This is a genomic window from Leucobacter musarum subsp. musarum (assembly GCF_001273845.1).
GTDB classification, from domain to species: Bacteria; Actinomycetota; Actinomycetes; order Actinomycetales; family Microbacteriaceae; genus Leucobacter; species Leucobacter musarum.
In genome coordinates this window covers 1-217,071 of sequence record NZ_JHBW01000069.1, presented here as the reverse complement: position 1 = coordinate 217,071, position 217,071 = coordinate 1, and the positions used below count along the sequence as shown (strand labels likewise).

Below are 217,071 nucleotides of genomic sequence, written 5' to 3'. Positions count from 1 at the left end.
ATGTCTCGAACGGTGCGGGCCCCGTTCCGTTCCCCAGCTGCGGCACGGCGATCCGGCAGCATCGCACCCGCCAGTAGAATCGACGCCATGACCACTGCGCGCGAACAGCTCATCGAACTCATCACGAGCGAGGCCGTCTTCCACGGCGACTTCACCCTCACGAGCGGCAAGAAGGCGACGTACTACATCGACCTGCGCAAGCTGAGCCTCGACCATCGTGCGGCCCCGCTGATCGGTCAGGTCATGCTCGACCTGATCGACGACATCGATGGGGTTGTCGCGGTGGGCGGGCTCACGATGGGTGCCGATCCGATCGCCTCGGCGATCATGCACCAGGGCGTCGCGCAGGGCAAGGCGTACGACTCGTTCGTCGTGCGCAAGGAGCCGAAAGATCACGGTCGCGGCCGCCAGGTCGAGGGCCCCGATCTCGCGGGCAAGCGCGTGGTCGTCGTGGAAGACACGTCGACCACGGGCGGCTCGCCCCTGAAGGCGATCGAAGCGCTGCAGAAGGTCGGCGCCGAGATTGCCGCGGTGGCGGTGGTGGTGGATCGCCAGGCCCCGGCCAAGGAACGTATCGAGGCAGCCGGCTTCGAATACCGCTACGCCATCGGCCTCGACGACCTCGGGCTCGCACCGCAGTAAGCACCCCGCGCACGCGCGATGACGGCCTCCGACCCCGCAGGTGATCGGAGGCCGTCGTCGTTTCCGAGGCAAGACCGGCTACAGCACCTTCGACAGGAACTGGCGGGTACGCTCGTGGCTCGGGTTCGTGAAGACGAGCTCGGGGTCGCCCTGCTCGATGATGGCGCCCGCGTCCATGACAATCACGCGATCCGCCACCTCGCGAGTGAACCCCATCTCGTGGCTCACGATGATCATCGTCATGCCGGCCTTCGCGAGATCTTGCATTACCTGTAGCACCTCGCCCACCATCTCGGGGTCGAGGGCGCTCGTCGGTTCGTCGAAGAGCATGAGTGCGGGGCGCATGGCGAGCGATCGGGCAATCGCGACGCGCTGCTGCTGACCACCCGAAAGTGAACGCGGCCGCTCATCGGCTTTGTCGGCAAGCCCCACGCGATCCAACAGCTCACGCGCGTACGCGATCGCCTCAGACTTCTTTTCGCCCTTCACCCGCACCGGCGAATGCCAGATGTTCTCGAGCACGGTCATGTGCGGAAAGAGGTTGAAGTGCTGAAAGACGAAGCCGATGTCGGATCGCTGCGCAGCGAGCGCCTTCGCTGAGATCTCGCGGGTCTTGCCGTTCTCGCCCACGCGCTCGCCGATGCGCTGCCCGTTGACATAGATCTCGCCGCTGTCGACCGGTTCGAGGCGGTTCAGCGTGCGTAGAAAGGTCGTCTTGCCGGCGCCCGACGGGCCGACGAGCACCACGACCTCGCCGCGCTCGATCTCGAGCGACACGTCGGTGAGAATGTGCCGGTCGCCGAACCACTTGTTGATGTCGACCGTGCGCACGATCGGGCCATCGGCGATGGTCACGGGGGCGGTGTACTCGGTGGTCGCGCTCATGCTGCGGCTCCTTCGAGGTCGGCGATGGGGCTCTTCGGGGCGACCCGGTCGCGCTTGCTGCGGAAGCCGAACAGGCGCTTCCAGATCGACTCGGCCTTCGGCAGGCCGGCCTTGGCGTTGAGCCAGTTCTCGATGAAGGTCTGAATGACCGTCCACACGGTCGTGAGCAGCAGGTAATACAGGGCGACGACGATGTAGATCTCGAAGACCTTGAACGTGGCGGCGCTCATGGAGCTGCTGACCTGGAACATTTCGGCGACGCCGATGATCGAGAGAATCGAGGTGCTCTTCATCAGGCCGTTGAACGAGTTGCCGAGTGGCGGCACCATGACGCGGATCGCCTGCGGCACGATGATCCACCGCATGGAGCCGAGCGGGGTCATGCCGAGCGACAGCGCCGCTTCAGTCTGGCCTTTCTCGATCGACTCGAGGCCGCCGCGCACGATCTCCGAGATGTAGGCGCTCTCGTTGAGCATGAGCGCGACGATCGCGGCCTGCACGGCGCCCTTGACCATGAGGCCGACGGTGAACGCGTCGAACTGGAACGCGAGCGACAGGTCTTCGAAGCGGAAGAGGTTCGCGGCCGCGAAGCCGGTGTAGATGATGACCAGTTGCACGAGCAGCGGGGTGCCGCGAATGATCCAGATGTAGAGGCTCGCGAGCACGCGCAGCGGCACGAAGCGGCTGCGGCCCATGAGGGCGATGATGAGGCCGAGGATCAACGCGAGTGCCATCGCGACGATCGAGATGATGATGGTGAGCCCGAGTCCGTTCAGAAAGCTCTCGCTCGGCGAGAACAGGCTCTGCCAGAAGTAGTCCCAGTCGAATTTCATGTGGTGGTGTCTTTCGTGAGGTCGGCTGTGGGCGGCACGCGTCGTCGTGCGCCGCCCACAGCCTGCGGATTACTCGGGCTGGGTGATGTCGTTGCTCTCGACGCCCCACTCGGCGAGGATGTCGGCGTAGGTGCCGTCATCGACCATCGCCGCGAATGCGTCGTCGAGCGCCGTGTTGAGGTCGGTGTTGTCTTTGAGCGTCGCGGCGCCGATGCGGATCTTGCCGAACGGATCGCCGACGGTGACCAGGTCGCCATCGGACTGCTGCTCGTAGTAGCTCATGATCTCGGTCGTGTCGATGAACGCGTCGGCCTGGTTCGCAAGTACCTGCTGCAGGGCGCTCGTGGCCTCGTCGACGAGGGTGATGGTGAGCGGCTGCTTGCCGGCGGCCTCGCACTCGGCCGACTTCTCTTCTGCCGAGGCCGCGCCCGTCGCGCCGGTGATGCCGACAACCTTCGTGCCGCAGAGCGAGTCGTCGAAGCCGGTGACCTTCTTGGGGTTCTCCTTGTTCACGGCGACCGCGGTACCCGAGTACAGGTAGGGCACGAAGTTCGCGATCTCTTCGCGCTCGGGCTTGATGTAGAGCGACCCCATGATGACGTCGCACTGCTTCGCCTGCAGGGCGGGGATGAGGCCGGCGAACGCGTACTCGCCGAGCGTCGTCGAGACGCCGAGCTTGTCGGCCATCGCGTTCGCGATGTCGATCTCGACGCCCTGCAGCTCATTGTTCTCGTCGTAGAAAATGTTGGGTGCGCTGTCGCCGGTGCAGATGGTGAGGGTGCCGGCCTTGATGATGGTCGGTGTTTCGAGGGTTGCGACCGGTGCGCCGCTGCTCTCTGAGTCGCCGGATCCACCGGCGTTGTCTGCGGGAGCGTTTGCGGTGACGGTGCACGCGGCCAGCGACAGAGCGAGGCCTGCGGCTGCGGCGAGTGCGAGCACCGGAGCGGTGCGCGGTGCGGTGGGGAAAGCCACGATGATTTCTCCGTTCAGTGGGATCCGCCCGGCTCTGGGCGGAGGTCTTGCGCATTCCCGGCGGGCCGGGTGTATGCTCGATCAGCAGTTGGTAGGACCAACGGATGAACTGAATGGGACGATACCCCGGTATTGGCCATCGAGTCAACGGGCAAGCCGATCGGAAACGCAACTGCAACACAATCCGCACAGTCGGCGGCGTCCACTACGATCACGAGAGCACTGAAGGAGGCGCACATGGACTGGAACGACATTGGCCGAGCGACAACGCTGTCGCTGCCCGACCGCCTGTCGGTCGACATCGAACGTCTGATTCTCGACGGCAAGCTTGAGCCCGGTGAGCGGCTGCCCGCCGAGCGCGACCTCGCCGAGCACTTCGGGGTGTCGCGCGTCTCGATTCGAGAGGCCCTGCGCGAGCTCGAGAATCGCGGGCTCATCGATCGGCGGCCCGGCCGCGGCACGATCGTGCTGAGTCCGGGGGAGCGCGCCGACGTCAGCGACGGTGCCCTGAGCCGGCTGGCGGTGCTCAAACCCGACCTCCACGACATCATGGAGCTGCGCGCCATCGTCGAGCCTCCCATCGCCGGCATCACGGCCGCCCGCGCGACGGCCCGCGATGTCGCCCAGTTGCGCGAGCTCGTCGAGGCGATGGAGGTCGACGTGACGAAGGAGCGCTACGCCGAGCTCGACCGCGCCTTCCACCAGGCCATCGCGCAGTACGCGCACAACCCGCTGCTCGAACTCATCAACGAACAGATCGCCCAGCAGATCGCCCCGAGCCGCGCGAGCCGCTACCAGACGAAGGCCCGCCGCAACGCCTCAAGCGTCGCGCACCGGCGCATCTTCGAGGCGATCGCCGCCGGCGACGCCGAGCTCGCCGAGGCCGAAGCCCGCGCCCACGTCATCGACATCAGTACCCAGATCGCTCACGCCGCAACGACGCCCGAGGAGACGACCCTATGACCGATGCCCCACCCGCACCAGCAGCCGCGCCGCATGAGGCGCCGCAGGTGCTGCCGGCGCGCAGCGCCATCTCGACCTCGCACCATCTCGCGACCGAAGCCGGGGCCGCAGCGCTGCGGGCCGGCGGCAACGCGATCGACGCCGCGCTCGCCGCCGTTGCGGCCCTGTGCGTGGTGTACCCGAACAACACCGCGCTGGGTGGCGACCTCGTCGCCCTCGTACGCAACCCCGCCGGTGAGGTGCGCTTCTTGAACGCGACCGGGCCGTCGCCCGCCGCGCAGACGCTCGAGACGCTGCGCGAACGCTACGGCGACCTGCTGCCGCTGCGCGGCATCGACACTGTCACCGTGCCCGGCGGGGTCTGCGGGTGGAACGCGCTGCACGAGTACGGGGCGACCCGCGAGTGGGCGCAGCACTTCGAGGCCGCGACGCGGTACGCCGAAGAGGGGGTGCCGACCGGCCGCTCGGTCGCCGCCGGCATCGTCGAAGATCGCGAAGTGCTCGAGCTCGACGCCGGGTGCCGCGACATCTTCTTCGACAACGGGATTCCGCTGACCGAGGGCGCACCGCTCGTGCAGCCGGCGCTCGCCGAGACGCTCAGGCGGCTGGCGGCGGGCGGATCCGCTGAATTCTACGAGGGCGAGTTGGCGCAGCAGTGGGTCGCCGGTCTGCAGGCACTCGGTTCGACGATCACGCTCGCCGATGTCGCCGACTACTCGGCCGAATGGGGCGAACCGCTCGAGGGCGAGTTCGCCGGGCACCGCGTGCTCACGGGCCCGCCGAACAGCTCGGGGTTCATGCTGTTGCGCGCCCTGCGCGAGATCTCCAAGGGCATCGACGAGCCGCTCGGCGCCGATGCCGGAGCACTCGCTCGCGCGTTCCGTGACGCGAGCGCCGTGCGCGCTGCCTCGCTCGCCGACCCTCGCTTCGGCGGGGCGACGGGTGCCGAGCTTATTGCGGCCGAGGCGCCTGCGCACCCGCCTGTGCGCGAAGGCAAGCCGACGGGTGACACGGTCGGGCTGAGCGCGGTGAGCGCCGATGGCTGGGCGATCTCGCTCATCAACTCCGTCTACTTCGGGTTCGGCGCCGCGATCATCGAGCCGACCACGGGTATCCTCTTCCAGAACCGCGGCACCTCGTTCTCGCTCGACCCCGCGCACCCGAACGCGTTCGAGCCGGGCAAGCGGCCCCGCCACACGCTCATGCCTGTGATGGTGCTGCGAGGCAACGAACTGGCCTGGGTGCCGGCGACGATGGGCGGGTCGGTGCAGCCCCAGATTCACACCCAATTGCTGTTGCGATCCTTTGCGGGTGCCACCCCGCAGGAAGCGACGCACGCACCCCGCTGGATCATCGACGAGCCCGGCATTGACGGTGTCGTGCGCTCGACGATCGAAGAGAACGTGACCGCCGAGGTGCACGCGGCAGTCGAGGCTGCAGGCTTTCCGCTCAAGGTGGTGCCCCCGAACACCGAAGACCTCGGTCACTCGAACCTCATTCGCATCGGCCCAGACGGCGCCGTCGACGCGGCGAGCGACCCTCGCTCAGACGGGTCGGCGATCGTGATCTGAAGCCACCTCCGTGCCGCGTCATGCGGCATTCATGCCCGCGCACCGTCGTCGTCCGGTATACCTGTAATGTTCGCGGCATCCGCAGCACCGCGTGATCGAGAAAGCAGCACATGACCCAGACCGCCCGCCCCGGCATCTTCCCGCTCCTGCTCGTCGGCATCGCCGGCGGCATTCTCTCCGGCCTCTTCGGTATCGGCGGCGGCACGATCATCGTGCCGGCGCTGGCGCTCTGGCTGGGCATGCCCCAGAAGCTGTCGGCGGGCACGTCGGTCGCGGCGATCCTGCCCACCGCCATCGTCGGTGCGACGACCTACGGGCTGCAGGGGCACGTCGACTGGATCGCCGGCGCCTGTCTTGCGGTCGGCATTGTTATCGGCGCACAGGTCGGCAGTCACCTGCTCGCGAAGCTGCCGGTCGGAGCGATCCAGTGGGGCTTCATGGGCTTCCTCGCCGTGGTGATCGTGAGCCTCTGGTTCGTGGTGCCGCAGCGCGGCGACGAGATCGAGCTCTCGGCGCTGACCGTGATCATGCTCATCGTGACCGGTTTCATCACAGGCATTCTTTCGGGCCTGTTGGGTGTCGGCGGCGGCGTGGTCGTGGTGCCCGTGCTCATGTTCTTCTTCAGCTCGAGCGACCTCGTCGCGAAAGGCACTTCACTGCTCATGATGATTCCGGGCTCCATTTCGGGCACCATCGGCAACTTCCGCCGGCAGAACGTCGACCTTCGCGCCGCCGCGATCGTCGGCATCGCCGCGTGCGTGTTCGTGCCCGTCGGCAACTTCTTCGCCGTCGGCATCGACCCCTTCTGGGGCAACGTCGCCTTCTCGCTGTACCTCGTGTTCATCCTGGTGCAGATGCTCGTGCGCAAGCTGCGCTCGAAGAATTAGTGCGGCGGCGGTTTCGGTGGGTGCGCATCGTCCCTAGGCTGAAGGCATGATGCGACGGATCGGCTTGCTCAGCAGTGGGATCGTGCTAGTGGCCCTGTTTCTGCTGTGGATGGTGCTGAAAGGCAACGACCCGATGCGGTCGTGGATCGCAGACCATCAGGAGCTCAGCCTGGTCGCGTGGGGTCTGGCCTGGGTCTGCGCGTTGGGTGGAGCGGCACTCATCGCCCGAGCGACACGGCGCCCTCCGGTGCCGCCCGCAACGCAGGCCGACGTGGTTGGATAGCGGCATGACCGATGCCGCTCAGCCCCTCACCATCGCCGTCTGGCAGGCCGCCAGCGCGCCCGCCGATATCGACGCGAACCTCGCCGCCCTCGACGCGGCAGCGGCGCGCGCCGCAGACGCGGGGGCCGGACTGCTCATCACCTCCGAAATGTACGTGTCGGGGTACAACCTCGGCGCTGCGGTGATGCGGGGGCTCGCCGACGCGGCTCCGCTTGAACGCGTGCGCGGGATCGCCGAGCGCCACCGCATCGGCATCGTCGCGGGCGGGCCCGAGCTGATCGCCTCGGAGGTTGGCACCGCTGACGGTGTCGCGGTCGCGAACTCGGCCTGGCTCGTCGACGACCGGGGCACCGTGCTTGCGAAGCACCGCAAGATCCAACTCTTTGGCGACCTCGACCGCGACATGTTCGTCGCCGGCGACGCGCCCCACACGATCGCCGAGTTCCGCGGTCTGCGCATCGCGCTGCTGATCTGCTTCGACGTCGAGTTCCCCGAGACGGTGCGGGCCGCGGCCCGAGCGGGCGCCGATCTCGTCGCCGTGCCGACGGCGCAGATGGAGCCCTTCAGTTTCGTCAACGAGCACCTCATTCGGGTGCGAGCCTGGGAGAGCGGCGTCTACGTCGCGTACGCGAACCAGCATGGCCCCGACGGCGACCTCACCTACGTCGGGCGCAGCGTGATCGCCGACCCGTTGGGCGAGCACCTCGCCGAGGCGCCCGCGGCCGGCGAGGCCCTGATCTTCGGCACGGTGGATCGCTCAGTCGCCGAACGCGCCCGCGCCCAGAGCCCGTACCTCGCCGAGGTGCGTGCGGCGCTGCTCGCCCCCGACGCGTAGCGGTGGCGGCGGGCCTGCCTGACCGCACCTCAGTGTCGAACGCCCCGATGCCCCGAAACACGCGATCGGGGCAACTTCGGGTGGGTGTCGCGTGCGCAGAACGCCGAAACACTGGTCCGAAGTTACCCCGATCGTGATCAGGTGAGCTGACTACATCTCAGTTGACTCAGCAGCGCGAGAGCGGCGGCGACGCACCGCGATCAGCGCGGCGCCGAGCAGCAGCGCTGCGCCGCCCGCGAACGCGATCGGCGCGACCGTCTCGCCACCGGTGCGCGCGAGCCCGGTGTTCGAGGCGGGCGTGACCGGCGCGCCCGGCTTCGGTGTCACCGTCGGGGTGGTCGGTGTCGTGGGCGTGGTCGGCGTCGTGGTCGTCGAGCGCTCGATCGTGACCGTCTGCGCGGCGTCGTCGATGTCGTGGTGCACGGCGATCGGTTCGACCGACGTGTCCGTGCCCGTGAACAGCGACTCGAACGCGACGAGACGCGATCCGGCATGCCCCGAATGAACCGTGAAGGCGACCTCGACCGACCCGTTGGCCTCGGTCGGGGTGAAGGTCACCGAGCCGGTGATGCCGGTGCCCTCGCCCGTGGTCTGTTCCATGAGCTCACCGGTCAGGGTGTACTCGGTGCCCGGGGTCAGGTTCTGGTACGCGACGACGTCGGTGACGCGTCCACCGGTCGCGGGCAGCACCCGGTCGCCGTCGGCGTCATCGGTCAGCGAAGTGCCGATGGTCGGGTTCGCGGTCACCACGTTCTCGACCGTGACGGTCTGCGCCGCATCCTCGATGTCGGTGTGCTCGGCGGAGGCCTCATTGTCGACCGGGGACCCCACGTACAGCCACTCGAACGCGACGAGCTTCGTGCCGGCGTAGCCCTGCGGCACGACGAACGTGACCTCGACCGATCCGCTCGTCTCGGTGGGCGTGAAGGTGGTCGAGCCCGTAATGCCGGTCGCATCGCCCGTCGCCTGGTCGTGCAGCTCACCGGTGACGGTGTACTCCGTGCCGGGCGTCAGCTTTTCGTAGGCGACCGTGTCGATGACGGTGCCGCCGTTCCACGGCAGCACGTGGTCGCCGTCGGCCGAGTCGAGCAGCGTCGTGCCGATCGCCGGCGTCGCCGTGGTCGGCACCTCGCCGATCGTGACCGTCTGCGCCGCGTCTTCGATATCGGTGTGCTCGGCGATCGCCTCGCTCTCGGTGTTGGTGCCGAGGTACAGCCACTCGAAGGCGACGAGCTTCGTGCCCGAGTACCCGGTCGGAATCGTGAAGGTCACGTCGACCGTGCCCTCCGCCTGCTCCGCAGTAAACGTCGTCGAGCCGGTGATGCCCGTCGGGCTGCTGTCGGCCTGGTTGTACAGCTCGCCCGTCACCGTGTACTCGGTGCCCGGGGTGAGCCCCGTGTACGTGATGGTATCGATGACGGTGCCACCGTTCCAGGGGAGCAGTTGATCCTGATCGGCTCCGTCGACCAGCGACGTGCCGATGCTCGGGATCGCCTCTTCGGCGAACACCACCTCAGCCGAGGCGACGAGCGGCTGCTGGCGCTCGGGCTCGAACGTCGCGAAGATCTGGCAGAGGGTGTCGCCTGGGAACCGGCTGGTCTGCGCGTAGCCCACGTTCTCGATCACGGGCGGCACGCCGCTGACGGCTACTGAGACCGTGCCCGCGTCTGCGCGCGTGACGTGCAGTGTGAGCGTCGCCGGAAGCGTCGCGTCATCGTCGACCGTGAGCGTGGTGCCGTTCAGGGTTGCCGGGCCGTCGACACTCTCGAGGGTGCCGCCGGTCACGTCGACGGTGAGCGGGATGCCCGCGAGGGTCGTCGTGACTGTGACGGTGCCGTCGGCGCCCGGGGTGAGGGTTGAGGTGGGGCTTTCGGCGGCGAGCTGTGCCTCGGGCGTGGAACCGATGATTTCGAGAATGCGGGCCTGTGTTGCCGGGCTCATATTGTCGGCGCAGAACTGCAGGGCCGAGCTGCGCTCTGGATTGTCGATGCAGTGCACCAGGTTTTGGCGCAGGGTGCGCTGAGCGGGGCTGTCGTTGTTCGCGACGGTGTCAGCGACGACCGTGCTGCCGGAGCCGTTGGGGCCGGCGATCACGGGCAGGTCGTTCTGAATGATGTACGCCTGCAGCTTCTTCTGATCGTCGGTCAGGCGCGTATCGGGGTCGACGTACTCCATGCCGGGGAGCAGCGTGTCGTTGCGCTGGAGGTAGCCTTCGGCATTCGTCCAGGAGCAGGCCGATGCGCGATCGTAGGTGCAGTACGTCCACGACGAGACCGGGCCCTCAGCCGCTGCCGAGTAGCGCACGGTGCAGATCGGGTTCGCGGCGTACTGACTGGTGCCGTTCGACCAGCCGCTGCGGCCGTTGTTGTTGTTGTAGAGCGGTACGACGCCGCCGGCGTTGTAGGTCTCGAGGCGGCCGCCGAAGACGCTGAGCAGGTTCGCGACCGGGCCGTTGTCGGCGTCGACCGCGGGGTTGCCCGTCGTGTTCTCGCAGAGCCCGGCGTCGAAGGGTGCGGCGACCGGGGTTGGCGGCGCATCGGCGTGGGCGGGGGTCGATGCGGCGATCGCTCCGCTGAGCAGGGTCACCACCAGTGCGGCGACGGCCAGCAGCGCGAGCCACACCCGCCTGTCGCTCCGTCGTACTTGTGCAGCTGACACGTGTTCCTCCTCGAAATCGACCTCGCGACTGCGCCAGTGCGTATCGCGCGCGGATGCGCGCGTGGGCGCAGTCGAGATCCCACCCGAGAGAAATGTAATCCGAAACTTGAACGGTGGGGAGAGGGTGACCCCTCTGCGGGGGACATACTTTTGCATAGCGCCGTCTATGCTCGCGGACGCGCCTGGTGCCTTGCCGTTGGTCAGCCCCGCCCCCTGTGCGAGCGGGGTCACTTTTGGACAGTGCGGCGATCCCGACACCCTCTCAAAGTGACCCCACTGGTGCGTCGTAGCGCAGTGAAGTCGCGGCGGCGCGGCGGTGGGCCGACGCGCGGCGCGGCTTACAGCAGGTCGGCGACCGAGCCGATGACCTCGTCGGGGCGGAACGGGAAGCGCTCGATCTCGGCGCGATCCGAAATGCCCGTCATGACGAGCACCGTGTGCAGACCCGCCTCGATACCGGCGACCACATCGGTGTCCATGCGATCGCCGATCATGCCGGTGTTGTGCGAGTGCGCGCCGATCTGGTTGAGCGCCGAGCGGAACATCATCGGGTTCGGCTTGCCCACTACGTAGGGGTGCTTACCCGTCGCCTTCGTGATGAGCGCGTTGATGGCGCCGGTCGCGGGCAGCGGCCCCTCCTGGCTCGGGCCGGTGGCGTCGGGGTTCGTCGAGATGAAGCGCGCGCCGCCGATGATGAGGCGAATCGCCTTCGTGATGGCCTCGAACGAGTAGTTGCGGGTCTCGCCGACGACCACGAAGTCGGGGTTCGACTCGGTCATCACGTACCCCGCGTCATGCAGTGCGGTCAGAATGCCGGCCTCGCCGATGACGAACGCCGAGCCGCCGGGCTGCTGCTGCTTCAAAAACGCCGCGGTCGCGAGGGCGCTCGTCCAGATGCGATCTTCGGGCACCGCGATACCCGAAGCGTGCAGACGCGCACTGAGGTCGCGCGCGGTGAAGATCGAGTTGTTGGTGAGCACGAGATACGGAATCTCGTTCTGCTGCCAGTGCGTGATGAGTTCGGCGGCACCGGGGATCGCCCGATTCTCATGGACCAGCACGCCGTCCATGTCGGTGAGCCAGCATTCGATCTCAGCGCGGCGGGGGTGCGGTTCGTTCTGGGTCATGACCTCAGCGTAGTCCGCACGTGTGAACATGCGGTTTCAGGGGGGAGGAGGCACTCGGCCGAAATGTCGGGGGCGCCTGGCAGACTGGAACCATGCACGAACGAGCCGGCTCCCCAGCGCGCACCGAAGACCTCATTGACGTCGACGAGTTGCTCACTGCGTATAGCGGGGTGACGCCCGACCCGTCGATCGCTTGGCAGCGCGTCGTGTTCGGCACGTCGGGCCACCGAGGCTCATCGCTCACGGGCTCGTTCAACGAGGCGCATATCGCCGCCATCAGCGCCGCGATCGCCGAGTACCGTGCGGCCCAGGGCATCTCCGGGCCGCTCTTCATCGGCGCCGATACGCACGCGCTGTCGGCGCCGGCCGAGCACACCGCCATCGAGGTGCTGCTCGCCGCCGGCGTGCGCGTGCTCGCCGCAGCAGGCGAGACCGGTGCGGGCGACGGGGAGGCCGCGTTCGTGCCGACTCCGGCCCTCAGTCACGCGATTCTGCGGCACAACCGCGATCTCGCGGCTGACGACCCCGACCGCGCCGATGGCATCGTCGTGACCCCGAGTCACAACCCACCCCGCGACGGCGGCTTCAAATACAACCCACCGCACGGCGGGCCCGCCGACACCGACGCGACGGGGTGGATCGCCGCGCGTGCGAACGAGCTGCTCGAGGCCAGCACGGCGATCGCCCGGGCGACCGAAGCCGAGGTCGACGGGGTCGAACGCTACGACTACCTCGGGGCGTACGTCGATACGCTCGGCGAAGCCATCGACCTCGACGCGATCCGTGAATCCGACGTGGCGCTCGCCGTGCACCCGCTCGGTGGCGCGAGTGTCGCCTACTGGGAGGCGATCCGCGATCGGCTCGGCATCGACCTCACCGTGCTCGGCCCCGGCGTCGACCCGCAGTGGGAGTTTATGCACCTCGACTGGGACGGCAAGATTCGCATGGACCCGTCATCGGTCCACGTGATGTCGACCGTCGACGCCCACCGCGGCCCCTACGCGATCATCACGGGCAACGACGCCGACGCCGACCGTCACGGCATCGTGACCTCCGACGGGCTCATGAACCCGAACCACTACCTCGCGGTGGCCATCGACTACCTGCTCGCGCACCGCCCCCAATGGTCGCCGACGGCAGGCATCGGCAAGACGCTCGTCTCGTCGGGCATCATCGATCGGGTGGTCGCCGCGCACGGGCGCACGCTCACCGAGGTGCCCGTCGGCTTCAAATGGTTCGTGCCCGGCCTCTCAGACGGCTCCGTGGTGTTCGGCGGCGAAGAGAGCGCCGGCGCTTCGTTCCTGTGCTTCGACGGCAGCGCCTGGAGCACCGACAAAGACGGCATTCTGCTCGCACTGCTCGCGGCCGAGATTCAGGCCGTCACCGGCCAGTCGCCGTCCGAGCGCTACCGCGAGCTCACCGAGCGATTCGGCGCACCCGCGTATGCGCGGGTCGACGCCGCCGCGACGCCCGAGCAGAAGGCGCGTCTCGGGGCGCTCTCACCCGACGACGTCACCGACACCGAGCTCGCGGGTGATCCGATCACTGCGATTCGCACCACCGCGCCCGGCAACGACGCGCCGATCGGCGGGCTCAAAGTGCAGACCGATCACGCCTGGTTCGCGGCCCGCCCCTCGGGCACCGAAGACGTGATGAAGATCTACGCCGAGTCGTTCCGCGGCCCCGAGCACCTCGCAGAGGTGCAGGCGGCGGCGCAGGCGCTCGTCGCGCGGGTACTCGGTTCCTGACGCTGCGCTGCTGACGTACCGCTCCTGAGGAGGCGGCATTGCGACATTCTCCTGAGCGCTCCTCCGGTACGCTCAGGGGCATGTCGCACGAATCCTCCGCTTCCCGTCGATACTCCTACCTGGGGCCGGCGGGAACCTTTACGGAGGCGGCACTGAAGCAGGTCCCCGAAGCCGTCGGCCAGCACTGGCACCCCGTCGACAATCTCGGCGAAGCGCTCAACGACGTCGTGACCGGTGCGAGCGACGCGGCGATGATCGCGATCGAGAACTCGATCGACGGCGGAGTGACCGTGGCTCAAGACGCCCTGGCCACCATTCCCGGCCTGCGCATCGTCGGCGAATACCTGGTGCCCGTGCGCTTCGTGCTCGTCGCACGTCGCGGCACCGCGCTCGCAGACGTCAACGTTGTATCGGGCCATCCGGTCGCCTACGCGCAGTGCCGTGCCTGGCTCGACGACGCGCGACCGACACACCGGCACCTCGTCGCCACCTCGAACGTGCAAGCCGCAGCAGACCTCTTTGCCCCCGAGAAAGGCATCGACGCGGCGATCGCACCCCCGGGCATCGAAGATCACTACGACGTCGACGTGCTCGCCGAAGGCATTGCCGAGAACCCCGACGCGATGACACGCTTCGTGCTCGTGAGTCGCAGCGTGCCTGTGGCCGAACCCACCGGTGCCGACAAGACCTCACTCATCGTCGAACTCCCTGAAGACCGCCCCGGCGCGCTGCTCGACCTGCTCGAGCAGTTCGCAGCGCGCGGCGTGAACCTCACGTTGCTCGCCTCGCGCCCGATCGGCGACCGCATGGGGCGCTACCGCTTCGTCATCGACGCCGAGGGGCACGTCAAAGACGAGCGCGTCGCCGACGCCCTGCTCGGCGTGAAGCGCTTCAGCCCCAAGATGACCTTCCTCGGGTCGTACCCGCGCGCCGACCGCGTCACCGCAACGGTGCGTGACCTGCACGACAACGATCGATTCCGCGACGCCCGCGATTGGCTGCGCGGCGTCATCGAAGGTACCCCCGACGGCGAAGCGTAGATCGGCCGGGTGATCCGGCGCCCACTGAAGCTTTAGGCGCTCACGTGCCACTCGGGCAGCACGCGCACCACGAGCGCGCCCGGGTCGACCTCACCGGTCACGGTGAGTGCGTAGCCGAAGTCGTCGCCGTCGAGCTGAATCGGCTCGGGTTTCGGCACCGCGAGCGCATACCGCTCGGCGCGCAGGTACGAAACGCTGCGGGTGTCGTTGACGAGGTCGATGATCTTGCGGCCGGCGCGGGATCGTCGCAGCACGCCGTTCTCCCACCCGATCTTGTTCCAGATGCGCAGCCATGAGAACGGCCCGAGGGGTCGCAAGGCGACGACGTCGAGTTTGCCGTCGTCGAGTTCGGCGTCGGGAATGAGTAGCACGCCGCCGGGCATCAACCCGCAATTGCCGATCATTACCGTGTAGACCGACAGGGGCTTCACCGCCGACCGATCGACGGAGTAGTGAATCTGCAGCGGCCGGTCGGTGATCATCGTGCGCACCCCGGCGTCGACGTAGGCCAACCAGCCGACCCGCTTCTTGAGCGTCGACTTCGTCGCCGAAATGGCGCGCGCATCGAGACCCATGCCGGCGAGCACGAGAAAGACGTGTTCGCTCTCCGTCTCATCGGCGCGCACGATGCGTGCGATACCGAGGTCGATCGGGCGATTGCGGCCGGTAAAGGCGGCGCGCACCACGTCGTCGATGCGGTTGAGGGGCGCGCCGAGGTTGCGGGCGAGCAAGTTGCCCGTGCCCTGGGGCACGATCGCGAGCGGGATCCCCGTGCCTCTGAGCGCCTCGGCCACCGCCCGCACGGTGCCGTCGCCACCGCTGCCGAGCACCACGTTCGCACCGTCAGCGACGGCCTGCCGCGTCGCGCGCACGCCCGCATCATCAGCATCGGTTTCGTACCAGCGCGTTGCTCCCCAGCCGGCCGATTGCTCGTACTGGCCGACCGCCGCGCGCAGCGCAGCGAGGTCGGTCTTGAGGGGGTGATACACGACGGCGGCACTGGGCAGGTAGTGCGCGGGGGTGTCGGGCATGGCTCCAGCGTAGTGCCGGCCAGCCGTTCCGAGGCTCCGCCCCGGTAAGCTGGAGCGCGTGATCGATCCAGTACTGCTCCGCAACGATCCCGAAGCCGTCAAGCGCTCGCAGCGCGCTCGTGGAAACGACGAGGCGGTGGTAGATCAGGCGCTCGCCGCCGATGCGAGTCGTCGTGCTGCGCTCGGCGAGTTCGAGTCGCTGCGCGCCGAACAGAATGAGTTCGGCAAGCAGGTGAAGGCCGCCTCGAAAGAGGAGAAGCCCGCGCTCATCGCGCAGGCGCAGCAGCTCGCCGCCGCCGTGAAGGCCGCCGACGCGCGGGCGAAAGCCGCCGAGGCAGAGTTCGAGACGCTTGCGCTGAGCATTCAGAACCTCATTATCGATGGCGTGCCGGCCGGCGGCGAAGAGAACTTCGTCACGTTGCGCACCGTGGGCGAGCAGCCGACGTTCGACTTCGAGCCCCGCGATCACCTGGAGCTCGGCGAACTGCTCGGCGCCATCGACATGGAGCGCGGCGCGAAGGTGTCGGGCGCCCGCTTCTACTTCTTGCGCGGCGTCGGCGCCCGCCTCGAGCTGGCGCTCATGAACCACGCGCTCAACCGCGCGCTCGACCACGGCTTCACGCCGCTGATCACGCCGACGCTCGTGAAGCCCGAAATCATGCAGGGCACCGGCTTTCTCGGTGAGCACGCCGACGAGGTTTACCACCTACCAGCGCAAGACCTCTTCCTCACCGGCACGAGCGAGGTCGCGCTCGCGGGGTACCACTCCGACGAGATCGTCGATCTGAACGACGGGCCGCTGCGCTACGCCGGCTGGTCGACTTGTTACCGCAGCGAGGCCGGGTCGCACGGCAAAGACACCCGCGGCATTCTGCGCGTGCACCAGTTCAACAAGCTCGAGATGTTTGTCTATACCGACCCGGCCGAGGCCGAGGCCGAGCACGATCGCCTGGTCGCGTGGCAAGAAGACATGCTGCAGTCGCTGGGTCTGCACTACCGCGTCATCGACGTCGCCGCGGGCGACCTCGGGTCGAGTGCCGCGCGCAAGTTCGACATCGAGGCGTGGGTGCCGACGCAAGATGCGTACCGCGAGCTCACCTCGACGAGCAACTGCACGACGTACCAGGCGCGACGCCTGTCGACGCGGTATCGCACCGAGAGCGGCAAGACCGCGGCGGTGGCAACGCTGAACGGAACGCTCGCGACGACGCGGTGGATTGTGGCGATCCTCGAGACGCACCAGCAAGCCGATGGCAGTGTGCGCGTGCCCGAGGTGCTGCGCCCCTACCTCGGTGGCCTCGAAGTGCTGACACCGATCGCAGGAGCCTAACCGCATGAGCAACGCCCCTCGCATTCCCGCCGCAGAACGTCACCTCATTGCGCTCGACATCGACGGGACCGTGCTCAACCACGGCTTCGGCGAGGGCGCGGGCGATGACGCCGCCGGCGGGCATATCGACCAGGATCTGGCCGCAGCGATCCGTGAGCTCCACGAGTTGGGGCACGAGGTCGTCATCGCGACCGGGCGCTCCGTCGATGCGACCCTGCCGATCGTCGAGCGACTGCAGATTCGCCCCGAGTGGGTCATCGCTGCGAACGGTGCCGTGACGCTGCGCCGCGACGCGCTCGCACCGCGTGCGTACCGTCGTGAGTTCGTCGAGGCGTTCGACCCGAGTGATGCGCTGCGCAAGATTCGCACGCAGCTGGTGACCGCCCGATTCGCGGTCGAGCTCGCCGATGGCGGGTTCCTCTACACCGAAGAGATTCCGACGGGCACGCTGCCGTCGACGCAGCGCCGGGTGCCGTTCGAAGAACTGCTCGGCGTGCAGGCGTCGCGAGTGGTCGTCGTGTCACCCGATCACCGTCTTGAAGAGTTTCTCGATGTTGTGAGCACGATGGGGCTCACCCATGTCTCGTACGCCGTCGGCAGCACGTCATGGCTCGATATCGCGCCCGACGGGGTCACAAAGGCGAGCGCGCTCGAGGTCGTGGCGTCGCACCTCGGCATCGATGGCACGCGCGTCTTCGCTGCGGGCGATGGGCGCAATGACATCGAGATGCTGCGATGGGCCGCGAAGCGCGGAGACTCGGTCGCGATGGGTCAGGCGGTGCCCGAGGTGCAAGCGGTCGCCGGTCGCGTGACGGGCACGATCGACGAAGTCGGCCTGCTCACTGCACTGCGCGAGCGCTTTCCCGTGCTGCGTGTGACGAAGTAAGTCTCAGTACCGCAAAAGAACCGATGATCTGACATAAGCTCGGCTTATGTCTTCCATTCTCGAGATTTCGCACTTGCGGACCTTTCAGGCGATCTCGGAATACGGAGGTTTCGGCCGCGCCGCGACCGTGCTGCACCTGAGCCAGCCGGCGGTCAGCCAGCATGTGCGGCTGCTCGAACAGCGCATCGGGCAAACACTGATCGAACGCGATGGCCGCAAGATTCGCTTCACGACGGCGGGGGAGGCACTCCTCGCCGAAGCGCGCCGCATTCTCGCCGCGCACGACGAAGCCCTCATTCGGCTCGAGACCGGGCACCGGCAGCAGGTGACGATCGGTTCGACCGAAACGGCCGCCGAACAGATCTTGCCCGAACTGCTGCGCACCATCAGCGGGGCATACCCCGACAAACAGGTGCAGTTCACGATCGATCGATCGACACAGATCAGCGAAGCCGTGGGCCGAGGCGAAGTCGACCTGGCGGTCATTCTCGGCTTCGGTGCGGAGACGGTGGGCGTCGAAATCGGATCGCTGCAGTTGCAGTGGTACGCCGCTCCCGGCTGGGAGCCGCCGACGGCCGACGGGCCCCTGCCGCTCGTCGCCTACGTGGAACCGTGCGGCATGCGCCAGCGCGCACTGCACGAACTGAACCAGGCCGGCTATCAGGTGCAGATCGCCGTCGAGTCGGTGAGCCTCGAAGGTGTCATCGCGGCAGCCCGCGCCGGTCTCGGCGTCGCGGTGCTGCCGGCCGCCGGCGAGTCGGCACCGGCCGGCCTCGAGGTGCGCCCGTCGCTGCCCGAACTCGGCGAGATCGGCGTGAACCTCGCGTCGCGCCGAGGGGTCGACGCCGCGCTCGAAGAGACGGCCCGCACCGCCTTAACCGAGTTCTTCGCGGCGCACCGTTACCGCCGCTTGCGCGCAGTCTCGGCGTAGGCCCGGCCCGGCCTGCGGCCGACCCTCCCCACTCGGCCCCGCCGAGCCCGCGCTCAGCCTGGCTTCCCGTGCGCCCCCGCGCCCTTCCCTGCCGAGCCCCTCTGATCTCGCCGAACGCTCCCGATCTGCGCGCACAGATGAGAGGCGCTCGGCGAGATCAGAGGGGCTCGGCGGGTGTGGGGGAACAGGGCTACGGGCGCCGTGCATGCGGCGGTAGGGGCAGAGCGGTCCCCCACCCCGCTCAGCGCACCCCGCGCGAGGTTGCGCCGTGTGACGCGCCCCGCGCGACACATCGCGTAAGAGTCGGCCCCCGCGCGTCACATGCCGCACGCGCCGCACCCGCTCGAAGGCGCGCAGACCCGCGAGATCACGCGGATCCTGCACTCACCGACGCCAACCATGCGGATCAGTGATGACTCCTCATTCCGCCTGGTGCTTGGACTCTCCCTGGCTCCCATTGCTCGAATGGAGCATGAGCACGCATGCGTGCAGCGAGAAAGGACTGCAGTGATATCTCTCTTCACGAACCGCCTACAGGTGGATCGACACACCGTTGATCGCACGGTCGGTCTCACTGGGGACCACGGGGACTTCCCGGTTGAAGGGATCCGGTGAGCGTGGCTGCGGTGCAGGTTGATACGGCACAACTGACGTTCGTGCGCCCCGATCTCAGCGAGGCCGCGCTCACCGCGGTCGCCGCCGAAATCGCAGAGCACGCGCCTGCAGCCGACATCGACGGCTCCGTGCCCGAGCGCGGCCTCGAGATCGCGCATCGCGCCGGTCTGCTCACGGCGACCGTGCCTGAGCGATTCGGCGGGCCGGGGCTCGGGGCGCTCGACGTCGCGCGCATTCTCGTCGCACTCGGCGAGGGCGACGCGTCGGTCGCGCTGCTCGCGCAGAACGCGCTCAGCGCCCACAGCTCGCAAGACGGCAGCGGTGCATGGCCCGAAGAAACCTATCTGGCGTTCGCGCGCCGCAGCGCCGAACGGCCCACGCTCGCGAACGCGATTCGCGCCGAACCCGAGCTCGGAGCACCGGCGCGCGGCGGGCTGCCCGCCACGGTGGCGCGGCGCACCGCCGACGGGTGGGTGCTGAACGGCGAGAAGGCGTACGCGACCGGGGGCGCCGCGCTCGACACGCACCTGGTATGGGTGGTCGCCGATGAGTCGGGCGGCGCTGTGCGCGGGGCAGCGGGCGACGCCGAGTCGTCGGGGCCGGGTGATCCGGCGCCGCTCGAGACGCCGCGCGTGGGGCACCTCATCGTGCCCGCCGACGCGCCCGGCATCACGTGGGTGCCGACCTGGGATCACCTCGGGCTGCGCGCCACGAACACGCACAATGTGATCTACCGTGACGTCGTGGTGCCGGCCGACGCGTTCGTCGAGATTCCCCGGCAGCCCGACGGGTCGTACCGCAACCCCGCGGCAGCCGAAGCCGGAGCCGGGCTGCAGGGCGGCGCGCTCTACGTCGGGGTCGCCCGAGCGGCGCGCACGGCGTTCATCCGCTTCGCGCACGAGCGCGTGCCGGCGGCGCTCGGCCGGTCGATCGCGACGACCGAGCACATCCAAGCGGTCACGGGTGAGATCGATGCGCAGATCGCGCAGGCCGAGACTCTGCTCTACGGTGCCGCCTTGCGCATCGAGCGCGGAGAGACGTCGGTCGCCGCGCAAGCGCCCGTGCTGAAGGTGCAGATCGTGCGGTCGGCGATCGCCGCGGTGCAGGCCGCCGTCGCGGCGATCGGCAACCCCGGGCTGTCACGGCACTATCCGTTCGAGCGACTGCTGCGCGACGTGCTCTGCGCGCGCGTGCACCCGCCCCAGGAAGACGCGGCGCTGGTCGCGGCGGGGCGGCGCCTGCTGCGCTGAGGTGGGGGTGGTGCGGTGCCGTTCTCGCCGAGACCCTCTGATCTCGCCGAGCGCCTCCGAAGTGCGCGTGCAGATGGGAGGCGCTCGGCGAGATCAGAGGGTCTCGGCGGAGGTGGGAACGGGATTGGGGCAGGAGTGCGGGATCGCGGTGGCCTATCGCGATCCCGCACTCTTGCGTGCGCGGGGAGCTATTCCGCCGAAGCCGAACCGGGTGCCGAACCCGTCGCGACGGGCAGCTCGTCGTGGTTCGACCACTGCGACCAGGATCCCGGGAAGAGCGCGCCATCGAAGCCCGCGAGCGCGAGCCCGACGAGGTTGTGCGTCGCGGTGACGCCCGAGCCGCAGTAGGCACCGATCGGGTGCGAGCCGTCGACGCCGAGTTTTGCGAAGCGACCGCGCAGCTCCTCGGTGGAGCGGAAGCGGCCGTCGTCGTCGAGGTTGCCGCCCGTCGGAGCGTTGAGCGCTCCGGGGATGTGGCCGGCGCGGGGGTCGATCGGCTCCTCGTCGCCGCGATAGCGTTCGGGTGCGCGCGCATCGAGCAGGGCGCCGCCGTCGGCCACGAACGCGGCGACCTCGTCGAGCGCGAGCGCGGGCAGGCGGCCCGAGGTTAGCGTGACGTCGCCCGGCACCGCAGTCGATTCGCCCGTCTCGAGGGCGAAGCCCGCCTCGGTCCAGGCCGGGATCGCGCCGTCGAGCAGGCGCACGCGATCGAAGCCGGCGTCGCGCAGCAGCCACCACACGCGTGCCGAGGCGTAGTTACCCCCGCCGTCGTAGGCGACGACCTCGTCTTGCTCGCGAATGCCCCAGGCGCGGGCCGATGCTTGGAAGGCTGCGGCATCAGGCAGCGGGTGGCGTCCGTCTTGGGGCGTCAGGTGCTGCGCGAGCTCGGTGTCGAGATCGACGTAGACCGCGCCCGGAATGTGCCCCTCGGCAAAAGCCGGGCGGCCGTCGGGGCGCGGCAGCGTCCACCGCACGTCGAGCAGGCGAGTGCGGGGCGCCTCAGCAGGCAGGTCGCGCTCGGCGGCCAGCTGCGCTTCGAGGGCTTCGGCCGTGATCAGGATCGTGTCGCGGGCGGAATTCGTGTCGGTGCTCATGCTCGGATGCTAGCCGCGCGCCCGCTCGTCTGTCATTCGGATCGGGTATGGCGCGTCATTCACGGAAATGCTTGGACATCGCGGGCGAGAAACTTCTACGGTGGAAACCCTGAGCGGTGCGCAGTGCGCCACTCGCGCGGCGCTGCCGTGCGCAGAGAACCGGAGCGAGATGACCGACGCAGCACCTGCCCACTCGGGGACGCACGGCGACGCCGGGCGATCCGGCGCCCGCCTGCTCGCGGCACTCGCGGACTTCGCACATCAGACGGAGCGCACCGAGCACGCCGAACGCGACCTCGACATCGTCACCACCGCGACCGCGCCCGTCGCCGACCGCTCGTCGTGGCAGGCCACGGGAGCGCCGCTCGCCGTGATTCGCGCGTTCACAGCCCGCGGGGTCGCCCGGGTGCTCGCGCTCGCGACCGAGTACGGGGTGCCGGTGGCGACGCGCGGCGCGGGCAGCGGCCTCGCCGGCGGTTCTGCTGCGGGCAGCGGGTGGATCGTGCTCGACGTGTCACCGCTCGACCGCATCGTGCGCATCGACCCCGTCGATCAGCTCGCGATCGTGCAGCCCGGGGTCTCGCCGGTGGCGCTGAACGCGGCTGCAGCCGAGTACGGGCTGCGCTACGCCCCCGACCCGGCGAGTGCCGCGATCTCGTCGATCGGTGGCAACATCGCGACGAACGCGGGCGGCTTCCGCGCCGTGAAGTACGGGGTGACCCGTGACGCGGTGCGCAGCCTCACCGTCGTCACCGGTGACGGCCGCACCCTGCGCACCGGCAGTGTGACCGCGAAGGGGGTCGTCGGGTACGACCTCGTCTCGCTGCTCACCGGATCCGAGGGCACGCTCGGCGTGGTCACCGAGGCGACGGTGGCGCTGCAGCCCATTCCTCGCGACACGGTGACGATCGCGGCCTACTTCCCGTCGATTCAGGCGGCAGCCGAGGCGTCGATCGCGGTGCTCGGCTCCGACGTCACCCCGAGCCTCTATGAGCTGTTGGATCGCGCCACGCTCGAAGCGATCGACGCCGTCGAGGGCACGTCATTCAGCGAACGCGGCAGCGCGTTCGTGATCGTGCAGACCGATGGGTGGGGTGCAGCAGCCGAGGCGGATCGCATCACCGAGCTGCTCACCCCCTTCGCGAGCGAGCTCTCCGTCGCGGCCGATGAGGCTGAAGCCGAACAGCTCATTCGCGCCCGCCGGCTCGCCCTCCCCGCGCTCGAGCGCCTCGGCCGGGTGCTCATCGAAGACATCGCAGTGCCGATCAGCCGCTTGGCGCAGGCGGTCGAGCGCATCGGCGAGATCGCCGCCGAGACCGGCACCCGCATCTTCACGCTGGGTCACGCCGGCGACGGCAACCTGCACCCGATCGTGCTCGTGCCCGCGCACGACGACCCCGCGCAGCAGGCGCGGTTCGAGGCTGATGCGCAGGCCGCGGCCGACGCCATCTTCGCGCTCGCGATCGAGTTCGGCGGCACCGTCTCGGGCGAGCACGGAGTCGGTATCGTGAAGCAGGAGTGGAGTGCCCAAGAGCTCGGCGAGGTCGCCGTGCACCTGCACGCCGGCATCAAGCACGTCTTCGATCCCGCTGGGATCCTGAACCCGGGAAAGGGATTCTGATGAGTCTGACCGACACCCCCGCAACGAACGAAGCCACGGACGCTGCTGCAGCTGCTGCAGCTGCTGCAGCCGTGCCCGAGGCCTGGCAGCAGTGGCGCGAGGAGCGCCTCGCCGGCGCTCGCGCCCCGCACGGCACCGCCTCGGCCGTCGCCACCGTGTGGCTCGACGCCGAGCCGCGCGAACTGCCCGGGCTGCCCGGCGCCTGGTCGTCTGACGGTGCGGCGGTCACCGGCATCGACCTCGACGGCGCGCTCGCCGACGGGGCCGTCGAGGTCGCCCTCGCTCCCGGTGAGAGCGCCGAGGTCGGTGCGCAACGCGTGCGCGTGCTGCAGCGGGGCGGGCTGCTCGCCGTGCGCCGACTCGACCCCGAAGCCGAGACGCGCACCACGCTGACCGGTATCGACGCGTTCGCGTGGTCGCCGGAGTGGGTCGCCGAGGGTCGATACGATCCGGCACCCGAATCACTGCGCGTCGACCAGGCAGACGGGGGCGAGACCGAGTTTCCGGTCGCCGGCCGTGTCACCGTCACTGTCGGCGGCACCGAAGTATCGCTCGCCGGCTTCCGCAACGACACCGGTGTGTGGGCCTCATTCGCCGACACCACCAACGGCGCCGAGACGAAGCAGTTCCGCTTCATCGACATCGCACTGCCCGCAGGTCACGACGTCGCGCAGCCCGTCACCGTCGACTGGAACCGCGCCTATCTGCCGCCGTGCTCGTTCACGCCCGCGTACCTGTGCCCGATTCCGCCCGCCGACAACCGGCTCAGCGTCGCCGTGCGCGCGGGGGAGCGGTACCAGGAGTACGCGGCGAGCTGAACCGGGCTGCGGCGGGGTGCGATCGAGCGTGCAGGATCACACGACCCCGCTGCGGCGCCTGTTCAGAGCGGGTCGAAGCAACTGAAGTCGTCGCCCGTGCGCTGCCCACGGGCCAAGCCATGCGCGACGGGGAGATCGGCGCGCTCCGCCCAAGCGCTCCAGGAGTCGACATAGAGATCGACCTGTTGACCGAGCAGCGCCCCGGCGAAGACGAGTGAGGAACTGGCGACGCCGCCGTGGCAGTACGCGGCGACCGGTTGCCCGCCAATGCCGCCGCGTTCGAGCAGCCAGCGGCGCAGGTCTGACGGCGAACGCACAGCGCCGCGGGCATCAAGGAGTTCGGTCGCGGGAGCCGATACCGCCCCCGGCACGTGGCCGGAACGCGGGTCGTCGGTGAACCCGGCGTAGTGCGCGGCAGGGCGCGCGTCGAGCGCGGAGCCGTGGGCTGCGCGCTCGAGCAGCGTCTCAGCGGCGATGACGCGAACCGGCCAATCGGGTTGCTGCGGCGCGACCGGTTGTGGGGTCGCGGCGACTGCTCGGGCCGCGGTCATCTCGTCGCTCGCGTTCGCGAGGCCAAGCGCGCCGCCTGCACGCTCCCACGCGTCGAGGCCGCCGAGCAGCACGCGTACCCCAGCCACGCCCGCCCACGAGAGCACGAACCACGCTCGCGTCGCCGAGGTGAGATCGCGCGCATCGCGCGAGAATACAACGAGAGTGGCGTTGGGCCGTGCGCGACGCCAGCTCGCCGCGCGCTCGCGCACGAGCTGAGCATCGGGCAATGGCAGGTGCCCGGATCCGGGGTGCGGCGGCCCCGCGAAGATCTCGCGCACGCTGACCCGAAGCGCCCCCGGAATCGTCTCCGCGATCAGCGCCGGGTCATTGGCGTCGGTGCGCCACGGGACGGCCTCGACGAACACGAGCTCTGTGCGCCAAGACACCGCATCTTGCGCCCTGATGAGCAGACGGTCGGCCTGGCGAAGCGTCACCAGTCGGGCTCGTCGTCTGTGCCGTGAATGACGAACTCGACCGGCAAATCGTCTTTGAGAGCGTTGTAGATGCGGCAGCGACGCTTGTATTCGGCGACCAGACGATCCGGATCGACCGAGGCGTTGCTCGTGCTCTCGATGAAGCACTCCATAACGAGCGTGCCGAGCCGCTTGGCGTCGATACTGCGCTCGACACGGGCGAAGATTTCGACGCGGCGATCCTCTTCGCCGTCGCCCAGCAGATCTTGTCGAAACGCATTCAGCGCGCACGACACGAGTGACGCGACGAGCAGATCGAGCGCGCTCGCGGCCTCGCCCGGCCCGCCGCTGATCGGTGACCCGTCGGAGACGATTTCGAAGCCGTCACCGGCGAGGGCGTAGCGGCCACGGGTGTCGGTGAACGATCCGTGCAGGCGGCTCGCAACGATGATCTGCTCTTCCATCGGGCCTCCTGGTTGGATCGCGCGCCCCCGGTCGGGGTGTCTGCGGCAGCGCAGCCCGGCGCCGCGGGGCGCCAGCGTTTGCACACCTTAGCAAGCGGAATGCGATCGATGCCGGGGTGTTGAGAACTCTTACGCGGTGGTGGTGGGGCGAAGCTGGTCGGCGAACATCGCCACGACTCGAGTGAGGCTGCGATTGTCGGCTTCGAGTACGTCGATGCGCTGCTCGAGCCGAGCGATCTGCGCGAGCAGTTCGTCGCGGCTCAGCTCGGGATCGCGTCCGTCGGCCGGGTCGCTGTCGTCGTCGAAGTCGTAGCTGCCGTCGTCGAAGCGAGCGAGCCACTGGCGCAGGGATTGGTAGCCGACGGAGTACTCCTCGGCGACTTCGCGGATGATCGCGCGATTGCCCGGTTCGGCGCGTCGGCGCCGCAAGGCTTCTTCGACGGAAGCGGTGCGCACTTCGTCGCTGTACTTGCGCTCGAATGCCATGACCCCTCCAAAAGTTACACGCGTGTTATTACGCCTGCGATATCTGTTATAGCGGATGCGGTGCAGAAATCTTGCTCCACTCGGACCACGAACCGATGTAGACCGGCGCCTCGACTCCGGCCTGCGCCAGGGCCAGGGCCTGCACGCTCGCCGAAATCCCACTGCCGCATGACACGATGAGGGGCTGTGCGAGCGGGTCGATGTCGAATGCCTCGCGGTACGTCTGACGCAGTGCGTCGGCGTTCGTCAGTCCTCCGGCGGCGAGCAGTGCTGCCGTAGATACATTCACGGCCCCCGCGATGTGCGAGCCCTCGCCCCCGAACGCATCGGGAGAGCGGGCGTCGATGAGGATCGCCTCGGCGTCTCGCGTCGAGACCTCGTCGGCGGTCGCGACGACGGCATCGTTGTGCGCGAACGCGGCAGGTGCAAGGTCGGTGCCGGAGGCCGCCACCCAGGCGGCGAGTTCTTCGCTGCGAGCCGCGACCACTTCTGCCTCGTCGGGGGTGAGCACCGAGACCTCGGCAACGCCGGCCCAGCGCAGGGTGACCCAGGCGCGGGCGGCCGTGCTGAGCACCGCTGCATCGCGCGGAACGATGACGACGGCCGTGCTCGGGGAGATGCCGGCGGTCGTGAGCGTCGTGACGAGCGTCGCGTGCTCGGGCAGGGGCTGGCGGCCCGTCGTCGGGCCCTCGACGCCCGCGAAATCGCCCAGGCCGAGTTGGACTGCGCCACTGATCGGTTCGGTGTGCCGCCCCTCGGGGTGGCCTGGGGGTGCTGCGATCTCGACAATGCGGGTTGGGCCGTGCGCCGGCTCTCGGAGCAGATCGGCGAGTGTGCGTACAGGGTTCGAGGTGGCGCGAGTGCGGGTCATGGAGTCGCCGATCGGGGCTGCTGCGCTCACTCGGTCACGACCTGACCGGGGCCGCCCGTGAGGGTGCCGGGGAGCAGGTCGCGCAGTTCGCGCTCTTCCTCGACAGTCGGTACCCAGCGCGTCGCGGTCAGATTCTCATCGAGCTGTTCGGGCACGGTGACGCCGGCGATGACGCTGGCGACGGTGGGCTGCGCGAGCAACCAGCCGAGGGCAGCGGCCGTCGGCGTGATGCCGCGATCGTGCGCGAAGCGTGCGAAGGCGGTGAGCGCCTCCCAGGGTGCTTCACGCAGCAGGTTGCGCTTCAGGTTCGTGATCTTGGCGCCCTCGGGGGCGCGGTCGGCGGCGTACTTGCCGGTGAGCAGTCCGTTCTGCAGTGGGAAGTACGGAATGAAGCCGAGCCCGAACCGTTGCAGCGCGGGGATCAGTTCCTCTTCTGGCGCGCGCCACAGCAGGTTGTACTCGTCGGTGGTCGAGATGAATCGCGTAGTGCCGGCTGCCGATGCGAGGTGTTGCGCGTCAGCAATCTGCCAGGCGGCGAAGTTGGAGGCGCCGATGTACCGCACCTTGCCGGAGCGCACCAGATCGTCGAGCGCCGCGAGCGTCTCGTCGATCGGCGTGTGCGCGTCGGGAAAGTGGATTTGATAGAGATCGATGTAGTCGGTGCCGAGGCGCCGCAGCGACTCCTCGACCGACGCGAGGATGTACTTTCGCGAGCCGGTGAGCGCGTAGGCGGGGCCGCGCGTTTGCAACAGCGAGCGGCCGAACTTCGTGCCGATCACGACCTGCTCGCGTCGTTCTCCCAACGCGTCGCCGAACAACTGCTCGCTCAGCCCGACTTCGTCGCCGTATCCCTCCGCGAGGTCGAAGTACGTGATGCCGAGGTCGAGGGCGCGATCCACGATTGCCTGCACCTGCTCGGCGCCCACGGCGCGCATGCCGGATCGGCCAAAGGTGCTCGCACCGACGCCCAGTTCGGAGACGACGAGGCCGGAATTCCCGACCGTGCGGTGGCCGTTGGGCACGGGGGCAGAGGGGGTGAGGGGCACGGAAGTCTCCTTCATGACGCGAACTGAATTATTACTGTCTGTCTCGTATAGATATAAGCGCAGATCGGTAGTTTTTTGTATTTATAACGTGATCGATCTCGAAATATAACGTCACATGTTCTAGTTGTGTACGTTATGGCAGCCATAATTTTCAACGCAGGGCTCGAAGGGGTGCTGCGAGCGGACACGAATCCGCTCCGACGCCCGAAGGGATGCAGATGACGGAATCTACGATCGGTGAACTCGAGTACCGCGGAGTGGCCTATCGCCGCGCGGGCCGCTCGGGGCTGCTGCTGCCGACGTTCGCCCTCGGGCTCTGGCACAGCTTCGGAGAGCAGCACGACCGGCGAACGCAGGCCGGCCTGATCACCGGCGCCTTCGATCGCGGCGTCACCCACTTCGACAACGCGAACCGCTACGGGCCGCCGCACGGCCACGCCGAGACCGTGCTCGGTGACGTGCTCGGTCGCGAACTGCGCGCCCACCGCGATGAGATCACGGTCAGCACCAAGGCCGGCAATCAGGTCGCACCGCACCCGTACGGTTCGGGATCGTCACGCCGACACCTGTTTGCGGAGATCGACCGCAGCCTCACCCGGCTCGGGCTCGACCACGTCGACGTCTTTTATTCGCACCGCCACGATCCGGCGACTCCCCTCGAAGAAACCGCTCAGGCGCTCGCCGACATCGTGCGACAGGGGAAGGCGCGCTACCTCGGACTCTCGAACTATCCGTCCGAAGCGCTCCACACGATTGCGGATCTGCTGCACGGCCTCGGCACGCCGGCCGCCCTGGTGCAGCCCCGGTACTCGCTCCTCGACCGCACCATCGAAGGGCCCGGGCACCTGCTCGAGCTGGCCGAACAGCACGGTTTCGGCATCGTGGTCTACTCGCCGCTCGCGCAGGGCCTGCTCACCGACAAGTACCTGACCGGCGAGATTCCCGACGATGCCCGCGCCGGTCGCAGCGAGTTTCTCGGCACCGACTTCCTGACCGACGACTACGTGGAGCGCACCCGCGCCTTCGCGCGGCTCGCTGAGTCGGAGGGGGCCACGACGCCGCAGCTCGCGCTGCGCTGGATCCTGCGCCAGCAGGCCGTCACCAGCGTGCTGCTCGGCGTATCGAAGCCCGAACAACTCGACGTCAATCTGGCGTCCGCACGACTCCCCGAGCCTTCGGTCGAGCTGCTCGCTCAGCTCGATGAGCTCTACCCGACTTCCTGAGAGGACGCACCCATGCACACCCCCCGAACCCGATGGCGCGGCATTCGCATCGCCGCCGCCGCACTCGTTGCCGGCACCCTCGCGCTCACCGCGTGCTCGACCGGCAGCGGCAGCACCGAGGACGCGGCCGCGGCCGTTAGCCCTGAAGACCGCTTCGGCGGCACGCTCACCATCGGCCTGGAAGCCGACCCTCAGGGCGTCGACGCCGCCGTCGTGAACCAGGTGTGGCGCCACGTCGCCCGCGAGCTCTCCGACTCGCTCGTCTTCCGCAACCCGGAGACGAACGAGATCGAGCCGTGGCTCGCCACCGAGTGGACGGTCAGCGATGACGCCCGCACGTACGGTTTCACGCTGCGCGACGACGTGACGTTCAACGACGGCACGAAGCTCACCGGCGACGTCGTGAAGGCGAACTTCGAGAGCCTGCAGCGCGAGGGCATCCACTCGAGCGCGAAGACCATCGTGCAGGGCATCTCGTCGATCACGGTGCCCGCCGAGAATGAAATCGTGGTCGAGTTCGCCGAGCCGAACGCCGCGTTCCTGCCGAGCCTGTCGCGCGCCCACGCCGGTATCGTGTCTGCGGCCACGGCGGCACTGCCGGTCGAGGAGCGCCAGAAGTCGGTCGACGGCAGCGGCCCCTTCACGCTCGACTCGTACACCGAGAACCAGGAGATCGTGCTCAAGGCGCGCGACGACTACGACTGGGCGCCGGCGTACTTCGAGCACGAGGGCCGCGCCTACCTCGACGAGGTCGTCTACAAGATCATCCCGGAGGACTCCGTGCGCAACGGGGCGATAACGTCGGATGAGATCCAGTTCATCTACTGGGTCGACGGTACGTACGTGCCCGAGTTCGAGGCCGCGGGACTCACCGTGACTTCCGATGTTTTGAACCCGGCAACCGGTGAGGAATGGCCCCTCAATACGTCGTCGAAGTTCTTGAAAGATGTGAAGGTGCGTCAGGCACTGCAGCACGGCATCGACCGCGAAGCGCTCGTGCAGTTCACCTCGAACGGCTACGATGTGCCCGCAGAGGGCCCGCTGAGCCCGGCGAACCCGTACTTCTCCGATCAGAGCGAGTACCTCACCTACGATCCCGACGAGTCGATCAAGCTGCTGGAAGAAGCGGGCTGGGGCACGGTCGGCGCCGACGGTATCCGCGTGAACAAGGACGGCGAGCGACTCTCGCTCCGCTTCCCGAGCGACCGCGCTGCGGCGAGCGCCGTGCAGGATCAGTGGAAGAAGATCGGCGTCGAGCTGGTCATCGACGTGCCGCTCGCTGCTGAGGCGAACGAGAAGCTGCTCTCGGGCGAGTACGACATCGCCTACTGGTATCACTCCTCGCCCGACGCCGATGTGCTTCGCGCCAACTACGGCGTGAAGACGGGCTCGAACCGCTCGTTCATCAGCGCGGACGATGCCCGCGGCCAGGAGCTCGATGCGCTGTTGCAGCAGCAGAACACGATCCTCGATCACGACGAGCGCCAGAAGGTGGTCGACCAGGCCGCGCAGATCATCGATGAGGACGCGTATGTGCTCAACCTGTCGGTCGACACTGACATCTGGGTCGCGTCGCCTCGCCTGCACGACATCAAACACAACGGTCTCGATCAGCTGCTCTTTGACGCCTGGCTCACGCCGGCGAAGTAAGGAATCCCGAGAAGCACTATGGCAACTCTGACCACCTGGAGGCCGGGCGCTCGTCGCTCCGGCCTCCAGGCCGCTCCCCGCTCGGGCGGCGCCGCATTCGTGCGCTACCTCGGCAAGCGGCTCCTGTACGGCGTGATCGTGCTCTGGGGTGCGTTTACCGCCAGCTTCTTCCTGCTCTACATCCTTCCGGGTGACGCGGCTGGAGGATTGACGTTCGGCGCGGAGGGCGAGGACATCCAGGAGCTGCTCGCCGAGCAGCGGCGGATTCTCGGTCTCGACCGGCCCGTGCTCGTGCAATACTTCGATGCGCTCTGGGGCGCGTTGCGCGGCGATTTTGGCGACAGCATCTACCAGCGCAGGCCGGCGACCGAACTCTACTTCGAGTCGTTCGGGCACACGCTCGAGCTGGCGGTGACGGGCCTGATTCTCGCCGTGATCATCGGCGTGGGTCTCGCCGTGCTCATCGAGCTCGTCGACTGGAAGTGGGCGCGCGAGACGCTGCTCTCGCTGCCGGCGATCGCGGTGGCCGTGCCGCCGTTCTGGATCGGCCTGCTCCTGCTCCAGCTCTTCGCGTTCAATCTGGGCGTGATCTCGTCGACGGGAAGCGACAGCGTTCTCGGGCTCCTGGTCGCCTCACTCGGACTCGCCATACCGGGGGCCGGTGCGATCGCGCAGCTGCTCACCGCGAATCTGCGTGGGTCACTCACCTCGCCGTACATCGAGACGGTGCGCAACTGGGGGCTGAGTCGTCGCGCGGTGGTGCTGCGGCACGCGCTGCGCAATTCGCTGCTGCCGGTCGTCACGTCGTTCGGCACCACCGTCGGGCTCATGTTCGGAGGCACGGTGCTCACCGAGACGGTCTTCTCTCGTCTCGGCGTCGGTCGTGTGATCGTCGACGCAGTCGACGGGCGCGACACCCCGGTGGTGCTTGTGTGCGTCACCGTGAGCGCGGCGATCTTCGTCGTCGTGAACTTCGTCGTCGACGCGCTCTACCCGCTTATCGACAAGCGCATTGCATTGGAGGAGCGATGACCGATCTCGCCGCCCCCGCACGCCCCGCTGCGGAACTCGAGGCCGATCCGGCACCCGGTGCACCGGGTGGATCACCTCGCCCCGCATCCGATCCCGGGAATCTCGGCGGCGCCCCCGCGGGCAACGACCCGTCGCGTGCCCGCCGCCTCGTGACCGCGGTCTTCGGGCAGCCGACGCTCACGGTGTCGTGGCTCTGGATCGCGCTCGTGCTGCTCGCAGCATTCGCGCCCCAGCTCTTCACCAGCTTCGACCCGCTGGCGCAGGATGCGTACTCCCGCTTCCTGCCGCCGAGCGCCGAGCACTTCTTCGGCACCGACGATTACGGTCGCGACCAGTTCGCCCGCACCGTGTACGGCACGGTCGAGTCGTTGCAGGCGGCCGTGGTGGCGGTGCTCATCGGCCTCGTTTTCGGCTCGCTCATCGGTCTCGTCGGTGGCGCGCTGCGCGGGGCCGTCGACACCGTGCTGATGCGCGTGATCGACGTCATGCTCGCCGTGCCGAGCCTCATCATCGCGCTGGCCATCGTCACCGCGCTCGGCCGCGGCACCATCAACATCGCCATCGCGATCGGCATCACGAGCGTCGCGACCTTCGCGCGCCTGATGCGCTCCGAGGTGCTGCGTGTGCGCGGACTGCCCTACGTGGAAGCGGCCGCCTTCGCGGGGCACGGCGCGGTCTACCGTCTGTTCCGTCACATCGTGCCGAACGCCTCCGGTTCGGTGCTCGCCGCGGCCACGCTCGAGATCGGTACCGCGATCCTCGGGGTCGCCGCCCTCAGCTTCCTCGGCTTCGGCGCCCCGCCGCCCACCCCCGAGTGGGGAGCCCTCGTCGCCGCCGGCCGATCGTTCCTCACCGTGCAGTGGTGGCTGAGCACGCTGCCCGGCTTCGTCATCGTCGCGTCCGTGCTCGCGGTGTACCGCATCGGACGCTCCATGAACCAGGGGAGGACCAGCGTTGTCGGATAAGCCTCGCGCGGACGATTCCGCGAACATTCTCGAGTTCTCTGCGCTCTCGCTCGAGTACCGGGTGCGCGGTCGCGCGCCCGTACCGGTGCTCGACGGCGTGAGTTTTTCGCTGCGGCGCGGCGAAGTGCTCGCACTCGTGGGCGAGTCGGGATCGGGCAAGAGCACGCTCGCCCGCGCCGTCACGGGCACGCTCGCGTCGAACGCCCGCATCACGCGGGGCTCCGTGGCGCTCGACGGTCGCGAACTCGTCGGGCTCCCCGCGAAACAGTACGAGCGACTGCGCGGGCGCACGATCGGCTACGTGCCGCAGGATGCGCTGCTCGGGCTCAATCCGCTGCTCACTGTCGGCAAACAGGCCGGGGAGCCGCTGCGGGTGCACACCCAGCTCGACGCGGCCGCGCGCAAGCGCCGCGTGCTCGAACTGTTCGAACGCGTCGGGTTGCGCCGCGTGGAGCAGGTGTACGACAGCTACCCGCACGAGCTGTCGGGCGGCATGTGCCAGCGCGTGCTCATCGCGGCGGCCATCGCGGCAGAACCCGAACTGATCATCGCGGACGAGCCGACCACCGCGCTCGACGTCACTGTGCAAAAGCGCATTCTCGACCTGCTCGAAGACCTCACACGAGACGGCCTCAGCATTCTGCTGGTCACCCACGACCTCGGGGTCGCGGCCGAGCGCTCGCAGTGCATCGTCGTGCTGCAGCACGGCCGACTCGTCGAGACCGGGCCGTCGGCGCAGATCGTGTCGGCGCCCGCCGAGGCGTACACGCGCCAGCTCATCGACTCCTCGCACCTCGGCCGGTCGGCCGTGGAGGTCGCGGAGGCCAGGGCCGGATCGCGTGCGACGCCGCTGGCTCCGGCGGCGGGCTCCGACCCGGCCCCCGATGCCGTGCCCGTCGTGCGCGCGAGCGGGCTCCGCAAGACGTTCCCGAACCGCACCGGCGAGCCGGTGCTCGCCCTCGAAGACGTCTCGCTGAGCGTCGGTCGTGGGCGCACGCTCGGCATCGTCGGGGAGTCGGGATCGGGCAAGACAACCCTCATGCGCACCCTCGCGGGTCTCACGAAGCCCGATGCCGGCGAGGTGCGCATCGACGGTGCACCCGTCAACCACGACGCACGGGGCAAGCGCGGGCGGCGCGAGCTCTACCGCAAGCTGCAGATCATCTATCAGAACCCCTTCGCCGCGCTGAACCCCCGGCACACGGTCGAGACGATCCTCGAAGAACCGCTGACCGGATTCGGCCTCGGCGGGCGAGCGGAGCGACGCGCGCGCGTTGCCGAACTCCTCGACCTCACGGGGCTCCCCCCGAGCGTCGCCGCACGGTACACCGCCGAGCTCTCGGGCGGCCAGCGCCAGAGGGTCGCCATCGCCCGCGCCCTCGCCGTCAGGCCCGAGGTGCTCATCTGCGATGAACCTGTGTCGGCGCTCGACGTCACAGTGCAGCGGCAGATCCTCGACCTGCTCGGCTCTCTGCAGCGCGAACTCGACCTCACCTACCTCGTCATCTCGCATGACCTCGGCGTTATCAGCGAGATCTCCGACGACATCCTCGTGCTGCAGCACGGTGCGGTCGTCGAGAGCGGCACCGCACGCGACGTGCTCCGGGATCCCCGCACCGACTACGTCCGTGAGCTCATCGCGGCGATCCCGCACCACCAGCCCGCGTAACCACCGTGCACCCCATGACCACACCCCACACGACCCCCGCGGGCCCCGGCCCGGAAAGGCGACCGATGAGCGACACCCCGGCTCGACACATTCATCTTGGCTACATGTACTGGGTCAACGGCACCCACTGGGGCGGCTGGCGCCAGCCCGAAGCCCCGCAAGACGGTGCCTTCGACTACGCCTACGCACTGCGCGCCGCACAGACCGTCGAGCGCGGCAAGTTCGACTTCTTCTTCCTCGGCGACACCCTGCCCGGCGACCTCGTACAAGAGCAGTGGATCACTACCCACAACACGGGCCGCCTCGAACCCTTCACGCTCGGATCGCAGCTCGCGCTCGGCACCACCGACATCGGCATCGTCGTCACCGCGCACCCCACGTACTACGACCCCTACATCCTCGCGCGCATGACGGCGTCGCTGGATCACCTGAGCGGCGGTCGCCTCGCCTGGAACGTGGTGCTCGGCGCAAACGACGTCGCCGCCCGCAACTTCAGCCTGCCCGACCTCGGCGGCGAGACGCGCTACGAGCGCGCCGACGAGTTCATCGAGATCGTGAAACGGCTGTGGGACAGCGTCGAGGAGGGCGCCTACATCCAAGATAAGGAGGCGGGCACGTTCATCGACAACAGCAAGTTCCACCGCCTCGGCTGGAAGGGCAAGCACTTCAGCGTCGACGGCACCCTGCCGCTGCTGCGCCCGCCGCAGGGCCACCCGCCGCTGCTCTACGCCGGTGCCAGCGAACTCTCGCGCCAGCTCACCTCGAAGTGGTGCGACGTGAACTTCACCGGCCCGAAGTCGATCGCCGATTCGGCGGCGTTCAACGCCGACGTGCGGGCCCGGGCCGCCGCACACGGTCGCAACCCCGACGAGGTGCTCTTCCTGCCCGGCGTCACGCCCATCGTGGCCGACACCCGCGAGGCCGCGATCGCGATCTACGATCGGCTCAACGCGTCACTGCCGCTCGACGCAGACCCCATCACCGGCGGGCACGACGCCGCCCACTGGCAGGAGGTCGCGGCGAACCCGCGCGCCGGCGGGCCGCTCAAGTACGGCACACGCAACCTTGGCATCGTCTCCGCGCGCATCGGGGCTGATCTCACCCGCCTCGGGCTCGACGGCGAGGTCGATGCGTCGCACGCCGAGTCCTTCAACGCGGAGGGGCAGCGACTGCTCGCCCAGATCGCGCAGCGCACCGACCGCACCCCGGGCGGCGCCCAGGCCGTGCACGCGCGCGATCTGCTGTACTCCGCGATCATCGACGGGTTCCCGATCATTAACGGCACGGCCGCACAGGTCGCCGATTTCCTGGAGGAGTGGTTCGACGGGGGAGCGGCCGACGGCTTCAACATCCAGTCGCCGTACCTGTGGACGCAGCTCGACCGCTTTGTGGACGAGGTGGTTCCGATCCTGCAGCAGCGCGGCCTGCACCGCACCGAGTACGAGACCACCACGTTCCGCGGCCACCTCGGTCTGTCGAAGCCGCAGAGCTACTACGGCCCCGGCGGCATCGACGAGGAGCGGGCAGCGCTCGACGCCCTCGAGCAGGCCTCCGAACTCGCACCCGAGCCCGCCGCTGAGTCGTCCAATGCGCAGTAACGTTTCAGCGATTTCGTCGCAGCCGGCCCCGAACACCGTAGGTTGAGAGCATGAGTGAGCAGCAGGATCGGCGCATCGCCGACAGCGTGGCCGACCTCGTCGGCGGCACGCCCCTCGTCCGCATCAACCGGGTCGTACCGCCCGGAGGAGCCGAGGTGCTGGGCAAGCTCGAGTCGGCCAACCCCGCATCGAGCGTGAAGGATCGCACGGCCCTCTCCATCGTGCAGGCGGCCGAGGCGGATGGGCGTCTGCAGCCCGGCGGCACCATCATCGAGGCGACGAGCGGCAACACCGGCATCGCCCTCGCCTGGATCGGCGCCGTCAAGGGATACCGCGTCATCATCGTGATGCCCGACGACGTCTCGAACGAGCGCCGCACGCTGCTGCGCGCGCTCGGGGCCGAGCTCGTGCTCACGCCCGGGCCCGAAGCGATGGCCGGTGCGAACCAAGAGGCCGGGCGCATTCTCGAACGCACCCCCGGCGCGTTTCTGTCGGGTCAGGGCGGCAACGACGCGAACCCCGCGGTGCACGAGCGCACCACGGGGCCTGAGATCTGGGCCGACACTGCTGGTACCGTCGACGTGCTCGTCGCGACCGTGGGTACCGGGGGCACGCTGACCGGCGCCGGGCGCTATCTTAAGGCGCAGAACCCCGAGATTCGCGTGATCGCCGTGCAGCCCGCCGAGGCGCCCGTGCTCTCGGGTGGCGAGTTCACCCCGCACAAGATCCAGGGCATCATTGGCGGCAACGGCTTCCCGCCCGTGCTCGACATCGAGATCGCCGACGAGATCATCAGCATCGCGAGCAACGAAGCCATCCGCACCGCGCGCGAGGCACTCGCGACCGAGGGGCTGCTCGTCGGCGTCTCGTCGGGGGCCGCGCTCGCCGCAGCCCGCGAGCTCTCGGCGCGCCCCGAGTACGCGGGCAAGACGATCGTCGCCGTGCTGCCCGACACGGGTGAGCGGTATCTGTCGGCCGAGCTGTTCGACCACGCACGGGGCTGAGTGCGGGGTTTGCCCGTATGGGCCGAACCACTGCGGCTGCGCTGCTAAGCTCGTTCGCGGAGGGTTGTCCGAGCGGCCGAAGGAACTTGTCTTGAAAACAAGCACTGGGTAACCCCCAGTCAGGGGTTCAAATCCCCTACCCTCCGCCATAACCGAAGGGCCTGTCGCGCAGCGATGGGCCCTTCGTGCGTCTGCCCGAGCGACGCCTCGGCGAATCGGTGTCGAAAAGTGTCGCTTCTGCGACCTGATCCGGCATTTCCGCGACACATATTGACACCGATTCGGAACGGGCAAGCCAGAGTGCGCACGGACTGGCTGCCGGGCGAGCAGGCAGACGGCGACCGGCCGATCGCCAGTCGGCTCACGCCTGCCGCGCCACGTCGATCGCGATCGCAGCGAGACCCACTACGAGCAGGAAGCCGCAGAGCGCCCAGCGCAGGTCCCAGGCAAGCACGGAACGGTAGGCGCGCGACACCCGCGCGGAGAGCGTGGGGAGCCGGCTCCAGGCGAGTGCGATCGCGAAGAACGGCCCAATCAGGGCGCTGAGAAATATCGCGTACGCCAGTGCGCGCGGCACGAGGTGTGCACTGATCTGCGACACCACCTGCCCGGTGAGGTACATGACGGGAAGGGTGGTGAACCCGACGATGGAGCTGCTGAGGCCGATCACGAAGTATGCGGCAAACGTCGCGTCGGAGCGGGGAACGCGTGATGCTTCCGGATCGCCCGCGGCGCGCGGCGCGCGGCGGGGTTGCCGCAACTTCCAGACCGCCACGGCGAGCGCCCCCGCGATGCAGATGCAGCCGATGATCAGATCGGTGCGGGGCAGCGCGATCACGATTCCGACGCGACGCAGCCAGACGTGTACGAAACTCGAGGGGTCGAAGAAACGGAACAGGGTGAAGAGCAGTGTGGTGCCGATGATCAGCCCGATCGACATCGAGGCGAGCCGCGGCAGCCAGCGGGTGTTGCGCGCGAGCATGTCGGCGGTCGCACCATAGGTTGCCGGGTGACTGCCCATGCTCAGTGCGAACCCGACCAGCAGCACGATCGAGGGGATCCAGCCGAGCGAGTGCGTCACGAGTGCCTCCCGGCGTCGAGCGAATGGCGGAGGCACGCACGGCTGCTCCGCAGTGCATGTCTCACACGCTGATCCTGAATCCGTGGTCCGTCGGTGCAATCTTGCGCACGGCGTACGCGAGGGCGAGTGCGACGAACGAGGCGAAGAGTGCGGCCTCAAGTCGGTAGAGACCGAGTCGCAGCAGCGAGTACTCGGAGGCAGCGGTGAGGAGCACCGCGGGGGTGATGAACAGCATGAACAGGGCGTAGTTGCCGGCGTTGAGATAGGCGACGCAGAGCACCATGCAGACGACGGCGGCGATCATCGGAACCGGAGCCGGCAGCGCCGCGATGCCGACCGCGGCGAGTGCTCCCACGAGTGACCCCAGCAGACGGAGATACCCCCGATTCGCTCGCTGATCCGCGTCGAATGACAGCATGATCGAGAACGAGAGCAGGGTCCACCCGACGTACGGAAAATCGATGAGTTCGGCGACCAGCACGATGATCACGGCGCCCGCCGCCGTCGCGAAGCCGTACCACAGCCGCTCCGATACCGACTTGGAAGCAGACGGAAGATGCCCGCGGTGGTTGGTGATCGCGGCGAAGCCGAGCACCAGGATCGAACCGATCGCGGCACCGGCCAAGACGTGCCAGAGCTGCGCGCCCGACTGCCCGAGCGAGGCGAAAGCGAGGAGATTCACGGGCGAACGGGTGAGCAGCACGGTCTCGCCCATCGTGACGAGGCCCTGCGCGAGGGCGACGACGACGAGCGCGATCAGCGTTACCCAGAGCCCGAGCCCGCCGACGGCGAACCCGACGAGTGCGACCGTGAGCGACCAGAGTGCGGCCTGCAGGCGCGACCGCCAATCGTTCGCGCGCACCACGGCCAGCAGAAACAGGATGGTGAGGTACCCCGCCATCGCCGTGTTCGGCCCGATCAACCAGCGGCTCGCACCGAGTACGACCGCCGCGAGCGCGACGAGGGCGCACGCGATCGCAATCTGCTTGAGCGTCAGCCGCGCCGAGCCGAGGGCTTCGAAGCTGAGACGGCTCATGCGCGGTCACCGGTACGCGGATGAGAGCTCGACGGTTGCGGTGCAGACGAGTCGCTGGATACGGCCTCGAGCGACCCCTCGGCGCGTGCGAGCCGCAGCACCCCGAGCACAGCGATCGCCCCGGCGACGACGAAGGCGAACGTCGACCACATGGGTGCGCCGGCGGCCTCGTGCAGAATGGTGATCCCGAGCACCACGGCCAGAGCCGGGTCGATGACCGTGAGCCCGGCGATCACCACGTCGGGGGAGTTGCAGGTGTGCGAGAACTGCACGAAGTAGATGGAGAGGCCCGACGCGACTCCGATGCCCACGATGCACACCAGGGTGAGCAATGACTCGGGTCCGAAGTGGAATCGTCCGCCGGTGAACATGTCTTCGACTCGCAGAATGACGGTCTTGCCGAGCGTCGCCACGAAGCCCGAAAACACGCCACCGAGTGCGACGTACACGAGCGGGGGCAGCGTGCCGCGCTTGCCGACGAGCACCACGACCAGGGCGGCGATGAGTACGGCGCCGAGCGTCGTGAGCATTTCGACGAGCTGCTGCGTGCCGATGGGACGCTGCTTGCTCACCACGGCGGCGACGGTGACGAACGCGATGACGCCGACGAGTGAGAGCAGGATCGCCTGGACGACGGTTCGGGCGGGGCGTCGACCGCTGGAGCGCGCCGTGAGCAGCGTCGTGAAGACGAGCGCCGCGACGCCGATCGGTTGCACGAGAATGAGGGGAGCGAGGGCGAGGCCCCCCATCTGCAGCAGGATGGCGATGCCGAACAGCAGGGTTCCGCCGAGCCACACCGGCGTGCGCAGCAGTTGGCGAGCCGAGGCCGAACTCGACCCCGACGCTTCGGCGCGCTCGGCGGCGAGTCGCACGCCGCGACTCTGCCACAGATTGCCCACCGAGAGCACTGCGGCCGAGCACAGCGCGAGCGCGATTCCCAGAACGGGCATCGATCCGACGATCATGTGAGCTCTTTTCTGCAGATGCGCAGGCAGGTCCGACGAGGGCGGTGAAGCGCCGGTCGCGCGTTTCGGGGCGCGCGACCGGCGACGGCGTTACTTTTGAGCGCCGACGAGCTGCTGCACCGCTCGCTGAATGACCGAGAATTCGTCGCGCTTCTTCGCGACGAATTCGAGCGCGGTGACCCCGGTGGCGAGCACCTTGAGGGCGTCTTCGCCCACGTCGGCGAACTGGTGGCTCACGTTGCCCGCGAGACCGCCCTCGAGTGCGAGTCGGCCCACGAGATCGAGCTTCAGCACCTTCGTTCCGGGCTCAAAGCTCAGATCATCGAGGTTCACCCAGACGATGCCCGGCCGCGTGGTCGATTCGAAGACGTACCGCTTATTGGTGAGGTCGAGCACGACCTGCCAGATCGTCTGCGAGGCGTCGGGCTTGCCCGGTTCGGGCGTGCGGAACGGCTGCGCGGCGTTGCGGATGATGCTGAACATCGCCGCGATCGCGTCGACCTGCGTCTTCGGCTGCACCTGATGCTGCACGTAGTATGACGCCCGGGCGAAGCGATCGGTGGCGAGCGTCGAACCCGGGAGTGGTTGGTCGCCGCCCAGCCCGGTGTACTGCTGCACGAGTTCGAGCTGCTGATCGAAGGTCGGCGAATTCGTCATGACCTGGTAGTCGCGGCTGTGATACACCTTCGGCGTGCCATCGGTGTACTCGATAATCGCGGAGTCGCCCGAGGCGTCGTTGATGGCGAGGTGCAACGTCGGCACCAGGTGGCCGGTGGGGTCGAACAGCTGAGAGATCTGCACCTGAGACTCGTTGGTCCAGGCGACCGCCTCGGCGACAGTGGCGAAGTTGTCGAGGTAGTACTGCAGCCAGATCGCCTGGCTGAGCTGCGTCGCGCTCGCTTCGGGCTTGCCGTAGTCGGATTCCGCGAGCCACAGTATGTGCCCGGCGAAACCGGCCTCGTTCATGCCGTCGGTCGCGATCAGATCAAAGGCCGTGGCGATGATGCTGCCATACTTCGAGGTCCAGGTCAGCGACCCGTCGACCCCATCGGTTCGATCGATGCCCCGCGGATGCTTCCACAGGTTGGTGAGGAGATCCATATGGAAGTCCATGTTGCGGCCAACGATGACCGATCCGTTCGCGTCGGGCCAAACTACTCGTGTGCACATGATCCGTGTACATCCCTTCAGGTGTGGGGTGAATCGTTGAGTGAGGTGGAGCGTGAGATGGAGGTGGAGCGGTGGAGCTGCGGCAGCACGATCGCGGAAGCCAGGAAGAACGCGATCGCGCCGATGAAGGTGCCCCAGTTCGCGACCGCGGCGTCCTTGAGGCTGCCGTCGGAGAGCACGTAGGCGCCGACCGCTGAGAAGCCGAAGGCGATGCACCCGAGCATGTTGATGTGGGCGGACCACCAGCCCGAACGGCGCGGCTCCCAAGCGCGGCCGCGATCGCGCACGTATGCGACGTAGACGAAGACGGCGCTAACGAGAAACGCGACGGAGCCTCCGGCGTCGGGGTTCCACACGAGTTTCTCCTCGGTGCGCACCGAGGCAGCCGTGAGCGCGGCGCTCGTGCTGATATTGAAGAGAATGGTGCCGAGGCTCTGGGTGGCGGCGGCCAGCCACTCGGCGCGGAACATGCGTCCCGTGCCGTAGGGCACGGCGACCACCGGCGCACCGCTCAGGGCGAGCTGCATGAGTCCGGCCGCGGTGAAGAACCAGGCACCGATGAAGCAGAGCACGTTCGTGAGTTGCGCGCTGCCGAGATCCCAGATGCTGACTGCGGTGCCGATGGCGAAGAGTGCCGACCCGATCATGAACGACACGCTCTGCTTGGTGAGCGTGGGCACGAGCCATGGGATACGCTGCGCGGTCGCTGCGGCGGTAGTCATCGGTACTGGGTCCCTTCTGGAGGCGCGAACGGAGATGCGGGGCGCCCCGACCGCCGAGGCGATCAGGGCACCGTTCGCGCATCAGTGGGCGAAATTGGTGCGCGCGCGCTCGCGGGGGATGGGTGCGTCAAGCCGCTCCAGGAAATCGACTTCTTCGTGAATCGCGGAAAGCAGCAGCTCGGCGAGATCGCGGCTGAGGCCGAGTCGCACGACGATGCGCTGTACGACGAGGTCCGAGAGATCGTCGGGCATCGGATAGGCAGGCACCAGCCAGCCGCGCATGCGCAATCGGTCGGCGAGATCGTAGAGATTCCAATTGCGCTCGCCGGGCACGAGTTTCCAGGCGAAGACCGGAATGGTGTCGCCTCGGCTGACGAGTTCGAAGGGCGCCATTTGGGCGATCTCAGACGACAAATAGGTCGCGACATCGATCGACCCCTGCTGCACGGCGCGGTAGCCCTCGCGCCCGAGACGCAGGAACTGGTAGTACTGCAGTAGTACCTGGGCGCCCGGTCGCGAGAAGTTGAGCGCCAGCGTCGGCATGTCGCCGCCGAGGTAACTCACATGGAAGATGAGGCTTTCCGGGCACACCGCGGAGTTGCGCCAGACGACCCACCCGACGCCCGGATAGACGAGCCCGTACTTGTGGCCGGAGGTGCTGATGGAGTTGACGCGCTCGACCGCGAAATCCCAGGTGAGGTCGGGCTGGCAGAACGGAGCGACCATGGCTCCCGATGCGCCGTCGACGTGGATCTTCACATCCACGCCCGTTGCGGCCTGAATCTCATCGAGCTTCGCCGCGATCTGCTGCACCGGCTCGTATAGGCCGGTGTAGGTCTGGCCGAGAATCGCGACGACACCGATGGTGTTCTCGTCGACGTACTTCTCGAGCTCGTAGCCGTCGAGCACCAGGTGATCCTCGGTCACGGGAACATATCGCGCCTCGACATCCCAGTAGTTGCAGAACTTCTCCCACACGACCTGCACCCCGGCCGACAGCACGAGATTGGGCTGCTCGGTCGACTGCCCGGCCGCGCGGCGGCGCTCCTGCCACAGCCGCTTCAGCGCGAGTCCGCCAAGCATGCACGCCTCGGACGAGCCGATCGTCGAGGTGCCGATCGTGTCTGAGGCATCGGGCACGTGCCACAGGTCGGCGAGCATGCGCCAGCAGCGATCCTCGATCGCCGCCGTCGCCGGGTACTCGTCTTTATCGATCATGTTCTTGTCGGCGGCTTCGGCGTAGAGCTTCTGCGCGTGGTCATCCATCCAGGTCGACACGAACGTCGCGAGGTTCAACCGCGAATTGCCATCGAGCATGGCCTCGTCGTGAATGATCTGATAGGCGGTGTCGCCCGACATCATGCCGTCGGGAATCTGGAACTTCGGCAGATCCGAATCTTCTCCCGGCCGCGCGAAGACCGGATTGACCAGGATCTTCGCGGCGTCGGGCTGCTCGGTGGCGTTGCGATACATCTCAGACAAGTGACACTCATTTCTCTTCGGTGAATCAGATCGGGTCGGTGTGGCTGGTGGGCCGAGGTCAGACTTCGACCGGCGGGTACAGGCGGTCCATGTTGTACAACCGGTTTCTGCGCGCCGCCCACGTGGATGCCGCGAGGAATGCGAGCGTCAGCCCGGTGATGACGGCGACGGCGATGCCCATGCGATAGTCGATGCCGCCCATGATGAGTTGCCGCAAGCCAGTGACGGTGTAGGTCATCGGATCGTAGGGATGGATCCACTGGAAGAGCGGACTCGTCGTGGGAACCGGGTAGATGCCACCGGCGGAGGTGAGCATGACCATGAGGAACGCCAGCGTGATCACGCGACCGACCGCTGCGCCGAAGAGCGCATTGAACATCTGAATCATCGCGAGGAACATCGCGACCATGAGCCACATGAACAGCAGTGTCGGGATCGGGTAGGCCGGGTGCAGGCCGAGGCCGAAGTAGATGACGAGGTAGAGAATCGTTCCCTGGGTGACCCCGACGAGCAGCGTCGGCGCGAACGAGGCCAGTACGGTTCGGATCGACCCCAGACCCTGGGCGAGCGGCCGTGCTTGGAGCGGGGTGAACAGCATCCACGCGATGATGCTGCCGACGAAGAGCGCGAGGCCGAGGAAGAACGGGGCGAAGCCGTACGCAAAGGTCTTCGCCTCGTGCTCGGTGTGCTCGACGAGTTTCACCGGCTGCGCAAGGGTCTTGATGAAGCTCTCTTGCTGGTCGTTGTCCCAGTGCGGCAGCAGCTTCATCGCCTGAGCGACTCCCTCTTCGAGCTGCGCGGTGCCCGAGGCGAGCTTCGGGGTGCCGGCAGCGAGCTGGTCTGCGCCGTCGCTCAGCTGGATGAGTCCGGAGTTGAGCTGATCGGCTCCACTGCGCAGCTCATTCGCGGCGTTCTGGGCCGCCGCGAGATCGGCCACCACCGCGCCGTCTTCGACGGCGCGCAGCACGACATTGATGTGGCTGTCGGGGTCGACGAGTTGCCCATTCACGATGTCGAGGTCGGTGTGCACGGCGTCAAATGTCGCGCGCATCTGCTCGACCGCCGGTGCGGCGTCGATGGATGCACGAATACCCTCAAGTCGATCGGCGACCGCGGTATCGCCGCTATCGCGCAGCTCGGCGATCACCGCGTCGAGCTGCGTCTGAGTGCTGGCCTGCGCTGCGGCAACGTCGTCAGCGACCGCGGTCGCGACCCCGACGTTGGCGTCCACTCGCTGAGCCGCGTCTCGCACATCGGCGCCGGTGACGCCCGAGTTCGCGATGAGGCGATCTGCGTCGCCGATCACGCCGTCGAGGCGATCGACGATTTCGTCGATCGCACCGGCGAGCTTGCCCGACCCGTCGCGCGCGGTGACGAGATTCGTGGCGAGCAATTGCGCGCCCTCATCGGCCTGCTGCATGCCGGTGTTGAGCTCATCGACCCCCTCGGCTGCGGCACGCAGCTTCGGCATCGTGCCCTCCACCCCGGTGACCACGGCTTGGAACACCTGCTCGCCCACCTGAGCGCTGACCTGGTTGATGACCTTCTCTGCCGCATCTTGACCGATCACCGTCGAGAGATAGTTGTTCGATTCGTCGTAGGTGAAGATCAATTCTGCGGAGTGCGGATCGCCACCCGCAGCCGAAACCACCGACGATGAGAAGTCGGCCGGCACGGTGATGGTGAAGTCGTACTTTCCGTGGGAGAGGCCGGTTGCCGCTGCCTCCTCGCTGACTTCGAAGAGGTCGAGCTGCCCTGAATCGACGAGCCCCGAGACCACCTGTGATCCTGCATCGATCTGCTCGCCGCGCATCTCGGCACCTGTATCGAGATTGACGATGGCGACGGGCACCTTGTCGACGTGGCCGAACGGATTCCAGAACGCCCAGAGGTACAGGGCGCCGTACATCAGCGGCATGAGCAGAATGACGATGAACGCCAGCCGTGGCATGCGACCCCGGTAGTAGCGCTTGAAGTCGCTGCCCGGGGAGAACGCGGCGATCATGCGGGAGCCTGTGTTTCTTCACGTTCCATGCCGGCGAACTCCAGATTGGTGAGGTTGGGCACTTCGATGTAGGCGCGCACGGGAAGCGCAGTTCGCGGCCCGTTCACGTCGGCGGTGATGACGGTCTGGCTCGTACCGAGTGCGATGAGTCGCTCGAGCAATTGCGCTGAAGCAGCGTCGCTCGTGAGCGTGTCGATGCCGCCGACCACGAGCAGATCGGGTCTCCTGGTGTTCGCTGCGGCGATGCGGAACAGCGCGGCCGTGAGTTCGGGCAGCTCTTCGACCATCGCATCGATGTGTGGAATCTCGAGATCCCCGAACACCGGGCGGCACAAGCGCTCGAGATCGTCGGGCGTCGCCGGTGGCACCCACGCGAACCAGCGATGATTCCATCGGAGCTGCTCGGTGACGATGTCGCGGACTCGAATGGCCTGCACGATTTCATCGACCTCGCCGATGAACCCAACACCCGCGTGGCGGAAGAGATCGTGGGGTGCATCCGTGCGGGCGAAGGCGGTGATCGAGCCGCTCGATGGCTTCATGCGTCCGGCCAAAGTGAGGAGGAGCGCGGTGCGACCGCGGCCGCCATTGCCCACCAGCACAGTGACGCCTCCGCGTGGCACCGTGAAACTCACGGGACCGAAGATGTGACCCCAGGAGGCTTCGACGCTCACTGATTCAAGCGAAAGCAGCGCTTCCGAGTCGGGAGCGTCCTGGAGTAGCTCGTCACTGTGCGGGAGTGGCGGGGCGCTCGCCGCATGATGGGGTTCGTGCGTTTCGTGCGGGGTCACAAGTACTCCTTGAACCGGTCACCTGTCGCGGTGCTTCAAGTCTGGCGAAGCCTCGCGCGGCGAAGATCGGGCAATTCGGTACAGCCGTGCGCTTTCGAGACTATGTCTAAAACTATTCTCGTATCAAGAAGAATTTTGGGGGTATCAATAGATTAGGCATATACGGAATAATGACGTCTGTTTGAATTTTCGTACTCAGTACATGTACAACGGCAACATTGATCGGTGACGCGGGTCATTGCGGTTCTGCGCGTGCAATGAGGGTCGGAGTACCCTGGCTGCGTGAACGAGGGTCGAAGCATTCGCCGGGTCGTGCGCCCGAGTGCTCCTGGCTGCCCTGAGTTTCCGCTCGCGTATGTGCGCGAGCGGCCGGGAGCAGGGGTTCCGGTGCTTGTGATCCCGGGCGGGCCCGGACTCGGGTCGGTGCTGCCGTATCGCGCGCTCCGGCGATGGGCTGCAGCGCGCGACATCGACCTCATCATGATCGAGCATCGCGGCGTAGGGCGTTCGCGGTACGACGTACGCGCGCGACCGCTGCCGCCCAGTGCGATGCGCATCGAGGCAGTGATCGATGATCTGGCGGCCGTGCTCGATCGGGAACGCATCGACCAGGTGCACGTCTACGGCTCCTCGTACGGCAGTTATCTGGCCTCGGGGTTCGGCGTGCAGCACCCCGAGCGCGTCGCCGGAATGATTCTCGATTCGGCGCTGCAATCCACGTCCGATATCGAGATCGAGCGTCATCGGATACGCGAGCTCTGGTGGAGCGCTGATACGGCACTCGCGTCGGGGGTGCGGGAGCTCGTTGCCCGAGGTGAGTCCCAACGTGCGCTCCTCGATGTACTGCGCGCGGGTCATGAACTGATCGGACCCGATTTCGTGGAGTGGTTGGTGCGTCGCCGCATTGCACGGCGAGGCGGGCGCGCCTGGGGTGCTCTCGCGGCATACGCTGCTCGCGATGAATCGATCGTGCGGGTACCACGCGTGTACGAATTCGACCTCGCCGGGGTGATCGCCTTTCGTGAGTTGCACTACGGCGCGCCTGCCGACGGCGGCCCGCTCGATCCGGCCGCGACGTACGCGAACCTCGCGCACCGGTTTCCCCCGTTCGTCGCAGAACCGTTCGACCTGACGGCTGGCGTTGCCGGGTTCAACTGGCCGGTGGTGCTGCTCGCAGGTAATCGCGATCTGCGCACGCCCATCGATATCGCGCGCCGTGTCGCCCGGATCGCGCCTCAGTCGACACTGGTGGAACTCGCGAACGGTCACAGCGCGCTCGAAACTCACCCTGCGGCCGCGCTCAACGCGATTCGCGTGCTGTGTCGCGGGGAACAGACACGCCTGCCTGCGCTCGCCGCGGAGATCGACACGCTGCCGCGACGCGGAATCGCAGCGCGCGTGCCGCAACTGGTGCGCGGGATCGCCCGCACCGAAGGATTCAGGGGTGCTGGAGTCGCCCATTCGGCGCGCTCCGAGTAACCTGCGGAGGTTCCGCCCGCCCCGCTCGACTAAGCCCGCTCGCGCTGCTCGTGAATGGCGTCGAGCGTCGCGAGATCCGCATCGCTCATGCCCGCGATCGGCTCGCCGTTCCAGACGATGTCGTCGCCCAGAGCGCTCAGCAGTGCGACGTGTTCGGCTGCTCCGAGACGGGCGCCGTGCACGAGAGTCGCCGGGCTCCAGAGCATCGCCATCGCGTCATTCCAGCCGGCGCTGATGTCGCGCACCTTCAGCAGGTCGTGCAACGTCGTCTTCAGGTGCGAGATCGGTTCCGTGAAGGCATCCGCGAGTACCGCCAGCGAGATCTGGCGCTGCTCTCCGGGGGCGACGACCACGGGTTCGGCGACGTCGCCGGTCAGCGCCCGGGCAAACTCGTCGGCCTCGAGCAGGATGACCCCGTTCGTCGGCCTCGGATTGCACTCGATCGCGTAGAGCTCGTCGCCATGATCGACGAAATCGAACGATAGTTGACCGGTGAAGTCGGGGTCGACCTCGGAAATGATGCGCTGCGAGTATGCCAGGGTGTCAGCGCTGTCGACGGCGAGGAAGGCGATGCCGGTGCTGCTCGCCCACTGCTCGGGCGCGCGATACGTGCAGTGCGCGGTGATGCGCCCCCGAACGACCACGCTGTACGTGCAGACCATGGGGCCGTCGACGAACGGCTGAACGATCCAGGGCTGATCGGGAGTGGGAACGCACTCCTCGAGCGTCATGCGCCCGGCAAGCGGCCCGGTGTTCGTGAGCAGCGCCACTCCGCCCCGGGAGAACGCGGCTCGGGCGAAGTACTGTCCGAATCTCTCGGCGGCCTCGGCCAGTGTTGCGTGGTCGGTTGCGACGACGGTCTCTGGAATCGGAACACCCGATCGTTCGACGATTCGCTGAAAACTGGCCTTGTCGTGCAGTTGCGCCAGGCTGTTGAACGCACCCGCGAAGAGGGAGACACGCTCGGGGAGGTCGGCGGTGCGCGCCGAGAGGTAGAACGCCTCTTCGAACGCCGGAATGATGAGGTCGATACGATGCGCCTCGACGATCCGCCGGATGTCTCGGATGAAGCCATCGGTGTCGTAGCGGGGAGACGCGGTGACTTCATGGGCCTCGACGAACTTCGAGTGATTGCCAATGGCGCCGCCGTAGGTGTCGCACGCGACAACGGCGTGACCCAGGCTGCCGAGCTTTCGAATGATGTCGAGTGCGAAGGTGTTTCGTGAACTCGTGACCAGTACTCGCATGGGTATTCCTATCTTTTGCCTGTGGCTATGAAATAAGCCTAGGCGGAATTCACTGCGTTGTCCCAACAATTTTCAACACGTTCACTGGACCGATTTCGTTCGTCGGCGCTGTGGCTTGGCTGCTTCTCTGCTGAACACGCGCATGAAATTCGCACAATTGATGCATTGCAACGACCGGGAGTGTTTAGAATCTAATTTGGATTCAAGAAATGTCAATTCGGGTGAGGGGTGCTTCGTGGAATCGCTCGCCACTCTGGCGCACCAGGCAGATGATCGGCGCACGTGGGTGCAAGAGGTCATTGAGATTTCGGAGGTCGGCGCGAGATTTCGGTACCGGATCCCTGCAGACGTTGACCTCGGGCCCGTCGTCGCCATCGAAATCGCGCGTCAGGCAATGCACTGCTTCGCGCACCTGCAGCTGGGTGTTCCGCTGGAGACACGGTCGCTGCTCACCCGGGCCGCGTTCACGGCGGTTGATGACGCGGAGCTGAGTCGCTCCGGAGAACTGACGCTGCTCTGCCGGTCCCAGCGTTCGGGGGCCGGCAAAAAGGTCGTCGTTGCGGCGTCCGTGGAGATTGCCGCCGGCTGCGTGCGTGCGGCGCGCAGCGAGATTGAAGGGGTCTATCTCGATTCCGACCTGTTCGAGCGGATCGAGCAGATGAGTCGATCCACCATCACCAACCCTGCGCCCTCGATCGCTGAGCGAGCCCGTGAGATGCTGCGCCTCAATGCGCGAAAACCGCAGATCGATGCGCAACATGCCCACCTGGCAGGCATGCAGATCGTCACGCGTGCCCTCGACGCGACCCACGACAATCGCACGGTTCGTGCGGTCGAGTGGCTCGAGGTCAACTTCACCCGCGTGGGCACCGCGAACGTGCCCATCGACATCGACCGGAGCGAGCAGTCGAATGCGACGACGGCGCACGTGCGTCAGCGCGGCGTCGAAATTGCGCAGGTGCAGATGCGGTTCGCGACGCACGAGCGGCACCTCGCTCATGACTGAGCAGACGCCGTCGCGGGGGCTTGCGCTCGTGACTGAGCAGACGCCGTCGCGGGGGCTTGCGCTCGTGACCGGAGCAAGCGGCGGGATCGGCAGTCGCATTGCGCACGCGCTTGCCGCTGCCGGGTACACGCTTTTGCTCCACTCGCGCGCCGAGCATTCGCGACTGCGCGACATCGAACGGGCGTGCAGTGCGGCGGGCGTTGAGAGTTTCACCGTGCGTGCTGATCTGAGCACGCAATCCGGTGTGGTCGCGGTCAGCGACCGTGCACGGCAACTGTTGTCTGATGGCCATGAGCTCACCCTCATCGTGAACAACGCCGCCGAGCTGCTCAGCCCCGAATTCGCTCGGACGACGCCGAACGACTTCGACTACTTCTTCGCCACGAACGTGCGCGCACCGTTCTTTCTCGTGCAGTCGCTGGTTCCGGTGATGCCGAGAGACGCTTCGATTGTGAACATCTCATCGGCGTCCGCCCACTTTTCGAGTCCGGGTGATACCGCGTACGCGATGAGTAAGGCCGCGCTCGAATCGTTCACGGTGCAGGCCGCTGAGACCCTGGCAGAACGGGGAATTCGCATCAATACCGTGGTCCCCGGGTTTACCGACAACGGGTACGAGTTGTTCCAGAATGCTGAGGCGATCGCCTACATGGACACGTTCGCGGTGCTCGGCGGCGTCGCGCACCCCGATGATGTCGCGCAGGCCGTCGTGTTCCTGGCGTCTCCCGCTGCCCGCCGCATCACGGGTTCCGCCCTCGACGTCACCGGTGGGTCGATGTTAGGTGCGCGACGGGGGCGGCAGAAGTCGGTGCGCGAGGCGACATGAATTAAGGCGACTGCCTCATCGGCCACCCACCCAGTCGCTCATACGATGGACGAAGCTCTCAACACAGGAAGGTGCCCCCGTGGCCTCCAACACCACCCGTACCACCCCCAGGAAGCGGCAACCGCGCAGCCTGGAAACTGAGACCCTGCTGCTCGAGTCGGCGGCGATCGTCTTCGCGCGCTTGGACTACAACAACGCGAAGCTCACCGACATCTCCGAGGAAGCCGGTGTCAGCGTTGGGTCACTCTATTTCCACTTCGGCAACAAAGACGACGTTGCTTCTGCCGTGCTGACACTGCAGCAGACCCGTATGACTGAGGTGTTCACGACGAGCGTCGCCGGCGACGACTCTGCCTTCGACCGCATGCTGGTGCTGCTCACGAACATGGCGGCGCTGATCTCGGTCGACAAGGTGGTGCAGGCGGGCATTCGGCTACTCGCGTCGCTCCCCGACAACCTTAAGCAGGTCGGGCACGATCACTATCGTGATTGGCAGAACACGACGACCGACCTCATTCGTGAGGGCCTGTCCGAGGGATCGATCACGTCGACGCTGCCCGCGGAAGACATCGGCGAGCTCCTCAACGAGATCTTCGTCGGCGCACAGGTCATGTCGGGTATGAGCGACGGGTGGAAGTCGCTGCCGGCGCGCTTGGAACTCGCCATGCCCCTGCTACGGCACCTGCTGCGTCCGGAGTAGGGGAGAGCTGACTCAAGAACCGAATTGTGTGTTTTGCACAGCAATGCAAAATTCGGAGCGCGCTCCGGGTAGTGTGTCGGTGACGCTGTTTTCGACCGGCTGGAGCACGCATGGCGATCCCGAGAACCCCCGCAGGATCGGGAAGCCCGGAACTCAGTCATACGCCCTTCCACCGCGTGCGGTCGGCGATTTTCGACGGCACGCTCAAGCCTGGTGAAGCGATCGATTACTGGGAGTTGCAGCGATGGCTCGGGCTCTCAGACGCCGCCGCGCGTGACGTGATGCGCGAACTGGCCAAGGTCGGGTTGATCGAAGCGGTCGATATCGAGCGCCCGCGCGTCGTGTTGCCCGCACTGGAAGAGCGCGATCAGATCATCCAGTGCCTCGGTGCGCTGCTGGGAGGGGTGGCGCGAGTCACGATTCCCGCGCTGCCGACGTGCGAGCGCGAGTCTCTCTCGCTGCAGCTCGGGCAGTTGCTCGATGCGGTCGGGGAGCAAGAGCCCTACGAGTACGCGGCACACACGTGGCAGTTCATCGAATTTCTCGTGCACGCCTGCCCGAACCCCGAGCTCGCGCGGGCGACGCAGGGGCGTATCGAGGCGCTCTCGTATCTCATCTCGTTGACGCAGGCAGAAGAAGCGCCGCAATGGGATCGCCTGCACGGGAGCTACTCTGCGCTGCGGTCGGCCATCGATAGCGGTGACGCAGTTGCTGCGGAGTTGGCGCTCGAGCATGCGTTCCGCATTACCGGGGATTCGGTCGCGCAGCTCTCCGACGGTATCGCTGAGCCGGCCCCCTCGGTGCTCGCGGGCGATGATGTCGCGGTCACGCAGATGGTCGGCGCACTGCTCGGTGCGACCGTCAGGCTGACCGCCGCCGAACTGCGCGGAGCAGAGCTTTCGCGTGTGCTGCACGCGGTCGAGCGGGCGCAGGGAGCAGCACACGCGGGCGACATCGCCCGGCATCGCGAGCACGGCTCAGCCCTGGTGCGGCTCATGCTCGATACCTGTCCGAATCGACACCTCGTCAATACCGTGACGAACACCATTGAGTCACTGGGAGACCAGCTCGACGGCGTGTGGACGCAACAGGCGAACAACTGGGAGCGCGTCATCTCTGGGTACGAGGATCTCGCGGCGGCGATCTGGGCACGAGACGCGATCGGCGCCGAACTCGCCTTCGAGAAGGCGTGCCTGCTCTAGCGAGCGAGTGCAGTGGAAAGGTTTCGCTCCCGAGCTTGGAACGCGAGTTCTGCGCCATGGTTCTCGGCAACACTCGCTGCAGCGGCAGAACGATCACCGAATCCGGACAGGGTCGCTGAGATTGCTGAGGCGAGCTGCGAGACCGTCGCGGTGTTCGGTGCCAGAGCGATCCCCAGCCCGGCTCGCTCGAGCGCCTCGGCGCCGGCGAACTGATCGGTTGAGAACGGCAGCACGATGAGTGGTACATCGAACGCCAAAGCCTCAGTGACACTGTTATTGCCGCCGTGCGTCACCGCTGCTGCTGCCTGTTCGAGCAGGGTGACCTGTGGCAGGAACTCGCGGACTAGCCACGATTGCGGGATCTCCCCGAGCGCTTCCCGCTGCGACGACCCGTGTGCGATTGCGGCACGAACCCCGAGGTCGCGTAGGGCGGCGGCGACGCGGGCGAGCACGTCGCCGCGCACCGAGAGAAAGCTGCCGAAGCTGACGTAGACGAATGGCTCGTCGCTGGCCTGCAGCCACGACGCCACCTCAGCGTCGGGGGCTTCCGGCCGCAGCGAGGATCCGATGCAGGTGTGCGGTGGCAAGAGGGCGGCTCGGTCTGCCGGCATGAGTGCTGCGGGATAGTTGAACACGAGAAAGTCGCCGTGCTCGGCGAACGCGTCAGGTGACGGAGCACGATCCGGGGCAATCTCGTGGAGTGCCGCATTCCATTCCTCGGTGAAGCGCTCGCTCACCTCGCGGCACAGCTCGCGCAGCTCGTCGAGTTCATCGGGATCCGGTGTGAACGCGTCGGGCCAGGCCGGCGGGTAGCCGTAGAGTTCGCCCGCAGCAGGCAGTGGCAGCGCGGTCGGATGACCCAGCACCACGTCGACGTGGGAAACGCCGGCAGCCTGCAGTGCGAGCCGCGCGCTGAACGCGAGGTGGTCGACGATGATCTCGTCAGGCTGCACTCGCTCGATGATGTCGAGGACGCGCCCTGCGGTAGCGACGGGTTCCCACATGAGGTCGTGCAGGCGAGCGCGCGCTTGGAATGCCAACGTCTCGATCATCCCTCCGTGCGTCGCCGCGAAGAATCCGCGCAGCGCGTCATCTTCGCCCCGGGGCTGCTCCTCGGCGCGGATCGTGCCGGGGTTCGAGCCTTGGCTGAGCTGCAGGGGTTCTTGATCGTAGCCGAACGCGGCGACGATCTCTGCAGTCGCTTGTCCGGTGGCGACAACCACTCGGTGCCCGTGTTCGCGCCACACACTGCCCATTGCCGCGAGCGGGTACAGGTGTGAGGCGTAGTCGGGGCTGATGATGAGGAGAGTCACGAATGGCCGTCCGATCCGAGGGTATGCACGAGGGGGCGTGGATGGGCAGAGAGAAGAGGTTTGAGGGAGGGCTGCCGTTGGAGCCGCTGACCCGTCTCGTGCGAATGCGCCGTAGCGGAGGCGTAGATGCGCGACAGATTGGCGGCCATCGTGCGGATCGAGAACCTTTCGAGCACCGCACGGCGTGCGCGTTCGGCCCGCTTCGCGGCGTGTGGACTCGCGGCAATGGTGAAAGCCTCGGCCAGCGCAGCGCGCAGTTTGGCACCGTTCGACGTGTCGGTGAGGAAGCCGGTTTCGCCGTGAACGAGATAGGTTGCTGGGCCGCCTCGCTGGGGAGCAACGACGAAGAGGCCGGCAGCGAGGGCCTCCAATATTGCAAGCCCGAACTCTTCTTTCACACTGCCGCACACGTAGACCCCATGAGGCGCTGCAAACCCGGGAAGACCGATCTGCGCGGCCGCCATCCACCGCGCGGTGACCGCGTTTGGGCGGTGGCCGGCGAGCAGCAGCCCGAAATCAGCCCGATGTGCCGGATCGACCAGCGCGTCGATGCGTGCGAGTTGTTCGGTCTCGTCGGGCGAGGGGGTACGCAGATCGCCGCCGACGATCAGTAAGTTGCAGCGATCGCGCAAATCTGAACCGGCCCAGGCGGCGACGACGTCAGCCATTCCTTTGACGCGGTGCAGTCTTCCGACTGACAGCAGCAGGGGAAGTGTTCGCCGTGCCGCCGGGAGCGCGTTGAGGAGCTGTTGCAGTTGCGCGATCGCGGGCGACGCGGGTGAGCCGATCGCCGCGTCGGTTGCCTCGGCGACGGCGTCATCGATCACCTGCACGTCGATGCCTTCAGCGATCGCGGAGAATTGGGAGGAAAGCGCGGCGTCACTTCGGCGCGCACGCCCATTCCCAGTGGCGGTACCGGCGATATCAATGCTCACGAGTCGCGCGAAATCTTCGCGCAAGTGCTCCCGCGGCATGAGCACCGTGTGATGTGCCGAGTGGGCGAGGTCGTGTACGAGTCGGGTGCGGAACCAATAGCGATCAGCCGCGTCGTGCTCGCCGAAGTTTTCGCGAGTCAGCGTGCCGCTGTGTTCAAGCGTTTCGATGAGCGCGTGTGGATCAGGGGCGGCAGTGAACACTATGGCGACGCCGGCGGCGCGTGCGACGTGCCAGGCGGCAAGCGTTCCGACATCGGCCATGCGCAAGTGCACGGCGTCGACGGGGCCATGACGGCGCAGTGCTCGCGCGATGCCGCGTCTTGCCGAGATGTAGTTCGACCAGGCGTCGTCAGCGCTCGTCGCAGTGACGGCGAGCGGTACGGTGTCGTAGGTGTGATGAGTGGAGAGGGCTCCGGGAGGCGTCGCTGGCAGGTGTGCGCTGTGCGCGCGACGGGGAGCGTCACCGCGCTCGCGCGAGAGCGTGACAACGCGTGAGACTGCGCCAGATTGCCCGAGAGGTTCTTGGCCGCCCTCCCGGACTGCGGGATCGACCAGCGCATCTCCCAGCCGCACCAGGAGCGTCGCGATACCCCCGTTGTTGCCGCTCCCGACGCGGCGCAGTTCGGCATCAATGTCGGCGCCGAGGAAGAGCTGAGCAACGGTCACGCCGGCGCGCCCAGATTGGGCTCCACACTCTTTCGTGCGCGCAGCGCGATCCTCGGAGAGGTTCGCGACAGCTGCTGCAGCAGCTTCGCGGACGGGCGCAGGCTCCTGATCATCGGCCTCCATGTGCTGGATCAGGTCGATGGCGTTCGGCGTGTGCAGCAGTCCGAGCGTCTCGACGAGGAGTCGGCGCGAGTGAGCACTTGAGCCCTGTGCGAGCGCTGTAATGAGGTGCCGTGTGATCAGTCTGGCGTGTACCCGGCCCCACTCCTCCAAGCACTGTTGCGCGAGCATGCCGCCGAGACCGCCCGTCATTACCATTTCCAGGAGGGCGTCGACGGTGGACTCGCGAAATGGGCGAGAAGCGCAAGCCCAAGCGGCGTGCTCACGAATGTGCGCGCGGCGATCCCGCACGGCCTCTTCGAGGAGCTCGTCCACAGTGTGATGATCGATGCGAACCGCTGCGTGCAATGCGGCGATGGCGAGCACCTGGTCCGTGCCTGCCAGCGCTTCGATCACAGCAGCGAGCGCTTCGGCGATTGCGGGCTCAGTATCGTTTCCGTGCACTGGCGCTGAGGCGAATTCGTGCGACAGTGCAAGAGCGCGCGTAAGCGTGTCTGCGGCGCGAACCTGCTGCAGGTGAGTGACCACTCCCATTGGGACCTTCGATCCGACTCTCGGTTTGTAAGCTTTTTGGTTACTTCTTTTAATTACACAGTTTCTAAGTTAACCTACTCGCGGTGAGAAGCCCAGCACGAAGATCATGCGACGGATGGCTGCAGTGCTGTGAGGCGCTCAGTATCGGTCTGAACGAGAAGCGAGTACAGCCGTGAAGCAACGATCCGCGACGCGTGAAGTCAGGCCTGAAGACGAGCGGTTGCCTTGGAGCAAGAACCTCGCCTACGGCATGCAGCACGTGCTCAGCATGTACGGAGGCATCATCGCGCCACCGCTCATCATTGGCACGGCGGCCGGCCTCACGAGCGCCGAGATTGGCGTACTCATCGCCAGCTGCCTGTTCATCGGCGGTCTCGCGACGCTGCTGCAAACCATCGGCATCCCGTTCTTCGGAAGCCAACTCCCGCTCGTGCAGGGCACCTCGTTCGCCTCGGTCGCGACGCTCACGGCGATCATCGAGGGCGGTGGGGGCATGCCGGACGTATTTGGCGCTGTACTCGCTGCCGCCGCAGCCGGATTCTTGATCGCTCCGTTCTTTGCCCGCATCGTGCGATTCTTTCCACCCGTGGTCACGGGTGTGGTCATCACCATCATCGGCGTATCGCTGATCCCGGTTGCCGCGCGCTGGGCGATGGGTGGCAATGCGAGTGCCCCCGACTACGGCAGCATCGCGAACATTGCGCTCGCCGCAGGAACGCTGCTGATCGCACTGCTGCTCTCGCGCGTGCGGGCGTTCGGGATCGCTCGCTTGGCGATCCTGCTCGCCCTCGTCATCGGCACCGTGATCGCGCTGCTCCTCGGCAAAGCAGACTTCTCGTCGGTCGCGAACGGTGCGATCTTTGCCGTGCCGCAACCCTTCGCCTTCGGTTGGCCGACGTTCGAGATTGGCGGCGTCATTTCGATGTTTGTCGTTGTGCTCGTGATCCTCACTGAAACGACCGCCGACCTCCTTGCCGTCGGTCAGATTACCGGTTCCCAGGTCGACTCTCGCCGGATCGCCGATGGACTTCGAGCTGACATGCTCTCGAGCGTCGTCGCGCCCGTCTTTAATACGTTCACCCAGAGTGCTTTTGCGCAGAACGTCGGACTCGTCGCCATCACTGGTATCAAGAGCAGATTCGTCGTGGCGACCGGCGGTGGCATCCTCGTCGTGCTCGGACTGTTGCCCGTGCTCGGCCGCGTCGTCGCAACTCTGCCCACTGCGGTGCTCGGCGGCGCGGGAATCCTGCTCTTCGGCACTGTCGCTGCCTCGGGTATCCGCACACTGAGCAAGGTGCAGTATGAGGGCACTTACAACATGCTGATCGTCGCCGCATCTCTCGCGATCGGCTGCATTCCCGTGGTGCAACCCGACTTTTTCGATCAGTTTCCGACCTGGTTCAGCACGATCTTCCACTCGGGCATCAGTGCCGCTGCGGTCACCGCAGTGCTCTTGAACCTGCTCTTCACCGAATTGCTCCCGGCGCGGCGCCGACAGGCGGCCGCCGCTGCGTGAGTTCGGCACTCCGCGGAGTGCGAGCTGCACGCTGCGTCCCGCGCATCGAACCCGGTGAGCGGATGTCGAGGTCCTCTCATTTTGCCGAACCCCTCTCATCTCGCCGAACGCTACCCATGTGCGCGTGCACTTCGGGGGCATTCGGCGAGATGAGAGGGGTTCGGTGCTGAAGCGCTGCTCAGGCGCGCTATTCGAGGTTCGCCACCGGATCCGGGTCGTTCGGATCGTCTGCGTCCGCTTCGCCGAACTCAGGGCTCTGCACGAATCCGTCTTCGAGAATGTGCTCCCCTGGCTCTGGAGGGTTCGCGAGCGGTGCCCGACCTTCCTCAGGGCCATCGGGGTTCGCGCTGGTGCGGTTCATCGTCATGGTTTGCTCCCTTGCGTCTGCGTGATTCCAGACTGCGCTGATGGGCAGCCGATCGCGAGGGGGTGGCCGTGTGTGAGCACTCGGCGTAGGGTGCGCGGTCGGGTTCAGTTCGCCGCGAGAATTGCGTCGAGTGCCGCCTGACCGAACAGCGGGTTCGACGCGTTGCCCAGCTCGGCGACCCACACGTCGCCCGAGAAGGCGTACCAGACGTAATGCGGCCCGAGCCCCATTTGCAGTTCCCGAATGTATGTAATTGTGCTGCCTGATTCCGCCCGCACGAATTCCGAGTCGTTGAGTGCGGCAATGAGTGCCTCGCGCGCCTCGGGCGTGAGTATCGCGGTGAACACCGACGTGATGTTGTCGCTGTTGGGTGGGGACCACGAGCAATACTGCGCCTGCGCGGCGCTCAGATAGGTGTCGGCGGCGACCGGCCCCAGCACGCGCGAGATGTGCTGGTCGCGCAGATTCGGTTGCTCGTGGAAGGTCTCAAGGTTGTCGATGCCCGACAGCTGCACGGCGCGCTCAAGCGGAATGAGTTCGTCGCACCCAGGCAACACCGTAGCGGCGGGCGGCGACGTCTCAGCGGGCGTTTCCGTGGGCGTCGGGGATGTGGTCTGAGTGGGCGTCGCGGTCGGGCTCGCGGTCGCGGTGGGTGCGGCAGAAGTCGGCGCGGGATCGCCATCGCTCTCGTCAGCGCAGCCTGCCAGGGCAAGGGTCAATACGGCGGCCGAGGCGGCCAGCGCGAGTCGCGACGTCGAGGCTCCCATGCTCGAGACACTATCGGAGCCCGATCCAGAAAGATATGGGTTAGGCGAGCGGATGCGGCGCCATGCCGCCGTGTTCGCCGCCAGCGTCGTCGAGCAACTCGTCTTCCTCAGGTTTCGGGTCGCGCGCATCGGCGTAACTGAACCCGAGAGCCGCGATCGCCAGTGCGAAGGCGAGAATGCCGAGCGGGTTGCAGAGGGCCAGTGACATCTCGGTTGAGAAAGACGACCCGGCTGCGAGGCTCATGATCGAGAGGAGTTCGTCGCCGACGCGATCCGGCACCGTCAACCCGAACCCGATCGCGCACACCCACGCCAAGATCAGCGAGACGATCGTGCTGCGGCTCGTGCGGCGACCGCGCGACGCGGTGACGCGCACGCGCCGGGCGAGCCAGATCTGCAGCCATGCGAACACCAGGCCGATCGTGGGCAGATACCACCAGGTCAGGCTGCCGCCGATTCCGAACGGCCAACGACCGACCGCCATCCACAGCGCCAAGACCACTCCGACGATCGCGATACCGCGACTCTGCACGCGCACTACATCCACCCATTTCGCCAATCGAACCCGTGGGCGATCTGCGTGACCCGCCCGGGATAACGCTACCGGGTCGACAGATTTCGCATTGGCCAAGCTTCAGTGCTATTCTCTAACGGTTGTCATCGCAAGGTGGCCGCGCCCCGATAGCTCAGTGGTAGAGCACTTCCATGGTAAGGAAGGGGTCGCCAGTTCAATCCTGGCTCGGGGCTCTGACTCTCTGGCTCGCATTCGTGCGGGCCAGTTTGGCTGAGTAGCTCAGCTGGTTAGAGCGCACGACTCATAATCGTGAGGTCGCGGGATCGAGCCCCGCCTCAGCTACAGAGAGTCACGAGAAAACCCCCGGGCGCACCGGGGGTTTTCTCGTGTGTGGGCTGGTACTCCGTGACCCTCATGCCGTCGTCACGGAGCGAGACCCTCGGTGGCATCGGGATCCTGCTGATCGGGCAGGTTCGTTGACTCCGGTGCATCCGGGCTCGCGGGCTGAGTCGGAGCGTCGAGGTCGGCGCCTTCTTCGAACTGATCGATGCGGGGCTGCTCAGGCTCTGTCGCGGGGTCGATCAGTGGATTGTTGCCCGCGGGGCCGAGATCTTCGGGGTTCGGATTTTGCAGATTCGTTGACATGTCGAGTCCCTTCGTTCGTGGAGTACCAGGTTGCGTGCGTTACCCTCGCGGAGCACAGGGGGTGGCGCTGTGCTGACTCGCTGCTTACAGTGCGAGTGCGCTCCGTCTTCGACCGGTGGAGGGTCTGAAAGTGTGATGTCGGTGGCGGGGCATAGCCTGGATGCATCGCGGCACCGCCCGGGCTGCGAGCTTAAAGCTCAGGAGTTTCTATGCCGCCGCGTACCCGCAATGCTTTTCAGGCGCCTCAGCTCGACGACCTTTGCCTAAACGGGCTTGAGAGTGGTGGTGTCGAGATGCTCGCGCCGCGAGGCGTGTACGAGCTGCAGAGATTCGACACGGTCGACATTTCCGGCCTATCGCTCGCCGGTGCCCAGTTCACCGAGTGTGCGTTCGAAGCGGTGCAGGCGCATGAGGCAGATCTGCAGAGCACTCGATTTATCGACTCGAGATTCGAGCACCTGACGTCGCCGGTGCTGCCGATGCGGCGCACGACCTGGAAAGGGGTCGAGCTCTCGACGTCTCGGCTCGGCGCGGTCGAAGCCTACGATGCTGAATTAGCGCGCGTGCGCGTTGATGGGTCAAAGCTCGGCTGGCTGAACTTTCGCGCTGCGAAACTCCATGACGTGCACTTCGTGAACTGCCACATCGATGAACTCGACCTCGAAGGCGCCGAGTTGGTGCGCGTCGCCTTCGACAACTGCACCGTCGACAAGCTGGTGCTGACCGGGGCGCGGTCGCAGCACCTCGATCTGCGAGGGCTCGACTTCGCCTCGATCGCCGGTATCGATGGCCTGCGTGGCGCACGCATCTCGACGCACCAGGCAACCGACCTGCTCGACATCTTCGCGTCGCAGCTCGGCATCGAGATCGCCTGACTCCTCACATGCACTGATCTGTAAGAATCAAACAAAGAAACAATCTAAGATAAATGCGACGCTGAACTCTGGGGAGGATCCATGACACACGACCAGCAGCCCGAAGCGAAACACGCCACCGACGCGACGCTCTATCGCCCCACCGGGCGCCGTGAAACGAAGCCTGGCGCCGCAACCGGCGTCCACCTGGACCCGGGCGCGAAAGTGCCGAGCGCTACGGCGGCGACCGCCGATGGGCCGGAGCACACGAGCGCACCGTTCGGCTACGATGCGATTCTGCTCTCAGGCTTTGGCGGCCCCGAGGGGCAAGACGACGTGCTGCCGTTCTTGCGTAACGTGACCCGAGGTCGCGGCATCCCCGATGAGCGGCTCGAAGAAGTCGCCCACCACTACCGGCATTTCGGGGGCGTGAGCCCGATCAACGACCACAACCGCGAACTGCTCGCGGCGCTGAACGTCGTTCTCGATCGTGCCGGGCTCGACATGCCCATCTACTGGGGCAATCGCAACTGGGCGCCCTACCTCGATGAGGCCCTGCAGCAAGCCGCCGCAGACGGCGTTCGTACGATGCTGGCGATTCCCACGAGCGCGTACTCCTCGTACTCGTCCTGTCGCCAATACCGGGAGGACTGGGCCGACGCGCTCGAGGCGTCGGGGCTGCAGCAGACCCTACGCATCGATAAAGTGCGACAGTTCTTCTCGCACCCCGGGTTTCTGCAGCCGTTTATCGAGGGGGTTCGTGCCGGGGTCGAGCAAGCGATCGCAGCCGGGCATCCCCTCGAGCAGATCGAAGTCATGTTCGCCACCCACAGCATCCCGACCGCTGATGCGGAGCTCTCAGGAGCCGGTCTCTTCACCGACGTAGATGGAGGCGGGTACGCCGCACAACATTTTGCCGCCGCCGCCGAAGTGATCGCACGGGCTGCGCCCGAAGCGACCTGGCAGCTCGTCTACCAGTCACGCTCGGGCCCACCGTCGCAGCCCTGGCTCGAACCCGACATCAATGACGCGATCAATGCGCTCGAGCAGCGCACCGCAGTCGTCATCGTGCCGATCGGCTTCGTCAGCGACCATATGGAAGTCATGTGGGATCTCGACGAAGAAGCCACCGAGACAGCGACGGAGCGCGGGCTCTGGGTGACGCGTGCACCCACACCCGGGGTGCACCCCGCGTTCGTTGACGCACTCGTCGACCTGGTGCAAGAGCGCATCGAGGGCCGGCCGGTATCTGAGCGAGCAAATACCACGACGATCGGTCCGTGGTTCGACGTATGCCGCCCCGGATGCTGCGAGAACCCGCGGCTCGGGTTCAAACCGGCAATCGCCGGCCTCCAGCCCTGAATGAGCTGCATCACACGAGAGCGGCCCCGGCCCCGCAGCAAGCGGAGCCGGGGCCGTGTCACCGTGCACGGATGCATTGGGGTACACCACGGTCGAGCGACGGTGACACCATCCGATTCTCGCTGACATCGTGCGAAGCGCCACCCCCTTGCGGTCGTGCGAAACGTCACACTCGCTATCTATTTATCGGTAAACGTGCAAGGCTGCGCACATGGGGTACATCTTGCACGGAGAACGCGAGTATCAGTTCGAAGACCGAACACTCGCACACTTAAAAACAGTCATCGGTCAAAAACTCGCGAAGCGAGAGGGGTTCTTCCTCTCTTGGACGCAACCGCCCGAAGAGGGCAGCGGGCGCAACTCGCTCTGGATCTCGGAGCACACGACCATCGCCTTCCGGTTCAGCGGGGCCAAAGCTCCCGAGCTCAACCCTGAGTGGTTGCACGTGCTCGCGGCGCTGTCGCACTCGACTCGGGGATTGACGGTCATCTCCGAATCCGAAGCGGCGAAGTACGCGAAACGCAACCCGCTGATCGCATAGCCGCGAGCAGGTGCTGCGCGACCTATCTGGCCGCTGACGCGTTGTATTTGAAGCCGACATGGGAGTCGGTGAAGCCGAGCCGCAGGTAGAAACGATGGGCGGACTCGCGCGCAGCATCAGACGTGAGCTGGACCATCGGAGTGTGCAGCTCGGGTGCCGCGGTGTGCATGACCCAGCGCATGAGCGCACTCCCGATACCGCGCGAGCGTGCGTGTGCCGCAACGCGCACGGCCTCGACCAGTAGCCGAGACGCGCCCTGGCGAGCCATGCCAGGGATGCGCGTCAGCTGAAGCGTGCCGATCGGATAGTCATCGGCGCCAACGACAACGATCAGTTCATTCGCATCGTTGCGAATGATGGCGTCCAGGGCCGCCGCGTACGCCGGCCGATCGGATGCGTCACCGGTGTCGCCGCGGCTCGCGCTGATCGGGTCTTCGGCGAGCAGCGCGATCAAGGCATCGAGGTCGTCACGTGAAGCGCGCCGCAGACGCAATCCAGGTGCTGCGTCGGTCAGGTCGATGGGCAGCTCGAGCTCGGCGATCATGCGTCCATCTTGGCAGGATCCCACTCGTGCGATGCTGCCGAACGCACGATGGCCCCGGTCCTGAGGGGACCGGGGCCATCGTGTTTCCAGAGGGTTAGAAGTCGAAGAGTTCTCCGAGGAAGCCTTCGCGCTTGCGCTTGCGCGGCCGACCGCGGTCGTCATACCCGCGATCGTCGTAGCCTCCACGGCGGTCGTCGTATCCGCGACGATCGTCATATCCGCGCCCGCGATCTTCGAGGCGAGGCTGGGCGGCGCCGTACGGTGCTGAGGCGCGGGGGTCAGGGATCACCGCCGCGGGTGCGACGGGCGCGACCACCGGGGCGATGAGCGGTGCGGTGGGTGCGGCAGGGCTCTCGGCGGCGACGCGGTCGAGAATCTTGTCGAGCTCACCGCGATCCAGCCAGATGCCTCGGCACTGGGGGCAGTAATCGATCTCGACGCCGGATCGCTCCGACATGACGAGGGCGGACTGGTCGATGGGGCACTGCATGAGGTCTCCTTGCGCAAGTGGAGCTCTGAGGGGCTCCGGTTAGGGGAAGAGCAGGCCTGTGACCAGGTACGTGCCCACCGACACCACGAGTGCGGCGGGAACGATGAGGGCGGTGAACGTCTTCGGGTTACGAATGGAACGCTTGGTGGTGGTCACAGAAATACTCCTTGAAGTGAGGGGATCAGGGCCGTGCAGCGCATGCGAGATGCGCTGTCGGTGGCGTGCACCGAGCCCTGGAACGGGACGAAAAGGGGCGTGCGTGACGGTCGCCAGGTGCGATCGCCGTGCGCACGACAGATCAGGTGCGACTGATCGACAGATGCACGAGCGATGGTCGAAGGTGCAGCAGTGGTGGCACCGAGTGACGTTGCACGCGTGCGGCTCGGGCGCGTGCGGCCTGTGCAAATCGAGACGCGTGCGTGCGGCTCGCGAGAGTGAGGGCGAGCGCGAGGAGCACGGCCAGGAGGCCAAGTGCGACGAGCTCGGCGGCATCGATTCCGGGCAACGAGCCCGGGTCGCGACGCTCAAGCTCCATGTCTGCGGCACCCTCGAGTGTTGCCGGGGTGGCGGCCGTGACGGCGGCCACGTCAGAGCTGATCATTACCGGCACGGCGGCGGGTTCCGCCTGCGATGAGTGAGCGACGGCATCGGGCATGGCGAGCATGCCGAACAACCCGAGGCAGAGTGATGCGACGGCGATCAGCCACCACGTACCGCCGAGGTGCGGTCGCGTCAGGGCTGCCTGTGGAATTGTCGTTCGTTGCATCGTTCACCCCCTCGGTCTGTGCGATGTCGGCGCATCACCGCATCAGCGATGACTCCGAAACGGTAGCAACCGAGGCTGAGTGAAAGTATAACGGCGAGGTAACGGTGGACTGGGTTTAGAAAAGAATTAAAGTCAACTTTTAAGATAGGTCGGCGCGTCGCAACACGCCGCAGCGGCCGCGTGCCATGCTGTCGGCGACCCTGCGATTCCTCTGTGCGGAAATCGCGCATTGAGATGACTGTTCCGGGTGGGAACACGAATGTACAGTTCGTGGACGCAGGCGTAGCGGTAGACCCGGATGGATGCGCAATGCAGTACCCCATGACGCCCAGCGACCTTGCGAACGAGCTGGGACACGACCCCGGTCAGCACCCCGGAAATCGCGTGCGCAAGTTCTTACGCCTGCGCTATCCCGACCATCCGCGTCACCAGCCCTGGGAGCTCGACGAAGACATGGCGAATGCGGTGCGTGCGCACTTCAAGGTGCGCGAGCATTTCAACCGTCGGCCCGGGCGTCGCCCACGACTGCTCGACCGCTGACACCCGGTCGGTGCGACGCGCGAGCTTGCACGGCCTGAGCGAAGGCGCTGTGCTGGTTACGCGACGCCGTCGAGTGCTGCGGTGAGCTGCCGCAGCACTCGCGCCGTTGTCTGTGCGTCGACTTCAGAAATGTCGTTTGCGGTACCGATGAGTGCCGCGTGGTGCTCCTCGAACGCCGCGTCGACCTCGTTCACTGCGACGCCGGTCGGCTTCAAGTAGCGAGCTCGGCGATCGGTCGGATGCGGATCACGCGTGACGAGCGACTTCTTCACCAGTCGATCGATCACGTTCGTGACGTTGGCACTCGACGTTCTGAGCATGCTGATGAGATCTTTCGGGCTGATCGGCTGGTCATTCCGGTCGGCCTGCACGATGTAGCGGAGCGCGCGCAGATCTTGGCTATGCAGACCCGAGTGATCGAGGGAACGCGCCTCTTGGCGCTGCTGCGCGCCGCGAAGATGCTGCATGGCGGTGATGAGTTCGCGAGCGGACTCGGTAATGGGGTCAGCTGAGTACAGGTGCTCCTCTTCGCTGCTGACGATATTCTTCACTACCCGATTCCTTATCCAAAGCTCTCACGTGATGCAGGCCCATTTTAGGGCAGAAACACATGGTGAACGCCAAGAACCCGTGAGAGTCTTCCGTCGCCTAAGCGCGCGCAGCCCGCACTTTGAACCACAGCGTCAATTCTCGCGCCGCACGGGTGGTGGCTTCGCTATCTGCGTTCTGCTCGAGATCGGCGAATGTGTCACGGAATCCTTTGGGTGCCGGAGACTGTGGGGTGCGCATGCGTTCGTACCCCATCGTCCAGCTCGTGAACTGGCGTTCGGAGATCGACTCGTCGATCAGTACGGTGAGGTCGCGGTGCCGATCATCGGCGCGCAGCGACTGGAGCAGCGCGTCGATGTGCGTCGGGTCGCCCTCGAGAAACTGCACGAAGCTTCCGCTGCGGTACGACAGCATGCCGGTCACCCCCAACCGCTCGTTGCGCTCGCGAGCCTGCTGCAGCAGTGCATCGAGCTCGCTCTCGCTGAAGGCGCGCGTCGCGGTACTCGAATACACGAGAGACCGCAGTTCGCTGCCCGGTGTGGCGGAGGTGGAGGGGTGAAGCGTCATGTCACGCGGCTCCGGTTTCTGCGTATGCATCGCCGGATGCCGCGGTCAGGGCCGCCATGGCCGCCTCAAGATTGGCGTGCTCGCCGATGGGCTGCGAGAACTGGTCGCAGACGACGTACGTGCCGGGAGCCTCGCGGTCGATGGATCCCAGAAATTCGCCTCCGCGACTGCCGACAAAAAAATCGTCTTCAATGCGGGCCCAGGTGATATCACCGGGGTGTGCGGGCGTGCGGTCACTCATCAGAAGTGCCTTTCTCCATCAGCAAGAGGTCGCACAGGACGCACGGGTGACAGGTGCCGAGAATTGGTGGTCGTGTTTATCGTAGCGCTCGCACGTCTGATGACTCCGGCGGCGTTTCGCCTGTTGTCACGCGTGTTCGCAATTCGTGCGCCGCTCATAGGGCGGCTGCGATGCTCATGCGACGCGACCTTCATCAGACTCGGCATCCTCCGACGGCAGGTGTACGTCGTCGACGGCGATGTTGACCTCGACGACTTCCAGACCGGCAAGTTCGGATACGGCGCGGGCGACAGCGGTGCGCACCTGGGCAGACACCGTGTGAATCGGTGACGGGTATTCGACCACGATCGTCACATCGACTGCGGCCTGCGTCTCACCGACCTCGACCTTGACTCCCTGAGTCAGATCGGTGGCGTTGATCGCATCGCGGATCGCACCGAGCGTGCGCGCGCCACCGGATCCGAGCGCGAAGACGCCAGGAACCTCTCGCGCGGCGATACCGGCAACCTTGGCGACGACGTGGTCGGCAATGGTCGTTCGACCTGCGGTCGCTCCGGTCGCCGCCGCGGCGTCAGAGGCGGACTGCTTCGCGGTGACTCGGTCGACGCGGGGCGCTGCGGGGGTGGTGGGCTTCGCGGTGTCGGCCATGATGGCTCCTATCTCATTGGGTGAGGAAAAATCCACGTGCTTGTGGCGCGTGAACCGAGCGCGGTAGCGTCGCTCACAAGTAAGAGGGCGATCGCGGCACAATCGTCACAAAAAAGTTTCGGGAGGCTCTGACGAACGCGAACGAGGCCTGGCGTGGCGATATCTCAGAGGTGGGTGACGCGATACTCGTCGCGCGCGCCATCGACCAAGATGCGCGGGCGTTCCGTGAGATCGTGCGTCGCTACAGCAGGCTGATGCGCGCCTACGTCGCCCGGCTGCTGGGGTCGCAGTCGGAGGCCGACGATGTGGTGCAAAACGCGTTCGTTGTTGCGTGGCGCAAGCTTGAGACGCTGCGTGATCCGTCTGCGCTGAAACCGTGGCTCATGCGTGTCGCGAGCCACGAGGCGACGGCGGTCCTGCGACAGCGGGCTCCGCAGGTGCCGATCGACGCCGTCGCCGAGACCGCCTCGCCCGGCCCCGGCCCCGATCGCGTCGTCGTGCAGCGCGCGCAGGTCTCCGCCGTGTCGGCGGTGCTCGGTACGCTTCCAGAAACGCAGCGGCAGTGCTGGTTGCTTCGGGAGATGGCAGGCTTGAGCTACGAGGAAATCGCCGCGGAGCTCGGAGTACCGGCGAGCACCGTGCGCGGGCAGTTGGCCCGGGCGCGAACCGCGATCACCGTGAGTATGGAGGGATGGCGATGAGCGAACACGATCCACGACTCGAGTGCGGCCGTACGCTCGGCGACGTCAGTTCTTTCCTCGATACCGAGGTTGCCGAGCAAGATCCGCACATCTCCGAGTGTCCCTACTGCCAGAACGCGCTCGAGGCCTTGAGTGGCTCATCGGGTGCGGCTCGAGCGCTGCTGGAGTCCGAAGCCGAACAGCTGCCGGAGCCGTCGTCGAACTGGTTCGCGGGCATTATGGATGCGATCGCACTCGATCTGCAGGCGGGGCGCGCACTCCCGATCTCGCACCCCGACCCGCGCGTCACCATCTCCATTGATGAGGGAGCGGTGAAGTCGCTTCTGCGAGCGACGGGCGACGGGGTACCCGGCGTCATCGTCGGTTCGGTCGTGTTGTCGGGCGACGTCGAGACTCCCGAAGCGCCAGTTGGTATTACGCTCAGCATCAGTGCGGAATGGTCAGTGAGTATCCCTGAAGTGAGCGAGCGGCTGCGGATCGAGGCCGCCCGAGCGTTGGGTCAGCACACGGAGTTGCGCGTCGAACGCATTGATATCGAAGTTGTGGATGCGCACGGCTATCGCCAGAAAGAGGGTGCCTGATGCCTGTGGAATCACACGCTGATGATCCGGTGCGCGCGGAGGCAGACGCAGACGCGGTTGCCGGGGTTCCCGGAGTCGCAGCGGTCTATCCCGAGCGTGCGGGCCTGCGTGCAGTTGCCGAGTCGGTCACTCGGCGGCTCGCCTCGCAAGAATCCATCGCCGCAGCAGTCACCATCGCCACCGACCGCGAGGCGGTGACGCCGGAAGTGGCGCGTGCGGTCGCGGATGCGCTGCTTACCGAGACCGCGTCGACCGCGTCGACATCGCCTGCGGGCGTTGTTCGCGTGCGCGTGGCACGCATCGCGGAGTCGTGAGGAGTCGCGTGCGCGGCACCGGTCGCGTGCGCCGCGCACTGTGGTGGGGTGCCGACTACCTCGCTGCGCTGCGGTGGCAGGTCGCGGCTCGCTTCTCTCGCAGCAGCCCAGGTGACTTCCGTTCGGGTGCCGGATCGCCGGTCGTGATCATTCCCGGCGTGTACGAGCCGTGGCGCTTCATGCTCCCGCTGATCCGTCATGTGCACGCACTCGGGCACCCGGTGCACGTGCTCGATCCGCTGCGCAGCAACCGTGTTCCAGTGGTGGATGGCGCGCGCATGGTCGATGCGTTCCTTGCCGCTACTGAGATCACCGATGCCGTCGTGATTGCGCACAGCAAGGGAGGTCTCGTCGGCAAGCACGTGATGGCCTTCGGCGAGCACGCCGATCGGGTGCGCGCAATGGTGGCCATCGCAGCGCCCTTCGGGGGCTCGCGGTACGCGCGACTCATGCCGGGGCGCACGCTGAGAGCGCTGTCGCCGGTTGATCCCACCATCCGCCTTCTGGTGGCGGCCCCCGAGGCCAACGCGCGCATCACGTCCGTCTTCGCGGCCTTCGACCCGCACATTCCCGAGGGCAGCGAGTTACTCGGCGCGCACAATGTGCGCATCGACACGGGGGGTCACTTCCGCATTCTCGACCACCCCGAGGTGCTCGAAACGGTGCGCACGGTGCTCGCCGAGACCGGGGGTCGGTGAGCTTATAGTTCACCGGAGGTGCGGAGTGCAACCCGTGCGGGTGATCCCGCAGCCGCGCAGCATTTCTGCGTACCCTGGCGATGATCGGGGGAATCATGGGCGAGAGCAGCGAGCAGCGGACAGACGAACTCAGTGCACCGACGGGTGCGGAGCGCGAGTATCGGGCGATCCCGAGCACTGGCCGGGCAGCGCCCCGGGCACTGGTGCTCGGAGCGACCGGATACCTGGGCGGGCGGCTCGTGCCGCGGCTGCTGCGCGCCGGGTATCGCGTGCGTACGCTGTCGCGCTCGGCAGAGCGCATCCGGGCCTTCCCGTGGTCGGGTGAAATCGAGGTCGAGGTGGGCGACGCCGCCGACGCCGATGCGGTGCGCCGGGCCACCGACGGGGTCGACGTCGTGTTCTATCTGGTGCATTCGATGTCGAGCGGCACTGCGTTCGCCGTGCAGGATCGCGAGATCGCCGAGAACGTCGCCGCCCGTGCGCAGGAGGCCAGGGTGCGGCGCATCGTCTACCTCGGCGGGTTGCACCCGGAGGGGGTGCAACTCTCGCCCCACCTGGCATCGCGCAAAGAGGTGGGGGAGATCCTGCTCGGTTCGGGGGTGCCGACGCTCGTGCTGCAGGCGGGAGTGGTGATCGGATCGGGCTCGGCGTCGTTCGAAATGGTGCGCCATCTGACGGAGGTGCTGCCCTACATGCCGGCGCCGAAGTGGGTGCGCAACTTCATTCAGCCGATCGCCGTGCGAGACGTGCTCCACTACCTGCTGCTCGCCGCCCGGGCTGACGCTGAGGTGAGTCGTGTGCTCGACATCGGCGGGCCTGACGTGCTGCGCTACGGGCAGATGATGAACGGGTATGCCGTCGAAGCCGGGCTGCGCCAGCGCGCGATCGCTTCTCTGCCGGTGCTGACGCCGAAGCTGGCGTCGCTGTGGGTCGGTCTCGTCACCCCGGTGCCGGCGTCGATCGCCCGCCCGCTCGTCGAGTCGCTGCAGCACCGGTGCGTGATGAGCGATCACGACGTCGACGCCATTCTGCCTCGGCCGTCGTCAGGTCTGACGCCGTATCGCGAGGCGGTGCGACTCGCACTCGGCCGCATCGAACTCGACGCGATCGAGACGAGCTGGGTCGACGCGCGAGTGACCGCACCGAGCGAACCGTTGCCGAGTGACCCGGAGTGGGCGGGGCGCACGGTGTTCTCGGATGCCCGCGAACGCGAGTCGAGTGCGACGCCCGAGGCGGTGTGGGCGGTGATCACGCAGATCGGCGGTGAGACCGGGTGGTATTCGGCGCCGCGGCTGTGGGCGCTGCGCGGGTGGTACGACCGGGTCACCGGGGGGGTCGGGCTGCAACGCGGTCGACGCTCGCGAGCCCGGCTCGCCGTGGGTGACGCGCTCGACGTGTGGCGAGTCGAGGCGATCGAACCGGGTCGGGTGCTGCGCCTGCGGGCTGAGATGCGGGTGCCGGGGCTCGCGTGGCTCGAGCTCGGCGTCGAACCCACCGAGCGGGGCTCGCGGTATGCGCAGCGCGCAGTGTTCTTTCCGCGCGGCCTCGCGGGGCGACTGTACTGGCTCTCGATGCTGCCGTTCCACGGGCTGATCTTCAGTGGAATGGTCGCGCGCATCGTGTCGATCGCGGAGGGGGAACATGCCCGTCACGCGCGGTGAGCGGCCGGCCTGGCGATCCGCCACCGTGCGCCGTCATCGGCGACTGCCTCAGCGCTCGTGTCATCCATGATTTGAAAGTTCCACTGAGTGAGTAGTACAGTAAGTGTGCAATAACTCAACGGTCGAACTCGGGGGAACGGGACAGTGCCGCAGAACATTGTGAAAAATGAATCGGAGCATCTCTATGCGACCGAGCCGCTGGCCGCGGCGGGGAAAGCGCTGGCATCGGCGCTGCTGCGGCTGAGGCGGTCTGAGCACCAGCAGGAGACGCGGAGGAACGGGGCTTCGGGGCTCTCGAGCCTCGACCTCCGCGCACTCCGCTATCTCGTGCAGGCCTCGCGCGACGGCCGCCACATCGGGCCAAAAGATCTGATCGGCATGCTCGGCACCTCGAGCGCCAACGTCACGAACATTGTCGACCGTCTGGTGCGCAAGGGCTTCATTGACCGAGTGAGCCACCCTACCGATCGACGCGCCCACTATCTCGAACCCTCCGACACCGGTCGTGAGCAAGTCGATGCCGTGTTCTCCCGGCATCACGCAGCGCTCGTGGCCGAGATCGATGAGCTCGACCCCACCGAGGCCGAACTGGCCGCGCGGGTGATCGAGCGCCTCACGAGCGCACTCGACGCGCTCGACTGAACCCGGATCGGAGCATCCTCTCATGTCCACACCCGAACCTACCCGGGCCCCCTGGCGTCGCTGGATCGATCGGCTGACGCCCTGGCGGCAACGTCCCAGCGACGAGCCGCGACGGCTCGAACTCGACGATGTCAACGTCGTCGATCGGCCGATGCTCAAGCGCGCCGTCGCCGGCACCGTCGTGGGCAACCTCATGGAGTGGTACGACATCGGCATCTACGGTTACCTCGCCGTGATTCTCGGCCGCGTCTTTCTCCCTGATGCGTCGGCGGGCGCCCAGTCGCTGTTCTCGCTCGGCGTGTTCGCCGTGACCTTCGTGGCGCGGCCACTGGGCGGCATCATTCTCGGCCAGCTCGGTGACCGCCTCGGCCGCCAGAAGGTGCTCGCCTTCACTCTGATCATGATGGCCGCCGCCACGTTCTTGATCGGCGTGCTGCCCGACTTCTCGGTGATCGGCGTCTTCGCCCCGATCCTGCTCATCGTGCTGAAGCTCGCTCAGGGCTTCTCGACCGGCGGCGAGTACGCCGGCGCGACCACGTTCATCACCGAGTACGCCCCCGATCGCAAGCGCGGCTTCTACGCCTCGCTGCTCGACATGGGCTCGTACTTCGGCTTCGCGATCGGCGCCGCCTTCGTATCGGTGCTGCAGCTCACCGTTTCGGCCGAGGCCATGGACGGGTTCGTCTGGCGCGTGCCGTTCCTCGTCGCGCTGCCGCTCGGCCTCATCGCGATCTACTTCCGACTCAAGATCGAAGACACCCCGGCATTTCAGGCGGCGCAAGACGCGGCCGAGCAGGCGAGCACCGAGGCGCAGGCGGCAGAGAATGCGCCGAAGGGCGTCATCGCCCTCGTCCGCGCGTACTGGCGCGAACTGCTCACCGCATTCGTGCTCGTCGCCGCCGCGAACACGGTCGGCTACGCACTGACCTCGTACATGCCGACCTACCTCACGGGCACGCTCGGCTACGACGAGACCCACGGCACGCTGCTCACCCTGCCGGTGCTCGTCGGCATGGCGCTCTGCATCCCGCTGACCGGCATGCTGTCGGATCGCATCGGCCGCCGCAAGGTGCTCTTCATGGGCGCAGGCAGCGCGATCGTGCTCGCCGTGCCTGCGTTCCTCTTCATGATGCACGGCGCCAACTGGTCGACCCTGCTCGGGCTGGTGTTGCTCGCCGTGCCCGTCACGTTCTACATCGCGAATCTGGCGTCGTCGCTACCGGCGCTCTTCCCGACGTCGTCGCGCTACGGCGGCATGGGCATCTCGTACAACCTCTCGGTCGCGCTACTCGGAGGCACCGCGCCCGTGATCATGGAGGCGCTGGTGCAGCTCACGGGCACGGCGCTCGCGCCCGCTTTCTACGTGATCGGCACCTCGATCGCCGGCCTCATCGCGGTGTTCGTGCTCAAGGAATCGGCGCGACGCCCGCTGCCCGGTGCGATGCCGAGCGTGCTCACGGAAGAGGAAGCGGTCGAACTCGTCGAGACCCAGGATACGAACCCGGACATCGACCTCGACGAGCTGTTCCCGGAGCGCGTCGCCGATCAGGCTGACGAGCCGCAACCCGAGCCCGAGCGCGCCTAGACGGTCGACCATGAGCGATCCGGAGCGCACCGCCGACGGCCGATACATCATCGTGCACGGTCGTCGGTGGCGCGCCACGGATCCGGTGCTGCCGCCACGCCTCGTTGCCGCGCTCCGCTCGGAGCTCGGCTCGGCGCGCTCGCGCATCGGAAACCTCGACTCCGAAGACGAGAGACGGCCCGTGCGAGATCGCGTGCAATGGGCGAAAGAAGGTCTCGGCGAACGCGGTACCGCATGGTGGGAGCTCACCGAGTCGGAGCGTGTGGCGCGCGCCGAAGACCGGTTGCGTCGCCTGCGCGAGTAACGGCCACCTCCTATCAGTCGGGGCAAGGGCCGGTCGATCCCCTGGCCGATGCAGGGTTGTGCAGGCAGGCTCGAAACGTGCGTACCCCATCGGAATCCACATCGCCGCTGCCGATCCTGGTGCGGCGGACGGCGAATGCGCTGCGGCCGATTGTGACCCGCTATCGGCTGCTGATCGCTCTCAAAGCCGCCATCGGCGTGACGGCTGCCTGGCTGATCGGGAGGCTGCTTCCCATGCCTCTGGATCAGTACGCGTATTACGCTCCGCTCGGCGCCCTCCTCGGCGTCGCGCCGACGGTCGTGAGTTCCCTGCGCACGAGCTTCGAACTGCTGAGCGGTATTGCGATCGGCCTCGTGATCGGGTGGAGTCTCGTCGCCCTCGGCTGGCCCTGGTACGTGCGTGCACCGCTCGCGGCCGGGCTCGGCATGCTGATCGCCGGAGTGCGGAAGCTCGGGGAAGGGCGCGTGTACGTCGCGATCGCCGGTGTCTTTGTCGTGATTCTGGGGGCCGGCGACCCCGAATCGTATGTCGCCGGGTACATCGCCCAGTTCGGGCTCGGGCTCGCCGTCGGCACCCTGGTGAATCTGATCTTCATCCCCCCGCTCGCGTTCGGGTATGCGCGTGCCCGAGTCGCCGAGTTGAAGACCGACCTCGCGGCTTCGGCCGACGATCTGGCCGAAGTGCTGGGGGCCGAGTGGCCGCCGGATCGCGCGGACTGGCTCGACGAGGCGCGTCGGCGGCAGCGTTACGTCGACGAAGCCGAAGCGATGGTACAAGAAGCTCGGGAGAGCGGGTTCGCGAATCCGCGTGCGCTGTGGCGACGCGACGACGCGAGCGGTGATGACGCCGACATCGAGACGCTGCGCTACGTCGGGCTGCGTATCGCCGACATCGCCGATGCGCTGAGCGGGGCGATGTGGCAACGGCCGGTCTCCGTTGAGATTCCGCCCGATGCGCTAGAAGTGCTCGGGGAAGCACTGCATGCCCTCGCGGAATACTTGCGCGCGTGGAACACCGGCATCGAGCTTGAGGCTACCCGTGCGGCAGCTGCCGCCGAGGTCGCTGCGGTGGGGGAGGTATTCATGCGCGCGCCGGCCGAATCGGGATTCGGCACGATCGTGTTCGCGCTGCGTGCCTCGCTCGGGCGCATCGATGAGCGCACGGCCGGCGATAAGTAGCGTCCGTGCCCGCGTCGCTGTGCTGCGTACGATCGGGGTAACTTTGGTCCGGTCTCGAGATCGAATCGCGGCCGACAACTGGTCTGAAGTTACCCCAATCGCAGCAGAGGCGGGGCGGCAGAGCGGGGCGGCGGCAGAGCGGGGCGGCGGCAGAGCGGGGCGGCGGCAGAGCGGCGCAGAGCGCCCCGCCAAACTACGCCGAGGCGGCGATGCGCACCGACTCCAGCTGCTCGGCGCGCGTCGGCGCCACGTGCACGGTGACAAGTTCATCGACGTCGGCGAACTTCGCGAACGCCTCGAGCTCTTCGCGCACGCGAGTGGCACCGCCGATCGCGGTGTACTGCATCATGCCACGGATCTCCCGGCCAGCCGGAGTGTCGATGAGTTGGGACGCCTCGTCGGAGGTGAGCTCCTGCTCGCGACCGCGTGAGAGGAAACGGCGCACGCGATCCACCTCGGCGCGAGCGAACAGCGTTTCGGCCTCGGCGTCGCTGTCGGCGGCGACCACGTTGACGCCCGCGCTGGCGTAGGGCTCGGGGTGCGCCGCGCTCGGCACGTAGTGGCTGCGATAGTGGTCGATCGCCGACTTCAGCGCCTGCGGGGCGAAGTGCGAGGCGAACGAGTAGGGGAGCCCGTACTGCGCCGCGAGGCTGGCCCCGAACAGGCTGGACCCGAGGATTGTGAGGGGCACTCGCGTGCCGCGGCCGGGGTAGGCATTGACGGCGGTGCGCGGCAGCTCGTCCGAGAAATAGCGCTGCAACTCGGCGACGTCGTTCGGGAAACTCTCGGCCGCCTCGTATGTGCGCCGCAGCGCGCGGAACGTGGCGCCGTCAGAGCCCGGTGCCCGGCCCAGCCCGAGGTGGATGCGCCCGGGGTGCAGCTCGGCGAGCGTGCCGAACTGCTCGGCGATGACGAGCGGCGAGTGATTCGGCAGCATCACGCCGCCGGCGCCGAGCCCGATGGTGTGCGTCTGCGAGGCGATGTGCGCGATGAGCACCGACGTCGCGCTCGAAGCGATCGACGGCATGTTGTGGTGTTCGGCGTACCAGATGCGCGTGTAGCCGCCGGACTCCGCAAGCTGCGCGATCTCGACCGAGTGGCGGAACGCGTCCGCGATGGTGCCATCCGCTTCGACGGTGGCGAGGTCCAGAATCGACAGCGGGGTTGCACTCATAGTGAATGCAACCCCGCTGTCGGTGGGTCTATTCCGCCCGTGCGGCGGAGCGCTCGCGTTACTCGGCCGGGTCGATGATCGAGAGCAGCAGGTGGCCGTTCGACACGGTCTGGCCGACCGGCGCGTCGACGCCCGCGACGATGCCGGAGCGGTGCGCGTAGATCGACTGCTCCATCTTCATCGCCTCAAGCACCACGATGAGATCGCCCTCGGCGACCTCCTGGCCCTCTTCGACCGCGAGCTTCACGACGGTGGCCTGCATCGGTGCGGTGACGCTGTCACCGGCCGACGCCGCGATGCCGGCGCCCTTCGCGCGGCGCGGCGCGGGCCCGCGGGTGACCTCTTGGTCGACGAGCGGCAGGAGTGTCGCGGGCATGGTGACCTCGACACGGCGACCCTCGACCTCGACGGTGACGGTGCGGCGCTTCGCATCCTGAGCGATCGGGGGCACTTCGCCCTCCCACGGCTCGATGTCGTTGTTGAATTCGCTCTCGATCCAGAGCGTGTAGACGCCGAAGGTGCCGTCGGGTGCCGTGAATGCGGGGTCGCGCACGATCTTGCGGTGGAACGGCAGCACTGTGGGCAGGCCCTGGATCTCGAACTCGTCGAGTGCGCGGCGCGAGCGCTCGAGCGCTTCCTCGCGCGTCGCGCCGGTGACGATGAGCTTGCCGAGCATCGAGTCGAACGCGCCCGAGACGACATCGCCCGAGGTCACGCCGGTGTCGATGCGCACACCGGGGCCCGACGCGGGCTTGAAGAGCGAGACGGGGCCGGGGGCGGGCAGGAAGCCGTTGCCCGGATCTTCACCGTTCAGACGGAACTCGAAGGAGTGGCCGCGGGGCTCGGGGTCGCCGTACTCGATCACGCCGCCCTCGGCGATGCGGAACTGCTCGCGCACGAGGTCGAGACCGGTGACCTCTTCCGAGACCGGGTGCTCGACCTGCAGGCGCGTGTTGACCTCGAGGAACGATACGGTGCCGTCTTTCGCGACAAGGAACTCGCAGGTGCCGGCGCCGACGTAGCCGACCTCCTTCAAGATGGCCTTCGACGCCGCGTAGAGCTTCTCGTTCTGCTCGTCGGTCAGGAACGGCGCGGGCGCCTCTTCCACGAGCTTCTGGTGACGACGCTGCAGCGAGCAGTCGCGGGTCGAGACGACAACGACATTGCCGTGCGCATCGGCGAGGCACTGCGTCTCGACGTGGCGGGGCTTCTCGAGGTACTTCTCGACGAAGCACTCGCCGCGGCCGAAGGCGGCGACGGCCTCGCGCGTGGCCGATTCGAAGAGCTCGGCAACCTCGTCGCGCTCGTAGGCGACCTTCAGACCGCGGCCACCGCCGCCGAAGGCTGCTTTGATGGCGATGGGCAGGCCGACCTCATCGGCGAACGCGAGCACCTCGTCGGCGTTCTGCACGGGGTCGCTGGTGCCGGCGGCGAGCGGGGCGCCCACCTTTTCGGCGACGTGGCGGGCCGAAACCTTGTCGCCGAGGCGCTCGATGGCGTCGGGGCCGGGGCCGATCCAGGTGAGGCCCGCGGCGATGACGGCACGAGCGAAGTCGGCGTTCTCCGCGAGGAAGCCGTACCCGGGGTGCACGGCGTCGGCACCCGAGCGACGAGCGACGCCCAAGATCTTCTCGATGACGAGGTAGGTGTCGGCGCTGGTGGTGCCGTTCAGTGCGTAGGCCTCGTCGGCGAGCTGCGCATGGAGCGCGTCGCGATCCTGATCTGCGTAGACGGCGACCGAGGCGATGCCGCTGTCTGCGGCGGCTCGGATGATGCGGACGGCGATCTCACCGCGGTTGGCGATGAGCACTTTACGAATGCGCGACATGAGGTACAGCCTATTCGAGCACTGCGGTCATCCCTTGGATATATCGCACAAACCTTTTCGCGAAACGTTACCGACGGCCACAGCGGGGCCGAATGTCGGTGCCGCCCCATAGGGTGTTGGCATGGACGTCGCGATGACTCTGGCCGAACGCCAACGCCGCACCGTGCTCCGAGGTGGCGGATGGTATCTCGCGGGGGCGGCGGTGATGCTCGGCTGGTTGCTCGCGTGGCTCATCGCGCTGCCGCGACTCTCTCCCGAGGTCATCGCGCAGACCTCGCTCTTCCATCTCGTGGCGACCGGAGTCATGCTTGTCGGGTTCGTGATCGGGCTGGTACTGCTGCTGCGCGATCAGCAGGCATTCGCCCCGCGGCTCGCAGCGTCGCTGTCTGCCGCCCCGGCTGCGACTGCCCCGGTTCCGGCGAAGCTCGTGCGCGTCGTACCCGCTCGCGGCAAGCGCATGGTGCACCAGCTGCTGTACGCCGTGCACACGGAGCGCGGGGTCGAACCCGTCGCACTCGCCTTTCCCGCGGCCGCGTTGCCCCCACAGACCGACTCCGGCGCGTGGTTGGTCATGGACCCGACCCGACCCGACATCGCCCACTACGCGACGCTCGCCGACCCGGCGCAGCACGCCACGGCGCTCCAGGATCCGGCGCTCGCTCGGCTGACCCGAGTGCAGCGCGGGCTCGCGATCCCGGGCCGGGCGTATCTCCCGCTCGTGTACGTCGGGCTCGGGGTGGCCGCACTCGCGTTCGCAGTGTTCACGATCTGGTTGACTGCTGCGGCGTCATAAAGGGTGTGGAATCGGAGCGCATCCCGATAATCTGTGAATCGTGGCCGCGGATGGGCGGCTGCAGTGCAGACCCGATGGAGGATCCCATGGCCAGCAAGAACGAACTCGACGACCTGCTCAGCCAGGTTCCCACCGCCGACCTCGCCGCCAAGTTCGGAGTCGATGAAGCCACCATCGATGCGGCTGTGCGCCAGGCGCTGCCGGGTCTCGTGGGCGGCCTCGCCGTCAACGCCAGCGACGAGCAGGGTGCGGCGAAGCTTGCCTCGACGCTCGAGAAGCACGCTCCGCAGGAGGGCACGATTTCGCTCGACGCGATCGATGAAGCCGATGGCGAGAAGATCGTGAAGCATGTGCTCGGCGACAAGAAGGACGATGTCGCGCTCGCTCTGGGCTCGAACTCGGGCAACTCGGTGATCTCCGGCCTCATCCCGCAGCTGCTCCCGCTCCTCGCTCCGATCGTGCTCCAGTTCCTCTCGGGCAAGGTCGGCGGCCAGACCTCGACCGTCGCCACGAATGGCGGCGGCGGCCTCGGCGGCGTGCTCGGCAACCTGCTCGGCGGCGTGCTGGGCGGCGGCTCGGGCAACGCCCAGCAGTCGTCGGGCGGCGGCTTGGGTGATCTGCTCGGCGGCGTGCTCGGCGGTGGCTCCGATTCGAAGCAGTCTTCCGGTGGCGGCATCGGTGATCTGCTGGGCGGCCTGCTCGGCGGCGGCTCCGATTCCAAGCAGTCTTCAGGCGGCGGTCTCGGCGATCTGCTCGGTGGACTGCTGGGCGGCAAGAAGTAGCCGAACCCAGTTCAGAGTGACCAGCGAGAGCGGCTCCAGCACGGCCCGGAGCCGCTCTCGCTACACTGGCACCGTGGTGAATCCAGAGATCCAAGGCCGGGTGTACCCGTCGACTGCGCCGTACCTCGTCGGCCGCGAGAAGGTGCGCGAATTCGCACGAGCCGTGCACAGCGCGTCGCCGCTGCATCATGACCCCGAGGCGGCCCGAACCGCTGGCTACGCAGACGTGGTGGCACCGCCCACCTTCGCGGTCGTGGTGCAAGAGGGCACGCTCGCACAGCTGCTTGCCGACGACGAGGCAGGCGTCGACTTCTCCCGCGTCGTGCACGGCGACCAGCGCTTCACCTACTCACGCCCGATCGTCGCCGGTGATGAGCTCACTGCGACGCTCACGATCGCGGCAGTGAAGCAGCTCGGCGGGCACTCAATGGTGACCGCGTCGAGCGACGTGGTGGACGCCGATGGCGCGCACGTCGTCACGGCGATCTCCACGCTCGTCGTTCGCGCCGAGGAGGAGCACGCATGACCGCCGTAGATTTTTCTCAGCTCACCGTCGGTGACGTCGTCGCCGAACGCGAGATCACGCTGACCCGCGACCACCTCGTACGCTACGCGGGCGCCTCGGGTGACTTCAACCCGATCCACTACCGCGATGACGTCGCGACCTCGGTGGGGCTCCCCGGCGTGCTCGCACACGGCATGCTCACGATGGGCGTCGCGGGCTCGGTCGCCACCGACTGGCTCGGCACCGCCGGGCACGTCGCCGACTTCCAGTCGCGCTTCACCCGACCGGTTCCCGTCGATGCCGTCGCCGGTGCGACGCTGACGGTCACCGCGACGATCGGTGCCCTCGATGCCGAAGCCCGCACCGCACGCCTCGATCTGAAGGTTGTGTTCGACGGCGCGACGGTGCTCGGCAAGTCGCAGCTCGTGGCGGCGTTCGCGTGATCCTGCCCGAGATCGGACCCGAGCCCGCGGGCGACGGCACCCCGTTCTCGCAGCTCACGACCATGCGCGTCGGCGGCCCCGCCGAGCGCGTGCTCGTCGCGCACGAACTGCAGGAGCTCGTGGCGTTCGCGCAGGGGCTGTGGGATACGGACGAGCCGTGGCTGCTGCTCGGCGGCGGGTCGAACACCGTCATGCACGACGATGGCTTCCCGGGTACGGTGCTGCTCGTGCGCACCACGGGCATCGCACCGGTGGAAGACGACGCACTGCCCGAGGGCAAGATCCGTCTGCGGGTGCAGGCCGGGCACGACTGGGATCACCTCGTCGCCGCGTGCGTCGAGAACGGCTGGTCGGGCATTGAAGCGCTCTCGGGCATCCCCGGTGCTGCGGGTGCGGCTCCGGTGCAAAACATTGGCGCCTACGGCCAAGAGCTCTCGGACGTGCTCCACTCGATCGAGTTCCTCGATCGCGACCGTGGATACGCCCGGCGCATCCCCGCCGCAGATCTCGGGCTCGCGTACCGCGACTCGGCGATCAAGCAGGGGCTCGAAGGCGTCGTGCTCTCCATCGACATCGTGCTGACCGTGGGTGAGGTGGGCCCCGGGCGCCGGGCGCACGCCGCCCCCGAGGTGCTCTCCGAGCCGATCGCCTATGCGCAGCTGGCCGGCGCGCTCGGCGTCGAGGTCGGCGATCGGGTGCCGATCCGCGATCTGCGCGATTCCGTGCTCGGCCTGCGCGCATCCAAGGGCATGGTGCTCGATCCTGATGACCACGACAGTTGGAGCTCGGGCTCGTTCTTTACGAACCCGATCGTGACTGAGCGCTTCGCCCATGAGCTGCCCGAGAATGCCCCGCGCTTTCCGCAGCCGGTGCCCGAGGTCGCGGATGCGGTGACGACGTTCGAGGAGCTCGAGGCGGGGTACCCGATTCGCGTGCCCCAGGCGACGCCTGAACGCATGGTGAAGCTGTCGGCCGCCTGGCTCATCGAGCACGCCGGGGTGCAGCGGGGCTTCCGCCTGCCCGGGTCGGGTGCAGCGATTTCGTCGAAGCACACGCTCGCCATCACGAATCGCGGCGGCGCCACGGCACACGATGTTGCCGAGTTGGCGCGCTTCGTCGTGCAGCGGGTACAGCAGGAGTTCGGCGTGATTCTGGCGCCCGAGCCCAACCTCTACGGCCTCGAGCTGTAGCCGAGACCATGCGGGTCCAGGTCGTCGGGCAGGGTCGCATGGGCGCCGCGCTGCATCACGTGCTGCGCGAGGCCGGCGTCGACATGCTGCCGCTGGCCGGGCGCGGCGCGACGGGCCGTGATGCCTCTGGCCATGTGGCCGACGTCGTGTTGCTCGCGGTGCCCGACGCCGAGATCTCCGCTGCGGCAGTGCTGATCGAGCCCGGCCCGATCGTCGCGCATCTCTCCGGTGCGACGACGCTCGCACCGCTCGCACCGCACGAGCGCTTCAGCGTGCACCCGCTGCTCTCGGTGACGGGAGCCGAGACGCGGTTCGCAGGTTCCTGGGCAGCGCTCTCGGCGGCCGGAGCGCGGGCGCACGCCGCAGCGATCTGGCTCGCGGGGCAGCTTGGCCTGCGCACGTTCGCAGTGAGCGATGCGGATCGCGCGGCCTATCACGCGTCGGCGTCGATCGCGGCGAACTTTCTGGTGACGCTCGAAAGCGTGGCTGAGCGACTCGCATCGACGGCCGGGGTGCCGCGAGAGGCACTGATACCGCTGGCACGCGGGGCGCTCGACAACTGGGAGTATCTCGGCGCCGTCCGCGCATTGACCGGCCCGGTCGCGCGCGGCGACGAAGCAACAATCGCACGGCAGCGTGCCGCGGTGATGGAGCGCCTGCCCGACGCCCTACCGCTGTACGATGCGATGGTGGCCGCGAGTCGAGAACTGGCTGCGCAGCACGACGACACGACGGGGCAGCCGACCGGCGCTCGAGACCAGACCGAGGAGACCCAATGAAGATCGTGCGCACGGTGCGCGAACTGCGTGAGCAGGTGCGCAATGCGCGGGCTGCGGGATCGCCGCACGTCGGGCTCGTACCGACCATGGGCGCGCTCCACGAGGGGCACCTCTCGCTCGTGCGCGCGGCGCAGCAGGCCGGGGGCCTCGTGGTGCTGTCGATCTTCGTGAATCCCAAGCAGTTCACCGAGGCGTCCGACCTCGACGCCTATCCGCGCCAGGAAGAGGCCGATGCGGCGCTCGCCGCAGGCGCGGGCGTCGATGTGATCTTCGCCCCCGACGCGACGGAACTGTACCCCGGCGGGTTCGCGACGAACGTGCACGTGGGCGGCCCGCTGACCGAGACCCTGGAAGCCGCCGGCCGTGGGCCCGAGCACTTCGACGGCGTTGCGACGGTCGTGTCGAAGCTGCTCATCGCCGTCGGTCCCGACGCCGCCTACTTCGGGCAGAAAGACGCGCAGCAGCTGTTGGTCGTGCGCCGTATGGTCGCCGACCTCGGGCTGCCCGTCGAGATCGTCGCCTGCCCGACGGTGCGCGACGACGATGGGCTCGCGAAGTCGAGCCGCAACGTGCGCCTGAGCGCTGAAGATCGCGCACGGGCTCTTGCGATCCCGCGCGCCCTCGAAGCCGCCGAAACCGCGCTCGCGCTGGGGGAGACCGGCGTTGCCGCGCTGCACGCCCGCGCCGCCGCAGTGCTCACCGCTGCGGGCATCGAGCCCGAGTACCTCGCGTTCGTCGACACGGCGGCACTGGCGCCGCTCGACACGATCGAGGCGCCCGCGCTGCTCGCCATCGCCGCGCGCGTGGGCGCGGTGCGGCTCATCGACAACACGCTGCTGACTCCGCCGACTGCTGATGGGTTCGGCGATCCACCCGCCCTGCATCACCCCCGCCCCGAGGAGCACTGACATGCCGAAGGTTTCGATCCCTGCGCTCGCCGAGAAGCGCGCCGCCGGCGAGCCGATCGTCATGGTGACGGCGTACGACTACCCGGGTGCGCGCGCCGCCGAGCGGGCGGGCGTCGATATGGTGCTCGTCGGCGATTCGGGCGCCCAGGTGGTGCTCGGCTATGACTCGACCGTGCCCGTGACCACCGACGAGATGCTGGTGCTCGCCCGCGCCGTGCGCCGCGGCACCGAGACCGCGTTCATCGTGTGCGACGTGCCGTTCGGGTCGACCGAGGTCTCGGATGAGCAGGCGGTCGAGACCTCCATCCGGTTCGTGAAGGAGGCGGGCGCCGATTCGGTGAAGCTTGAGGGTGGCTCGGAGTCGCGCCTCAGCCGCATCCGCGCGATCGTTGCGGCGGGTATCCCCGTGGTGGCGCACCTCGGGCTCACCCCGCAGACGGCGACCGCGCTCGGCGGCATGCGCGCGCAGGGGCGCACCGGTGCGAGCGCGGCGAAGCTCGTGCGCGAGGCCCGCGGCGTGCAAGAGGCGGGTGCCTTCTGCCTCGTCGTCGAGGCCGTGCCCGCCGAGATCACCCAGCTGCTGCGCGGCGAACTCAGCATCCCGATTATCGGCATCGGGGCGGGCGACGCCGACGGGCAGGTGCTGGTGCTCAATGATCTGCTCGGGATCACCGAGAGTCACACCGCGAAATTCGTGAAGCGGTACGGCAGCGTCGGCGACGACTCAGTGGCCGCCATCGAGGCGTACGCGGCCGAGGTGCGCTCGCGCACCTTCCCCGGCCCCGAGCACTGCTACGCCGCGACCGACGAGGCGATCGCGGCGGCGCGGGCCGAACTCGGCGAGTAGCGCGCCGGCTACCGCGCGAGGCTGATCGCGGGCGAGGCGAGCGCCCCGACGCGATCGAGCCCAGCGCGCAGGTCGCGGATGAGGTCGTCTGCCGACTCGAGCCCGATCGAGAGGCGCAGCAGCCCCGGAGTGATGCCGAGGCGGTCGTTGATCTCGTCGGTGAAGGTCGCGTGCGTCGAGGTCAGCGGGTGGATCACCATCGAACGCGTGTCGCCGATACCGGTCATGCGCGAGAACACGCGTACCCCGTTGACGAAGGCGCGGGCGCCCTCGACACCGCCGCGCACCGTGACACCGAAGATCGAACCGGTGCGACCGGAGTAGTCGCGCAGCGCGATGTCGTGCAGGGCGTTCGATGGGAGCCCGGAGTAATCGACCGATTCGACCTCGGGCTGCTCCTCAAGCCACGCGGCGATGCGCAGCGACGACTCGACGTGGCGCTCCATGCGCAGCGACAGCGTCTCCATGCCCTGGTGCAGCAAGAAGCCGTTGAACGGCGACAGCGACGGTCCGATGTCGTTGACTACGGCCTCGCGCGTGGTGCGGGCGTAGGCACCCGTGCCGAAACGGTCGAGCATCGAGCCCAGCCCGGGTCGCGGGGCGTTCGTGATGAGCGGGTAGGCGCGACCGGCGCGCTCGGCGGCCTCCCAGTCGAAGTTGCCGCCGTCGACGAGTGCGCCGCCGACCGCAGCGCCGTGGCCGGTGAGAAACTTCGTCGTTGAGTGCACCACGATGTTCGCGCCGTGCGCGAACGGGCGGATCAGCGCGGGCGTGCCGATGGTGTTGTCGACGACGAGCGGCAGGTGATAGCGCGCGGCGACGGCTGCGATGAGGCGCAGGTCGGTGACGTCGTTGCGCGGGTTCGGAATCGTCTCGGTATAGATCGCCTTCGTGTTCGGGCGAATCACCCGATCCCACTCGGCGTCGTCCGCCGCATCCCAGACATAGTCGACGTCGATGCCGAAACGCTTGAAACTGCGACCGAACAAGATGCGGGTGCCGCCGTAGATCGAGGCGGTCGAGACGATGTGATCGCCCTCCTGTGCGAGCGTGAAGAGCGCTGCCGAGATCGCGGCCTGTCCGCTCGACACCGCGACGGCTGCGCTGCCGCCCTCGAGTGATGCCAGGCGCTCCTCGGCAACCGAGTTCGTCGGGTTGCCCTGGCGCGAGTAGATCGGATCGGTCGAGCGACCTGCGAAGCGGTCGACCTGGTCGTCGAAGTCATCGAACACGTAGCCCGCCGACATCGCGATCGGCGGTACCCGCAGACCGGTGTTCAGATCGGGGTACTCGCCGGCGTGCACCTGGCGGGTATCGAAGTCGAAGCCCTCCCAATCGGTGACGGGCTGTGCAGTGTCGAGGGGCTGGTCGCTCATCGGGTGGCCTCCAGGTCGAGGGCGGGCAGTGACGTTTCGGATGCGGCGGGTCCCGCGGTGGCAGGCGCCACGGGAGCGGGGAGGATCGACGAGACGCGATCCACCGCCGCTCGAATGGTCTGAGGCGCGCAGGCGAGGTTGATGCGCACGTGGCCGGCTCCGCCGTCGCCGAAGAAAGCGCCGTCGTTGAAGGCGACGCGGGCATCGTGCAAGATGCGGGAGTACGGATCGTCGCCGAGGCCGGCCGCTCTGAAATCGAGCCAGACGAGGTAGCCCGCGTCGGGTCGAGTGACGCGCACACCGGGCAGCTGCGCAGCGACGAGCTGCGTCAGCAGCGCGAAGTTCGCCTCGATCTGCGCGATCGCGCGGTCGAGCCAGTCGCGGGACTCGGTGAACGCGATCGTGTTCGCGTGCAACCCCAGAATGCTCACGCGAGTGACCGCCTCGGGCGGCAGATGGTTCAGCACGGTGTTCGCGCGCTCATCGGCGGCGACGAGCACGGCGCACTTCGCACCGGCGAGGTTCCAGGCCTTGCTCGCGGACAGCGTGGTGACGGCGAGCGCTCCAGCGGCGGCCGCGAGCGGCGCGAACGGTGTGAACTGCGCCCCCGTGAAGGTGAGCGGGGCGTGAATCTCGTCGGAGACGACGAAGACGTCGTAGGCGGCGGCGAGGCGCGCGAGCTCCGCCAGATCGGCCGCAGAGTGCGCGAGGCCGTGCGGGTTGTGCGGGTTGCAGAGCACGAAGGCGTCGACCCCGTCTTCGCTGGCGAAGGCGCGCTCGATCGCGTTGAGATCGAGGCGCACCGGTGCTGCGAAAACGACGGGATCATCACCCGTGCGGTGCCCCGCTGGGTCTGCCGCGAGCGGCACCTCGATAACCTCGAACGGCACCTCCTCGAGCATCTCGAAGAATCCGGGGTAGGTCGGCGTCGGAATCACCAGGCGCCCGCCATCTGGTCGGCCCACGCGCAGCGCCTCGACCACTCCGGTGGCGACATCGGTGACGATGTGCACGTGATCGTGCGGCACGTGCCAGCCCCAGCGATCCTGCGCAAACCGCGCGAAAGCGGGCGCCAGAATACCTGGCTGGTCGAGGTAGCCGAGATCGGAAGCCTCGACGCGCTCGATGATCGACTGACGCACCTCGGGAGCGATCGCGAAGTCCATCTCGGCGACGAACAAGGGGAGCACGTCTTCAGGGAATCGGCGCCACTTGATGCTGGTGCGCTGCGCGCGCAGCAGGTGCGGGTCGAGCTCGGTGAACGGAACGCCGGAGGGATCGACGGTGGTCGTCGCAGTACAGTCGGCGTCAGTCATGCATCCATGCTCTCGCGCGTCGCACGGCGGCGCGAGTCGGGAGGTAATGGGCCGTCATTTAGAACTGTGATGAATCGGAAACGACCAACGGGCCCCGATCCGAAGATCGAGGCCCGTTGGCGCGTGCAGCTCGTGCGAGTCAGACTCGCAGCGGCTTACTCCGAATCTGCAGCGCGGAGACGACGCTGGGTCAGAACGATCGCGCCTGCGCCGAGCACCAGCATGCCGAGGGCCGCGATACCGAAGGGCACCAGCGAGCCGGCGTTGAAACCGGTGTTCACGAGCTTGGCGCCATCAGCACCGGTGCCCGCACCCGCGGTTCCGCTTGCGCCGGCACCCGCGGTGCCGTTCGCACCAGCGCCTGCACCGGCAGTGCCGTTTGCGCCGGCGCCTGCGGTGCCGCCGCCTGCTGCTGCGGTGCCGTCAGCGCCGCCGCCGGCTGCCGAACCACCGTCGGCTGCACCGCCGGCATTCGCACCCGGATCGACAGCCGCGGCGACCACGAACGTGATCACGGTCGGATCGGAGGTGACGACCTCTTCAGACGCACCGACGAGGAAGGCAACAGGTGCATTCACCGGAATCGCCACCTCGGGGTTCGTCACCGACTGCGTGATGGTGAGCGTGTAGGAACCGGACGGCAGCGGCGCTCCGAAGTCGAAGCCCCATTCGCCGTCGGCGACCTGCGTCGAGTTCGAGATGCCTGCGGGCTGCGTGCCCTCGGTGAATTCGAGCGAGACGTTGGCATCGTTGATGCCAGTGCCGCTCAGGCTCGTGGGGCCCTCGCCGACCGGGAACTCCGAACCGTTGGCAATCGTCGGGTCTCCGGGCGCCGCGGGGAGCACCTTGATCTCGCCCTCGACGACTGAGGAATCCTCGCCGTTCAGGCTCTGGCGCAGCTCGTAGTCGAAGGTGCCGTACCCGAGCTCGGCGTCGACCGACCAGGTGCCGTCCGACTCAACGGTGGTCGAATGCGCCTCGCCGATGCCGTCGGCGTTGCGCAAGAACAGGTCGACCGTGGCATCGGCGACGCCGGTGCCCGTGATGGTGACGTCGTTCGAAGTGAACTTGGTCGTATCAATCGCCGGAGCGGCGAGTGCGACGCTGAAGTCGACCGTGACCGAGTCCGAGCTGCTCTTGCCGTTCTGCGCGACGATTGTGTACGAGTAGTCGTCCGGCGTCGTGGGGGCCTTGAAGGTTGCCTTGCCGTTCGACACGGGCACCGTCTCGCCGGCGTTGCCGAAGCCAACCGAAAGTTCGGTCGCGTTGCTCGGAACGCTGACCACGATGTCGCTGCCGCCGGCGATCTTTTCGCTCAGATCGGTATCGACCGAAGGTGCGTCGATGTCGAGCGCGACCTCGTAGCCCGGAATGTGGGGGAGGATGTGCTTCAGTGAAGCCGTCCAGGTGAACTGCGGAGTGTTGCCCGAAGCCGGGCTACCGCCGCTGATCACGCCGATGGCGTTGGTGCCCTGGAAGACTGCGCCGCCCGAGTCGCCGGGTGCCGCGAGCACATTGCTTTCGAAACCGCGAACCCAGCGAGGCTCGCCCTCAGGCGTGGTGATCGTTGCCCAGCCGTCGACGAGGTTGCCCACCGTGCCCGAGGTGTAGCCGGTCGTGCGGCCGCTCTTCGAAACCGCACTTCCGGGAACCGGGTTGGCGGTGTTTGCCGACTTGATCTTGATGGTGCTCGCCGCCAGATCGTCGTCATCGGCAGAGGTCCAGTCGGTGACCTCGGGGCGCAGGTCGAAGGTCGACGGGATGTTCTCGATGATTGAGACGTCAGTTCCTTCGGGATCAGGGTTGTTCGCATCGGTCGCCTCGGAATTGCCGACGCCACCGAACTGCGAGAAGCCGAAGTCGCCGAGCTTGCCGGTGCCGTTGGGCACGGCGCCGGAACCGGATGCACCACCTGTGACCGCGGGCTGCTCCGACGGCTGCACAAGGCCAGTCTCGGTGTAATCGCTGTCGTGGGTGCAGTGCCCTGCGCTGAGCAGCACGGGCTCGTTGTCGGGGCTCCACGCCGTAAAACCGACCGAGCAGAAGCTCTTCGCAGTGCCGCCTTGATACGCGAGGTAGCCCGCGCCGCCGACAACATCGGTGGCCGCGTACGCGGTCGGAACCTCGGACACGGTCTGTACCTTTGCGCCCGGTGAACCGAGCTCGGCCGCGTAGGCGTCGATTGCCGCGTCGACCTCGGGTCCGGTCTCGCTGCCCTCGGTCTGCACAATGACGGGGTTGCCGCTGGCGTCGACGCCGAGCGCGACGACCTCCACACCGGCGTTTTCGAGTACCTCGGCCGCGGCGACGGGCGCCTCTTCCGGAACAGCCGTGGTGTCCTCGGCTACGACGGGCGCTTCTTGCACCTGCTGGTCGGTCGGAGTCTCGACATCATCGGCAAGCGCCGGCGCTGCGAAGAAGAGACTTCCGAAACCGATCGTGATTGCCGCGCCAAGCGCGACAGGACGACGTTTCGTCACGTGTATTCCCCCATGGTGATCGTAAATGGTCAACATGGCCACCGGAATGAAACCGGACGTACGGGCGATCGGATGCTTGCGCGTTTCCCCTGCGCGAGCACCCTGGTCCGACACCAGGGGCCGGGGTAAACGTAACCTGTTCGTTAGCCGGGTGCAAGGGGTGAGCGAACTGAGAATGTCGACACTGTGCAAAAAATCCCCGATGTGCTGTGCATTCAAGAAATTTGCAATGCGGTGTCATCTGGGGTGGCTAGCATGCGGAGTAACGATGGAGGGAATCCCATGACACGCATGCACGTACGCACAGGAGCTGCGCTGCTGCTCGCGCTCAGCGGCACGGTCGCTCTGGTGGGTTGCGCACAAGACGTCGGCAACAACACGCAGGATTCTGCAGGTGAGGGGACGACGATGGTCAGTGCGGCGGATCTGGCGGGCACCTGGACTTCGGATGAGCAGGGAAACCCGACACTGACGTTCGATGAGAGCGGATCGATCGAAGGCACCGATGGGTGCAACGGTATCGGCACGCAGTACACGATCGACGGTGACACGGTTCGCGTCGACACGTTCGCGTCAACCCTGATGGCATGCCCCGGAGTTGACGACTGGTTGCGCGGTATTCGCGAGGTGCAGCTCGACGGCGACACGATGAACGTGATGAACGAGGCGGGCGAGCAAATCGGAACGCTGCAGCGCGCAACAGACTCGCAGTAGTACAGGCAGGTGTGACGACAGGCGACGAGAATTTTCGCGGTCGACATGGACGCCGTGTAAAAAAGCTGTGCTCGCGCACAGCCACTGGATACGCTGACTCTCAGGTTCGTTCAGACACTGGGGGTCTTATGGACGCGTTTCTCTTCATCACGCAACTGCTCGTCGTGCTCGGCTGCATCGTCATGGGCACACGTTCGAGCGGTGTCGGCCTCGGTCTCTGGGGCGGCACCGGTGTCGCGATCCTCGTCTTCGTCTTCCGTCTCGCCCCGGGCAACCCGCCGGTCGATGCCCTGCTCATCGTGCTCGTGGTCGTGCTCGCCTCATCGATGATGCAGTCGGCCGGCGGCATCGACTGGATGGTGTCGATTGCGGCAAAGCTCATCGCGAAGAGCCCCAAGCAGATCACCCTCGTCGCGCCGCTCGTCGCCTTCCTCTTCTCGGTCGGCGCCGGTACCTCGAACATCCTGTATCCGCTGCTCCCGGTGATCCAGGATCTCGCGTACCGCAACGGCATCCGCCCCTCGCGCCCGCTCTCGCTGTCGGTCGTCGCGACCGGTGTCGCCCTCGCGTGCAGCCCGGTCTCGGCGGCGATGGCGGCGATGGTGACGCTGACCGACACTGCCCCCTGGAACTTCGAACTCATCGACATCCTGAAGGTCACCATTCCGGCGGCGATCGTTGGCATCGTGCTCTCGAGCATTGTCGTGAATCGACTCGGCAAGGACATCGCCGAAGACGCCGAGATTCAGGCGAAGATCGCCTCGGGCGAGATCGCCGCGCCGCAGTCGAGTGCCCACGAAGTGAAGGCGCAGGTCACGGTAACGACCGCTGGTCGCAACGCGGCGATCATCTTCCTGCTGGGCGTTGCGGCGATTGTCATCTTCGGGCTCTTCAAGGGTCTGCGGCCGTTGACCGCCGACGGCGATCCGATCTCCATGACGCCGATCATCGAGATCGTGATGTTCGTCGCAGGCACGTTGATCCTGCTCGTCTCACGACCGAAGGTCAGCGAGATTCCGACGATGACGGTCTTCAAAGCGGGCATGGTCTCGGCGATCGCGCTCTTCGGTCTCGCGTGGCTCACCGATACATTCCTCGGCGCGCATACAGCACTCATCGCCGACGGAGTTGGCGGTCTGGTCACCGCGGTGCCTTGGATCTTCGCGCTCGGCGTCTTCCTCGTCTGCGTGCTGACCACCAGCCAGTCGACGGCAACGCGAACCATCGTGCCCATCGGCCTGGCCGCCGGCATTCCGCTCGGATTGCTCACGGGCATGTGGGCGGGCGCGTTCGCCGGCATCTACCTGCTGCCCACCAACGGTTCGCAGATCGCCGCGGCCAACTTCGACACGACCGGCAGCACGAAGCTCGGCACCAAGCTCGTTGACCACTCGTTCTTCCTGCCGACGCTGATTCTCGCGGTCACCACCATCGCCGCCGGAGCCGCATTCGGTGCGATCTGGGGCGGCGCCTAAGCGCTACCCACTCAGCCTCGCCGCTGCGTTGCTTACCCCGCCCCTGCGTCGAGCGCACCACTTTCTGCCGAGCGCACCAGTGTCTATTGGGTGCACTCGGCAGAAACCGGTGCGTTCGAGGGGATGGCGGGGGCGCGGAGCGCGGGGAGCGGGGTGCGGAGAGCGGTGCCCGGGCGCCGGGCACCGCAGGAGGGCGGGCGCCCTAGGCCTGGTCGCGGAACTGATCCCACGCCCGCTTGCAGGCGTAGGCGAGGATGTCGACGCGTTCGCGATCCTCGGTGATCCACTCGGTGCCGGGCTGCTGCAGCTCGGCCACTGCCTCGGGGCCTAGCAGGTACTCGCGCAAGAACTCCGCCTGCACCGCCCCGAGTGTCAGCCCGGCTTCGGTCGCCTCGGTTTCGAGCGCCCGGAACCGCGCACCCGCCGCCAGAATCTCCTGGCTGCCCAGATACGGCTGGTTGAGCAGCACCGCCTCGGGCTCTTCGACCTCGAACCCGGTGCGGTGCGCGGCGGCCAGACGTCGCAGGGCCGCCGGGTACATGGTCGGCGGGTCGGCGGGGTCGCGCGACTCGCCCTGGGCATCACCGCGATTGGAGAGTGCAACGACGGCGGGCAGGCGATCCTGCGGGGCACGAGCAACGTTGACGGCGCCATCGCGAGTCGTCGTCGTATTCATCGTGTCGTGGAAGGACAGGCGCGTGAACGAGCCGCCGTGGGCGAGCCCGTGCTCGATGAATCGATCGGTGAGGACTTCTCGCGTTGCCTCGTACACGCCCAGACCCTGTTCGGCGGTGGCGGCGAAGGTATCGACGAGGCGGTGCAGGCCATCGGCGGTCTCTGGGATTTCGAGAATCGGGAAGAACGAGAACGTGACGGGGCGGATCGCGTCGACTCCAGACAGGTCGACCTTCTGCCACGGGCCGGCCTCGCGCACCCGCTCGATCGCCTGCTGCAGATCGGCGCGCACATCGGCCGGCTTAGCGCGGTTCGGGTCACGCACGAGACGAGGATGCGGGTTGATCACCGCGACAATGCGCGGATCGATCTCAGCCCACCGTTTGACGACCGAAGCCGTCGCGACATCGGTGAAGTCGTACTGCAGGCGGCGGGTGAGTTCGGGTGAGAGGAACTCGGCGAGCTCTGCCGGGATCGCCGCACCCGAGTGGGGCGTCGTGACCAGCAGGTCGGCCTCGGCGATGGCGCGGTCGAGATCGCGCGTGTCGGGGTCGGCGTAGTGAATGATCTCGTCGGGGGCGAACACCGTGCCGACGGGGATCAGGTCGAGATCGTTCGCGTTCATGGCACCAGAGTAGTGCTGGGGGTGGTGGGCCGGAAGAGGCTGGCCGGGAGCGTGTTCGGCGCGTTAGGCGCGGCCGCGATTGCGACGCCGGATCTGTCGTGCCGGGCGGCCCCCGAGATACGACGCGGCTGAATCGACCACGAAGCCCTGGCGCAGCGCCTCGCGACCGATGAGCATGCGGAAGACCATCTCTTCACGGTCGGTGAGCGTGAGCTCGGCCTCGACCTTGCGGCCCGCCAGGGTGAGATTCACGAGTACGACCGGGCGCAGCTGCGCATGGCCCGATGAGCTGCGCACGGTGCGGCGATCGTGCACGGGCAACTCGACCTCGACCGCGTCTTCATCGTCCACCTGCCAGGGCTGCACGAGGAAGCGGACCCACGGCTCGCCCGAGCGTTCGAACTCGGTGATCTCGGTCGCGTGGAGGGCGGAGGTCTGGGCGCCGGTGTCGATCTTCGCCTTGATCCACGGCACGCCGATACCATTCAGCTTCACCCATTCACGCCACCCCGTCGGAGTGCTTGAATGGTCGGGTACGGTCACGCATCTATCTTGGCAGGAAATCACGGTGAAACTCGCGATTCTTTCGCGCGCCCCGCAGGCGTACTCGACTCAGCGGCTCCAGGCCGCGGCTCTCGAGCGCGGCCACAAGGTGCGCGTGCTCAATACTCTGCGCTTTGCGATCGACCTGGCCGGAGAAGAACCCGACCTGCTCTATCGCGGCAAGCAGCTCAGCGATTACGACGCGGTACTGCCGCGCATCGGCAGCTCGATCAGCTACTTCGGTACCGCGGTCGTGCGGCAGCTCGAGCAGATGGATGTGTACACGCCGAACACGGCGAACGGCATCGCCAATGCGCGAGACAAGCTGCGCGCCATTCAGATTCTGTCGAAGCACAACATCGAGATGCCCGCGACGGCGTTCGTGCGCAACCGCGCCGACGTGCGCCCGGCGATCGAGAGCGTCGGAGGCGCCCCCGTCGTTATCAAGCTGCTGGAGGGCACGCAGGGCATCGGCGTCATTCTCGCCCCGCAGGTGAAGGTCGCCGAGGCGATCATCGAGACGCTGCACTCGACGCGCCAGAACGTGCTCATTCAGCGCTTCGTCTCAGAGAGCCGCGGCCGCGACGTGCGCGCGCTCGTGGTCGGCGATCGCGTGGTCGCGGCGATGCGCCGCACCGCGGCCGGTGACGAATTCCGGTCGAATGTGCACCGCGGCGGCACCGTCGAAGCCGTGCAGCTCGATGCCGCCTACGAGCAGACAGCCGTGCGTGCGGCTCAGATCATGGGGCTGCGCGTCGCCGGCGTCGACATGCTCGAGGGCGACGAAGGGCCCCTGGTCATGGAGGTCAACTCGTCGCCTGGGCTGCAGGGCATCGAGAGCGCGACGGGCCTCGACGTGGCCGGCGCGATCATCGACTTCATCGCGAATCAGGTCGACTTCCCCGAGATCGATGTGCGCCAGCGCCTGAGTGTCTCGACGGCCTACGGCGTCGCGGAGCTCACGATGCACGGCTCGGAGCACGTCGGCAAGACCCTCGGCGAACTGGGGCTGTGGGACCGCGACGTCACCGTGCTGACGCTGCACCGCGGGGTGCAGGTGATCCCGAACCCCCGCAAGCACGTGGTGCTCGAAGCCGAAGACCGCCTGCTGTGCTTCGGTCGCCTCGATGAGATGCGGTCGATGATTCCGGAGCGCCGACGCCGTCGTGCGCGGGTGCGCAAGCTGACGAAAGCGGCCCAGGAGCTCGCTGACGGGTGACCGCCGCGAGCTCCCGGGCCGTTGCTCGGGAGCGAGCGGTTAGGACTTCGCGGCCGTGAGCTGGAACTCCACTGAGCCGCTGTCTTCGACCGAGACGAACCCGAGGCTCGGTGCTTCGACGCCGAAATCGGCGAACGTGATCGGGATCGAGCCGGCGATCTCGGCGGTGGTGCCGTCGCTCTTCAACTCGATCTCGGCGGTGACGGTCTGCGTCTTGCCCGCCAGGGTCAATTCGCCCGTCGCTTGCGTCTTGACGACCTCGCCCGATGCCGGAGCGCTGTCGAGGGTCACGGGGTCGGTGAGCGTAAAGGTGGCGGTCGGGAACTCCGAGACGTTCATCGCCTGCGACCGGAAGTACTCGTCGCGGTTGCTGCTGTCGGTGGCGATCGAGGCGACGTCGACGGTGAGTTCGGCGGCATCGAGCGTGAGGCCAGTGTCGCCGATGGTGAAGGTGCCCGTGACGTCGTCGGTGCGGCCGGTCACGGTGACGTCAGTGCCGTTGAGCACCTCGTCGACGCGGTAGCCGGCCTCGGAGCCGTCGGAGACGCTCCAAGCGCCGGCGAGGGCGCGGGGATCGAGTTCGCCTGTCGCCGAATTGTCGTCGGCAGTGCTGGAGTCGGTGGACTCCGTGGACTCGCTCGCGGTCAGTGAGGGGGTATCGGCCGCAGGAGCGGCGATGACATCTCGGTAGATCATCGGCCCGGCGATGGCCGCCGCGACGCCGAGGGCGATGACGCCGGCTCCGACGCCGATAAGGATCTTCTGGGACTTCTTCACAGTGACTCCTGACATTGCGCGAGTGGGGTGCGCTGCGGTCGATGGAATTCCAAGATGGCAGCGCACTTCATGAGGAGCCTCGGGGAAACGTGGGAAACTCCTGCAAACATCTGACGTTGGGTTGCGGGATCGCCGGGCGTGCAACACAACGGGGGCGGCATCGCTCGCGCGACGCCGCCCCCGCAGCTCGGGGCGGTGACCGACTCAGCGCACCCGCAACGCCTCGGGCAGCACCTCGACCGTGAACGCGGTGACTTCGCCGATGTCATCTCCGTCGATCTCGAAGGCGCGGGCCTCGGGCAGCACCACTGAGACGCGACGCGCCTGCAGGTGCTCCGTCGACTCAGTGCTCTCGGCCGCGGTCGACTGCGTGAACATGCGTTTCAGCCCGTTGTGCCAGACGAAATTGCGCATCGTGTCGAGCCAGGCACCGGCGTCAGCCGCGCGCAGCACGAGGAGATCGAGCCGGCCATCGTCGGGCCGCGCGTCGGGCAGCAGGGTGACACCGCCCTGAATCGACCCGCAGTTCGCGATCAGCAGCGTGTGGGCGTGCTCGGTCTGGGGCGCCTCGCCATCGAGGGCGAGCGAGAACTCCACGACCTCCGCACCCGACGCCGCGCGCCCGAGCGACTCGACGTAGGCGAGCCACCCGGCCTTCGCCTTCAGCTCGTCGTCGGTCTCGACGATCATCTGCGCATCGATGCCGAACCCGACCATCACGACGAAGCCATGCTGCAACTCAACGGGCGGAGTTTCATTCTTCACGCCGTCGGGTTCCGCCGCGGGGTCGACATCGGCGTCCTTCGTGTTCGCGAGCGTGAACTGCACGCGACCGAGATCGAGCGGGGTCGCCTCGTGGGTGAGCACCCGAGTGAATGCCGCGCGCGGGTCGCCGAGCGGAATACTGAGGTTGCGCGCCAGCAGGTTGCCCGTGCCCAGCGGCACGACGCCCAGGTCGGCGGCCGGCGATCCGGAATCACCCAGAGCCTCGGCCACGGCCCGCACCGTGCCGTCGCCCCCAGCGGCGACGACCACATCGCATCCCCGGGCGAGCGCGGCGGCCGTCGCGCCGAGCCCCGCGTCGTCTGGAGAGGTCTCGAACCAGGACGCATCGGGCCGGGGCCCGTCGAACTGGGTCACCGCGTCGTCCCAGGCCGTGCGCAACTCGCGCTCAGAGACCTTCGAGGGATTCCAGACGATGCCGATGCGCTGCGCGACCATGGTGACTGCTTTCGTATGCGGGGGTGAAGAGGGATTCGGGAAACTGAACGAGTCGGCGGGCGACGGGTCGAGCGGGGGCCGGATTCCGGCAAGCGGAGGGGAAGCCTCAGAGCGCGGCGAGCAGCGCCTTCCAATGCGCGCGCCACTCTTCGATGCGATCGCCGTCGGCCAGACCGTCCTGGCTCACCGCAAGAATCACCTTGTCATCGCCCTTCGGCGTCGCCGAGATCTCGACCTTGCCGGCGCCGTCGAGTGGAAAGCGCCAGAAGCTGCGCTTCTCGGTGCGCGAGGGCCTGGGGTCGCCGGAGACGTGGCCGAGGTGTTCGCTGCGATCGCCGTGGGCTGCGGTCCACGCCTCGATGGCGGCGTCGCGGTCGAGCGTGAGCGTGCGGCTGGCACTGACGCGGAACGTGCCCGAAGACGATTGGCCCGGCACCCGCAGGCCGGCGTGCTGCTCGTAAGCGATCGCGATGCCCTGCGCCCACCAGTCGGGGTTCTTCAGATCGTCCGTGACCGCCGCCCGAGCGATCTTCGCGATCTCGCTGTGGGCCAGCGTCGCCGCCCCCTGCGCCTCGAAGAGGGCGACCCAGGCCTCCCAATCGCGGCCCGTCGCCCGCTCGATCGCCGGGACGTTCTCGGCCCGGGTGCGATTGCCGTCAGTCATCGAGGCCCCTTTCGACGTTGCGCTCAGTGTACCGGGGCGGTGCGTGCTTGAATAAGGGCATGCGGGTCGTGGAGGGTGTCGAGATTTCCGAGGGAACGGGTGCCGGCCGCGAGGGGCGCCGCTACGTCGAGCACGTGTCGTCGCAGCATCGACCCGCAGGCATCGCCGACTCGCAGTGGCCGGCCGACGCCGACGGGCCTGCCGCCGAGCCCCAGGAGTATCGCGTCGATCTCGAGCGCATCCGCTTCTCCTCGTACTTCGCGCGCCTCTCCGACGTCACGCAGGTCGTGCCGCAATCGGGCGTCGGCCCGGTCATGCACAACCGCCTCACCCACTCGCTCAAGGTGAGTGCGGTCGCGCGCGTCATCGCCGCCCAGCTCGCCGGTCGCGCCGCCCAGCACGCAGCGTTCGTGCGAGGCGATCGCGCTGACGATGACGCCGTCGGCGCGACCGTCACCCGGCTCGGGGGATGCGACACGATCGTCGCGCAGGCCGCCGCTCACGCCCACGACCTCGGGCACCCGCCGTTCGGCCACCTCGGCGAGCGCGTACTCGACCGGGTCGCCCGCGAGCAGCTCGGTCTCGCCGAAGGGTTCGAAGGCAACGCGCAGAGCTTCCGCATTCTCACCCAGCTCGACACGCTCGGCCGCGACTTTCCCGGCCTGAACCTCACCGCAGCCACTCGCGCTGCCACCCTCAAGTACCCCTGGACTCGGGGTGCGTGGGTCGGCGTCACCGAGGCGGCGGTCGCGGCGCCGGATCGCCCCCGCGGCGTCGGCATCGACTCCGTGGGCGGTGCCGAGAAGTTCTCCGTGTACAGCCTCGACCACGTCGAGATGGAGACCGCGCTGCGACCGTTCACGGCGATCGGCATCGGAGTGCAGACCGTCGAGTGCGCCGTCATGGATCTCGCCGACGATATCGCCTACGCCGTGCACGACCTCGACGACTTCACCCGGGCGGGGGTGCTGCAGCAGTCGTCGGTCGCCGGCGAGTTCCGCGCATGGCTCGACCGCTCGGGCGCGCTCGCCACAGAAGCCGACGACGCGCTCCTCGCCGAGTGGCGCAGGCCCGGCATCTCGCTCGAACTGCTGTGGCGCAGACTCCATGCGAAAGACGGCTGGATCGCCGACCGTGACGCGTTCCGCGCCGCCGTGCGCCGCGTCAGCGAAGAGGTGGGGGAGTCGCTCCTCGCCGCCCCCTACGACGGGGGCATCGACAGCGAGCGATCCGTCTCCGATTTCACCCGCCGCTGGATCGACCACCTGCGCACCTCCATCGTCGTCGAGGATCGTCCGCACGTGCGCAGCGGACACGTGCGCTTGAACACTCAGGCCTGGCACGAGGTGATGGTGCTGAAGTTCGTGCACGCGCACTTCGTGCTCGAGCGGCCCGAGCTCGGGCAGCCGCAGCGCGGGCGGGCGAAGGTCGTCGAGCAGCTCGTGCTCGGCTTCGACGCCTGGCTCGCCGACCGTGACGATGCTGGGCGCGCACCCCGCCGCCTGCTCGAGTGGGCGGAGGTCGCGACCGAGACCGGGTTCGCGGTGCGCCGTGACCGCCCCGAGCTGTTGATGGGCGACACCAGCGACGCCGGCATGCGCCGACAGGGGCGCACCCGCGCGATTCTCGACTATGTCGCTTCGCTGAGCGATCAGCAGGCCGTCATCACCCATCGAGCCCTGACCGGAGGAACCACCAGTGAGTAACCCCCCGCGCGAAGCCCGCGTGCCGCAGGTGCGCGACCGCGCCCGCTTGATCACCGAACTGATCGAGGTCGGCCGAGACGCTGTCGGTCGCGGGCTCGTGCTGGCGAGCGCCGGCAACCTGTCGGTGCGAGTGTCTGATCGCGAGTTCCTGGTCACCGCGAAAGGCAGCTGGCTGGATCGCCTCACCCCCGAGAGCTTTGCCCTGCTGACGCTCGATGACGACGAGACCGGTGCACCCGTCGACGTCGGGCCGGAACCGTCGAGCGAGTGGAAACTGCACCACCGCGCCTACCGTGCGCGCCCCGACGCCGAGTGCGTGCTGCATCTGCACCCGCGCACCGCCGTGGTGCTGGCCAGTCTCGGCCGGCCGATCCGCCGCCTCACCCTCGACCACGCGTACTACCTCGGCGAAATCGCGGTCACCCCCTTCTTCCACAACGGCACGGATGAGCTCGCCGACACCGCAGGCGATGCGCTGCGCGATCACGACTGCGTCGTGATGCAGCACCACGGCTGCTCGGTCGTGGCCGGTGACGTGCAGATGGCGTACCGGCGGGCGCTCAACCTCGAAGACGCGGCGCAGGCGACCGCGCTCGCGCTGCAGCTCGGCGACACGGACACGGTCTTCCCGGACGACTCCGCGACCCACGCATAGGCGGGCGGCTGGCGGCGGCGGCACCGCTGGTCCCGCGCGTGCCCGCCTGCCACGCCGAGCCCCTTTTTTCTCGCCGACCCCCTCTGAAGTGCCCGCGAACTTTGGAGGGACTCGGCGAGAAAGAAGGGGGTCGCTGTTGATTTATTCCGCATGGGTCAACAATCGAGAACGAGGGACCTTGGTCGTGAATGGGATTCGAAACGCCGTCAGCATGGAGCCGAAGCGTTGTGCGGTCGACGCTTCGCTGGCGCCCCACCGAATGAACCGGCTGTTCGTTGTCGCCGCGACCCAGTCTTCGCGATCCTTTTCTTGAAGCACCATTTGGCCCACACTGAGATTTCCTCGAAGCGCAGGGTCGAGATACTTGGTCCGTCCATCACACTCGCCAAACACGCCATGATCGGGGAGAAAGAAATCGACGAAGTACCAGCCGCCGTTGCGTGCGGGTACCTCGAACTGGGGTATGACAGAAATGTTGAACTCGTGAAAACGCCAGCGACTGACGCTCTCGAGGGGTGAATCTGCGCGGGCGTCCGCGAAATCAACGATGGTGCGAAGCAATCGAACTCCGCGTTTCCCAGCCGCAGCGAGCGTGCGCGCAGCCATCTCTTCGTGCCATTGCCCAGCAGCGTCACTGTCAACATGTCGCCCCGACCGTGCACTCCTCCCGAGCACGACGTCTGCCGTAGCGACCAGACTTTCTGGAGCGAGAGACAGCATCGACAGGTCGACGAGGGTGCGGTTCGGAGTGGTGTGTGTGAACCCCCAAGATTTGGTGATGTCGCCCTCTGGAACGTCGAGCTCATGGCGTACGAGCGAATCGCTGCGTCCGTGGGCAGACAATGAAATAACGTGCGGGGGCGAATCGGTGCAGCCCCAGAATGGCAAACCCAGGAGGGCCGCGGCTGATTGATGCGAAAAGATTGGGACTCCACGGGACTCCTTTGCCGCCACGATCACGCGGGCAAGGTGGCGCTGTTCCACGCGCCAGTTTGCCCACGTCGTCATTTCAACGACGTATCCCTTCCCGACTCGATGCCACACCCCTGCATGGAGCAGCCGTGCGAGTTCGCGGCGAGAAACTCCAGCATCGAGATGTGCGCCGATTGAAGTGATCGAAGCCTCGATGAGTGCGATGCGGTGTGGTGCCTCCATCGTCCGAGTGAATCGCACTGCGAAAGCCTCCATTGTCTGAATTCGCAGAATGTGGATGAATCAGGGAGCTGCGGCGCCTGTGAGCGCTTCGTCGGCGCCGCCGTATTACAAGCTCACCGGCGACCGCGAGCCCCTCCAAAGTTGCCGAACCCCTGCCAAATGCGCGGGCAGAAAAGAGGGTTTGGGTGACTTGAGAGGGGCTCGACGAAAGAAGCACCGGGAGCCAGCGGGGCGCTACGGCGCGACCGGGAACTCCTGCGCCGCATCCCACGGCACTGCCCAGCCGAGCTCGTCGAAGAGTCTCGCGAGCACCATGCCGGTGAAACCCCACACGAGGTGCCCGCCGAGGTGAGGGCCGAGCGCGAACGCCGCGCCGCGATACGTCGTGCTGCCGTGGCGCAGCACGGAGGTGCCGCGAGCGGCCGGTGCGAGGAGTTCGGCGACGGGCGCACGAAATACCTCGACCGATTCTGCGTGGTCTGCGGCGACGGCACTGGGGTGGCGCCACCACCCGATCACCGGGGTCACGAGGTTGTTGCTGACGGGGATGTGCACGGGAGGCAACTGGCCGAGCACGTCGACGCCGCTCGGGTCAACGCCGGTCTCTTCAGCAGCTTCACGCAGCGCAGTGGCCGCCGCGTCAACGTCTTCGGGCTCGGCGCCGCCGCCCGGAAACGCGATCTGCCCCGCGTGGTGCCGCATACTGTCGGCGCGCCGAGTCAGCAGCACGTCGAGTTCGGCGGGCACCGTCGTCGCGCCGTGAGCGGCGGGCTCGCGGTCGAGCGTGCCCAGGAGTACGAGCACGGCGGATCGCCGCAACGGTCGTGCCCCTGGCGCGCCCTGGGGCACGTAGTCGATCGGGGCGGCGACCGGCCGAGCGAGCAGCGCGCGCAGGTCGCTCTCGGCGTCGGCGGCGGTACGGGGCATACTCGTCACCCTACAGCGGCACGGAGAGCCGCAGTTCAGCCCTCGGCGAGCAGATCGAAGATGCCCTCGGGAACGCGCTGAGAGCGCGACCACGGCTCGCGATCGCGGCGCGATACTCGCTTGACCTGCTGCGATTCTTCGCCACGCACCTGGGTGAGCACCGCGACGATCGCGGCGCGCTCGGCATCGCTGACCTGCCGGGTGACGAAGCGGATATCGCTGCCGTGCAGCAGATCGTCGTCGGCGAGTTCGTCGCGCTTCGCGGCGTCGCGTGCGGCCGCATCCGGGGGCAGGATCGCCGAGGCGCCGTTCACCGGAGCGTCGTCCGCGGGAACATCTGAGAGTGCTGCGTGCTTGGCCATGGATGCTCGCTTACAGCGGGATGTTGCCGTGCTTCTTGGCGGGCTGCTCGGTGCGCTTACCGCGCAGGCCGCGCAGCGCCTTGATGACGGCGAGGCGCGAACCGGCGGGCTCGAGCACGTTGTCGAGTTCGCCGCGCTCGGCGGCGAGGAACGGCGAGGTGACGTCTGCGGTGTACTTCGCGGTGAGTTCGGCACGTAGGGCCTCGACGTCGTCACCGCGTTCCGCAGCTGCGGCCAGTTCCTTGCGGTAGAGAATGTTGACAGCACCCGAACCACCCATGACGGCGATCTCGGCGGTGGGCCACGCGATGTTGAAGTCGGCGCCCATCTGCTTCGAGCCCATCACGATGTACGCTCCGCCGTAGGCCTTGCGCGTGATGATGGTGACGAGCGGTACGGTCGCCTCCGCGTACGCGTAGAGCAGTTTCGCGCCGCGGCGGATGACGCCCTGGAGCTCCTGGTCGGTGCCCGGGAGGTAGCCCGGCACGTCGACGAGCGTGAGGATCGGGATCGAGAACGCGTCGCAGAAGCGCACGAAGCGTGCGGCCTTCTCGCTGGCATCGATGTTCAGCGTGCCCGCCATCTGCGCCGGCTGGTTGGCGACGATGCCGACGGTGCGGCCTTCGACGCGGCCGAAACCGATGAGCATGTTCGGGGCGAAGAGTGGCTGCACCTCGAGGAAGTCGCCACCATCGAGAATCGCCTCGATGACGACCTGCATATCGTAGGGCTGATTCTGGCTGTCGGGAATCAGCGTGTTGAGACGACGGTCGGCGTCGGTAATCTCGAGCGCGGTCTCCGTGTCGTAGATCGGCGCCTCGGCGAGATTGTTGTCGGGCAGGTAGCTGATGAGCGCTCGAGCGTAATCGAGCGCGTCGTGCTCGTCGCTCGCGAGGTAGTGCGACACACCGCTGGTCTTGTTGTGCGTGAGGGCACCGCCGAGCTCTTCGAACCCGACCTCTTCACCGGTGACGGTCTTGATGACGTCGGGGCCGGTGACGAACATGTGACTGGTCTTGTCGACCATGATCACGAAGTCGGTGAGCGCGGGGGAGTAGACGGCGCCGCCGGCCGACGGGCCCATCACGATGGAGATCTGCGGAATGACACCCGAGCACATCGTGTTCAGGCGGAAAATGTTCGCGTACTTCGACAGGGCGACGACGCCCTCCTGAATGCGGGCTCCACCCGAGTCGAGAATGCCGAGCACGGGGGCGCCGGTCTTGAGGGCGAATTCCATCGCCTTGACGATCTTCTCGCCGGCAACTTCGCCGAGCGAACCGCCGAACGTGGTGAAGTCTTGCGAGTAGACGACGACCTGGCGACCGTGGATGGTGCCCGCGCCGGTCACGACGGAATCGCCGAACGGGTGCGTGTGCTCCATGCCGAAGCCGTGCGAGCGGTGCTTCACGAACTTGTCGAACTCGACGAACGAGCCGGCGTCGAGCAGCGCGGCGATGCGCTCGCGGGCAGTCATCTTGCCGCGCGCGTGCTGCTTGGCGGCGGCCGCGGCGTCGCGATCGCCCACGGCTTCCTGGTACTTGCGGCGATGATCGGCGATGCGGTCGGCGGTCGTCGCGGGTGCGATGTTCTCTGCAGTCACGCATGCCAGCCTAGCGCGGGGGACATGCCGCAGCCCCGCGAACCTCTCCAACGGAATCGAAATTCCTTGGTCGGAATGCTACGAAGCGAGGGTCAGTCGAAGATGTCGCCGAGCAAGCCGCCGAGAATCACGCCGCCGATGACTGGCCCGAGCATGCCGCCGCCGCTGTCACGTCCGCCGCCCCAGCCGCCGCGTCCGCCGCGACCTCCGCCGCCGCCCCAGCCCCAGTCGTCGTTGTCGGGTCGTGAGGAGTCGATGTCTCGCTGCGCGAAGCGGAGCGCTTCGTCGGCGAGTTCAGAAGCTCGTCGGGCGAGCCGGAGCGCTTCTTCGCGGGTGTCTTCGGTGTCGTGCATGACCGCGATCTCGCTGCGGTGACGCCGCGCTTCGGCGAGCCGGGTGCGGGCATCGGCGCCGATCCAGCCGCGGTGGCCCTCGATGAGGCTCGACGCGATGCCGATGGCGTGGTCGGCGGCCGCGATGCCGTGCTGCACCTGCGCCGATGACGGCACGGGCTTCGCTGCGCGAGCGCGGGCAGCGTCGAGCGCCGCGTTCGCGCTCGAGACGAGCGCGAGGTCGGCGAACGGATCGCGTTGCCGTCCGTTCGCCACCTCGGCGAGGGCTGATTCGAGCCGATCGATCGCCGCAGTCACCGTGGCATTGCTCGCTTCGGTGCGAGCGGCAGAAATGTCTCCGCGCGAATCCTCGATCACGTCGGCCAAGGTGTTCTGTGCGCGCAGTGCTTCGATTTCGAAGCCGTCGACTCCGTCGAGAATCGACGAGGCACGACGCACGGTCTCGGTGGCGGTCTCGAGCGCGAGGTTCGCATCGGCGAGCGCGCCGGCTGCGCGGCGGCGATCCGACAGATCAGCGGAGTGGAGCGCGAAATCGAGCAACTGCTCGACGTCTTCCGAGCTCAATCGCACGCGCTGCAGGGCGGTGGGGCTGTAGCGTTCGGCGAGTCGTGCCGCAGCCTGCTGTGCGTCGGGCACGCGGGCGGTGAGCGCGGCGACGTCGTCGCGCACGCGCTGCACCATCTCCGGCGCTCGTCGGGCCCGCTCGACGCGCGCCTGCAGCGCGGAGGTGCGCTCGTCGAGCACTGCCTCCGCCCATTCGCAGAGCTGCACGATGCGCGCATTGCGCGTGCGTGTCTCTTCGGGGGTATCGGGGATGTGGTCGTGGTTCAGCTGGTGCAGCTGGAAGGCTTCGGCGAGGTGCTCCCGCACGGACGCGAGGCCGACGCGCAACTCGGAGGTGGCGTCGTCGCCGAGTTCGGCCGTGGCGAAGGCGAGTTCGTCGCCCGTCGCGCGAATGCGTTCGTCGGCGGCGACGATGGCGCTGCGTGCGCGGCGCGACAGATCGGCGTCGGTGGCCTCCTGCTGCTGCTCGGCTTCGCGATCGCGGCGTCCCCAGAATCCCACGGTGCTCCTCGGTTGTATCGGTGGTGTGCGTTTAGACGGTGAAACGGTCAAGCAGTGAAGCGGTCGGCGGTGCAACGCTGCTGAGTGAGCGATCGAGCGAGCGCGCTGCGCCGGTGACGCAGCGGAGCGAGCCGACCGGTGTCGACTCGCTCCGCTGTCGAACCCTGCGAGACGCGCAGGTGGTCGGCGACGGGCCGACCCGCTCGATTACTGGCCGATGGCCTGCTGAGGCGTGCCCGACTTGAGGGCGGCGAGACGCGCCTCGACCTCGGTGACGGCCTCGAAGTTCTCGAGCTCGTTGAACTGCGCGTCGAGCGTCGAGGCTGCGATCTCCTGCTTGCCGCGCGCGAGCGCCTCCTGACGGCGGATCTTCTCTTCGAAGCGGCCGAGATCGCTGGTCGGGTCGAGCACGTCGATCGACTTCACGGCATCAGCAACGCGGTTCTGCGCGTCAGCGGTCTTCGAGCGCGCGACCAGCTCGGCGCGCTTCGACTGCAGCTGCTGCAGCTTGTCTTTCATGCCGTTCAGACCGGCCTTGAGCTTCTCGGTGACCTCGCGCTGCGAAGCGATGGTCGGCTCGGCAGCGCGGGCCTCGTTCTCTTCCGTGATCTGACGCTGCAGCGCCACCTTGGCGAGGTTGTCGAACTTGTCGGCGTCGACGCTGTTGCCGGCGGCGCGCAGTTCGTCTGCCTTCGTGCTGGCGGCGATTGCCTTGCGGTTCCACTCGGCGGCGGTGCGCACGTCTTCGTCGTAGTCCTGCTCGATGAGGCGTAGGTTGCCGATCGTTTCTGCGATCGCCGACTCGGCATCAGAGATGTTGTTCGAGTAATCGCGGATCAGCTGGTCGATCATCTTCTCCGGATCTTCAGCGGAGTCGAGGAGCGAGTTGATGTTCGCGCGAACGAGAGTGGTGATGCGTCCGAGGATGGATTGCTTCGCCATGATGGGGTCCTTTCGGATGAACGGTTGGATCGAGTGTAGGGATGGGGACTGTGGAACTGCCGGAGATGCGGAAAGTCAGGGGTCCGGGTTAGAAGCGACCGCCTCCGCTGCGGCCAGAACGACTGGAGCCGCCTGAACGGCGTGACGAGCCGCCCCACGACGAGCCCCCCGAGCGCCGGGATGATCCGCCGCCCCACGAACCGCCGCCGCCACTGCCCCAGAAGCCGCCGCCTGAGCCGCCGTAGCCGGAGTAGCCGCCGCCACCGCCGTGGCCGAAGATGCCGCCGAGGATCGCGCCGATGGCGATGTCTCCGGCGGAGCTGCTGCCGCCTCGTGAGCCGCCGGCAGCACCGCCGTATCCGCCGTACCCGCCATTGCCGAAGCCGGAGACGTCGGCCTGAGCGGAGCCCAATGCCTCTGACGCCAGCTGGTTCGCACGCTGCGTTTCGGCCAGTGCGCCCTGCGGGTTGGCGACGCGTGCCGCTTCGGCGCGTGACAGCGCCGCCCGAGCCTCGGCCGCGCGTGTGCGCGCCGTGGCGCCGACGGCCCCGCGACGAGCGTCGATGTACGCCTCCGCCTGGCGCACCTGGTCGCCGGCCTGAGCGAGCTGCGCGTCGAGCAGCTGCCGGGCGCGTGCGGCCTCTTGTGCGGATGCGACGACGCCGTCGATGTGCGTGTTTGCCGCTTCGAGAGCCTGGACCGCGCGTGATGGGCGGCGCTCGGTACCCGACAGGTCGGTACGGGCCTGCGCGATTTGCTGTTCGGTGGCGGCGATCGCGGCGCCGACGCTGCCGTCAGGATCCTGCAGGCTGCGTGCGCCGGCGACATCGCTCTCGAGCTCGGCGATGAGGTCCGCGCAACGGGCTTCGATGCCGGTGAGCTCGGTGCCGTGCGCGGCGATCGCCTGGTGCAGCCCCTCGGCCTGAGCGACGGCGGCCTCCCCCTCACGGATGGCGATCGACGCGGCGCCGGTGTCGGGCGCTGCTGCGGTGAGCGCCCCCGAGGCCGTTGCCTCACGTTCGGCGGCGAAGGCGAGCAGCGAGTCCGCCTGTTGCGGGCCACCCGTAAGCGCACCGAGCTCGTCGGCGGCATACGTGGCTGAAAGTCGCGCGATCTCTGCGGCGGCGGTCGCGCTCGCTCCCGCGGCCCGCGCCCGGCGTTCGGTGAGCGCAGCCAGCGCGGCCGGGGCGTTCTGCTCGATGGCGCGCAGGCGCTCGAACGACTCGGCTTGGGCGTCGAGCGTCTCGTCGACGCTTTCGCGGAGTTCGATGATGCGATGCAGCCACTCCCGTCGCTGCGCCTCGGTATCAGGGGTCGCGTCGTCGAGCTGTTGGCGCAACGTGAACGCTTCGAGTAGCTGACCCCGCGCCGTCTCGATCGCCGTCGAGAAGTTGATGACGGCGGCGTCTCCGAACTGCGCACGCGCGAAGTCGAGCTCTTGCGCGCTCGTCTTCACCGCATCGTCGGCCGCGACGAGTGCAGCGCCAGACGTGCGGTCGAGCTGTGTGAGGTCTTGCTCCACTGACTGTTGCACCCGGCGCTTGCGCACCACACGACTGACGCCGAACGCCGTGCCGCCGATGACGACGACGCCTGCCCCGACGCCCACCGCGATTGCGGTGTTGCGCCCCGGAGTCGCATGTTCCTTTTCGAGTTGCTCGGCCGCGGCCGTCACCGCTCCCGCGAAATCGTTCGCACGCAGCTCGGGAAGCACGTTCTCTTCGATGCGATCCAACGCACCATTGCTCAGCGACCCGCCGTTCGGAGACGACAGGTAGTACTGGCGGCCCTCAGTAGACACGGCGAGCAGGTACTGCGCATCACCCAATCCGTTGAACTCCGCGGTTTCGTCGGCCCAGGCGATGCGATCGGTCGGGTCGGTGAACTGATCGACGAAGACGACGTAGAGGTCGAGCCCGGTTTCTTGCTGAGCCGCGGCGAGCCGCGCGTTTGCCGCGCTCTCTTCGCTCGCGGTGAGCACGTTGGCGCTGTCGGTCACGTAGTCGTCGCCGAGCGGGCCCGGCGCGACCGCACTGGCTGATGCGCCGGCGATGAGCATCCAGGCCGCTCCGATGAGCAGGCTCGCGAGCCAACGCCCGAGATGACGACGACGAGGATCCATTCGCAAGTGCTCCACACTCGGAGTGTATTGCGCCGCAGGGGGTCCGGTCTATCGTTTTCAACCCGGTAGCGTAACAGTCATGGAGCTGATGCGCACACGCAACCTGCTGCCGGAAGTGATCTGGCGCGACACCTCGCCGTCGACGAACGCCGAGCTGCGCGATCTCGTCGGCGAATCTCCCGGGCGGCCCCACGGCACGCTGCTGGTCACCAGTGATCAGACTGCGGGTCGCGGGCGTCTTGATCGCGGCTGGGTGACCCCGCCTGACACCTCGCTGGCGGCATCGCTGCTGGTGCGCGAGTTCGCGACTGAGGGCCTCGAGCCGAGCTGGCTGCCGCTGCTCGTGGGGTCGGCGTTCGTGACGGCCCTGCAGCCCCACTTCACCGCGGCTGCCGCCCGCGACGGCGGCGAGGCGAAGCGGGTCGGCGTGAAGTGGCCGAACGATGTGCACGTGCGCGACGAGGACGATGCGATCGCGGGCCGGCCCGGGAAGAAGCTGTGCGGCATTCTGTGCGAGCTGCTGCCCGGAGTGCCGGGTGAGCGCGGGCACACCGTGATCGTCGGCACGGGCATCAACCTGCTCATCGAGGAGTGGGATCTGCCGACCGAACGAGCCGGGTCGCTCTTGGCGTGCGGTGCCGACGTGGGCGGTGCCGAGAGTCTCGCCGATGCGGCGGGGCAGGATCTGGCCGACCGTGTCCTTGCCGACTACACCGCCGAGCTCCTCCGCCTCGTCGACCTCGCCGCGACCGACCCCGGTGCGGCCCGGGCACGCGTCGCTCGGCACTCCCTGACGCTCGGCACCGAGGTGCGGGTGCACCTGCCCGGCGGTCAGATCGTCGACGGCCGCGCTCGCCGCCTCGCCGACGACGGTTCGCTCGTCATCGACCTGCCGACCGGCGGTGAGCTCACGGTGTCGGCCGGCGACGTCGAGCACCTGCGCTAGGCGCGCCCGAGCTGGGCGCACCTCACGCAGCGATCGGTTACGCCGCGCGGTAGCGCTCCTCGCCGCGCACGTACGTGCGCTGCACGCGCGAGTCGAGCAGCGCGGTCGGCTCCGCCTCCAGCGGGTTCACGTCGAGCACCATGAAGTCGGCGCTCAGGCCCGGGCGTATGCGGCCGGTCGTGCCGTCCATCTCGCCCGCGAAGGCACCGCCGGCGGTGAGCGCGGTCAGCGCCTCGGCCGGGGTGAATGCGCGCTCGGGGTGGTACGGATCGCGCTCGGGAGCGAGCACCGACGCTCCGGTGAGCGCGATGTAGAGGTTCGGCAGCGCCTCGTGCGGCGCGGTCGGCGCGTCGGTGCCCAGCGTCATGGCGACGCCCGCGGCGCGGAACTTCTGCCAGGGGAAGCCGAGCTCCTGACGCTCGTCGCCGAGCTGCGCCTTCCAATTGTCGAGCACGGCCGGGTCGCAGTGCACCGGCTGCATCGACGCGACGACGCCGAGCTCGCCCATGCGCACGATCGTGTCGTCGGCGACGCTCTCCAAGTGTTCGATGCGGTGGCGGCGCGGGCGGGGGCCGTTCGCGCGCACGCAGTGCTCCACGACGTCGAGCGCGATCTGGCTCGTGCGATCCCCGATCGCGTGCATCGCGATCTGCAGCCCGTCGCGGTCGGCGGCCTCGGCCACCGGCATGATGCGATCCGCGGTCCAGATGGGTTCGGCGTTCGACCCGTCGGCGTAGGGCGAGATCATCGTGGCGGTGCAGGCGTCGATGACGCCGTCCATGATGAACTTCACCCCGGCGATGCGCAGCCACTCGGACTCGGGGCCCGCGGCGATCTCGTCGCGGAGCGCCGTGATGGCCGCCCCGCCGGCGACGTCCTGCGCCGTATCGCCGGTGGGCTCGAGGATCCAGTGCGCGGTGATCGGGAACGGCAGGCGACCATCTCGCGCGATGATCGTGCGCAGCGCGGCGACCTCCGCTGCGTTGAGCGACATCTCGGTGGCGCCGGTCACGCCGGTCTCGAGGTAGGTCGCGAACGCCCGATCGAGTGCCGCCACCACGTCTTCCGGGGTCGACTGCGCGCCGAGGAACGCCCACGCGTACTGCGTGCCGGCCGTCTCGAGCAGCAGCCCCGTGGCCTGCCCGGCAGCGTCGCGCACGACCTCGCCGCCGACCGGGTTCGGGGTCGACGCGTCGATGCCGAGCTCGGCGAGCGCTGCCGAGTTGACCCACACCGAGTGGAAGTCGTTGGCATCGAGGTACACGGGCACGTCGGGTAGCACCGCGTCGAGCATCGCCGCGGTGGGGCGGCCCTCGGCGATCGCGTCGAAGAGCCATCCGCTGCCGAGCACGCGCGGGGCATCCGGTGCGGCCGCACGCGCGGCGACCAGGCGCTCCTGCATCTCGGCGAGCGAGGCGCAGTCGCGCAGCTGCACGCGGGCCAGCGAATCGCCGAAGCCGACGAGGTGGGTGTGCGAGTCGATGACGCCGGGGGCGACGAATGCACCCGCGAGGTCGACCTCGGTGACGCTGGGTGATCCGGCACCGTCGGCGACCGCGCCGATGACCGTGCGCACGTCATCGAGCGACCCGACGGCGACGAAGCGGCCGTCGGAGACGGCGAACGCCTCGGCGACGGGCTCGGGCTGTTCGGGAGTGGGGTCGGCCGTGAAGACGACGGCGTTCGTGAAAAGCGTCGTGGTCATCGCTGCGAGCCACCCTGCGTGCCGGCGGCGGGAGCGGCGGTTTCATCGAGCGGGAACTCGGCCGAGAGCGCGTCGATCGCCTCGGTCGACGGCACCTCTTCGGAGAAGTTCAGCTTCGGCACCGGCTTGCGGAAGAAGCCGGTCTTGAGTGCGAGGATGGCGACGCCGATGATGAGCCAGATGCCGCCGATGATCCAGGTGAGACCCTCGAGCGAGGTCCACAGCCAAATGGTAAGGCCGAAGCCGATGAGCGGCAGGAGGCCGTAGCGGATCCAGCCCCACGCGCTGACGGGCTCGGTGCGGCCGCCCTTCGGGAAGAGGTAGGTGCGGATCACCGAGAGGTTCACCATCGCGAACGCCGCGAGTGCCCCGAAGCTGATCATGAAGGCGGCCTGGTCGAGGCTGACGAAGAGGCTTGCGAGGGCGACAACCGACACCGTGGTCGCCGCGACGATCGGGGTGCCGAAGCGCTTCGAGAGAATGCCGAGCGGCTTCGGCAGGATGCCGTCGCGGCCCATCGAGTAGAGGATGCGAGACACGGCGACCTGGCCTGCGAGACCCGAGCCGAAGCAGCCGGCGACCGTGATGATCACGAAGATTGCGGCTAGCACGTCTCCGCCGACGTGGCCGAAGAGCACGGCTCCCGCGGCGTTCAGCAGGTCGTCAGAGGCGGTGCTCCAGTCGGAGAGGTAGTAGGCACGCGCGCCGACGTAGGAAATGACGATGAAGATCAGGCCGCCGATGATCGTGGTCAGCATGATGGCGCGTGGGATGTCGCGGCGCGGGTTCTTGGCCTCTTCAGACAGGGTGGAGACCGCGTCGAAGCCGAGGAATGACAGCGCGAGCACTGCGGCTCCCGTGAAGATCGGGCTGTAGCCGACGGCGCCCGGGATGAACGGTTCGAGCAGCGAGGGGGCGTTCGGGTCGTTGATGGCGGCCTTGATGGCGAGGATCGCGAAGACGATCACGGCCGCGACCGAGACGACGACGATGACCGTGTTGATCTTGCCGACGAGCGAGATGCCGAGCACGTTGAAGACGAAGACGCCGATGAGTGCGGCGAGGGTGAAGATCCAGCTCGGCACGCTCGGGAACTGCGTGCCCACGTACAGGCCGAGGATCAGGAAGTTGATCATCGGGATGAACAGGTAGTCGAGCATGAGCACCCAGCCCGTGAGGAACCCGGTGGCGCCGCCGAAGGCCTGCTGCGAATAGGTGTAGGCGGATCCGGCAACCGGGTACCGCCGCACCATCGCGGCGTAGCTGCCCGCCGTGAACAGCATCACGACGAGCGCGACGATGTAGGAGTCGACGAGGTGGCCCTCGGTGAGCTGGTTGACGATGCCGTACGTGGTGAAGACGGTGCCCACCGCCATGTATGACAACCCGAAGAGGGTGAGGGTGAAGACGCCGAGGGTGCGCTTGAGGTGCGCGCCGGTTGCTTGGCTCACTGGTGCTCCTGAAATACAGCGGCGGATGCCGGGAGTGGTGCGCGCGTTCCATCTTCGGGACGCGCGTCCAAAATGAACAATGTTCTTTTTGACGTGATTAGGATAAGCGGAGAATGTTTCGAGCGCGAGTCGAAATCTGAGAATGGCCGCGCTCGCTACCAACGGAGGGAGCGCGAGCGTGAGCGAAACACCGCGCAGGCGGGTCGGTCGGCCGAGCGAACAGGTGCTCTCGAGGCGCAGGATCGTCTCCACCGCGCTCGAACTGCTCGACGCGCACGGTTCCGACGGATTCGGCATGCGCGACATCGCCCGCGAACTCGGGGTGCGGCCGTCGGCGCTCTACAACCACGTCGCCAACAAGGAAGACGTGTTCCGCGGCATTCGCGAGGACGTGGCGAGTCGTATCTCGACCGCCGCGCTCGAATCGGAGCCGTGGGATGTGGCGCTCGCGGAATGGGCGCGCTCCTATCGCGACGCCTTCGCCGCGCACCCGCCGTCGATCGCGCTGCTCGCCGTGATGCCCTACGACCCTGCCTCCGATGCCTTCCCGTCGTACGAGCGCGTCATTGCGCTGCTCACGGAGGCGGGCTGGAACCGGGTCGACGCGCTCAACCGGCTCGTCGCGCTCGAATCGTTCATTTTGGGTTCGGCGCTCGATGCCGCGGCCGCCCCAGACATGCTCAGCCCGGGCGATCGTGCGGACGTGCCCGGGTTCACCGCCGCCTATCGGGAGCGCGATGCGCGCGCCGCTGCGACTGGCGACGGCCCGGCCGACCAAGCGTTCGACGCGGGTCTGCGGGTGATGCTCGCGGGCCTCCGTGCCGAGCAGCGCGAGCTGGCGACGCGCTAGCGCCGCGCGGTGCGGCCTGCGCCCTGCCCGTGCCCGCGTCCTGCCTGCGACGCGGAAATCGCCGAGCCCCTCCGATCTTGCCCAGCCCCTGCGTTCTGCGTGCGCAGTTCGAAGGGGATCGGTGAGAAAGGAGGGGCTCGGCGGAGATGCAGAAGCAGGCAACGCGGGCGGCGCCGGTGGGGCGCCGGGCCGGACGCGCTACGCGCGCGGCTCCAGCGGGTAGTCCTCGGCCAGCTGGTCGATCTGCTGGGTGCTGGGGTCACTCTCCGAGAAGTCCATCTTCGGTACCGCGCGACGGAACCCGCCGGTGACGATCGCGATGATGACCACGCCAACGGCCAGCCAGATCGCGCCGACCAACCAGGTGAGCGGCTGCAGCGAGGTCCACAGCCAGATCGTCAGCGCGAAGCCGATGAGCGGGAAGAGGCCGTAGCGGATCCAGGCCCACGCGCCCTGCGGTCGCGCGCCGTTCTTCGGGAACAGGTAGGTGCGGATCACCGACAGGTTGACCATGGCGAACGCGGCGAGCGCGCCGAAGCTGATCATGAAGGCGACGGTGTCGAGCGACAGGAAGAGCGCCGACAGGGCGAAAATCGACACGATGCAGGCGGCGACCACGGGGGTGCCGAAGCGCTGGTGCAGGCGCGAGAGCGGCTTCGGCAGCATGCCGTCGCGGCCCATCGCGTAGAGGATGCGCGACACCGAGACCTGGCCAGTCATGCCCGAGCCGAACGCGCCGACCACGTAGATCGCGACGAAGAACGAGGTGAACCAGCTGACGCCGAAGCTGTCCATGACGGTGGTGCCGGCCGCGTCGATCTGTGCGTCGCTGAGTGTCGCCCAATCGGGAGCGAACGCGAGCGCACCGGCCCACGAGACGAGGATGAAGAAGAAACCGCCGAGCAGCGTCGACAGCACGATCGCGCGGGGAATGTCGCGGCGGGGCTGCTTTGCCTCCTCGGAGAGCGTCGACACCGCGTCAAACCCGAGGAAGGAGAGAGCGAGGATCGCCGCACCCGAGGCGACGGCACCGATGCCGCCCTCGCCGAAGGTGAACGGTTCGATCAGGCTGACCGACTGGTCGCCGCCGAAGTACTGCTTGAACGCGAGCGCGACGAAGACCACGACGAGCACGACCGACAGCGCGATGATCGCGAAGTTGATCTTGTTCACGAGCGTGATGCCAAGGATGTTGAACACCAGTACGAGCAGCAGCGCGACGAGCGTGAACACCCAGATCGGCACCGCGGGGAACTGGGTGTTCAGGTAGATGCCGATGAGCATGAAGTTGATCATCGGGATGAACAGGTAGTCGAGCAGCATGACCCAGCCGGTCAAGAAGCCGGCTGCGCCGCCGAACGACTGCTGCGAGTAGGTGTAGGCGGATCCGGCAACCGGGTACCGCTTCACCATCGCGCCGTAGCTCGCCGCCGTGAACAGCATGGTGACGACCGCCACGATGTATGCCGAGGGGAGATGGCCGTCGGTGACCTGGTTCACGATGCCGTACGTCGTGAACACGGTGATGACGGTCATGTAGGTGACCCCGAAGAGGGTCAGGCCGGTGAGGCCGAGTGCCCGCTTGAGATGCGGTTGGGTGGTGTCGCTCACGATGTCTCCTTTGATTCGTGCGATGACGGGACTGCAGTCGGGGTGGGTCAGGGGTGCGTGGGGCTGCGGAACGTCGCCTCGCCGGCCAGCCAGGTGCCGTTGACTGCGAGATCGGCGATCGCCTCGGGGGCGAGCGAGAGCGGGTTCGCCGACAGCCACGCGGCGTCGGCGACGCGGCCCACCTCGAGCGTGCCGCGCTCGGGCGCGAGCGCCTGTCGCGCGATGCCCGAGGTGTAGGCGGCAAGCGCGTCGCCCGGGGTGAGGCGTTCTTCGGGCAACCAAGCCTCTGCGCCGGGCTCGAGGTGGCTGTGTCGGGTGATCGCGGTCGAGAGTGCCGGGCGCCAATCGCGCGTCGTCACCGGCCAATCGCTGCCGAAGCTGATGGTCGCACCGCTGCGATGCACCGAACCGATGAGGTACTGCCACTCCTCGCGCGGGTGGCCGAGATGCGGAATCGTGAGGTCGCGCATGACCGCGTCGCACTGCGCCCAGTAGGGTTCGAAGTTCGCGATGACGCCGAGTTCGGCGAAGCGCGCCACGTCGGCCGGATCGAGCAGTGCCACGTGCGCGATGACGTCGTGCCGTTCGCGCGGCGGGTTCGTGTCGCGGGCCGTTGCGAGCGCGTCGAGTGCGCTGCGGTTGGCCGCGTCGCCGATGGCGTGCAAGTGCAGTTGGAACCCGGCGGCGTCGAAGGCGACGACGGCCTCGTTCAGCTCCGCGTCGGTCCAGTTCGGCAGGCCGCGCTCGTCGGGGCGGTCGGCGTACGGGTCGATCAACGCGGCCGTGTGGCTCTCGATCACGCCGTCGACGAAGAACTTGACCGTCTCACTGCTCAGTCGCGGGTGCTCGAGCCCGCGCACCCGGTTGCGGCCCGCGACGAACTCGGCGACCTGATCGCGCCAGCGCGCCGGGTCGGCGCGGAACGCCAGGTTGACGCGGGTGTGCAAGCGCTGCTGCGCGGCCGCGACGAGGTAGAGCTCGAGGTCGGCGGGCTCCACCCAGGCGTCCTGGATCCACGTGGTGCCCTGCTCTGCATAGCCGCGGGTGGCGCGCTCGATTGCATCAAGTCGCTGCGCCTCTGCGAACGCCGGCACGACCTCGGCGAGGAAGTCGTTCGCGGCGGCCTCCTGCAGCGTGCCGAGGGGGCTGCCATCGGCACGGCGCACGATGCGGCCGAGCGCGGGATCCGGGGTGTCTACCGTGATGCCGCCTGCGGCGAGCGCGGCGCTGTTGACCCAGGCCGTGTGGTAATCCCATGCGCGCAGAATGGTGGGGGTATCGCCGGTCACTTCGTCGAGCCAGCGCGCATCGAAGAGCCCGCCCTCGGCGAAGGTGGCGTCGTAGCTCGCTCCGATGATCCACTCGGCGTCGGGGTTCGCGGCCTTCCACTCGGCGACTGCGGCAAGGATGCCGGCGAGGTCTGCGGCATCGCGCACCTGCGGCCCCAGCGCCTCGACGCCGCCGAGCAACGGGTGCGCATGGCCGTCGCCGATGCCCGGGGCGAGCGTGCCGCCGGCGAGATCGATGACGGTCGCGTCGGGCCGATCTGCCAACCGCTCCGCGTCGGCGCCGAGCGCAGCGACGCGGCCCGATGAAAACGCGACGGCGTGGCTCGTCACGGCTCGCGCCGCGTCGACGATCACGGTGCCGTTCACGAATACGGTGGTCTCGCTCATGCTGCGTCCTTGCTGCTGGGGGTGCGGTGCTCGGTAACCGGTGCGGTTGCGCGAGCGGTGGGTCTACAGTGTAAACGAACGGGGTTCGTTTACCGGCGGGTCGAGAATAGTACGGATGTGCGGATCACGCCAGAGCGACGTACACGAGGGAGTGACTATGCCGACGGAAACGAGCGAACGCGGTGCTCGGCGCGCCGGACGCCCGAAGCAGCGCGTGCTCTCACGGCGGCTGATTCTCGAAACCGGGCTCGCGCTCATCGATGCCCACGGCGTGGACGGCGCAGGCATGCGCGCGATCGCCAAAGAGCTCGGCGTGCGCCCATCTTCGCTGTACAACCATGTCGCTGGCCAGAACGAACTCATTGCCGGGGTGCGAGACCTCGTCAGCGAGCGCATTCCCACCGAGCCGTTCGCCGTGATGCCCTGGGATCAGGCGCTCGAGGCCTGGGCGCTCGGCTACCGCCTCGCGTTCGCCTCGCACCCGCCGACGATCGCGCTCCTCGCGACCCAGACGCTCGCGCCCGACTCAGCGACCGCGCACATGTACGACACCGTCATCCACGCGCTCGTCGCCGCAGGATGGCCCGAGGCTCGCGTGCTCTCCGTGATTGTGGCATTCGAATGCTTCATACTCGGCGCCGCCCTCGACCTCGCAGCAGACGACGACATGCTCGATCCAGGCGCGCGCAGCGACGTGCCCCACTTCTCGAGTGCCTTTCGGGCGCGGCGCGGCGCGCTCGCCGCAGAGGGGATCAGCAACGCCGACGACGCCTTCGACATCGGGCTCCGGGCCATGCTCGCGGGGCTTCGCGCCGAGTACGCGGCGCTGCCCGCGGGGCTGCTCGCCACGCACGCCGACGGGGCGCACACCGACGCCGAGCGAGCCGACGGCGAGCGACCGGACGGTGAAACCTAGAAGATGATGGTGCGGTCGCCGTCGACCAGCACGCGGTTCTCCGTGAACGATCGCACCGCGTGGCGCAGCACGCGCGCTTCGACGTCTTGCCCGAGCTGGGTGAGCGAGCGCACGGTGTACCCGTGGTCGACGCGAATCGTGTCTTGCTCGATGATCGGACCCTCGTCAAGGTCGGTCGTGACGAAGTGCGCCGTCGCACCGATGAGCTTCACGCCGCGCTGGTGCGCCTGCTTGTAGGGGTTGGCGCCCTTGAACCCGGGCAGGAATGAGTGGTGGATGTTGATGGCGCGGCCCGCGAGGGCGGCGCACAGTTCGGGCGAAAGAATCTGCATATAGCGCGCGAGCACGACGAGTTCGATATCGAGCTCTTCGACCGCTTCGAGCACCCGAGCCTCGAACGCCGCCTTGTCTTCGGCCCCGGCGATGGCGCGGTGCTCGAAGGGGACGTCGTAGAACTCAGCAATGTCGCGCACCGTGTCGTGGTTCGACAGCACGAGCGGAACATCGATGGCGAGCTGCCCCGCGCGGCGGCGGTAGAGCAGGTCGTTGATGCAGTGCGTTGCGGTCGACGCGAGGATCAACGTGCGCACCGGGCGATCCGCCCGCTCCAATCGCCACGACATGTTGTACCGCGACGTCACCGGAGCGAGGGCGTCGGCAAACCGAGCATCGAAGGTCTCGGGCTGGGCGACGGCTTCGACCTGCAGGCGCATGAAGAATCGACCGGTGTCGGCCGACGCGAACTGCTGGCTCTCCGCGATGTTGCCGCCGGCCGCGACGATCGCGCCGCTGATGGCGTGCACGATGCCCGGGCCGTCGATGCAGGAGAGGGTCAGCACCCACTGGGTGTCAGAGGTCGCGGGGAAATCGGCAAGCGCAGTCACGACTGTCAGAGTACTGGATCGCCGTGTCGCCCGATGCGCCCCTCGCGTCGTGGCGCGGCGGCGCGTTGACCCGGATCAGACAGGGTGCTGCCGCCGCGTCTCGGTTGCTAAGCTGATGCCGTCGTGACTGGCGTACAGATGGTCACCATCGGGAAACGACACACTGCTTGCAAGGGACGGCCGCTCGCCTGGGTCGTATCCGGAAAACGATGGCGCGCCCGCGCGCCGATGACACCGAGGAGCCTGCATGTCCCCCCAGTCCGCTTTCTTCAACGAGCCGCTCGAGGTCGTCGACCCCGAGATCGCCGAGGTCCTCAAGAATGAGCTCGGCCGCCAGCGCTCGACGCTCGAGATGATCGCCAGCGAGAACTTCGTGCCCCGCGCCGTGCTCGAGTCCCAGGGCTCAGTGCTCACGAACAAGTACGCCGAGGGGTACCCCGGCCGCCGCTACTACGGCGGATGCGAGTTCGTCGACGTCGCCGAAGAGCTCGCCCGTGAGCGCGCCAAGTCGCTCTTCGGTGCGGCATACGCGAACGTGCAGCCGCACTCCGGCGCGTCGGCGAACGCTGCCGTGCTCTCGGCCATCGCCGAGCCCGGCGACACCATTCTCGGTCTCGAGCTCGCGCACGGCGGTCACCTCACCCACGGCATGAAGCTCAACTTTTCGGGCAAGCTGTACAACGTCGTGTCGTACGGCGTCGACCCCGAGACCTTCCTCGTCGACATGGACGTGGTGCGCGAGAAGGCCCGGGAGCACCGTCCGAAGGTGATCATCGCTGGCTGGTCGGCCTACCCCCGCACGCTCGATTTCGCCGCGTTCCGCGAGATCGCCGACGAGGTCGGGGCGACGCTCTGGGTCGATATGGCGCACTTCGCCGGTCTCGTCGCAGCGGGCCTCCACCCGAACCCGGTGCCGCACGCGCACGTCGTCTCGTCGACCGTGCACAAGACGATCGGCGGCCCGCGCTCCGGGTTCATCCTCACCAATGAGCTCGACCTCTACAAGAAGCTCAACTCCAACGTGTTCCCGGGGCAGCAGGGCGGGCCACTCATGCACGTGATCGCCGCGAAGGCGACCGCGTTCAAGCTCGCGGCGTCCGAAGAATTCGCCGATCGTCAGGTGCGCACCCTCTCGGGCGCGAAGCTGCTCGCCGAGGCGCTCACGACCGAGGCATCGAAGGCCGCGGGTGTCGACGTACTGACCGGCGGCACCGACGTGCACCTCGTGCTCGCCGACCTGCGCAACTCGGCGCTCGACGGCCAGCAGGCTGAAGACGCCCTGCACGCCGTGGGCATCACCGTCAACCGCAACTCGGTTCCGTTCGACCCGCGCCCGCCGATGGTCACGTCGGGGCTGCGCATCGGCACGCCGGCGCTCGCGACCCGCGGGTTTGGCGATGCCGAGTTCGCGCAGGTGGCCGACATCATCGCGCAGACGCTGCAGCAGTCGGGCGACGTCGCCGAGCTTTCGGCACGCGTGAAGTCGCTCGCCGACGCGTTCCCGCTGTACCCCGGCCTCGAGGAGTGGTAAACCGTGGCAGCTGAACTTCTCGACGGGAAGGCGGCGGCCGCAGCGATCAAGTCCGAGCTCACGGAGCGCGTCAGCGCGCTGCGCGAGCGCGGCATCGTGCCCGGTCTCGCGACCGTGCTCGTCGGAGCAGATCCGGGATCGCAGTGGTATGTCGCCGGCAAGCACCGCGACTGCGCCGAGGTCGGCATCGCGTCGATCAAGCGGGAGCTCCCCGACTCGGTGACGCAGGAGGAGCTCGAGGCGGTGCTCGACGAGCTGAACGCCAACCCCGAGTGCACCGGCTACATCGTGCAGCTTCCGTTGCCGAAGCACATCGACACCGATCGCATTCTCGAGCGCATCGACCCTGAGAAAGACGCCGATGGTCTGCACCCGACGAACCTCGGGCGACTCGTGCTCAACGCGAACGGCCCGATCGACTCTCCGCTGCCCTGCACGCCTCGGGGCGTCATCGAGCTCGTCGAGCGCAACGGCATCTCGTGGGCGGGCAAGCACGTCGTCGTCGTCGGGCGCGGGGTCACGGTCGGTCGGCCGATCGGCCCGCTGCTCACCCGGCGCGCGGTGAACGCGACGGTGACGCTGACACACACGGGTACGCGTGACCTCGGGGCGCTGCTGCGGCAGGCCGACGTCATCGTTGCGGCCGCGGGTGTCGAGGGTATTGTGCAGGCGGCCGATGTGCAGCCCGGCGCAATCGTGCTCGATGTCGGCGTCTCGCGCAAGGTCGACCCCGAGACCGGCAAGAGCCGTGTGGTCGGCGATGTCGATCCCGCCGTCGCCGAGGTTGCCGGTTGGGTGTCGCCGAACCCCGGCGGGGTCGGGCCGATGACCCGCGCACTGCTGCTGCAAAACGTAGTGGAAATGGCGGAGCGCGCCTGACGCCCTGCCCGCACTCCTGCTGCCCCCCGGCTCGCCCAGCGAACGGGGGCAGCGGTGCATCACCGTCGTGGCCCCGTCGTCCATTCAGGCAGGCGAGGCATACTAGAGGCGTCGTGCCCGCGTTCCATTCCACGAAAGCCGAGCCTCACCAGTGACCTTGACGACCACCGCCCTCACCTCGATCGCGACCGTCCCCGCACTCTTCGGCATCGACTGGCTCGACCCCGAGACCCTGCTGAGCGCCGGTGGGTGGATCGCTCTCGTGCTCGCCTGCCTCTTCGTGTTTCTCGAAACCGGAGTGCTCGTGCTCGGGTTTCTGCCCGGTGATTCGCTGCTCTTCACCGTCGGTCTCTTCAGCGCCACGGGCATCATCGACGTGCCGATCTGGATCACCTGTTTCGTGCTCTTCCTGTGTGCGTTCGCGGGCGATCAGATGGGGTTCATGATCGGGCGCAAACTCGGCCCGGCGATCTTCAAGCGCGAGAAGAGTCGACTCTTCAACCCCGAGAACGTGCAGCGCACGCACGCGTTCTTCGAGAAGCACGGTCCGAAGGCGGTCATCATCGCTCGCTTCCTGCCGATCTTCCGTGCGTTCGTGCCGGCAGCCGCGGGTGTGGGCAACATGCGCTATCGCCAGTTCGTGGCCTACAACGCAATCGGGGCACTCCTGTGGGGTGTCGGCGTGACGCTGATCGGGTACTTCCTCGGCCGCATTCCGTTCGTGCAGCAGTACAGCGAAATCTTCATCATCGTGCTCGTGCTCATCCCGGGCATTCCGATTCTGATCGAAGCGATCCGCGCGTTCTCGCACTGGCGCGCCAAGCGCCGGGTGTCTGCGGCGAATAGCGATCCGGCACCGACCGCACCCGTCGACTAGTCGACCCGGCTTTTATCGCGATCGTTGCTTGACGTGGGCGTTCGCGTGGTTTAACGTACAACCAAATGGTTGCACAAATCTCACCCCAGACACCGCTCGACCCCGCGGCCGACGCGGCACGGCACAGCGAGCTCACTGATGAGCAGGTGAACCGCATCTTCCGGGCGCTGGCAGACGCGACGCGACGCGACATCGTGCGTCGCACGCTCACTGCAGAAGCGTCGATCTCAGATCTCGCCGCCGACTACGACATGTCGTTCGCTGCGGTGCAAAAGCATGTCGCGGTGCTCGAAGCGGCCGACCTGGTCGCCCGCACCCCCAAAGGACGGGAGCGCATCATCAGAGGCAACCCAGAGACCATCCGACGAGCTCAAGAGCTCCTCGGCCACTTCGAGCAGATCTGGCGCGCACGCATCGACCGCCTCGATGCATTTCTCGCCGAACATCCCTGACCCCACGCAGAAAGGCGCATCATGCCCATCACCTCCGTCACCACCGACCCTGAGGCGTTCACGCTGTCGGTGGTCGCCGATTTCACCGTCCCCGTGCGTCGACTCTGGGACGCGTACACCGACCCCCGTCAGATCGAACGCTTCTGGGGGCCGCCGCAGTACCCGTCGACGTTTCTGCGCCACGATGCGGCGCCGGGCGGCGTGAGCAACTATGTGATGACCGGCCCCGAGGGCGAACGCAGCGCCGGGTACTGGCACTGGGTCGCCGTCGATGCGCCGCACTCGTTCGAGGTGCGCGACGGTTTCGCGCACGATGACGGCACGCCGAACACGGAACTGCCGAGCATGCGCATGGTCTTCGGGTTCACCGAGACCGCGCTGGGGTCGCGTCTCACCACGACCACGTACTTCGGCTCGCTCGAAGAGCTCGAGCAGCTCAAAGCCATGGGCATGGAAGAGGGCATGCGCGCCGCGATGGGGCAAATCGACGAGGTTGTGGAGGATCTCCAGTCGTTCGCCGCCGGGCGCGCGACCGAGGTGCAACTGCTGGGAGATGCGCAGGCTCGCGTGTCGCGCATCATCCGCGGCAGCATCGAGCAGGTCTGGCAGGCGCACACCGACCCGTCGCTGCTGCAGCGCTGGCAGCTCGGGCCCGACGGTTGGAGCATGCCGGTGTGCGAGTTCGGTGCCGAGGTCGGCGCGAAGCTGCGCACGGAGTGGCAGAACGACGACAGCGGCGAGCGTTTCGGGTTCGCGGGGGTCGTCGTCGAGTCGGCGGCTCCGCATCGCCTCGTGACTACGGAGCGGATGATCTCGCCGGCCGACCCTGACGGCACCTCGAGCGCAGAGGCGCTCAACGAGATGACGCTCACTCCGGTCGACGGGGGCACCCTGCTCGCGTACGTCATCACGTACCCCGATAGCCAGGTGCGTGAGATGGTGCTCGCGACGGGGATGGCCGACGGCATGGAGACCGGGTACGCGCGGCTTGAGCGCGAGGTGCTCGTCGACTCGGCAACCCGCTGAGCCGGTCGCTGCACCGCCGCGTCACACCACGGTGACGAAGCGGTGCAGCGCGTCGAGCAGCACATCGGCGAGACCGGTCTCCTGCTGCATTCCCGCGCGCGCATCGAGGGCGGTGTCGGGGTGGTCGGTGATGATGCCGTCCGTATCGCGGCGCAGGTGTTCGCGCATGCTCGACTCGTCGTTGATCGTCCAAGCCATGAACCCCAGCCCCGCGTTCCATGCGGCGTCTTGCATCTGCTGCGTGGCCGTCCACTCTTCGACGACGATGAAGTCGGCCGAGGTATCGGGCAGGCCGCCGCCGGCAAACGGCATGGTGTAGCCGACCGTGAGATCCGGGCGCAGCGATTTGAGGCGGGTGACGCTCGCGGCATCGAGCGAGTGGTAGATGTTGCTCTGGAGTGCGTCTGCCGCTTCGAGTTCTGCGACGAGCCGGTCGACGTGGTCCGGGGTGTCTGCCCCGCCCAGTTTGATTTCGATCAGCAGGGGGATCTCGAGTTCGGCGGCGCGGGCGACGTAGTCGCGGAACGCGGGAATCGTATCGGTGTGGCCCTGCTGGTCTCGCACGGTGATCGCCGTGAGCTCGGCGAGCGTCAGGTCCTTCACTGCCTCCGGTCGACCGGCAAGGCGATCGAGTTTCGGATCGTGCATCGCGATGAACTCGCCGTCGCGTGTCTGGATGACGTCCATCTCGACCAGGTCGGCTCCTGCCTTCGCGGCGGCATCGAGCCCGCTCAGCGTGTTCTCGACTCCGCCGTCGCTGAACCCGCGATGCGCGAGCACCAGTGTGTCGGGATACTCGGAGAGCCGCTGCATTGTGCTGATCGCCGCGGTGCCGAACCCGAGTGCGGCGACCAGTGCGACCGCCAACACGACACGTGCGGGTCGACGCGTAGAGGTGCTGCTTCCGGGGATGCCGGCCTCCGTGTGCACTGGGTCGTTGTCGTCGATGAGGTGCACGCCTGCAGGCACTCGTGATGCGCTGCGGCGCAGGCGTGCGATGAGTACCGCCGTCACGGTCGCGGTCGCGTACCCGCCGAACAGGAATCCGGCGACCTGCGCGGCACCGAGGGAGTATGCGGCGACCACCGGCGACGCATCGGGGGCGACGGCGTCGGTGAGTATGGTGGGCAGGATCGCAATCGCTGCGAGGGCGCTCGCGGCAACGGCGGCGATCACGAGCACGGCAGCGACCGACACGACGAGTGGGATCACCGCGCGCACGCCGCGGGTCAGCCGCCAACTCGTGCGTGCGGCGTGCCCGCCGCGCGTCAGCACGAACGCGGGAACGGTGAGACTCAAGCGCAGGTTGAGCAGCGCGAGCGCGAGCAGCACGACACTCAGGCCGATGCTCGTCGCCGGGCTCTTCGCGAGTTCGCCCGAGATGAACGGCGGGATGGCGATGCCCCGCGTCAGTGTCGACACGAAGCCGAAACCGCTGAGCGGGAGCAGGAGAAAGAGATAGAGTACGAGGGAGAATGACCGTGGGCGCCCGAGCTTGCGCGCAATGCGGCCGAGGCGGCGAATCGACATGCCGAGCGATTCTCCGGGCCATCGCAGTACCACCACGATCGCGATGAACTGCAGTGACAGCAGCCAAAACGCCAGTACGGAAATTACGACGATCAGCGCGATCGTCAGTGGAAACCCGCTGTTCCACGTCATGGCGCCCGTGTCGAGACCGTGCATGCCACTCGCCCGCAACGCCTCTCGGAACAGCCAGGCGATCACCGGAAGGGCGACGAGCGTGATCACGAGTTGCGTGGCGAGCACGAGGCCGACGAGCCGGGCTCCGGCGCTGCGCACCGAGCGAACCGCCTCAGTTATCAGTGACCGTGTCTCGGCCCAGATGCCGGGCGTCTCCGTGGACATAGTCCACAGTGTACGGAAGCGCGACGGCCGAGTGCAGATTTCCCAGCATCATCGGCTACCCTGAGGGACTGTGCTGACCCCCGAGCTGGAACACTATTCGACGATCGCCCTGTACTCGGCGATGATCGTCTACGCCATCGCCTTCGTGTTCTACGCGGTCGACCTTGCGAACCGAAGCGGCGATGCCGCGCTTGCGGAGCGCACCTCTGCGCGCGCTGCGGCTTCGGGCGATCTCACGATTCCCGCGGCTGCCGCGGCGAGCAGCGCTGGTGCGCAGTCGACGGGCGGGGTCGCGACCCTCACCCGCACCGCGCGTGCGGCGTCGGGCGGCACCGAATCGAAGGCACGGCGCTCGCGCACGTTGCGCATCGGGTTCTCGCTCACGGTGCTCGGGTTCCTGCTGCACCTCGCGGCCACCGTCATGCGCGGCATCGGCGCCGAGCGCGTGCCGTGGGCGAACATGTACGAGTTCGCGCTCACGGCGACCTGCGCCATCGTGCTCATCTTCCTCGTGACCCAGTTCTTCGTCGACCTCCGGTTCCTCGGAGCACTCATCACCGGCATGACCATCCTCTTCCTCGGTGTCTCGAAGGTGAACTTCTACGTCGCGATCGTGCCGCTGCAGCCCGCGCTCGATTCGTACTGGCTCGTGATCCATATTCTCGTCGCCGTGCTCGCCGTCGGCTTCCTGACGCTGTCGTTCGGCTTGTCGGTACTGCAGTTGCTGCAGGCGCGTCGCGAGAACCGCAACGCGATCGGGGGCGAGCCGACGATGCGATTCCTGTCGACGTTCCCGAGCGCGGTGCGGCTCGAAGATTTGGCCTACCGACTCGCGATCATCGGGTTCGTGTTCTGGACCTTCACGCTCATCGCCGGCTCCATCTGGGCCGAAGCTGCCTGGAGCCGTTACTGGGGCTGGGACACCAAGGAGGTCTGGACCTTCGTGATCTGGGTGCTCTACGCCGGCTTCATCCATGCGCGTGCGACGCGCGGATGGCGCGGCACGCGCTCGGCATGGTTGTCGATCATCGCCTACACGGCGGTCATCTTCAACTTCACGATCGTCAACGTCTTCTTCAAGGGCCTGCACGCCTACTCGGGCCTCTAGACCGACCCGCATTGCCCCCGGTGGGGCGCAGCAGTTACTGCAGCACCTCGATAATCTCCGCCGGATCGACGAGACGGCCGGCGAGCACACCCAACCGCGCTGAGCCGTCACCCGCATCGCGCAGGTGATTCACGATCCAGGCGAGCTCGTCGGCCTCGTGCGTCACGATCCAATCGGCATCCCCGACGCCGTGGGCTGCGGCCACCTGCACGGTGACGTCGCCGGACACGGCGCGAACCGTGCCGGGGTGCGCAGTCGCAGTCGTGATCGAAAGCCACTGTCGGGGCGCCGTGTCGACGAGCGGATCAGTCGATGCTTCGACAACTGATCCGGCATCGTCGACGACGATGCCGAGTGCGCCCCAGGTGCGAATCAGGGGAGCGAGCAGAGCCGTGCGGCGCAGCTGTCGCAGCGACCACTGTAGATCTTCAGGGGCGATGCCCTGCAGCCAGACCAGCAGATCGGCGTCGGAGCGCACACCGCTGACGTCGTACCAGCCGCGCAGCACGACACCCTCATCGTCGAGCTCGCGCGCGACGTCTTCGAGTTCGCGCACGATCCCCGGTACGTCGCGGCCATCGAGCACGACGGGGTGCGACGAGCTCACCCGAAATGTGGCGAAAAGGGAGAAGAGCAGCTCAGGGCCATCGGGCTCGACCTGAGCCTCGGGTGCGGCGCTGACGGGTGCGAGATCGAATGCCGGATCGCTCATGCCTCAATGGTCGCCCGACGCTGCGGGCGGCGCAAGGGGCTGGCGCTCAGACTCCTCGGGTTGGCGATCGCCGGCTCAACGCCCGCCGACGACAGGGAAGGTGCCGGTCGGCGTCTCACCCTCGTCGTACACGGTTGCGGGCGAGCCGATCAGGCGCGAGTCGGGCTCGCCGACGACCTCGAGATCTTTGTCGGGGTAGTCGAAGCGCGAGAGCACCCAGCGCATGGCCTCGAGTCGAGCCCGCTTCTTGTCGTTCGATTTGACGACGGTCCAAGGGGCCTGGGGTGTGTCCGTGTAGAAGAACATCGCCTCCTTCGCCTCGGTGTAGTCGTTCCACTTGTCGAGGCTCGCGAGGTCGGTCGGCGAAAGCTTCCACTGCTTCACCGGATCCTCGGAGCGCGACATGAAGCGCTCGTGCTGCTCGGCCTTGCCGACCGAGAACCAGAACTTGACCAAGTGAATGCCCGAGTTCACGAGCATCTGTTCGAACTCGGGTGCCGATCGGGTGAACTCGAGGTACTGCTGTGGCGTGCAGTAGCCCATGACGCGCTCGACTCCGGCACGGTTGTACCAGGAACGGTCGAACATGACGATTTCACCTGCTGACGGCAGGTGCTGCACATAGCGCTGGAAGTACCACTGCGTGCGCTCGCGTTCGGTGGGAATCTCAAGTGCGACGACTCGAGCACCGCGCGGGTTGAGGTGCTCGGTGAAGCGCTTGATCGCGCCGCCCTTGCCCGCGGCGTCACGTCCCTCGAAGAGGATGACGATCTTCTCGCCCGACTCCTTGACCCACGCCTGCAGCTTGAGCAGTTCGATCTGCAGCAGACGCTTCTCGATCTCGTATGCACGACGCGACAGCTTCTCCGTGTACGGGTAACCCTGCCGCCACGCCGCCTCGAGCCCCTGCTCGCCCGTCTCGACGCCCAGCAGTTCATCGAGCTCGTCGATCTCGGGCGTCACATCGATGTCGCCGGGGCCGGCGAGTTCGAACCGCGCTTCGCGCGAGGGTGCGAGTTCTTCTGCCATGCTGACGCCTTTCGATGCTGCGGATGCTGCCGGGTACCAGTGTGCTCCGCCGCGGTGAACGCGAGGCAACACCGAGGTAGACGACGGGTGGCGCTCAGCGCACGAGACGGGCGATGGCGGCTGACGCTTCGTGCAGCTTCTCGGCAGCGACCTCGCCGCCCTCTGCCGCGGCAGAGGCGACGCAGTGCTTGAGGTGGTCATCGAGCAGTTCGAGCGCGACCCGTTCGAGTGCCTTCGTCGCCGCCGACACCTGGGTGAGGATGTCGATGCAGTACGCGTCTTCCTGCACCATCCGCTGCACACCGCGTACCTGACCCTCGGCCCGGCGCAGACGCTTCAGCAGCTCATCCTTGTGCTCGATGTACCCGTGGGTGTGTTCGGCGCAGCCCGCCTCCATCACTTCGCTCATGCGAGAACTGTACCCGGCTTCAGCCGCTCGTTCGCGGTCGGCGCAGTACCCTTGTGAGTCCACCGATGATCAGCACCAACACGGCGGCCCAGATCGCGGCATAGAGCGGAAACTCCGACGGGTCAATGCGCTCGCCGTTGAGCAGCGACGAAACCACGAGCAGCGCGGGCTCGAGGTAGCTCAGCAGGCCGAACATGCTGATGGTGAGCATGCGAGACGCAGCGATGTACAGCACCACGGCGAACCCGGTTCCGATGCCGAAGAGTGGACCGACCCAGAGCAACGCCGGGTTCTCTGCGATTGAGTTGCCGGTCATGAGTTCGTGCAGCAGGAAGAAGAGCGCGAACGGCGCGACGGCGATGAACTCCCACAGCATGCCACCGAGATTGGCGAACCCGAGTGAGCGACGCAAGACGAAGTAGATCGGGTACCCGATGCACACGAGCAACGTCTCCCAGGAAACGCCGCCGACGCGCACGATCTCGAAGACCACGCCGATCGCGGCGACGCCGGCGGCGAGCCACTGCCACCACACCAGACGGTCCCGATAGATGAACTTTCCGACGAGCACCAGCACGAGCGGCAGCAAGAAGTACCCGAGCGCCACCTGCAAGCCGCGTCCGTGCAGCGGCGCCCACGTGAAGACCCACAGTTGGAGGCCGACCAAGATGCCGCACGCGAGCACCCCAAGTGCGAGCACCGGGCGGCGGAGAATGCGCGCCCAGAGCTCAGCCGCCAGGTGCCACTGCCGCACGACGACGAGTGCGAGCACGATAATCGGGATGGTGACGAGGTTGCGCAAGCCCCAGATCGCCTCCGCAGGCGCGGGGGCGAGATAGGGCGTGACGAAGTAAATGCCGGCGAACAACACAGAAGAGGCGACCGAAACGATCGCCCCTCGTGTTTCGCGGCTCAGGGAGCCGAGCACCGCTTACAGGTCGATCGCGCCGATGACCTCGCCGTAGGGCGTTTCACCGACCGGGGCGAATCCGATATGCAAGAAGAATGCTTCGGGGCCGTCTTCGCCGCGCTCCCAGAGCACCGTCAGCCGCGCGATGCCTCGTCGGCGTGCCTCTTCGATGAGCGCGTTGACCGCGAACGTGCCGACGCCGGAGCCCTGAACCTCAGCGTCGACGTTGATGCGCCACAGAGCCGCACGGAACTCCTCTTGCGACGCATCCGGGTCGAAGTTGCCGTGAATGAAGCCCACGACGTGGTCGTCTTTGAGGACGACGCGCTGCCATGAAGTGTGCGCCGGGGTCACGGCTGCGGCGGCTGCATACGAGACCGGAGTGATGAACTGCTCCTGACCCCGTTTGAGGCCCAGCGTGTTCACCGCGACGATGGTCGCTGCGGAAAGCTCTTCGAGTCTCAGATCGCTCATGGAATAAGGCTAACGCTTCGCGGCGGTCGCGCAAGACCCGTCGGCGGGTGCTGCGGCGGCGGGCGCGGCGGTGCTGGGTGCGGTATCGCTGGGCGCCGTGCTGCTGGGCGCGCCGATGGCTGCGAGCGCGGCGCCGACTGCCGCGGCGGGGGAGTGCTCGGGCAACACGCGCACCCTCGAAGCGATCCGCAGCTCCGCGATGAACGGGCTCGATGCCTCCCACTCGGCAATGGTGGACTCAACGGCATCGAAGAACCGATTCCCGAGGAGTCGCAGACCGCCGCCAACGACGATGGTGTGCGGGTCGAGCAGCAGCACCAGCATGCGGAGTGCCGTCGCCGTACCGCGCACGAGGTGCTCGAACGCCGCCTGTGCCTCGGCGTCACCACGATCGATCGCCGGGAGCAGGGCCCGGCCGGGGTGCTCGCCGCCGCCCGGCCAGTATGTGCGCAGTGCGGATCCGCTGGCCGCGGTCTCCAGGCATCCGAACTGCCCGCACGGGCATGCTCGGCCGAGCGGATCGATCGGGAGGTGCCCGATCTCCCCCGAGATCCCCGTGGCTCCGCGCTGCAGCACGCGGTCGATGACGAGACCGTTCGCCAGCCCGGTGCCCAGGTTCACGTAGACGACGGTGCCATCGAGCCCCATGAGGTGCGCCGCGCCGAGCGCAGCGGCATTGACGTCGTTGTCGAGCGCCACGGGCACGCCGACGCGATCACCGAGTCGTCGCGCGAGGGCGAGGCGCTCGATGCCGAGGTTGTATGCGAGCTGTACTTCGCCGGCGTCGCGGTTGATCTGCCCGGGAATGCCGACGCCGATCGAGGCGAACTCCGATCCCGGCCGGCCGACGGCAGACGCGAGATCGTCGACGGCCCGCTGCGCCGTCGCGAGTACGGCCTCTGCGCCCGGTGCGGTCGACCGTCTGACGGAGGCGACCACTCGGCCGTCGGCGTCGATCGCGACCGCCTCGGTCTTGGTGCCGCCGATATCCATGCCGACGCGGAGGGTGCTGTTCATCGCGTGCTCCCCGCCAGCAGGTGCCGCACGGCTTCGCCCGCGCGGAGCGTCGACCCTGAGGTTTCGAGATCCGCGCCCCACTCGGGGTCGGGCCAGCCCATTTCGACGGTCAGTGTCGGCACGCCATCGTCGCGCAACGATGCGATGCCGTCGCGCGAGAACTCGTGCCGGTGCAGATCCCGGCCGACGATGATGATCCCATCGGCCGGTGCGGCCCCGGGTGGCAGCGCATCGCTCCACGGCATCGGGGTCTCGGCGGTGACGAGGATGTCGCCCGGAGATGCGGGTGGCCCCCACGGAGCGGCGCCGACCGCCTGATTCGCGGAGGATTCGACGCGCAGCACGCGAGCGCGGGGATGCGCTGCCGCCCAGTGCGCTGCCGCCTCGGTGCCATTGAAGCTCGCGGCAATGCGCTCGAGCTCGAGGTGCGAGGCCGGCTCCGACGCGGATGCGAGCGCTGCGTCTGTCGCGCGACTCCTGGCGATGCCGAGAGCCGCGCGCGAGCGCAGCTCGTCGACGCGTTCCGCCGCGCGGTGCAGTCGGTCGGCTGAGAGACGCCCGTCGTTCACGGCCGCGATCACGCGCTCCTCGATCTCGGCCAGCAGCTCCGGGCTCGAACCGGTGCCGAGGCACAGCAGGTCGCACCCGGCGGCGAGCGCCCGCACCGCGGCTTCGGGGATACCGATCTCCGCACTCGCACCCTGCATGTCGAGCGCGTCAGAGACGATCACTCCGGCGAAGCCGAGTTGTTCGCGCAGGATCCCCTGCAAGATGCGCGCGCTGAACGTCGCGGGGAACTCCGCGTCGACCTCGGGCAGCAGAATGTGCGAGGTCATGATCGCGTCGACTCCGGCAGCGATCGCCGCCGCGAACGGGGGGAGATCGCGCTCCGCAAGCAGCGCAGCATCGGCCTCCACTGTGGGCAGGTGCAGGTGCGAATCGAGCGCGGTCGCCCCGTGTCCCGGAAAATGCTTCGCGCATGCGGCCGCGCCGGTGCCGCGCAAGCCGCGAATCCAGGCGTTCACATGACGGGAGACCAGTTCGGGGTCTGCCCCGAAGCTGCGCGTGCCGATCACGGGGTTGCGCGGGTCACTGTTGACATCGGCGACGGGTCCGAGCGCAAGGGTGAAGCCCGACGACAGGAGCTCGCGGCCCACCCGCGCGCCGACGCGCTCGGTGACGTCGACGTCATCCATGCGACCGAGCACGGCCGCGCCGGGATAGGGGGACCCTTCTCGGTAGTGCAGTCGCGTGACCTCGCCACCCTCCTCGTCAATCGCGATCATCAGGTCGGACGAGGCCGAACGGAGCGCGGCGCCGAGCGCGGCGAGTTGGGGCTGATCCTGCACATTCTCGCCGTACACGCACCACGAGTGCACACCGCCCGAGATCGCGTCGAACACCCAACGCGGAGGCTTGAGCCCGGCGAACCCCGGCATCAGCGTGGTGCGGATGGCCCGTCGCAGCCCGCTCATCCCTTGACCGCCCCGCTCACGAGGCCGCTCGTCATGCGCCCCTGCACGATGAGGAAGAAGATGATCACCGGCACCGCGACCAGCGTCGATGCCGCCATGACCTCGCCCCAGTCGATCGCGCGCGAAGCCGACTGCTGAATGAATCCGCGCAGCCACAGGGGCAACGTCTGCGTGCCCGAATCTTGCAAAATCACCAGGGCGACGGTGAACTCGTTCCAAGCCTGCAAGAAGGCGTACACGCCGCTGGCGACCAGGCCGGGTGCGAGGAGCGGGAACGTGATGCGCAGGAACGCTTGTGTGCGGCTCAGCCCGTCGACCATGGCGGCCTCTTCCAGCTCCGCAGGAATGCCCGCGACGAAGCCGCGCAGCATCCAGATCGTGAAGGGGACGACCGCGGCGATGTAGATGATGCTTACCCCGACGACTGAGTTGAGGAGATTGAGCGACCCCATCAGCTTGTACTGTGCGATGAACATGCCCTCGGCGGGCAGCATCTGGATGAAGAGCACAGCGAGCACGAAGCTGCGACGACCGCGGAACCGGAACCGACTGATGGCCAAGGCCGCGAGAAACGCGAAGATCAGGCAGCATGCGACCGCAATGCCGGCAACCGTCAGACTCACGCCCAGTGCGCGCAGAAATGAACCGTCGGAGACGACCGAGAAGAAGTTGCGCAACGAACCGCCGACGGGCAGCAACCGCGGCGTCGACTGATCGAGCACGACGCCGGGCAGCAGCGACGAGTTGAGCATCCAATAGACCGGGAACACCCAAATGAGAGCGACGAGGATCGCGACGACCGTGAGCACCGTGCGCCCCGGCCGGCCGATCCGCGCACGACCGCGCTGCCGCACGACCTCGACCGGGGCCGTCATAGTGGTGGTGCGAGGTGCACTCATCGCTCCTCATCCTCCTTCAGCAGATTGCGAACGTAGGCCCAGCTCAGCGCGATGGTGAGCAGGAGCACGAAGATGGACATCGCGCTCGCCATCGCGAAATCGCTCGATCCGATGCCGATCTGATAGATGTACGTGCCGAGCACGTCGGTCTGGCTCGCGATCGAACCGCGATCTTGCAGCAGCTTGATCTGGGTGAAGACCCGCAGATCCCAAATGATCTGCAACAGCATGACGATGCCGAGCACCGGCTTCACCAGCGGCAGAATGATGAACCGGAATCGCTGCCACGGGCTTGCGCCGTCCATCTGCGCCGCCTCGAGCACCTCGCCGGGCACCTGCGTCAGCCCCGCGTACATCGAGAACGCGACGAACGGCACGCTCATCCACACCACGATGATCAGGGCGACTCCGAAGAACGACAGCGGATCTTGCAGCCAGTTGTGCCCCTGCACCGGAAGCCCGATCGACCCGAGCACCCAATTCACCAACCCGCGGCGCCAATCGAAGATCCAGTTCCAGATGGTCATCGCGGCGACCACCGGGGTCGCCCAGGCGAGCAGCAACGAGATCTGCAGGGTGAGGCGCGCCGCGGTCGGAACCACCTGCATCAGCAGCGCCAGTGCGGTGCCGACGATCATGGTGACCCCCGCGGTGACGAGGCAGAAGGCGATCGACCGGGCGACCACGAGCCACGTTGTCGGGTTCGAGAACAACTCGATGTAATTGCCGAACCACACCCACTCGGGCGGCTGGCCGAACTGCTGGGCCAGGCCGAAGTGCTGCATCGAGGTGATGACCTGCCACACGACCGGGTAGCCGAGCGCGAGCAGCACGATCAGCGTCGCGGGGAGCAGCAGTGCGTACGGCGCGATGCGGAAACGGGGTCGGCGAGGAGCGACGGTGGAGTCTGCCATGACCGGCCTTTCGGAGCGAGAGGGGAGCTAGAACGGTCTGCGGGAGTCGGGCCCGGAATGCCGCAGCACCCGGGCCCGACGATCCTGCACTACTTCTGATTCAGCAGCGCGTCGAGCTTCGCGTTCGTATCGACCGCGAGCTGCTGCAGATCATCGGCATCGCGGATCTTCGAGAAGAACTCCTCCATGATGCTCTTCGACTCGATCGCGGCCCAGCCCGGTGCGGCGGGGGTCAGCTTCGAATTCGAGGCCGATTCGATCAGCGCCTGCGCGAACTGGTCGTCGCCGAGCGACGAGGCGTACTGCTGGTTCGCGGGACCGAGGCCGTTCTCGCCAAGCATCTTCTGGTAGTCCTCGGAGTAGACGATGCGCAGCAGCTCCTTCGCGAGCTCCGGTTCATCCGACTTCGCTGAGATACCGAGGTTCGAGCCGCCCGCGAACACCGGGGCCGGCTTGCCGTCGTTGCCGGGAAGCACGAACGTGCCGAACACGTCGTCGTTCCACTCGCGCGCCGCCTCGCCGTCGTCGCCCGTGGTGAGATCGCCGATCGAGAAGTGCGCCCAGCCCGGCGCCATGATCGTCGCCGCAGAGAGCGACAGATCATCGGTCACCGCCCCCGATTCGTCTTTCACCTGATCGGAGTCGTTGAGGTACTGGTACTGGTTCGCATCCTTCGCGTCGTTCGGAGCGTTCGAAGCCGTGCGGTAGATCTGCTGCAGCTGCTCCAGGCCGGTGATCGCCTCGGGGGAGTCGAGCGTCGCCTTCCACGAACCGTCGCTCTGCTTCTCGGCGATGTTGCCGCCGTTCGCGAAGATCCACGAGATCCCGTCGCGCCAGTCTTGGCCGCCGAGGTAGAAGCCCGAGAACTTGTCGATGCCCTTCGGATTCTTCTCCGTGATCGAGGTGACAGCGGCATTGAACTCGTCAAGCGTCTTCGGCACTTCGATGCCCGCCGCCTGCCACACATCCTTGCGATAGAACATGTAGCGCGACCCGAAGTAGTAGGGGAGCGTGTACTCCTTGCCGTCGACCTGGCCCACCTCGACGAACGACGGCAGCAGATCATCGCCGCCGAGCTCGTCGTACATGTCGCTGACGTCCAAGAACGCCCCCACGTTGGTGAACGTCGGGGAGAGCGTGTTGCCGATCTCGGTGACATCAGGAGTGTTATTGGCATCGGGGAGGGCCGTGGTCAGCTTCGTGACGATGTCGCCCCAGCCCTGCTCCTCGATCTTGAGCGTGGCGCCCGTGCGATCGTGGAACTCGTCGGTGAGGTAGTCGCGCAGGGTGTCAGGCGTATCGCTGCCGATGAGCCAGAGGGTGATCGACTTGCCGTCGCCGTCGACGGCGCCCGAGCCGCCGGAATCGCCGGCGCCCTGACTGCAACCGGTGAACAGGAGTGCGGAAGCCACGGCCGCAGCGGTGAGGCCGGTGAGCTTTCTCTTCATGGGAGGTTCCTTCTTTCGGAGTGACTGCGGAATGGATGGATGTGAGTCGGTGCACTGCACCCGCGCATCGTGCGGGTCAGGGGGTCAGGTGATCCCGAGCGTCGCCCCAAGCACTACGGCCGTCGCGCCCCGCAGTATGAGGTCGTCGCCCTGGCGGCTGGTGCGCAGTACGAGAGTGTCGTGCGAATCGGGCATGGTGCGGCGGCGCAGAATCTCGAGGGTCGCCTCGGCGAGTACCCCGTCGACCAATTCGATCGGGCCCGCAAGCACGACCTCGGCGAGGTTCAGCACGCCGACCACCGGTGCGAGAGCGATGCCGAGGCGTTGCCCGGCCTCGCGGAGCACGGCTTCGCGCTGATCGGGATGGGCCGCGAGCGCACTGGTCAGCGATGGTACTGACAACCAGTGCTCAAGCACCTGCTCGCGGGCGTACGGGGCCTCGATGCCCAGGTCGGTGCCGACCATCACCTGACCGATCTCGCCCGAGGCGAAACGGGTACCGACCACCGGTCGGCCCGCCACGACGAGGCCCGAACCCACACCGTGCCCGATCGTGATCACGATGAAATCGTCGGTCGCGTCACCGAACCGCAGCTCGGCGAGGGCGGCAAGGTTGGCATCGTTCATGACCACCGTGGTGATGCCGGTGCGCTCGGCGAGCACTCCGCGCAGGTCGAGCTGATGCCAGCCCAGGTTCGCCGCGGTGCGCACCACTCCATCGGCATCGACAACGCCGGGGGTGCCGACGCCGATGCCGAGCACCGGCACCGATGCGCGTTCGAGCAGGTCGAGCGCGAGCCGCACCGCTCGCTCGCTCGCGGCGTCGCCGACCGCGCCGTCGAGCGGTGTCTCGGCGCGTTCGATGACGGTGCCGTCGAGGTCGAGCAGTGCGCCGCGGAACCGTCGATCGTCGCTGAGATCGAGCGCGAGCACCGAGAATGCGGTGCGGGCGAGGTCGACGAGGATCGCGGGTTTGCCGGGGCGCTGCGACTCCTGAACGCCGAGCTCGGTCGCGAAGCCGTCGCTCAGCAGCTCGGCGACGAGGCCCGAGACGGTCACCTTCGTGAGCCCTGTGGCGCGCGCGAGATCGGCGCGGCTCATCGGGCCGGCCGCCGAGAGCGTCTGGAGTACCAGCGTGCGATTGTGCTGCTTTGCGTCGCCGGGCGTCGCGCCCAACCCGGCGCGGTGAGCGCCCCCGAACTGGGCGCCCGCGGGGGAGAACCCGGCGGAGCCGGGAGCAGGGCTCGTGCGCGTCCCTGAACGCGACAGTGCGATCGTCATGACAGTTAGTAAAGCTAACGAACTAATTCTGCGCAAGCCCTGCGGGAATATTCTTTCCGCGCGGATGTTCGGGGCCGCTGCATCGCTCGCTCACTCACCGCGGCTTTGGCCTGTGCTTCCGCCGTAACTTTGGCCGCCGCTGCCGTTTCTGCCCTCATTTTCGGGATCGGTGTCACTTTGTGTAGTTCTTGAGCGGTGTGAGGCGGTTTCGACTGCAATTTTTGACCCCGATTCGGTGGGCTGGTGGCTGAAGGCTGAAGGCTGAAGGCTGAAGGCTGAAGGCTGAAGGCTGAAGGCTGAGGGCTGGCGGGTGCCTCAGCGCGCGAGCGCATCGGCGAAGGCCTTCGCGATTCTGGAGAGCAGGTTGCTCGGATCGCGGAGATCCGCGGCGGTGACCCTGATGACCCGCCACCCGTGCTCGTGCAGCACTTCGATGCGCCGGAGGTCGAGCCGCACCTGCCGCGGATCGGTGAAGTGGTGCACGCCCTCGTACTCGATTGCGATGCGCAGTTCGGGGTATCCCAGGTCGACATGCAACTCGCGATGTCGACCGTCGATCATCACTGCCACGGCGCAGTCGACGGTGGGTTCCGGGTAGCCGGCTCCCACGAGCATCAGGCGCAGTCGACTCTCCTGGGGTGAATCCACGCCAGCCCGGACCGCCTCCAATGCTCGCGAGCGGAGCGGAGTGCCGGTACCTCGGGAATGCTGACCGTGGGCTGCGCGAAGCTGATCGAGGGTTGCGAGCTCGGGGGTGCGCTGCCCACCGCTACTCAGGATGCGACTGCCCGACACAATGGCGTCTCCAGCGACGACCAGGGCTTCGAAGCCGAGCACCGCGCTGAGCTGACACCACACGTCTGCGGGGCTCGGAATCGCTACCCCATCACGCGACTCGAACTTGAGCAAGTCGGGCCGTACGCGATGTCCGAGCAGGCCGGATCGTCTTGGAGCGCGGGCTGGCGTGATGACTCCGACTTCGACCTCGCGATGTCGAGGGGGTGGGGCGGGAATGCGCAGGATCGCGGCGGCGGAGCGGCGCGAAGTGAATCTGCCGGTGGCTAGCGACCTGCCGACCGCCAGGCATCGGTCGCGATACACGGAGAGATCGAGCCCGCTGTCGGGCGTCACGACAAGCCCGGTCGCCACTCGAGCGAGGCGCGGAGACCGGAGGCGGCCGCGGCTCACTCCGGCGCTGTGGAGAGCGCCGACGGAGTGCGCGCCGGGCGGGACCGGGGTCGCTGTTGATTGCCGCATACGGCCAGCCTGGCGGGGCGAGGTCGCGGGAAACGACGCAGGCGGAGCCTGCGACGAATCTGTGGAGAGCGAACGCGCAAGCGCTCGCTGTGCACGGACAACGTCGATCGCCGATGCGCCGCCCGGCCCAGTTCAGCGCCCGGCCGGCCGTTCCGTCCGCCCGATCCGCCTCCCGCGCGAATCGGTGTCACTTTTTGCAGTTGAGGCCGCGAAATCGAGCCCGAAAACTACACAAAGTGACACCGATTCTGCGTCAAGGGGAAAGCGCCGCCGCAGCCGCAGCGAGAACAGGCTACGAGATGCGCGCCCCCGTCGCCGCGTCGAAGAAATGCAGGCGCTCGGGCGCGGGCACGAGCGTCACCGTTTCGCCGGCTGCGGGGTGGTCGCGGCCGTCGACGCGGGCGACGATCGTGGCGCCTCCCGAACTGGTCGAGGTGAGCGCGTCGGGGTCGACGCCCGATCCGCCGCCGGCGACGGAGGTGGTGCGGCCGTAGAGATAGCCGTCAGCGCCGAGCTCTTCGACGAGGTCGATGGTGACCGACAGGCCTGGCGTGCCGGCGGGCGCGAGCGTCAGGTCTTCAGGGCGGATGCCGATCGTCACGCCCGATCCGGTTGCGCGTTCGCGCACGCCGGGCGACAGCGGCACGCTGAGCGAACCGGTTCGGGCGGATTCGCCCGAGATTTCTGCGGGGAGGAGGTTCATCGCGGGCGAGCCGATGAAGCCCGCGACGAACACGTTGTCGGGTGCGGCGTAGAGGTCGCGCGGGGTGCCGACCTGCTGCAGCACACCGTCTTTGAGCACGGCGATGCGGTCGCCCATGGTGAGCGCCTCGGTCTGATCGTGCGTGACGTAGACCGTCGTGACGCCGAGCCGCCGCTGCAGCGACGCGATCTGGGTGCGGGTCTGCACGCGCAGCTTGGCGTCGAGGTTCGACAGCGGCTCGTCCATCAGAAACACCTGCGGCTGGCGCACGATCGCGCGCCCCATCGCAACGCGCTGCCGCTGGCCGCCCGAGAGCGCTTTCGGCTTGCGATCGAGGTACTCCTCGAGGTCGAGCATGCGGGCCGCCTCGAGCACGCGCTCGTCGCGTTCGGTTTTCGAGACGCCGGCGATCTTGAGCGCGAAGCCCATGTTGTCGGCGACGCTCATGTGCGGGTACAGCGCGTAATTCTGGAAGACCATCGCGATATCGCGATCCTTCGGGGGCATTTCTGAGACGTCGCGATCGCCGATGATGATGCGCCCCGAATCGATCTCCTCGAGCCCGGCGAGCATGCGGAGCGTGGTCGATTTGCCGCAGCCGGATGGGCCGACGAGCACGAGAAATTCTCCATCGCCGATGTCGAGATCGAGCTCATCGACCGAGGGGCGCGTTGCGCCCGGGTACACGCGAGACACGTGGTCAAACGTCACTGTTGCCATGATTTCCTCCACCGGCAGGTACGTGCCGGACGATCCGTTGTAGAGCCGGCAGCCTCGCGGCCACCGGTGCCCGTCGTTGGGCGGCCCCAGGCTAACAGCGCGGCTGCGCGGGATTCAAGGGCGCTGCCCGTGCGCGACGAATCGGAAGCGGTCACCACGGAAGCGAGAGCGTGTGTACTCGCGGGCGACCCCGTCGGTAGATCGGGCCACGCGATCGACGAGCAGCAGCGGGTGCCCCACGGCGACGCCGAGCCGCTCCGCATCGTCGGGCCCGGCGAGCGCGGTGCCGATCTCGTCATCGACGACCGCAAGTTCGACGCCGAACTCGTCGCGGAGCGTCGCGTACAACGAACCGCGCTCGGCGAGGGCGCCCGCGAGCCCCGGGTACGTGCCGGGCAGGTGCGCGATCTCATGCGCGAGCGGGGTCGCCTCGTGCAGGCGCACGCGTTCGACGCGGGTGACGGGGGAGCCGGCTTCGAGGCCGAGTGCGGCCGCGATATCGCGCTCGGGATCGCCGCCCGCCGTGGTCTCGACGATACCGAGCACGTGACTGTCGAGCGGCACCTCGCCGAAGTCCTCGCTGAGCGAGGTGAGCGATCGCACGTGCACGATCGGCGGGGGCGCGACGAACGTGCCGCGGCCCTGCTCGCGCACGATGCGCCCTTCGGCCTCGAGCGCGGAGAGGGCCTGTCGGATCGTGGTGCGCGAGGTGCCCCAGTGCTCGGCGAGTTCGCGTTCGGTGGGCAGCGGATCGCCCGGCCGGGCGTATCGCAGCGCCTTGAGCAGGTGGAGTTTCTGCGCGTAATGCTTGGGCGTGCTGGGCATCGTGTCTCCAGAGAACGGCATCGGCGAGCCCGCATGCGGCACGGTTGACATCGCCGTCTCAGCGCTGCACACTTGCCGATGAGGATTGGTCTAGTCCATTTTATGACCCCGTCGGTGCGTGCGCTACAGATGCGCGCGATCGACCGATGCACGGGGAGCAATTCGTACCGGGAGCAAGGGAGACACGACGTGGATGTCATCATCGAGGCAGATGCGGCAGCCGTCGCCGAGCGCGCCGCCGACCTGATCGCGGCCGTAATCGAGAGTCGGTCGAACCCCGTGATCGGCGTCGCGACGGGATCGTCGCCCCTCGGAACCTACGATGCGCTGGCCGCACGGGTGCACGAGGGGCACCTCGACACCCGCGGCGTCACCGCCTTCGCGCTCGACGAGTACGTGGGCCTCGCCCCGGAGCATCCGGAGAGCTACCGCTCGGTGATTCGCCGCACCGTCACCGAACCCCTGCGGCTTGACGCAGACCGCGTGCACGTGCCCGACGGCAGCGCCGACGATCTGGAGGCCGCGTGCGCCGCGTACGAGCGTGCGATCGCCGAGGCCGGCGGCATCGACGTGCAACTGCTCGGCATCGGCGCGAACGGGCACATCGGGTTCAATGAGCCGACCTCGTCGTTCGCCTCGCGCACCCGGGTGAAGACGCTGGCTCCGCGCACGCTCGCCGACAACGCCCGCTTCTTCGATGGCGAGCAGCCGCCCGAGCACTGTCTGACCCAGGGACTCGGCACAATTCTCGATGCGCGCCAGCTGGTGCTCGTGGCCCAGGGGGCCGAGAAAGCGGATGCCGTTGCGCGCATGATCGAGGGGCCCGTGGCGAGCATGTGCCCGGCGAGCGCGCTGCAGCTGCACCCGCGGGCGACGGTGTTCATCGATCGAGCCGCGGCTGCCTCCCTGACGTTGACCGAGTACTACGAGCACGTACAGGCGCGCATGCCGGCGGCGGCATACGCGGGTGGCGGATCGCGATGACCTCGCCTGACTGCCTGCTCACGGCGGCTCGCGTCGTCACCGGCTCCGCGGTGCACGCGCCCGGGTGGGCGCGGGTTTCGGGTGATCGGGTGATAGCGGTGGGGAGCGGAGTGCCAGACGACGACGATGCTCGCTTGCTGCACCGCGTCGACCTGGGCGAGGCGACCATCGTGCCCGGATTCGTCGACATCCATGTGCACGGCGGGGGAGGATCGAGCTACCCCGACAGTGGCGCAGGCGACGGGGTCACGCCGGCGAAGCGAGCCCGCGCCGCGCACCTCGCGCACGGCACCACGCGCAGCATGGCGAGTCTCGTCGCCGCGACGCCCGAGCGACTGTTGGCTCAGGTGGCGGCGCTCGCACCGCTCGTCGCGGACGGCGAACTCGGTGGCATCCACGTCGAAGGGCCGTGGCTGAGCGCGGGTCGGGCCGGCGCGCACGATCCCGCGGTGCTGCGCGCACCCGACTCCGCCGAGGTCGCCGACCTGCTCGACGCTGGGCGATCCGGAACGGACGGCCGCACCGCGATCGCAGTGGTCACCATCGCGCCCGAGTTACCAGGCGCGATCGCCGCGATCGAGCAGTTCGTCGCCGCAGGCGTGCGCGTCGGCATCGGCCACACCGACGCCGATGCGGCCTGCACACGACGCGCGATCGATGCCGGGGCGACACTGGCCACGCACCTCTTCAACGCGATGCCGCCGCTGCACCACCGGCAGCCGGGGCCGGTGCTCGCGCTCATGCACGATCCGCGCGTCACCCTCGAGCTCGTCGCAGACGGCATCCACCTCGCCCCCGAGCTCGCCCGCTGGGTGGTCGCGTCGGCCGGCGCGCAGCGTGTTGCCCTGGTCACCGACGCGATGGCAGCGGCCGGGCAGGGCGACGGCGACTATCGACTGGGAGGCCTCGACGTCGCGGTGCGCGACGGAGTCGCTCGCCTGCGCGGCGAGACGGGTGGCATCGGCGCGATTGCCGGCAGTACGGCCACGATGGATCGGCTCTTCCGCTCGTGGATCCTCGGCGACGGCGACGGTGATGGCGACGGCGACAACGACGCTGCCGACAATGCCTCAGAACCCCCGAGCGACGCGCGCTGGAGCGAAGCGGTGAGGGTGACCGCCACGACGCCGGCTCGCGCGGTCGGTTGGGTCGACTCGGGTGATCTCGCGACCGGGATGCGTGCCGACCTCGTGGTGCTCGACCCCGCGGTGCGGGTGCAGCGGGTGATGCGCGGCGGCGCGTGGGTGGCGGATCACCCGACGACGTGAGCGGAATCCGCGCATGGGGATCCCCCGTGAAAACTATCTCGATGTCGAGATACCCGTCGCGACTCGGGTAGGATGGATCGCGGTTTGACCACGACGAAAACGGGAGATGTGTTGGCGAAGATCAAGGTTGAAGGTACGGTCGTCGAGCTCGACGGCGACGAGATGACGCGCATCATCTGGCAGTTCATCAAGGACCGCCTGATCCACCCCTACCTCGACGTGACGCTCGAGTACTACGACCTCGGCATGGAGCACCGCGACGCGACCGACGACCAGGTCACCATCGATGCGGCGCACGCGATCCAGAAGCACGGCGTCGGCGTCAAGTGCGCCACCATCACCCCCGATGAGGCGCGCGTCGAAGAGTTCGGCCTCAAGAAGATGTGGCGCAGCCCGAACGGCACGATCCGCAACATCCTCGGCGGCGTGATCTTCCGCGAGCCGATCATCATCTCGAACATCCCGCGCCTGGTGCCCGGTTGGAACAAGCCGATCATCATCGGCCGTCACGCGTTCGGCGATCAGTACCGCGCGACCGACTTCCGCTTCCAGGGCGAGGGCACGCTCACCGTGGAGTTCACACCGAACGACGGCTCCGAGCCGCAGAAGTTCGAGGTCTTCCAGTCGCCCGGTGACGGCATCGCGCAGGTGCAGTACAACCTCGACGCCTCGATCCGCGACTTCGCTCGCGCATCGCTCAACTACGGTCTGAGCCGCAACTACCCGGTGTATCTCTCCACGAAGAACACCATCCTGAAGGCGTACGACGGCCGGTTCAAGGATGTCTTCCAGGACATCTACGACACCGAGTTCAAGGAGCAGTTCGAGGCTGCCGGGCTCACCTACGAGCACCGCCTCATCGACGACATGGTCGCTTCGGCCATGAAGTGGGAGGGCGGCTACGTCTGGGCCTGCAAGAACTACGACGGCGACGTGCAGTCGGACACCGTGGCGCAGGGCTTCGGGTCGCTCGGTCTCATGACCTCCGTGCTGGCGACGCCCGACGGCAAGGTCGTCGAGGCCGAGGCCGCTCACGGCACCGTGACCCGTCACTACCGTCAGCACCAGCAGGGCAAGCCCACCTCGACGAACCCGATCGCGTCGATCTTCGCCTGGACGCGCGGCCTCGCGCACCGCGGCAAGCTCGATAACAATCAGGAGCTCATCGAGTTCTCGCACACCCTCGAAGACGTCGTTATCAAGACCGTTGAGTCGGGCAAGATGACCAAGGATCTCGCGCTGCTCGTCGGCCCGGATCAGGCGTACCAGACGACCGAGGAGTTCCTCGCGTCGATCGACGAGAACCTGTCGACTCGACTGGCGTAATCTCGCTCTCGCGTTCGCGCGCAACGGGGATCGGTGCTTCGGCGCCGGTCCCCGTTGCCGTCTCCGAGCGCTCTGCCGCCGACCGCCCGGACGATGCGTCGGACGGTCGGGACCGAGCGTCGGGCGCCGGGCGCCCGATCCGACCACGATGGAATCATGACCATTACTGCTCCCGTTCCCACGGTGCCCGCGGCCGATGCCGCGACCGGGAAGGCCGCGCGCCGACCCATGAATTACCCCGCGCTGATCACGATGATGCTGATGAGCTTCTTCCTCGTGACCGCCGAATTCGTGCCGAGCGGCATGTTGACGAGTATCGCCGATGGCCTCGGGGTCACACCCGGGCAGGCGGGGCAGATGGTCGCGGTCACCGCGTTCGCCGGGCTGATCGCGGCGCCGACGGTAGGCCTCATCTTCCCGAAGCTCAACCGCCGCTCGCTGCTCGTGTGGCTGTCGCTCGCCGCCGCGCTCTCGAACGTGCTTGTCGCGATCTCGCCGAACCTGCTGCTCGTGATTCTCGCGCGCTTCATCTTGGGGGCTGCGATCTCGGGCTTCTGGTCGATGTCGATCTCGGTAGCCGCGAAGATCGCCGGGCCGGATCGCCTGGGCAAGGCGGTCATGTTCAACTCCGCGGGCGTCTCGCTCGCCACGGTGGCGGGCGTGCCGCTCGGCGTCATGCTCAGTGAGGCGCTCGACTGGCGCAGCGTGTTCTGGGTTGCCGCGGGGCTCAGCGCCGTGCTCGCGCTCGTGCTGCGCTGGCTGCTGCCGTCGGTGCCGGCCGAGAACGCCGCCCGCCTCTCGACGCTCGGGGCCGCGTTGCGACGCCCGGGTATCGCACTCGGCGTGGTCGCGAACGTGCTCGTCGTCTCCGGGCATTTCTTGGCCTACACCTACGTGCGCCTCGCGCTCGAGCGGGTCAGCGAGGGCGGCACGCACATCGGCGCCGACACGATCGTCGTGCTGCTCGCGCTCTTCGGTGTCGGCGGGCTTGTCGGCAATGTGGTGATCGGGTTCGTGGTCGACCGCGGCTACCGCGCGCTCATCATCGTGACGCCGGTGCTGATCGCCGGATTGATCCTGCTCATCATCGCTTCGTCGGGGTCGCTGTGGGCGACCGGCGGCGCAGTCGTCGTGTGGGGATTCTTCTACGCCGCGTGGCTCATCATCGCGAATACCTGGGTCGGCAACCGCCTGCCCGACCTGCTCGAGGCCGGCGGCAGTCTCATCGTCGTCGGATTCCAGGCCGGCATCACCATTGCGGCCGCGTTCGGCGGGCTGCTGGTCGATGCGTGGGGCATCGTCGCGGTCTTCGTGATCGGCGGGGCGGCGCTGCTCGTCGGGGCCGCGTTGTTCGGCATCTCCGACCGTATTTCGGAGGGTCGCCGCAAGCGGGGGTGATCCTCAGCTCACACGACACCGGGGCCGCAGTCAGCGCTCAGCGACTGCGGCCCCGGTTGTCGTGTGTACCCGCGTGTTACGCCCGCGAGGCGCGCAGTGCGCCGGATCGCCAAGCCGACGGGGTGACCCCGACCCGGCGGCGGAATGCGCGGCTGAAACCGTCGTCGGAGGTGTACCCGATCGCCCGCGACACTTCGGAGACGCCGCGGCCTTCCGCGAGGAGCTGCTGCGCCGATCGGATGCGCACATCGGTGAGGTAGTTCGCGGGGGAGGTGCCGGTGGCGATGCGGAAGCGCTCGGCGAATACCGACCTCGACATCGCGCCGGTGCGGGCGAGATCCTCGAGCGTCCAGACGCGACCCGGATCGGCATGGATCGCTTCGACCACACGGTCGAGGAACGGGTCGTTCGTGCGCGAGGGCCAGCCGTCAGGGGCGCACCCGCGAATCGCCCAGGCGCGGATCACCGAGACGAGCACCGTGTTCGCCATCATGCCGCAGACGATCGATGATCCCGCTTGATCAGCGCAGGCCTCGGCGGGTCGACCGACCTCGGGCCCAAGCATCGATGCCAGGGCCGCGACGGCGGGTTCGGTGCCGGGCAGGTCGCGCACCAGAATCGTGTCGGGCAGCAGCTCGAGTACGTGCGCGGTTGCCTCGGTGAAGTCGAGCGATGAGAGCAGCACGAAGGCGTGCTCGTCCACGCGCAGCGCGTGCGCCTCGCGTCCGGTGAAGAGTTGCGCGTCGCCGATCGAGAGATGGCGCACGTCGTCGTGAGCGGCGAGTGCGGCATCGGGCACTGCGGCCCGCGGGCCGTTCGGGTGCACGCGCAGATCGCCCTCGATGACATACACGAGGGTGACGCTGCCGCGAGGAATCGAGACCGCGTCGCCCGGTCGCACGGTGACGCGGTGCTGCTGCTTCACTCGGGCGTTGATGCTGGCCAGTACGCGGTCGATCGCGGCGTCACGGTCGTCGTGTGTGGTGCGCGCGGCAGAAGCGTTGGAGTCGGCTGAGCTGGCTGAGCTGGCGCGTGAGGGGGCGGGCATGCGGAGTGCAACGCGGGGCGCTGCAGAGCTATTCCGTCGGTGACGGCGCGTTGCGCATCGTCGACTCACGGATATCGAGCGTGGCTCGCGGCACTTCGAGGGGGATGTCGAGTGGTTTGCCCTCGGCGAGCAGCACGGCGACCTCGACCGCACGGGCCGCGATGCCCTCTGGGTGCAGGTCGAGCGTGGTCACGCTGGGGCGGGAGATACGATTTTGCAGTGCGCCCGATCCGGCCGCGAGCAGAAGGTCGTCAGGTACGCGAATACCCCGCCGAGCTGCGGCGGCGTTGAGGCCCGCCGCGTGGCGCCCGGTGAGGCAGAAAATAGCGTCGGGGGCATCACGTGCCCGCGATGCGGCACCCGCACCGAAGAACCGCTCGATCGCTGCTTCGCCTGCTCCCTCGCCATCGGATTCGGGGAACGCTGCGATGTCGGGCATCTGGCCCCGCAGTGCGCACCACTCCCGGTAGGCGTCTTCCGACTCACGATTCCACGAGTTGCCGTCGGTGCCGGTGACGAGCGCCACACGCCGCGCACCCGCGTCGTGCAGGTGGTCGAGAGCGAGCAGCGTCTCTTCGCGATCTCGGGTGGCGAGCTCGACGAACTGGCCGGGGCGTGCCGGGTCGGAGCCGATCACGACGAATGGGATGTTGCGCTGGTCGAGCATGGTGAGTACGGGATCGTGCTCGAACGGCTCGGACACGATGTAGGCATCGGCGGCGGTGGCACTGAGTGGGGCTTCGGGCCGTGTCGGGTCGTCGACGAGCATCATGCTGTATCCACGTTCCATTGCGGCGAGCGAAGCGGCTCCCGCCATACGGAGGAAGTAGTCGACACCCTCGGGAAGGAAAGTGTCGAGTGTGTGCAGCGGTCGAATGACGAGGGCGAGCAGGCCGAGTTTTGAGCTCTGCAGACCCTGCGCAATCGGACTCGGGCGATACCCGATGTCGGCGGCGACGCGGGCGATGCGGTCGGCGGTCTCTTGGCGCACCACACCCTTGCCGTTGAGGGCGTGGGAGACGGTGGTCGGCGAGACTCCGGCAGCCTTGGCCACGTCTTTGATGGTCGGTCGCACGCTCGCTCGCATCCCGTCAGAATAGTCGGTCGCGCTGCGAGACCGAGATCGGGATCCGCGATGGGGCTCCACGACCGGGCGCTCCCGCAGCGTCATCGAATCGTAACACCCAAAACGTTTTTAACAAACCGTTTTGGATGCTACGATCGCCAGTGCGTCTTCGCTCGGGCCACCGGGTCGGGGAGCTTCAAAGATGAAACTTCGAACGGAGAACAACGTGAAACTCGCACCGATGCGGGCGACCATCGCCCTCCTCGCCATCGGGGGCCTCGCCCTCGCCGGATGCGCGTCCGGCAGCCGCGGCGGCGATTCCGGCGGTGACACCTCAGTCACCGACGAACTGCTGCAGACCACCCCCGAGGCAGCTGGCGATGCCGACACCGTCACCTGGAACTCGACCTATGGCGAACTCGCCAGCCTCGACCCGGTCAAGGCGTTCAACTACCCAGAGAACACCATCGTCTCGAACCTCTGCGAACCGCTCTTCGAGATGCAGCCCGACTTCTCGGTGCAGCCGAACCTCGCCACCGACTCGAAGACCGATGACGGCAAGACCTGGGTGTTCGACATCCGCGACGATGTGCAGTTCTGGGACGGCTCCCCGATGACGGTCGACGATGTCGTCTTCTCGATCAATCGCCACATCGACCCCGCCGAGGGGAGCTACTGGGGCGGCGGTACGGTCGCCAATATTGCGAGCGTCGCCGCAACGGGAGACGCGCAGGTCACCATCACGCTGAAGAGTGCCGACTACACGCTGCCCTCCTCGCTCAGCACCATCATTGGCGTCGTCGTGCAGCAGGAGCAGCGCGTCGCCGCCGGAGAAAACTACGGCAACCCCGACACCGGCGTCATGTGCACCGGCCCCCTGAAGTTCACCCCCGGTGACTGGAAGCAGGGGCAGTCGATCACGCTCGAGCGCAACGACAACTACTGGGACACCGACTCGGTTGCGAAGGCCAAGAGTGTCGAGATTGGCTTTGTGGTCGACCCGACCGCCATCGCGAACGGGCTGAGCACTGGTGAGATTCAGGGCTCGTACGATGTGCCGCTCCCGGCGCTCGGCGAGCTCTCGTCGAGCTCCTCGGGCACGCTGTACTACGGCCAAGGCATGCAAGACATGGCGATCATCTCGACCGGTGAGGGCGCCTTCGGTGATCCCGCCGTGCGTCGCGCCCTGACCCGGGCTACGGATCGCCAGGCGATCGCAGACACCGTCTACGAGGGCACGGGCACCCCGTCGCGCTCGGTCGTGCCGCAGTCGCCGTGGGATGCGGTCGAGGCGGCGACGCCCGGCATCGCCGACTTGCGCGACCAGGAACTGCCCGATTTGAGCTACGACATCGAGGCCGCGAAGGCCGAGCTGGAGGACGCGAAGGTCGACCTGTCGCAGCCCATCAAAATCGCCTACCCCAGCGAGCGCAGCTTCTACGCCGACATCCTCAACGAGATGGCGAACGGCGCGAAGGAGCTCGGCATCACCCTCGAGCCGACCGGCGTGCCGAGCGCGCAGTTCGGTGCGTTCTTCTCCGACCCCGAGGCGCGTGCCGGGTACGACGGCTTCGTGACCACCAACTACCTGAGCGCGCCCGACCCGCTGCTGCACCTCATCAGCGTGGCGAAGACCGGCAGCGACCAGAACTACTCCGGCTTCTCGGATGCGAAGGTCGACGCCGCGCTCGACGCAGCCATCGCGGAGAGCGATGATGCCGAGCGCGCGAAGCTCACCGTCACGGCCGAGGCGCTGATCATGGAGCAGCAGCCGTGGGTGCCGATCAATGACCTCGCGGTGCGGATGTACATGGACGAGAGCATCACCGGCGCGCCGGCCTCGTTCGTGTACCTCTACTACCCCTGGGCCGCCGATATCGGCGCAGCGGCCTAAGCGGCTCTCCGGAAGGGATCGTCCATGACCTACGTCCTCAAACGGCTCGGGGCGCTGCTCGCAGTGCTCGTCGTGTCGAGCTTCATCGTGTTCTGCGGCATGTATCTCGCGCCGGGCAGCCCGGAGCAGTTCCTCGTGCAGGGCCGTACCGTCAGCCCGGAAGTACTCGCGTCCATCCGGGCGCAGTACGGGTTGGACGATCCCTTCCTGGTGCGCTACTGGCACTGGCTCGTCGACGTCGTGCAGGGAGACCTCGGCCGTTCGCTGCTGACCCAGCAAGACGTGACGACCCTCGTCGCATCGCGCATTCCCACAACGCTGTTCCTCGCCGGCTTCGCAGCGCTGCTCATTATCGTGTTCGGGATCGGCCTCGGCGTGCTCGCCGCCACCCGGTCGGGCGTGTTCGAGAAGTTCGTGGTGTTCGGGTCGAACCTCGGGTTCGCCGTTCCCACGTTCTTCGCGGCGCTCGTGCTCATGTTCCTGTTCGGCTCGAACCTGGGGTGGTTCCCCGTCTCGGGGTCGGGTGAGGGCTTCCTCGGCAGGCTGTGGCACCTGACGCTGCCGGCCATCGCGCTCGCCTTCCCCGGAATCGCGGTGGTCGCGCGGATCACCCGAACCGCGGTGCGCGAGGAGCAGGGGTCGGAGCACGTGATCATGGCGATCGCGCGCGGCGTGCCCAAGCAGCTGGTGCTGTGGCGCCACACGATCCGCAACTCGATGCTGCCCGTCACCACGGTCATCGGCACGCAGGTCGCGGGCCTCCTCGCCAGCGCCTTCGTCATCGAGTACGCCTTCACCCTCGACGGCATCGGCTCGCTGCTCGTGAACTCGGTGCAGAAGAAAGACTTCGCCGTGGTGCAAGCGATCGCGCTCATCATGGTGCTGGCCTTCGGCATCATCAACCTCATCGTCGATCTGCTCTACTCCGTGATCGACCCGCGAGTCCGCCTCAACCAGGGAGTGTCGGCACGATGACTCAGCAGCCCCCGACCCGCGAACCGGGTACGCAGACGAACACCCGCGCCCAGAACACGGTCGCCGTGCAGCTGCTGCGCAAGCAGCGGAACGCGGTGCCGACCTCGGGCTGGCGCCTCCTCGCGCGGCGCCTCGGTCCGATCGGCATCGTCAGCCTCGCGATCATCGTGCTGGTGATCCTCATGGCGATCCTCGCACCGGTCATCGCGCCGTACGATCCGTTCGCCGGCACCGTGACCTCGCGCCACGAGGCCTGGAGCCTCGCGCACCTGATGGGCACCGATCAGTCGGGCCGCGACATCCTGTCGCGCATCATCTGGGGCGCCCGTACCAGTCTCATCGGCCCCACGATCGTGATCGTCGTGACGGCTGTGCTCGCGACGGTGCTCGCCCTCACCGCCGTCTGGTTCGGCGGCAAGGTCGACGCGCTCATCAGCCGCGTGCTCGACATCCTGTTCGCGTTCCCGAACATGCTGCTCGCCATTCTCGCGGTCGCCATCTTCGGGCCGTCGATCCTCACCGCATCGCTCGCGCTCGCCATCGGCTACGTGCCCTACTCGGCCCGCGTGATCCGCTCGGTCGCCCTTCGCGAGCGCAACCTGCCCTACGTCTCCTCGGCGCAGCTGCAAGGCATCTCCGGATTCCTCATCACGGTGCGGCACATCCTCCCGAACGTGCGCACCCAGATTCTCACCGGCATGACCATCAACTTCGGGTACGCGATGATCGAGCTCGCCGCGCTCTCCTTCCTCGGCCTCGGCGTGCAGCCGCCCACCCCCGATTGGGGCCTCATGGTCTCGAACGGGCAGGCATCGCTGCAGCAGGGCTACTGGGAGCAGAGCATCTTCGCCGGTCTCGCCATCGTCATCACCGTCGCCGCCTTCGGATACGTCGGCGAGCAGCTCGGCGGCCGTCGCGCCGCAGGAAGGACGCGCTGATGCTGCAGATCGACGCGCTCACGCTCAACGTCACCGACCCCGATACCGGGGAACGCACCGAAATTCTCCACGGCAACTCGTTCTCGCTCGCGCAGGGCGAGGCACTCGGGCTCGTCGGCGAATCGGGGTCGGGCAAGTCCATGACCCTGAAGTGCATCCTCGGCATCGAGCCATCCGGGGCCGAGGTCGGCGGATCGATCACGATCGACGGCACCGACCTGCTCGCGACCCAGGGCGAGGCGCTGCGGCGCATCCGCGCGAACGATCTCGCGCTGATCGCCCAGAACCCGCACGGCGCGCTGAACCCCGTGCTGCCCGTCGGCCGATACCTGGTCGAGGGGATGAGCGACGCCCGGTCGCTTCCGGCCGCGCAGGCACGCGAGCGAGCCGCCGATCTGCTGCGCCAGGTCGGCATCACCGACACCGACCGCGTGCTGCGCTCTTACCCGCATCAGCTCTCGGGCGGCATGCTGCAGCGCGTGGTGATCGCGGGAGCGATCTCGGGCGAACCGAAGCTGTTGCTCGCCGATGAACCCACGACCGCGCTCGACGTCACCACGCAGGCCGAGGTGGTCGCGATCCTCGACGAGATGCGGCGCGAGCACGGCCTTTCCATGATCTTCGTGACGCACGATCTTGACCTCGCCGCCGCGGTCTGCGATCGGCTCGCGGTGATGAAAGACGGGGAGATCCTCGAGATCGGCACCCCCGACGAGATTCGGGATCAACCTCGCACCGAATACACCCGCGCACTGATGTCGGCGCGCCCCCAGCTGTACCCTGCGGGGCACCCGGCGCCCGCCACCCCCGCGAGCGAAACGGAGGACCGCGCATGAGCGCCATCGCGGCTGCATCCCAGGCGGTCGTGCCAGCGGCCACCCCGATCATCGAAGTCGCGCATCTCTCGCGCACCTTCCACCTCGGACGCCGCGCGAGCGTGACCGCGCTCGACGACGTCTCCTGCGCGCTGCGCCCGGGCACCTGCCTCGCGGTTGTCGGCGAGTCGGGGTCGGGTAAATCCACGCTCGCCCGCGTCGTCGTCGGGCTCGAATCCGCAGACTCGGGATCCGTGCGCATCGACGGCACCGACGTCGCGCCGACGACCGCGCGCCGCGCCCTGCGCGAACGGGCGAAGCTCGTGCAGATGGTGTTCCAGGATCCGCAGGGCTCCCTCAATCGATCGCTGCCCGTGTCGGCGACCATCGACGAGATGCTGCGCGCCCACCGCCCCGACCTCGACCGCGCCGGCCGTCGCGCCCGACTCCGGAAGCTCTTCACCGAGGTCGGCCTCACCGAGCGTCACGCCGACGCCAAGCCCGCAGCACTCTCGGGCGGCCAGAAGCAGCGTGTCGCCATCGCCCGTGCCCTCGCCGCGGAGCCGCGCGTGATCGTGCTCGACGAGGCCGTGTCGGCGCTCGACGTGTCGGTGCAGGCGCAGGTACTCGACCTCCTGAAGCGCCTTCGCGCCGAGCACGGGCTCTCGTACCTGTTCATCACGCACGACCTCTCGGTGGTGCGTGACATCGCCGACGACGTCGTGGTGATGCGCACTGGCCGCATCATCGAGCGCGGCACGGTCTCGGAAATTCTGGACGCTCCCCAGGATCCGTACACCCGGCTGCTCATCGCCTCCGCGCCCAGGCCCGGCTGGGTGCCGCAACGCGGCCTGCGCGATGCGCTGCTCGGCGGCTAGCCGGATCCACCACTCCTCTGATCAGACCGCGCGGTGCACGACTACCGCGACACACACACACACCCGCCACCCAGAAAGCACTGCGCATGAATGCAACACCCGACCGCCTCCACCTCGACGTCACGGGAGCGACTGCCCGCGAGCGCGGGGCGCACCGCGGTGCGGCGCTGCGAGACACCCTCTCCGGCGCCTACGCCAAGTATGCGGAACTGTTCCGCACGCTCGGCGTGACCGAGGAACTCGAAGCCTCGGGCGTGGAGCGCGTGGTGACCGCTGTCGAGGCATGGCGCCCCGAGCTGCTTGAGGAGCTTCGCGGCGTCGCGGAGGCCGCCGCGGTGCCGTTCGCCGCCATCGTCGCGCTGAACGCCCGCACCGAGCTCATTGCGCTCGGCACCCACGGGGCCAGCGAGTGCTCGACGGTGACCGCGCAGCTCGGAGGGCACCGGCTCGGCGTGCAGACGTGGGACTGGCACATCGAGCTCGACTCGTACTGGCATACGCAGCGGGTGTCGGGTGCGGGGTACACCTATGTGGGGCTGACCGAGCAGGGGATCCTCTCGAAGATCGGTGTGAACGAAGCGGGGCTCGCTCTCCACTTCAACATTCTCGGGCACGAGGCCGACGGACCCGACGGAGTGCCCATGCACCTGCTCTCCAGCGTCGTTCTCTCTGAGTGCGCGACCGTCGACGACGCCATCGCGCTGGTGCGCGCTGCCCCCATCGGGTCGTCGTCGTCGTTCACGCTGCTCGACGGGGCCCGTGCCGTCTCGCTCGAAATCAGCCCCGTGGGCGTCTTCGAGATTGACGAAGTCGCGGGCTCCGTGCAGCGCACGAACCATTTCCAGGCTGCCGAGCCACTGTCTCGACAGAAGACGGCTCTCTACGAGCCCGATTCATCGGAGCGTCTCGCGCTGGTGCGCGAGCGACTTGCTGACGCCGTACCGCAGTCGGCGGCAGAACTCGTGCGTCTGCTGCTTTCGGACGCAGGGCAGCCGCCGCTCACCTGCGTGCCAGACATGTCGAAGGGGTACGGCGACCGGTGGGCGACACTCGCCACGGTGGTGACCGATCCCGATGTGCGCACCATCCGCATTTTCGACGGCATGCCGCCCGAAGCAGAGCACGGCGAGTGGCGCGTGCTCACCGCGTAGAGGGTGCGGGTGGGGGCGATCCGCCCCTCGCTACACGTGTTGGCCTGGCTGCGCCCATTGACCTGGCTGCGCCAGCTGCCTGAACAGCGGGGATTCCGGGGATCGCGGACGGAATTGAGCGAATCGGTCCGCAAGTTCCTGAATCTCCGCGCTTCGGTGCACGTGACGAGGCTGGGTCGCCACATCGATCCGTCTCGGGCTGGCATAAATCGTTTTACTTCCCTAGGCTGACTGGCACACCGCAGTTTTCACGCTCAGGGACGAGCCCGGTGCTCGCGCCCGCCCGCAAGGAGTCGCCGCATGCACACCTACCCCAGTTACCTCGCACCGTCCGGGCACGCGATCGCCGAGTTCGTTCGGGATCACCCCTTCGCCGTCGTCACCACCTCGACCGCTGGGGCGCCGCTCGCGACCCACACACCCATCGTGTTTCCGCCGGGCGTCGAAGCGGGGGAGACGCTGGTCGGTACGCGCCTGTGGGGGCATATCGGGCGAGCGAACGAGCACTGGAAGCTCTTCGCCGAGCAGCCGCAGGTGCTGCTCGTCTTCGCCTCGTCGCACGCGTACGTCTCGCCCAGCGCGTACGAGTTCACCCCCGCAGTGCCGACGCTCGACTACGCCACCGTGCACCTCACCGGGCGCGTGACGGTGCTCGAGGAGCCGGCCGAGAACCTTGCGGTGGTCGAGCGGACCGTCGCGCAGCTCGAGGGTGCGCGCGCGAAGCCGTGGGATCCTGCGGAATCGAGGCACGTGTTCGAGAAGATCCTGACGGGCGTCGTGTCGTTCACCATCGATATCGAGACCGAGTCGGCGATGTTCAAGCTGAGTCAAGACATGCCGACCGACGTGCACGCCCGAGTGCAGCGCGATTTGCGGGAGGGGGATCACCGCCACCCCGACGTGGCCGACCTGATGGGTGAGGTCGGCGTGACATGCCCCGAGGGGACGCGTGGTTAGCGCGCAGATCTCACGCGTCGCGCTGTGATGAGCGTCGCACGATCAACTCCGACGGCACGAGTCGGCGCCCCTCGGGCTGTTCCCCTCGGGTGATCTGCGCGAGGAGCGCGACGGTCTCGCGAGCGAGCGTCTCGGGTCGCAGGTCGATCGCGGTGATGGGTGGCTCGGCCGTGCGTGTCTGAGCGGCATCCGTGCCGCACGCGAGCAGATAGTGCGTCGGAGCGATGAGTCCGTGCTCGCGCATCGCCTCTTGAATGCCGGCGGCGTGCCGGCCGGTGAGCGAGTAGATCGCGTCGGGGGCCCCGTCTGCGAGCAGCGACGGAACGAGTGATCGCCCGCCGGCTTCGCCCAGCCCCTCGGCGACCCGGGAGATGCGGGGGGAGTCGCCCCGCTCGGCGCACCAGGCCAGGTAGGCCGCCTCGGCATCGGAGTTCCATGAGTTGTCGTCGGTACCGCCGACGAAGGCGACGCTGCGCGCCCCCTCCGCGGCGAGGTGATCGAGCGCGAGTCGCGTGGCCGCAGTGTCGTCGGAGGCGACCCAATTCTCGGCGTCGGGTTTGCCGGGGTCGCGGCCGAGCGTCACGTAGGGGATGCTGCGGTTCTCGAGGAGTTCGACGACGGGATCGTTGCGCACCGGGTCAGTGACGACGTAGCCGTCGAGCGAGAACGCGAGTGGCGTGACGGGCCCCTTCACGAGGTCGGCGACCTGCATGAGGCTGAGCCCGTGATCGAGTGCGCTGACGGCGGCCGCGCCCGAAAAACGGAGGAAGTAGTCAACGCCGGGCGGGCTGTAGTTCGCGAGCGCGTCGAGCGGGCGCAGCACGATGCCGATCACGCCGATGGGGGATCGCCGGAGTCCGCGAGCGAGCGCGTCTGCCTGGTACCCCATCTCGAGGGCGACCCGCTGCACCCGTGCCCGGGTCTCGTCAGAGAGGGTGCCCTTGTCGTTGAGAGCGTGCGAGACCGCGGTGATCGAGACCCCCGCGCGTGCGGCGACGTCCTTGATCGTGACGTTGCGGCGACCGGCCATGCTTCCTCCTTGAGATCCGCTCACGACACTAGCGCGAAATCGGGGCACAAATCGATTAATGCGCATTCGATGACAATTCGATTACGAGATTGCATAAAACGATTTGTGTCTGTACGTTGATGACCCAGGACGCTCCGCATCGCTGCGTCGTCCCGGCGCAGCCGCACTGCAGCGGCCCGCGCTCGCCACAGTTGTCGAAGGAGTCAGAACGGTGATGAAACTCTCACGTACCCGAACGCGGGGAGCCGCCGGCGCCGCGCTCGCACTGGGCCTGGCCTGCGTGCTCAGCTCGTGCGCCGCACCCGAGGCCGGAGCAGGCCAGACCGAGCAGGAAGAAGCCGCACCCGGGTTCCTCGCCGTCGCCGATGACGCGCTGACCGATCAGGGAGAGCTCACCGTGCAGCTCGACTACGACACGAGCGAGGCCGACGGCCTCGATCCCGCGACCGCGCAGACCGCGCGCTCCTGGAGCATCATGGGCCTCGTCTACGAAACGCTCGTGACCACCGACGAGAACTTCGAGATCACGCCGCAGCTCGCCACGTCGTGGGAGCAGCCCGACGACACGACCTACGTCTTCACGATCGACACGGACGCCACCTTCTCCAACGGGCGCGCGCTGACTCCGGCCGACGTCGTGGGCAGCCTGCAGCGGCAGATCGACAGCATGAGCGTGTGGTCGGGGCAGATGGGGCCGGTCGAATCGATCACCGCGACCGGTGACGACCAGGTGACGGTCAAGCTGTCGAGCCCGTACGCGCCCTTCCTCGCGGCGCTCGCCAACACGCCCGCGGCGATCCTGCCCATGCAAGAGGTGACCGACGGCAGCCTCGACCTGAAGACGACGATGCTCGGCACCGGCCCCTACGTGGTCGGCGATCACCGGCAAGACGAGTCGTGGACGTTCACCGCGAACCCCGACTGGCACGGCGGCGACGACCTCGCGGTGCAGACGCTCGACCTGCAGATCGTCGATCAAGAGACGACGCGTCAGGCGGCGCTCCGCGAAGGCAGCGCCGGGCTCGCGAACTTCGTGAGCATCGACGCGTTAACGCAGCTCGGCGATGCGAGCAACGTCAAAGTCGTCAACCAGACCCAGAGCGACTTCTACTACCTCAACGTGAACTCGCAGGTCGCCGATTCGCCGCTGCAAGATCAAGACGTGCGGTTCGCGATCAACACCGCGATCGACCGCCAGGCCATCGCCGACATCGTGTTCGCCGGGCAGACGAGCCCCACCGGCGTCACCCCCTCGAACCTGCCGGGAGCGTGCGCGGTCGACAGCCTGCCCTCCGAACAGGCGAGCCTCGATGACGCCAAGCAGATCATCGAGCAGTCAGGAGCCGGCGACACGAAGCTGAGCCTGCTCGTGTACACGTCGGAACCCGTGATGGGCCAGATCGCCCAGCTCGTGCAGCAGCAGCTCGCCGAGATCGGGGTCACCGTTGAGATCGAGCAGTACGACACGGCGACCTACAACGCCCGGGTCTTCACCGCGCAGCCGGGAGACTTCGATCTCTCGCTTGGCTGGTTCGCGGGCTACGTCGACCCGTCGATGGTGACGAAGTGGTGGAACCCCGAGCAGGCGGGCTTCAACGTCGGCTTCACAGGCGTGCACGACGATCTCAACCAGCTGATCCAGCGCGGCGCCGAGACCACCGACGCCGATGAGCGCGCCGAGGTACTCACCGACCTCTGCGCCACCGCCGACGAGTACTCCGAGATCGTGCCGCTCGTGCACCGGCCCTCGATTATCGGGTTCGACACCGCGAGCGTGAGCCCCACCATTCAGAGCAATGAGGGCTACGGCGACATCCTCCGCAACATCGCGGAGTACCGGATCGCGGGCGAGTAATCGCGCATGCTGCAGACACTTCGCTGGTCCGCCGGGCGGGTGGTGAGCGCGCTCATCACCCTGCTCGGCGTGTCCATCCTGATTTTCGCCGCCGTGCGGCTCATGCCGGGCAGCTACGAAGACATCATCCTGGGACCGCTCGCTTCGCCCGAGGAGCGTGCGGCGCTCGCCGCGGCGTACGGGTTGGATCAGCCCATCGTGATCCAGTACTTCGCCTGGATCGGGCAGATCGTCACCGGTGACCTCGGCACGTCCTTCGTCACCCAGAATCCCGTCGTCGACGAACTCGCGAAGCGCATCCCCGTGACCTCGCTGCTGACCGTGATGGCGCTCGTCATCACGCTGCTCATCGGCATTCCGCTCGGTATCTGGACGGGGGTGCGATCCGGAGCCAAGCAGGGCGGAGCCGTCGGGCGCCTCGTGTCGGGCATCGGCATCAGCGTGCCCGAGTTCGTGCTCGGCAGCGTCGTGGTCTTCGTGTTCTCGCGACTCGCGCTTGGCATTCAGGTCGGCGGGTTCTCGAACATCGGCACCGGGTTCGGCCCGACGTTCCAGGCCCTGCTGCTCCCGGCGATCGTGCTCTCCGTGTTCTGCGTCGCCGCCTCGGCGCGCACCACCCGAGACGCCGTGATGAACGTGCTCGTCGAGCCGCACATCGCCGCGGCGGTGGCGCGCGGGGAGACACCGTGGCACATCGTGCGGCACCACGTGATCCGCAACGCGGGCATCCCGATCCTGACCCTGCTCGCCACCATCACTGCCTATTTGCTCGGTGGCGCCGTGATCGTCGAGACGATTTTCAACGTGCCCGGGCTTGGCTCCTTCATGGTGACGGGCCTCGACCGCCGCGACTTCGCCGTTGTGCAGGCGTCCGTGCTGTTCGCCGCCACCGTGTTCATCGTGGTCAGCCTCGTGCTCGACCTCATCACTAGCGCGCTCGATCCGCGCGTCGCCGTCACCGGGAAGGCCAGCTCATGACGACCTATTCGCTGCCGCTCGTGCGGCGCAAGCGGCCGACGGCCCCGCGGCCTCCGCGCGACGCGCTCTTCGTCACCGCGGTCACCGCACTCGCCGTCATCGTCGGTGTCGCCATCGTCGCGGCCGTGGTGCCGTTCGCGGGTGAGCCCGCGAAGATCGTGGGCCCGCGCCTCAGCCCGCCGTCGACCGCGTACCTGCTCGGCACCGACGCGTTGGGCCGCTCCGTGCTCGCCCGCCTGCTCGAAGGCATCGGTACGACCCTCGTGCTGTCGGCGATCGCCGTGCTCTGCACCGCTGTGATCAGCGTGCTGCTTGGCATGGTCGCCGGCTACCTCGGCGGCTGGACTCGCGAGGGCGTCATGCGATTCGTCGACGTGCTCTACTCGTTCCCGTCGATCGTGCTGGCGATCCTCATCGCCGCCGTCGTCGGCCCCGGGCAGCTCGCCGCGCTCGCGAGCATCGTGCTCGTCACCGTGCCGCTCATGACGCGCATGGTCAGTGCCGCATCGATGGCCGTGGCGAAGCGCGACTTCGTCACGACCGCGAAAATCAGCGGGGTATCTGCGCCGGTGATCCTGGTGCGGCACCTGCTCCCCAACATCAGCGGCACCATCGCGGTGCAGGGTACATACGCGCTCTCCGTCGGCATCCTCGTCGAGGGCGGCCTGAGCTTCCTCGGGTACGGCGTGCAGCTGCCGCAGTCGTCGCTCGGCCTGCTGATTCAGGAGGGTGCGAGCTACATGGTGCAGGCGCCTTGGTTGCTCTTCGCCCCCGCGTCGGTGCTGGTTGTCGCGATCCTCGCGATCAATCTCATCGGCGACACCCTGCGGGATCGACTCGATCCCCGCGAGACGAGGAGCCTCGTATGACTGCGCACCATCCCGCCGTCTCGATCAGCGGCCTGAGCGCCGAGTACCGCACCCGCCTCGGGATCACGCGCGCACTCGACGACGTTTCACTCGACATCGCGCCCGGAGAGCTCGTGGCGATCGTCGGGGAATCGGGATCGGGCAAATCGACCGTGTCGCAGGCCATCGGGCGCCTGTTGCCGCGTGCCTGCCACATCACCGCGGGCACGGTCAGCGTGCTCGGCCAAGATCTCGCGGCGCTCGGACCCGATGCGATCCGCACGGTGCGACGCGAGTCGCTGGGATTCATTCCGCAGGATCCCATCGCCTCGCTCAACCCCACCATGCGGGTGCAGCGCCAGCTCGAACTCGCGCTCCGTCCGCTCGGTCGCCCGACCGATGCCGCGTCGCTCATCGCGCTGCTCGAGAGCGTCAAGATCCTCGAACCCGAACGCGTGCTGCGGCTCTTCCCGCACGAGGTGTCGGGCGGCATGGCGCAGCGCATTGCCATCGCGCTGACCATGGCGCGCGAACCGCGGATCTTGATCGCCGATGAGCCCACCGCCTCGCTCGATGCGCAGGTGCGCGACGAGATTCTCGACCTCATCGTCAGTTTCGTGCGACGCAGCGGTGCGAGCCTGATCTGGATCAGTCACGACCTCGGAGCCGTGCGCCGCTGGTGCGATCGCGTCGTCGTGATGCACCGCGGCGCCATCGTCGAGGCCGGCCCGACCACGCGGGTGCTCGACGCCCCTGAAGCGGAGTACACGAAAGTGCTCGTCGCCGCGATCCCCGGTCGAGAGCGGCCGCAGCGCACCGCAACGGAGGAGACCCGATGACCGAAACACCGACGGGCCCCGTGCTCGAACTCAATGATGTGCGGGTCGAGTTCACCAGTGGCGCCGGGGCGAAGCGCCGCACCGTGCGCGCGATGAACGATGTCAGCCTGCACGTCGACCCGGGTGAAACGCTCGGCCTCGTGGGCGAGTCGGGATCGGGCAAGACGACCACCGCGGCCGTCGCCCTCGGCCTGCGGGCACCCGACAGCGGATCGGTGCGCCTCCTCGGTGCACCCCTGACCCGCTCGCGCAAGGCCACCGCCGGCAAGATTCAGGCCGTGCTGCAGCACCCGCACTGGTCGCTGAACCCGCGCCGCCGCGTCGGCGAATCGGTGCGCGAGCCGCTCACCGTCGCCCGGCGCGACCTCGGCCGGGAGCAGCAACGTGCTCGCGTTGGGCAGATGCTCGAGCAGGTCGGTCTGAACCCCGACTTCGCAGACCGCTACCCGCACGAGCTCTCGGGCGGTCAGCGCCAGCGCGTCTCCGTCGCCCGCGCTCTCATCACCGAGCCCCGCTTCATCGTGTTCGACGAGGCGGTCAGCGCGCTCGACGTCGCGGTGCAGCTGCAGATCCTCTCGCTCGTGCGCGAACTGCAGCAGGAGCACCGGTTCGGCGCTCTGTTCATCTCGCACGATCTCGGCGCCGTAGAGCGCGTCGCCGACCGTGTCGCCGTGCTGTTCCGAGGCGACCTCGTCGAGACCGCTCCGACCGCGGAGTTCTTCGCGGCACCCGCACACCCCTATTCGCAACGACTTCTGGAGACCTTGTGACCACTTCGCCTGAGCACGGCACCCGCCCCGTGCCGACCCACGCCCTCGCCGACATCGACCCCGGCCTCGCGATCACCCCCGAGCCCCGGCTCGCCGGTGCCCCCGTCTTCGGGGGGCCGGGCAATGCCGACTTCACGCTGCAGCCAGTGCGCAGCGAAGGTCGTGAGCGGCTGCAGTTCGACTTTCCGGGCGTGCGCGTCGGATCCGCGCACTACGAGGAGGGCCCCACGGGCGCGACGGTGATCCACCTCCCTGCTGGCGCGCGCACCGCCGTCGACGCGCGCGGCGGAGCGGTCGGCCTCGCCGGCGGATACGACTTCAACCACGCCATATGCCTCGCGGGCGGTTCCGTCTACGGGCTCGAAGCGGGAGCCGGCGTCGGCGACGCGCTGCTCGAGCGCTTCGACAACCGCACCGGGTTCGCCGAACTGCAGCTCGTCTCGTCCGCGATCATCTACGACTTCTCGGCGCGTTCGACCTCCGTCTACCCCGACCGCGAACTCGGTCGTGCGGCGCTCGACTGGGCTGTCGAGGGCGAGTTCGCCCAGGGGCGAGCCGGCGCAGGCATGAGTGCTTCGGCCGGCAAGGTCGATTGGGAGCGCACCGAGCTCACCGGTCAGGGGGCGGCGTTCCGGCAGATCGGCGACGTGCGCATCCTCGCCGTGGTCGTGCCCAACCCGGTCGGCGTGATCATGAACCGTGCGGGCGAAGTGGTGCGCGGCAACTACGACGCCGCCACCGGCGAGCGACGCCACCCCGTATACGACTACGCCGAGGCGTTCGCCGAGCAGCGCGCCGCCGAGACGCAGGCGGGCAACACCACGATCAGCGCGCTCGTCACGAACGTGAAGATGAACACGGTCGAGCTGAACCAGTTCGCGAAGCAGGTGCACAGCTCCATGCACCGCGGCATCCAGCCGTTCCACACTGATATGGACGGCGACACCCTGTTCGCCGTGACCACCGATGAGATCGACCTGCCCGTCTCGCCGGCAACGTCGCGCGGGCGGCTGTCGGTCAACGCGACCGCGCTCGGAGCGATCGCCTCGGAAGTCATGTGGGACGCGCTGCTCGAAGCGGCGAAGTAAGGAACATACGCGTTGGACATCATCACCACCACCGTTTCCGGCCCCGGGCCCGCGGAGCGCGGCGCCGAGATCGGGTCGCGCTTCGCGGTCGAGATCCGCGAGTGCGTCGCCGGGTACCTCGGGTTCTTCGAGATTCGCGGGGTCGACCAGGATCGCGTGCGCGAGATCGCGCTGAGCTGCTTCGCGGCGCTTGAAGCCTGGGCGCCCAACCTCGCGGCCGAACTCTCGGCGACCGCCGAGGCTGCGACGGTACCGCTGTGGCAGCTGGCCGCACTCAACGCCCGCACCGAGGTGCTCGCCGTCGTGGCACCCGACACCGAGGGGGAATGCTCGACCGCGGTGTTCGCGCCGGGCGGGGCCGGGCTGCCCGAGACGATCCAGACCTGGGACTGGCACGCGCACCTCTGCCGGGTCGGGCTCATCATGTCGTATGCGCCGGATGTGCCGGATGTGCCGGATGCGCCGCTGCGCGGCGGCGACGTTGCTGAGGCGCAGCGCCGTGTTGGCCGCGTGACGATGTTCACGGAGCTCGGCGTGCTCGGCAAGATCGGGGTCAACGACGCCGGCATCGGGGTGCACTTCAACATCCTGCATCACGCCAGCGACCGCGGGGTGAACGGGGTGCCCGTGCACGCGATCGCGCGGCGGGTGCTCGACGAGGCGACCACGGTCGACGAGGCCGAGGCGATCATCGCGTCGGCGCCCGCGAGCGCTTCGACGGTGCTCACCGTCGTTGCGGCTGCCGACGCCGAGCACCGCGCCGCGTGCTTCGAGATCTCACCGGAGCGCGTCGCCGCGGTGCGACCCGACGCCGACGGGTGGCTCGTGCACACGAACAACTTCATCGCGGAGTCGCAGCTGCCGGGGGAGGCGACGCGCGACAAGTCGACCACGTATGTGCGTCTCGCGCACGTCCGTGCGCAGCGCGAACGCATGGCGGGGCAGCCGATGGAGCGCCGTGCTGCGGGGATGTGCGGCGCCGACGGCGCCGAAGCACCGGTCTGCTTCCGCCCCGATGCGGCAGAGCCCCTCCACGAGCAGTGGACCACCCTGCTCACGGTCGGCTTCGACCTCGCCGACGGGGTGCTCGAGTACTTCCCGGGCGCGCCCTCGGTGATGGCTCAGGAGGGCGCGCGCCGCTTCGGGTGAGGTACATCGCCCTGATACGCATTTGTCCAGCGACACCTATTCGACGAAAGACATACAGGTTCACCCGAAAAGTGGTGTCTCAAGGTCAAAGAGGTGTCGCTGGGCAACGGCAGCGCGCTCCGCTGGGCGAGCGCCAGGTGTCTACTCGGCGAGCAGTGCTCGCACGCGCGGGATCACCTCGCCGGCGTAGAGCTCGATGCTCTGCATGAGCTGGGCGTGCGGCATCGTGCCGTTCGCGTACTTGAGGTCGAAGCGGTCGGCGCTCAGGGTGCGCACCGTGGCGGCGATCTTGCGGGCGACGGTCTCGGGTGATCCGACGTACAAGGACCCGCCGTCGGCTTCGCGCTCGAACTCGGCACGCGTCGTCGCCGGCCACCCGCGCTCGGCGCCGATACGGTTGCGGTTCGCCTCGAAGTGGGGCCACAGCTGATCGCGCGCCTCGGCGTCGGTCGCGGCGACGTGCCCGGGGGAGTGCACGCCGAGCGGCATGGGGTCGCGGTCGAGCTCCTGCTGCGCTTGGCGGTAGAGGTTCGCGAACGGTGCGAAGCGGGCGGGGTCGCCGCCGATGATCGCGAGCATCATCGGGATGCCGGTCTGCACCGAGCGCACGACCGATTCGGGGCTGCCGCCCACGCCGACCCAGGCGCGCACGCCATCGGGCTGCTCGGTCTTCGGGAAGACTTCTTGATCGACCAGTGCGGCACGATGCTGACCCGACCAGGTGATCGGCCCCTCGGCGCGCAGTTTCGTGAAGAGGTCGAGCTTCTCGGTGAAGAGCGCTTCGTAGTCGCCCAACTCATACCCGAAGAGCGGGAACGACTCGATGAACGATCCGCGGCCGAGCACGACCTCGGCGCGCCCGGAGCTGACGGCGTCGAGCGTGGCGAACCGCTCGTAGACGCGCACCGGGTCATCGCTCGAGAGCACGGTCACGCCGGTGCCGAGCAGCATGCGCTCGGTGCGGCCCGCGATCGTTGCGAGCACGATCTCGGGGGAAGTGAGCGCGAAGTCGTCGCGGTGATGCTCGCCCAGAGTGATGGCGTCGACGCCGAGCTGATCGGCCAGCACGGCCTGCTCCACGACATCGCGCAGCACCTGCGCATGCGTTGAGCGGCCGCCCGACGCGTCGAGCGTGAGGTCGCCGAACGTGTCAAGGCCGAGGATGAGCTGTTCGGGGGTGGCGCCGGCAACGGCGCGAAGCGGGGTCATGCCGGTGAGAACGCGGCAGAGCCCGTTGCTATTCCGAGCGGCTCGACGTGATGAACCCGACTGCGGCACCGACGACGCCGAGGGCGACGGGCCACACCCAGAACACGCCGATTGCGAGCAGGGCGGCGACCGCCGCTGCGAAGAGGCAGAGCTCGAAGAGGGCCTGGGCGAAGCGATCGACGCGCAGTACCGGGCGCGGCGACAGGAAGAGCGCCCACAGCAGCACGCAGAGCGCGAGCAGGCCGAGGCCGGTGAAGATTCCGGGGAAGGGCAGCGGCCAGGCGAGGAAGCCCCAGACGGTGACGGTGACGACGGCCGCCAGCTGGAAGAGCCCACGAGCGAGGAGCAGAATCGGGCTCGGGGCGTGCGGGGCGGCGTCAGGCGTACTACTGGTCACCGACCCAGTCTACCCGGGCTGGCGAGTGGGGCAGACGTGTACCTGCGACCGATGGTCTACGTCTGCGCATCCAAACTGGTCTACTTGACATTCCCGGATTATCGTTACCCAGTGGACCACCCCCGCACGCCCGCCCACTGACAGATCGGAACCCGCCATGACCGCCCCGCTGTTGCGCGTGTTCACGGAGGCCGGGGGCTTCACCGCACCGATGCGCGTCTCATGGGAGTCAGGCCGGTTCTCACTCGGTGAGGCGGCCCATCGAGAGCTCACCGGGTCGCCGGTGACGGGGGCGGATCGCCGGCTCGATGGCGCCTGGCTGCTTCCGGGGCTGGTCGACGCGCACGTCCACGCCGCGTGGCACGCATTCGACGCCGCCGATCGCGCGCGCCTCTCTGTCGTTGACACCCGGCGCCTCACCGCAGCGGGGCTCGACCGTACGTTGCGCGCCGGATTCACGAGCGTGCGCGACGCCGGTGGTCTCGCCGTCGAACCGCCGGAGGCTCACGAACCGGGCAGTACTCACGCCTCCGACGGCGCGCTCGTGAGACCGCGGATCGCGCACTCCATCGCCATGATCGACCGAGCGCGTGCCGATGCGGCGGGCGGCATCGCCGCGGCGGTCGATGCCGTGCTCGAGTCTGGTGCGCGCTGGGTGAAGCTCGTTGCGACGGCCGGCGTCGCAGCCCCTGCGGGTGCCACGCTCGATGCGCACTTCACCGCGGACGAGTTCCGCATCGCGACCGATCGGGCGTCAGCGGTGGGAGCCGCCGTGATGGTGCACGCCTGGGGTGGCCCGGCGATCGATCATGCACTGGATGCCGGCGTCGCGAGCATCGAGCACGGCATGTACCTCACGCCTGATCAGGCGCGACACGGTGCCGAGGTCGGGGCGACCTTTGTGCCGACGCTGCGCATCTACCGGCTCGTGCGCGACATGATCTCGAACGGCACGTTGCCCGCGCAGTTCGCGGCGCGCGTCGACGAAGCGATCGCCCGGCATCCCGCCGCCGTTTGCGCGGCTCGAGATGCGGGATTCGCCATCGCGCTCGGCACCGACTACGGCACGGTCGATCAGCACGGCACCAATCGACTCGAATTCGACGCGCTCGTCGACGCCGGCCTGGCGCCGCACGAAGCGCTGCTCGCGGCGACCCGCGGGGGCGCCGCACTCCTCGCGCGAGCAGCGCCCGAGGCACCCGAGGTACCCGAGGTGCCCGACGCTGGTTCGAGCGGCCAACCACACGTCGCGCCGGGGGTGATCGCCGACGGTGCGGTCGCCGACGCAGTCGTGCTGCGCCGCGACCCGCGCGAGCGGGGCGCACTCTCAGACCCCACCGCCATCGTCGGGGTGCTGCTCGCCGGGCGCTGGATCGATCCTGCACCGCCTGTTCCCGCACCGTCGCCAACTCTCGCGGCCGCACAGCCCCCACACTCGTCACCTCTCAGCCCCTCCGAAAGGACCCCTCTGTGACCACCACTCGCACTTCTCGCCGCCTCGGTCTCGCCGCGGCCGCGCTCAGCGCCGCACTGCTGCTCAGCGCGTGCGCCGGCGGCTCGACTTCGACCGGTGGCGCCGATGCCGCCGGCGAGCCCGTCAGCGGCGGCACGCTCGAGTTCGGCCGCGTGGCTGCTGTGACCGATCTCGACCTCAACCAGCAGATCACCGCCAACAACGCGTTCGCGATCGACAAGATCTTCGAACCGCTCGTGAGTTTCGATGAGAACGGCAAGCTGATCCCCTGGCTAGCCGACTTCGACGCCTCAAGCGACGGCCTGACCTACACCTTCACGCTGCACGACGGGCTGCAGTTCTCGAACGGCGATGCGGTCACCCCCGACGACGTCGTGTTCTCGCTCGAGCGTCACCGGCAGGTCGGCGGCCCGCTGCCGCTCGAAGCGCCGATCGATGCGATCACGGCGACGGGCGACCACGAGGTCACCATCACCCTGACCGCCCCGTACACGCCGTTCCTCTCCGAACTCGCGAGCTTCTCGAACGGCATCTTCCCGAACAACTTCAGCGGCGCGAGCGAGGCAGACTTCTTCGCGAAGCCGATCGGCACCGGCCCGTTCGTCGTCGATACGTGGGATCCGAATGGCGACCTCACGTTCGTGAAGAACGAGCACTACTGGCAGGAGGGCAAGCCCTACCTCGACCAGCTCGTCTACAAGCTCGTCACCGACGACACGCAGCTGCAGCAGCAGCTCACGGCGGGTCAGCTCGGCGCCATCGACGACGTGCCGGCCGCGAATGCCGCGCAGGTCGATTCGGCCGAGGGCACGGCGCTGTCGCAGACGGCCGGCTGGTCGACCGAGCAGGTGTTCTTCAACACGCAGCGCGAGCAGTTCGCCGACACGCACGTGCGGCGGGCGATCGCGCTGGCGCTCGACCGCGACGGAATCACCCAGGCCACCACCTTCGGCACGGCCGAGGTCGCGAACGCGCTGCTGCCGCCGACCATCGTCGACTCTGCGAACGACACCGTGCAGCCGCTCGAGTTCGATGTCGACGCCGCCAAGAAAGAGCTCGCGAAGTCGAAGTACCCCGACGGCTTCTCGATCACGCTGTCGCTGGCGAGCGGCGATTCCCAGCGCGCGCAGATCGCGCAGATCGTGCAGGAGTCGCTCGCGAAGATCGGCATCACCGTGGAGATCGAGCAGCTCGACATCGCCGTGTTCCGTGAGCGGTTCTTCGCCTACGACTTCGATTTCATGCTCAACAGCGGTCAGTCCGATGCGCCCGACCCGAATGGGTTCATCACATTCCAGGCCGACCCGGATGGGTTCAGCAAGTCGTACTGGACCCACTACACCAACGATCGCGTGACGCAGTTGATGCAGCAGGGCCGCACGACTGCCGAAGGCGCCGACCGCACGAAGATCTACGCCGAGATTCAGCAGATCCTGGCCGATGACGTGCCCTACATTCCGCTTTTCTTCCCGTCGAACCTGAAGGCGACCCGCGACGATGTGCACGGCTTCACCGTGCTGCCGAACGGCAGCGTGCGGTTCCAAGACACGTGGGTCGACGCTGCGGCGCAGTGATCGAGCGGGCGGTGGCCGGCGCGCAGCAGTCGTCGCCGGCCACCGCCCGCTGAGCGCAGTAGGGTGAGCACGTGCTGAGACGAACGCTGCGGGCCGCGGGCCGCGTGATCGCGCGCGTCGTGCCGGTCATGCTCGGCGTCGTCATCGCCGTGTTCTTTCTGCTGCGACTGGTGCCGGGCGACCCTGCCGCGATGATCCTGGGCGAGCGCGCGACGCCCGATGCGCTCGCTGCGCTGCGCAGCCAGCTCGGTCTCGATCAGCCGCTGTGGCGTCAGTTCACCGACTTTCTCGGGCAGGTGGTCTTCCATCTTGACACGGGGTCATCGCTGGTCTCGGGCGTCTCAACCCGTGAACTCGTGCTGGCGAAGGCGCCCGTGAGCCTCGGCATCGTGGGTCTCGCAGTGCTCCTCGCCGTGGTCATCGCGGTGCCGCTCGCGCTTGTAGCGGCACTGCGTCAAGACGGCTGGGCGGATCACCTGATCCGCATCCTGCCCGCGGTTGCGTTGGGCATGCCCCTGTTCTGGATCGGGCTCCTGCTGATCATCGTCTTCGCGGTGCACCTGGGCTGGTTTCCGGTGGGCGGTGTCGGTGCGGGCCCGGGCGACCCGCTGCGCAGCCTGTTTCTGCCCGCACTCGCAGTTGCGCTCGGCGTGGCTCCGCCGCTGATCCGCTCGCTGCGGGCGCAGCTGATCGAGACGCTCGAGGCCGACTTCGTGACGACCCTGCGGGCCGCCCGCATTCCGCAGCGGCGCATCCTGTGGAGGCACGTCATGCGCAGCGCGTCGTTGCCGACGCTCACGCTGCTGAGCGTCAACACGGCGTATCTCATCGGCGGCACCCTCGTCGTCGAGCGGGTCTTCGGTATCAACGGCATCGGCTCGCTGCTCTTTCAATCGATCGGCAACCGCGACTTCCCGGTGGTGCAGGGCGTGACGCTCTATTGCGCAATCGTCGTCGTGCTGGTGACGACACTGGCTGGGGTGCTGGCGAGCGCCGTCGATCCGCGCCTGCGCGTGGGCAGTCCGTCTGAGACCCGGTCCGCGGTCGAGGTGATCCGATGACGACGCTGCGTCGCGCCCTGCGGTCGCCGGCCTTCGTCGCAGGGGCGACACTCACCGCACTCTTGCTGCTGGTCGCACTGGCGGCACCGGTGATCGCTCCCCACTCGCCGACGGATCAGCAACTCACCGCCGGCCTCCTGCCGCCGTCGCCCGAGCACTGGTTCGGCACCGACCAACTCGGGCGCGACGTGCTCTCGCGCATGCTCTTCGCCGCGCGCACCGATCTCGGCATCGCGGTACTGGCGTCGATCGCGCCCTTTGTCGTCGGTGTGACCGTCGGCCTCGTCTCCGGATACTTCGGAGGTGCCGTCGACTGGGTGGCGTCACGCATCACCGACACCGTCATCGCCTTCCCGTTCTACGTCATCGTGATCGCACTCGTGTTCGCGCTCGGTGCCGGGGCAGGGGGCATTGTCGTCGCGTTCGCGCTGGTCGGGTGGGTCGGCTATGCGCGCGTGCTTCGCGCAATGACGGCCGCGCTGCGCGACGCAGGATGGGTGCGCAGCGCACGAGGCAGCGGGCTGTCTCATGCGCGCGTGCTCGTGCGGCACGTGCTGCCGAACGTGCTGCCACAGGCCATCGTGCTGCTCGCCACCGAAATTGCGCTCATCATGGTCGCCATCGTCACCCTGGGGTATCTCGGCCTCGGCATCCGCCCGCCGACCCCCGACTGGGGCACGATGATCGCGGATGCGCAGCAGTTCATCACCACGCACTGGTGGCTCGCCGCTTTCCCCGGGTTCGCCGTGGTGCTCACCGGCATCGCACTGTCGCTGCTCGGTGACGGGCTCGCCGACGCCCGCCGCGTCACCGGTGCGCCGAGTGACGGGCGCCGCAGCGGCCTGGGCGTGCGTCGTGGGCGCGCGAGTGCCGAGCGGCGCGGGATCACCGGGCGCCGCGGTGGCCGCGGCACCACGGGTGGTGTCGCCGAACACACGGCACCCCGCAAATCTCCCGAGACGCAGGCGCCGCGCGGTGCCGTGCAGGTGCGTGACCTCCGCATCACGCAGACAAGCGGGCGCGTGCTCGTCGACGGGGTCGGTTTCACCGTCGAACCGGGCGGGGCACTCGGCATCGTCGGCGAATCGGGCAGCGGCAAGAGCCTGACGCTGCGGGCCGTCCTCGGGCTGTTGCCGGGCGGCGTCGTCGCGACCTCCGCGGATTCGGCCGTGCCGAGCACCGCATCGCCGGTGCGTGTCGGCGGGGCCATCGGCATGGTGTTCCAAGATCCGCTGACCGCGCTCGACCCGCTCACCCGCGTCGGCGGGTTGCTGCGCGAAGCCGTCGCCGCGGCCCAGCCGCGCCTCTCGCGAACTGCCGTGCACGAACGGGTGCGCGCACTGCTCGCGGACGTGCACCTCCACGACGCATCCCGTATCGCTCGCTCGTACCCGCACGAACTCTCGGGCGGTCAGCGGCAGCGCGTCGTGATCGCGCTGGCGCTCGCCGGCGATCCGGCGGTGCTCCTCTGCGACGAACCCACCACCGCGCTCGACGTCACCGTGCAGTGCGACGTGCTCTTGTTGCTGCGAGAACTGCGCGCCCGCCGCGGCATGACGCTCGTGTTCGTATCGCACGACCTCGCGGTGGTCTCGCAGATGTGCGACGAGATCATCGTCATGTCCCAGGGCACCGTCGTGGAACGAGGGGCCACGCGTGCGGTGATCCGGCACCCCCGCGCCGCCGAGACCCGCGCACTCGTCGACGCCGTGCCGCACCTACCGCACCTCGATGCCTCGACGTCGAAGGCCTCCGCGACGCCCGAGGGCACCGCGCCACCCGTGCTCGAAGTCCGCGACGCCGTCGTACGCTACGGCGCGTTCACCGCGGTACACGGAGCTTCGCTCGCTCTCGCCGCCGGCGATGCGATCGGCATCGTCGGAGAATCCGGTTCGGGCAAGACATCGCTCGCCCGAGCCATCGTCGGCCAGGTGCTGCTTGCGAGCGGCGACATTCTGCTCGACGGAGCGGTGCGCGTGAGCGCTCGGCGATCCGCCACTGGGCTTCGCGCCGTGCAACTCGTGCCGCAGGATCCCGGATCGTCGTTGACCCCGCGCCGCCCGGTCGGCAGCGTCATCGCCGAGGTGCTGCGCGCCGTCGATCGTGCTCAGTCGGCGGCCCCGCACTCCCCGGAGGAGCGGCGCGCCCGCGTCGCTGAGCTACTGAGACTCGTGCGACTCGACCCGGCACTCGCATCGGCAACCCCCGACCAGCTCTCGGGCGGGCAGCGGCAGCGGGTGGCGATCGCCCGCGCGCTCGCCGCAGAACCCCGAGTGCTCGTCGCCGACGAGCCCACCTCCGCGCTTGACGTCTCGGTGCAGGCCGGCATCGTCGACCTGCTGCAGCATCTGCGACGCGAACTCGGGCTGGCGCTCGTGTTCGTCTCGCACGATCTGGCCGTCGTGCATGCGCTCTGCGACCGTGTGCTCGTGATGCGCTCAGGAGAGGTCGTGGAGCGCGGAGGCGCCGAGTTCTTCACCGCTCCGCGCACCGCATACGGGCGCGAGTTGCTTTCATCGGTGCCGAGGATGCCGAATCAATCCGACGGCAACTGAACCCGCGTTCGGTCTCTCGCCCTTGCGCCCGCATTGTGCGCACTTGGTACGCTGCCAGTAACAGCTCATCGAAGGGACGACGCCCATGGACGGCATCATGAACTGGATCGAGCGGTTGCTCGACGGCTCGCTGTTCGCCGGTGGCATCTTCTTGATCATCGGCATCGTGGGCGGCGTGCTGCTGCTGATTTCGCTGCTGCTCGACGGCATCTTCGACGCGTTCGACTTCGGCGACGGCCCGCTGAGCCTCACGACGATCGCCGCGTTCACTGCTATCTTCGGGTTCGCGGCGTTCGCCGGGGTCGGCGCCGGCATGTCGACCCCGATGGCGACAATTGTCGGCGCGCTCTCCGGCCTTGTGGGAGCGGCCGCGGCCTGGTGGCTTTCCCGCGCGATCAGAAACGCCGAATCGAACACAGCGGTCAGCGGCGACGACCTCATCGGTTCGACCGGAGCCGTCGTGCTCGCGATTCCCGAAAACGGGCTCGGCGAAGTCGCCGTCGTGCGTCACGGTGAGCGCATCTCGCTCTCCGCAACCGCCGATGCCCCGATCCCGCGCGGTTCCGCCGTGCGCATCACCCAGACTGTGACCTCGACGTCCGTGCGCGTCGAGCTCGTACTCCCCGAAGACCACGCCCAACCGTTAGACCGAACGGAGACGTAATGTTCCTCGCAAGCCCGGCGATCGTCGGCATATTCGGCGCGGTGATCGCACTCGTGCTGATCGCCCTTGTCATCATCAAGCGCTACCGAATCGCGAAGCCCGACGAGGCGATCATCGTGACCGGTGGCAAGGGCAAGGAAGTGGTCGACGCGGCGGGCAACAAGAGCCGCGACCTGTCGGGCCAGAAGGTCGTTACTGGCGGCGGTGTCTTCGTCGTTCCGTTCGTGCAGAAATCGTTCACGATCTCGCTGCGCTCGCGCCGTCTCTCGATCACGACCGAGGCGCAGACGACCGACGGCATCACCATGCAGGCCCAGGCTGTCGCCGTCGTCAAGGTCGGCGGCACTCAAGAAATGATTCGCGCGGCCGCGCAGCGCTTCCTCTCGAACTCCGACGAGATCGACGAGTCGACGCAGGAGGTGCTCTCGGGTTCGCTCCGTTCGATCATCGGTGGCCTGACGGTGCTCCAGATCATCCGCGACCGCGCTGTCGTCGCGCAGAGCGTGCTCGAGGCTGCCGAAGAAGCGCTGACGAAGCAGGGCCTCGTCGTCGATACGCTGCAGATCCAGGAGATCCGCGACGGCGCCGACTACATCTCGAACATCGGTCGCCCCGAGGCCGCCAAGGTGCGCCAGCAGGCCGACATCGCCGAAACCAACGCCTATCAGGCATCGCAAGAAGCGAAGATTGCCGCCGAGCGCGTGCTGCTCGACCGCAACCGCGAGCTCAAGCTGCGCCAGGCCGAGATTCAGGTCGAGACCGATAAGGCGACTGCGCAGGCCTCGGCCGCGCAACCCCTGGAAGATGCGATCCAGCAGCAGGCGATCGTCGAGCAGCAGCGCATCACCGCGCAGAAGGAAGTCGCGCTGCGCACCGAGAAGCTGAACGCCGACGTGCGTGCCGTGGCCGAGGCAGACGCCTATCGCGTCGAGCAGATTGCGAAGGCAGAGGCCGCAGCGTCGATCTCGGCCGCCGAGGGCCGCGCAACCGCAGTTGAGCGCGAGGGTGCGGCAAGCCGCATCGCCCGTATCGCCGCTGCTGAAGCCGTCGAGGCCGAGGGTCGCGCCGAAGCCGCAGCGCTCGAGGCGAAGGGCACGGCCGAGGCCGCCGCGATCGACGCACGCGCGCGGGCTCTCGAGACGCAGTCGCAGGCGGTGCTCGCGCAGGAGCTCATCCACCTGCTCCCCGAGATCGCGGCCGAATACGCCCGCGCCATCGGGGCGATCGAGCACATGACCGTCGTCTCGGCAGACGGCACCTCGAAGGTGGCCGGCGAAGCGATGGGCAACATCAAGGGCCTGCTCGAGATGGCGAAAGACACGGTGGGCATCGACCTCGCGGGAATGCTGAATGGCGCGGTGTCGGGCGGAGCCGCGGGTGCGGCAGCCGGGCGCGCGTCGCGCGAGGAGTCCGATCGCGGGCGCCGCTCAGACCGTGACGCAGTGCGCGGCGAGCGCTCGGAGCGGTCCGAGCGTCGTGGCATCACCGAGGGGCGCGCGGACGTTGCGACGGCCGAGACCGGTGACTACGGAATCTCGCACGCAACTTCGGGTACCGCCGATCGTTCGTCCGTCGGTGGTGTGACCGACAGCGCTCGTGATCTTGCCGGTTCGGCAGCGGGCACGGCAACGGCGGCGGCTGACGCCGCCAGCGCCGCAGCCGATGCGGCAACCGAGGCTGCGCGGGCCGCGGGAGCCGCGGCTCAGCGCACCGGAGCCAATGTCACCGACCAGATCAACGGGTTCGGGGCCGGCTCGCAATAGCGCGCCGGATGCGACACGCCGCAGCCCCGGGCTCCTTCGGGAGACCGGGGCTGCGGCGTTTTCCGTGCGCCACGATGTGTCGAGTGTCTCCCCGCCCGATTTGCATGAGGCGCGGTGCAGAATAGGAGCATGTCCGCTCGCCGCTCTCAGTCGTTGACCTCGGAGGTCGAGTCGGTGCTCGGCCCGGCGCCGACCGACTACGCTCAGCCCGAGGTCATCGTGCTGCGCTTCCGTCGGCACGGTCGTCGGTTGCTGCTCCCGGTGATCTGCATGGTCGTGCTCGCCGGCCTCGCCGGCTACTGGGTGGGCGCGTTCGCCGAGGGCTGGCAGAACGTGACGGCGGCCATTGCGGCAGTCGTGCTCGGCGTTGTGCTCGGGCTACTGCCGGTGCTCGGGTGGCTGACCCAGCGCGTGACCGTGACGTCGCGCCGGGTGATCCTGCGCCGTGGCATTTTTTCACGCCAGCGCTCAGAAGTGGCACTGCTGCGTGTGCGAGAAGTGCGCACTCGGCGCGGTCTGCTGCAACGCATGTGCGGTGCAGGCGAGATCGACCTCTCCATCGGTGCGGAGCGCACGGTGCTGCACGATGTCCCGGCGGTCGCCGCAACGGCTGATGCGATCCAAGAGCTGGTCGAGCGCAACTACGCGCACGCGAGCCGCACCGCACCGCCTGCCGCGACTGTTCCGCCGGCTGTGCTGACTGTTGCGCCCAACGCGACGACCCGCTTCGCCGATTTGTAGCGGGAGGCGCGTCGAGGTCAGGTCGTGCGCGTGATGAGCACGTCGATCAGACGACTCGCGAGCGTGACGAGCTGCTCGATCTCGCTGTCGTCGCGATCAATCCAACGGCACTCCGGGTCACCGACCGGCACGAAGTTCTCGTGCCGCTCCCACACCATGAGGGTGCGCTCGGCGCCGAGCACGTACTGCTGCCACCACACTTGCCGCAGGTAGTTGCGCGGAATGCTGCGCCATTCCTTGTTCGTCGTCTTGATCTCGGCCAGCTCGACCGCGCCCGACGCGCGGAAGGCGAGGCCGTCGGGGGTGGCGAGGTGTCTGAGATCGCGCTCGGCGTGGAAGAGTGCCTGGCTCGGAGAAATCTCGTGCTCGCGCAGCACCCAAGCCGCGATCTCGGGCTCGCGACGCTTGCCGTGGTCGGTGAACGCATTGCCTGAGAATCGGCTGCCGTGCAGCTTCTCATGCGCGGCGGCCTCGATGGAGCGCGGCGTTGACAGCTTGGCGACATCGGTTGCGGTGATGCCGCGTGCGCGTGCGCGCATCCAGGCCGTGCGATCCGTGCCATCGGTCACGATGCGTTGCAAATAAGCCGGAGCGAGGGTGGACACCACTCCAGTCTCGCACGCGTCTCGGAGGTGCGCGTGCAGCGCGCCGATCGCGCCCGTTGAGCGGCGTTCGAGCGACGTTCGCATTCATCGGACGGTGTGCAGAATCACAGAAAACTGAAAAGAAAAGCATTGTTCGCAGAGGTTTGGAGACTGCGAACACCCAGACGATGGGAGTACCCTCCTCAGAGAGATATCTGCTGTGATCTGCGGAAAAGTTGGGGCAGATTCTGGGGAAACGAAATCGAAGCGTCGTGAAAGTCACCTGTTCCGCCGGGTGCGCGGGGTTATCGATCGAAAGGAGCATTCCGAAGGAATGGACGCACAACAACTGACGCGCGCTGATGGGGGAAAAATCCGCGCGCTCGTGGTCGACGATGAAGAATCGATCACGCAACTGGTCGCGATGGCGCTGCGCTATGAGGGCTGGGAAGTCGAGACAGCCGGCACTGGGCAAGACGCGTTCGAGAAGATTCGCACGTTCAACCCCGATGTCGCCGTACTCGACATCATGCTGCCCGATTTTGACGGCATGCAGTTGCTCTCGCGCATTCGCACCTCGGGGGAGATGTTCCCGGTGCTCTTCTTGACCGCGCTCGACTCAGTCGAGGACCGGGTGAACGGACTGACCGCCGGCGGTGACGATTACGTCGTCAAGCCGTTCAGCTTGGAAGAACTCATCGCCCGCCTTCGTGGGCTCGTGCGCCGCTCGCAGCTCACCCTGTCGCAGAACCCCGATCCGGTGCTGCGGGTCGGCGATCTCACGCTCAACGAAGACAGCTACGAGGTCGAGCGCGCCGGCGCGAGCATCACGGTGACGAACACCGAGTTCGAGCTGCTGCGCTATCTCATGCGCAATCCGAACCGCGTGCTGTCGAAGGCGCAGATTCTGGATCGGGTCTGGGCGTACGACTTCACCGGCAAGTCGACCGTCGTCGAGCTCTACATCTCGTACCTGCGCAAGAAGATCGATTCGGGTCGCGACCCGATGCTCCACACGGTGCGTGGCGCGGGCTACATGCTCAAGCCAGTGGCTTGAGCATCGCGCGAGCAGCGCTCGCGCGCAGCGTTGAAGGAACCCACTCTGCTTGAGTGTTCCCGCAAAGGCGGGCGTGAGGGTCGCGATGTGCTGGCTGGGTCTGGCAAGTACCCGCGGCGAAGCCGCAGGTACTGGATGCACATCGCGACCCTCACGCCCGCCTTTGCGTTCCCAAGAGACGAATGGTAGAGTTTCCCACGGCCCAAGACCGCCGGTAGATTCCGCAAGGAATCCAGAACGTCCGCGTAAGCGGAGACCAGCGCAGGTGCAGATCTCCTTGAGTGACGGATCCCGATCCTGAACTTCTGAAGCTCCGTGCGTGCGCGCCGGAGCTTTTTTGGTTTCTGGTGGCTTCTCATGTGGAAGCCCCGACTGAAAGCTCTGTGCGGCGCGGCCCCCGAGCGACGTCCGTCGCTTGGGTACGACAAGCTAGGGAGCGCCATGGCTACGAAGGACGCTACGGTCGCCGATCTTCAGCAGAAGTTTGAAGAGTCGAGCGCCGTTCTGCTGACTGAGTACCGCGGTCTTTCGGTTGCTGAACTGCGGGAACTCCGCAACAGCATCCGTGAGCACGCGACGTACGCTGTGGCGAAGAACACGCTGACGAAGATTGCGGCTAACAACGCCGGGATCACCGCATTCGATGACGAGCTGGCCGGTCCTTCGGCTCTCGCCTTCGTGCACGGTGACACCGTTGCGGTCGCAAAGTCGCTGCGTGACTTCGCCAAGGCACACCCTCTTTTGGTGGTGAAGGCGGGCTACTTCGATGGCAACGCCCTGACCGCCGCTGAGGTAGGCAAGCTTGCCGATCTCGAGAGCCGCGAGGTGCTGTTGGCTAAGGCCGCCGGCGCTATGCAGGCTGCTCTGGTCGGTGCTGCACAGCTGTTCGCCGCCCTGCCCGCTAAGGCCGCTCGCGGCTTCGGCGCGCTGCAGGAGAAGCAGGACGCTTAAGACTCGGCTCACGCCGGATCGGTTGAAAAAACCCGCTCGTACGCACCGCGTGCGGGCACACATCAAGGAGATACATCATGGCTAAGCTTTCCACCGAAGAGCTGCTCGCACAGTTCAAGGAGCTCACCCTCATCGAGCTCTCGGAGTTCGTCAAGGCGTTCGAGGAGACCTTCGACGTTTCCGCTGCTGCTCCCGTCGCAGTTGCTGCTGCTCCGGCTGCCGGCGCTGCTGAGGCTGTCGAGGAGAAGGACGAGTTCGACGTCGTCCTCGAGTCGGCTGGCGACAAGAAGATCCAGGTCATCAAGGTTGTGCGCGAGCTGACCGGCCTGGGCCTGGGCGAGGCAAAGGCTCTCGTCGAGGAGGCTCCCAAGAACGTGCTCGAGGGCGCGAAGAAGGAAGCCGCTGAAGAGGCGAAGGCAAAGCTCGAAGAGGCAGGCGCGGGCGTCAAGCTCGTCTAAGTTTTTTTCGATGAGGCTCACTCGCTGAGCTGCATTGTCGGGAGGGCAGGATCACCTGAGGTGATCCTGCCCTCCTTTTTTGGTGCGCCCGCGCCCTCCCGGCGCCCCCGACTCGGCTCCCACTTCGCCGAGTGCACCGGTTTGGCTCGAGATCGCGTGTGATTCTCTGGTGCACTCGAAGCGAAGGGGTGCTTTCGGCAGGAACTTAGGGGGATGTGGCGGTGCGCGGGTGCTGCGGGACCTCGAACCAGGGTCAGCAGACCGAAGTTAGGGTCGGTATACTAGCGCTTCTGCAATGCGCTTGGTACTGTGTTTCGGCTGCGCCGTTCCGTCGAGCACGCTCCGCGTGCCCGGAAATTCGGTGCAAAGTGGAGAAAGGATCCTCGTGGCCCTCATCGCTCTGACACTCCGACACGCGAAACGGTACTGGCCGTTCGTCGCCGCGGTGCTGGTGTTGCAGTTGCTGTCGACCATCGCCGCGCTCGCGCTTCCGAGTCTGAACGCGCAGATCATCGATCAAGGCATCGCCCAGGGCGACACCGCGTTCATCTGGAGCACCGGCGGCATGATGCTGATCGTGTCGCTCGGTCAAGTCATCACGGCCATCGCGGCCGTGTATTTCGGAGCGCGCACGTCGATGGGCATCGGCCGCGATCTGCGGCGAGAGGTGTACCGCAAGGTCGATTCGCTGAGCACGCTCGAGGCGACGAAGTTCGGCGCCGGCACGCTGATCACGCGCGGCACGAACGATGTGCAGCAGGTCCAGATGCTCGTGCTGATGACCCTGAACTTCATGGTCACCGCGCCCATCATGGCGATCGGCGGCATCATCATGGCGCTGCGCGAAGACGCTGGAATGTCGTGGCTCGTCTGGGTGTCGGTCGCGGTGCTCGCCGTCATCGTGAGCTTCCTCGTCTGGTTCCTGCTGCCGCTCTTCCGTACGATGCAGACCCGCGTTGATGCGATCAACAGCGTGCTGCGCGAGCAGATCATGGGCATTCGCGTCGTGCGCGCCTTCGTGCGCGAGAACTTCGAGAGCGACCGCTACGAGGTCGCCAACCGCAACATCACCGAGGTCTCGGTCAAGGTCGGCCAGGTCTTCGTGCTGATGTTCCCCGTCATCATGATGGTGCTGCACTTCGCCACCGCCGCAGTGCTGTGGTTCGGCGGGCACCGGGTCGACGAGGGGCTCGTCGAGGTCGGCTCGCTCACCGCGTTCCTGCAGTACCTGCTGCAGATCCTGATGGCCGTGATGATGGGCGTCTTCATGACCATGATGATTCCGCGCGCCGTGGTGTGCGCGGAGCGTATCCGCGAGCTGCTCGATACGGAGTCGACGCTGGCGTTCCCGGAGCAGGCCTCAGCGCCGACCCCGCAGGCCGGCCGCGTCGAGTTCTCGGGTGTCACGTTCGGGTTCCCCGGGGCGGAGAAGCCCGTCATCCGTGACGCGAGCTTCGTCGCCGAGCCCGGCAAGACGACGGCGATCATCGGATCGACCGGCGCCGGCAAGACCGTGCTGCTCAACCTCATGCTGCGTCTGTACGACCCGCAGTCGGGTTCCATCACCGTCGACGGCGCCGAGGTGTCGCAGCTCACGCGCGAGCAGCTCTCGGAGACGTTGAGCCTCGTGCCGCAGCGCCCGTACCTGTTCTCGGGCACGATCGGTTCGAATCTGCGGTTCGGCCGATCCGACGCCACCGAAGCGGAACTGTGGGAAGCGCTGCGCGTCGCCCAGGGCGAGGACTTCGTGCGCGAGAAGGAGAAAGGACTCGACGAGCCCGTTTCCCAGGGCGGCACGAGCGTGTCGGGCGGCCAGCGCCAGCGACTCTCGATCGCGCGAGCCCTCGTTGCGAAGCCGCGCGTCTACCTGTTCGACGACTCGTTCTCGGCACTCGATGTGGCGACCGACGCTCGACTCCGTGCGGCGCTGCCGAGCGCGACGGCGGGCGCGACCACCATCATCGTGGCGCAGCGCGTCTCCACGATTACGGAGGCCGATCAGATTCTGGTCGTGGAAGACGGCGAGATCGTCGACCGCGGCACCCACGACACATTGCTGGAAACGAGCGAGGTGTACCGCGAGATCGTGCGGTCGCAGCTCGAAGAGGCGGAGGCGGCGTAATGGCACGCGAGAAACAGCGCGGAAAGCGCGGGGCCGCGGCTTCGACCGACACGGCGGAGTTCGAGCTGCCCGATGACTACCAGCCCGACGGCGACGACTGGTTCGGCGGTCAGGCGACGAAGAAGGCCAAGCACTTCTGGCCCGCGGCGAAGCGACTGGTCGGCCTGCTGGCGCCGCACAAGTGGCAGTTCTCGTTCGTCGTGGTGCTCGTGGTGGCGTCCGTGGTGCTCACGGTCATCGCGCCGAAGATTCTCGGCCAGGCGATGGATGTCATCTTCAACGGCATCCTCGGCAAGCAGCTGCCGCAGGGCGTGACGCTCGAGCAGGCCGTGCAGGCGGCCCGCGATTCGGGCAATGACCAGTTTGCCGATGTGCTCTCGGGATCGAAGATCGTTCCGGGTGAAGGGATCGACTTCGGTCTGCTCGGTCGGCTGATCCTCATCGTGCTCTCCCTCTACCTCGTGGCCTCCGTGCTCATGTGGCTGCAGGGATTCATCTTGAACCGGCTCGTCATGGACGTGGTCTTTGATCTGCGCGCCGATATCGAGGCGAAGATCAACCGTCTGCCGCTGAGCTACTTCGATGGCCGTCAGCGCGGCGACGTGCTGTCGCGCGTCACGAATGATGTCGACAACATTCAGCAGGCGCTGCAGCAGGCGCTGTCGCAGCTGGTGCAGTCGCTGCTCACCGTGATCGGCATCGCCGCGATGATGTTCATCGTGTCGTGGCAGCTCGCCCTGATCGCGCTCATCGCACTGCCGCTTTCGGGCATCATCGCGGGCGTGGTGGGTTCGCGTGCGCAGAAGCTGTTCGTCGCGCAGTGGAAGAACACGGGCGATCTCAACGGGCACATCGAGGAGTCGTTCACCGGCCACGAGCTGGTGCGCATCTTCAACCGCGACGCCGAAATGGTCGAGGAGTTCGACCGCCGCAACGAGGGACTCTTCGACGCGTCGTACCGCGCGCAGGCGCTCTCGGGCACCATCATGCCGGCGATGCAGTTCGTGCAGTACCTCAGCTACGTGCTCATCGCTGTCGCGGGCGCGCTGCGCGTTACCGCTGGCCAGATGACCCTCGGCGATGTCACCGCGTTCATCCAGTACTCGCGCGAGTTCTCGCAGCCGATCGGGCAGATGGCGGGCATGGCCAACATGCTGCAGTCGGGTGTCGCGTCGGCCGAGCGTACGTTCGAGCTGCTCGACGCCGAAGAGCAGCAGGCCGATTCGGCCACGGAGCAGCTCCCCGCGCGCACGAACGGCCACGTCGAGTTCGACAACGTGTCGTTCAGTTACGATCCGGATCAGCCGCTCATCGCGGGCCTCTCGCTCGAAGCTCGCCCCGGGCACACGGTCGCGATTGTCGGGCCGACGGGCGCCGGCAAGACGACGCTCGTGAACCTCGTCATGCGGTTCTACGAGCTGAGCGGTGGGCGCATTCTGCTCGACGACGTCGACATCACCCACCTGACGCGCGCTGAACTGCGCAGCCAGGTCGGCATGGTGCTGCAAGACGCCTGGCTCTTCGACGGATCGATCCGCGAGAACATTCGGTACGGTCGCCTCGACGCGACCGATGACGAGGTGATCGCGGCCGCCGAGGCGACGATGGTCGATCGCTTCGTGCGCCAGCTGCCCGAGGGGTACGACACGGTCATCAGCGAGAACGGCTCATCGCTCTCCGCAGGCGAGCGGCAGCTGCTGACGATCGCGCGCGCGTTCATCGCGAACCCGTCGCTGCTGATTCTCGATGAGGCGACCTCCTCGGTCGATACCCGCACCGAGGTGCTCGTGCAGCAGGCCATGCGCGCGCTGCGCTCCGACCGCACGTCGTTCGTCATTGCGCACCGCCTCTCGACGATCCGCGACGCCGACACCATCCTCATGATGGAAAGCGGCCGCATCGTTGAGCAGGGCTCGCACGAGGAGTTGCTGGCTCGTCGAGGCGCCTATTACGCCCTGTACCAGGCGCAGTTCGCTGGCGAGGATGCGGAGGCGCACGCCGAAGAGATCTTCGCCGGGGGAGCTCCTGCCGAAACCGGTGCGGTGACCCTGCCCGGTGCGGCTACGGGCGACGCCGCGGCCGGGTCAGGCGGGCAGCCGGAAGCACCGCCGACCGCGTGAGCAGTGCGGGGTTCGAACCCTACCCGTTTCCGCGTGGCGGCCGCGGGGGCTTGAGCCGGGCTGGCGCGATTGCGTCGGGTTCGCTCATCGCCCTCGCGGCGCTGTACGTAGGCGTAGCGAATGCTCGCGCGGGGGAGACGCTGCAGGCGGTGCTCACCGTGTTGTTCGGCGGGGTGCTGGCGCTCACCTGCTTTGGTTTGGCGCCGCAGTCGCCGCCGCGTGCGCGCTTCCGCCTGCTGAACCACGTGGTGATGACCCGCGCTGAGCGCGCGCCGATCGATTCGTGGGTGCACGTGGCGCCGACTCGGGCATACCGCTGGCAGTTCGTCTCGGCAGCAGTGATCGCCGCGCTCGGCTTCCTCAGCATGTCGGTGTTTGCGGGCCTGCAGGTGTTCGGAGCCGTGCCGATCGTGAGTGCAACGGCGAGCGACGGCGGTCTCTTTCTCGGCATGCTCGCGATGGGCGCTCTCGGCCTGGTGACGGCCGGGGTCGCATGGCTGATGATCTGGCGCAGCGTGCGCAACGGCAGGTTCGGGGCGCGGCCGAGCGGTGTGGTGTTCGGCCCGGAGACGCTCAGCGTGCGCGTGCCGGGGCGAGACGCGGAGTTCGCGTGGAACGACGTGGTGAGCGTGCGCGCGCAGGTCTCTCGGTTGGGGCGGCGCGAGCACGTCGCGGTGATCCTCATCCAACTCGTCCCGCAGAGCGGGGTATCGAATCGCCTGCAGATCATTCCCGCCGAGCGGTACACGGTGCCGACGTCGGCGCTGTACTCCGCGCTGCGCTGGTACTGCGCGCACCCCGAGGCGCGCTGGGAGCTGGGGCGCACCGAGGGGCAGGTACGGCTCGACGGTTGGTGCGCTGACGCCGCCGTGGTCGCAGCGGGTGCAAACGTCCGGTAGGCTGGTCTGGCTCCCCACGTGGCGCTATCTCGAGGAACTCCCCCAGGTCGGAAACGAAGCAAGGGTACTCGGGCTCTAGCGGGTGCGTGGGGAGTATTTTTATGCCCGAGCGGGGGAGCGCGCTTCGCCGCTACCATCGCAGTATGCAGTCTTCCGACGGTGCAGCGGTCATCGGAGCGGGGCCCAACGGGCTTGCCGCAGCGGTGACGCTGGCGCGCGCCGGTGTGCCGGTCACGGTCTACGAGGCCGCAGAGACGATCGGCGGCGGCACGCGCACGACCGAACTCGTCGAGCCGGGCGTGCTGCACGATGTGTGCTCCGCGATTCACCCCATGGCGCTCGCGACCGGGTTCTTCCGGGCGTTCGAGATCGAGCGTCGCATGGAGTTCGTGATTCCCGAGGCGTCGTATGCGAATCCGCTCGACGGTGCCGCCGCGTCACTGGGGCGCGGTGCTGCGCCGGATCGCGCAGCCATCGCCTACCGCGACCTCGAGCGCACGGTCGCCGAACTCGGCCGCGACGGCACCGCCTACGGGCGCTATTTCCGGCCGGTGCTGCAACGCCTCGACGGTGTCGTCGATTTCTCGCTCGGGGGAGGGATGCTGCGGTGGCCGGGTGATCCGCTCGCGGCGCTCGTCACCGGGCTGCGCGTGCTCGAACAGGGAACGCCGCTCTGGAATCTGAGATTCCGCGAGGCCGCTGCCCCGGCGCTCCTCGGTGGAGTTGCGGCCCACAGCATCGGCACGCTGCCGAACCTTGCGACGGCGGGCGTCGGCGTGGTGCTCGGCGCGCTCGCCCACGCGGCGGGGTGGCCGGTGCCGGTGGGGGGATCCCGCGCCATTTCCGATGCACTCGCGGCCGACCTGCTCGCACACGGCGGACGCATTGAGACGTCGCACGCGATCGACGACGTGCGCGAGCTCGCCAAACACCGGGTGAAGCTCTTCGACACGTCGGCCCGCGGTCTTGAGCGCATCGCCGGCTCCGTGCTGCCCGCGCGGTACCGTCGCGCGCTGCGTCGGTTCTCGTACGGCGATGCCGCCACCAAGGTCGATTTCGTGCTCGATGGCCCGATCCCGTGGCGCGACCCGCGGGTGGCCCAGGCGCCGACCGTGCATGTCGGGGGGAGCCGACCGGAGGTCGCAGCAGCGGAGCGCGAGGTCTCACGCGGTCTGCACCCCGAGCGCCCCTACGTGCTACTCGCGCAGACCACTGAGTTCGATCCGAGTCGCAACGCCCCCGGCGTGCACGCGATCTGGAGCTACACGCACGTGCCGAGCGGCTCGACGGTCGATGTGTCGAGGCAGGTGATCGCGCAGATCGAGCGCTTCGCCCCCGGGTTCCGTGATCGCATCCGCGCGGTGCGCGTCACCACCGCCGAAGAGCTGTCGCGCTACAACCGCAATTACCACGGCGGCGACTTCAGCGCCGGAGCCATCACGCTGCCGCAGCTCGTGGCGCGCCCGACGCTCTCGACCGATCCGTGGCGCACCCCGTCGCGGGGAATCTACCTCGCCTCGTCATCGGCGCCACCCGGCCCCGGCGTCCACGGTCTGTCGGGCTGGTACGCGGCGCAGTCGGCGCTGCGCCACGAATTCGGCCTGCCCGCGCCCGAGCTCGGGCTGCACGGCTGATCCTGCACGGCTGAACCTGCGCGGGTTTCCCCGTACACGACACGTCCGCGAAACCTCTCGTCGGTAGGGTGGCTCGGTCGCGCTTCGCCCGCGCATGCCGATTGCACCGTGGAGATTCCGGGAGCATTCGCCCGCGCACCGATGACCCTCTGCGATGTGCGTGGGTATTGGTTCGGAGCGCGACGGATTCGGCGGCTCGAGCACCGATCTCGATGATCGGGGAAGGCGAAGATGAATGCAGACACCAGCCAGAGGCGATTGCGAAGGAGCGACGTGACATCGACGACACGGGTGATCCACACCGGCCGCAAGGAGCGGCCCAAGCGGGGCGCGCTACTGCTGCTCGTGCCCGGAATTGCGACCGTGGTGCTGCTCGGCATTCTGCCGCTCTTCATCGTGGCGCGAAACAGCTTCGCGCTCGCTGACAACTACGGCGGTATCGTCGGCGGGTTCACGTTCGACAACTACATCAAGCTGTTCGACCCCGTCTACTCCAAGACGATGCTTTACTCCATTGGGTTGGGGCTCCTGAACACGGTCGTCTGCCTCATCATCGGGTATCTCACGTCGTACTACATCGTGTCGCGTCCCGAGGGGCGCCAGGGCCTGCTGCTGCTTCTGATCATCATCCCGTTCTGGACGGACTTCCTCGTGCGCACGTTCGCCTGGATCACGATCCTGAGTTCGGGCGGCCCGATCGCCGGCATCCTCGGCATATTCGGGATCGCCGGATTCTCGATGATCCCCAGCAACGTGGCGGTGGTGCTCGGCCTCCTCTACTCGTTCCTGCCCACCGCGATCTTCCCGATCTACGCCTCCATGCGTTCGATCGACGGTTCGCTCAAAGAGGCTGCGACGGACCTCGGCTGCAGCTGGTGGGGCGTGCACCGTCGGGTGATCCTGCCCCTCAGTAGCCCGGGCATCCTGGGCGCCGCACTGCTCACCTTCATTCCCACGATGGGCGTATTCGTGATCCCGGTGCTGCTCGGCGGCGGCAAGGATCCGCTCGTCGGCAACTTGATCGTGACGCTGTACACCGAGTTCCGCAATCAGCCGATGGGTGCGGCCGTCTCGATGGTGCTGCTGGTTCTGATGCTGATTTCCATGGCGCTCGTCGGACTCGCGATGCGCCGTCGCCCGAGCAAGCCGAAGGGGGCGTGATCTCATGGATCGGCTCGTGAACAACATCGCCCGAGCGGTGTTCGTCTTCCTCTACATCCCGATCATTGCGGTGATCGTGTACTCATTCAATGCTGCGGGCACCAACACCCGTTTCGAGGGACTCACCCTCCAGTGGTACATCGACCTGTTCCAGGACGCGGCGCTGATGCAGACGCTGCGAACGAGCGCCATCGTCGCGGTCATCACGGCAACCGTCGCCGCGATCATCGGCATCCTGTTCTCGCTCGGAATATCGCGCTACCGGGGCCGTGGAAAGACGGCGCTGATCGGTATGATCGCGCTTCCCCTCATCGTTCCCGAAATCGTGCTCGGTGTCGCGCTGCTCAGTGTATTCAGCGCGACGCACCTGCCGCTCGGCATCGTCACCCTCGTGCTCGGGCACCTCATCGTGTCTCTGCCGCTGGCCACGCTCGTCATCATGAGCTCGGCGGCGATGCTCGACCCGAGCCTGCCCGAAGCCGCCACCGATCTCGGGTGCAACCCCTGGCAGACCTTCACCCGTGTGTATCTTCCGCTCCTTCGGCCCGCGGTCGTCGCAGCCTGGCTCCTGAGCTTCACGACCTCCTTCAGCAACATCGTGATGTCGACGTTCTTGAGCGGTGTGGGGTCGACCACGCTCCCGCTGAAGATCTACTCGAGCCTGAAGACCGGATTGACCCCCAGCATCAACGCCCTCGGCGCGCTGCTGATCCTGCTCACGCTTGTCATCGTGCTCGCCGTCGGCGTCACCCAGATGCGACGCATCCTCGTGGAGTCGCGCGGCTGAACGCTGGCGCGATCCCACTTCACATTCGCAGTTCCCCACATCGAAAGGATCCTTCCATGACGAAGAAGATCACCCTCGCAGCGGTCGGCATTGTTGCCGCACTCGCACTCACCTCCTGCAGCGCATCCGGCAATGACGGCCCCTCCACCGAGCTCAACGTCTATGCGTGGGCCGACGAGATTCCTCAGTCGGTGTTCGATGCCTTCACCGAGGAGACCGGTATCAAGGTCAACGTCGACAACTTCGACAGCAACGAGACGATGATCTCGAAGCTGGCCGCAGGCAACTCGGGGTACGACATCGTCGAGCCGAGTCAGTACGCCGTGCAGCAGCTCGTCGGCCAGGAGCTGCTGGAGCCCCTCGACCACGACCAGATCGAAGGCTTTGACGGCATCGCCGACAAGTTCGTGAACCCGAGCTACGACCCCGACAACGCCTACTCCGTGCCGTGGGTCTGGGGCACCACGGGCCTGCTCTACAACTCGACCTGCACCGGCGGCGAAGAGATCACGAGCTGGAAGTCGCTGTTCGACAAGAAGTGGTCGGGCAAGATCAACATGCTGGACAACATGCTGGCGTCCTACATTGCCGGTCTGCAGGTGAACGGTTTCGACGCGGACAGCACCGACGAGGCTGAGATCGGCGAGGCGACGGATTCGCTCATCGCGCAGAAGCCGCTGCTCGCCGGATACAACTCGACGAACTACGGCGAGCTGGTCGCGAACGGCGACGTGTGCATCTCCGAGGCGTGGGGTGGCACGAGCACCGCGAAGATCGTCGCCGAGAACGACGATGTGCACTACGTGCTTCCCGAGGAGGGCGGCAGCCTGTGGGTCGACGGCCTGTCGATCGCCAAGGGTGCTCCGCACAGCGACGCCGCGTACGCCTTCATCAACTTCCTGCTCCGCCCCGACATCGCGGCCATGGCGACGAACGACGGCGGTCTCGCGAGCGCCAACGCCGATGCGCAGGAGCACGTCGATGATCAGGGCTTGCTCTCCAACGCGGCCGTGTACGCCTCAGACGAGCAGGTCGCGAACGCCGACTTCATCGTCGATCCCGGATCCGCCATGTCGTTCTACCAGGACGGCTGGACGCGGGTGAAGGCTTCCTGACCCCCGGTCCGACACGAACGACAAGCGAGATCACGAGCATGAACGACCACACCGCAGTCCATCCCGCCGTCGAGATCCGGCGGCTCACGAAGAGCTTCAACGGCAACCTCGCGGTGCACCCGCTTGACCTGTCGATCGGGGACAACGAGTTCTTCTCGATCCTCGGCCCCTCAGGATGCGGCAAGACGACGCTCATGCGCATGATCACGGGCTTCGAGACGCCGACCGACGGTCGGGTGCTGCTCGACGGTGCCGACGTCACGGGCGTGCCGACGCGCAATCGCGACCTGAACATGCTCTTCCAGAGTTACGCGCTGTTTCCGCACCTCACGGTGTTCGACAACGTGGTGTTCGAGTTGCGCGTGCGTCGCACGCCCAAGGAGGAAGCCAACCGCCGCGCGCAGGAGGCGCTCGAGCTCGTGAAGCTTGCGCATCTCGGCGACCGCAAGCCCGACCAGCTCTCGGGCGGCCAGCGCCAGCGCGTCGCTCTCGCCCGCGCCGTCGTCTCCGGCCCGAAGGTCGTGCTGCTCGACGAACCGCTGGGAGCACTGGATCAGCAGTTGCGCAAGGAGATGCAGTTCGAGCTCAAGCGCATGCAGCGCGAGATCGGCATCACGTTCATCTACGTGACGCATGATCAGGAGGAAGCGCTGACGATGTCGGATCGCATCGCCGTGATGTCGGAGGGCGTGGTGCAGCAGGTGGCCCCGCCCGAAGCGATCTACAACGAGCCCGAGACCCGCTTCGTCGCGGGATTCATCGGCAGTTGCAACCTCATCGACGTCACGGTTCCGGCGGGTGCCGCGGGTGCCGTGGCCTCGGTGGAGGTGCCCGGTGTCGGCGCCGTGTCGGGCGTGCTGGCGGACGAGGTGCCGAGCGAGCGCGCCGGCACCCTCCTCCTGCGCCCCGAGCGCGTCGAGGTGCGCCGTGACGGCGACGGCATCAGCGGAGTGCTCGAGACCCTCACCTTCCTGGGCGAGGAGTGGCAGGCGCATCTGCGCGTGGGCGACCACGTCGTCAAAGTCTCGATTCCGAGCCTCGCCCGTGAGCGCGACCTCCCCGGCCTCACCACCGGTGAGACCCTCCGTATTTCCTGGCGTCCGCAGGATGCCCGGATCGTCATCCGCTGAACACCGCTCGTCGCGAGACAAGGAACCGCACATGAAAGTCGCCGTCGCGCAGACCTCACCGGGCATCGACCCCGCCGTCAACTTCGAGACCATCTCGACCTACACCGCGCAGGCCGCCGCAGCCGGCGCCCGGCTCGTGGTTTTTCCCGAAGAGGCGATGTTGCTCGCGGATGACGTGATCAAGCCCCGTTTCCCCGAACTCCTCAGCGAGATCTGGCCGAAATTCGAGGCCCTGTTGGCTGACCTCGCCCGCGAGCACGGCATTACGGTGATCGCGGGGGGCTATGAGCCGAACGGGTCGGCGCTGCCCTACAACACGATCCTCGCGGTGAGCCCCGAAGGGACCGAGCTCGCCCGCTACCACAAGGTGCACACTTACGACGCCTTCGCCTATCAGGAAAGCGCGTACGTGACCCGCGGGTCGCTGTTGCCGCCGATCATCGAGGTCGACGGGCTGCGCGTGGGCATCGCGAACTGTTACGACGTGCGTTTTCCCGAACTCTTCCGAAGCTTCGCCGATCGCGGTGTCGACATCATCTCGTTGTCGGCGGCCTGGGTCTCGGGCAAGGGCAAGGAACAGCACTGGTCGGTGCTCACCCGGGCACGCGCAATTGAGAATGTGAGCTGGTTCCTCGCGGCCGGAACGGTCGGCGACGATTCCGTGGGGCTCAGCCGGGTGATCGATCCCCTCGGCGTCGTCGTCGCCGAATCCAATGCCCATGACGAGTCGCTACTCATCGCCGACATCGACGCGGTGCGCCTCGCGCGCGCCCGTCAGATGCTCCCCGCGCTCGACAACCGTCGCATTGTCCTCGAATACGCCATCAGCTAGAGAGAGAATCCATGTTCTTCCAGACCGGTCAGGTGCCCCCCGTACTGAGCGCAGAGCTGCGCGAGAAGCTCGAACGTCTGAGCTTCCCGACGCTCGGCCACTACCTTGAGGAGGGCTTTGTCGAGCCCGCGGTGCGCCGCATCGTCGATTCCGGCTCCCGCACCATCGGCACCGCGTTCACGGTGCGCACCACCGCAACCGACTCGACTGCGCTGCACCACGCGGCAGGTCTGGTCGAGCCCGGGCACGTGCTCGTCCTCGACACCGGTGGCGACGTTCGCCACGCGCCGCTCGGCGAGGTCGTCGCCGCGCAGCTCGTGGTGCGCGGCGCGGCGGGCGCCGTCGTCGATGGTGTCGTCACCGATACTGACGAGATCGCCGAGCTGGGGCTCGCGGTGCATGCGCGGGGCACGAGCATGCTCACGACCAAGTTGCACGGGATCGACGCCGGCGGCGTCAACCTGCCCGTCACCTGCGGAGGCGCCGTGGTGCACCCCGGCGACGTGGTGCTTGCCGACGCCAACGGCGTGCTCGTGGTACCGCTCGACACCCTCGAACGCATCGTGGACATCGCGCTCGCCGACGACGCGGAGGAGCCCGAGCTCGTCGACGACCTGCGCGCGGGCAAGCGCCTCGGTGATCTGACCGGTGCGAGCGCGACCGCCGCCGCACTGCTCGCGAGCGACACCCCGCAGTAGCCCCCGGGCCCGCACACCGCACTCGGCCTCGTCGGCGATCCTACGCCGGCGTGGTCGAGCGCGCCCAAAATCTCAACGAAAGGCACTTCTTCCATGCTCCTGAAAGCAGCGATCAACGGCGGGCGACCCCGCACCGAGCACCCCGCGGTGCCCCAGACCACCGCAGAGATCGTCGCGGCATCGATTGCCGCTGTCGACGCCGGTGCCGACGTCGTGCACGCGCACGTCATCACGGCCGAGGGCGGGCAGACCATCCACCCCGATGCCATCGGCGAGTGGGTGCGCGCGGTGCGCGCCGCACGCCCCGAGCTCGTCATCGGCACGACGACTGGGCTCTGGACCGTCGATTCCCACGCTGAGCGCATGGCGCACGTTGCGGCCTGGCCGGCAGACGCGCTGCCCGATTTCGCTTCTGTGGCGTTCTGCGAGGAGGGCGCGGCCGAGGCCGCCGAACTCGTGCTCGAGCGCGGCATGATTCTCGAGTCAGCCGTGTGGTCGATGGATGACGTGCCCGCGCTGCTCGCTTCGTCGACGCTGCACCGCAACGTTCGCGTGCTGATCGAGCCCGAGACCGAAGACCCGGAGCTCGCAGTGGCCCAGTGCCGCGAGATCTCGGCGGTGCTGCGCGAGGCCGGCGTCACCGCACCGATTCTCTATCACGGGTACGACGAGACGGTCTGGCCCGTCGTGGAAGCGGCGATCGCCGACGGGTGCGAGACCCGCATCGGGTTCGAAGACGGCGTGACGCTGCCTGACGGATCGGCACCCGTCGACAATGCCGAGTTGGTGCGCGCGGTGCGGGCCCTCGAAGCGGCCTGACGCGTCTTCGCGTGCTCGAGCGATCCGTCGCTCCAGACGAACGTCCCGGGAATGCTTCTCGGGACGTTCGCCGTGTGCGGAGGGGGTGGCGCGCTACCCTCGAAGAGGAACCCGGAGGTGCGCGCGTGGTAGATGATCTGGATCGGCGACTGATCGAGCTGCTTGCACGCGACGGGCGACGCTCGTTCGCATCGCTCTCCGAGGAGCTCGGGATCGCGCAGTCCACGGTGCGCACGCGCCTCGCGAAGCTCGAGGACGATGACGTCATCACGATCGTGGCGCTCTGCAACGCGCTGCTGCTCGGGCATCAGGTCGTGCGTCTGCTCCTGCGCGTCCGCAATCTGACCCCGCGTTCGGTCGCCGACAGCCTGTCGGGCATCAACCAGATCAATCACATCGCGCTGGTCGCCGGCTCGCACGACATCTACCTCGAGGCGACGTGTCGCGACCAACCGCGACTCATCGACTTGATGGACGAGATTCGCCGGCACCCGGGGGTCGCCTCAATCCAGCCGATCATCGTGACCTCGCTGGCGAAAGATTACACCTGGGAAGGCCTGCGTGGCACCGCCGGGCAAAGCATCAGCGATCCGAACGGCTGAGCGGTTCGTGGAAACTCAGCCGGCAACGCCTCGTGCGGCGCTGCGCGGGGACGGCTCACGGAATCCTTGCCAGAGGTAGGTGTCTTTCTGCACCTCGAGCACCGTCAGTGTTTCGACCTCTGAGATGCCCCGGATGCGGCGGAGATCTTGCAGCACGATGCGCCCGAGCGCCTGCGCATCCTCCGCGACTACGTCCAAAATGATGTCGTAGTACCCGAGCGCGCAGGCGACGTATTTGATCTGCGGGTGATCGGCCAGCTGCTCGGCCACGCGCGCAACGGGCACTTCGGCGACGCGCAAACCGACGTGCGCCGCGATGCCGCCGATCTTCGTCTCGTCGTACATCCCGGCAACGTAGATGATGCCCAGTGAGACCAGCCGATTGTACCGTTGACGGATGGTCGGCTCGGAGTACCCGAGTCGCCGGCCAATCTCCGAAAACGACATTCGGCCGTCGACGCGGAGCTGATCGATGATGTCGCGATCCGCGTCATCAAGCAGCTGGTCATCTCCTCCGGCGGCCACGTCCATGAAGTCAGTCTAACCTCGTGATGGAAGACGGAGACGGCGAAATGTCGGTGGTCCGCGGGTAGCATGGACCCGTGGTTGCCGCTCTTTATCGCCGTTATCGGCCAGACGCTTTTTCCGAGATGATCGGGCAGTCGCAGGTGACCGAACCCCTGATGACGGCCCTGCGCACCGGTCGTATCGGTCACGCCTATTTGTTCAGTGGCCCGCGCGGCTGCGGCAAGACGACCTCGGCCCGTATTCTGGCGCGCTGCTTGAACTGCGCCGAGGGCCCGACCGACACTCCGTGTGGTGTGTGCCCGAGTTGCATCGAGCTGAGTCGAGACGGCGGCGGATCACTGGACGTCGTCGAGATCGACGCCGCGAGCCACGGTGGCGTCGACGACGCACGCGACCTGCGCGAGCGCGCGGTGTTCGCCCCTGCCCGCGATCGTTTCAAGATCTTCATCATCGACGAGGCGCACATGGTGACGCCCGGCGGGTTCAACGCACTGCTCAAGATCGTCGAAGAGCCGCCGCCGCACGTGAAGTTCGTGTTCGCCACGACCGAGCCCGACAAAGTCATCGGCACGATCCGCTCGCGCACCCATCACTACCCGTTCCGCCTTATCGCACCGGGCACGCTCATCGACTACGTGCAGTCGCTCTGCGACAGCGAGGGAGTCAAGGTCGAGCCGGGCGTATTGCCGCTCGTCGTGCGAGCCGGCGGCGGGTCGGCACGCGACACCCTGTCGATCCTCGACCAGCTTATTGCCGGCTCCGAAGGCGATCTCGTGACGGCAGAGCGCGCCGCGGGGCTGCTCGGCTTCACCCACGCCGAACTGCTCGACGACGTGGTGGCCGCCTTCGGCGCGCATGACCCCGCGGCCGCGTTCCGCGCCACCGACCGAGTGGTGCAGACGGGTCAAGATCCGCGCCGCTTCGTGGAAGACCTGCTCGAGCGACTCCGCGACCTCATCGTGGTCAACGCGACCACCGTCGACGGCGCCGCAGCAGTGTTTCGAGGGGTGCCGCAAGATCAGCTCACCCGCATGTTCGAGCAGGCCCAGTCGTTCGGCCCCGGCGAGGTCTCGCGCATCGCCGACGTGGTGAGCGCCGCCCTCGACAAGATGGCCGGAGCAACCGCGCCCCGGCTGCAACTCGAACTGATGATCGCGCGCGCCCTCGTGCAGAGTGCTGCCCAGCCTCAGCAGTCGGTTCCAGCGGCTGGTGCACCGTCGGCAGGCGCCCCGCAGACGCCGCAGCAGTTCGGCCAGCAGCCCGTGGCTCAGGGCAACGGTCAACGCCCAGGCGCATCGGCACCGCGATCGGTCGCGCCGCAGACGCCGCCCGAGCCGAAGCCCGACCCGCTGGCGGCGCTCGCCGCAGCGCGCAGCGCGGCCACTGCACCGGAAGCGCCCGCTCGCACGCCGCAAGCTGCCCAAGCGGCGCCGGTACCCGCTGCGGCACCCGCCCCGAATACCGCACCCGCCCCGAATGCTGCGCAGACGGCGGCATCAATTCGCGAGTTCTTGAACGAGTCCGACGACGCTCCAGCGGCAGCGCCTGCGGCTGAGCCGATTGCCGCGCCGGCACCCGCTGCTGCACCGGCACCTGCAGCTCAGTCATCTGCGCCAGGCAACGCCGACGGGGGTGCGCCGCATCCGAACGAGGGCGCAGCGACATTCGGTCGGCCGATTTCCGCGGTGCTGAGCGCCGCTCAGATTGCAAGCATCGGTTCGGAGCCGACGTCGACGCCCGCTGCATCGTCTGCGCCGGCCCAGCCGGTAACGCCGCCTGCGAACGGTGCCTCAGACGCATCGGCCGCGCAGCGGCCCGCTGAGTCCGTTCCTGCTTCCGTCGTCGGGCCCGAAGCATCGGTCTCTGCCGAGCCCGATGCCGCAGACGCCCATGACGACGAGACGGCGGTGCCGGTTGCCGAGTCCGGCGGGTACGACGATCTGCTCGAGCTCTGGCCCGACCTGCTCGAAGAGATTCTCGAGCGCGATCGAGATGCCTGGAATGCCGTACGGGTCATTGCGCCGCTCGACCTCGTCGATGACGTGCTCACTGTGGGGCTTGCGTCGGAATCCGATCTGGCGGCGTTCAAAACGTCGGGTGCGGGTCCACTTCGAGAAGCGATCCTCTCGTCGGTCGGCATCAGCGTGAAGTACCAGCCGAAGCGCATGCCCGCCGGTTCGGCTCCGGGCGCGCAGGGTGGGGCACGGGAACCCGGTTCCGCCGCCGACGCAGAGGAGCCTCATCGGGCGGGGTCAGCCGACCTCCCGAATGCGCCCGCTGCACCCTCCGAACCAGAGGCCGACGATCCGATGGCCCGCGCCGCGGCCCGATTGAGCGGGCTCGGGCCGGCGCTCGCCGCACCGGCCTGGGCCGACCCGCAGCCTGGCACTCCGGCGCAGGCCGCAGCGGTCAGCGCGGGTCCGATTCCATCGGCGGCAGAAGTGTTGGCCGAAACCGCGGCTGCCACCATAGAAGCGAATTCGGAGTCAAGCTCCGAGCCCCCGGCGAGCGGTGATCCCGCACCGTCTGCCGCGACCACTCGCGACCCCGAAGCTTCGGCGACGCCGTATGCCGACCCGGCAGACTTTGGTGACCCGTATGCCGACGATGCGGGTGAGGCTCCAGACGATGAAGAGGGCGACCCCTACGCCGCGCCTCGATCTTCGATGTCGCGACCAGCCGCTCCCCGCACGGCACCGGCACCGTCCGTTGCGTCAGACGGGGTGGCGTCTGGGGTGCCGACCGGCACCGCTGCGGTGACGACTGAGTCCGCTGCGATCGCTTCTTCTGCGGCACCCAGCCCAGCGCCCGCGGGGTCGCCAGATGCGCCGAAGACTGCGAAGCCGGCTTTCACCCGGTACGGGGAAGCGGTGGTGCGCGAAGTGCTCGGGGCACGATTCGTCGAGGAGCGTCCGCTGCCCCCGCGGTAGCCGAAGACTCACCCCATACCCACCCACCCGCCCTGATCACGACTAGGGTGTGTGCAGAGCGGCGCTTGCGTCGCCGCATCATGAGGAGGCAGCACCGTGTACGACGGCATCGTTCAAGACTTGATCGACGAGTTCGGGCGTCTCCCCGGCATCGGCCCGAAGTCGGCCCAGCGCATCGCCTTCCACATTCTGCAAACGCAGAATTTCGATGTCACACGGCTTGCCGAACTGCTCTCAGATATTCGTGAAAAAGTGCGCTTCTGCGACGTCTGCGGCAATATCACCGAGCAAGAGCAGTGCTCGATCTGCCGCGACCCGCGTCGTGACGCATCACTCATCTGTGTGGTCGAAGAGCCGAAAGACGTCGTCGCGATCGAACGCACCCGTCAATACCGGGGGCTCTACCACGTGCTCGGTGGAGCCATCAGCCCGATCGATGGCATCGGCCCCGACGACCTCAGCATTCCGTCGCTCATGCGACGCCTGGGCGAGGGCGACGTGCACGAGGTCATCATCGCGACCGACCCGAACCTCGAGGGGGAGGCGACGGCCGCATACCTGTCGCGCCTACTCAAGAGCATTGAGGTGCCGGTCTCACGCCTCGCATCGGGGCTTCCGGTCGGCGGTGACCTCGAATTCGCCGATGAGGTCACGCTCGGCCGCGCATTCGAGGGCCGCCGCACCGTCGAGTAGCGGACGGGCCACACGCGCAACACGCCGGGCGGTTCCGGTAGACTGAGCATTCGGCTCGGATATTCAGGAGGAACCCGCGTGGCATTGATTGTGCAGAAGTTCGGGGGCTCGTCAGTTGCTGATGCCGAGAGCATCAAGCGTGTAGCGAAGCGCATTGTCGAAGCGCGTCGCGCGGGTAACGAGGTCGTCGTCGCCGTGAGCGCGATGGGCGACACCACCGACGAACTGCTCGATCTCGCCGCCGAGTGCACGCCGATCCCTGCTCCGCGTGAGCTCGATATGCTCCTCACCGCGGGTGAGCGCATCTCGATGGCGCTGCTCGCCATGACCATCAAGGGCATGGGTATCGAAGCGCTGTCGTTTACCGGCAGCCAGGCCGGAATGATCACCACCGCCGAGCACGGTTCGGCGAAAATCGTCGATGTGACCCCGGGCCGCGTGCGTGAAGCACTCGACCAGGGTGCGGTCGCCATCGTTGCCGGGTTCCAGGGCTTCAGCCGTGACTCACGCGACATCACCACACTGGGTCGCGGCGGATCCGACACGACCGCAGTTGCCCTCGCCGCCGCCCTCGGCGCCGACGTCTGCGAAATCTACACCGACGTCGATGGCATCTTTACCATGGACCCCCGCGTCGTGCCGCTTGCACGCAAGATCGACGCGATCACCGCGGAAGAAATGCTTGAGCTCGCGGCATCCGGCGCCAAGGTGCTGCACCTGCGCGCTGTCGAGTACGCCCGCCGGCACGGCGTCGTGCTGCACGTCCGCTCATCGTTCTCCGATGCGCCGGGCACCATCGTTTACAACCCCGAGCAGGGGCATCCGAAGGGAGATCAGGTGGAAGAGCCGATCATCACTGGTATCGCTGCAGAGAAGAGCGAAGCAAAGGTCACCGTCGGGGGAGTGCCAGACATTCCCGGCAAGGCCGCGCAGATCTTCGAGATTGTGGCCAAGGCCAACGCCAACATCGACATGATTGTGCAGAACGTCTCGGCGGCGCAGACCAACCGCACTGATATCTCGTTCACCGTGCCCCTCGGCGAAGGCCGCCGGGTCATCGAAGCGCTCGAAGCGGAGCGCGAGGCGCTCGGGTTCGAGAACCTGCAGTACGACGATCAGATCGCGAAGCTCGCGGTCGTCGGCGCAGGCATGCGCACGAGCACTGGCGTCTCCGCGCAGCTCTTCCGTGCCCTGTACGAGGCGGACATCAACATCGAGATGATCTCGACCTCAGAGATTCGCATCTCCGTCGTGACGCGCGCCGACCTGCTCGACAAGGCCGTGCGGGTACTGCACACGGCGTTCGGCCTCGACGCCGATACCGAGGCGACGGTCTACGCGGGCACCGGCCGCTAACTTCAACTTTTCCGACACCGTTTGACAGACAGGATTTCGAAACACATGGCAGCACAGCAGGGACTCTCGGTCGCCGTCGTCGGCGCCACCGGTCAGGTCGGCGCAGTGATGCGCCGACTGCTCGACGAACGCGATTTCCCGATTTCCAGCATCCGCTTCTTCTCGAGCGCCCGCTCGGCAGGCTCTACTCTCGAGTTCCGCGGTGCCGACGTCGTCGTCGAAGACGTCGCGACCGCTGACAAGAGCGGCATCGACATCGCGCTCTTCTCCGCCGGCGGCACCGCTTCGAAGCAGTACTCTCCCGAATTCGCCGCCGCCGGTGCCATCGTCATCGACAACTCCAGCGCGTGGCGCCTCGACCCCGACGTGCCGCTGGTCGTCAGCGAGGTGAACCCTCACGCGATCGATGAGGCGCGCAAGGGCATCATCGCGAACCCGAACTGCACCACGATGGCGGCCATGCCCGTGATGAAGGCGCTCGACGCCGAAGCCGGCCTGGAGCGACTCATCGTGACCACCTTCCAGGCAGTCTCGGGCTCGGGCCTCGTCGGCGCACGCGAACTCGCGGGCCAGGCAACTGCGGCCGTCGAATCGGGCAGCCTTGAGCAGCTCGTACACGACGGCACCGCGGTCGACTTCCCCGCACCCGAGGTCTACACCAAGACCATCGCGTTCGATGTGCTGCCGCTGGCCGGTTCCATCGTTGACGACGGTGAGGGCGAGACCGACGAAGAGAAGAAGCTCCGCAACGAGAGCCGCAAGATTCTTGAGCTGCCCGAGCTGCTTGTCGCCGGCACCTGCGTGCGTGTTCCCGTGTTCACGGGGCACTCGCTCTCGATCAACGCAGAATTTGCTCGTGAGATCTCCGCCGACCGTGCGCGTGAGGTGCTTGCCGAGGCTCCGGGCGTCGAGCTGAGCGATGTGCCGACGCCGCTCGAAGCCGCCGGTAAAGATCCGTCGTTCGTCGGCCGTATTCGCGCTGACCAGTCGGCTCCTGCCGGTCGCGGCCTGTCGCTCTTCATCTCGAACGACAACCTCCGCAAGGGTGCTGCACTCAACGCGGTGCAGATCGCTGAACTCATCGCGGCGAAGCGCTCCGCGTAAGCACTTCTTCGCACCACGCAGAACGCCCCGGGCTCCTCACGGAATCCGGGGCGTTCTGCGTGACACCGGCGCCAGTCACGCCGCCGACGTATCTCAGGCCGATTCGAGCGTCAGCAGCGAAGCTTCGGGGCGGCACGCAAATCGCACCGGCGCGTAGATCGAGTTGCCGAGACCGGCACTGACGTTCAAGAACGCGGCCCGGTGCGCGTCGTACCAAACGCTCAGGCCACGGGCTTGACCGACCGGCAGGTCGCAATTCGAGGTCAGCGCTCCAACGCCCGGTACGCGCACCTGGCCGCCGTGGGTGTGCCCGGCGAGCAGCACGTCGGCGCCTTCGCGCAGTAGCGCCCCGAGCGGCTCTTGGTATGGCGCATGCACGACGCCGAGGCGGAGCACGTTGTCTGCTGCGCGTGCTTCGTCGCTGAGGTCGTGCGTGGCACCCCGCAGGCTTGCCGCGGCCGCTTGCATGCGGTCGATGTCGTCGTAGCGAATGTGGGGGTCGTTCAGGCCGAGCAGCTCGACCGTGGTGCCGCGCAACTCGATGCGGGTGGCCGAATTGTTGAGGTTGATGGCCCCCAACGCTTCGAGGCCCTGAGTGAGTGCGACATTGTCGATGTCGGGCTCCCGCGTGCTCTTACGACTCGGTTCGAGCAGGTACTTGATCGGGTTCTTGAACTTCGGGCCGTAGTAGTCGTTCGAGCCGTGCACAAAGACCGTCTGGGCGGTCTCGGTCAGCGGCCGCAGCGCGTGCAGCAGGCCGGGTCGAGCCTCGAGGTGCCCCATGAGGTCACCGGTGAGCACGACGAGATCAGGGCGCAGATCGGCGAGCGAGCGTACCCAGTCGATCTTGCGGGCCTGCCAGGGCGCGAGATGTAGATCGGACAACTGCAGCACGCGAATCGGCGCGTGACCCGCTGCGAGCACCGGCAGTGTGTGGCGTCGCACGGTGAAGAGTAGTCGCTCGATGAGTGTGGACCAGGTGAGTACGCCGACGGCGGCAGCTCCGAGAGCAGCCGCCGTGCGGGTGGGGCGCGACATGAAGGTCAGTCGTCCTTCTTCTTATCGGTCGCGCACTCGAGTGCCACGGTGACGGTGCCACCGGTGTTCGCCTCGGCTCCACTATCGGGGCTGACGGCGCTCACCTTCTTCTTCTTATCGACCTTGTTGCCCGTGGCACAGGTGAAGTCGATATTCGAGAATCCAGCACTCTTCAGCGCAGACTCGGCGTCATTTCCAGAGGAACCGACGAGGCCGTCCGGAATCTTCGACGCCTTACCGTTGCTGCGGAAAATGGTCACATTCGAGCCGGCTTGCACCGACGATCCGCCAGCCGGGTCGGTGCTCGCGACCATCCCCTGTGCCACCGACGAATCGGCTTCGCCGCCGTCGCTCACATTGAACCCAAGCTGGGTCAGCGCAGCGCTTGCCTCTTCGAAGGACTTGCCCTTCAGATCCGGCACGGTCTGCATAGTGATGCGGGTCGCGGCCGCATCCGGCTGCGGGAACGCGTCGCCGCCGTAGCGATTATCGGCGGCGTTCATAATCGACGGCCAAATGGTTTGATCGGCATACATCAGGTTCCCGAAGCCCATCGTGGACACGCGACTCCATGACCCATCTGCGAGCTGCACTGGGCCTGCATTGCCCACCCAGGTGGCGGTCGTCACTTTTGTGCTGCCACCGACGGTCCAGTTGTCTACTACATCATCGGTGGTTCCGGTCTTCGCGAGGTGCGGAGTGCCTACCCAAGAACGTGCGTGGTCTGCGAGACCCCGCTCGACGGCGTTCTGCAGAGCATACGCAACGCCTGCCGCGACGTTGGGATCGATCGCCTGAGAGCATTTGCTCTTGGTGAAAGGGACTTGATTTCCATCGTCGTCGAGAATCTGATCAATGGGAACTGGGGTACAGACGCTGCCGTCACCGGCGAACGCAGCATATGCGGCTGCCATCGTGATGGGGGCGATCTCATCGACTCCGCCGTACGTGTTTGAGGGCACCATCGAGAGATCGCGGGGGTTTCCATTCAGCGTGGGCACGCTGAAGTTGCCATTCTCATCGCGGGGGAGATCTGAAGCACGATGAATGCCGAGAGATTGCGCCGTCTGGAACGTGCCGCAGAGATCCAACTTCTGCTGCATCGAGACGATGCCGCCGTTGATCGAGTTCGCGATGACGGTCATGACGGACTGGTTGCCCTTGATGCCTTCGTTATCGTTCGAGAAGTCGAAGGTGCCGTAGCCGTAGACGCCGTCGGTGAGACACGATGCGGAGAATGACTGCAGGGGTACGCCCTTGCGGCTGTTCACGTTGACGGCCTCATTGACCGAGTGGCCCTCTTTGATCCACTCAGCGAGTGTAATGGGCTTGAACGTCGAACCGACCTGGAAGCCGCTTGAGCCCCCCATTTCATAGTCGGTGTTGTAGTTCACCGTCGTATAACCAGGGTTGGAGGCGAGGAAATCTTCGGCGTTGTTAAACGGCCTATTCTGCACCATTGAGAGCACTCGGCCAGTCCCGACTTCGACACTGCTCGATGCCGACCCGACGTCGATGCCGTCCATAAGGCTCGGAACGGTATTGCGAGTCGCCTCGTTGCCAGCTGCCTGCATGTCCAGGTCGATAGTGGTGTAGATCTTGTACCCACCGCGGCTGAAGTTGAACTCGCGCTCTTCAGGGGTGTCACCGAAACTGGGGTCGGCTTTGATGTAGCGCTGCACATAGTCGCAGAAGTGGCCCAGCCCAAAGTTTCTTTCAGCGATGTTGCAACCCGCTTCGCGCGGGGTGATCTTCGTCACGATCTCAGATGCCACAGCCTCGTCGTACTGCGCCTGCGTGATCTTGCCGTGGTTCAGCATGCTGCCGAGAATCTTGTCGCGACGCTCCTTGTTCGCCGGAATGTTCTCAGGCACGTCGATCTGGAGCTTCGACGGGTTGTTCACGATCGCGACGAGGCTGGCGGCCTCGGCAAGCGTGACGTCAGAGGCGGACTTCCCGTAGTAGTACTGCGCCGCAGACTCGATGCCGTAGATTTGCCGTCCGTAGAGCGCGATATTGAGGTACCCGAGCAGAATGTCGTCCTTGGGGAACTTCTTCTCGATGGAGATCGCATACTTCATCTCCTTGAGTTTGCGGTCGGTGTCTTGCCGCATGGCGTTCTCGTACGCCTTCTTCTGCTCTTCCTTGTCGGGAATCGCGATGGCGTCTTGAATCAGCACGTTGCGCACGTACTGCATCGTGATGGTTGACGCACCCGAGAGGTTTTGCCCGGCCGCGTTCTGCATCACCGCGCGCGCCGTGGCGAGTACGTCGACACCGCCATGGGTGTAGAAACGCGGATCCTCCTCCGCGACAGCAGCATCTTTCACGAACTGCGAGATCTGATCCCATTTGACCGTCTCGCGATCCTGATCGTAGAAGGTCGCGATCTCATACACGGTCGTGTCTGCGCCGGTCGCATAGATTGTCGACGGCTCGGCGAGCTTGCCCGGGTCGATATGGTCGGGCAGGTTCTCGAAGATCGTGACTGCGGACTTCGTGGCGGTGCCGCTCAATGCGACGACCGGGGTCACCGCGGCGGTGACGAGCACACCGGCAATGACGCTCATAGCGACCGCTCCGATGATGCCCCCGAGGGCGCCTCCTGCGGTGCGGGGCTTCTGCGAGCGCACGCGCGAAGAAGGTGATGTCTGACGGGTCATAGAATCTAGGGTAAGCGACGTAGCTGACAAAACAGCAACGCGCCCGACTGCGCGCTTCCGGGAACCCCCGATTTTTGCGCAGGCGACCGTCAACCGAGGGAGACCCGCACGTGAGTGAATCCGCCGAAACTGCGCCGCAGTGGGAATATTTCGTCACACCGTTGCTGCTGCACAACGAAGCGCAGATTCTGAATAACTGGGGCGCTCAAGGGTGGGAACTCGTGCAGATCATCGAGGGTCCCGCTGGCGGCAATGTGGCGTACATGAAGAAGAGGAAGGCCTGACATGGCATCGGTGATTGAAGATCGGCTGCACGAGCTCGGCTACGAGATTCCGGAGGTGGCCGCAGCGGTGGCCGCCTACGTGCCGGCGCTGCGTGACGGCAACTACGTCTACACGGCGGGGCAGCTTCCGTTCGTGAACGGTGCGCTCCCGGCAACCGGCAAGGTTGGTGAGGGCGAAGCTCTCGTCTCAGCTGAGCAGGCCGAGGAGCTCGCGCGCCTCTGCGCGCTCAACGCCCTCGCTGCGGTGCGTGGCGTCATCGGGTCGCTCGACAAGATCACCCAGGTCGTGAAGGTCACCGCGTTCGTCGCATCTGACCCTTCGTTCACCGGCCAGCCGGGCGTCGCGAACGGCGCGTCGGTGTTCCTGGGTCGCGTCTTCGGCGACCTGGGCATCCACGTGCGCTCGGCGGTCGGCGTCGCGGTGCTGCCGCTCGATGCCCCGGTCGAGATCGAGTTCGTGTTCAAGGTCGAAGACTGATCGTTCACCGCTCGCATGCGTGAGGCCGGGATTCGCTGATGCGATCCCGGCCTCACGCCGTTTCACGGGAAACTATGCGCCGCGCTCGCTGCGCACGCGTTCCGAGATCGTCTGCATCACCGCGGTGTCCGCGAGCGTGGTCGTGTCGCCAATCTCACGCCCTTCGGCCGCGTCCTTCAAGAGACGCCGCATGATCTTGCCCGATCGCGTCTTTGGCAGCTCCGACACGATGAAGATCTGACGCGGCCGCGCGATCGCACCGATCTGCCCCGCGACATGCTTCTTCAGTTCGACCTCGGCATCCTCCGGCGCGAGCAGGGTCTGCTGCGATTTCAGGATCACGAACGCCACGACCGCCTGGCCCGTGGTCTCGTCATCGGCGCCGACCACCGCGGATTCCGCGACCGCGTGATGCTCCACCAGTGCAGACTCGATCTCCGCTGTCGACAACCGGTGCCCCGACACGTTCATCACGTCATCGACGCGGCCCAGCAGCCACACGTCACCGTCGTCATCGAGGCGGGCCCCGTCACCGGCGAAGTACCGATCCCCGAATTTCGACCAGTATGTCTCCACGAACCGGTCGTCGTCGCCCCAGATCGTGCGCACCATCGACGGCCAGGGGCGCTGGATCACCAGCAGGCCGCCCTCCCCGTTGTCGACGGGTTCACCCTCCTCGTTCACGACCGTCGCCGCAATGCCCGGCTGCGGCACCTGCGCGCTGCCCGGCTTCAGGCTCGTGAGCCCCGGCAGCGGGGAGATCATGATCGCGCCCGTCTCGGTCTGCCACCAGGTGTCGACGATCGGGGCGGTGCCCGCACCGATGACCTCCCGGTACCAGCGCCAGGCCTCGGGGTTGATGGGTTCACCGACCGAACCGAGCACCCGAATCGATGACAGGTCGTACTGCTCCGGCACCTGCCGACCGACCTTCATGCACGACCGGATCGCGGTCGGGGCGGTGTAGAAGATCGTGACCCCGTACTTCTGAATCAGCGACCACCAGCGCCCCCAATCCGGGGTATCCGGGGTGCCCTCGTAGATGACCTGGGTCGCACCGTTCGCGAGCGGACCGTACACGACGTAACTGTGCCCGGTAATCCACCCGATGTCGGCGGTGCACCAGTACACGTCGGTCTCGGGCTTCAGATCGAACACGTTGCGGTGCGTGGTCGACACCTGCGTGAGATACCCGCCGGAAGTGTGCAGGATGCCCTTGGGCTTTCCGGTCGTGCCCGAGGTGTACAGGATGAACAGCGGGTTCTCCGCCGGGAAGCCCTGCGGCTCGTGATCGCCGTCGAACGCGGTGATCTCGTCGTGCCACCACAGATCCCGCGACGCGTCGAACGCGACTTCGTTGCCGGTGCGCTTGACCACGAGTACGCGTTCCACGCTCGAGCCGCCGTCGCCCAGGGCGAGCGCGTCGTCCACGGTCGGCTTCAACGCAGACACGCGGCCTTTACGGTATCCGCCATCCGCGGTGATCACGAGGCGGGCTTGAGCGTCATCGATGCGGGCGCGCAGGCTCTCCGCGCTGAACCCGCCGAACACGACAGAGTGCGCAGCACCGAGACGTGCAACGGCGAGCATCGCGATTACGGTCTCCGGGATCATCGGCATGTAGATCGCGACCCGGTCGCCCTGGGTGACTCCCAGGCTCGTGAGCAGGTTCGCGGCCCGCTTCACCTCGTGCGTGAGTTCCGCGTACGTCAGCGACCGGGTATCGCCCGGCTCGCCCTCGAAGTGGAGCGCGACACGTTCACCGTTGCCCGCGGCGACATGGCGGTCGAGACAGTTCTGAGCAACGTTGAGCTCGCCGTCTTGAAACCACTTCGCGAACGGCGGGTTCGACCAGTCCAGGGTCTCGGTGAACGGTTTCGTCCACGTCAGGGTGCGGGCCTGCTCGGCCCAATATGCTTCCGGATCTTGCGCAGCCTGCCAATACACGGCGGGGTCGTGCTGGTTCGCCTGCGCCCGAAACTCGGGGGTCGGCGGGTATGTCGCAGGGTGCTCGCCCTCCGGGAGGTGATGGGTCTCGATATTGCCGTGCTGATCGCTCATTGACGCCCTTATCCTTGATCGATTGCTGCGCCCGCAGGCGACAGTGCCAATTCGTTTCCGCGGTGAAACACTCCGGAAATGCAGCACCAGGCTATACCGTGCGCGATGGTCCGCTCACACTTCGCGACATGATGACGTTGCGCACCAGTTGCACCCAATTCCGAATTGAGGCGGCGTTCAAGTGCTCGCGCGCTGCTGAGATGGGCGCATGTCGACCGAGGTGCAGATGCCGGATCACCGAGCGCCGAGCGGCGCACCGCCGGGGGTGTCCGGGGGCGTGGCAACTGTGCGCGCCGCCGACCGTGTGGCCCCGCGAAGCGACGCGCTGACCCGCGCGGCAAAACGCGCACTGGGCGGGTTGCTCCCACTGCTCGACGACCCTGAGCTCAGGGATCTCGTGGTGCACGTGCGCGACGGCGCAGCACAACTCTGGCTCGACCGTTCTGGCACCTTGCAGCGTGTACCGGGATGGGAGGCTGGGCCTGACGCCGTGCATCGACTCGCGACCGCATTGATCGCGGCCGGCGGGAGACACATTGACGAGTTGCACCCGTGCACCGATGTGCGGCTCGGTGATGGCATTCGCGTCCACGCGATGCTTCCGCCGATCGCCGTGGGCGGGGCGGCGGTGTCCATTCGGCTGCCGCGAGTGACGCCCGTGAGCTTTGAGAACCTCGCAGCACACGGGCTCGCATCGGGTCGGGCGCTGCAGGCGTTGCGCGAGGCGATCGCGCAACGCCGCAATTTGCTCATCACCGGCGGTACCGGCAGTGGAAAGACGACGCTGCTCGCCGCGCTGCTCGACCTCGCGGCACCGGAGGAACGCATCTTGACCATTGAGGATGTTGCGGAGCTCCGACTGAATCACCCGCATGTGGTGTCGCTGGAGGCGAGGCAGGCGAGCGCCGAGGGCGTCGGCGAGATCGGGCTCGATCGGTTGCTGCGGGAGGCGTTGCGCATGCGCCCCGACCGCATCGTGTTGGGGGAGTGTCGCGGCGCCGAGATCGCGACACTGCTTGCCGCATTGAACACCGGCCATGACGGCGGAGCCGGCACGTTGCATGCGAGTCGTCTTGAAGACGTACCCATGCGCCTCGAAGCGCTGGGAGCGCTCGCCGGGTGGAGCGCCGAGGCGCTGGCACGCCAAGCCGTCGGCGCTCTGCATCTCATTGTGCACGTGGTGCGAGGCGGCGCGGGGCCGCAGGTGCGTGCGCTGGGAACGCTCGCGCTCGATGACGACCGTCTCTTGAGGATGCAGAGGCTGCCCACATGAGCGGCATCGGTCGCACTCGCACCGGTGCGCGAGGCTGCGCTGATCACATCAAGCAACTGGGGCAGCGCATGCTGCGACGTGCGGCGGACGCACCTGCGGCGGACCCTGCCCCGATCGTGGAGCGACTTGCTGCGCTCCTCGGGGGCGGCGTGCCACCCGCGCGCGTCATCGGCATCGTTATGGCGGATGCGTGCGACGCGGAGGGGACCGCTGTTGACCCCGGATTGGCGAGGATCGCAGCTGAGGCTGCGGCCGGGATGCCGAGCGGTGAAGCGATCGCCCACGCAGATACTGCCGCTTGGCGCGTCGTGGCGGTCAGCTGGTGTCTCGCCGAGGCCAGTGGGTCGCCGATCGCGCCCGCGCTGCATCGAATGGCGTCGGCCCTCCGTGAGCTCGCTCGAATGCGCGAACGACGCAGCGTGCTCCTCGCCGGGCCCCGTGCGACCGTCAAGATGGTCACCGCGCTGCCCGTGTTGGCGCTCGTGCTCAGTTTGCTGCTCGGGTTTGATCCGATTCCGGTGCTGGTGAGCCCGGTGGGTGCGCTGCTCGGTAGCCTCGGGCTCGGTCTGCTCGCCGGGGGAATCGCGTGGTCGCGAGCATTGCAGCGTCGCGTCGCGGCGCTCGATCACGTGGCAGGGCTTGAGTACGAATTGGTCTGGATCGCGCTCGGCGGTGGCGCGCCGGCAGAGCAAGCCTGTCGCAAGGTCATCGGAATGGTGGATCGTTTCGGGGCAGAATGGGTGTCGTTCGCCGCCTTCCGCGAGGGTGGCGCGCTGATGGCCTCGATTGCGGCCGCTGCGCGAGCCGGTATCGCGATCGGACCGTTGCTGCTCGAACAGGGGAGCGCCGTGCGGGCAGTGGCACTCGCCGACCTCGAGCGCGACGCGGAACGGTTGGGGGTGCGCATTCTGATTCCCCTTGGGGTGTGTATTTTGCCGGCCTTCATCGTGCTCGGTGTGCTGCCGGTGCTGCTCTCGATGTTCGGTGCGGTGTAAATGCAGGTGCGGCACGGGTCGATTCCGGTCCGTGAAGGTTCCAAACTGGTGCGTGTTTTACACAGAGATGGACACCGGGCGCATTTCAGTGAGATATCCCCAATCCTGGCGAACCGGACAGACCGGCATTACGGAAAGCGCGAGGATTGACGCACCGGCAGCCGCCGGGGCCGTGCGAGGCCAAGGAGAAATCCCATGCAGTCCACCCTTCATCTGGTGTCCGATCGCTCGACGCAGACCGTAGACGCGGAATGCCGTTCTGCGGATGAGACGCGCCCCGAGCTCGAGAGCGGCGCAGACCATAGCGAGACGACGCGTGAACCCGCGGTCGCAGGAATGATCGGTCTGGCGCCGTTTCTCGTGCACCGACGACGCATGCACCGCCGGCGCGACCGGGCCGCGGCCCGCGAACTCCTTGCCGACGAGCGAGGAGCGGTCACGGCGGAATATGCGATTGTCATATTGGCGGCGGTAGCGTTTGCCGGGCTGCTCGTCGCGATCATGCGATCAGGCGAGATCCGAGAAATGCTGGTGCAGCTGGTGCAAAATGCGCTCGGCTCGGTGAATTGATGCGGCCGGCGCTGCGGAATGACGATCGCGGCACGGTCACCGCCGAATTCGCGATCGTCATTCCTGCGGTGCTCGTCGTGCTCGGTCTCGTGATCGGTGGAGTATCGATTGCTGCGCACCGTATCGCCCTCGTGTCGATCGTTGCCGATGCAACACGGCTGGAGGCTCGCGGCGATACCGACGCCGCGGCCGGCGTCCTCGCGCAGCTCAGTGATCGAGCACGCATCGAACGCGACACGTCGGGGCAGATCCTGTGTCTGACCGCTCGCGACCGCCCAGGCCGTGGCCCCCTCTCGGTGGTGCAGATCGCTGCGCGGTCCTGTGCGGCTCTCACCGGAATGGGAGCGACTGCATGAGTTCGTCAGCAACGTTCGCGTGCGCGGTGGTTGCGCTCTGTCTCGGGGTACCGGTGATCGCGGCCTCGGCACATGTCGAGGCCGCGCACCGTGCTGCGGCGGCAGCGGACGCCGCAGCGCTCGCCGCCGCCGACGTGGCGGCAGGGTACGGGGGCGCGGCCGCAGCGGAGGAGCCGTGCGCGCTCGCGCAGCAGACCATTGAAGCTGCGCACGGCTCGATGACGCGATGCGATCTCGAGCCCGGAAGAGCGGATGTGCGCGTCAGTGCGGAAGTTTCGGGACCGTTCGGTGCGCTCACCGCATCCGCGCACGCAGGCTTACCGCCGATCTCGATGCTTCCCGGCGGGTTCGTCGGCGAGAACGGCTGGGCATGGCCCAGCTCGGCACCCGGCGTCACGCAGGGGTTTCACGACGGGTACGCCATCGATTTGCAGTCGACCGAAGGGGCGCCGCTCTACGCGCCGTACGCGGGCATCGTGATTCGAGTCGGAGCCGACGATGGTGGGATCCCGGAAACGTGTGCGGCGCAGCCCGACTGGTGGCGCGGTCCGAATCATGTGGTGGTCATCCGACACGAATATCGCGGCGCAGTGCTCTACAGCTCGCACAATCATGTGGCTCCAGGGTCATCGGAAGCGCTCGGTCTGGTTCCGGGGGTGCGCGTCACCGCGGGGCAGGCTGTGGCGCTCGCTGGCATGAGCGGATGCACCTCCGGCCCCCACACGCATTTCACACTCGCAACAACTGCCAGGAACACGCATCCTGATGTGAATCCATACCTCTATATAGGTGAGGAACACGGGCAGTGACGGCGCAGCTTCTGAGGTCGAACGCGGTCCGATGCGAATGTTCCCGCGAGCGCCAGACATAATATGAAGTGAACTCGCGGAGAATTCCGGAGGTGGATTCCCACGAGAGACTGTGTATCGTGTCGGAACAGAGCCCATCGTCAAGGCGAGCGGGCGGCCCGCACACTGCGTGAAGCAACGAATGGAGACCCGTGAAGGGTACGAAGAAACTCGTTATCGTCGAGTCACCGACCAAGGCGAAGACGATCGGCGGATACCTCGGCGACGATTACGAGGTCATCGCGTCGGTCGGCCATGTGCGCGATCTTGCGGAGCCGTCGGCTCTGCCCGCGGATCTCAAGAAGGGCGCGTTCGGCAAGTTCGCCGTTGACGTCGACAACAACTTCCAGCCCTACTACGTTGTCAACGACAACAAACGGAAGACGGTTTCCGAGCTCAAACGGGCACTCAAGGGAGCGGACGAGCTGTGGCTCGCCACTGATGAGGACCGCGAAGGTGAAGCCATCGCGTGGCACCTGCTCGAGGTACTGCAGCCGAAGGTTCCGGTGCACCGCATGGTGTTCCACGAGATCACGCAAGAAGCCATTGAAGCGGCCAAGCGCAACACTCGAGACCTCGATATCGCGCTGGTGGATGCGCAAGAGACCCGTCGCATTCTTGATCGACTCTACGGTTACGACATCTCACCGGTGCTCTGGCGCAAGGTTGCGCCGAAGCTCTCCGCAGGCCGTGTGCAGTCTGCGGCGACGCGTCTGGTCGTCGACCGTGAGCGCGAGCGGCAGGCCTTCAATTCGGCCGAGTACTGGGACCTCACGGCCACCTTCCGCCCGGATGCTGGCGCGCCCGACCTTACGGCGTTCGAAGCCCGACTCGTACGATTGGACGCGCAGCGCATCGCGACCGGCGGCGACTTCGGTGACGACGGCGCGCTGACCGCACGTGCGTCGAAAGCCGGAGTGATTTCTATGGGCCAGCAGCGCGCCGAGCACCTTGCGTCGCTTCTCGCAGCGGGCAGCCGTGCCGAGGTGCTCTCGGTCGAGACCAAGCCGCACACTCGCCGCCCGGCTGCGCCGTTCACGACGTCGACGCTGCAGCAAGAAGCGTCTCGCAAGTTGCGCTACAGCTCGCGTCAGACGATGTCGTTCGCGCAGTCGCTCTACGAGAACGGCTACATCACCTATATGCGAACCGATTCGCCCACGCTGTCGCAGCAGGCGATTCAGGCGGCCCGGTCGCAAGCGGCCGAGCTGTACGGAGCGCAGACCTTGCCCGAGAAGCCGCGTGTCTACACCGGCAAGGCTAAGGGTGCGCAGGAGGCACACGAAGCCATTCGTCCGGCCGGCGATACGTTCCAGCGGCCCAGCTCGCTGAAGGGCAAACTCACGCAGGGCGAGTTCGCGCTGTACGAGCTGATCTGGAAGCGCACGGTCGCCAGCCAGATGGCAGACGCAAAGGGCTCGACCGACACCGTGACCCTCGCCGTTCAAGTGAAGGAAGCCGGCTCAGCACAGGCGACGGCGGCAGAATTCACGACCAGCGGTACGGTCATCACGTTCCCGGGCTTCCTCCTTGCTTATGAAGAGGGCAAAGACGAGAAGCGCGGTGACAAGTCGGGCGATCAGAACGTCGCGTTGCCGCAGCTCTCCGCAGGTCAGCCACTGACCGTTGAAGAGCCCGAAGCCAAAGGTCACGAGACCAGCCCGCCGCCGCGCTACACCGAGGCCAGCCTGACGAAGCGTCTCGAAGAGCTCGGCATCGGCCGACCCTCGACGTACGCGGCGATCATCAGCACCATCATGGACCGCGGATACGTCACGAAGAAGGGCCAAGCGCTCGTTCCCAGCTGGATCGCCTTCTCGGTGGTGCGCCTGCTCGAAGAACACTTCTCGGCGCTTGTCGACTACGACTTCACCGCTGAGATGGAAAACGATCTCGACCGCATTGCGGCCGGTGACGCCGACCGCAGCAAGTGGCTCGGCGAGTTCTACTTCGGTACCGACACTCACCCGGGCCTGCGCGGCGTCGTCGACAACCTCGGAGAGATCGACGCGCGAGCGATCAACACGATCAAAATCGACGACCAGATCTCGCTGCGCAATGGCAAGTACGGGCCATACCTCGAAGTCTTCGATGAGAAAAGCGAGGTCGGCGAAGACGGCGTGCTTAAGCCGCGCAGCGTCAATATCCCCGATGGCCTCGCTCCCGACGAATTGACCCCCGCGCGGGCGCACGAACTCGCCGATGCCGAGCCCGCCGAAGACCGCGTGGTCGGGCTTCATCCGACGACGAACAAGCGCATTGTGGCGAAGAACGGCCGATTCGGGCCGTACGTCACGGAGTTGCTGGACGAAGGTGAGGAGCTGCCGAAGGGGCAGAAGCCTCGCACGGCGTCGCTCTTCAAGACCATGGACCCGGCGACCATCGAACTTGACTCCGCCGTGGCACTCCTCGACCTACCGCGCACCGTCGGAATTGACCCCGAGTCAGAGGCTGAGATCACGGCGCAGAATGGCCGCTACGGTCCCTACCTCAAGAAGGGCACGGACACGCGCTCGCTGCCGAGTGAGGATGCGATCTTCTCAATCGACCTCGCAGGTGCGCAAGAGCTCTTCGCCCAGCCCAAGTACGGTGCCAAGCGCGCGTCAAGTGCGTTGAAAGAATTCGACGCCGACCCGGTGAGCGGCAAGCCGATCAAGGTCAAGGACGGCCGGTTCGGGCCGTACGTTACCGATGGCGAGACGAACGCGACGATTCCCCGCGGAGACGCGGTCGAAGACATCACGTTTGAACGCGCGGTTGAACTCCTCGCGATCAAGCGCGCGAAGGGCCCTGCGAAGAAGAAGGCACCGGCGCGCAAGCCCGCAGCAAAGAAGACGGCTGCAAAGAAGCCCGCGGCCAAGAAGACGGCTGCGAAGGCATCGACCGCGAAAACAGCTGTCGACCCGGCTCGTTCCGCTGCGGCGAAGAAAGCGGCCGCAACGCGCGCCGCCAACCGCGCCGCCGCCGAAGCCGCAGCCCAGGCCGAATAGTGATTGAGATCGACCAACCGTTGAAGAGCGCATGACCGGAATCTTCATCACCCTCGAAGGTGGAGACGGCGCCGGGAAGAGCACCCAGGCCGAGCTGCTCGGCCAGTGGCTCGAGGAGCGCGGGCGCGAGGTCGTGCGCACTCGCGAGCCGGGCGGCACGCGTCTCGGGGCCGAGCTGCGACGGGTGCTGCTGCACGGTGGTGAGGAGATCGGCGACGTCGATGCCCGTGCCGAGGCCCTGCTCTACGCAGCGGATCGCGCACAGCACGTCGCCAAGGTCGTGCGACCGGCGCTCGAACGTGATGCGGCGGTGGTGCAAGACCGGTACATCGACTCTTCGCTCGCCTATCAGGGTGCCGGGCGCGTGCTTGATGTTTCGGAGATTCGCACCATCAGCGAGTGGGCGGCGGGTGGTCTGTGGCCCGACTTGACGATCCTGCTCGACCTCGATCCGTCCACCGGTGCCGAGCGACGACGTGCACGCGGGGGCACTGCCGACCGGCTCGAGGCGGAAGCGATCGAGTTCCACGCCGCGGTGCGTGATGGCTTCCGCGCGCTCGCGAAGGCGGAGCCGCACAGGTATCTCGTCGTCGATGCATCGCAGCCGGTCGACCAGATCCACACGCAGATCATCGCTCGACTCGCGACGCTCGTGACCAGGTAACCGCTCGTTTCGGTTCCTCCGCTGCAGCGATCAGCGGGGAACCGCCGCACCCGGGGCGGTCAGGTGGCCGAGACTCAGCGTAGCGTCGTCTCGAGCTGCGCCGCGGTCAGCGTGCGGTTGGCGTACACCCGACGCACTGCTGCCGGATCCGGGTTGCCCGCATCGTGTGCTCGATGACGCAGCGTAAGCCCAACCTTTTCGGCCACCGCTGCGGAAGCGCGATTTCCCTCGAGGAGAAACGCCACCACCGGAAGCGTCGGGTCAGCAGCGATCGCCGCCGCAACGGCTGTGTGAGACATCTCCGTAGCGAATCCACGGCCACGATGATCGACCGCAAAGCGATACCCCAGGTTCCAAACGTCGCCCACATGATTCCGCGTTTCGTTTGCCGCAGGGTCGCCCAGAAGACGGGTGCAGCCTCCGTAACCCACGACTTCAGCGCTATCGACGGTTTCCGCGATCCATGTTCCGAGTCTGGTTTCGTCCCAGCTCGCAGCCCAGCGCCCCAGCTGTGCCTCGGTCTCCGCGCGACGCGTGAACTCAGACACCGAGAAGAACCGCCACCCCTCAGGGTCAGCGTTGATCGTATGGAGCGCATCGATATCGGCGTCGACGGGTCGACGCAGCACCAACCGCTCCGTGACCACTCGTGTGAAGCTCATGGAGAGATCATCCCATGCAGTGCCGCGCGAACCGCCTCGCGATGTTCCTGGCCGAGGCCGCGCCCTCGGAAGCACAAACGGCTTCGGTGAGAAGAATTCCCAAGAAATCTTCCCACCGAAGCCGAATCTGCTACCGAAGTAGGCGCCACCGCCGTCGCCGGCGAAACGCGATGCGTTTAGCCGATGACGGCCACCCCTCGCTTCGCTCCGTGGGCTGGCGCCTGTAGGCGTCACCGCCGTCGCCGGCGAAACGCGATGCGTTTAGCCGATGACGGCGCCAAAGCGGTCGGGAAGCGTGGCGCGCGATGCTGCACCGAGCTCCGAGAGCGGCAGAGTGAAGCGATCCTGCACCTCGATCGTCGCATCGGCATCCGCACCATCGGTCACACCGATGCGCAGCACCGGGAAGTCGCGTCCCGAGCACAGCCCGCGGAATTTGACTTCTTCTTCGTGCGGCACGGCGACGAGCACGCGCGCCTGCGACTCCGAGAAGAGCGCCGCGGTCGCGTCGACGCCGTCGCGCGAGATGATCTCTTCGATCCACACGCGAGCGCCCACGCCAAAGCGCAGCGCGCCGTCGGTCAGCGCCTGCGCCAGGCCGCCCTCAGAGAGGTCGACGGCGCCCGAGATGAGTCCGCCCTGTGCGCCGGCGTGCAGCAGCTCAGCGAGTGCGCGCTCGTCGTCGAGCACGGCCACCGGCGGGCGACCGCCGAGGTGATCGTGCACGGTTTCGGCCCAGGCCGAGCCGTCGAGCTCGTCGCGGGTGGTGCCGAGCAGGTAGAGGTGCTCGCCTTGATCTTGCCAGCCGCTCGGCACGCGACGCGCGACGTCGTCGATGATGCCGAGCACGCCGACCACCGGGGTCGGGTAGATCGGGGTGTCGCCCGTCTGGTTGTAGAGCGACACGTTGCCGCCGGTGACGGGCACCTCGAGCGCGAGGCAGGCGTCAGAGAGGCCTTCGACGGCCTGCGAGAACTGCCACATGACCTCGGGGTTCTCGGGGCTGCCGAAGTTCAGGCAGTCGGTGACGGCGGTGGGCACGGCGCCCGAGGTCGCCACGTTGCGGTACGCCTCGGCGAGGGCGAGCTGCGATCCGACGAACGGATCGAGCTGGCAGTAGCGGCCGTTCGCGTCGGTGGCGATGGCGACGCCGAGGCCGCTCTCTTCATCGACGCGGATCATGCCTGCGCCGTCGGGGAACGCGAGCGCGGTGTTGCCGAGCACGTATTTGTCGTACTGGTTGGTGACCCACGACACGTCGGCCTGGTTCGGCGACGCCGCGACGGCGATCATCTGCGCCCGCAGGTCGTCGCCGGCCGCCGAGCGCTCGAGGCCCGACGCGTTGACGCCCGAGGCCTGCAGCTCGTCGATCCAGGCAGGGTAGGCGACAGGGCGCTCGTACACCGGGCCGTCGACGGCCACGGTCGACGGGTCGACGTTGACGATCTCTTCGCCGCGCCAGTTGATGACGAGGCGGCCGGTATCGGTCACCTCACCGAGCACGCTGGTCTCGACGTCCCACTTCGCGGTGACCGCGAGGAATGCATCGAGCTTGTCGGGGTGCACGACGGCCATCATGCGCTCCTGGCTCTCGGACATGAGGATCTCCTCAGCCGTGAGCGAGGGGTCGCGCAGCAGTACGCTGTCGAGCTCGATGAACATGCCCCCGTCGCCGTTGGCCGCGAGCTCGGAGGTCGCGCACGAGATGCCGGCAGCGCCGAGGTCTTGGATGCCCTCGACCAGCTCGCCGCGGAACAGCTCGAGGCAGCACTCGATGAGCACCTTCTCGGCGAACGGGTCGCCGACCTGCACGGCGGGGCGCTTGGTGGGGCCGCCCTCGCTGAAGCTGTCGGAGGCGAGAATCGAGGCGCCGCCGATGCCGTCGCCGCCGGTGCGCGCACCGAAGAGCACGACCTTGTTGCCGGTGCCTGAGGCGTTCGCGAGGTGGAGATCTTCGTGGCGCAGCACGCCCACGCCAAGGGCGTTGACGAGCGGGTTGGCCTGGTAGACGCCGTCGAACACGGTCTCGCCGCCGAGGTTCGGCAGGCCCAGGCAGTTCGCGTACGACGAGATGCCCGAGACGACACCGTGCACGACGCGCGCGGTGTCGGGGTCATCGATCGCGCCAAAGCGCAGCTGGTCCATGACGGCGACCGGGCGGGCGCCCATCGAGATGATGTCGCGGATGATGCCGCCGACGCCGGTCGCGGCGCCCTGGAACGGCTCGATGTACGAGGGGTGGTTGTGGCTCTCGACCTTGAAGGTCACGGCCCAGCCCTCGCCGATGTCGATGACACCCGCGTTCTCGCCCATGCCGACGAGCAGGCGCTCCTTCATCTTGTCGTTGACCTTCTTGCCGAACTGGCGCAGGTAGATCTTCGACGACTTGTACGAGCAGTGCTCCGACCACATGACGGAGTACATCGCCAGCTCGCCCGAGGTGGGGCGGCGGCCGAGGATCTCGCGAATCTGCTCGTACTCGTCGGGCTTCAACCCAAGGGCGCCGTAGGGCTGCTCCTTCTCGGGCGTCGCGATCGCATCTGCGACGGTGTCGGGGCGGGGGCCGCTCTGGGTGGCGTCGAAATCAGTCACGCTCGATGTGCTCCGGGGTTCGGTATCGGAATCGGCGGCAGAAAGACGCCGAACGTACCCGCCCAGTCTACGCGTTCGCGGCGGCGCTCGACGCCGGCGCTGCGGGTCGGTTGTGCGGCGCGATTTCAGGCCCCGGCGGTGTCGCGAAGTGACGGTCTAGGGTGGAGTTTGTCAGGAGATCAGGGGAGACTGAAACCATGAGCGATCCGAATACGCATCCGGCCGATCCGACGCCACATCCGCAGCTGCCCGACGGCGGCCCCACTGCATCGGTGCCGGGGGCGGTGCCGGATCAGCAGCACGCGCAGGTCTCCGCGCCGACCCTGCCGCAGCAGGCGGCGCCGCACGCCGCCGCACCGCAGCGCAAGCTCTCGACCTTCTTGAAGGTCAGCATCATCTTGCTTGCGGGCCTGACGATCGCGTCGATCTCGTTGCTCTTCATCGGCGACTTCGAGGGCAAGTTCGAGCGGGTCTTCTCGACGTTCGCCCTTTTCGCCGTGTTCGTGCTCTTCACCGCGCTCGATACGCGCCGCGAGCAGAAGTCGGAGTGGTACGCGCCGGTCGCGCTCATCGCCAACGCGTATATTCTCGGCCTGCTGCTCATCGTGATCTGGATGACGCCCTACGACTCCTTCTCCCTGCTGTGGGAGATCTTCTGGAAGTCGATCTTCGTGATCTTGGTGACGCGCCTGGTGATTCTGTGCGCGCAGCTGCTGCTCAAGGTCGGCACCCGCCACTCCGACACGATCACGAAATTCGCCTTCGTGACGAGCGTGCTTGCCGTGCTGTCGGGCATTCTGTTCACGGCTCCCGTGGGCATCGACGCTTTCGACCTGCACATCCCTGACATGTACTGGAAGATCGCGACGGCGATCCTCATCTTGACCGCGCTCGGCCTGTCGATCACCCTGCTGCTGCGGTGGTTCTACGGTGCCGATGAGCGCGACGCCGCACGTGCGCGCCGGCTTGAGCAGCACGCCGCTGCCGCGGCCTACCGTGCCGAGGGCGGCCAGTCGCAGCCGACGCAGCACCGTGCGCAGCAGCTGCAGACGCAGACCGGCGTGCACCCGGCGCCGCAGTCACCGGCGCAGTCGCAGCCTGCCCAGCCGTTCGCGTCATCGGCGCCCGCTGCGGGTCAGGCGCCGCTGCTCCCATGGCCGACGTTCGCGGACGGTAGGCCGATTCCGGCCGGCGCCGACGGCCAGCCCGACTTCTCGGTGCCGGGGGCTCCGCTTCCGCCGCACCAGCAGTAACGCTGTTCGATTGCCGTTCTGCCCCGCTTCCGTCAGGGTCGCGGGGCAGAACTGTTTCTGCGCCGTGCGAGGGTCAGATCTCACCCCAATCAGCGGAGTTTCAACAGATTGCGGATCGAAACCTCGGGCGGTTTCAGGTGGTCGT

The 217,071-nt window shown here is 67.4% G+C and carries 199 protein-coding genes, 3 tRNA genes, 1 other RNA gene and 1 riboswitch; of the genes, 120 read left to right on the top strand and 83 right to left on the bottom strand.

Annotated features, from left to right (window positions below; genetic code table 11):
- Positions 1 to 87: 87 nt before the first annotated feature.
- Positions 88 to 642, top strand: a complete 555-nt coding sequence (gene pyrE / locus CH42_RS07780) for an orotate phosphoribosyltransferase (protein ID WP_053352631.1) — start codon at positions 88 to 90, stop codon at positions 640 to 642.
- Positions 643 to 720: 78 nt separating this feature from the next.
- Here the strand turns inward: pyrE and CH42_RS07775 are convergent, their stop codons facing one another.
- From CH42_RS07775 to CH42_RS07765, 3 genes are all read right to left on the bottom strand, one after another.
- Positions 721 to 1,527, bottom strand: coding sequence for an amino acid ABC transporter ATP-binding protein (locus CH42_RS07775; protein ID WP_053352630.1), 807 nt, complete (start codon positions 1,525 to 1,527; stop codon positions 721 to 723).
- A complete protein-coding gene (locus tag CH42_RS07770) occupies positions 1,524 to 2,360 on the bottom strand; it encodes an amino acid ABC transporter permease (protein WP_053352629.1) in 837 nt (278 codons plus the stop codon). The genes CH42_RS07775 and CH42_RS07770 overlap by 4 nt, the downstream gene beginning before the upstream one ends.
- Positions 2,361 to 2,429: 69 nt before the next feature.
- A complete protein-coding gene (locus CH42_RS07765) occupies positions 2,430 to 3,332 on the bottom strand; it encodes an ABC transporter substrate-binding protein (protein WP_053352628.1) in 903 nt (300 codons plus the stop codon).
- Positions 3,333 to 3,569: 237 nt separating this feature from the next.
- Here CH42_RS07765 and CH42_RS07760 point away from each other — a divergent pair, with 237 nt between their 5' ends.
- From CH42_RS07760 to CH42_RS07740, 5 genes are all read left to right on the top strand, one after another.
- Positions 3,570 to 4,295: a FadR/GntR family transcriptional regulator gene (locus CH42_RS07760; protein ID WP_053352627.1), complete on the top strand. Its 726-nt coding sequence runs from the start codon at positions 3,570 to 3,572 to the stop codon at positions 4,293 to 4,295.
- The gene (locus CH42_RS07755) at positions 4,292 to 5,866 is read left to right on the top strand and encodes a gamma-glutamyltransferase family protein (RefSeq protein WP_082309354.1); all 1,575 of its coding nucleotides are present in this window, start codon (positions 4,292 to 4,294) and stop codon (positions 5,864 to 5,866) included. Before CH42_RS07760 ends, CH42_RS07755 begins: the two co-directional genes overlap by 4 nt.
- Positions 5,867 to 5,976: 110 nt before the next feature.
- Entirely contained in the window at positions 5,977 to 6,753 is a 777-nt protein-coding gene (locus tag CH42_RS07750) for a sulfite exporter TauE/SafE family protein (RefSeq protein WP_053352626.1), read from the top strand.
- A gap of 46 nt (positions 6,754 to 6,799) precedes the next feature.
- A complete protein-coding gene (locus CH42_RS07745) occupies positions 6,800 to 7,036 on the top strand; it encodes a hypothetical protein (protein WP_053352625.1) in 237 nt (78 codons plus the stop codon).
- A gap of 4 nt (positions 7,037 to 7,040) precedes the next feature.
- Positions 7,041 to 7,871 (top strand): nitrilase-related carbon-nitrogen hydrolase, encoded by an 831-nt coding sequence (locus CH42_RS07740; protein ID WP_053352624.1) that lies wholly within the window; start codon positions 7,041 to 7,043, stop codon positions 7,869 to 7,871.
- 150 nt (positions 7,872 to 8,021) lie between these two features.
- Here the strand turns inward: CH42_RS07740 and CH42_RS07735 are convergent, their stop codons facing one another.
- The gene (locus tag CH42_RS07735; protein ID WP_162231074.1) at positions 8,022 to 10,529 is read right to left on the bottom strand and encodes a VaFE repeat-containing surface-anchored protein; all 2,508 of its coding nucleotides are present in this window, start codon (positions 10,527 to 10,529) and stop codon (positions 8,022 to 8,024) included.
- A gap of 338 nt (positions 10,530 to 10,867) precedes the next feature.
- Positions 10,868 to 11,656, bottom strand: coding sequence for an HAD-IIA family hydrolase (locus CH42_RS07730; protein WP_053352656.1), 789 nt, complete (start codon positions 11,654 to 11,656; stop codon positions 10,868 to 10,870).
- A gap of 92 nt (positions 11,657 to 11,748) precedes the next feature.
- Here CH42_RS07730 and CH42_RS07725 point away from each other — a divergent pair, with 92 nt between their 5' ends.
- Both CH42_RS07725 and pheA read left to right on the top strand, forming a co-directional pair.
- The gene (locus CH42_RS07725; RefSeq protein WP_053352622.1) at positions 11,749 to 13,404 is read left to right on the top strand and encodes a phosphoglucomutase; all 1,656 of its coding nucleotides are present in this window, start codon (positions 11,749 to 11,751) and stop codon (positions 13,402 to 13,404) included.
- An 80-nt stretch (positions 13,405 to 13,484) separates the two neighbouring features.
- The gene (gene pheA, locus CH42_RS07720; protein WP_053352621.1) at positions 13,485 to 14,444 is read left to right on the top strand and encodes a prephenate dehydratase; all 960 of its coding nucleotides are present in this window, start codon (positions 13,485 to 13,487) and stop codon (positions 14,442 to 14,444) included.
- Between the two features lie 32 nt (positions 14,445 to 14,476).
- Here pheA and CH42_RS07715 read toward each other — a convergent pair whose 3' ends face one another.
- Positions 14,477 to 15,475 carry a diacylglycerol/lipid kinase family protein gene (locus tag CH42_RS07715; protein WP_053352620.1) on the bottom strand — a complete coding sequence of 333 codons (999 nt, stop codon included), beginning with the start codon at positions 15,473 to 15,475 and terminating at the stop codon, positions 14,477 to 14,479.
- A 58-nt stretch (positions 15,476 to 15,533) separates the two neighbouring features.
- Here CH42_RS07715 and serS point away from each other — a divergent pair, with 58 nt between their 5' ends.
- The 4 genes from serS to CH42_RS07690 all read left to right on the top strand — a co-directional run bounded on the left by serS (position 15,534) and on the right by CH42_RS07690 (position 20,487).
- Positions 15,534 to 16,805 carry a serine--tRNA ligase gene (serS, locus tag CH42_RS07710; RefSeq protein ID WP_053352619.1) on the top strand — a complete coding sequence of 424 codons (1,272 nt, stop codon included), beginning with the start codon at positions 15,534 to 15,536 and terminating at the stop codon, positions 16,803 to 16,805.
- A 4-nt stretch (positions 16,806 to 16,809) separates the two neighbouring features.
- Positions 16,810 to 17,691: an HAD family hydrolase gene (locus CH42_RS07705; protein WP_053352618.1), complete on the top strand. Its 882-nt coding sequence runs from the start codon at positions 16,810 to 16,812 to the stop codon at positions 17,689 to 17,691.
- Between the two features lie 46 nt (positions 17,692 to 17,737).
- Positions 17,738 to 18,622 (top strand): LysR family transcriptional regulator, encoded by an 885-nt coding sequence (locus CH42_RS07700; protein ID WP_053352617.1) that lies wholly within the window; start codon positions 17,738 to 17,740, stop codon positions 18,620 to 18,622.
- A gap of 617 nt (positions 18,623 to 19,239) precedes the next feature.
- Positions 19,240 to 20,487, top strand: coding sequence for an acyl-CoA dehydrogenase family protein (locus CH42_RS07690; RefSeq protein ID WP_239683989.1), 1,248 nt, complete (start codon positions 19,240 to 19,242; stop codon positions 20,485 to 20,487).
- Positions 20,488 to 20,675: 188 nt separating this feature from the next.
- On the opposite strand, the gene CH42_RS07685 is transcribed toward CH42_RS07690, so the two are convergent.
- Positions 20,676 to 21,581, bottom strand: a complete 906-nt coding sequence (locus CH42_RS07685; protein WP_082309353.1) for a sulfurtransferase — start codon at positions 21,579 to 21,581, stop codon at positions 20,676 to 20,678.
- A gap of 169 nt (positions 21,582 to 21,750) precedes the next feature.
- On the opposite strand from CH42_RS07685, the gene CH42_RS07680 reads away from it, so the two are divergent.
- Positions 21,751 to 23,202: an FAD-binding oxidoreductase gene (locus CH42_RS07680; protein WP_082309358.1), complete on the top strand. Its 1,452-nt coding sequence runs from the start codon at positions 21,751 to 21,753 to the stop codon at positions 23,200 to 23,202.
- Positions 23,202 to 24,020 (top strand): DUF1684 domain-containing protein, encoded by an 819-nt coding sequence (locus CH42_RS07675; RefSeq protein WP_053352615.1) that lies wholly within the window; start codon positions 23,202 to 23,204, stop codon positions 24,018 to 24,020. Before CH42_RS07680 ends, CH42_RS07675 begins: the two co-directional genes overlap by 1 nt.
- A gap of 62 nt (positions 24,021 to 24,082) precedes the next feature.
- Here the strand turns inward: CH42_RS07675 and CH42_RS07670 are convergent, their stop codons facing one another.
- The 5 genes from CH42_RS07670 to CH42_RS07650 all read right to left on the bottom strand — a co-directional run bounded on the left by CH42_RS07670 (position 24,083) and on the right by CH42_RS07650 (position 27,852).
- Entirely contained in the window at positions 24,083 to 25,006 is a 924-nt protein-coding gene (locus CH42_RS07670) for a sulfurtransferase (protein ID WP_053352614.1), read from the bottom strand.
- Positions 25,003 to 25,449 (bottom strand): OsmC family protein, encoded by a 447-nt coding sequence (locus CH42_RS07665; protein ID WP_053352613.1) that lies wholly within the window; start codon positions 25,447 to 25,449, stop codon positions 25,003 to 25,005. Before CH42_RS07665 ends, CH42_RS07670 begins: the two co-directional genes overlap by 4 nt.
- Positions 25,450 to 25,578: 129 nt before the next feature.
- Complete coding sequence (locus tag CH42_RS07660; protein WP_053352612.1) at positions 25,579 to 25,935, bottom strand: transposase; 357 nt, start codon at positions 25,933 to 25,935, stop codon at positions 25,579 to 25,581.
- Between the two features lie 46 nt (positions 25,936 to 25,981).
- Positions 25,982 to 26,806 (bottom strand): sulfurtransferase, encoded by an 825-nt coding sequence (locus tag CH42_RS07655; protein ID WP_053352611.1) that lies wholly within the window; start codon positions 26,804 to 26,806, stop codon positions 25,982 to 25,984.
- 26 nt (positions 26,807 to 26,832) lie between these two features.
- Positions 26,833 to 27,852, bottom strand: coding sequence for an aldo/keto reductase (locus tag CH42_RS07650; protein ID WP_239683988.1), 1,020 nt, complete (start codon positions 27,850 to 27,852; stop codon positions 26,833 to 26,835).
- A gap of 218 nt (positions 27,853 to 28,070) precedes the next feature.
- Here CH42_RS07650 and CH42_RS07645 point away from each other — a divergent pair, with 218 nt between their 5' ends.
- The 8 genes from CH42_RS07645 to CH42_RS07610 all read left to right on the top strand — a co-directional run bounded on the left by CH42_RS07645 (position 28,071) and on the right by CH42_RS07610 (position 37,142).
- The gene (locus CH42_RS07645) at positions 28,071 to 29,075 is read left to right on the top strand and encodes an aldo/keto reductase (RefSeq protein WP_204374534.1); all 1,005 of its coding nucleotides are present in this window, start codon (positions 28,071 to 28,073) and stop codon (positions 29,073 to 29,075) included.
- 12 nt (positions 29,076 to 29,087) lie between these two features.
- Positions 29,088 to 30,725: an ABC transporter substrate-binding protein gene (locus CH42_RS07640; protein WP_053352608.1), complete on the top strand. Its 1,638-nt coding sequence runs from the start codon at positions 29,088 to 29,090 to the stop codon at positions 30,723 to 30,725.
- A gap of 18 nt (positions 30,726 to 30,743) precedes the next feature.
- The gene (locus CH42_RS07635; protein ID WP_053352607.1) at positions 30,744 to 31,757 is read left to right on the top strand and encodes an ABC transporter permease; all 1,014 of its coding nucleotides are present in this window, start codon (positions 30,744 to 30,746) and stop codon (positions 31,755 to 31,757) included.
- A complete protein-coding gene (locus CH42_RS07630) occupies positions 31,754 to 32,722 on the top strand; it encodes an ABC transporter permease (RefSeq protein WP_053352606.1) in 969 nt (322 codons plus the stop codon). The genes CH42_RS07635 and CH42_RS07630 overlap by 4 nt, the downstream gene beginning before the upstream one ends.
- Positions 32,712 to 34,391, top strand: a complete 1,680-nt coding sequence (locus CH42_RS07625; RefSeq protein WP_053352605.1) for a dipeptide ABC transporter ATP-binding protein — start codon at positions 32,712 to 32,714, stop codon at positions 34,389 to 34,391. Before CH42_RS07630 ends, CH42_RS07625 begins: the two co-directional genes overlap by 11 nt.
- Positions 34,392 to 34,456: 65 nt before the next feature.
- Positions 34,457 to 35,989 carry an NtaA/DmoA family FMN-dependent monooxygenase gene (locus CH42_RS07620; RefSeq protein ID WP_169780606.1) on the top strand — a complete coding sequence of 511 codons (1,533 nt, stop codon included), beginning with the start codon at positions 34,457 to 34,459 and terminating at the stop codon, positions 35,987 to 35,989.
- A gap of 50 nt (positions 35,990 to 36,039) precedes the next feature.
- Entirely contained in the window at positions 36,040 to 36,993 is a 954-nt protein-coding gene (cysK, locus tag CH42_RS07615; RefSeq protein ID WP_053352603.1) for a cysteine synthase A, read from the top strand.
- A 58-nt stretch (positions 36,994 to 37,051) separates the two neighbouring features.
- Positions 37,052 to 37,142: transfer RNA gene (locus CH42_RS07610), tRNA-Ser, on the top strand.
- Between the two features lie 212 nt (positions 37,143 to 37,354).
- Here the strand turns inward: CH42_RS07610 and CH42_RS07605 are convergent.
- From CH42_RS07605 to CH42_RS07570, 8 genes are all read right to left on the bottom strand, one after another.
- Complete coding sequence (locus CH42_RS07605) at positions 37,355 to 38,074, bottom strand: hypothetical protein (protein WP_053352602.1); 720 nt, start codon at positions 38,072 to 38,074, stop codon at positions 37,355 to 37,357.
- Between the two features lie 61 nt (positions 38,075 to 38,135).
- Complete coding sequence (locus CH42_RS07600) at positions 38,136 to 39,110, bottom strand: FUSC family protein (protein ID WP_053352601.1); 975 nt, start codon at positions 39,108 to 39,110, stop codon at positions 38,136 to 38,138.
- On the bottom strand, positions 39,107 to 40,075 hold the full coding sequence (locus CH42_RS07595) for a hypothetical protein (protein ID WP_075205291.1): 969 nt from the start codon (positions 40,073 to 40,075) through the stop codon (positions 39,107 to 39,109). The genes CH42_RS07600 and CH42_RS07595 overlap by 4 nt, the downstream gene beginning before the upstream one ends.
- Before the next feature lie 90 nt (positions 40,076 to 40,165).
- Positions 40,166 to 41,245 (bottom strand): linear amide C-N hydrolase, encoded by a 1,080-nt coding sequence (locus tag CH42_RS07590; protein ID WP_053352600.1) that lies wholly within the window; start codon positions 41,243 to 41,245, stop codon positions 40,166 to 40,168.
- A gap of 17 nt (positions 41,246 to 41,262) precedes the next feature.
- Entirely contained in the window at positions 41,263 to 41,967 is a 705-nt protein-coding gene (locus tag CH42_RS07585) for a hypothetical protein (protein ID WP_053352599.1), read from the bottom strand.
- An 81-nt stretch (positions 41,968 to 42,048) separates the two neighbouring features.
- On the bottom strand, positions 42,049 to 43,449 hold the full coding sequence (locus CH42_RS07580; RefSeq protein WP_394325239.1) for a glutamate decarboxylase: 1,401 nt from the start codon (positions 43,447 to 43,449) through the stop codon (positions 42,049 to 42,051).
- A 58-nt stretch (positions 43,450 to 43,507) separates the two neighbouring features.
- Positions 43,508 to 45,454 (bottom strand): YhgE/Pip domain-containing protein, encoded by a 1,947-nt coding sequence (locus tag CH42_RS07575; RefSeq protein WP_053352597.1) that lies wholly within the window; start codon positions 45,452 to 45,454, stop codon positions 43,508 to 43,510.
- The gene (locus CH42_RS07570; protein WP_239683987.1) at positions 45,451 to 46,128 is read right to left on the bottom strand and encodes an ATP-binding cassette domain-containing protein; all 678 of its coding nucleotides are present in this window, start codon (positions 46,126 to 46,128) and stop codon (positions 45,451 to 45,453) included. The genes CH42_RS07575 and CH42_RS07570 overlap by 4 nt, the downstream gene beginning before the upstream one ends.
- 399 nt (positions 46,129 to 46,527) lie before the next feature.
- On the opposite strand from CH42_RS07570, the gene CH42_RS07565 reads away from it, so the two are divergent.
- Positions 46,528 to 47,724, top strand: coding sequence for an alpha/beta fold hydrolase (locus CH42_RS07565; RefSeq protein WP_053352596.1), 1,197 nt, complete (start codon positions 46,528 to 46,530; stop codon positions 47,722 to 47,724).
- A 29-nt stretch (positions 47,725 to 47,753) separates the two neighbouring features.
- On the opposite strand, the gene CH42_RS07560 is transcribed toward CH42_RS07565, so the two are convergent.
- Positions 47,754 to 48,971: a carbamoyl phosphate synthase large subunit gene (locus CH42_RS07560; RefSeq protein ID WP_053352595.1), complete on the bottom strand. Its 1,218-nt coding sequence runs from the start codon at positions 48,969 to 48,971 to the stop codon at positions 47,754 to 47,756.
- Between the two features lie 235 nt (positions 48,972 to 49,206).
- Between CH42_RS07560 and CH42_RS07555 the strand changes: the two genes are divergently transcribed.
- The 4 genes from CH42_RS07555 to CH42_RS07540 all read left to right on the top strand — a co-directional run bounded on the left by CH42_RS07555 (position 49,207) and on the right by CH42_RS07540 (position 52,705).
- Complete coding sequence (locus tag CH42_RS07555) at positions 49,207 to 49,977, top strand: AfsA-related hotdog domain-containing protein (protein WP_053352594.1); 771 nt, start codon at positions 49,207 to 49,209, stop codon at positions 49,975 to 49,977.
- Positions 49,970 to 50,803 carry an SDR family NAD(P)-dependent oxidoreductase gene (locus CH42_RS07550; RefSeq protein WP_053352593.1) on the top strand — a complete coding sequence of 278 codons (834 nt, stop codon included), beginning with the start codon at positions 49,970 to 49,972 and terminating at the stop codon, positions 50,801 to 50,803. The genes CH42_RS07555 and CH42_RS07550 overlap by 8 nt, the downstream gene beginning before the upstream one ends.
- Positions 50,804 to 50,882: 79 nt before the next feature.
- A complete protein-coding gene (locus CH42_RS07545; RefSeq protein WP_053352592.1) occupies positions 50,883 to 51,503 on the top strand; it encodes a TetR/AcrR family transcriptional regulator in 621 nt (206 codons plus the stop codon).
- A gap of 110 nt (positions 51,504 to 51,613) precedes the next feature.
- Positions 51,614 to 52,705: an FCD domain-containing protein gene (locus tag CH42_RS07540; RefSeq protein ID WP_082309347.1), complete on the top strand. Its 1,092-nt coding sequence runs from the start codon at positions 51,614 to 51,616 to the stop codon at positions 52,703 to 52,705.
- Here CH42_RS07540 and CH42_RS07535 read toward each other — a convergent pair.
- Together CH42_RS07535 and CH42_RS07530 are read right to left on the bottom strand one after the other, a co-directional pair.
- Positions 52,702 to 54,018: a nucleotide disphospho-sugar-binding domain-containing protein gene (locus CH42_RS07535; protein ID WP_053352590.1), complete on the bottom strand. Its 1,317-nt coding sequence runs from the start codon at positions 54,016 to 54,018 to the stop codon at positions 52,702 to 52,704. The two genes, CH42_RS07540 and CH42_RS07535, sit on opposite strands and share 4 nt — an antisense overlap.
- The gene (locus CH42_RS07530) at positions 54,015 to 56,183 is read right to left on the bottom strand and encodes a glycosyltransferase (protein ID WP_162231073.1); all 2,169 of its coding nucleotides are present in this window, start codon (positions 56,181 to 56,183) and stop codon (positions 54,015 to 54,017) included. Before CH42_RS07530 ends, CH42_RS07535 begins: the two co-directional genes overlap by 4 nt.
- A 262-nt stretch (positions 56,184 to 56,445) precedes the next feature.
- On the opposite strand from CH42_RS07530, the gene CH42_RS07525 reads away from it, so the two are divergent.
- Positions 56,446 to 57,789 carry a nucleobase:cation symporter-2 family protein gene (locus tag CH42_RS07525; protein ID WP_082309346.1) on the top strand — a complete coding sequence of 448 codons (1,344 nt, stop codon included), beginning with the start codon at positions 56,446 to 56,448 and terminating at the stop codon, positions 57,787 to 57,789.
- Positions 57,790 to 57,976: 187 nt separating this feature from the next.
- Here CH42_RS07525 and CH42_RS07520 read toward each other — a convergent pair whose 3' ends face one another.
- The 3 genes from CH42_RS07520 to CH42_RS07510 form a co-directional block, all read right to left on the bottom strand.
- On the bottom strand, positions 57,977 to 58,156 hold the full coding sequence (locus tag CH42_RS07520; protein ID WP_053352588.1) for a hypothetical protein: 180 nt from the start codon (positions 58,154 to 58,156) through the stop codon (positions 57,977 to 57,979).
- A 104-nt stretch (positions 58,157 to 58,260) separates the two neighbouring features.
- Positions 58,261 to 58,923 (bottom strand): hypothetical protein, encoded by a 663-nt coding sequence (locus CH42_RS07515; RefSeq protein ID WP_053352587.1) that lies wholly within the window; start codon positions 58,921 to 58,923, stop codon positions 58,261 to 58,263.
- A gap of 40 nt (positions 58,924 to 58,963) precedes the next feature.
- Positions 58,964 to 59,461 carry a hypothetical protein gene (locus tag CH42_RS07510; protein WP_239683986.1) on the bottom strand — a complete coding sequence of 166 codons (498 nt, stop codon included), beginning with the start codon at positions 59,459 to 59,461 and terminating at the stop codon, positions 58,964 to 58,966.
- A gap of 137 nt (positions 59,462 to 59,598) precedes the next feature.
- Between CH42_RS07510 and CH42_RS07505 the strand changes: the two genes are divergently transcribed.
- Both CH42_RS07505 and CH42_RS07500 read left to right on the top strand, forming a co-directional pair.
- Positions 59,599 to 59,670: transfer RNA gene (locus CH42_RS07505), tRNA-Thr, on the top strand.
- A 35-nt stretch (positions 59,671 to 59,705) separates the two neighbouring features.
- A tRNA-Met gene (locus CH42_RS07500) sits at positions 59,706 to 59,779 on the top strand.
- An 81-nt stretch (positions 59,780 to 59,860) separates the two neighbouring features.
- On the opposite strand, the gene CH42_RS07495 is transcribed toward CH42_RS07500, so the two are convergent.
- Positions 59,861 to 60,082, bottom strand: a complete 222-nt coding sequence (locus CH42_RS07495; RefSeq protein WP_053352586.1) for a hypothetical protein — start codon at positions 60,080 to 60,082, stop codon at positions 59,861 to 59,863.
- Positions 60,083 to 60,291: 209 nt separating this feature from the next.
- Here CH42_RS07495 and CH42_RS07490 point away from each other — a divergent pair, with 209 nt between their 5' ends.
- From CH42_RS07490 to CH42_RS07480, 3 genes are all read left to right on the top strand, one after another.
- Positions 60,292 to 60,957, top strand: coding sequence for a pentapeptide repeat-containing protein (locus CH42_RS07490; RefSeq protein ID WP_075205290.1), 666 nt, complete (start codon positions 60,292 to 60,294; stop codon positions 60,955 to 60,957).
- An 81-nt stretch (positions 60,958 to 61,038) separates the two neighbouring features.
- Complete coding sequence (locus CH42_RS07485; protein WP_082309345.1) at positions 61,039 to 62,298, top strand: ferrochelatase; 1,260 nt, start codon at positions 61,039 to 61,041, stop codon at positions 62,296 to 62,298.
- Positions 62,299 to 62,509: 211 nt separating this feature from the next.
- Positions 62,510 to 62,839: a DUF7882 family protein gene (locus CH42_RS07480; RefSeq protein WP_053352584.1), complete on the top strand. Its 330-nt coding sequence runs from the start codon at positions 62,510 to 62,512 to the stop codon at positions 62,837 to 62,839.
- A 22-nt stretch (positions 62,840 to 62,861) separates the two neighbouring features.
- Here CH42_RS07480 and CH42_RS07475 read toward each other — a convergent pair whose 3' ends face one another.
- From CH42_RS07475 to CH42_RS07465, 3 genes are all read right to left on the bottom strand, one after another.
- A complete protein-coding gene (locus CH42_RS07475) occupies positions 62,862 to 63,383 on the bottom strand; it encodes a GNAT family N-acetyltransferase (RefSeq protein ID WP_053352583.1) in 522 nt (173 codons plus the stop codon).
- Between the two features lie 94 nt (positions 63,384 to 63,477).
- The gene (locus CH42_RS07470) at positions 63,478 to 63,873 is read right to left on the bottom strand and encodes a TFIIB-type zinc ribbon-containing protein (RefSeq protein ID WP_053352582.1); all 396 of its coding nucleotides are present in this window, start codon (positions 63,871 to 63,873) and stop codon (positions 63,478 to 63,480) included.
- A gap of 298 nt (positions 63,874 to 64,171) precedes the next feature.
- Positions 64,172 to 64,639: a hypothetical protein gene (locus CH42_RS07465; RefSeq protein ID WP_053352581.1), complete on the bottom strand. Its 468-nt coding sequence runs from the start codon at positions 64,637 to 64,639 to the stop codon at positions 64,172 to 64,174.
- Positions 64,640 to 64,948: 309 nt separating this feature from the next.
- On the opposite strand from CH42_RS07465, the gene CH42_RS07460 reads away from it, so the two are divergent.
- A complete protein-coding gene (locus CH42_RS07460; RefSeq protein WP_053352580.1) occupies positions 64,949 to 65,179 on the top strand; it encodes a hypothetical protein in 231 nt (76 codons plus the stop codon).
- 56 nt (positions 65,180 to 65,235) lie between these two features.
- On the opposite strand, the gene CH42_RS07455 is transcribed toward CH42_RS07460, so the two are convergent.
- From CH42_RS07455 to CH42_RS07440, 4 genes are all read right to left on the bottom strand, one after another.
- A complete protein-coding gene (locus tag CH42_RS07455) occupies positions 65,236 to 65,730 on the bottom strand; it encodes a MarR family winged helix-turn-helix transcriptional regulator (protein WP_082309344.1) in 495 nt (164 codons plus the stop codon).
- Between the two features lie 97 nt (positions 65,731 to 65,827).
- Positions 65,828 to 66,295, bottom strand: coding sequence for a BLUF domain-containing protein (locus tag CH42_RS07450; protein ID WP_053352578.1), 468 nt, complete (start codon positions 66,293 to 66,295; stop codon positions 65,828 to 65,830).
- A 1-nt stretch (position 66,296) separates the two neighbouring features.
- Positions 66,297 to 66,536 (bottom strand): hypothetical protein, encoded by a 240-nt coding sequence (locus CH42_RS07445; protein ID WP_053352577.1) that lies wholly within the window; start codon positions 66,534 to 66,536, stop codon positions 66,297 to 66,299.
- A gap of 174 nt (positions 66,537 to 66,710) precedes the next feature.
- Positions 66,711 to 67,184, bottom strand: a complete 474-nt coding sequence (locus CH42_RS07440) for an Asp23/Gls24 family envelope stress response protein (protein ID WP_053352576.1) — start codon at positions 67,182 to 67,184, stop codon at positions 66,711 to 66,713.
- 170 nt (positions 67,185 to 67,354) lie between these two features.
- Between CH42_RS07440 and CH42_RS07435 the strand changes: the two genes are divergently transcribed.
- From CH42_RS07435 to CH42_RS07395, 9 genes are all read left to right on the top strand, one after another.
- Entirely contained in the window at positions 67,355 to 67,885 is a 531-nt protein-coding gene (locus tag CH42_RS07435) for an RNA polymerase sigma factor (protein ID WP_239683985.1), read from the top strand.
- On the top strand, positions 67,882 to 68,466 hold the full coding sequence (locus CH42_RS07430; protein ID WP_156322500.1) for an Asp23/Gls24 family envelope stress response protein: 585 nt from the start codon (positions 67,882 to 67,884) through the stop codon (positions 68,464 to 68,466). Before CH42_RS07435 ends, CH42_RS07430 begins: the two co-directional genes overlap by 4 nt.
- The gene (locus CH42_RS07425) at positions 68,466 to 68,780 is read left to right on the top strand and encodes a hypothetical protein (protein ID WP_053352574.1); all 315 of its coding nucleotides are present in this window, start codon (positions 68,466 to 68,468) and stop codon (positions 68,778 to 68,780) included. The genes CH42_RS07430 and CH42_RS07425 overlap by 1 nt, the downstream gene beginning before the upstream one ends.
- Positions 68,781 to 68,788: 8 nt before the next feature.
- Positions 68,789 to 69,478, top strand: a complete 690-nt coding sequence (locus CH42_RS07420) for an esterase/lipase family protein (protein WP_239683984.1) — start codon at positions 68,789 to 68,791, stop codon at positions 69,476 to 69,478.
- A gap of 80 nt (positions 69,479 to 69,558) precedes the next feature.
- Positions 69,559 to 71,139 carry an SDR family oxidoreductase gene (locus CH42_RS07415; RefSeq protein ID WP_239683983.1) on the top strand — a complete coding sequence of 527 codons (1,581 nt, stop codon included), beginning with the start codon at positions 69,559 to 69,561 and terminating at the stop codon, positions 71,137 to 71,139.
- A gap of 144 nt (positions 71,140 to 71,283) precedes the next feature.
- The gene (locus tag CH42_RS07410; protein ID WP_053352572.1) at positions 71,284 to 71,781 is read left to right on the top strand and encodes a MarR family winged helix-turn-helix transcriptional regulator; all 498 of its coding nucleotides are present in this window, start codon (positions 71,284 to 71,286) and stop codon (positions 71,779 to 71,781) included.
- Between the two features lie 22 nt (positions 71,782 to 71,803).
- Complete coding sequence (locus tag CH42_RS07405) at positions 71,804 to 73,366, top strand: MFS transporter (RefSeq protein WP_082309343.1); 1,563 nt, start codon at positions 71,804 to 71,806, stop codon at positions 73,364 to 73,366.
- Between the two features lie 10 nt (positions 73,367 to 73,376).
- The gene (locus CH42_RS07400; protein ID WP_053352571.1) at positions 73,377 to 73,670 is read left to right on the top strand and encodes a biopolymer transporter Tol; all 294 of its coding nucleotides are present in this window, start codon (positions 73,377 to 73,379) and stop codon (positions 73,668 to 73,670) included.
- A gap of 77 nt (positions 73,671 to 73,747) precedes the next feature.
- The gene (locus CH42_RS07395; RefSeq protein ID WP_053352570.1) at positions 73,748 to 74,848 is read left to right on the top strand and encodes an FUSC family protein; all 1,101 of its coding nucleotides are present in this window, start codon (positions 73,748 to 73,750) and stop codon (positions 74,846 to 74,848) included.
- A 193-nt stretch (positions 74,849 to 75,041) separates the two neighbouring features.
- Here the strand turns inward: CH42_RS07395 and CH42_RS07390 are convergent, their stop codons facing one another.
- The gene (locus CH42_RS07390) at positions 75,042 to 76,022 is read right to left on the bottom strand and encodes an LLM class flavin-dependent oxidoreductase (protein WP_053352569.1); all 981 of its coding nucleotides are present in this window, start codon (positions 76,020 to 76,022) and stop codon (positions 75,042 to 75,044) included.
- Between the two features lie 58 nt (positions 76,023 to 76,080).
- Positions 76,081 to 77,850 carry an acetyl/propionyl/methylcrotonyl-CoA carboxylase subunit alpha gene (locus tag CH42_RS07385; RefSeq protein ID WP_053352568.1) on the bottom strand — a complete coding sequence of 590 codons (1,770 nt, stop codon included), beginning with the start codon at positions 77,848 to 77,850 and terminating at the stop codon, positions 76,081 to 76,083.
- A gap of 121 nt (positions 77,851 to 77,971) precedes the next feature.
- On the opposite strand from CH42_RS07385, the gene CH42_RS07380 reads away from it, so the two are divergent.
- From CH42_RS07380 to panB, 8 genes are all read left to right on the top strand, one after another.
- On the top strand, positions 77,972 to 78,643 hold the full coding sequence (locus tag CH42_RS07380) for a hypothetical protein (protein WP_053352567.1): 672 nt from the start codon (positions 77,972 to 77,974) through the stop codon (positions 78,641 to 78,643).
- An 86-nt stretch (positions 78,644 to 78,729) separates the two neighbouring features.
- Positions 78,730 to 79,425, top strand: a complete 696-nt coding sequence (locus CH42_RS07375) for a DUF937 domain-containing protein (RefSeq protein WP_075205288.1) — start codon at positions 78,730 to 78,732, stop codon at positions 79,423 to 79,425.
- 73 nt (positions 79,426 to 79,498) lie between these two features.
- A complete protein-coding gene (locus CH42_RS07370; RefSeq protein WP_075205298.1) occupies positions 79,499 to 79,951 on the top strand; it encodes an FAS1-like dehydratase domain-containing protein in 453 nt (150 codons plus the stop codon).
- Complete coding sequence (locus CH42_RS07365; RefSeq protein ID WP_053352566.1) at positions 79,948 to 80,373, top strand: MaoC/PaaZ C-terminal domain-containing protein; 426 nt, start codon at positions 79,948 to 79,950, stop codon at positions 80,371 to 80,373. The genes CH42_RS07370 and CH42_RS07365 overlap by 4 nt, the downstream gene beginning before the upstream one ends.
- A complete protein-coding gene (locus CH42_RS07360; RefSeq protein WP_075205297.1) occupies positions 80,373 to 81,563 on the top strand; it encodes a UDP-N-acetylmuramate dehydrogenase in 1,191 nt (396 codons plus the stop codon). Before CH42_RS07365 ends, CH42_RS07360 begins: the two co-directional genes overlap by 1 nt.
- 8 nt (positions 81,564 to 81,571) lie before the next feature.
- Positions 81,572 to 82,342 carry a Rossmann-like and DUF2520 domain-containing protein gene (locus CH42_RS07355; protein ID WP_053352565.1) on the top strand — a complete coding sequence of 257 codons (771 nt, stop codon included), beginning with the start codon at positions 81,572 to 81,574 and terminating at the stop codon, positions 82,340 to 82,342.
- Positions 82,339 to 83,250, top strand: a complete 912-nt coding sequence (gene panC, locus CH42_RS07350; RefSeq protein WP_053352564.1) for a pantoate--beta-alanine ligase — start codon at positions 82,339 to 82,341, stop codon at positions 83,248 to 83,250. Before CH42_RS07355 ends, panC begins: the two co-directional genes overlap by 4 nt.
- Position 83,251: 1 nt before the next feature.
- Complete coding sequence (gene panB / locus CH42_RS07345; RefSeq protein ID WP_053352563.1) at positions 83,252 to 84,097, top strand: 3-methyl-2-oxobutanoate hydroxymethyltransferase; 846 nt, start codon at positions 83,252 to 83,254, stop codon at positions 84,095 to 84,097.
- Positions 84,098 to 84,105: 8 nt separating this feature from the next.
- Here panB and CH42_RS07340 read toward each other — a convergent pair whose 3' ends face one another.
- From CH42_RS07340 to CH42_RS16710, 3 genes are all read right to left on the bottom strand, one after another.
- Positions 84,106 to 85,473 carry an O-acetylhomoserine aminocarboxypropyltransferase/cysteine synthase family protein gene (locus CH42_RS07340; RefSeq protein WP_053352562.1) on the bottom strand — a complete coding sequence of 456 codons (1,368 nt, stop codon included), beginning with the start codon at positions 85,471 to 85,473 and terminating at the stop codon, positions 84,106 to 84,108.
- Positions 85,470 to 86,789: a MalY/PatB family protein gene (locus CH42_RS07335; RefSeq protein ID WP_082309342.1), complete on the bottom strand. Its 1,320-nt coding sequence runs from the start codon at positions 86,787 to 86,789 to the stop codon at positions 85,470 to 85,472. The genes CH42_RS07340 and CH42_RS07335 overlap by 4 nt, the downstream gene beginning before the upstream one ends.
- Before the next feature lie 155 nt (positions 86,790 to 86,944).
- The gene (locus CH42_RS16710; RefSeq protein WP_053352561.1) at positions 86,945 to 89,269 is read right to left on the bottom strand and encodes a S1 family peptidase; all 2,325 of its coding nucleotides are present in this window, start codon (positions 89,267 to 89,269) and stop codon (positions 86,945 to 86,947) included.
- 291 nt (positions 89,270 to 89,560) lie between these two features.
- Here CH42_RS16710 and CH42_RS07325 point away from each other — a divergent pair, with 291 nt between their 5' ends.
- Both CH42_RS07325 and CH42_RS07320 read left to right on the top strand, forming a co-directional pair.
- The gene (locus tag CH42_RS07325) at positions 89,561 to 89,983 is read left to right on the top strand and encodes an META domain-containing protein (protein WP_162231072.1); all 423 of its coding nucleotides are present in this window, start codon (positions 89,561 to 89,563) and stop codon (positions 89,981 to 89,983) included.
- A 128-nt stretch (positions 89,984 to 90,111) separates the two neighbouring features.
- Positions 90,112 to 91,458: an anaerobic C4-dicarboxylate transporter gene (locus CH42_RS07320; protein ID WP_053352559.1), complete on the top strand. Its 1,347-nt coding sequence runs from the start codon at positions 90,112 to 90,114 to the stop codon at positions 91,456 to 91,458.
- 202 nt (positions 91,459 to 91,660) lie between these two features.
- On the opposite strand, the gene CH42_RS07315 is transcribed toward CH42_RS07320, so the two are convergent.
- Together CH42_RS07315 and CH42_RS07310 are read right to left on the bottom strand one after the other, a co-directional pair.
- Positions 91,661 to 92,758 carry an N-formylglutamate amidohydrolase gene (locus CH42_RS07315; RefSeq protein WP_053352558.1) on the bottom strand — a complete coding sequence of 366 codons (1,098 nt, stop codon included), beginning with the start codon at positions 92,756 to 92,758 and terminating at the stop codon, positions 91,661 to 91,663.
- Between the two features lie 63 nt (positions 92,759 to 92,821).
- Positions 92,822 to 93,301 carry an ATP-dependent zinc protease family protein gene (locus tag CH42_RS07310; protein ID WP_275575611.1) on the bottom strand — a complete coding sequence of 160 codons (480 nt, stop codon included), beginning with the start codon at positions 93,299 to 93,301 and terminating at the stop codon, positions 92,822 to 92,824.
- A 25-nt stretch (positions 93,302 to 93,326) separates the two neighbouring features.
- Between CH42_RS07310 and CH42_RS07305 the strand changes: the two genes are divergently transcribed.
- Positions 93,327 to 94,520 carry a RimK family alpha-L-glutamate ligase gene (locus CH42_RS07305; RefSeq protein ID WP_053352556.1) on the top strand — a complete coding sequence of 398 codons (1,194 nt, stop codon included), beginning with the start codon at positions 93,327 to 93,329 and terminating at the stop codon, positions 94,518 to 94,520.
- Positions 94,521 to 94,559: 39 nt separating this feature from the next.
- On the opposite strand, the gene CH42_RS07300 is transcribed toward CH42_RS07305, so the two are convergent.
- The 3 genes from CH42_RS07300 to CH42_RS07290 form a co-directional block, all read right to left on the bottom strand.
- The gene (locus tag CH42_RS07300) at positions 94,560 to 95,297 is read right to left on the bottom strand and encodes a YceI family protein (protein WP_053352643.1); all 738 of its coding nucleotides are present in this window, start codon (positions 95,295 to 95,297) and stop codon (positions 94,560 to 94,562) included.
- Between the two features lie 204 nt (positions 95,298 to 95,501).
- Positions 95,502 to 96,518 (bottom strand): diacylglycerol/lipid kinase family protein, encoded by a 1,017-nt coding sequence (locus tag CH42_RS07295; protein WP_053352555.1) that lies wholly within the window; start codon positions 96,516 to 96,518, stop codon positions 95,502 to 95,504.
- 106 nt (positions 96,519 to 96,624) lie between these two features.
- Positions 96,625 to 97,182, bottom strand: coding sequence for a hypothetical protein (locus CH42_RS07290; RefSeq protein WP_053352554.1), 558 nt, complete (start codon positions 97,180 to 97,182; stop codon positions 96,625 to 96,627).
- Between the two features lie 59 nt (positions 97,183 to 97,241).
- On the opposite strand from CH42_RS07290, the gene CH42_RS07285 reads away from it, so the two are divergent.
- Together CH42_RS07285 and CH42_RS07280 are read left to right on the top strand one after the other, a co-directional pair.
- Positions 97,242 to 98,888 carry a deoxyguanosinetriphosphate triphosphohydrolase family protein gene (locus CH42_RS07285; RefSeq protein ID WP_053352553.1) on the top strand — a complete coding sequence of 549 codons (1,647 nt, stop codon included), beginning with the start codon at positions 97,242 to 97,244 and terminating at the stop codon, positions 98,886 to 98,888.
- Complete coding sequence (locus CH42_RS07280; protein WP_239683982.1) at positions 98,881 to 99,543, top strand: class II aldolase/adducin family protein; 663 nt, start codon at positions 98,881 to 98,883, stop codon at positions 99,541 to 99,543. The genes CH42_RS07285 and CH42_RS07280 overlap by 8 nt, the downstream gene beginning before the upstream one ends.
- A gap of 141 nt (positions 99,544 to 99,684) precedes the next feature.
- Here the strand turns inward: CH42_RS07280 and CH42_RS16355 are convergent, their stop codons facing one another.
- The 7 genes from CH42_RS16355 to CH42_RS07245 form a co-directional block, all read right to left on the bottom strand.
- A complete protein-coding gene (locus CH42_RS16355; RefSeq protein WP_156322498.1) occupies positions 99,685 to 100,698 on the bottom strand; it encodes a hypothetical protein in 1,014 nt (337 codons plus the stop codon).
- Positions 100,699 to 100,932: 234 nt separating this feature from the next.
- Positions 100,933 to 101,625: an NUDIX hydrolase gene (locus CH42_RS07270; RefSeq protein WP_053352550.1), complete on the bottom strand. Its 693-nt coding sequence runs from the start codon at positions 101,623 to 101,625 to the stop codon at positions 100,933 to 100,935.
- 35 nt (positions 101,626 to 101,660) lie between these two features.
- On the bottom strand, positions 101,661 to 101,987 hold the full coding sequence (locus CH42_RS07265; RefSeq protein ID WP_239683981.1) for a hypothetical protein: 327 nt from the start codon (positions 101,985 to 101,987) through the stop codon (positions 101,661 to 101,663).
- Between the two features lie 10 nt (positions 101,988 to 101,997).
- Entirely contained in the window at positions 101,998 to 103,590 is a 1,593-nt protein-coding gene (locus tag CH42_RS07260) for an acyl-CoA carboxylase subunit beta (RefSeq protein ID WP_053352549.1), read from the bottom strand.
- A 92-nt stretch (positions 103,591 to 103,682) separates the two neighbouring features.
- Positions 103,683 to 105,008 (bottom strand): hypothetical protein, encoded by a 1,326-nt coding sequence (locus tag CH42_RS07255; RefSeq protein WP_053352548.1) that lies wholly within the window; start codon positions 105,006 to 105,008, stop codon positions 103,683 to 103,685.
- A gap of 207 nt (positions 105,009 to 105,215) precedes the next feature.
- Positions 105,216 to 105,950, bottom strand: coding sequence for a PspA/IM30 family protein (locus tag CH42_RS07250; protein WP_053352547.1), 735 nt, complete (start codon positions 105,948 to 105,950; stop codon positions 105,216 to 105,218).
- Between the two features lie 88 nt (positions 105,951 to 106,038).
- Positions 106,039 to 108,087, bottom strand: coding sequence for a TPM domain-containing protein (locus CH42_RS07245; RefSeq protein ID WP_156322497.1), 2,049 nt, complete (start codon positions 108,085 to 108,087; stop codon positions 106,039 to 106,041).
- Positions 108,088 to 108,151: 64 nt separating this feature from the next.
- Between CH42_RS07245 and CH42_RS07240 the strand changes: the two genes are divergently transcribed.
- Positions 108,152 to 109,018, top strand: a complete 867-nt coding sequence (locus CH42_RS07240; protein WP_053352545.1) for a biotin--[acetyl-CoA-carboxylase] ligase — start codon at positions 108,152 to 108,154, stop codon at positions 109,016 to 109,018.
- Positions 109,019 to 109,055: 37 nt separating this feature from the next.
- On the opposite strand, the gene CH42_RS07235 is transcribed toward CH42_RS07240, so the two are convergent.
- A complete protein-coding gene (locus tag CH42_RS07235) occupies positions 109,056 to 110,723 on the bottom strand; it encodes an amidohydrolase (protein ID WP_053352544.1) in 1,668 nt (555 codons plus the stop codon).
- The gene (locus CH42_RS07230; RefSeq protein WP_053352543.1) at positions 110,720 to 112,174 is read right to left on the bottom strand and encodes an APC family permease; all 1,455 of its coding nucleotides are present in this window, start codon (positions 112,172 to 112,174) and stop codon (positions 110,720 to 110,722) included. Before CH42_RS07230 ends, CH42_RS07235 begins: the two co-directional genes overlap by 4 nt.
- Positions 112,175 to 112,352: 178 nt before the next feature.
- Between CH42_RS07230 and CH42_RS07225 the strand changes: the two genes are divergently transcribed.
- Positions 112,353 to 113,024, top strand: coding sequence for a TetR/AcrR family transcriptional regulator C-terminal domain-containing protein (locus CH42_RS07225; RefSeq protein WP_239683980.1), 672 nt, complete (start codon positions 112,353 to 112,355; stop codon positions 113,022 to 113,024).
- A 198-nt stretch (positions 113,025 to 113,222) separates the two neighbouring features.
- Here the strand turns inward: CH42_RS07225 and CH42_RS07220 are convergent, their stop codons facing one another.
- Both CH42_RS07220 and CH42_RS07215 read right to left on the bottom strand, forming a co-directional pair.
- Positions 113,223 to 114,635 carry an APC family permease gene (locus CH42_RS07220; RefSeq protein WP_053352541.1) on the bottom strand — a complete coding sequence of 471 codons (1,413 nt, stop codon included), beginning with the start codon at positions 114,633 to 114,635 and terminating at the stop codon, positions 113,223 to 113,225.
- Between the two features lie 47 nt (positions 114,636 to 114,682).
- Positions 114,683 to 116,311, bottom strand: coding sequence for an amidohydrolase (locus tag CH42_RS07215; RefSeq protein WP_053352540.1), 1,629 nt, complete (start codon positions 116,309 to 116,311; stop codon positions 114,683 to 114,685).
- Positions 116,312 to 116,468: 157 nt separating this feature from the next.
- Between CH42_RS07215 and CH42_RS07210 the strand changes: the two genes are divergently transcribed.
- Positions 116,469 to 117,227, top strand: a complete 759-nt coding sequence (locus CH42_RS07210; protein ID WP_075205287.1) for a TetR/AcrR family transcriptional regulator — start codon at positions 116,469 to 116,471, stop codon at positions 117,225 to 117,227.
- Here the strand turns inward: CH42_RS07210 and purU are convergent.
- Positions 117,224 to 118,111, bottom strand: a complete 888-nt coding sequence (gene purU, locus CH42_RS07205; protein ID WP_053352539.1) for a formyltetrahydrofolate deformylase — start codon at positions 118,109 to 118,111, stop codon at positions 117,224 to 117,226. The two genes, CH42_RS07210 and purU, sit on opposite strands and share 4 nt — an antisense overlap.
- Before the next feature lie 113 nt (positions 118,112 to 118,224).
- Positions 118,225 to 118,312, top strand: a riboswitch (ZMP/ZTP riboswitch).
- 46 nt (positions 118,313 to 118,358) lie between these two features.
- Here purU and glyA point away from each other — a divergent pair.
- The 5 genes from glyA to CH42_RS07180 all read left to right on the top strand — a co-directional run bounded on the left by glyA (position 118,359) and on the right by CH42_RS07180 (position 122,876).
- Complete coding sequence (gene glyA, locus CH42_RS07200; protein WP_053352538.1) at positions 118,359 to 119,642, top strand: serine hydroxymethyltransferase; 1,284 nt, start codon at positions 118,359 to 118,361, stop codon at positions 119,640 to 119,642.
- Between the two features lie 3 nt (positions 119,643 to 119,645).
- A complete protein-coding gene (locus CH42_RS07195) occupies positions 119,646 to 120,521 on the top strand; it encodes a bifunctional methylenetetrahydrofolate dehydrogenase/methenyltetrahydrofolate cyclohydrolase (protein ID WP_053352537.1) in 876 nt (291 codons plus the stop codon).
- A 151-nt stretch (positions 120,522 to 120,672) separates the two neighbouring features.
- Positions 120,673 to 121,398 (top strand): DedA family protein, encoded by a 726-nt coding sequence (locus CH42_RS07190; protein ID WP_053352536.1) that lies wholly within the window; start codon positions 120,673 to 120,675, stop codon positions 121,396 to 121,398.
- Between the two features lie 65 nt (positions 121,399 to 121,463).
- Positions 121,464 to 121,850: an ArsR/SmtB family transcription factor gene (locus CH42_RS07185; protein ID WP_053352535.1), complete on the top strand. Its 387-nt coding sequence runs from the start codon at positions 121,464 to 121,466 to the stop codon at positions 121,848 to 121,850.
- A gap of 21 nt (positions 121,851 to 121,871) precedes the next feature.
- The gene (locus CH42_RS07180) at positions 121,872 to 122,876 is read left to right on the top strand and encodes an SRPBCC family protein (protein ID WP_053352534.1); all 1,005 of its coding nucleotides are present in this window, start codon (positions 121,872 to 121,874) and stop codon (positions 122,874 to 122,876) included.
- A 21-nt stretch (positions 122,877 to 122,897) separates the two neighbouring features.
- Here CH42_RS07180 and CH42_RS07175 read toward each other — a convergent pair whose 3' ends face one another.
- Positions 122,898 to 124,745 (bottom strand): glycerophosphodiester phosphodiesterase family protein, encoded by a 1,848-nt coding sequence (locus CH42_RS07175; RefSeq protein ID WP_053352533.1) that lies wholly within the window; start codon positions 124,743 to 124,745, stop codon positions 122,898 to 122,900.
- 73 nt (positions 124,746 to 124,818) lie between these two features.
- On the opposite strand from CH42_RS07175, the gene ccsB reads away from it, so the two are divergent.
- A complete protein-coding gene (gene ccsB, locus CH42_RS07170) occupies positions 124,819 to 125,853 on the top strand; it encodes a c-type cytochrome biogenesis protein CcsB (protein WP_394325240.1) in 1,035 nt (344 codons plus the stop codon).
- A gap of 34 nt (positions 125,854 to 125,887) precedes the next feature.
- Here the strand turns inward: ccsB and CH42_RS07165 are convergent, their stop codons facing one another.
- From CH42_RS07165 to CH42_RS07095, 14 genes are all read right to left on the bottom strand, one after another.
- Entirely contained in the window at positions 125,888 to 126,565 is a 678-nt protein-coding gene (locus tag CH42_RS07165; protein WP_053352532.1) for a chlorite dismutase family protein, read from the bottom strand.
- 75 nt (positions 126,566 to 126,640) lie between these two features.
- Complete coding sequence (ppk2, locus tag CH42_RS07160; protein WP_053352531.1) at positions 126,641 to 127,594, bottom strand: polyphosphate kinase 2; 954 nt, start codon at positions 127,592 to 127,594, stop codon at positions 126,641 to 126,643.
- Between the two features lie 94 nt (positions 127,595 to 127,688).
- Positions 127,689 to 128,003, bottom strand: coding sequence for a metal-sensitive transcriptional regulator (locus CH42_RS07155; RefSeq protein WP_082305527.1), 315 nt, complete (start codon positions 128,001 to 128,003; stop codon positions 127,689 to 127,691).
- Between the two features lie 19 nt (positions 128,004 to 128,022).
- Positions 128,023 to 128,931, bottom strand: a complete 909-nt coding sequence (rarD, locus tag CH42_RS07150) for an EamA family transporter RarD (protein WP_053352530.1) — start codon at positions 128,929 to 128,931, stop codon at positions 128,023 to 128,025.
- A gap of 3 nt (positions 128,932 to 128,934) precedes the next feature.
- Positions 128,935 to 129,387 (bottom strand): GNAT family N-acetyltransferase, encoded by a 453-nt coding sequence (locus CH42_RS07145; protein ID WP_053352529.1) that lies wholly within the window; start codon positions 129,385 to 129,387, stop codon positions 128,935 to 128,937.
- Between the two features lie 9 nt (positions 129,388 to 129,396).
- Complete coding sequence (locus tag CH42_RS07140) at positions 129,397 to 130,404, bottom strand: ROK family protein (RefSeq protein ID WP_075205286.1); 1,008 nt, start codon at positions 130,402 to 130,404, stop codon at positions 129,397 to 129,399.
- Positions 130,401 to 131,879 carry a glycoside hydrolase family 3 protein gene (locus CH42_RS07135; RefSeq protein WP_053352528.1) on the bottom strand — a complete coding sequence of 493 codons (1,479 nt, stop codon included), beginning with the start codon at positions 131,877 to 131,879 and terminating at the stop codon, positions 130,401 to 130,403. The genes CH42_RS07140 and CH42_RS07135 overlap by 4 nt, the downstream gene beginning before the upstream one ends.
- On the bottom strand, positions 131,876 to 132,778 hold the full coding sequence (locus CH42_RS07130; protein ID WP_053352527.1) for a carbohydrate ABC transporter permease: 903 nt from the start codon (positions 132,776 to 132,778) through the stop codon (positions 131,876 to 131,878). The genes CH42_RS07135 and CH42_RS07130 overlap by 4 nt, the downstream gene beginning before the upstream one ends.
- Positions 132,775 to 133,692, bottom strand: a complete 918-nt coding sequence (locus CH42_RS07125; RefSeq protein ID WP_053352526.1) for a carbohydrate ABC transporter permease — start codon at positions 133,690 to 133,692, stop codon at positions 132,775 to 132,777. Before CH42_RS07125 ends, CH42_RS07130 begins: the two co-directional genes overlap by 4 nt.
- Positions 133,693 to 133,781: 89 nt before the next feature.
- A complete protein-coding gene (locus CH42_RS07120) occupies positions 133,782 to 135,140 on the bottom strand; it encodes an extracellular solute-binding protein (protein WP_053352525.1) in 1,359 nt (452 codons plus the stop codon).
- Between the two features lie 84 nt (positions 135,141 to 135,224).
- Positions 135,225 to 136,421, bottom strand: a complete 1,197-nt coding sequence (locus tag CH42_RS07115) for an ROK family transcriptional regulator (protein ID WP_082309340.1) — start codon at positions 136,419 to 136,421, stop codon at positions 135,225 to 135,227.
- Between the two features lie 315 nt (positions 136,422 to 136,736).
- Positions 136,737 to 137,678, bottom strand: a complete 942-nt coding sequence (locus tag CH42_RS16350; RefSeq protein WP_156322496.1) for an endonuclease domain-containing protein — start codon at positions 137,676 to 137,678, stop codon at positions 136,737 to 136,739.
- Between the two features lie 292 nt (positions 137,679 to 137,970).
- On the bottom strand, positions 137,971 to 139,101 hold the full coding sequence (locus CH42_RS07100; protein WP_053352522.1) for an ABC transporter ATP-binding protein: 1,131 nt from the start codon (positions 139,099 to 139,101) through the stop codon (positions 137,971 to 137,973).
- Positions 139,102 to 139,215: 114 nt separating this feature from the next.
- Positions 139,216 to 139,926, bottom strand: a complete 711-nt coding sequence (locus CH42_RS07095; RefSeq protein WP_053352638.1) for a GntR family transcriptional regulator — start codon at positions 139,924 to 139,926, stop codon at positions 139,216 to 139,218.
- A gap of 189 nt (positions 139,927 to 140,115) precedes the next feature.
- Between CH42_RS07095 and nagB the strand changes: the two genes are divergently transcribed.
- From nagB to CH42_RS07075, 4 genes are all read left to right on the top strand, one after another.
- Entirely contained in the window at positions 140,116 to 140,910 is a 795-nt protein-coding gene (gene nagB, locus CH42_RS07090) for a glucosamine-6-phosphate deaminase (protein ID WP_053352521.1), read from the top strand.
- Positions 140,907 to 142,178, top strand: coding sequence for an N-acetylglucosamine-6-phosphate deacetylase (locus tag CH42_RS07085; protein ID WP_053352520.1), 1,272 nt, complete (start codon positions 140,907 to 140,909; stop codon positions 142,176 to 142,178). Before nagB ends, CH42_RS07085 begins: the two co-directional genes overlap by 4 nt.
- Before the next feature lie 111 nt (positions 142,179 to 142,289).
- The gene (locus CH42_RS07080; RefSeq protein ID WP_053352637.1) at positions 142,290 to 143,504 is read left to right on the top strand and encodes an NADP-dependent isocitrate dehydrogenase; all 1,215 of its coding nucleotides are present in this window, start codon (positions 142,290 to 142,292) and stop codon (positions 143,502 to 143,504) included.
- A 156-nt stretch (positions 143,505 to 143,660) separates the two neighbouring features.
- Positions 143,661 to 144,902: an MFS transporter gene (locus CH42_RS07075; protein ID WP_053352519.1), complete on the top strand. Its 1,242-nt coding sequence runs from the start codon at positions 143,661 to 143,663 to the stop codon at positions 144,900 to 144,902.
- Positions 144,903 to 144,978: 76 nt separating this feature from the next.
- Here the strand turns inward: CH42_RS07075 and CH42_RS07070 are convergent, their stop codons facing one another.
- Complete coding sequence (locus CH42_RS07070; RefSeq protein ID WP_053352518.1) at positions 144,979 to 145,950, bottom strand: AraC family transcriptional regulator; 972 nt, start codon at positions 145,948 to 145,950, stop codon at positions 144,979 to 144,981.
- A gap of 28 nt (positions 145,951 to 145,978) precedes the next feature.
- Positions 145,979 to 147,037 carry a LacI family DNA-binding transcriptional regulator gene (locus tag CH42_RS07065; protein WP_053352517.1) on the bottom strand — a complete coding sequence of 353 codons (1,059 nt, stop codon included), beginning with the start codon at positions 147,035 to 147,037 and terminating at the stop codon, positions 145,979 to 145,981.
- 181 nt (positions 147,038 to 147,218) lie between these two features.
- Between CH42_RS07065 and CH42_RS07060 the strand changes: the two genes are divergently transcribed.
- From CH42_RS07060 to CH42_RS07030, 7 genes are all read left to right on the top strand, one after another.
- Positions 147,219 to 148,910: an ABC transporter substrate-binding protein gene (locus tag CH42_RS07060; RefSeq protein ID WP_053352516.1), complete on the top strand. Its 1,692-nt coding sequence runs from the start codon at positions 147,219 to 147,221 to the stop codon at positions 148,908 to 148,910.
- Positions 148,911 to 148,934: 24 nt separating this feature from the next.
- Positions 148,935 to 149,885, top strand: coding sequence for an ABC transporter permease (locus CH42_RS07055; RefSeq protein WP_053352515.1), 951 nt, complete (start codon positions 148,935 to 148,937; stop codon positions 149,883 to 149,885).
- Positions 149,882 to 150,823, top strand: coding sequence for an ABC transporter permease (locus CH42_RS07050; RefSeq protein ID WP_053352514.1), 942 nt, complete (start codon positions 149,882 to 149,884; stop codon positions 150,821 to 150,823). Before CH42_RS07055 ends, CH42_RS07050 begins: the two co-directional genes overlap by 4 nt.
- Positions 150,823 to 151,659: an ABC transporter ATP-binding protein gene (locus tag CH42_RS07045; RefSeq protein WP_053352513.1), complete on the top strand. Its 837-nt coding sequence runs from the start codon at positions 150,823 to 150,825 to the stop codon at positions 151,657 to 151,659. Before CH42_RS07050 ends, CH42_RS07045 begins: the two co-directional genes overlap by 1 nt.
- Positions 151,656 to 152,516: an ABC transporter ATP-binding protein gene (locus CH42_RS07040; RefSeq protein ID WP_053352512.1), complete on the top strand. Its 861-nt coding sequence runs from the start codon at positions 151,656 to 151,658 to the stop codon at positions 152,514 to 152,516. The genes CH42_RS07045 and CH42_RS07040 overlap by 4 nt, the downstream gene beginning before the upstream one ends.
- 86 nt (positions 152,517 to 152,602) lie before the next feature.
- Positions 152,603 to 153,667, top strand: a complete 1,065-nt coding sequence (locus CH42_RS07035) for a C45 family autoproteolytic acyltransferase/hydolase (RefSeq protein ID WP_053352511.1) — start codon at positions 152,603 to 152,605, stop codon at positions 153,665 to 153,667.
- Between the two features lie 300 nt (positions 153,668 to 153,967).
- Positions 153,968 to 154,624, top strand: a complete 657-nt coding sequence (locus CH42_RS07030; RefSeq protein WP_053352510.1) for an FMN-binding negative transcriptional regulator — start codon at positions 153,968 to 153,970, stop codon at positions 154,622 to 154,624.
- A 10-nt stretch (positions 154,625 to 154,634) separates the two neighbouring features.
- On the opposite strand, the gene CH42_RS07025 is transcribed toward CH42_RS07030, so the two are convergent.
- Entirely contained in the window at positions 154,635 to 155,654 is a 1,020-nt protein-coding gene (locus CH42_RS07025) for a LacI family DNA-binding transcriptional regulator (RefSeq protein ID WP_053352509.1), read from the bottom strand.
- A gap of 214 nt (positions 155,655 to 155,868) precedes the next feature.
- Here CH42_RS07025 and CH42_RS07020 point away from each other — a divergent pair, with 214 nt between their 5' ends.
- Genes CH42_RS07020 through CH42_RS06990 form a run of 7 tightly spaced genes read left to right on the top strand, consistent with a single transcriptional unit; the run spans position 155,869 to position 163,181 of the window.
- Positions 155,869 to 157,509 carry an ABC transporter substrate-binding protein gene (locus tag CH42_RS07020; protein WP_239683978.1) on the top strand — a complete coding sequence of 547 codons (1,641 nt, stop codon included), beginning with the start codon at positions 155,869 to 155,871 and terminating at the stop codon, positions 157,507 to 157,509.
- A 6-nt stretch (positions 157,510 to 157,515) separates the two neighbouring features.
- Positions 157,516 to 158,487 (top strand): ABC transporter permease, encoded by a 972-nt coding sequence (locus CH42_RS07015; RefSeq protein WP_053352507.1) that lies wholly within the window; start codon positions 157,516 to 157,518, stop codon positions 158,485 to 158,487.
- Complete coding sequence (locus tag CH42_RS07010; RefSeq protein ID WP_053352506.1) at positions 158,484 to 159,356, top strand: ABC transporter permease; 873 nt, start codon at positions 158,484 to 158,486, stop codon at positions 159,354 to 159,356. Before CH42_RS07015 ends, CH42_RS07010 begins: the two co-directional genes overlap by 4 nt.
- Positions 159,353 to 160,174, top strand: a complete 822-nt coding sequence (locus CH42_RS07005) for an ABC transporter ATP-binding protein (RefSeq protein ID WP_053352505.1) — start codon at positions 159,353 to 159,355, stop codon at positions 160,172 to 160,174. Before CH42_RS07010 ends, CH42_RS07005 begins: the two co-directional genes overlap by 4 nt.
- A complete protein-coding gene (locus CH42_RS07000) occupies positions 160,171 to 160,944 on the top strand; it encodes an ATP-binding cassette domain-containing protein (protein WP_053352504.1) in 774 nt (257 codons plus the stop codon). Before CH42_RS07005 ends, CH42_RS07000 begins: the two co-directional genes overlap by 4 nt.
- Complete coding sequence (locus CH42_RS06995; RefSeq protein ID WP_082309339.1) at positions 160,941 to 162,032, top strand: endo-type 6-aminohexanoate oligomer hydrolase; 1,092 nt, start codon at positions 160,941 to 160,943, stop codon at positions 162,030 to 162,032. The genes CH42_RS07000 and CH42_RS06995 overlap by 4 nt, the downstream gene beginning before the upstream one ends.
- A gap of 12 nt (positions 162,033 to 162,044) precedes the next feature.
- Complete coding sequence (locus CH42_RS06990; RefSeq protein WP_053352503.1) at positions 162,045 to 163,181, top strand: C45 family autoproteolytic acyltransferase/hydolase; 1,137 nt, start codon at positions 162,045 to 162,047, stop codon at positions 163,179 to 163,181.
- Between the two features lie 141 nt (positions 163,182 to 163,322).
- Here the strand turns inward: CH42_RS06990 and CH42_RS06985 are convergent, their stop codons facing one another.
- Together CH42_RS06985 and CH42_RS06980 are read right to left on the bottom strand one after the other, a co-directional pair.
- Entirely contained in the window at positions 163,323 to 164,390 is a 1,068-nt protein-coding gene (locus CH42_RS06985; RefSeq protein WP_053352502.1) for an LLM class flavin-dependent oxidoreductase, read from the bottom strand.
- Positions 164,391 to 164,418: 28 nt separating this feature from the next.
- Positions 164,419 to 164,787: a DUF2568 domain-containing protein gene (locus tag CH42_RS06980; protein WP_053352501.1), complete on the bottom strand. Its 369-nt coding sequence runs from the start codon at positions 164,785 to 164,787 to the stop codon at positions 164,419 to 164,421.
- Between the two features lie 157 nt (positions 164,788 to 164,944).
- On the opposite strand from CH42_RS06980, the gene CH42_RS06975 reads away from it, so the two are divergent.
- From CH42_RS06975 to CH42_RS06945, 7 genes are all read left to right on the top strand, one after another.
- On the top strand, positions 164,945 to 166,261 hold the full coding sequence (locus CH42_RS06975) for an amidohydrolase family protein (RefSeq protein ID WP_075205284.1): 1,317 nt from the start codon (positions 164,945 to 164,947) through the stop codon (positions 166,259 to 166,261).
- On the top strand, positions 166,258 to 167,835 hold the full coding sequence (locus CH42_RS06970) for an ABC transporter substrate-binding protein (RefSeq protein WP_053352500.1): 1,578 nt from the start codon (positions 166,258 to 166,260) through the stop codon (positions 167,833 to 167,835). Before CH42_RS06975 ends, CH42_RS06970 begins: the two co-directional genes overlap by 4 nt.
- Before the next feature lie 71 nt (positions 167,836 to 167,906).
- Positions 167,907 to 168,896 carry an ABC transporter permease gene (locus CH42_RS06965; RefSeq protein ID WP_239683977.1) on the top strand — a complete coding sequence of 330 codons (990 nt, stop codon included), beginning with the start codon at positions 167,907 to 167,909 and terminating at the stop codon, positions 168,894 to 168,896.
- Positions 168,893 to 171,451, top strand: a complete 2,559-nt coding sequence (locus CH42_RS06960) for an ABC transporter ATP-binding protein/permease (RefSeq protein WP_053352499.1) — start codon at positions 168,893 to 168,895, stop codon at positions 171,449 to 171,451. Before CH42_RS06965 ends, CH42_RS06960 begins: the two co-directional genes overlap by 4 nt.
- Positions 171,452 to 171,536: 85 nt before the next feature.
- On the top strand, positions 171,537 to 172,115 hold the full coding sequence (locus CH42_RS06955; protein WP_053352498.1) for an NfeD family protein: 579 nt from the start codon (positions 171,537 to 171,539) through the stop codon (positions 172,113 to 172,115).
- Positions 172,115 to 173,878, top strand: coding sequence for an SPFH domain-containing protein (locus tag CH42_RS06950; protein WP_053352497.1), 1,764 nt, complete (start codon positions 172,115 to 172,117; stop codon positions 173,876 to 173,878). The genes CH42_RS06955 and CH42_RS06950 overlap by 1 nt, the downstream gene beginning before the upstream one ends.
- A 129-nt stretch (positions 173,879 to 174,007) precedes the next feature.
- On the top strand, positions 174,008 to 174,619 hold the full coding sequence (locus tag CH42_RS06945; RefSeq protein WP_075205283.1) for a PH domain-containing protein: 612 nt from the start codon (positions 174,008 to 174,010) through the stop codon (positions 174,617 to 174,619).
- Between the two features lie 17 nt (positions 174,620 to 174,636).
- On the opposite strand, the gene CH42_RS06940 is transcribed toward CH42_RS06945, so the two are convergent.
- Entirely contained in the window at positions 174,637 to 175,158 is a 522-nt protein-coding gene (locus CH42_RS06940; RefSeq protein WP_082305538.1) for a YqaJ viral recombinase family protein, read from the bottom strand.
- 379 nt (positions 175,159 to 175,537) lie between these two features.
- Between CH42_RS06940 and CH42_RS06935 the strand changes: the two genes are divergently transcribed.
- The 16 genes from CH42_RS06935 (at position 175,538) to CH42_RS06865 (ending at position 191,588) form a co-directional block, all read left to right on the top strand.
- Positions 175,538 to 176,260, top strand: a complete 723-nt coding sequence (locus CH42_RS06935) for a response regulator transcription factor (protein WP_053352496.1) — start codon at positions 175,538 to 175,540, stop codon at positions 176,258 to 176,260.
- A gap of 441 nt (positions 176,261 to 176,701) precedes the next feature.
- The gene (rplJ, locus tag CH42_RS06930) at positions 176,702 to 177,211 is read left to right on the top strand and encodes a 50S ribosomal protein L10 (protein ID WP_053352495.1); all 510 of its coding nucleotides are present in this window, start codon (positions 176,702 to 176,704) and stop codon (positions 177,209 to 177,211) included.
- A 77-nt stretch (positions 177,212 to 177,288) separates the two neighbouring features.
- A complete protein-coding gene (gene rplL / locus CH42_RS06925) occupies positions 177,289 to 177,669 on the top strand; it encodes a 50S ribosomal protein L7/L12 (RefSeq protein WP_053352494.1) in 381 nt (126 codons plus the stop codon).
- 385 nt (positions 177,670 to 178,054) lie between these two features.
- Positions 178,055 to 179,791 (top strand): ABC transporter ATP-binding protein, encoded by a 1,737-nt coding sequence (locus CH42_RS06920; protein ID WP_053352493.1) that lies wholly within the window; start codon positions 178,055 to 178,057, stop codon positions 179,789 to 179,791.
- Positions 179,791 to 181,911 carry an ABC transporter ATP-binding protein gene (locus CH42_RS06915; RefSeq protein WP_053352492.1) on the top strand — a complete coding sequence of 707 codons (2,121 nt, stop codon included), beginning with the start codon at positions 179,791 to 179,793 and terminating at the stop codon, positions 181,909 to 181,911. Before CH42_RS06920 ends, CH42_RS06915 begins: the two co-directional genes overlap by 1 nt.
- 50 nt (positions 181,912 to 181,961) lie before the next feature.
- Positions 181,962 to 182,810 (top strand): hypothetical protein, encoded by an 849-nt coding sequence (locus tag CH42_RS06910; protein ID WP_156322495.1) that lies wholly within the window; start codon positions 181,962 to 181,964, stop codon positions 182,808 to 182,810.
- 5 nt (positions 182,811 to 182,815) lie between these two features.
- An RNA gene (gene ffs / locus CH42_RS15960) (signal recognition particle sRNA small type) lies at positions 182,816 to 182,912 on the top strand.
- A 41-nt stretch (positions 182,913 to 182,953) separates the two neighbouring features.
- The gene (locus CH42_RS06905; RefSeq protein WP_053352490.1) at positions 182,954 to 184,444 is read left to right on the top strand and encodes a phytoene desaturase family protein; all 1,491 of its coding nucleotides are present in this window, start codon (positions 182,954 to 182,956) and stop codon (positions 184,442 to 184,444) included.
- A gap of 273 nt (positions 184,445 to 184,717) precedes the next feature.
- Positions 184,718 to 185,605 (top strand): ABC transporter permease, encoded by an 888-nt coding sequence (locus CH42_RS06900; protein WP_239683976.1) that lies wholly within the window; start codon positions 184,718 to 184,720, stop codon positions 185,603 to 185,605.
- Between the two features lie 4 nt (positions 185,606 to 185,609).
- Positions 185,610 to 186,392 carry an ABC transporter permease gene (locus CH42_RS06895; RefSeq protein WP_053352488.1) on the top strand — a complete coding sequence of 261 codons (783 nt, stop codon included), beginning with the start codon at positions 185,610 to 185,612 and terminating at the stop codon, positions 186,390 to 186,392.
- A gap of 56 nt (positions 186,393 to 186,448) precedes the next feature.
- Positions 186,449 to 187,507, top strand: coding sequence for an ABC transporter substrate-binding protein (locus tag CH42_RS06890; RefSeq protein WP_053352487.1), 1,059 nt, complete (start codon positions 186,449 to 186,451; stop codon positions 187,505 to 187,507).
- 38 nt (positions 187,508 to 187,545) lie between these two features.
- Complete coding sequence (locus CH42_RS06885) at positions 187,546 to 188,637, top strand: ABC transporter ATP-binding protein (protein WP_053352486.1); 1,092 nt, start codon at positions 187,546 to 187,548, stop codon at positions 188,635 to 188,637.
- 31 nt (positions 188,638 to 188,668) lie between these two features.
- The gene (locus CH42_RS06880) at positions 188,669 to 189,469 is read left to right on the top strand and encodes a nitrilase-related carbon-nitrogen hydrolase (protein ID WP_053352485.1); all 801 of its coding nucleotides are present in this window, start codon (positions 188,669 to 188,671) and stop codon (positions 189,467 to 189,469) included.
- Positions 189,470 to 189,480: 11 nt separating this feature from the next.
- A complete protein-coding gene (locus CH42_RS06875; protein WP_053352484.1) occupies positions 189,481 to 190,167 on the top strand; it encodes an RraA family protein in 687 nt (228 codons plus the stop codon).
- Between the two features lie 93 nt (positions 190,168 to 190,260).
- Entirely contained in the window at positions 190,261 to 190,986 is a 726-nt protein-coding gene (locus CH42_RS06870; protein ID WP_053352483.1) for a 3-keto-5-aminohexanoate cleavage protein, read from the top strand.
- Between the two features lie 125 nt (positions 190,987 to 191,111).
- Positions 191,112 to 191,588: an Lrp/AsnC family transcriptional regulator gene (locus CH42_RS06865; RefSeq protein ID WP_053352482.1), complete on the top strand. Its 477-nt coding sequence runs from the start codon at positions 191,112 to 191,114 to the stop codon at positions 191,586 to 191,588.
- 15 nt (positions 191,589 to 191,603) lie between these two features.
- On the opposite strand, the gene CH42_RS06860 is transcribed toward CH42_RS06865, so the two are convergent.
- Positions 191,604 to 192,119: an Lrp/AsnC family transcriptional regulator gene (locus tag CH42_RS06860; RefSeq protein ID WP_053352481.1), complete on the bottom strand. Its 516-nt coding sequence runs from the start codon at positions 192,117 to 192,119 to the stop codon at positions 191,604 to 191,606.
- Positions 192,120 to 192,190: 71 nt separating this feature from the next.
- On the opposite strand from CH42_RS06860, the gene CH42_RS06855 reads away from it, so the two are divergent.
- The 4 genes from CH42_RS06855 (at position 192,191) to CH42_RS06840 (ending at position 198,199) form a co-directional block, all read left to right on the top strand.
- Positions 192,191 to 195,046: a DNA polymerase III subunit gamma and tau gene (locus CH42_RS06855; RefSeq protein ID WP_082309336.1), complete on the top strand. Its 2,856-nt coding sequence runs from the start codon at positions 192,191 to 192,193 to the stop codon at positions 195,044 to 195,046.
- A gap of 96 nt (positions 195,047 to 195,142) precedes the next feature.
- A complete protein-coding gene (recR, locus tag CH42_RS06850; RefSeq protein WP_053352479.1) occupies positions 195,143 to 195,739 on the top strand; it encodes a recombination mediator RecR in 597 nt (198 codons plus the stop codon).
- Positions 195,740 to 195,817: 78 nt separating this feature from the next.
- Complete coding sequence (locus CH42_RS06845) at positions 195,818 to 197,095, top strand: aspartate kinase (RefSeq protein WP_053352478.1); 1,278 nt, start codon at positions 195,818 to 195,820, stop codon at positions 197,093 to 197,095.
- A gap of 45 nt (positions 197,096 to 197,140) precedes the next feature.
- Positions 197,141 to 198,199 carry an aspartate-semialdehyde dehydrogenase gene (locus CH42_RS06840; protein WP_053352477.1) on the top strand — a complete coding sequence of 353 codons (1,059 nt, stop codon included), beginning with the start codon at positions 197,141 to 197,143 and terminating at the stop codon, positions 198,197 to 198,199.
- A gap of 93 nt (positions 198,200 to 198,292) precedes the next feature.
- On the opposite strand, the gene CH42_RS06835 is transcribed toward CH42_RS06840, so the two are convergent.
- Both CH42_RS06835 and CH42_RS06830 read right to left on the bottom strand, forming a co-directional pair.
- Positions 198,293 to 199,237: a metallophosphoesterase gene (locus CH42_RS06835; RefSeq protein ID WP_053352476.1), complete on the bottom strand. Its 945-nt coding sequence runs from the start codon at positions 199,235 to 199,237 to the stop codon at positions 198,293 to 198,295.
- Between the two features lie 5 nt (positions 199,238 to 199,242).
- Positions 199,243 to 201,900, bottom strand: coding sequence for a transglycosylase domain-containing protein (locus tag CH42_RS06830; protein ID WP_239683975.1), 2,658 nt, complete (start codon positions 201,898 to 201,900; stop codon positions 199,243 to 199,245).
- A 110-nt stretch (positions 201,901 to 202,010) separates the two neighbouring features.
- On the opposite strand from CH42_RS06830, the gene CH42_RS16345 reads away from it, so the two are divergent.
- Together CH42_RS16345 and CH42_RS06825 are read left to right on the top strand one after the other, a co-directional pair.
- On the top strand, positions 202,011 to 202,184 hold the full coding sequence (locus CH42_RS16345; RefSeq protein WP_075205282.1) for a DUF4177 domain-containing protein: 174 nt from the start codon (positions 202,011 to 202,013) through the stop codon (positions 202,182 to 202,184).
- Between the two features lies 1 nt (position 202,185).
- Positions 202,186 to 202,662, top strand: a complete 477-nt coding sequence (locus CH42_RS06825) for a RidA family protein (RefSeq protein ID WP_053352474.1) — start codon at positions 202,186 to 202,188, stop codon at positions 202,660 to 202,662.
- Between the two features lie 72 nt (positions 202,663 to 202,734).
- Here the strand turns inward: CH42_RS06825 and acs are convergent, their stop codons facing one another.
- Positions 202,735 to 204,723, bottom strand: coding sequence for an acetate--CoA ligase (gene acs / locus CH42_RS06820; RefSeq protein ID WP_053352473.1), 1,989 nt, complete (start codon positions 204,721 to 204,723; stop codon positions 202,735 to 202,737).
- Between the two features lie 208 nt (positions 204,724 to 204,931).
- Between acs and CH42_RS06815 the strand changes: the two genes are divergently transcribed.
- From CH42_RS06815 to tmk, 7 genes are all read left to right on the top strand, one after another.
- Complete coding sequence (locus CH42_RS06815) at positions 204,932 to 205,996, top strand: CpaF family protein (RefSeq protein WP_075205281.1); 1,065 nt, start codon at positions 204,932 to 204,934, stop codon at positions 205,994 to 205,996.
- Positions 205,993 to 206,991, top strand: a complete 999-nt coding sequence (locus tag CH42_RS06810) for a type II secretion system F family protein (RefSeq protein WP_053352472.1) — start codon at positions 205,993 to 205,995, stop codon at positions 206,989 to 206,991. The genes CH42_RS06815 and CH42_RS06810 overlap by 4 nt, the downstream gene beginning before the upstream one ends.
- A 195-nt stretch (positions 206,992 to 207,186) precedes the next feature.
- Complete coding sequence (locus CH42_RS17075; protein ID WP_306455197.1) at positions 207,187 to 207,561, top strand: DUF4244 domain-containing protein; 375 nt, start codon at positions 207,187 to 207,189, stop codon at positions 207,559 to 207,561.
- Positions 207,561 to 207,917: a TadE/TadG family type IV pilus assembly protein gene (locus CH42_RS06800; RefSeq protein ID WP_053352471.1), complete on the top strand. Its 357-nt coding sequence runs from the start codon at positions 207,561 to 207,563 to the stop codon at positions 207,915 to 207,917. Before CH42_RS17075 ends, CH42_RS06800 begins: the two co-directional genes overlap by 1 nt.
- Positions 207,914 to 208,726 carry a M23 family metallopeptidase gene (locus CH42_RS06795; RefSeq protein ID WP_053352470.1) on the top strand — a complete coding sequence of 271 codons (813 nt, stop codon included), beginning with the start codon at positions 207,914 to 207,916 and terminating at the stop codon, positions 208,724 to 208,726. The genes CH42_RS06800 and CH42_RS06795 overlap by 4 nt, the downstream gene beginning before the upstream one ends.
- 191 nt (positions 208,727 to 208,917) lie before the next feature.
- A complete protein-coding gene (gene topA / locus CH42_RS06790) occupies positions 208,918 to 211,755 on the top strand; it encodes a type I DNA topoisomerase (protein WP_053352469.1) in 2,838 nt (945 codons plus the stop codon).
- Positions 211,756 to 211,786: 31 nt separating this feature from the next.
- Positions 211,787 to 212,419: a dTMP kinase gene (gene tmk, locus CH42_RS06785; protein WP_053352468.1), complete on the top strand. Its 633-nt coding sequence runs from the start codon at positions 211,787 to 211,789 to the stop codon at positions 212,417 to 212,419.
- Between the two features lie 74 nt (positions 212,420 to 212,493).
- On the opposite strand, the gene CH42_RS06780 is transcribed toward tmk, so the two are convergent.
- Together CH42_RS06780 and purL are read right to left on the bottom strand one after the other, a co-directional pair.
- The gene (locus CH42_RS06780) at positions 212,494 to 213,081 is read right to left on the bottom strand and encodes a GNAT family N-acetyltransferase (RefSeq protein WP_053352467.1); all 588 of its coding nucleotides are present in this window, start codon (positions 213,079 to 213,081) and stop codon (positions 212,494 to 212,496) included.
- Positions 213,082 to 213,342: 261 nt separating this feature from the next.
- Positions 213,343 to 215,673 carry a phosphoribosylformylglycinamidine synthase subunit PurL gene (gene purL, locus CH42_RS06775; protein WP_053352466.1) on the bottom strand — a complete coding sequence of 777 codons (2,331 nt, stop codon included), beginning with the start codon at positions 215,671 to 215,673 and terminating at the stop codon, positions 213,343 to 213,345.
- A gap of 197 nt (positions 215,674 to 215,870) precedes the next feature.
- On the opposite strand from purL, the gene CH42_RS06770 reads away from it, so the two are divergent.
- Positions 215,871 to 216,926 (top strand): hypothetical protein, encoded by a 1,056-nt coding sequence (locus CH42_RS06770; protein ID WP_053352465.1) that lies wholly within the window; start codon positions 215,871 to 215,873, stop codon positions 216,924 to 216,926.
- Positions 216,927 to 217,071 lie beyond the last annotated feature (145 nt).

Excerpts from the sequence above, each read along its gene's own strand:
- pyrE (WP_053352631.1), top strand. The coding sequence starts at position 88 with ATGACCACTGCGCGCGAACAGCTCATCGAACTCATCACGAGCGAGGCC.
- CH42_RS07775 (WP_053352630.1), bottom strand. The coding sequence starts at position 1,527 with ATGAGCGCGACCACCGAGTACACCGCCCCCGTGACCATCGCCGATGGC.
- CH42_RS07770 (WP_053352629.1), bottom strand. The coding sequence starts at position 2,360 with ATGAAATTCGACTGGGACTACTTCTGGCAGAGCCTGTTCTCGCCGAGC.
- CH42_RS07760 (WP_053352627.1), top strand. The coding sequence starts at position 3,570 with ATGGACTGGAACGACATTGGCCGAGCGACAACGCTGTCGCTGCCCGAC.
- CH42_RS07755 (WP_082309354.1), top strand. The coding sequence starts at position 4,292 with ATGACCGATGCCCCACCCGCACCAGCAGCCGCGCCGCATGAGGCGCCG.
- CH42_RS07750 (WP_053352626.1), top strand. The coding sequence starts at position 5,977 with ATGACCCAGACCGCCCGCCCCGGCATCTTCCCGCTCCTGCTCGTCGGC.
- CH42_RS07745 (WP_053352625.1), top strand. The coding sequence starts at position 6,800 with ATGATGCGACGGATCGGCTTGCTCAGCAGTGGGATCGTGCTAGTGGCC.
- CH42_RS07740 (WP_053352624.1), top strand. The coding sequence starts at position 7,041 with ATGACCGATGCCGCTCAGCCCCTCACCATCGCCGTCTGGCAGGCCGCC.
- CH42_RS07730 (WP_053352656.1), bottom strand. The coding sequence starts at position 11,656 with ATGACCCAGAACGAACCGCACCCCCGCCGCGCTGAGATCGAATGCTGG.
- CH42_RS07725 (WP_053352622.1), top strand. The coding sequence starts at position 11,749 with ATGCACGAACGAGCCGGCTCCCCAGCGCGCACCGAAGACCTCATTGAC.
- pheA (WP_053352621.1), top strand. The coding sequence starts at position 13,485 with ATGTCGCACGAATCCTCCGCTTCCCGTCGATACTCCTACCTGGGGCCG.
- CH42_RS07715 (WP_053352620.1), bottom strand. The coding sequence starts at position 15,475 with ATGCCCGACACCCCCGCGCACTACCTGCCCAGTGCCGCCGTCGTGTAT.
- CH42_RS07705 (WP_053352618.1), top strand. The coding sequence starts at position 16,810 with ATGAGCAACGCCCCTCGCATTCCCGCCGCAGAACGTCACCTCATTGCG.
- CH42_RS07700 (WP_053352617.1), top strand. The coding sequence starts at position 17,738 with ATGTCTTCCATTCTCGAGATTTCGCACTTGCGGACCTTTCAGGCGATC.
- CH42_RS07685 (WP_082309353.1), bottom strand. The coding sequence starts at position 21,581 with ATGAGCACCGACACGAATTCCGCCCGCGACACGATCCTGATCACGGCC.
- CH42_RS07680 (WP_082309358.1), top strand. The coding sequence starts at position 21,751 with ATGACCGACGCAGCACCTGCCCACTCGGGGACGCACGGCGACGCCGGG.
- CH42_RS07675 (WP_053352615.1), top strand. The coding sequence starts at position 23,202 with ATGAGTCTGACCGACACCCCCGCAACGAACGAAGCCACGGACGCTGCT.
- CH42_RS07665 (WP_053352613.1), bottom strand. The coding sequence starts at position 25,449 with ATGGAAGAGCAGATCATCGTTGCGAGCCGCCTGCACGGATCGTTCACC.
- CH42_RS07660 (WP_053352612.1), bottom strand. The coding sequence starts at position 25,935 with ATGGCATTCGAGCGCAAGTACAGCGACGAAGTGCGCACCGCTTCCGTC.
- CH42_RS07655 (WP_053352611.1), bottom strand. The coding sequence starts at position 26,806 with ATGACCCGCACTCGCGCCACCTCGAACCCTGTACGCACACTCGCCGAT.
- CH42_RS07645 (WP_204374534.1), top strand. The coding sequence starts at position 28,071 with ATGACGGAATCTACGATCGGTGAACTCGAGTACCGCGGAGTGGCCTAT.
- CH42_RS07640 (WP_053352608.1), top strand. The coding sequence starts at position 29,088 with ATGCACACCCCCCGAACCCGATGGCGCGGCATTCGCATCGCCGCCGCC.
- CH42_RS07635 (WP_053352607.1), top strand. The coding sequence starts at position 30,744 with ATGGCAACTCTGACCACCTGGAGGCCGGGCGCTCGTCGCTCCGGCCTC.
- CH42_RS07630 (WP_053352606.1), top strand. The coding sequence starts at position 31,754 with ATGACCGATCTCGCCGCCCCCGCACGCCCCGCTGCGGAACTCGAGGCC.
- CH42_RS07620 (WP_169780606.1), top strand. The coding sequence starts at position 34,457 with ATGAGCGACACCCCGGCTCGACACATTCATCTTGGCTACATGTACTGG.
- cysK (WP_053352603.1), top strand. The coding sequence starts at position 36,040 with ATGAGTGAGCAGCAGGATCGGCGCATCGCCGACAGCGTGGCCGACCTC.
- CH42_RS07600 (WP_053352601.1), bottom strand. The coding sequence starts at position 39,110 with ATGAGCCGTCTCAGCTTCGAAGCCCTCGGCTCGGCGCGGCTGACGCTC.
- CH42_RS07595 (WP_075205291.1), bottom strand. The coding sequence starts at position 40,075 with ATGATCGTCGGATCGATGCCCGTTCTGGGAATCGCGCTCGCGCTGTGC.
- CH42_RS07590 (WP_053352600.1), bottom strand. The coding sequence starts at position 41,245 with ATGTGCACACGAGTAGTTTGGCCCGACGCGAACGGATCGGTCATCGTT.
- CH42_RS07585 (WP_053352599.1), bottom strand. The coding sequence starts at position 41,967 with ATGACTACCGCCGCAGCGACCGCGCAGCGTATCCCATGGCTCGTGCCC.
- CH42_RS07575 (WP_053352597.1), bottom strand. The coding sequence starts at position 45,454 with ATGATCGCCGCGTTCTCCCCGGGCAGCGACTTCAAGCGCTACTACCGG.
- CH42_RS07560 (WP_053352595.1), bottom strand. The coding sequence starts at position 48,971 with ATGCGAGTACTGGTCACGAGTTCACGAAACACCTTCGCACTCGACATC.
- CH42_RS07550 (WP_053352593.1), top strand. The coding sequence starts at position 49,970 with ATGACTGAGCAGACGCCGTCGCGGGGGCTTGCGCTCGTGACTGAGCAG.
- CH42_RS07540 (WP_082309347.1), top strand. The coding sequence starts at position 51,614 with ATGGCGATCCCGAGAACCCCCGCAGGATCGGGAAGCCCGGAACTCAGT.
- CH42_RS07520 (WP_053352588.1), bottom strand. The coding sequence starts at position 58,156 with ATGACGATGAACCGCACCAGCGCGAACCCCGATGGCCCTGAGGAAGGT.
- CH42_RS07515 (WP_053352587.1), bottom strand. The coding sequence starts at position 58,923 with ATGGGAGCCTCGACGTCGCGACTCGCGCTGGCCGCCTCGGCCGCCGTA.
- CH42_RS07495 (WP_053352586.1), bottom strand. The coding sequence starts at position 60,082 with ATGTCAACGAATCTGCAAAATCCGAACCCCGAAGATCTCGGCCCCGCG.
- CH42_RS07490 (WP_075205290.1), top strand. The coding sequence starts at position 60,292 with ATGCCGCCGCGTACCCGCAATGCTTTTCAGGCGCCTCAGCTCGACGAC.
- CH42_RS07485 (WP_082309345.1), top strand. The coding sequence starts at position 61,039 with ATGACACACGACCAGCAGCCCGAAGCGAAACACGCCACCGACGCGACG.
- CH42_RS07480 (WP_053352584.1), top strand. The coding sequence starts at position 62,510 with ATGGGGTACATCTTGCACGGAGAACGCGAGTATCAGTTCGAAGACCGA.
- CH42_RS07475 (WP_053352583.1), bottom strand. The coding sequence starts at position 63,383 with ATGATCGCCGAGCTCGAGCTGCCCATCGACCTGACCGACGCAGCACCT.
- CH42_RS07470 (WP_053352582.1), bottom strand. The coding sequence starts at position 63,873 with ATGCAGTGCCCCATCGACCAGTCCGCCCTCGTCATGTCGGAGCGATCC.
- CH42_RS07465 (WP_053352581.1), bottom strand. The coding sequence starts at position 64,639 with ATGCAACGAACGACAATTCCACAGGCAGCCCTGACGCGACCGCACCTC.
- CH42_RS07460 (WP_053352580.1), top strand. The coding sequence starts at position 64,949 with ATGCAGTACCCCATGACGCCCAGCGACCTTGCGAACGAGCTGGGACAC.
- CH42_RS07450 (WP_053352578.1), bottom strand. The coding sequence starts at position 66,295 with ATGACGCTTCACCCCTCCACCTCCGCCACACCGGGCAGCGAACTGCGG.
- CH42_RS07445 (WP_053352577.1), bottom strand. The coding sequence starts at position 66,536 with ATGAGTGACCGCACGCCCGCACACCCCGGTGATATCACCTGGGCCCGC.
- CH42_RS07440 (WP_053352576.1), bottom strand. The coding sequence starts at position 67,184 with ATGGCCGACACCGCGAAGCCCACCACCCCCGCAGCGCCCCGCGTCGAC.
- CH42_RS07430 (WP_156322500.1), top strand. The coding sequence starts at position 67,882 with ATGAGCGAACACGATCCACGACTCGAGTGCGGCCGTACGCTCGGCGAC.
- CH42_RS07425 (WP_053352574.1), top strand. The coding sequence starts at position 68,466 with ATGCCTGTGGAATCACACGCTGATGATCCGGTGCGCGCGGAGGCAGAC.
- CH42_RS07415 (WP_239683983.1), top strand. The coding sequence starts at position 69,559 with ATGATCGGGGGAATCATGGGCGAGAGCAGCGAGCAGCGGACAGACGAA.
- CH42_RS07405 (WP_082309343.1), top strand. The coding sequence starts at position 71,804 with ATGTCCACACCCGAACCTACCCGGGCCCCCTGGCGTCGCTGGATCGAT.
- CH42_RS07400 (WP_053352571.1), top strand. The coding sequence starts at position 73,377 with ATGAGCGATCCGGAGCGCACCGCCGACGGCCGATACATCATCGTGCAC.
- CH42_RS07390 (WP_053352569.1), bottom strand. The coding sequence starts at position 76,022 with ATGAGTGCAACCCCGCTGTCGATTCTGGACCTCGCCACCGTCGAAGCG.
- CH42_RS07385 (WP_053352568.1), bottom strand. The coding sequence starts at position 77,850 with ATGTCGCGCATTCGTAAAGTGCTCATCGCCAACCGCGGTGAGATCGCC.
- CH42_RS07380 (WP_053352567.1), top strand. The coding sequence starts at position 77,972 with ATGGACGTCGCGATGACTCTGGCCGAACGCCAACGCCGCACCGTGCTC.
- CH42_RS07375 (WP_075205288.1), top strand. The coding sequence starts at position 78,730 with ATGGCCAGCAAGAACGAACTCGACGACCTGCTCAGCCAGGTTCCCACC.
- CH42_RS07365 (WP_053352566.1), top strand. The coding sequence starts at position 79,948 with ATGACCGCCGTAGATTTTTCTCAGCTCACCGTCGGTGACGTCGTCGCC.
- CH42_RS07355 (WP_053352565.1), top strand. The coding sequence starts at position 81,572 with ATGCGGGTCCAGGTCGTCGGGCAGGGTCGCATGGGCGCCGCGCTGCAT.
- panC (WP_053352564.1), top strand. The coding sequence starts at position 82,339 with ATGAAGATCGTGCGCACGGTGCGCGAACTGCGTGAGCAGGTGCGCAAT.
- panB (WP_053352563.1), top strand. The coding sequence starts at position 83,252 with ATGCCGAAGGTTTCGATCCCTGCGCTCGCCGAGAAGCGCGCCGCCGGC.
- CH42_RS07340 (WP_053352562.1), bottom strand. The coding sequence starts at position 85,473 with ATGAGCGACCAGCCCCTCGACACTGCACAGCCCGTCACCGATTGGGAG.
- CH42_RS07335 (WP_082309342.1), bottom strand. The coding sequence starts at position 86,789 with ATGACTGACGCCGACTGTACTGCGACGACCACCGTCGATCCCTCCGGC.
- CH42_RS07325 (WP_162231072.1), top strand. The coding sequence starts at position 89,561 with ATGCACGTACGCACAGGAGCTGCGCTGCTGCTCGCGCTCAGCGGCACG.
- CH42_RS07320 (WP_053352559.1), top strand. The coding sequence starts at position 90,112 with ATGGACGCGTTTCTCTTCATCACGCAACTGCTCGTCGTGCTCGGCTGC.
- CH42_RS07315 (WP_053352558.1), bottom strand. The coding sequence starts at position 92,758 with ATGAACGCGAACGATCTCGACCTGATCCCCGTCGGCACGGTGTTCGCC.
- CH42_RS07295 (WP_053352555.1), bottom strand. The coding sequence starts at position 96,518 with ATGGTCGCGCAGCGCATCGGCATCGTCTGGAATCCCTCGAAGGTCTCT.
- CH42_RS07290 (WP_053352554.1), bottom strand. The coding sequence starts at position 97,182 with ATGACTGACGGCAATCGCACCCGGGCCGAGAACGTCCCGGCGATCGAG.
- CH42_RS07285 (WP_053352553.1), top strand. The coding sequence starts at position 97,242 with ATGCGGGTCGTGGAGGGTGTCGAGATTTCCGAGGGAACGGGTGCCGGC.
- CH42_RS16355 (WP_156322498.1), bottom strand. The coding sequence starts at position 100,698 with ATGGAGGCACCACACCGCATCGCACTCATCGAGGCTTCGATCACTTCA.
- CH42_RS07270 (WP_053352550.1), bottom strand. The coding sequence starts at position 101,625 with ATGCCCCGTACCGCCGCCGACGCCGAGAGCGACCTGCGCGCGCTGCTC.
- CH42_RS07265 (WP_239683981.1), bottom strand. The coding sequence starts at position 101,987 with ATGGCCAAGCACGCAGCACTCTCAGATGTTCCCGCGGACGACGCTCCG.
- CH42_RS07250 (WP_053352547.1), bottom strand. The coding sequence starts at position 105,950 with ATGGCGAAGCAATCCATCCTCGGACGCATCACCACTCTCGTTCGCGCG.
- CH42_RS07240 (WP_053352545.1), top strand. The coding sequence starts at position 108,152 with ATGGAGCTGATGCGCACACGCAACCTGCTGCCGGAAGTGATCTGGCGC.
- CH42_RS07235 (WP_053352544.1), bottom strand. The coding sequence starts at position 110,723 with ATGACCACGACGCTTTTCACGAACGCCGTCGTCTTCACGGCCGACCCC.
- CH42_RS07215 (WP_053352540.1), bottom strand. The coding sequence starts at position 116,311 with ATGAGCGAGACCACCGTATTCGTGAACGGCACCGTGATCGTCGACGCG.
- CH42_RS07210 (WP_075205287.1), top strand. The coding sequence starts at position 116,469 with ATGCCGACGGAAACGAGCGAACGCGGTGCTCGGCGCGCCGGACGCCCG.
- glyA (WP_053352538.1), top strand. The coding sequence starts at position 118,359 with ATGTCCCCCCAGTCCGCTTTCTTCAACGAGCCGCTCGAGGTCGTCGAC.
- CH42_RS07185 (WP_053352535.1), top strand. The coding sequence starts at position 121,464 with ATGGTTGCACAAATCTCACCCCAGACACCGCTCGACCCCGCGGCCGAC.
- CH42_RS07180 (WP_053352534.1), top strand. The coding sequence starts at position 121,872 with ATGCCCATCACCTCCGTCACCACCGACCCTGAGGCGTTCACGCTGTCG.
- CH42_RS07175 (WP_053352533.1), bottom strand. The coding sequence starts at position 124,745 with ATGTCCACGGAGACGCCCGGCATCTGGGCCGAGACACGGTCACTGATA.
- CH42_RS07165 (WP_053352532.1), bottom strand. The coding sequence starts at position 126,565 with ATGAGCGATCCGGCATTCGATCTCGCACCCGTCAGCGCCGCACCCGAG.
- ppk2 (WP_053352531.1), bottom strand. The coding sequence starts at position 127,594 with ATGGCAGAAGAACTCGCACCCTCGCGCGAAGCGCGGTTCGAACTCGCC.
- CH42_RS07155 (WP_082305527.1), bottom strand. The coding sequence starts at position 128,003 with ATGAGCGAAGTGATGGAGGCGGGCTGCGCCGAACACACCCACGGGTAC.
- CH42_RS07145 (WP_053352529.1), bottom strand. The coding sequence starts at position 129,387 with ATGAGCGATCTGAGACTCGAAGAGCTTTCCGCAGCGACCATCGTCGCG.
- CH42_RS07140 (WP_075205286.1), bottom strand. The coding sequence starts at position 130,404 with ATGAACAGCACCCTCCGCGTCGGCATGGATATCGGCGGCACCAAGACC.
- CH42_RS07135 (WP_053352528.1), bottom strand. The coding sequence starts at position 131,879 with ATGAGCGGGCTGCGACGGGCCATCCGCACCACGCTGATGCCGGGGTTC.
- CH42_RS07130 (WP_053352527.1), bottom strand. The coding sequence starts at position 132,778 with ATGAGTGCACCTCGCACCACCACTATGACGGCCCCGGTCGAGGTCGTG.
- CH42_RS07125 (WP_053352526.1), bottom strand. The coding sequence starts at position 133,692 with ATGGCAGACTCCACCGTCGCTCCTCGCCGACCCCGTTTCCGCATCGCG.
- CH42_RS07120 (WP_053352525.1), bottom strand. The coding sequence starts at position 135,140 with ATGAAGAGAAAGCTCACCGGCCTCACCGCTGCGGCCGTGGCTTCCGCA.
- CH42_RS07115 (WP_082309340.1), bottom strand. The coding sequence starts at position 136,421 with ATGACGATCGCACTGTCGCGTTCAGGGACGCGCACGAGCCCTGCTCCC.
- CH42_RS16350 (WP_156322496.1), bottom strand. The coding sequence starts at position 137,678 with ATGCGGCAATCAACAGCGACCCCGGTCCCGCCCGGCGCGCACTCCGTC.
- CH42_RS07100 (WP_053352522.1), bottom strand. The coding sequence starts at position 139,101 with ATGGCAACAGTGACGTTTGACCACGTGTCTCGCGTGTACCCGGGCGCA.
- CH42_RS07095 (WP_053352638.1), bottom strand. The coding sequence starts at position 139,926 with ATGCCCAGCACGCCCAAGCATTACGCGCAGAAACTCCACCTGCTCAAG.
- CH42_RS07085 (WP_053352520.1), top strand. The coding sequence starts at position 140,907 with ATGACCTCGCCTGACTGCCTGCTCACGGCGGCTCGCGTCGTCACCGGC.
- CH42_RS07075 (WP_053352519.1), top strand. The coding sequence starts at position 143,661 with ATGACCATTACTGCTCCCGTTCCCACGGTGCCCGCGGCCGATGCCGCG.
- CH42_RS07070 (WP_053352518.1), bottom strand. The coding sequence starts at position 145,950 with ATGCCCGCCCCCTCACGCGCCAGCTCAGCCAGCTCAGCCGACTCCAAC.
- CH42_RS07065 (WP_053352517.1), bottom strand. The coding sequence starts at position 147,037 with ATGCGAGCGAGCGTGCGACCGACCATCAAAGACGTGGCCAAGGCTGCC.
- CH42_RS07060 (WP_053352516.1), top strand. The coding sequence starts at position 147,219 with ATGAAACTTCGAACGGAGAACAACGTGAAACTCGCACCGATGCGGGCG.
- CH42_RS07055 (WP_053352515.1), top strand. The coding sequence starts at position 148,935 with ATGACCTACGTCCTCAAACGGCTCGGGGCGCTGCTCGCAGTGCTCGTC.
- CH42_RS07050 (WP_053352514.1), top strand. The coding sequence starts at position 149,882 with ATGACTCAGCAGCCCCCGACCCGCGAACCGGGTACGCAGACGAACACC.
- CH42_RS07045 (WP_053352513.1), top strand. The coding sequence starts at position 150,823 with ATGCTGCAGATCGACGCGCTCACGCTCAACGTCACCGACCCCGATACC.
- CH42_RS07040 (WP_053352512.1), top strand. The coding sequence starts at position 151,656 with ATGAGCGCCATCGCGGCTGCATCCCAGGCGGTCGTGCCAGCGGCCACC.
- CH42_RS07035 (WP_053352511.1), top strand. The coding sequence starts at position 152,603 with ATGAATGCAACACCCGACCGCCTCCACCTCGACGTCACGGGAGCGACT.
- CH42_RS07030 (WP_053352510.1), top strand. The coding sequence starts at position 153,968 with ATGCACACCTACCCCAGTTACCTCGCACCGTCCGGGCACGCGATCGCC.
- CH42_RS07025 (WP_053352509.1), bottom strand. The coding sequence starts at position 155,654 with ATGGCCGGTCGCCGCAACGTCACGATCAAGGACGTCGCCGCACGCGCG.
- CH42_RS07020 (WP_239683978.1), top strand. The coding sequence starts at position 155,869 with ATGAAACTCTCACGTACCCGAACGCGGGGAGCCGCCGGCGCCGCGCTC.
- CH42_RS07015 (WP_053352507.1), top strand. The coding sequence starts at position 157,516 with ATGCTGCAGACACTTCGCTGGTCCGCCGGGCGGGTGGTGAGCGCGCTC.
- CH42_RS07010 (WP_053352506.1), top strand. The coding sequence starts at position 158,484 with ATGACGACCTATTCGCTGCCGCTCGTGCGGCGCAAGCGGCCGACGGCC.
- CH42_RS07005 (WP_053352505.1), top strand. The coding sequence starts at position 159,353 with ATGACTGCGCACCATCCCGCCGTCTCGATCAGCGGCCTGAGCGCCGAG.
- CH42_RS07000 (WP_053352504.1), top strand. The coding sequence starts at position 160,171 with ATGACCGAAACACCGACGGGCCCCGTGCTCGAACTCAATGATGTGCGG.
- CH42_RS06985 (WP_053352502.1), bottom strand. The coding sequence starts at position 164,390 with ATGACCCCGCTTCGCGCCGTTGCCGGCGCCACCCCCGAACAGCTCATC.
- CH42_RS06975 (WP_075205284.1), top strand. The coding sequence starts at position 164,945 with ATGACCGCCCCGCTGTTGCGCGTGTTCACGGAGGCCGGGGGCTTCACC.
- CH42_RS06960 (WP_053352499.1), top strand. The coding sequence starts at position 168,893 with ATGACGACGCTGCGTCGCGCCCTGCGGTCGCCGGCCTTCGTCGCAGGG.
- CH42_RS06955 (WP_053352498.1), top strand. The coding sequence starts at position 171,537 with ATGGACGGCATCATGAACTGGATCGAGCGGTTGCTCGACGGCTCGCTG.
- CH42_RS06950 (WP_053352497.1), top strand. The coding sequence starts at position 172,115 with ATGTTCCTCGCAAGCCCGGCGATCGTCGGCATATTCGGCGCGGTGATC.
- CH42_RS06945 (WP_075205283.1), top strand. The coding sequence starts at position 174,008 with ATGTCCGCTCGCCGCTCTCAGTCGTTGACCTCGGAGGTCGAGTCGGTG.
- CH42_RS06940 (WP_082305538.1), bottom strand. The coding sequence starts at position 175,158 with ATGCGCGCACGCGCACGCGGCATCACCGCAACCGATGTCGCCAAGCTG.
- CH42_RS06935 (WP_053352496.1), top strand. The coding sequence starts at position 175,538 with ATGGACGCACAACAACTGACGCGCGCTGATGGGGGAAAAATCCGCGCG.
- rplJ (WP_053352495.1), top strand. The coding sequence starts at position 176,702 with ATGGCTACGAAGGACGCTACGGTCGCCGATCTTCAGCAGAAGTTTGAA.
- rplL (WP_053352494.1), top strand. The coding sequence starts at position 177,289 with ATGGCTAAGCTTTCCACCGAAGAGCTGCTCGCACAGTTCAAGGAGCTC.
- CH42_RS06915 (WP_053352492.1), top strand. The coding sequence starts at position 179,791 with ATGGCACGCGAGAAACAGCGCGGAAAGCGCGGGGCCGCGGCTTCGACC.
- CH42_RS06905 (WP_053352490.1), top strand. The coding sequence starts at position 182,954 with ATGCAGTCTTCCGACGGTGCAGCGGTCATCGGAGCGGGGCCCAACGGG.
- CH42_RS06895 (WP_053352488.1), top strand. The coding sequence starts at position 185,610 with ATGGATCGGCTCGTGAACAACATCGCCCGAGCGGTGTTCGTCTTCCTC.
- CH42_RS06890 (WP_053352487.1), top strand. The coding sequence starts at position 186,449 with ATGACGAAGAAGATCACCCTCGCAGCGGTCGGCATTGTTGCCGCACTC.
- CH42_RS06885 (WP_053352486.1), top strand. The coding sequence starts at position 187,546 with ATGAACGACCACACCGCAGTCCATCCCGCCGTCGAGATCCGGCGGCTC.
- CH42_RS06880 (WP_053352485.1), top strand. The coding sequence starts at position 188,669 with ATGAAAGTCGCCGTCGCGCAGACCTCACCGGGCATCGACCCCGCCGTC.
- CH42_RS06875 (WP_053352484.1), top strand. The coding sequence starts at position 189,481 with ATGTTCTTCCAGACCGGTCAGGTGCCCCCCGTACTGAGCGCAGAGCTG.
- CH42_RS06870 (WP_053352483.1), top strand. The coding sequence starts at position 190,261 with ATGCTCCTGAAAGCAGCGATCAACGGCGGGCGACCCCGCACCGAGCAC.
- CH42_RS06860 (WP_053352481.1), bottom strand. The coding sequence starts at position 192,119 with ATGGACGTGGCCGCCGGAGGAGATGACCAGCTGCTTGATGACGCGGAT.
- CH42_RS06840 (WP_053352477.1), top strand. The coding sequence starts at position 197,141 with ATGGCAGCACAGCAGGGACTCTCGGTCGCCGTCGTCGGCGCCACCGGT.
- CH42_RS06835 (WP_053352476.1), bottom strand. The coding sequence starts at position 199,237 with ATGTCGCGCCCCACCCGCACGGCGGCTGCTCTCGGAGCTGCCGCCGTC.
- CH42_RS06830 (WP_239683975.1), bottom strand. The coding sequence starts at position 201,900 with ATGACCCGTCAGACATCACCTTCTTCGCGCGTGCGCTCGCAGAAGCCC.
- CH42_RS06825 (WP_053352474.1), top strand. The coding sequence starts at position 202,186 with ATGGCATCGGTGATTGAAGATCGGCTGCACGAGCTCGGCTACGAGATT.
- acs (WP_053352473.1), bottom strand. The coding sequence starts at position 204,723 with ATGAGCGATCAGCACGGCAATATCGAGACCCATCACCTCCCGGAGGGC.
- CH42_RS06815 (WP_075205281.1), top strand. The coding sequence starts at position 204,932 with ATGTCGACCGAGGTGCAGATGCCGGATCACCGAGCGCCGAGCGGCGCA.
- CH42_RS06810 (WP_053352472.1), top strand. The coding sequence starts at position 205,993 with ATGAGCGGCATCGGTCGCACTCGCACCGGTGCGCGAGGCTGCGCTGAT.
- CH42_RS17075 (WP_306455197.1), top strand. The coding sequence starts at position 207,187 with ATGCAGTCCACCCTTCATCTGGTGTCCGATCGCTCGACGCAGACCGTA.
- CH42_RS06800 (WP_053352471.1), top strand. The coding sequence starts at position 207,561 with ATGCGGCCGGCGCTGCGGAATGACGATCGCGGCACGGTCACCGCCGAA.
- CH42_RS06795 (WP_053352470.1), top strand. The coding sequence starts at position 207,914 with ATGAGTTCGTCAGCAACGTTCGCGTGCGCGGTGGTTGCGCTCTGTCTC.
- tmk (WP_053352468.1), top strand. The coding sequence starts at position 211,787 with ATGACCGGAATCTTCATCACCCTCGAAGGTGGAGACGGCGCCGGGAAG.
- CH42_RS06780 (WP_053352467.1), bottom strand. The coding sequence starts at position 213,081 with ATGAGCTTCACACGAGTGGTCACGGAGCGGTTGGTGCTGCGTCGACCC.
- CH42_RS06770 (WP_053352465.1), top strand. The coding sequence starts at position 215,871 with ATGAGCGATCCGAATACGCATCCGGCCGATCCGACGCCACATCCGCAG.